The sequence below is a fragment of the Pseudomonas sp. B424 genome, assembly GCF_055408345.1.
This window is the reverse complement of sequence record NZ_JBUZTL010000004.1, coordinates 110,693-296,294: the sequence shown is the minus strand read 5'-3', so window position 1 is coordinate 296,294 and position 185,602 is coordinate 110,693. Positions and strand designations below refer to the sequence as shown.

The 185,602-nt window shown below is 58.2% G+C and carries 195 protein-coding genes, 1 tRNA gene and 3 pseudogenes (1 of these 199 only partly in view); 123 read left to right on the top strand and 76 right to left on the bottom strand.

What is annotated here, in order from left to right; all coding sequences use genetic code 11:
- Nucleotides 1-159: 159 nt before the first annotated feature.
- Entirely contained in the window at nt 160-1,614 is a 1,455-nt protein-coding gene (locus tag ACZRMS_RS08160; protein ID WP_463994893.1) for a TrkH family potassium uptake protein, read from the bottom strand.
- Nucleotides 1,615-1,733: 119 nt separating this feature from the next.
- Between ACZRMS_RS08160 and ACZRMS_RS08155 the strand changes: the two genes are divergently transcribed.
- Nucleotides 1,734-2,297 (top strand): nitroreductase family protein, encoded by a 564-nt coding sequence (locus tag ACZRMS_RS08155; RefSeq protein ID WP_463994892.1) that lies wholly within the window; start codon nt 1,734-1,736, stop codon nt 2,295-2,297.
- A gap of 133 nt (nt 2,298-2,430) precedes the next feature.
- On the opposite strand, the gene ACZRMS_RS08150 is transcribed toward ACZRMS_RS08155, so the two are convergent.
- From ACZRMS_RS08150 to ACZRMS_RS08130, 5 genes are all read right to left on the bottom strand, one after another.
- On the bottom strand, nt 2,431-3,765 hold the full coding sequence (locus tag ACZRMS_RS08150; RefSeq protein WP_463994891.1) for a sensor histidine kinase: 1,335 nt from the start codon (nt 3,763-3,765) through the stop codon (nt 2,431-2,433).
- Nucleotides 3,766-3,851: 86 nt separating this feature from the next.
- Entirely contained in the window at nt 3,852-4,283 is a 432-nt protein-coding gene (locus tag ACZRMS_RS08145; RefSeq protein WP_463994890.1) for a Spy/CpxP family protein refolding chaperone, read from the bottom strand.
- Between the two features lie 221 nt (nt 4,284-4,504).
- Nucleotides 4,505-5,182, bottom strand: coding sequence for a response regulator transcription factor (locus ACZRMS_RS08140; RefSeq protein ID WP_463994889.1), 678 nt, complete (start codon nt 5,180-5,182; stop codon nt 4,505-4,507).
- Between the two features lie 71 nt (nt 5,183-5,253).
- Nucleotides 5,254-5,553 (bottom strand): YciI family protein, encoded by a 300-nt coding sequence (locus ACZRMS_RS08135; protein WP_463994888.1) that lies wholly within the window; start codon nt 5,551-5,553, stop codon nt 5,254-5,256.
- Nucleotide 5,554: 1 nt separating this feature from the next.
- Nucleotides 5,555-6,151 carry a septation protein A gene (locus ACZRMS_RS08130; protein WP_463994887.1) on the bottom strand — a complete coding sequence of 199 codons (597 nt, stop codon included), beginning with the start codon at nt 6,149-6,151 and terminating at the stop codon, nt 5,555-5,557.
- A gap of 84 nt (nt 6,152-6,235) precedes the next feature.
- On the opposite strand from ACZRMS_RS08130, the gene ACZRMS_RS08125 reads away from it, so the two are divergent.
- The 8 genes from ACZRMS_RS08125 (at nt 6,236) to arfB (ending at nt 13,822) form a co-directional block, all read left to right on the top strand.
- Nucleotides 6,236-7,099 carry a PHP domain-containing protein gene (locus ACZRMS_RS08125; protein ID WP_463994886.1) on the top strand — a complete coding sequence of 288 codons (864 nt, stop codon included), beginning with the start codon at nt 6,236-6,238 and terminating at the stop codon, nt 7,097-7,099.
- Nucleotides 7,100-7,112: 13 nt separating this feature from the next.
- Nucleotides 7,113-7,745: an L-threonylcarbamoyladenylate synthase gene (locus tag ACZRMS_RS08120; RefSeq protein WP_463994885.1), complete on the top strand. Its 633-nt coding sequence runs from the start codon at nt 7,113-7,115 to the stop codon at nt 7,743-7,745.
- 125 nt (nt 7,746-7,870) lie between these two features.
- Nucleotides 7,871-8,569: a segregation and condensation protein A gene (locus ACZRMS_RS08115; protein WP_463994901.1), complete on the top strand. Its 699-nt coding sequence runs from the start codon at nt 7,871-7,873 to the stop codon at nt 8,567-8,569.
- Nucleotides 8,570-8,581: 12 nt separating this feature from the next.
- Nucleotides 8,582-9,544, top strand: coding sequence for an SMC-Scp complex subunit ScpB (gene scpB, locus ACZRMS_RS08110; protein WP_463994884.1), 963 nt, complete (start codon nt 8,582-8,584; stop codon nt 9,542-9,544).
- A gap of 120 nt (nt 9,545-9,664) precedes the next feature.
- Complete coding sequence (locus ACZRMS_RS08105; protein ID WP_463994883.1) at nt 9,665-9,856, top strand: DUF1289 domain-containing protein; 192 nt, start codon at nt 9,665-9,667, stop codon at nt 9,854-9,856.
- A 144-nt stretch (nt 9,857-10,000) separates the two neighbouring features.
- The gene (rluB, locus tag ACZRMS_RS08100) at nt 10,001-11,197 is read left to right on the top strand and encodes a 23S rRNA pseudouridine(2605) synthase RluB (protein ID WP_463994882.1); all 1,197 of its coding nucleotides are present in this window, start codon (nt 10,001-10,003) and stop codon (nt 11,195-11,197) included.
- Nucleotides 11,198-11,884: 687 nt separating this feature from the next.
- On the top strand, nt 11,885-13,318 hold the full coding sequence (locus ACZRMS_RS08095; protein WP_463994881.1) for an amino acid permease: 1,434 nt from the start codon (nt 11,885-11,887) through the stop codon (nt 13,316-13,318).
- 90 nt (nt 13,319-13,408) lie between these two features.
- The gene (gene arfB / locus ACZRMS_RS08090) at nt 13,409-13,822 is read left to right on the top strand and encodes an alternative ribosome rescue aminoacyl-tRNA hydrolase ArfB (RefSeq protein WP_463994880.1); all 414 of its coding nucleotides are present in this window, start codon (nt 13,409-13,411) and stop codon (nt 13,820-13,822) included.
- 26 nt (nt 13,823-13,848) lie between these two features.
- On the opposite strand, the gene ACZRMS_RS08085 is transcribed toward arfB, so the two are convergent.
- The 6 genes from ACZRMS_RS08085 to phhA all read right to left on the bottom strand — a co-directional run bounded on the left by ACZRMS_RS08085 (nt 13,849) and on the right by phhA (nt 18,141).
- A complete protein-coding gene (locus tag ACZRMS_RS08085) occupies nt 13,849-15,036 on the bottom strand; it encodes an MFS transporter (RefSeq protein WP_463994879.1) in 1,188 nt (395 codons plus the stop codon).
- A gap of 36 nt (nt 15,037-15,072) precedes the next feature.
- The gene (locus ACZRMS_RS08080) at nt 15,073-15,249 is read right to left on the bottom strand and encodes a hypothetical protein (RefSeq protein WP_463994878.1); all 177 of its coding nucleotides are present in this window, start codon (nt 15,247-15,249) and stop codon (nt 15,073-15,075) included.
- A gap of 86 nt (nt 15,250-15,335) precedes the next feature.
- Entirely contained in the window at nt 15,336-15,467 is a 132-nt protein-coding gene (locus ACZRMS_RS08075) for a hypothetical protein (RefSeq protein WP_277620431.1), read from the bottom strand.
- A 284-nt stretch (nt 15,468-15,751) separates the two neighbouring features.
- Nucleotides 15,752-16,948: an amino acid aminotransferase gene (locus tag ACZRMS_RS08070; RefSeq protein ID WP_463994877.1), complete on the bottom strand. Its 1,197-nt coding sequence runs from the start codon at nt 16,946-16,948 to the stop codon at nt 15,752-15,754.
- Nucleotides 16,948-17,304 (bottom strand): 4a-hydroxytetrahydrobiopterin dehydratase, encoded by a 357-nt coding sequence (locus ACZRMS_RS08065; protein WP_463994876.1) that lies wholly within the window; start codon nt 17,302-17,304, stop codon nt 16,948-16,950. Before ACZRMS_RS08065 ends, ACZRMS_RS08070 begins: the two co-directional genes overlap by 1 nt.
- Nucleotides 17,305-17,349: 45 nt before the next feature.
- Nucleotides 17,350-18,141: a phenylalanine 4-monooxygenase gene (phhA, locus tag ACZRMS_RS08060; RefSeq protein ID WP_463994875.1), complete on the bottom strand. Its 792-nt coding sequence runs from the start codon at nt 18,139-18,141 to the stop codon at nt 17,350-17,352.
- Nucleotides 18,142-18,501: 360 nt separating this feature from the next.
- Here phhA and ACZRMS_RS08055 point away from each other — a divergent pair, with 360 nt between their 5' ends.
- The 58 genes and pseudogenes from ACZRMS_RS08055 to ACZRMS_RS07770 all read left to right on the top strand — a co-directional run bounded on the left by ACZRMS_RS08055 (nt 18,502) and on the right by ACZRMS_RS07770 (nt 79,072).
- Nucleotides 18,502-20,061: a sigma-54-dependent transcriptional regulator gene (locus tag ACZRMS_RS08055; protein WP_463994874.1), complete on the top strand. Its 1,560-nt coding sequence runs from the start codon at nt 18,502-18,504 to the stop codon at nt 20,059-20,061.
- A 268-nt stretch (nt 20,062-20,329) separates the two neighbouring features.
- A complete protein-coding gene (locus ACZRMS_RS08050) occupies nt 20,330-21,070 on the top strand; it encodes a flagellar basal body rod protein FlgF (protein WP_463994873.1) in 741 nt (246 codons plus the stop codon).
- Between the two features lie 45 nt (nt 21,071-21,115).
- The gene (gene flgG / locus ACZRMS_RS08045; protein ID WP_048360740.1) at nt 21,116-21,901 is read left to right on the top strand and encodes a flagellar basal-body rod protein FlgG; all 786 of its coding nucleotides are present in this window, start codon (nt 21,116-21,118) and stop codon (nt 21,899-21,901) included.
- A gap of 16 nt (nt 21,902-21,917) precedes the next feature.
- Nucleotides 21,918-22,613, top strand: a complete 696-nt coding sequence (gene flgH / locus ACZRMS_RS08040) for a flagellar basal body L-ring protein FlgH (RefSeq protein ID WP_463994872.1) — start codon at nt 21,918-21,920, stop codon at nt 22,611-22,613.
- 11 nt (nt 22,614-22,624) lie between these two features.
- Nucleotides 22,625-23,734 (top strand): flagellar basal body P-ring protein FlgI, encoded by a 1,110-nt coding sequence (locus tag ACZRMS_RS08035; RefSeq protein WP_463994871.1) that lies wholly within the window; start codon nt 22,625-22,627, stop codon nt 23,732-23,734.
- A 10-nt stretch (nt 23,735-23,744) separates the two neighbouring features.
- On the top strand, nt 23,745-25,004 hold the full coding sequence (gene flgJ / locus ACZRMS_RS08030) for a flagellar assembly peptidoglycan hydrolase FlgJ (RefSeq protein WP_463994870.1): 1,260 nt from the start codon (nt 23,745-23,747) through the stop codon (nt 25,002-25,004).
- 10 nt (nt 25,005-25,014) lie between these two features.
- Nucleotides 25,015-27,042 carry a flagellar hook-associated protein FlgK gene (flgK, locus tag ACZRMS_RS08025; RefSeq protein ID WP_463994869.1) on the top strand — a complete coding sequence of 676 codons (2,028 nt, stop codon included), beginning with the start codon at nt 25,015-25,017 and terminating at the stop codon, nt 27,040-27,042.
- 14 nt (nt 27,043-27,056) lie between these two features.
- Nucleotides 27,057-28,637 carry a flagellar hook-associated protein 3 gene (locus tag ACZRMS_RS08020; RefSeq protein WP_463994868.1) on the top strand — a complete coding sequence of 527 codons (1,581 nt, stop codon included), beginning with the start codon at nt 27,057-27,059 and terminating at the stop codon, nt 28,635-28,637.
- A gap of 356 nt (nt 28,638-28,993) precedes the next feature.
- Nucleotides 28,994-29,920, top strand: a complete 927-nt coding sequence (locus ACZRMS_RS08015; RefSeq protein WP_463994867.1) for a ketoacyl-ACP synthase III — start codon at nt 28,994-28,996, stop codon at nt 29,918-29,920.
- Nucleotides 29,921-30,278: 358 nt separating this feature from the next.
- Complete coding sequence (locus tag ACZRMS_RS08010; RefSeq protein WP_463994866.1) at nt 30,279-31,985, top strand: flagellin N-terminal helical domain-containing protein; 1,707 nt, start codon at nt 30,279-30,281, stop codon at nt 31,983-31,985.
- A gap of 155 nt (nt 31,986-32,140) precedes the next feature.
- A complete protein-coding gene (gene fliD, locus ACZRMS_RS08005) occupies nt 32,141-33,502 on the top strand; it encodes a flagellar filament capping protein FliD (RefSeq protein ID WP_463994865.1) in 1,362 nt (453 codons plus the stop codon).
- A gap of 96 nt (nt 33,503-33,598) precedes the next feature.
- Nucleotides 33,599-33,994 (top strand): flagellar export chaperone FliS, encoded by a 396-nt coding sequence (gene fliS / locus ACZRMS_RS08000; protein WP_463994864.1) that lies wholly within the window; start codon nt 33,599-33,601, stop codon nt 33,992-33,994.
- Between the two features lie 18 nt (nt 33,995-34,012).
- Nucleotides 34,013-34,306 (top strand): hypothetical protein, encoded by a 294-nt coding sequence (fliT, locus tag ACZRMS_RS07995; RefSeq protein ID WP_048360750.1) that lies wholly within the window; start codon nt 34,013-34,015, stop codon nt 34,304-34,306.
- Between the two features lie 180 nt (nt 34,307-34,486).
- Complete coding sequence (locus ACZRMS_RS07990; protein ID WP_463994863.1) at nt 34,487-35,968, top strand: sigma-54 dependent transcriptional regulator; 1,482 nt, start codon at nt 34,487-34,489, stop codon at nt 35,966-35,968.
- Between the two features lie 211 nt (nt 35,969-36,179).
- A pseudogene (locus ACZRMS_RS07985) lies at nt 36,180-37,274 on the top strand (sensor histidine kinase); the annotation flags it as partial.
- 5 nt (nt 37,275-37,279) lie between these two features.
- The gene (locus ACZRMS_RS07980; protein ID WP_463994900.1) at nt 37,280-38,665 is read left to right on the top strand and encodes a sigma-54-dependent transcriptional regulator; all 1,386 of its coding nucleotides are present in this window, start codon (nt 37,280-37,282) and stop codon (nt 38,663-38,665) included.
- A 243-nt stretch (nt 38,666-38,908) separates the two neighbouring features.
- Nucleotides 38,909-39,241 (top strand): flagellar hook-basal body complex protein FliE, encoded by a 333-nt coding sequence (gene fliE / locus ACZRMS_RS07975; RefSeq protein WP_463929751.1) that lies wholly within the window; start codon nt 38,909-38,911, stop codon nt 39,239-39,241.
- Nucleotides 39,242-39,256: 15 nt separating this feature from the next.
- Nucleotides 39,257-41,038, top strand: coding sequence for a flagellar basal-body MS-ring/collar protein FliF (gene fliF, locus ACZRMS_RS07970; RefSeq protein WP_463994862.1), 1,782 nt, complete (start codon nt 39,257-39,259; stop codon nt 41,036-41,038).
- Complete coding sequence (gene fliG / locus ACZRMS_RS07965; RefSeq protein WP_463994861.1) at nt 41,031-42,053, top strand: flagellar motor switch protein FliG; 1,023 nt, start codon at nt 41,031-41,033, stop codon at nt 42,051-42,053. The genes fliF and fliG overlap by 8 nt, the downstream gene beginning before the upstream one ends.
- Nucleotides 42,054-42,812, top strand: a complete 759-nt coding sequence (gene fliH / locus ACZRMS_RS07960) for a flagellar assembly protein FliH (RefSeq protein ID WP_463994860.1) — start codon at nt 42,054-42,056, stop codon at nt 42,810-42,812.
- Complete coding sequence (gene fliI / locus ACZRMS_RS07955) at nt 42,802-44,160, top strand: flagellar protein export ATPase FliI (protein WP_463994859.1); 1,359 nt, start codon at nt 42,802-42,804, stop codon at nt 44,158-44,160. The genes fliH and fliI overlap by 11 nt, the downstream gene beginning before the upstream one ends.
- A 6-nt stretch (nt 44,161-44,166) precedes the next feature.
- Entirely contained in the window at nt 44,167-44,619 is a 453-nt protein-coding gene (fliJ, locus tag ACZRMS_RS07950; protein ID WP_463994858.1) for a flagellar export protein FliJ, read from the top strand.
- Nucleotides 44,620-44,826: 207 nt separating this feature from the next.
- On the top strand, nt 44,827-47,706 hold the full coding sequence (locus ACZRMS_RS07945) for an RHS repeat domain-containing protein (RefSeq protein WP_463994857.1): 2,880 nt from the start codon (nt 44,827-44,829) through the stop codon (nt 47,704-47,706).
- Between the two features lie 124 nt (nt 47,707-47,830).
- On the top strand, nt 47,831-48,136 hold the full coding sequence (locus tag ACZRMS_RS07940) for an STAS domain-containing protein (RefSeq protein ID WP_463994856.1): 306 nt from the start codon (nt 47,831-47,833) through the stop codon (nt 48,134-48,136).
- An 8-nt stretch (nt 48,137-48,144) separates the two neighbouring features.
- A complete protein-coding gene (locus tag ACZRMS_RS07935) occupies nt 48,145-49,476 on the top strand; it encodes an ATP-binding SpoIIE family protein phosphatase (RefSeq protein WP_463994855.1) in 1,332 nt (443 codons plus the stop codon).
- A gap of 30 nt (nt 49,477-49,506) precedes the next feature.
- Complete coding sequence (locus ACZRMS_RS07930; RefSeq protein WP_463994854.1) at nt 49,507-49,869, top strand: Hpt domain-containing protein; 363 nt, start codon at nt 49,507-49,509, stop codon at nt 49,867-49,869.
- Nucleotides 49,870-49,946: 77 nt separating this feature from the next.
- Nucleotides 49,947-51,122 carry a flagellar hook-length control protein FliK gene (locus ACZRMS_RS07925; RefSeq protein WP_463994853.1) on the top strand — a complete coding sequence of 392 codons (1,176 nt, stop codon included), beginning with the start codon at nt 49,947-49,949 and terminating at the stop codon, nt 51,120-51,122.
- Nucleotides 51,123-51,216: 94 nt separating this feature from the next.
- Entirely contained in the window at nt 51,217-51,708 is a 492-nt protein-coding gene (gene fliL, locus ACZRMS_RS07920; RefSeq protein ID WP_463994852.1) for a flagellar basal body-associated protein FliL, read from the top strand.
- 9 nt (nt 51,709-51,717) lie between these two features.
- On the top strand, nt 51,718-52,686 hold the full coding sequence (gene fliM / locus ACZRMS_RS07915; RefSeq protein WP_463994851.1) for a flagellar motor switch protein FliM: 969 nt from the start codon (nt 51,718-51,720) through the stop codon (nt 52,684-52,686).
- A 47-nt stretch (nt 52,687-52,733) separates the two neighbouring features.
- Nucleotides 52,734-53,198, top strand: a complete 465-nt coding sequence (fliN, locus tag ACZRMS_RS07910) for a flagellar motor switch protein FliN (RefSeq protein WP_463994850.1) — start codon at nt 52,734-52,736, stop codon at nt 53,196-53,198.
- Entirely contained in the window at nt 53,199-53,639 is a 441-nt protein-coding gene (fliO, locus tag ACZRMS_RS07905) for a flagellar biosynthetic protein FliO (protein WP_463994849.1), read from the top strand.
- The gene (gene fliP, locus ACZRMS_RS07900) at nt 53,639-54,382 is read left to right on the top strand and encodes a flagellar type III secretion system pore protein FliP (protein ID WP_048360765.1); all 744 of its coding nucleotides are present in this window, start codon (nt 53,639-53,641) and stop codon (nt 54,380-54,382) included. The genes fliO and fliP overlap by 1 nt, the downstream gene beginning before the upstream one ends.
- A gap of 3 nt (nt 54,383-54,385) precedes the next feature.
- The gene (gene fliQ, locus ACZRMS_RS07895; protein ID WP_314481530.1) at nt 54,386-54,655 is read left to right on the top strand and encodes a flagellar biosynthesis protein FliQ; all 270 of its coding nucleotides are present in this window, start codon (nt 54,386-54,388) and stop codon (nt 54,653-54,655) included.
- Entirely contained in the window at nt 54,656-55,438 is a 783-nt protein-coding gene (fliR, locus tag ACZRMS_RS07890; RefSeq protein ID WP_048360767.1) for a flagellar biosynthetic protein FliR, read from the top strand.
- 6 nt (nt 55,439-55,444) lie between these two features.
- Entirely contained in the window at nt 55,445-56,581 is a 1,137-nt protein-coding gene (flhB, locus tag ACZRMS_RS07885) for a flagellar biosynthesis protein FlhB (RefSeq protein ID WP_463994848.1), read from the top strand.
- Nucleotides 56,582-56,997: 416 nt separating this feature from the next.
- Entirely contained in the window at nt 56,998-57,528 is a 531-nt protein-coding gene (locus ACZRMS_RS07880) for a fimbrial protein (RefSeq protein ID WP_463994847.1), read from the top strand.
- Between the two features lie 124 nt (nt 57,529-57,652).
- Nucleotides 57,653-58,153 carry a fimbrial protein gene (locus ACZRMS_RS07875; RefSeq protein WP_463994846.1) on the top strand — a complete coding sequence of 167 codons (501 nt, stop codon included), beginning with the start codon at nt 57,653-57,655 and terminating at the stop codon, nt 58,151-58,153.
- Nucleotides 58,154-60,730 (top strand): outer membrane usher protein, encoded by a 2,577-nt coding sequence (locus ACZRMS_RS07870; RefSeq protein ID WP_463994845.1) that lies wholly within the window; start codon nt 58,154-58,156, stop codon nt 60,728-60,730.
- Nucleotides 60,727-61,488, top strand: a complete 762-nt coding sequence (locus ACZRMS_RS07865; protein ID WP_463994844.1) for a fimbria/pilus periplasmic chaperone — start codon at nt 60,727-60,729, stop codon at nt 61,486-61,488. Before ACZRMS_RS07870 ends, ACZRMS_RS07865 begins: the two co-directional genes overlap by 4 nt.
- 88 nt (nt 61,489-61,576) lie before the next feature.
- Nucleotides 61,577-62,068, top strand: a complete 492-nt coding sequence (locus ACZRMS_RS07860; protein ID WP_463994843.1) for a fimbrial protein — start codon at nt 61,577-61,579, stop codon at nt 62,066-62,068.
- Between the two features lie 10 nt (nt 62,069-62,078).
- On the top strand, nt 62,079-62,573 hold the full coding sequence (locus tag ACZRMS_RS07855; protein WP_463994842.1) for a fimbrial protein: 495 nt from the start codon (nt 62,079-62,081) through the stop codon (nt 62,571-62,573).
- Nucleotides 62,574-62,586: 13 nt separating this feature from the next.
- Nucleotides 62,587-63,066, top strand: a complete 480-nt coding sequence (locus ACZRMS_RS07850) for a fimbrial protein (RefSeq protein ID WP_463994841.1) — start codon at nt 62,587-62,589, stop codon at nt 63,064-63,066.
- 12 nt (nt 63,067-63,078) lie between these two features.
- The gene (locus ACZRMS_RS07845; RefSeq protein ID WP_463994840.1) at nt 63,079-63,630 is read left to right on the top strand and encodes a fimbrial protein; all 552 of its coding nucleotides are present in this window, start codon (nt 63,079-63,081) and stop codon (nt 63,628-63,630) included.
- 45 nt (nt 63,631-63,675) lie between these two features.
- A complete protein-coding gene (locus ACZRMS_RS07840) occupies nt 63,676-64,629 on the top strand; it encodes a fimbrial protein (RefSeq protein WP_463994839.1) in 954 nt (317 codons plus the stop codon).
- Between the two features lie 287 nt (nt 64,630-64,916).
- A complete protein-coding gene (gene flhA, locus ACZRMS_RS07835; RefSeq protein ID WP_463994899.1) occupies nt 64,917-67,046 on the top strand; it encodes a flagellar biosynthesis protein FlhA in 2,130 nt (709 codons plus the stop codon).
- An 11-nt stretch (nt 67,047-67,057) separates the two neighbouring features.
- The gene (gene flhF, locus ACZRMS_RS07830) at nt 67,058-68,371 is read left to right on the top strand and encodes a flagellar biosynthesis protein FlhF (RefSeq protein ID WP_463994838.1); all 1,314 of its coding nucleotides are present in this window, start codon (nt 67,058-67,060) and stop codon (nt 68,369-68,371) included.
- Nucleotides 68,372-68,490: 119 nt separating this feature from the next.
- Complete coding sequence (gene fleN / locus ACZRMS_RS07825) at nt 68,491-69,318, top strand: flagellar synthesis regulator FleN (RefSeq protein WP_016781547.1); 828 nt, start codon at nt 68,491-68,493, stop codon at nt 69,316-69,318.
- Nucleotides 69,318-70,058 (top strand): RNA polymerase sigma factor FliA, encoded by a 741-nt coding sequence (gene fliA / locus ACZRMS_RS07820; RefSeq protein WP_463994837.1) that lies wholly within the window; start codon nt 69,318-69,320, stop codon nt 70,056-70,058. Before fleN ends, fliA begins: the two co-directional genes overlap by 1 nt.
- Nucleotides 70,059-70,260: 202 nt before the next feature.
- Nucleotides 70,261-70,632 carry a chemotaxis response regulator CheY gene (locus tag ACZRMS_RS07815; RefSeq protein WP_019828845.1) on the top strand — a complete coding sequence of 124 codons (372 nt, stop codon included), beginning with the start codon at nt 70,261-70,263 and terminating at the stop codon, nt 70,630-70,632.
- 20 nt (nt 70,633-70,652) lie between these two features.
- Complete coding sequence (locus tag ACZRMS_RS07810; protein ID WP_463994836.1) at nt 70,653-71,441, top strand: protein phosphatase CheZ; 789 nt, start codon at nt 70,653-70,655, stop codon at nt 71,439-71,441.
- 62 nt (nt 71,442-71,503) lie between these two features.
- Entirely contained in the window at nt 71,504-73,660 is a 2,157-nt protein-coding gene (locus ACZRMS_RS07805) for a chemotaxis protein CheA (protein WP_463994835.1), read from the top strand.
- A gap of 49 nt (nt 73,661-73,709) precedes the next feature.
- Nucleotides 73,710-74,855: a protein-glutamate methylesterase/protein-glutamine glutaminase gene (locus ACZRMS_RS07800; protein WP_463994834.1), complete on the top strand. Its 1,146-nt coding sequence runs from the start codon at nt 73,710-73,712 to the stop codon at nt 74,853-74,855.
- The gene (locus tag ACZRMS_RS07795; protein WP_463994833.1) at nt 74,855-75,595 is read left to right on the top strand and encodes a flagellar motor protein; all 741 of its coding nucleotides are present in this window, start codon (nt 74,855-74,857) and stop codon (nt 75,593-75,595) included. Before ACZRMS_RS07800 ends, ACZRMS_RS07795 begins: the two co-directional genes overlap by 1 nt.
- 2 nt (nt 75,596-75,597) lie before the next feature.
- Nucleotides 75,598-76,488 (top strand): flagellar motor protein MotD, encoded by an 891-nt coding sequence (gene motD, locus ACZRMS_RS07790; RefSeq protein WP_463994832.1) that lies wholly within the window; start codon nt 75,598-75,600, stop codon nt 76,486-76,488.
- 38 nt (nt 76,489-76,526) lie between these two features.
- Complete coding sequence (locus tag ACZRMS_RS07785) at nt 76,527-77,315, top strand: ParA family protein (RefSeq protein ID WP_463947156.1); 789 nt, start codon at nt 76,527-76,529, stop codon at nt 77,313-77,315.
- Nucleotides 77,316-77,399: 84 nt separating this feature from the next.
- Entirely contained in the window at nt 77,400-78,116 is a 717-nt protein-coding gene (locus tag ACZRMS_RS07780) for a CheW domain-containing protein (protein ID WP_463994831.1), read from the top strand.
- Nucleotides 78,117-78,199: 83 nt separating this feature from the next.
- Nucleotides 78,200-78,679 (top strand): chemotaxis protein CheW, encoded by a 480-nt coding sequence (locus ACZRMS_RS07775; RefSeq protein ID WP_463994830.1) that lies wholly within the window; start codon nt 78,200-78,202, stop codon nt 78,677-78,679.
- A complete protein-coding gene (locus ACZRMS_RS07770; protein ID WP_463994829.1) occupies nt 78,680-79,072 on the top strand; it encodes a DUF2802 domain-containing protein in 393 nt (130 codons plus the stop codon).
- Nucleotides 79,073-79,169: 97 nt separating this feature from the next.
- Here the strand turns inward: ACZRMS_RS07770 and ACZRMS_RS07765 are convergent, their stop codons facing one another.
- Nucleotides 79,170-80,036 carry a LysR family transcriptional regulator gene (locus ACZRMS_RS07765; RefSeq protein ID WP_463994828.1) on the bottom strand — a complete coding sequence of 289 codons (867 nt, stop codon included), beginning with the start codon at nt 80,034-80,036 and terminating at the stop codon, nt 79,170-79,172.
- A 108-nt stretch (nt 80,037-80,144) separates the two neighbouring features.
- Here ACZRMS_RS07765 and ACZRMS_RS07760 point away from each other — a divergent pair, with 108 nt between their 5' ends.
- Both ACZRMS_RS07760 and ACZRMS_RS07755 read left to right on the top strand, forming a co-directional pair.
- On the top strand, nt 80,145-80,558 hold the full coding sequence (locus tag ACZRMS_RS07760; protein ID WP_463994827.1) for a VOC family protein: 414 nt from the start codon (nt 80,145-80,147) through the stop codon (nt 80,556-80,558).
- 31 nt (nt 80,559-80,589) lie between these two features.
- Nucleotides 80,590-81,867, top strand: coding sequence for an amidase (locus ACZRMS_RS07755; protein WP_463994826.1), 1,278 nt, complete (start codon nt 80,590-80,592; stop codon nt 81,865-81,867).
- Nucleotides 81,868-82,042: 175 nt separating this feature from the next.
- On the opposite strand, the gene ACZRMS_RS07750 is transcribed toward ACZRMS_RS07755, so the two are convergent.
- Both ACZRMS_RS07750 and fliK read right to left on the bottom strand, forming a co-directional pair.
- Nucleotides 82,043-82,345 carry an EscU/YscU/HrcU family type III secretion system export apparatus switch protein gene (locus ACZRMS_RS07750; RefSeq protein ID WP_463994825.1) on the bottom strand — a complete coding sequence of 101 codons (303 nt, stop codon included), beginning with the start codon at nt 82,343-82,345 and terminating at the stop codon, nt 82,043-82,045.
- On the bottom strand, nt 82,342-83,913 hold the full coding sequence (gene fliK, locus ACZRMS_RS07745; protein WP_463994824.1) for a flagellar hook-length control protein FliK: 1,572 nt from the start codon (nt 83,911-83,913) through the stop codon (nt 82,342-82,344). Before fliK ends, ACZRMS_RS07750 begins: the two co-directional genes overlap by 4 nt.
- A 191-nt stretch (nt 83,914-84,104) precedes the next feature.
- On the opposite strand from fliK, the gene ccmA reads away from it, so the two are divergent.
- The 21 genes from ccmA to ACZRMS_RS07640 all read left to right on the top strand — a co-directional run bounded on the left by ccmA (nt 84,105) and on the right by ACZRMS_RS07640 (nt 99,934).
- Complete coding sequence (gene ccmA, locus ACZRMS_RS07740) at nt 84,105-84,740, top strand: cytochrome c biogenesis heme-transporting ATPase CcmA (RefSeq protein ID WP_463994898.1); 636 nt, start codon at nt 84,105-84,107, stop codon at nt 84,738-84,740.
- Nucleotides 84,737-85,405 (top strand): heme exporter protein CcmB, encoded by a 669-nt coding sequence (gene ccmB / locus ACZRMS_RS07735; protein ID WP_463994823.1) that lies wholly within the window; start codon nt 84,737-84,739, stop codon nt 85,403-85,405. Before ccmA ends, ccmB begins: the two co-directional genes overlap by 4 nt.
- A gap of 87 nt (nt 85,406-85,492) precedes the next feature.
- Nucleotides 85,493-86,251 (top strand): heme ABC transporter permease, encoded by a 759-nt coding sequence (locus tag ACZRMS_RS07730; RefSeq protein ID WP_463994822.1) that lies wholly within the window; start codon nt 85,493-85,495, stop codon nt 86,249-86,251.
- The gene (gene ccmD / locus ACZRMS_RS07725) at nt 86,248-86,424 is read left to right on the top strand and encodes a heme exporter protein CcmD (protein ID WP_048360792.1); all 177 of its coding nucleotides are present in this window, start codon (nt 86,248-86,250) and stop codon (nt 86,422-86,424) included. The genes ACZRMS_RS07730 and ccmD overlap by 4 nt, the downstream gene beginning before the upstream one ends.
- On the top strand, nt 86,421-86,894 hold the full coding sequence (gene ccmE / locus ACZRMS_RS07720; protein ID WP_463994821.1) for a cytochrome c maturation protein CcmE: 474 nt from the start codon (nt 86,421-86,423) through the stop codon (nt 86,892-86,894). Before ccmD ends, ccmE begins: the two co-directional genes overlap by 4 nt.
- On the top strand, nt 86,894-88,882 hold the full coding sequence (locus ACZRMS_RS07715; protein ID WP_463994820.1) for a heme lyase CcmF/NrfE family subunit: 1,989 nt from the start codon (nt 86,894-86,896) through the stop codon (nt 88,880-88,882). Before ccmE ends, ACZRMS_RS07715 begins: the two co-directional genes overlap by 1 nt.
- Complete coding sequence (locus ACZRMS_RS07710; RefSeq protein WP_463994819.1) at nt 88,879-89,415, top strand: DsbE family thiol:disulfide interchange protein; 537 nt, start codon at nt 88,879-88,881, stop codon at nt 89,413-89,415. The genes ACZRMS_RS07715 and ACZRMS_RS07710 overlap by 4 nt, the downstream gene beginning before the upstream one ends.
- Nucleotides 89,412-89,888, top strand: a complete 477-nt coding sequence (locus tag ACZRMS_RS07705) for a cytochrome c-type biogenesis protein (RefSeq protein ID WP_463994818.1) — start codon at nt 89,412-89,414, stop codon at nt 89,886-89,888. Before ACZRMS_RS07710 ends, ACZRMS_RS07705 begins: the two co-directional genes overlap by 4 nt.
- Nucleotides 89,881-91,083, top strand: a complete 1,203-nt coding sequence (gene ccmI / locus ACZRMS_RS07700; RefSeq protein ID WP_463994817.1) for a c-type cytochrome biogenesis protein CcmI — start codon at nt 89,881-89,883, stop codon at nt 91,081-91,083. Before ACZRMS_RS07705 ends, ccmI begins: the two co-directional genes overlap by 8 nt.
- Before the next feature lie 2 nt (nt 91,084-91,085).
- The gene (locus ACZRMS_RS07695; protein WP_463994816.1) at nt 91,086-91,487 is read left to right on the top strand and encodes a hypothetical protein; all 402 of its coding nucleotides are present in this window, start codon (nt 91,086-91,088) and stop codon (nt 91,485-91,487) included.
- Between the two features lie 406 nt (nt 91,488-91,893).
- Nucleotides 91,894-92,193, top strand: coding sequence for a hypothetical protein (locus ACZRMS_RS07690; RefSeq protein WP_463994815.1), 300 nt, complete (start codon nt 91,894-91,896; stop codon nt 92,191-92,193).
- Between the two features lie 38 nt (nt 92,194-92,231).
- A complete protein-coding gene (locus ACZRMS_RS07685; protein WP_463994814.1) occupies nt 92,232-92,762 on the top strand; it encodes a hypothetical protein in 531 nt (176 codons plus the stop codon).
- A gap of 9 nt (nt 92,763-92,771) precedes the next feature.
- On the top strand, nt 92,772-93,353 hold the full coding sequence (locus tag ACZRMS_RS07680; protein ID WP_463994813.1) for a hypothetical protein: 582 nt from the start codon (nt 92,772-92,774) through the stop codon (nt 93,351-93,353).
- A 46-nt stretch (nt 93,354-93,399) separates the two neighbouring features.
- Complete coding sequence (locus tag ACZRMS_RS07675) at nt 93,400-94,212, top strand: hypothetical protein (protein WP_463994812.1); 813 nt, start codon at nt 93,400-93,402, stop codon at nt 94,210-94,212.
- A gap of 12 nt (nt 94,213-94,224) precedes the next feature.
- The gene (locus ACZRMS_RS07670; protein ID WP_463994811.1) at nt 94,225-94,773 is read left to right on the top strand and encodes a hypothetical protein; all 549 of its coding nucleotides are present in this window, start codon (nt 94,225-94,227) and stop codon (nt 94,771-94,773) included.
- Between the two features lie 81 nt (nt 94,774-94,854).
- On the top strand, nt 94,855-95,595 hold the full coding sequence (locus ACZRMS_RS07665; RefSeq protein ID WP_463994810.1) for a hypothetical protein: 741 nt from the start codon (nt 94,855-94,857) through the stop codon (nt 95,593-95,595).
- Complete coding sequence (locus ACZRMS_RS07660) at nt 95,596-96,195, top strand: hypothetical protein (RefSeq protein WP_463994809.1); 600 nt, start codon at nt 95,596-95,598, stop codon at nt 96,193-96,195.
- Entirely contained in the window at nt 96,164-96,697 is a 534-nt protein-coding gene (locus ACZRMS_RS07655; protein ID WP_463994808.1) for a hypothetical protein, read from the top strand. Before ACZRMS_RS07660 ends, ACZRMS_RS07655 begins: the two co-directional genes overlap by 32 nt.
- Before the next feature lie 475 nt (nt 96,698-97,172).
- The gene (locus ACZRMS_RS07650; RefSeq protein ID WP_463994807.1) at nt 97,173-98,840 is read left to right on the top strand and encodes a sodium:solute symporter family protein; all 1,668 of its coding nucleotides are present in this window, start codon (nt 97,173-97,175) and stop codon (nt 98,838-98,840) included.
- On the top strand, nt 98,822-98,953 hold the full coding sequence (locus ACZRMS_RS07645) for a putative transporter small subunit (RefSeq protein WP_463994806.1): 132 nt from the start codon (nt 98,822-98,824) through the stop codon (nt 98,951-98,953). The genes ACZRMS_RS07650 and ACZRMS_RS07645 overlap by 19 nt, the downstream gene beginning before the upstream one ends.
- Nucleotides 98,954-99,091: 138 nt before the next feature.
- Nucleotides 99,092-99,934 (top strand): PhzF family phenazine biosynthesis protein, encoded by an 843-nt coding sequence (locus ACZRMS_RS07640; protein ID WP_463994805.1) that lies wholly within the window; start codon nt 99,092-99,094, stop codon nt 99,932-99,934.
- A 21-nt stretch (nt 99,935-99,955) separates the two neighbouring features.
- Here the strand turns inward: ACZRMS_RS07640 and ACZRMS_RS07635 are convergent, their stop codons facing one another.
- From ACZRMS_RS07635 to gcl, 7 genes are all read right to left on the bottom strand, one after another.
- Nucleotides 99,956-101,899, bottom strand: a complete 1,944-nt coding sequence (locus ACZRMS_RS07635; RefSeq protein WP_463994804.1) for a DNA topoisomerase III — start codon at nt 101,897-101,899, stop codon at nt 99,956-99,958.
- A gap of 201 nt (nt 101,900-102,100) precedes the next feature.
- Nucleotides 102,101-103,105 carry a sulfate ABC transporter substrate-binding protein gene (locus ACZRMS_RS07630; RefSeq protein ID WP_463994803.1) on the bottom strand — a complete coding sequence of 335 codons (1,005 nt, stop codon included), beginning with the start codon at nt 103,103-103,105 and terminating at the stop codon, nt 102,101-102,103.
- 84 nt (nt 103,106-103,189) lie between these two features.
- Nucleotides 103,190-104,011 (bottom strand): ion transporter, encoded by an 822-nt coding sequence (locus tag ACZRMS_RS07625; RefSeq protein ID WP_463994802.1) that lies wholly within the window; start codon nt 104,009-104,011, stop codon nt 103,190-103,192.
- Nucleotides 104,012-104,050: 39 nt separating this feature from the next.
- Nucleotides 104,051-104,938, bottom strand: coding sequence for an urea transporter (locus ACZRMS_RS07620; protein WP_463994801.1), 888 nt, complete (start codon nt 104,936-104,938; stop codon nt 104,051-104,053).
- A 137-nt stretch (nt 104,939-105,075) separates the two neighbouring features.
- A complete protein-coding gene (locus tag ACZRMS_RS07615; protein ID WP_463994800.1) occupies nt 105,076-105,966 on the bottom strand; it encodes a 2-hydroxy-3-oxopropionate reductase in 891 nt (296 codons plus the stop codon).
- A gap of 138 nt (nt 105,967-106,104) precedes the next feature.
- Nucleotides 106,105-106,887 carry a hydroxypyruvate isomerase gene (gene hyi, locus ACZRMS_RS07610; protein ID WP_463994799.1) on the bottom strand — a complete coding sequence of 261 codons (783 nt, stop codon included), beginning with the start codon at nt 106,885-106,887 and terminating at the stop codon, nt 106,105-106,107.
- 53 nt (nt 106,888-106,940) lie between these two features.
- Entirely contained in the window at nt 106,941-108,716 is a 1,776-nt protein-coding gene (gene gcl / locus ACZRMS_RS07605; RefSeq protein WP_463994798.1) for a glyoxylate carboligase, read from the bottom strand.
- Nucleotides 108,717-108,982: 266 nt separating this feature from the next.
- Here gcl and ACZRMS_RS07600 point away from each other — a divergent pair, with 266 nt between their 5' ends.
- On the top strand, nt 108,983-109,423 hold the full coding sequence (locus tag ACZRMS_RS07600) for a GlcG/HbpS family heme-binding protein (protein WP_463994797.1): 441 nt from the start codon (nt 108,983-108,985) through the stop codon (nt 109,421-109,423).
- 139 nt (nt 109,424-109,562) lie between these two features.
- On the opposite strand, the gene ACZRMS_RS07595 is transcribed toward ACZRMS_RS07600, so the two are convergent.
- The gene (locus ACZRMS_RS07595; RefSeq protein WP_463994796.1) at nt 109,563-110,168 is read right to left on the bottom strand and encodes a TetR/AcrR family transcriptional regulator; all 606 of its coding nucleotides are present in this window, start codon (nt 110,166-110,168) and stop codon (nt 109,563-109,565) included.
- Nucleotides 110,169-110,300: 132 nt separating this feature from the next.
- Here ACZRMS_RS07595 and ACZRMS_RS07590 point away from each other — a divergent pair, with 132 nt between their 5' ends.
- Nucleotides 110,301-111,242, top strand: coding sequence for a DUF808 domain-containing protein (locus tag ACZRMS_RS07590; RefSeq protein ID WP_463994795.1), 942 nt, complete (start codon nt 110,301-110,303; stop codon nt 111,240-111,242).
- Nucleotides 111,243-111,246: 4 nt separating this feature from the next.
- Here the strand turns inward: ACZRMS_RS07590 and ACZRMS_RS07585 are convergent, their stop codons facing one another.
- Complete coding sequence (locus ACZRMS_RS07585; RefSeq protein WP_463994794.1) at nt 111,247-112,449, bottom strand: MFS transporter; 1,203 nt, start codon at nt 112,447-112,449, stop codon at nt 111,247-111,249.
- Nucleotides 112,450-112,667: 218 nt separating this feature from the next.
- On the opposite strand from ACZRMS_RS07585, the gene ACZRMS_RS07580 reads away from it, so the two are divergent.
- Nucleotides 112,668-113,270, top strand: a complete 603-nt coding sequence (locus ACZRMS_RS07580) for a TetR/AcrR family transcriptional regulator (protein ID WP_463994793.1) — start codon at nt 112,668-112,670, stop codon at nt 113,268-113,270.
- Between the two features lie 19 nt (nt 113,271-113,289).
- Here the strand turns inward: ACZRMS_RS07580 and ACZRMS_RS07575 are convergent, their stop codons facing one another.
- The 8 genes from ACZRMS_RS07575 to puuE all read right to left on the bottom strand — a co-directional run bounded on the left by ACZRMS_RS07575 (nt 113,290) and on the right by puuE (nt 121,279).
- Nucleotides 113,290-114,075, bottom strand: a complete 786-nt coding sequence (locus tag ACZRMS_RS07575; RefSeq protein WP_463994792.1) for an outer membrane protein OmpK — start codon at nt 114,073-114,075, stop codon at nt 113,290-113,292.
- 360 nt (nt 114,076-114,435) lie between these two features.
- Nucleotides 114,436-115,221, bottom strand: a complete 786-nt coding sequence (locus tag ACZRMS_RS07570; RefSeq protein WP_463994791.1) for an outer membrane protein OmpK — start codon at nt 115,219-115,221, stop codon at nt 114,436-114,438.
- A gap of 150 nt (nt 115,222-115,371) precedes the next feature.
- Complete coding sequence (locus tag ACZRMS_RS07565; RefSeq protein ID WP_463994790.1) at nt 115,372-116,736, bottom strand: nucleobase:cation symporter-2 family protein; 1,365 nt, start codon at nt 116,734-116,736, stop codon at nt 115,372-115,374.
- An 80-nt stretch (nt 116,737-116,816) separates the two neighbouring features.
- Entirely contained in the window at nt 116,817-118,106 is a 1,290-nt protein-coding gene (locus ACZRMS_RS07560) for a urate hydroxylase PuuD (RefSeq protein ID WP_463994789.1), read from the bottom strand.
- A 49-nt stretch (nt 118,107-118,155) separates the two neighbouring features.
- Entirely contained in the window at nt 118,156-118,659 is a 504-nt protein-coding gene (locus ACZRMS_RS07555; RefSeq protein WP_463994788.1) for an ureidoglycolate lyase, read from the bottom strand.
- Between the two features lie 121 nt (nt 118,660-118,780).
- Entirely contained in the window at nt 118,781-119,776 is a 996-nt protein-coding gene (alc, locus tag ACZRMS_RS07550) for an allantoicase (protein ID WP_463994787.1), read from the bottom strand.
- A gap of 61 nt (nt 119,777-119,837) precedes the next feature.
- Nucleotides 119,838-120,353 carry a 2-oxo-4-hydroxy-4-carboxy-5-ureidoimidazoline decarboxylase gene (gene uraD, locus ACZRMS_RS07545; RefSeq protein ID WP_048360820.1) on the bottom strand — a complete coding sequence of 172 codons (516 nt, stop codon included), beginning with the start codon at nt 120,351-120,353 and terminating at the stop codon, nt 119,838-119,840.
- The gene (gene puuE, locus ACZRMS_RS07540) at nt 120,350-121,279 is read right to left on the bottom strand and encodes an allantoinase PuuE (RefSeq protein WP_463994786.1); all 930 of its coding nucleotides are present in this window, start codon (nt 121,277-121,279) and stop codon (nt 120,350-120,352) included. Before puuE ends, uraD begins: the two co-directional genes overlap by 4 nt.
- A 372-nt stretch (nt 121,280-121,651) precedes the next feature.
- Between puuE and uraH the strand changes: the two genes are divergently transcribed.
- Nucleotides 121,652-122,005 (top strand): hydroxyisourate hydrolase, encoded by a 354-nt coding sequence (gene uraH / locus ACZRMS_RS07535; RefSeq protein ID WP_463994785.1) that lies wholly within the window; start codon nt 121,652-121,654, stop codon nt 122,003-122,005.
- A 175-nt stretch (nt 122,006-122,180) separates the two neighbouring features.
- Here uraH and ACZRMS_RS07530 read toward each other — a convergent pair whose 3' ends face one another.
- The 3 genes from ACZRMS_RS07530 to ACZRMS_RS07520 form a co-directional block, all read right to left on the bottom strand.
- A complete protein-coding gene (locus ACZRMS_RS07530; protein ID WP_463994784.1) occupies nt 122,181-122,807 on the bottom strand; it encodes a LysE family translocator in 627 nt (208 codons plus the stop codon).
- A 61-nt stretch (nt 122,808-122,868) separates the two neighbouring features.
- Nucleotides 122,869-124,218 carry an NCS2 family permease gene (locus ACZRMS_RS07525; protein ID WP_463994783.1) on the bottom strand — a complete coding sequence of 450 codons (1,350 nt, stop codon included), beginning with the start codon at nt 124,216-124,218 and terminating at the stop codon, nt 122,869-122,871.
- A gap of 196 nt (nt 124,219-124,414) precedes the next feature.
- Nucleotides 124,415-124,855 carry a MarR family winged helix-turn-helix transcriptional regulator gene (locus tag ACZRMS_RS07520; RefSeq protein ID WP_463994782.1) on the bottom strand — a complete coding sequence of 147 codons (441 nt, stop codon included), beginning with the start codon at nt 124,853-124,855 and terminating at the stop codon, nt 124,415-124,417.
- 82 nt (nt 124,856-124,937) lie between these two features.
- On the opposite strand from ACZRMS_RS07520, the gene ACZRMS_RS07515 reads away from it, so the two are divergent.
- The gene (locus ACZRMS_RS07515) at nt 124,938-126,104 is read left to right on the top strand and encodes an aminotransferase-like domain-containing protein (RefSeq protein ID WP_463994781.1); all 1,167 of its coding nucleotides are present in this window, start codon (nt 124,938-124,940) and stop codon (nt 126,102-126,104) included.
- A 10-nt stretch (nt 126,105-126,114) separates the two neighbouring features.
- The gene (locus ACZRMS_RS07510; protein WP_463994780.1) at nt 126,115-126,717 is read left to right on the top strand and encodes a glutathione S-transferase family protein; all 603 of its coding nucleotides are present in this window, start codon (nt 126,115-126,117) and stop codon (nt 126,715-126,717) included.
- A gap of 152 nt (nt 126,718-126,869) precedes the next feature.
- Here ACZRMS_RS07510 and ACZRMS_RS07505 read toward each other — a convergent pair whose 3' ends face one another.
- From ACZRMS_RS07505 to ACZRMS_RS07455, 11 genes and pseudogenes are all read right to left on the bottom strand, one after another.
- Complete coding sequence (locus ACZRMS_RS07505; protein ID WP_463994779.1) at nt 126,870-127,241, bottom strand: glutathione S-transferase N-terminal domain-containing protein; 372 nt, start codon at nt 127,239-127,241, stop codon at nt 126,870-126,872.
- 101 nt (nt 127,242-127,342) lie between these two features.
- Nucleotides 127,343-127,888 (bottom strand): GTP cyclohydrolase I FolE, encoded by a 546-nt coding sequence (gene folE, locus ACZRMS_RS07500; RefSeq protein ID WP_019826593.1) that lies wholly within the window; start codon nt 127,886-127,888, stop codon nt 127,343-127,345.
- 22 nt (nt 127,889-127,910) lie between these two features.
- Nucleotides 127,911-128,156, bottom strand: a pseudogene (locus ACZRMS_RS07495) (site-specific integrase); the annotation flags it as partial.
- Between the two features lie 149 nt (nt 128,157-128,305).
- Nucleotides 128,306-128,566, bottom strand: coding sequence for a hypothetical protein (locus ACZRMS_RS07490; RefSeq protein ID WP_463994778.1), 261 nt, complete (start codon nt 128,564-128,566; stop codon nt 128,306-128,308).
- Between the two features lie 4 nt (nt 128,567-128,570).
- Nucleotides 128,571-129,319 (bottom strand): annotated as a pseudogene (locus ACZRMS_RS07485) (response regulator transcription factor).
- Between the two features lie 117 nt (nt 129,320-129,436).
- Nucleotides 129,437-130,834, bottom strand: coding sequence for a phenylacetate--CoA ligase family protein (locus ACZRMS_RS07480; protein WP_463994777.1), 1,398 nt, complete (start codon nt 130,832-130,834; stop codon nt 129,437-129,439).
- A 73-nt stretch (nt 130,835-130,907) separates the two neighbouring features.
- The gene (locus tag ACZRMS_RS07475; protein WP_463994776.1) at nt 130,908-132,122 is read right to left on the bottom strand and encodes a saccharopine dehydrogenase family protein; all 1,215 of its coding nucleotides are present in this window, start codon (nt 132,120-132,122) and stop codon (nt 130,908-130,910) included.
- Nucleotides 132,119-133,507 (bottom strand): MATE family efflux transporter, encoded by a 1,389-nt coding sequence (locus ACZRMS_RS07470; protein WP_463994775.1) that lies wholly within the window; start codon nt 133,505-133,507, stop codon nt 132,119-132,121. The genes ACZRMS_RS07475 and ACZRMS_RS07470 overlap by 4 nt, the downstream gene beginning before the upstream one ends.
- 2 nt (nt 133,508-133,509) lie before the next feature.
- Nucleotides 133,510-135,204 carry an asparagine synthase (glutamine-hydrolyzing) gene (gene asnB, locus ACZRMS_RS07465; protein ID WP_463994774.1) on the bottom strand — a complete coding sequence of 565 codons (1,695 nt, stop codon included), beginning with the start codon at nt 135,202-135,204 and terminating at the stop codon, nt 133,510-133,512.
- Nucleotides 135,205-135,663: a hypothetical protein gene (locus tag ACZRMS_RS07460; RefSeq protein WP_463994773.1), complete on the bottom strand. Its 459-nt coding sequence runs from the start codon at nt 135,661-135,663 to the stop codon at nt 135,205-135,207.
- Nucleotides 135,650-136,825, bottom strand: a complete 1,176-nt coding sequence (locus tag ACZRMS_RS07455) for an aminotransferase class I/II-fold pyridoxal phosphate-dependent enzyme (RefSeq protein WP_463994772.1) — start codon at nt 136,823-136,825, stop codon at nt 135,650-135,652. Before ACZRMS_RS07455 ends, ACZRMS_RS07460 begins: the two co-directional genes overlap by 14 nt.
- A 355-nt stretch (nt 136,826-137,180) precedes the next feature.
- Here ACZRMS_RS07455 and ACZRMS_RS07450 point away from each other — a divergent pair, with 355 nt between their 5' ends.
- Nucleotides 137,181-139,127 carry an amidohydrolase gene (locus ACZRMS_RS07450; RefSeq protein ID WP_463994771.1) on the top strand — a complete coding sequence of 649 codons (1,947 nt, stop codon included), beginning with the start codon at nt 137,181-137,183 and terminating at the stop codon, nt 139,125-139,127.
- Between the two features lie 53 nt (nt 139,128-139,180).
- Here the strand turns inward: ACZRMS_RS07450 and ACZRMS_RS07445 are convergent, their stop codons facing one another.
- From ACZRMS_RS07445 to ACZRMS_RS07435, 3 genes are all read right to left on the bottom strand, one after another.
- Nucleotides 139,181-139,738 carry a Smr/MutS family protein gene (locus ACZRMS_RS07445; protein ID WP_463994770.1) on the bottom strand — a complete coding sequence of 186 codons (558 nt, stop codon included), beginning with the start codon at nt 139,736-139,738 and terminating at the stop codon, nt 139,181-139,183.
- A 63-nt stretch (nt 139,739-139,801) separates the two neighbouring features.
- The gene (locus ACZRMS_RS07440; RefSeq protein ID WP_463994769.1) at nt 139,802-140,122 is read right to left on the bottom strand and encodes a hypothetical protein; all 321 of its coding nucleotides are present in this window, start codon (nt 140,120-140,122) and stop codon (nt 139,802-139,804) included.
- 136 nt (nt 140,123-140,258) lie between these two features.
- Nucleotides 140,259-140,849: a cysteine hydrolase family protein gene (locus tag ACZRMS_RS07435; RefSeq protein WP_463994768.1), complete on the bottom strand. Its 591-nt coding sequence runs from the start codon at nt 140,847-140,849 to the stop codon at nt 140,259-140,261.
- 273 nt (nt 140,850-141,122) lie between these two features.
- Here ACZRMS_RS07435 and prmB point away from each other — a divergent pair, with 273 nt between their 5' ends.
- Nucleotides 141,123-142,031 (top strand): 50S ribosomal protein L3 N(5)-glutamine methyltransferase, encoded by a 909-nt coding sequence (prmB, locus tag ACZRMS_RS07430; RefSeq protein WP_463994767.1) that lies wholly within the window; start codon nt 141,123-141,125, stop codon nt 142,029-142,031.
- Nucleotides 142,032-142,052: 21 nt separating this feature from the next.
- On the opposite strand, the gene ACZRMS_RS07425 is transcribed toward prmB, so the two are convergent.
- Together ACZRMS_RS07425 and ACZRMS_RS07420 are read right to left on the bottom strand one after the other, a co-directional pair.
- A complete protein-coding gene (locus ACZRMS_RS07425; RefSeq protein WP_463994766.1) occupies nt 142,053-142,844 on the bottom strand; it encodes a hypothetical protein in 792 nt (263 codons plus the stop codon).
- Nucleotides 142,845-142,903: 59 nt separating this feature from the next.
- Nucleotides 142,904-143,902 carry an alpha/beta hydrolase gene (locus ACZRMS_RS07420; protein ID WP_463994765.1) on the bottom strand — a complete coding sequence of 333 codons (999 nt, stop codon included), beginning with the start codon at nt 143,900-143,902 and terminating at the stop codon, nt 142,904-142,906.
- A gap of 143 nt (nt 143,903-144,045) precedes the next feature.
- Here ACZRMS_RS07420 and aroC point away from each other — a divergent pair, with 143 nt between their 5' ends.
- The 5 genes from aroC (at nt 144,046) to mtnC (ending at nt 148,276) form a co-directional block, all read left to right on the top strand.
- Nucleotides 144,046-145,137, top strand: a complete 1,092-nt coding sequence (gene aroC / locus ACZRMS_RS07415) for a chorismate synthase (RefSeq protein ID WP_463994764.1) — start codon at nt 144,046-144,048, stop codon at nt 145,135-145,137.
- Nucleotides 145,138-145,171: 34 nt separating this feature from the next.
- The gene (locus tag ACZRMS_RS07410; protein ID WP_463994763.1) at nt 145,172-146,320 is read left to right on the top strand and encodes an MFS transporter; all 1,149 of its coding nucleotides are present in this window, start codon (nt 145,172-145,174) and stop codon (nt 146,318-146,320) included.
- Complete coding sequence (locus ACZRMS_RS07405; RefSeq protein ID WP_463994762.1) at nt 146,317-146,937, top strand: methylthioribulose 1-phosphate dehydratase; 621 nt, start codon at nt 146,317-146,319, stop codon at nt 146,935-146,937. Before ACZRMS_RS07410 ends, ACZRMS_RS07405 begins: the two co-directional genes overlap by 4 nt.
- A 100-nt stretch (nt 146,938-147,037) precedes the next feature.
- Entirely contained in the window at nt 147,038-147,583 is a 546-nt protein-coding gene (locus ACZRMS_RS07400) for a 1,2-dihydroxy-3-keto-5-methylthiopentene dioxygenase (protein ID WP_463994761.1), read from the top strand.
- A gap of 9 nt (nt 147,584-147,592) precedes the next feature.
- A complete protein-coding gene (mtnC, locus tag ACZRMS_RS07395) occupies nt 147,593-148,276 on the top strand; it encodes an acireductone synthase (RefSeq protein ID WP_463994760.1) in 684 nt (227 codons plus the stop codon).
- 68 nt (nt 148,277-148,344) lie between these two features.
- Here the strand turns inward: mtnC and ACZRMS_RS07390 are convergent, their stop codons facing one another.
- Nucleotides 148,345-148,623 carry a DUF3509 domain-containing protein gene (locus ACZRMS_RS07390; RefSeq protein WP_048360840.1) on the bottom strand — a complete coding sequence of 93 codons (279 nt, stop codon included), beginning with the start codon at nt 148,621-148,623 and terminating at the stop codon, nt 148,345-148,347.
- 293 nt (nt 148,624-148,916) lie between these two features.
- Between ACZRMS_RS07390 and ACZRMS_RS07385 the strand changes: the two genes are divergently transcribed.
- From ACZRMS_RS07385 to ACZRMS_RS07365, 5 genes are all read left to right on the top strand, one after another.
- The gene (locus ACZRMS_RS07385; RefSeq protein ID WP_048360841.1) at nt 148,917-149,450 is read left to right on the top strand and encodes an ankyrin repeat domain-containing protein; all 534 of its coding nucleotides are present in this window, start codon (nt 148,917-148,919) and stop codon (nt 149,448-149,450) included.
- A 68-nt stretch (nt 149,451-149,518) separates the two neighbouring features.
- Nucleotides 149,519-150,049, top strand: a complete 531-nt coding sequence (locus ACZRMS_RS07380) for a hypothetical protein (RefSeq protein WP_463994759.1) — start codon at nt 149,519-149,521, stop codon at nt 150,047-150,049.
- An 83-nt stretch (nt 150,050-150,132) separates the two neighbouring features.
- Nucleotides 150,133-150,324 carry a PLDc N-terminal domain-containing protein gene (locus ACZRMS_RS07375; protein ID WP_463994758.1) on the top strand — a complete coding sequence of 64 codons (192 nt, stop codon included), beginning with the start codon at nt 150,133-150,135 and terminating at the stop codon, nt 150,322-150,324.
- 203 nt (nt 150,325-150,527) lie between these two features.
- Entirely contained in the window at nt 150,528-151,403 is an 876-nt protein-coding gene (speE, locus tag ACZRMS_RS07370; protein ID WP_463994757.1) for a polyamine aminopropyltransferase, read from the top strand.
- A gap of 151 nt (nt 151,404-151,554) precedes the next feature.
- The gene (locus tag ACZRMS_RS07365) at nt 151,555-153,633 is read left to right on the top strand and encodes an LTA synthase family protein (protein ID WP_463994756.1); all 2,079 of its coding nucleotides are present in this window, start codon (nt 151,555-151,557) and stop codon (nt 153,631-153,633) included.
- Between the two features lie 57 nt (nt 153,634-153,690).
- Here ACZRMS_RS07365 and ACZRMS_RS07360 read toward each other — a convergent pair whose 3' ends face one another.
- The gene (locus tag ACZRMS_RS07360) at nt 153,691-153,849 is read right to left on the bottom strand and encodes a DUF3309 family protein (RefSeq protein WP_463994755.1); all 159 of its coding nucleotides are present in this window, start codon (nt 153,847-153,849) and stop codon (nt 153,691-153,693) included.
- A 202-nt stretch (nt 153,850-154,051) separates the two neighbouring features.
- Between ACZRMS_RS07360 and ACZRMS_RS07355 the strand changes: the two genes are divergently transcribed.
- Nucleotides 154,052-154,384: a YnfA family protein gene (locus tag ACZRMS_RS07355; protein WP_463994754.1), complete on the top strand. Its 333-nt coding sequence runs from the start codon at nt 154,052-154,054 to the stop codon at nt 154,382-154,384.
- Between the two features lie 77 nt (nt 154,385-154,461).
- Nucleotides 154,462-154,722, top strand: a complete 261-nt coding sequence (locus tag ACZRMS_RS07350; protein WP_463994753.1) for a carbon storage regulator — start codon at nt 154,462-154,464, stop codon at nt 154,720-154,722.
- Here the strand turns inward: ACZRMS_RS07350 and ACZRMS_RS07345 are convergent.
- From ACZRMS_RS07345 to ACZRMS_RS07315, 7 genes are all read right to left on the bottom strand, one after another.
- Nucleotides 154,719-154,946: a YheU family protein gene (locus ACZRMS_RS07345; RefSeq protein ID WP_095002028.1), complete on the bottom strand. Its 228-nt coding sequence runs from the start codon at nt 154,944-154,946 to the stop codon at nt 154,719-154,721. The two genes, ACZRMS_RS07350 and ACZRMS_RS07345, sit on opposite strands and share 4 nt — an antisense overlap.
- A 44-nt stretch (nt 154,947-154,990) precedes the next feature.
- Complete coding sequence (locus tag ACZRMS_RS07340; protein WP_463994752.1) at nt 154,991-155,992, bottom strand: glycosyl transferase family protein; 1,002 nt, start codon at nt 155,990-155,992, stop codon at nt 154,991-154,993.
- Complete coding sequence (locus ACZRMS_RS07335; protein ID WP_463994751.1) at nt 155,989-156,324, bottom strand: TusE/DsrC/DsvC family sulfur relay protein; 336 nt, start codon at nt 156,322-156,324, stop codon at nt 155,989-155,991. Before ACZRMS_RS07335 ends, ACZRMS_RS07340 begins: the two co-directional genes overlap by 4 nt.
- Nucleotides 156,321-156,608, bottom strand: a complete 288-nt coding sequence (tusB, locus tag ACZRMS_RS07330) for a sulfurtransferase complex subunit TusB (RefSeq protein ID WP_463994750.1) — start codon at nt 156,606-156,608, stop codon at nt 156,321-156,323. The genes ACZRMS_RS07335 and tusB overlap by 4 nt, the downstream gene beginning before the upstream one ends.
- A complete protein-coding gene (gene tusC / locus ACZRMS_RS07325; RefSeq protein WP_463994749.1) occupies nt 156,608-156,970 on the bottom strand; it encodes a sulfurtransferase complex subunit TusC in 363 nt (120 codons plus the stop codon). Before tusC ends, tusB begins: the two co-directional genes overlap by 1 nt.
- Nucleotide 156,971: 1 nt before the next feature.
- Complete coding sequence (gene tusD, locus ACZRMS_RS07320) at nt 156,972-157,364, bottom strand: sulfurtransferase complex subunit TusD (RefSeq protein ID WP_048360853.1); 393 nt, start codon at nt 157,362-157,364, stop codon at nt 156,972-156,974.
- Between the two features lie 111 nt (nt 157,365-157,475).
- Nucleotides 157,476-158,147, bottom strand: coding sequence for a Bax inhibitor-1/YccA family protein (locus ACZRMS_RS07315; protein ID WP_463994748.1), 672 nt, complete (start codon nt 158,145-158,147; stop codon nt 157,476-157,478).
- A gap of 123 nt (nt 158,148-158,270) precedes the next feature.
- Here ACZRMS_RS07315 and ACZRMS_RS07310 point away from each other — a divergent pair.
- A tRNA-Ser gene (locus ACZRMS_RS07310) sits at nt 158,271-158,358 on the top strand.
- A gap of 291 nt (nt 158,359-158,649) precedes the next feature.
- On the opposite strand, the gene ACZRMS_RS07305 is transcribed toward ACZRMS_RS07310, so the two are convergent.
- Complete coding sequence (locus tag ACZRMS_RS07305; protein ID WP_463994747.1) at nt 158,650-159,552, bottom strand: MFS transporter; 903 nt, start codon at nt 159,550-159,552, stop codon at nt 158,650-158,652.
- A 382-nt stretch (nt 159,553-159,934) separates the two neighbouring features.
- Here ACZRMS_RS07305 and ACZRMS_RS07300 point away from each other — a divergent pair, with 382 nt between their 5' ends.
- The 3 genes from ACZRMS_RS07300 (at nt 159,935) to ACZRMS_RS07290 (ending at nt 162,454) form a co-directional block, all read left to right on the top strand.
- Entirely contained in the window at nt 159,935-160,330 is a 396-nt protein-coding gene (locus tag ACZRMS_RS07300) for a GFA family protein (protein ID WP_463994746.1), read from the top strand.
- A gap of 108 nt (nt 160,331-160,438) precedes the next feature.
- The gene (locus ACZRMS_RS07295) at nt 160,439-160,939 is read left to right on the top strand and encodes a DUF2867 domain-containing protein (protein ID WP_463994897.1); all 501 of its coding nucleotides are present in this window, start codon (nt 160,439-160,441) and stop codon (nt 160,937-160,939) included.
- 426 nt (nt 160,940-161,365) lie between these two features.
- Nucleotides 161,366-162,454, top strand: coding sequence for a YkvI family membrane protein (locus ACZRMS_RS07290; protein ID WP_463994745.1), 1,089 nt, complete (start codon nt 161,366-161,368; stop codon nt 162,452-162,454).
- 79 nt (nt 162,455-162,533) lie between these two features.
- Here the strand turns inward: ACZRMS_RS07290 and ACZRMS_RS07285 are convergent, their stop codons facing one another.
- Together ACZRMS_RS07285 and ACZRMS_RS07280 are read right to left on the bottom strand one after the other, a co-directional pair.
- Nucleotides 162,534-163,112 (bottom strand): cysteine hydrolase family protein, encoded by a 579-nt coding sequence (locus ACZRMS_RS07285; RefSeq protein ID WP_463994744.1) that lies wholly within the window; start codon nt 163,110-163,112, stop codon nt 162,534-162,536.
- A 67-nt stretch (nt 163,113-163,179) separates the two neighbouring features.
- Nucleotides 163,180-163,437, bottom strand: a complete 258-nt coding sequence (locus ACZRMS_RS07280) for a hypothetical protein (protein WP_463994743.1) — start codon at nt 163,435-163,437, stop codon at nt 163,180-163,182.
- Between the two features lie 172 nt (nt 163,438-163,609).
- Here ACZRMS_RS07280 and ACZRMS_RS07275 point away from each other — a divergent pair, with 172 nt between their 5' ends.
- Complete coding sequence (locus ACZRMS_RS07275; protein WP_463994742.1) at nt 163,610-164,320, top strand: response regulator; 711 nt, start codon at nt 163,610-163,612, stop codon at nt 164,318-164,320.
- Nucleotides 164,317-165,672 (top strand): ATP-binding protein, encoded by a 1,356-nt coding sequence (locus ACZRMS_RS07270; protein WP_463994741.1) that lies wholly within the window; start codon nt 164,317-164,319, stop codon nt 165,670-165,672. Before ACZRMS_RS07275 ends, ACZRMS_RS07270 begins: the two co-directional genes overlap by 4 nt.
- Before the next feature lie 47 nt (nt 165,673-165,719).
- Here ACZRMS_RS07270 and ACZRMS_RS07265 read toward each other — a convergent pair whose 3' ends face one another.
- Both ACZRMS_RS07265 and ACZRMS_RS07260 read right to left on the bottom strand, forming a co-directional pair.
- Nucleotides 165,720-167,057: an MFS transporter gene (locus ACZRMS_RS07265; RefSeq protein WP_463994740.1), complete on the bottom strand. Its 1,338-nt coding sequence runs from the start codon at nt 167,055-167,057 to the stop codon at nt 165,720-165,722.
- Nucleotides 167,058-167,202: 145 nt separating this feature from the next.
- Nucleotides 167,203-168,810 (bottom strand): EAL domain-containing protein, encoded by a 1,608-nt coding sequence (locus ACZRMS_RS07260; RefSeq protein ID WP_463994739.1) that lies wholly within the window; start codon nt 168,808-168,810, stop codon nt 167,203-167,205.
- A 242-nt stretch (nt 168,811-169,052) separates the two neighbouring features.
- Here ACZRMS_RS07260 and ACZRMS_RS07255 point away from each other — a divergent pair, with 242 nt between their 5' ends.
- Nucleotides 169,053-169,547 (top strand): hypothetical protein, encoded by a 495-nt coding sequence (locus tag ACZRMS_RS07255; RefSeq protein ID WP_463994738.1) that lies wholly within the window; start codon nt 169,053-169,055, stop codon nt 169,545-169,547.
- Nucleotides 169,548-169,604: 57 nt separating this feature from the next.
- Here ACZRMS_RS07255 and ACZRMS_RS07250 read toward each other — a convergent pair whose 3' ends face one another.
- From ACZRMS_RS07250 to ACZRMS_RS07240, 3 genes are all read right to left on the bottom strand, one after another.
- Complete coding sequence (locus ACZRMS_RS07250; RefSeq protein ID WP_463994737.1) at nt 169,605-170,039, bottom strand: hypothetical protein; 435 nt, start codon at nt 170,037-170,039, stop codon at nt 169,605-169,607.
- Nucleotides 170,003-170,881: a winged helix-turn-helix domain-containing protein gene (locus ACZRMS_RS07245; RefSeq protein WP_463994736.1), complete on the bottom strand. Its 879-nt coding sequence runs from the start codon at nt 170,879-170,881 to the stop codon at nt 170,003-170,005. Before ACZRMS_RS07245 ends, ACZRMS_RS07250 begins: the two co-directional genes overlap by 37 nt.
- A 326-nt stretch (nt 170,882-171,207) precedes the next feature.
- On the bottom strand, nt 171,208-172,104 hold the full coding sequence (locus tag ACZRMS_RS07240) for a DMT family transporter (RefSeq protein WP_463994735.1): 897 nt from the start codon (nt 172,102-172,104) through the stop codon (nt 171,208-171,210).
- Nucleotides 172,105-172,201: 97 nt separating this feature from the next.
- On the opposite strand from ACZRMS_RS07240, the gene ACZRMS_RS07235 reads away from it, so the two are divergent.
- Nucleotides 172,202-173,539 (top strand): aminotransferase-like domain-containing protein, encoded by a 1,338-nt coding sequence (locus ACZRMS_RS07235; protein WP_463994734.1) that lies wholly within the window; start codon nt 172,202-172,204, stop codon nt 173,537-173,539.
- A gap of 32 nt (nt 173,540-173,571) precedes the next feature.
- Here the strand turns inward: ACZRMS_RS07235 and ACZRMS_RS07230 are convergent, their stop codons facing one another.
- Nucleotides 173,572-174,063: a hypothetical protein gene (locus tag ACZRMS_RS07230; RefSeq protein WP_463994733.1), complete on the bottom strand. Its 492-nt coding sequence runs from the start codon at nt 174,061-174,063 to the stop codon at nt 173,572-173,574.
- Between the two features lie 251 nt (nt 174,064-174,314).
- Between ACZRMS_RS07230 and ACZRMS_RS07225 the strand changes: the two genes are divergently transcribed.
- Genes ACZRMS_RS07225 through ACZRMS_RS07205 form a run of 5 tightly spaced genes read left to right on the top strand, consistent with a single transcriptional unit; the run spans nt 174,315 to nt 179,055 of the window.
- Nucleotides 174,315-175,895, top strand: a complete 1,581-nt coding sequence (locus tag ACZRMS_RS07225; RefSeq protein ID WP_463994732.1) for an ABC transporter substrate-binding protein — start codon at nt 174,315-174,317, stop codon at nt 175,893-175,895.
- Entirely contained in the window at nt 175,892-176,863 is a 972-nt protein-coding gene (locus ACZRMS_RS07220) for an ABC transporter permease (RefSeq protein WP_463994731.1), read from the top strand. Before ACZRMS_RS07225 ends, ACZRMS_RS07220 begins: the two co-directional genes overlap by 4 nt.
- Nucleotides 176,860-177,666 carry an ABC transporter permease gene (locus tag ACZRMS_RS07215; RefSeq protein WP_463994730.1) on the top strand — a complete coding sequence of 269 codons (807 nt, stop codon included), beginning with the start codon at nt 176,860-176,862 and terminating at the stop codon, nt 177,664-177,666. Before ACZRMS_RS07220 ends, ACZRMS_RS07215 begins: the two co-directional genes overlap by 4 nt.
- Nucleotides 177,666-178,457 (top strand): ATP-binding cassette domain-containing protein, encoded by a 792-nt coding sequence (locus tag ACZRMS_RS07210; RefSeq protein WP_463994729.1) that lies wholly within the window; start codon nt 177,666-177,668, stop codon nt 178,455-178,457. Before ACZRMS_RS07215 ends, ACZRMS_RS07210 begins: the two co-directional genes overlap by 1 nt.
- Nucleotides 178,450-179,055 carry an ATP-binding cassette domain-containing protein gene (locus ACZRMS_RS07205; RefSeq protein ID WP_463994728.1) on the top strand — a complete coding sequence of 202 codons (606 nt, stop codon included), beginning with the start codon at nt 178,450-178,452 and terminating at the stop codon, nt 179,053-179,055. Before ACZRMS_RS07210 ends, ACZRMS_RS07205 begins: the two co-directional genes overlap by 8 nt.
- Nucleotides 179,056-179,158: 103 nt before the next feature.
- Here ACZRMS_RS07205 and ACZRMS_RS07200 read toward each other — a convergent pair whose 3' ends face one another.
- From ACZRMS_RS07200 to ACZRMS_RS07170, 7 genes are all read right to left on the bottom strand, one after another.
- Entirely contained in the window at nt 179,159-179,494 is a 336-nt protein-coding gene (locus ACZRMS_RS07200) for a DUF6388 family protein (protein WP_463994727.1), read from the bottom strand.
- A gap of 13 nt (nt 179,495-179,507) precedes the next feature.
- Nucleotides 179,508-179,735, bottom strand: coding sequence for a helix-turn-helix domain-containing protein (locus ACZRMS_RS07195; RefSeq protein ID WP_463994726.1), 228 nt, complete (start codon nt 179,733-179,735; stop codon nt 179,508-179,510).
- A 141-nt stretch (nt 179,736-179,876) separates the two neighbouring features.
- The gene (locus ACZRMS_RS07190) at nt 179,877-181,262 is read right to left on the bottom strand and encodes a nucleobase:cation symporter-2 family protein (protein ID WP_463994725.1); all 1,386 of its coding nucleotides are present in this window, start codon (nt 181,260-181,262) and stop codon (nt 179,877-179,879) included.
- A gap of 214 nt (nt 181,263-181,476) precedes the next feature.
- Complete coding sequence (gene lpdA, locus ACZRMS_RS07185; RefSeq protein ID WP_463994724.1) at nt 181,477-182,865, bottom strand: dihydrolipoyl dehydrogenase; 1,389 nt, start codon at nt 182,863-182,865, stop codon at nt 181,477-181,479.
- 2 nt (nt 182,866-182,867) lie between these two features.
- Nucleotides 182,868-184,145: a dihydrolipoamide acetyltransferase family protein gene (locus ACZRMS_RS07180; RefSeq protein ID WP_463994723.1), complete on the bottom strand. Its 1,278-nt coding sequence runs from the start codon at nt 184,143-184,145 to the stop codon at nt 182,868-182,870.
- Nucleotides 184,146-185,201, bottom strand: coding sequence for an alpha-ketoacid dehydrogenase subunit beta (locus ACZRMS_RS07175; RefSeq protein WP_048360878.1), 1,056 nt, complete (start codon nt 185,199-185,201; stop codon nt 184,146-184,148).
- 4 nt (nt 185,202-185,205) lie between these two features.
- On the bottom strand, nt 185,206-185,602 hold the final stretch of the coding sequence (locus ACZRMS_RS07170) for a thiamine pyrophosphate-dependent enzyme (protein WP_463994722.1). 836 nt of this gene lie beyond the right edge of the window; only the last 397 of its 1,233 coding nucleotides appear in the window; its start codon lies off the right edge, out of view; its stop codon occupies nt 185,206-185,208.

Below are 185,602 nucleotides of genomic sequence, written 5' to 3'. Positions count from 1 at the left end.
CGTGACGGTAATGGCGCAGTGACAGGATTTGGCCCATGGTGATCTCTTTTTGTGGGAGCGGGCTTGCTCGCGATGCGGGCGACAAGGCGCATCAGGATAATAAAGTTGATGCTATCGCGAGCAAGCCCGCTCCCACAGTTGATTAGAGAGGTGTCTGGATCAATGCCGCCAAAACGCCGGAATGCACAGAACGAATACGGTAATGATCTCCAGGCGTCCAAGCAACATGCCCAGGGACAGAATCCACTTGGCCGCATCCGGCAGGCTGGAGAAGTTGCCGGACGGCCCTATGGTTTCGCCCAGCCCCGGCCCTACGCCCGACACCGTACTGGCGGCGCCGGTGAGGGCGGTCATCCAGTCCAGGCCCAGTAGCGACAGGGCCAGTGCGATCACGCAAATGGTGATGGCGAAGAAGAACGAAAAGGTCAAAATCGAGCGTACGATTTCTTCGTCGAGGCGGTGGCCGTTGTATTTCTGCTTGATCACGGCCCGGGGGTGGATCAACTGGTTAAGGTTGGCCTTGAGCAGGATATAGGCAACTTGAAAGCGGAAAATCTTGATCCCGCCTGCGGTTGAGCCCGAGCAGCCGCCGATAAAACCCAGATAGAAAAACAGCATCAGCGAGAAATTGCCCCACAGGCTGTAGTCGCCCAGGGCAAAGCCGGTCGTGGTCACCACCGAAGTCACGTTCAGCGCCACATGGCGGAAGGCGTCCCAGAACGGCATGTTGGTGGTCCACCACAGCCAGGCACTGAGCACGATCCAGGTCACCAGCAGCAAACCGAGCAAACCTTGCACCTGCTGGTCCTTGATCAGTGCCTTGCGATGGCCGCGCAGGGTGGCTACATACAGGGTGAAGGGCAGGCTGCCCATGATCATCACGGCAATGGCAACCCAGTGCACCGCCGGTTGTGACCACTTGGCCAGGGACTGGTCGGAGGTCGAGAACCCGCCGGTGGAAATCGCCGACATGGCATGGTTGATCGCATCAAACACACTCATGCCCGCCCACCAGAACGCCAGGCTGCCGATGATTGTAATGCCGACGTAAGTGGCCACGATCAGGCGGGCCACCATGTGCGAGCGCGGCATGACTTTTTCGGAACGGTCCGAGGACTCGGTCTGGAACAGGCGCATGCCACCGATTCGCAGCAGCGGCAAAATCGCGACCGCCATGCCGATAAAGCCGATACCCCCGAGCCAGTGCAGCATCGAGCGCCACATCAGGATCCCCGGGGACATGGTGTCCAGCCCGCTCAGCACCGTTGAACCGGTGGCGGTGATGCCGGACATGCTCTCGAAAAACGAGTCGGTGTAGCTGATGTGCTGCGTCAGCAAAAATGGCAGCGCGGCAAACACGCACACCACCACCCAGCTGGACACGGTGAGCAGGTACATGTCGCGAGGGCGCAGGTGCACCTGTTCGGGGCGGCCGGGGATGACCAGCGCCAGACCGGCGAGAAAGGTGATCAGGCTGGCCCACAAAAAGGACGGAAGATCGCCCGTGTGGTCATAAATCACCAGCGTCAGCATGGGCACCGCCATGCTGATCGCGAGCGTAATCAGGAAGATGCCGATAATAAAACCGATGATGCGTAAGGTCGGCAACGCCATGAAGTCAGCTCGGGCTTGAAGGAGGGGCGCCATTCTACCTGTGGCCCGGGGTATGTAAACCGCCTGCGGCTGAGGAGATACCGTTAGAATAGCCGCACATTTTCTTCAGGAGGTGGCCAATGGAGGCTCTCGACGCTTTGCTCAACCGTGTTTCTGCCCCGCGCCTGCTCGATCCGGCGCCGACGGCTGAGCAACGTGAAGTACTGTTTGCGGCCGCCTTGCGCGCCCCGGACCACGGCCAGTTGCGCCCTTACCGTTTTTTGACGGTTGAAGGCGATGCGCGCAACCAGCTGGGTGAAATCCTCGCCGAGGCCGTCCAGATCCAGGGCGGGGAAGTGACACCGGCCGCGCTGGACAAGGCCCGTGCCATGCCCTTGCGCGCACCTTTGGTGGTTGTGGTGGTGGCCCGTTTGCAGGATCACTTCAAAGTGCCGAAGTCTGAGCAGCTGATTACCGCGGGCTGTGCGGCCCATGCCATTGAACTGGCGGCGTTTGCCCAGGGCATTGGCGCGGTCTGGCGCACGGGTGAGTTGTCGTATGCGCCGCACGTAGCCAAAGGGTTGGGTTTGACCGAGGGCGAAGAAGTGGTGGCTTTCCTGTACCTGGGCACGGCGCAGAATGAATTGCGCACCGCACCGAAGGTCGATAGCGCCGAGTTTGTGAAAGCGTGGTCGGCCAGGTAACCCCTTGGCCAGGCACTTGTGGGAGCGGGCCTGCTCGCGACGGCATCAGCGCGGTTGGCATGTCAGACCGCGCCGCCCGCATCCCGGGCAAGCCAGCTGCCACGAAAGCAGTGCCGCAGCGCCTACCTGTTTCTTAAAGCGTTGCGTTCGGCTCCAGCGGCAGCTCCAGAGTGGCAATAAATCCACCCTGCGGATGATTGCCCAGCACCAGCCGGCCACCATGACGCTCTGCCGCCCGACGGGCAATCGCCAGTCCTAGCCCGTGCCCGCCGGCTGTTTGCCCCGGCGCCCGGAAGAACGGCTCTCCCAGCTGCGCCAAATACTCCTCGGCAACCCCGGGCCCATGGTCACGCACGTTGATGGTGATGTGCTCACCTTCACGGCGGGCCGTCAGCTCGATTGGCTGGCCGGGCGGGTTGAAACGCTGTGCGTTGCGCAGCAGGTTGTCCACCGCGCGCTCGATCATCAAAGGCCAGCCAGTGAGGCTCAGATCCGGTTCGTCCTGCAGCTGCACCGGCTGCTCAGGCGCCGCCATCGAAGCATCTTTTTGCACCGCGCCGAGCAGGGCATTGAGTTCGACATGTTCGGCGCTGGCCTGATCGGCATCCACCCGGGCCAGGGCCAGAATCTCGCTGATCAATGACTCCAGGCGATCGCATTCACGGGTCAGGCGAGGCCAGAGTTTCTCCCGCTCTTCAGGCCCGGCGCGCTCGGCCAGCGCCAGCGCGATGCGCAGGCGTGCCAGCGGCGAGCGCAGCTCGTGGGACACGTCGCGCAGCAACTGGCGCTGGCTGCCGATCAAGCTTTGCAGGCGGGCCCCCATGCGGTTGAAATCGGTGGCCAGCACGCCAAACTCGTCACGGCGCGAGGCCAGGCGCGCCAGGCTGTTCTGCTGGTAGGTGGTCTGCCCCAGATCATGCACCGCCCCGCGCAAACGGCTCAGCGGGCGGGTGATCGACAGCGTGACCAGCAGGCTGAACAGTGTCAGTACCACCAGCGCAATCCCCAGCGCACTCAGCGGCCAGATCAGGCTCTGGCGGTGCCAGGCATCCAGTTCCGGGTGCGGAATGCGATAGATCAGCAGGTAGGTTTCGGCGGTTTTGGGGCTGGTGTACTCGACGGTCAGGCGCCGCCACGGTAGTTGCTCCTCACCGGGGTGTTGACGGGCCTCCCACGCCGCTGCGCGCTTGGGGAACGTGCCGCGTACCACGGGGTCGCCACTTTCATTGAGTACTTGCACATCGATGTGATAGCGGCGCTTGCGCTTTTCGAGGAAGTTCTGGGCCGCGTCGGCGCCCTGGGTTTCGTAGCGCTCAGTCCATTCTTGCGCCAGATTGGCGATCCCGGGGTGACGGGAGAGGATCCAGGCGTCCTGATTGAGCATGTGCCCCAGCAGGATCGACAGCCCTGCGACCAGGGCAATCGCCAGCCAGAAGCTGGCAAGAATGCGCCAAAACAGTGATCGCACGGTAATTCCTCACAGGTAATGGATAGAAACGACCAAAGCCCAACGGCGTGAGCCGTTGGGCCTGGGGTCTGTTCATATTGCGCAGATTATTGCGCTTTTGGAGCTTGCTGTGCTTTCCACTCTTTGAACTGCTTCCATTCGGCCTGACGCTCGGCGCGTTTCTTTTGCATCTCGTCGAAGCGTTTTTGCTGATCAGGCTTGAGCACGGCGCGGATATCGCTCTGGGTTTTTGCCTGCTTGGCCGCGATCTCGTCTTTCAGTGCCTTCTGATCGGCGGCTGGCAGTTTTTCCAGGTATTTCTCAACCAGCTGCTTGCGGTCGTGCATTTGTTCGCCCATCAACTTGCCGATCTGCTGGCGCTGTTCGCGGCTCAGGTCCAGTTGGCTGTAAGGGGCATCGCCGCGGCCGTGGTGTTCACCGCCGTGACGCGAGCCCATCGGGCCGTCACCACCAGGCATGGCCATTGCGACGGTTGGCAGTGCTGCAGCAAACATCAAGGCAATTAGAGTTTTACGCATGGTGTGTCTCCTTCGATTTCGGTTCCGGTGAATCCGGATGCGCCCAGTTTAGGGAGATCAAGGTCAATCGCTGTCAGCCATGGGTAAAGCTTTGGTAAAGACGACGTTGATGGGGATTTACATAAAACGTGTGGGGGCGGGCTTGTTCGCGACGTTATCGCCTCGGATTGCCTGAGCGACCGCGCCGCACGCATCGCGAGCAAGCCCGCTCCCGCAGTTCCCTATGCGCTGTAGAAGTAACCCCGGCTGCGCAGTGCGACGATGCGCGGGCGGCCATCGGCGTGGGGGCCGATCTTTTTGCGCAGGTTGCTGACGTGCATGTCCAGGCTGCGGTCGTACAGGGTCAGCTTGCGGCCCAGGGCAATCTGGGCCAGTTCCTGTTTGTCCAGCGGCTCGCCGGGCTGGCGCAGCAAGGCTTCCAGCAGGCGGCTTTCGGAGACGGTGAGGGTAATGTCGTGCTGGTCGATCGTGACCACGCCGCGCATCGGGCTGAAGCACAGGTCCCCCAGCTCGATCTGGCTGGACACGGCGGTCGGGTGGCTGCGGCGCAATACGGCCCGCAGGCGCGCCGTCAGCTCGCGGGGGTCGCAAGGCTTGGCCAGGTAATCATCGGCGCCCAGTTCGAGCCCCAGGATGCGGTCCAGCGGCTCGCCCCGGGCTGACAGCATCAGCACCGGCAGGTCGGGGTGATCGTTGCGAAGTTGCTTGAGCAGCTCAAGACCGCTGCCGTCAGGGAGCATCACATCCAGCACCACGGCGTCGGGGCTGGATTCGGCCAGCGCCTTGCGGGCGCTCAAACCGTCGTGGCAAGCACGGACCTGGAAGCCTTCCTGGCTCAGCCAACTGACCAGCAGCTCACACAGCTCCTGGTCATCATCTATCAGTAACAGGTCGCTCATGACTTACTCGATTTAGCCAGTGCCGACGTGTCTACGTCGGCTACCGGCAAAGATACCGCAGAGGGGGCGGGTTACGGCAGGACCTGCTTGAATGGCTTGACGCTGACATTCGCATAAACGCCTGCGGCGATATACGGGTCGGCATCGGCCCAGGCCTGGGCGGCGCTCAGGGAGTCGAACTCGGCCACGATCAGGCTACCGGTAAAACCGGCGGTGCCCGGGTCATTGCTGTCGATGGCCGGGTGCGGGCCGGCCAGCACGATGCGACCTGCCGCTTTAAGCTGTTGCAAGCGTTCAAGGTGGGCCGGGCGGGCAGCCAGGCGGGCATCAAGGGAGTTGGCGACGTCTGTTGCAATGATGGCGTAGAGCATGTCAGTCCTTGGTCTTGGGGGTGGTTGGATCGGTGTCATGCAGATGGCGCGACAGGTAAATGCCCTGGGCAATCAGGAACAGCACGGTCATGCCCAGGCTGCCGAACACCTTGAAATCGACCCAGATGCTTTGATAGGTGAACGCAACGAACAGGTTGGCAGCGCCGCAAAACAGGAAGAAGGCGATCCAGGCAACGTTCAGGCGGGCCCACACGGGATCGGGCAGGGTCAGGGCGTGCCCCATCATGCGCTTGATCAGCAGCTTGTCGCCGATGAAGTGGCTACCGGCAAACGCCAGTGCAAACAGCCAGTTCACCACCGGTGCTTTCCACTTGAGGAAGGTTTCGCTGTGGAAGGCCAGGGTCAGGCTGCCGAACAACAGGCAGGCGACCAGGGTCAGCCATTGGCTTTTTTCGAGTTTGCGCTGTTTCAAAAACAGGATGCCGTAAACCACCAGCGAGCTGGCGATCAACATCGCCGTAGCGCTGTAGATGCCCCCTACGGACAGGCTGTGCCCGCCGATTTCGACGATGCGCGGGTCGATTTTGAAAACGATGAAAAACAGTAGCAGCGGGATGAAGTCGATGAATTGTTTCACAGTGGCAGCCAGAAGCAGGATGTGGCGGCATAATAACAAACATCAATGACAGCGAAAGCGTCAGCTAGAGGTTATTAAATCCCCGTGGAAATTGACTTGCATTGCCATAGCACAGCTTCCGATGGCGCCCTGGCGCCTGCGGTACTGGTCGCGCGTGCGTTCGAGAAAGGTGTGCGAGTCCTGGCCCTGACCGATCACGACACACTTGAAGGCCTCGATGAAGCCCGCGCAGCGGCTCAGGCGTTGAACATGACGTTGATCAACGGCGTCGAATTGTCCTGTACCTGGGGCGGTGCCACCATTCATGTGCTCGGCTACGGCTTTGATGTCAATGCCCCGGCATTGGTCGAGGCCATTGCCAAATTGCACGACGGTCGCTGGCTGCGGGCTGAAGAGATCAGCCGCAAGCTGGAGCTCAAGGGCATGCCCGGCGCGCTGGAGGGTGCCCGTGCCATCCAGCAGGGGCTGGGCGACAGCGGTAATGCCCCGGCCCGGCCGCACTTTGCCGACTTTCTGGTCCAGGCCGGCTACGTCAAGGACCGCGCCGAGGCGTTTCGCAAGTGGCTGGGCGCCGGCAAGCTGGGTGACGTCAAGCTGCACTGGCCGACCCTGGAAGACACGGTCGCCACCCTGCGGGCCGCGGGGGCCTGGGTCAGCCTGGCGCACCCGTCGCACTACGATTTCACCCGCAGCAAGCGCCGACGGCTGATTGGCGACTATATTCAAGCAGGGGGTCACGCTATTGAAGTGGTCAACGGGCATCAGCCGGCCGAGCAGGTAGGCAGCCTGGCGATCCTTGCGCGTGAGTTCGGTCTGCTGGTCAGCGCCGGCAGTGATTTTCATGGCCCGGGAGGTTGGTCCGAGATCGGCGAGTACCGTCCGATTCCGGAAGACCTGCCACCACTGTGGTGTCGATTCAAATATGACCAGCCCGCAGCCAACGTCTGAACAGGTAACCACTGTGAGTCAATTTTTCCAGATTCATCCGGAAAACCCACAACCACGCCTGATCAAACAGGCTGTTGAAATCATCAAGAGGGGCGGGGTAGTCATCTACCCCACCGATTCGTCCTACGCCGTGGGTTGCCAGATGGGTGACAAGGGCGCTATCGAGCGGATCAAGCGCCTGCGCAACCTGGACGACAAGCACAACTTCACCCTGATGTGCTGCGACCTGTCGCAGCTGGGGTTGTTTGCCAAAGTCGATACCGGCACGTTCCGCCTGCTCAAGGCCCACACGCCGGGGCCTTACACGTTTATCCTCAACGCCACCCGCGAAGTGCCGCGCCTGCTGCTGCACCCCAAGCGCCGTACCATCGGCCTGCGGGTGCCGAGCCATCCGATTGCGCTGGCGCTGCTGGAAGAACTGCGCGAGCCGCTGATGAGCGTGACCCTGATCCTGCCGGGCGAAAGCGAGCCGATGGAAGATCCGTACGAGATCCGTGATGCCCTGGAAAAACAGGTCGACCTGATCATCGATGGCGGTTTTGGCGGCAACAAGGCCTCGACCGTGATCAGCCTGGTGGACAGCGGTGACCCCGAAATTGTCCGCGTCGGCTGTGGCGATCCAGAACCGTTTATGGTCGAGGCCTGATGTCTGACGTAACCCCTGAGGCGGTAGAGGCCCCCGCCGGTACCCAGCAAGAGCTGTCGTTTGCCATGGTCTATGGCCAGGCAGTCATCGAAATGCCCCAGGACCTGTACATCCCGCCGGATGCACTGGAGGTGTTTCTCGATGCTTTTGAAGGCCCGCTCGACCTGCTGCTGTACCTGATCCGCAAGCAGAACATCGACATCCTCGACATTCCGGTGGCGGAAATTACCCGCCAGTACATGGGTTATGTCGAGCTGATGAAAAACGTGCGCCTGGAGCTGGCCGCCGAGTACCTGGTGATGGCCGCCATGCTGGCCGAGATCAAGTCGCGCATGCTGTTGCCGCGTTCGGCTGCAATCGAAGAGGACGAGGGCGACCCCCGCGCCGAACTGATTCGCCGCCTGCAGCAATATGAGCGCTTCAAGGCTGCGGCCGAGGGTATCGAAGGTTTGAGCCGGGTAGGGCGCGATGTGTATGTACCCAAACTCGATGCGCCCGAAGCGCGGGCCCGCAAGCTGGTACCGGATGTGGCGCTCGAAGAGCTGCTGATGTCCATGGCCGAAGTGCTGCGCCGTACCGACATGTTTGAAAGCCACCAGGTCAGCCGTGAGGCCCTGTCGACCCGCGAGCGCATGAGCGACGTGCTCGAACGTCTCAAGGGCGGCGGTTTTGTGCCGTTTGTCGAGCTGTTTACCGCCGAAGAAGGCCGTCTTGGTGTGGTCGTGACCTTTATGGCCGTCCTTGAGCTGGTCAAGGAGTCGCTGGTCGAATTGGTGCAAAATGAACCCTATGCACCGATCCATGTGCGGGCAAGAGCCGAATAAAGAGCTGAAATCATGAATTTGACTGAACCCCGCGAGCTGGCCCCCTTGCTTGAGGCCTTTCTGTTGGCCTCGGGAAAGCCGCAGAGCCTTGAACGCCTGTTTGAACTGTTTGAAGAGGGCGAGCGCCCGGAACCGCCCGTATTCAAGAAGGCTCTGGAGCTGCTGCGCAAATCCTGTGACGGCCGGGCGTTTGAGCTCAAGGAAGTCGCCTCGGGCTACCGCCTGCAGATTCGCGAGAAGTATTCGCCATGGATCGGCCGCCTGTGGGAAGAGCGCCCGCAGCGCTACTCCCGGGCCATGCTTGAAACCATGGCGCTGATCGCCTATCGCCAGCCCATCACCCGCGGCGAGATCGAGGATGTGCGGGGTGTGGCGGTCAACAGCCATATCGTCAAGACTTTGCTGGAACGCGAGTGGATTCGCGTGGTGGGTTATCGCGATGTGCCGGGCAAGCCGGCGATGTTTGCCACGACCAAAGGCTTTCTTGACCACTTCAACCTCAAAAGCCTCGATGAATTGCCGCCGCTGGCCGAATTGCGCGAGCTGGAACCCGACCCGATTCTTGATTTCGACGATGCCCCGGTTCCTGCGCACCTTCAGGCGTTGGCTGACGAAAGCGCCGAGCCGGAAGAGCCCCGGGACGAAACCAGCTTCCGCACCTTGCTGACAGAGCTGGATTCGATGGAGGAGGGGCTTAAAACTGACTTTGATGACTTGCTGCGTGACGTTGCGCCAATTGATGCTCCGGAGCCGGAGCCGGAGCCGGAGCCGGAGCCAGAACCAGAACCAGAACCAGAACCGGAGATAGAGGCGCAACCACAACCGCAGCAACCCTCTGCGGCCGAGCTGGCCCGTGAGCGATTGCGCGCAGCGGTTGCTGCACTTGAGCAGCGATCGGCAATGAGCGACGAAGCGCTTGAGGCGCAGGCGCTGGCCGACGCCATCGAGCAGGAACGCCGCGACCTGGAGGACTGACGCAAAACCTCTGTGGGAGCGAGCCTGCTCGCGATTTGAGCGGCGAGGTGTATCTGTGACTGACGTAGCGATCCCATCGCGAGCAGGCTCGCTCCCACAAAAAGCAATTGAGGTGTATTCATGAGTTCACCCAAAGACCCCTGCATCAGCGTCTGCAAGTTTACCGATGACATTTGTATCGGTTGCGGGCGCACCAAGCGTGAAATCAAGGCCTGGAAGAAACTCGACAAAGACGAAAAGCGTGCGGTGCTGGCCGAGTCGGCTCTGCGTTTGCTGGCATTTGAAGCCACCGGCCGGCGGAAAAAGAAGTAAGCCGGCCACTTAGTGACCAGGCTTTGATGCGCAATGGCCAACATCAGCGTATGATTCGCGACCCTTCGGAACTCGTTCGAGTCCCAGGACCTATTTTCAACACTTCAGGCGTTCGCCTGAATTGACACACCGGGAGGTGCCCAGATGAAAGATCTAGACCCTAAAGACAGCCAGGAAATTGGCCCAGCAGGCGAAAAACTGCAAAAAGTCCTCGCCCGTATTGGCGTTGGCTCGCGTCGCGACGTAGAGAGTTGGATCAGCCAAGGCCGTATCAAGGTCAATGGCAAGGATGCAACCCTGGGTCTGCGCGTTGACCTGCACGACGCCATCTCCATCGATGGCAAGGTGATCAAGCGTGAAGAGGCAGCCGAATCGGTTCGCCGCGTGATCATGTACAACAAACCAGACGGCGAAATCTGCACCCGTGACGACCCTGAAGGCCGTCCGACCGTGTTCGACAAACTGCCGCGTCCAAAAGAAGGCCGCTGGATCAATATCGGCCGTCTGGACATCAACACCACCGGCCTGCTGATGTTCACCACTGACGGTGAGCTGGCTAACCGCCTGATGCACCCTTCCTACGAGATGGACCGTGAATACGCGGTACGTGTACGTGGCGAAGTGGATGACGAGATGATCGAGCGCCTCAAGGCCGGCGTTGTGCTGGAAGACGGCCCGGCGCGTTTCACCGACATCAAGCAGGCTCCGGGCGGCGAAGGCTTCAACCATTGGTACCACTGCGTAGTGATGGAAGGCCGTAACCGTGAAGTACGTCGCCTGTGGGAATCCCAGGGCCTGGTGGTCAGCCGCCTGAAGCGCGTGCGTTTCGGTCCGGTGTTCCTCAACTCCGACCTGCCGATGGGTCGCTGGCGCGAAATGAGCCAGTTTGAGGTGGATATCCTCAGCGCTGAAGTTGGCCTCACGCCGGTTGCCATGCCGCAAATGAACGCCAAGAGCAAAGACAAGCTTGAGCGCATGCAGCGCAAATCGTCGCGTCCTGTGGCGCGTACTGATCGTGTTGCACGCACTCTGCGCCCGGCCGAAGGTGCCCCGTTGGCTCCGCGTCCGGCACGTCAGCCGCACATCGAAGGCGAGCGCCCGGCGCGTCCTGCCCGCGATGAAACCGTGCGTCCGGCACGCAAGCCGTCGGGTCGCACTGACCGTGTGCCAGCGGGTCGTGGTGCACCGGTCGCCGAGCGTCCGAGCGAGATGAACAAGCGTCCAACCAAGCCAAGCCGTTCAGGCCCCAAGCTGGTTGACGATGCGCCGTCGGGCAAGCGTCGTGGCGCTCCGGCCGGTTCCGGTCAGCGTCCAGGCTTCGGCCGTCGCAAGCCGCAGTAAGCGTGTAACGCGGTAAAAAGAACGCCAACCCCCTCGGGGGTTGGCGTTTTTTTATGCCTGTCTGATTGATGCCATTTTGGTCGTGAACGGCTGCAGAGATACTTCAGCCGTGGGAGCGAGCCTGCTCGCTCCCACAAGGGGCCTTGAGCGGGAACAGACTGGTTACAGGTTGGGTGGTGGTTTTTTAAGTGGCAACATTTCTTTACGGGCCGTCAAAAAAATCATACGAATTCAGCCACTTATCGACCTGTAACTGCCGAAGTAACCTCTCTGTAATGAATATTTTCCGTTTTTTACAGAATTCGGACAGTTCCTACCGATATTGCGGCTTGTTTCGCCTTGCTATCGGCTGTGTGATGGGATCTTGCCTACGTGCGGGTGTACAATGCGCCGCGTTTTAACTGTGACTCAATTGCGTACCCGCGCATTTTGCGCTGCTCGGCACTATGCCGGATGGCCAAAACAGCAAGGCCAACCCGCCTTGTTAACTCCGCAACGCCACAAGCGCTGCGGGTTCGATTCCGTCACAGATAAAAATAAACAGGTGACGCATGACTCGTGAAGCAACCTTGGATTCCTGGCGCCTGCGCTGGGGTTTGATTTGTGTTGTAGACCCTTCGATCACTGCCTCTGGTGCTCAAGTTACAACGCACTGAATCACATCAAACCTTGTGTGGGACCTTTTCAATGAGTGGAAATACCTCGCATTCGGGCGAGCTTAAACGCGGCCTGAAAAATCGTCATATTCAGCTGATTGCCCTCGGTGGCGCGATTGGTACTGGCCTGTTCCTCGGTTCGGCCGGGGTACTGAAGTCGGCCGGCCCGTCGATGATCCTCGGCTACGCGATCTGTGGCTTTATCGCTTTCATGATCATGCGCCAGCTGGGTGAAATGATCGTCGAAGAACCGGTAGCCGGTTCTTTCAGCCACTTTGCCCACAAATACTGGGGTGGTTTTGCCGGCTTCATGTCGGGCTGGAACTGCTGGGTGCTGTACATCCTGGTGGGCATGTCAGAGCTGACCGCCGTCGGTAAATACGTGCACTACTGGTGGCCGGAGATCCCGACCTGGGCCTCGGCAGCGGCCTTCTTTGTCCTGATCAACCTGATTAACCTGACCAACGTCAAAGTGTTCGGCGAGGCCGAGTTCTGGTTCGCGATCATCAAGGTTGTGGCGATTGTGGGCATGATCGCCCTGGGCAGCTACCTGCTGGTCAGCGGCACCGGCGGCCCTCAGGCATCGGTCAGCAACCTGTGGGAACACGGCGGCTTCTTCCCGAACGGAACGACCGGCCTGATCATGGCCATGGCCTTTATCATGTTCTCCTTCGGTGGCCTGGAAATGCTCGGTTTCACTGCAGCGGAAGCCGACAAGCCACGCACCGTGATCCCTAAAGCAATCAATCAAGTGATCTACCGCATCCTGATTTTCTACATCGGTGCCCTGGTGGTCCTGCTGTCGCTGACCCCGTGGGACTCGTTGCTTGAAACCCTGAATGCCGGTGGCGACAGCTACAGCAGCAGCCCGTTCGTGCAAGTGTTCTCGATGCTGGGCAGCAACACCGCCGCGCACATCCTCAACTTTGTGGTCCTGACCGCAGCGTTGTCGGTGTACAACAGTGGCACCTACTGCAACAGCCGCATGTTGCTGGGTATGGCGCAGCAGGGCGATGCCCCGAAAGTGCTGGCCAAGATCGACAAGCGCGGCGTGCCGGTCAACTCGATCCTGGCGTCGGCTGCGGTGACCGTGATTGCGGTGCTGCTCAACTACCTGATGCCTCACGATGCGCTGGAACTGCTGATGTCGCTGGTAGTGGCCACGCTGGTGATCAACTGGGCGATGATCAGCTTCTCGCACCTCAAGTTCCGCCAGCACATGGACAAAACGGCACAAACGCCACTGTTCAAGGCGCTGTGGTATCCGTACGGCAACTACGTCTGCCTGGCATTTGTTGCCTTCATTCTGGTGATCATGCTGTTGATCCCGGGTATCCGGGTGTCGGTGTACGCGATTCCGGTGTGGGTGGTCTTTATGTGGGTGTGTTTCTTGGTCAAAAACAAGCGCGCGGTGCAGGCATCGGCTGCGGCTGCGGCTGCGGCCTACAGCTCAGCTGCTAAATAACCCCGGCGGCAAACACGACAAACCCGGCCATTGCGCCGGGTTTGTTGTTTGTGGGGTATCCTGCAGGCCCTGAAGACGGACCCATTTTCAATGCTGGTGATTTCCAACAACGTGCATATCCCCGATGCCGAGATCGAGCTGACGGCGATTCGCGCTCAAGGTGCGGGCGGGCAGAACGTCAATAAAGTCTCAAGTGCCATGCACTTGCGCTTCGACATCCCCAACTCGTCGCTGCCGGAGTTTTACAAGGAGCGGCTGCTGGCGCTACGCGACAGCCGGATCACCAGTGATGGCGTGCTGATCATCAAGGCCCAGCAATATCGCACCCAGGAACAGAACCGTGCCGATGCGCTGGAGCGTCTGGTCGAGTTGATCGTCAGCGCCACCAAGGTCGAAAAAAAACGCCGCCCCACCAAACCCACCCTGGGTTCGAAGAAGCGACGTCTGGAGTCCAAGACCAAGCGCGGCAGCATCAAGGCCGGGCGGGGCAAGGTGGACTTTTAGATAACAAGCCCGCTCCCACAAAGGTATTAACTGGCTCTAACTCTGCGGGCCTGCCGATACAGATAAACACTGAGCAACAACCCGGTGAACGCCGCCAGCGCCGCAAACAGGAAGATCGAGGCAAAGCCAAAGCCTGCGGCCACGGCGCCCACCAGCGGGCCGGTGATGCCCAGCGACAGGTCGATAAACAGCGAGTACGCACCCACGGCTGCACCACGGCTCGATGCGGGTACCAGATTCACCGCCTCCACGCCCAGTGCGGGGAATACCAGCGAGAAGCCAAAACCGCTCAAGGCTGCGCCCGCCAGCGCCAGTTCCGGGTTTGGCGCCAGCCACAGCAGCAGCAAGCCCAGGGTCTCTACGCTCAGGCAGGCAATTGCCACCCGAAAACCGCCGATACGGTTGATCAGGTTGCCGAACAGCAGCCGCGCGCCGATAAAGCTGGCGCCAAACAGGCTCAGGCACAGCACTGCGTTTTCCCAGTTGTTTGTTGCGTAATACAGAGTGATAAAAGTCGCGATCGTGCCAAAACCGATCGAGCCCAGCGCCAGCCCGGCGCCATGTGGGAAAACCCGTCCCAGTACATGCAGGAACGGCAGACGCACACCGCTGACGATAGGGGCGGCGCGTTTGGGCCAGGCCAGCAGCAGGCCCACGGTCGCCAGCGCAATAATGCTCGCGCCCATGCTCCACATGCCCCAATGGCCGACCATCAGCACGCCCAGTGGCGCGCCAATGGCTATCGCGCCGTAGCTGGCGATGCCGTTCCAGGAAATCACCTTGGCCGTGTTGTGTGCGCCTACCCGGCCAATGCCCCAGCCGATGGCGCCCGAGCCCACCAGGCTTTCCGCGCTGCCCAGCACCAGCCGGCCGATCAGCAGGCAGGTCAGGCTCAAGGCCGGCGTTGCCGAGGTCCAGCTGGATGCCAGCATCAATACACCGCTCAGGCCGCAGCCCGCCAGGCCATACATCACGGCGCGCTTGCTGCCCAGGTTGTCGATGATACGGCTGGCGTAAGGACGGCTCAGCAACGTGGCCAGATACTGCACGCTGATCACCAGGCCGGCGATGACGGTGCCGAAACCGAGGTGGTTGTGGACGTAGCCGGGCAGAACGGCCAGCGGGATGCCGATATTCAGGTAGCCGATAAAAGTGAACAGAACGATGGAAACCACTTGTAGCGTGATTGCCATGGGGCGCTGATTGTCAGGCATGGGGTAGGGGTCCTGCGGGGAGCGGTTGGGTGCAGATTACAGTGGTGCTACCAATTTTGTCGCGATCAAGGCGGCCAGGGCATTTTCCCGGGTGCCGAAACGCTTGAGCAAAGTCGCTTGTTTCTCGGGGCTGAGGCGCTCCCAAAGGTCGATCATTTTTTCGGCGGTGCCGATCAGAACGTTGGCTTGGGTGTCGCTGAAAGTGTCAGTCACGCTTAAATCCGGGATAGGGGGGTGGAGCGATTGTGTCAGACGGTGTGAAAAACAGGCTGCTTTTCGCACCGTCTGATTGTGAGCCGTCAGTCTTCGCTGTCGGCCTGGAGGCTTTCTGGTGCCTCATCCAGTGCGGTGTTTTCACCGCTGGAGTGTTGCGGGTTTGGCTGCTGAGTTTCGTGCAGGCTTGGGAAGGGGAGGTTTGGGATCTCGTGCATCGTCGCGCTCCTCGCAAGGTGTGTTTAAGTAGCTTGCTAAGGATACAGGACAGAGTGTGACAATTTGTCTTTTTATTGCGTCTGGGGGGAATTTAAACGGATGTGTGGGAGGGGTAATTGGACTTGCTCGCTGTGCGGGCGGTACTGCTTGTCAGCTCCACGGGTTATCCGGTGCCATGCAGGATAAATGTGGGAGCGGGCTTGCTCGCGATGCAGGCGGCGCGGTCTCGCAATCGAACCGCGCTGATGCCATCGCGAGCAAGCTCGCTCCCACAGAGTGCCCGCTAGCGGGTACACACCTGTGCAATCGCCTTGGCCAGCTGGCTGAGGCGAGCGCTATCAACCCCGGCCATATTGGCGCGACCAGAACCGACCATGTACACGCTGTGTTTCTCGCGCAACAACTGGACTTGTTCTGCTGTCAGGCCGGTGTACGAAAACATCCCGCGTTGCTGATTGATATGAGCAAAGTGCTCAGCCAGTCCGAACGGGGCCAGGGCCTCGACCAGGCCGCTGCGCAATTGCGCGATACGGCTGCGCATGGCTTCCACTTCGTCAGTCCACAGGCGTTTGAGCTGTGCATCGCCGAGGATGGTGGCAACCACTGCCGCACCATGATCCGGCGGGTTGGACCACAGGTTGCGCGCCAGATAGGCCAGTTGGCTGCGGATGTCCGTCAGTTTCTCGGCATCGTTGGCGCACACGATCAAAGCGCCGACCCGTTCGCGGTACAGGCCGAAGTTCTTCGAGCACGAGCTGGTGATCAGCACTTCCGGCAGTTTGCTGACGAACAGGCGGGTCGACCATGCATCTTCTTCCAGCCCGTCGCCGAAGCCCTGGTAGGCGAAGTCGATCAGCGGCAGCAGTTCGCGACGGCGCACCACATCCAGCACCTGCAACCAGTCAGCCCGGGACAGGTCGAAACCGGTCGGGTTGTGGCAGCACGCATGCAGCAGCACCACATCGCCTTTTGGCGCGTGTTCCAGTGCCTGGAGCATGGCCGCAACGTTGAGCTTGTTGTCGCTGCCCACGTAGGGGTAGTGACTGATCTTCAGCCCGGCAGCGGCAAAGATGCTTTCATGGATCGGCCAGGTCGGATCGCTCAACCAGATCCCGCGGCCCGGCAGGCAGTGCGCGATAAAGTCGGCGCTCAGGCGCAGCGCGCCGGTGCCGCCCGGGGTCTGGGTGGCGCCTGCACGCTTGGCTGCCAGCAACGGCGAATCTTCGCCCAGCACCAGTTCACTGATCAGTTGCCCGAAACGGCTGTCGCCATGACCGCCGATATAGGTTTTGGTTTGCTGCTGGTCCACCAGGCGCTGTTCGGCCTGCTTGACCGACTGCAAGATCGGCGTCAGGCCGTTGGTGTCTTTATAGACACCCACGCCCAGGTCGAACTTGTTCGGGTTGCTGTCCTGCTGGTAGGCGTCCATCAAACCGAGGATCGGGTCGCCCGGCACCCGTCCAATGGCTGCAAAGTGCATTATTTGCGGCCTTCAGCGGTTTTTGCGACGTCGTCAGTGCGTGCAGCCATGATGAAATCGTTACGGTGCAGGCCTTTGATCGAATGGCTCCACCAGGTCACGGTGACCGAGCCCCACTCGGTCAGCAGGCCCGGGTGATGGCCTTCGGCTTCGGCGATTTGCCCCACGGCATTGGTGAACGCCAGTGCGAATTTGAAGTTCTTGAACAGAAAGACCTTTTCCAGCTGCATGACGCCGTCGCGAACTTCGATGTTCCAGTCTGGAATCTGTTTGATCAGCATCGGCAGTTCTTCGTCGCTGACCTGTGGAGCATCGGCGCGGCAGGCTTCGCAGTGGGCTTGGTTCAGTGCGTTCATGGTGGATTCCTGAATTCAGTTTTTATTGATGTGTAAAAAGACGTGTTAAGCCGCTTTCGGTTTGGGGGCGAACTTTGGCGCGTGCAGGCCCATGGTCATGCCTTTTGCCACCATGCCCATGATGTCTTCGTGGGCAAGGTCGAACAGTCGCTTCAAGTCCGGCAGGACAAAATACAGCGGCTGCAAAATATCGATACGGTATGGCGTGCGCATGGCTTCCAGCGGATCGAAGACCTGATGTTCCGGCTCTGAGGACAGGCTGTAAACCGTTTCTTTGGGCGACGAAAGAATCCCGCCGCCATAGATGCGTTTGCCTTCTGGCGTATCCACCAGGCCGAACTCGATGGTCATCCAGTACAGGCGGGCCAGGTACACCCGTTGCTCCTTGCTCGCTTGCAGCCCCAGCTTGCCGTAGGTATGGGTGAACTCGGCAAACCACGGGTTGGTCAGCAGCGGGCAGTGGCCGAAAATCTCGTGGAAAATATCCGGCTCTTGCAGGTAATCCAGCTCTTCGGGGGTACGAATAAAGGTCGCCACCGGGAATTGCTTGTTGGCGAGCAATTCAAAGAAGGTCTGGAAGGGGATCAGTGCGGGAACGCGGGCAACTTGCCAGCCAGTGGTGGCACCCAGTACCTGATTGATTTCACTCAGTTGCGGGATGCGGTCGTGGGGCAGGCCCAGTTTTTCGATGCCTTGCATGTACTCTGGGCAGGCGCGGCCTTCCAGCAGTTTCAGCTGACGGGTAATCAGTGTGTTCCACACGGCGTGTTCGCCAGGTGTGTAGTCGATAAAGCCACTGGCATCCGGCTCACGGGCGACGTATTTCGTTTGCTTCATGATGCTCTCCGCAAGGAAATCGTTTTTATTATTCGGTGTTGTTGCGATGCCTTAGTGATACCCCAAGTGATTGCTGCATGCAGCTAGCCTTAAGCCAGTAATGCTGGGATGATGCGCATTATTCGTAAAGTATTCGTTACGCATCGAGCGTTGGGCTGTCATTCTTGAGTACGCGACAGCAAAACTGTCACAAAATCGTGACGATGAAATGCTCTCCGGGGCAAAAACAACTCCCTTGTGGGAGCGGGCTTGCTCGCGATGCAGGCTGCGCGATTTGTCTGGCACACCGCGGCGATACAATCGCGAGCAAGCCCGCTCCCACATTAGATTTCTATTTTCAGTTATTCCCGAGCCCTGCCCATGCGTATCAAAGTCCACTGCCAAAACCGGATTGGTATCCTTCGCGACATTCTCAATCTGCTGGTTGCCTATGGCATCAACGTGAAACGGGGGGAGGTCGGGGGTGACCAGGGCAACGCGATTTACCTGTACTGCCCGAATTTGATCAACCTGCAATTCCAGGCCTTGCGCCCGAAATTTGAAACCATCGCCGGGGTATTTGGGGTCAAACGCGTAGGCTTGATGCCCAGCGAACGCCGGCATATGGAGCTCAATGCCTTGCTCGGGGCGCTGGAGTTTCCGGTGCTGTCCATCGACATGGGGGGCTGCATCGTTGCCGCCAACCGTGCAGCGGCGCAGTTGCTCGGGGTGCGGGTCGATGAAGTCCCGGGCATTTCCCTGTCGCGTTATGCCGAAGACTTCGACCTGCCCGAGCTGGTGCGGGCCAACAAGTCGCGGATCAACGGCTTGCGGGTCAAGATCAAGGGGCTGGTGTACCTGGCCGATATCGCGCCGCTGCAACTGGAACACGATGAAAGCGAGGCCATGGCCGGCGCTGTCCTGACCCTGCACCGTGCCGACCGTGTGGGCGAGCAGATCTACAACGTGCGCAAGCAGGAGTTGCGCGGTTTTGACAGCATCTTCCAAAGCTCCCGGGTCATGGCCGCCGTAGTGCGTGAGGCCCGGCGCATGGCACCACTGGACGCGCCGCTATTAATAGAAGGCGAAACCGGTACCGGCAAAGAACTGTTGGCCCGCGCCTGTCACCTGGCCAGCCCTCGTGGCCAGTCGCCGCTGATGGCACTCAACTGCGCAGGGCTGCCCGAGTCGATGGCCGAAACCGAGCTGTTCGGGTACGGCCCCGGGGCGTTTGAAGGTGCACGGGCCGAAGGCAAGCTCGGCCTGCTGGAGCTGACGGCGGGCGGTACGTTGTTTCTCGATGGCGTAGGCGAAATGAGCCCGCGTTTGCAGGTCAAGCTACTGCGCTTTTTGCAGGATGGTTGCTTTCGGCGGGTGGGCAGCGATGAAGAGGTGTACCTCGACGTGCGGGTAATGTGCGCCACCCAGGTCGACCTGTCCGAGTTGTGCGCCCGGGGTGAGTTCCGTCAGGACCTTTACCATCGGCTCAACGTGTTGTCGCTGCATATCCCGCCGCTGCGCGATTGCCTGGACGGGCTGGAGCCTTTGGTCGAGCACTTCCTGGATCAGGCCAGCCGCCAAATCGGTTGCCCGCTGCCCCGCCTGGCGCCTGCCGCGATGGACCGGCTGAGCCACTACCACTGGCCGGGCAACGTGCGCCAACTGGAGAACGTGCTGTTTCAGGCGGTGTCGCTCTGTGATGGCGGGGTGGTCAAGGCCGAGCATATCCGCCTGCCGGACTACGGCGTGCGCCAGCCTCTGGGGGAGTTTTCGCTGGAAGGCGGGCTGGAGCAGATTGTCGGGCGTTTCGAGAAGGCGGTGCTGGAGCAACTGTATTCCGAGCACCCGAGCAGCCGGTTGCTGGGCAAGCGTCTGGGGGTTTCCCACACCACCATCGCCAACAAATTGCGTGAGCACGACATTCTCAAGACGAAGCAGTAGAACCGTGGGAGCGAGCCTGCTCGCGAACGGCCTTCGCGAGCAGGCTCGCTCCCACAGGTTTTGCGTTGTCTGGCAGACCATGCCTTGCCGCTACCGGCAGAACCCCGCCGTATTGACGTCTTTTCCCTTTCTCGCCTCATCCCCCAATCTCCCTCCAGCCCGGTCAAACCGGCCTTTCCCACCGTCAAAATAAAGTTGGTGCGCAAATTGCTTTAGTCACCGCAGTACAGCGGTGGGCGGCAAGCGTCCGTCAGACAGAGGAAAGACTGTGGACAAGTACCTTTATGTGGCAATGACCGGCGCCAGTCAGAACGCACTGGCGCAAAAGGCCCATGCCAACAATTTGGCGAACATCTCGACCAACGGTTTTCAGCGTGACCTGGAACAGGCCCGCTCGATGCCGGTGTTTGGCGACAGCTTTCCGGCGCGCGCCTTTGCCCTGACCGAACGCCCGGCGACCGATTTCACTCCCGGTGCCATGGTTGAAACCGGGCGCGATCTGGATGTGGCCGTGTCCGGCGATGGCTGGCTGGCCGTGCAGGCGCCCGACGGCAGCGAAGCCTATGTGCGTACCGCGAGCATGAACGTGGATGCCCTGGGCATTCTGCGAGCTGGCAACGGCATGCCGATCATGGGCAATGGCGGGCCGATTGCGGTGCCGCCCCAGCAGCAAATCGAAGTCGGCCAGGACGGCACCATCAGCATCCGTGCCCAGGGCGAAGGCCCGCGGGTGATGGCGCAAGTGGACCGCATCAAGCTGGTCCAGCCGGACCTGAAAACCATGAGCAAGGGCCTGGACGGCCTGATCCACACCAACGATGGTCAGCCGGCACAGGCCGATGCCAACGTGCAGGTGGTCTCGGGGTTTCTGGAGGCGAGCAACGTCAATGCCGTCGATGAGATGACCTCGGTGCTGGCCCTGTCCAAGCAGTTCGAGCTGCACATCAAAATGATGAACACCGCCAAAGAAGACGACCAGGCCATGACTCGGGTCTTGTCCATCAGCTAATTACTTGAACGTAGCGCCGAAAAACCGGCGCGCGAGGAGAGCACCATGCTTCCGGCACTTTGGGTTGCAAAAACAGGTCTGGCTGCACAAGACACCAACCTGACGACCATTTCCAACAACCTGGCCAACGTGTCGACCACCGGTTTCAAACGTGATCGCGCCGAGTTTCAGGACTTGCTCTACCAGATCAAACGCCAGCCAGGCGCCCAGTCGACCCAGGACAGCGAGCTGCCGTCAGGCCTGCAAGTGGGGACCGGGGTGCGCATCGTCGGCACGCAAAAGAACTTCGCCGCCGGTAGCCTGCAAACCACCGACCAGCCGTTGGACATGGCCATCAATGGCCGTGGTTTCTTCCAGATCATGCAGCCCGACGGGACCACGGCCTACAGCCGCGACGGTACCTTCCACCTGGACTCCAACGGCCAGATCGTCACCGCCAACGGCTTTGCCCTGGAACCGGCGATTGTGGTGCCCGCCGATGCCCAGACCTTCACCGTGGGCCAGGACGGCACCGTGTCGGTGACGATTTCCGGCAACCCGGCAGCCCAGGTGATCGGCAACGTGCAGACCGCCGACTTCATCAACCCGGCGGGCTTGCAGTCCCAGGGCGGCAACCTGTTCCTTGAGACCGCGTCCAGCGGCGCGCCGCAAATCGGTACCCCCGGCCTGAACGGCTTTGGTCTGACCATGCAAAGCATGCTCGAGACGTCGAACGTCAGCACTGTGGAAGAAATGGTCAACATGATCACCACCCAGCGCGCCTACGAGATGAACTCCAAAGTGATCTCCACCGCTGACCAAATGTTGTCGTTCGTAACGCAAAATCTGTAATCGCGTAGGAGAGCTCATGAAACGCTTGTTTTCTGTTCTGGCCCTGGGCGGCATTGCATTCCTGGCGGGCTGTGTCAGCCCGCCACCGCGCCAGAACGATCCGTACTACGCCCCTGTCCTGCCGCGCACGCCGCTGCCGGCAGCGGCCAACAACGGCTCGATTTACCAGGCCGGCTTTGAGCAGAACCTGTACAGCGACCGCAAGGCGTTCCGCATTGGCGACATCATTACCATTACCCTGAACGAGAAGACCCAGGCGAGCAAAAACGCCAACTCGGCCATCGGTAAAAACAGCAACACCAGCATCGGCCTGACCTCGTTGTTCGGCAGCGGCCTGACCACCAACAACCCGCTGGGCAGTGGTGACCTGAGCCTCAATGCCGGTTACAGCGGCAACCGTGCCACCAAGGGCGACAGCAAGGCGGGGCAGGGCAACAGCCTCACCGGCTCGATCACCGTGACCGTGGCCGACGTGCTGCCCAACGGCATCATCGCCGTGCGCGGCGAGAAGTGGATGACCCTCAACACCGGCGACGAACTGGTACGCATTGCCGGCCTGGTGCGCGCGGACGACATCTCCACCGACAACACCGTGTCCTCGACCCGTGTGGCCGATGCGCGCATCACCTACTCCGGGACGGGCTCCTTTGCCGATGCCAGTCAGCCGGGCTGGTTTGACCGCTTCTTCCTTAGCCCGCTGTTTCCTTTTTAGTGATGGCCCACATGCCCAACCTCAAGCATTTGCTGGCAGCCGTGTTGCTGTTGTCGGCCTCCCTGGGCGCCCACGCCGAGCGGCTGAAAGACATCGCCAGCATTTCTGGCGTGCGTTCCAACCAATTGATCGGGTATGGCCTGGTGGTCGGGCTTAACGGCACGGGCGACCAGACCACGCAAACCCCGTTCACCCTGCAAACCTTCAACAACATGCTGTCGCAGTTCGGCATCAAGGTGCCGCCGGGTTCGGGCAATGTGCAGCTCAAGAACGTCGCGGCGGTGTCCATCAGTGCCGACTTGCCGGCGTTTGCCAAGCCGGGGCAGGTGGTGGACATTACCGTGTCCTCCATCGGCAACTCCAAAAGCCTGCGTGGCGGTACGCTGTTGCTCACACCCCTCAAGGGCATAGACGGCAATGTGTACGCCATCGCCCAGGGCAACCTGCTGGTGGGCGGGTTCGACGCCGAAGGCCGTGACGGTTCCAAAATCACCGTCAACGTACCGTCGGCCGGGCGTATCCCTGGCGGCGCGTCGGTTGAGCGTTCAGTGCCCAGCGGTTTCAACCAGGGCAACAGCCTGACCCTGAACCTCAATCGTTCGGACTTCACCACCGCCAAGCGCGTGGTGGACAAGATCAACGACTACCTGGGCCCGGGCGTTGCACAGGCCATTGATGGCGGCTCGATCCGCGTCACCGCGCCGCTGGACCCGAGCCAGCGGGTCGACTACCTGTCGATCCTGGAAAACCTCGAGGTCGACCCCGGGCAGGCGGTGGCCAAGGTCATCATCAACTCGCGCACCGGCACCATCGTGATCGGCCAGAACGTCAAGGTATCGCCTGCGGCCGTGACCCACGGCAGCCTGACCGTGACCATCACCGAAGACCCGATCGTCAGCCAGCCGGGCCCGCTGTCCAACGGCCAGACCGCCGTGGTACCGCGCTCGCAGATCAATGCCCAGCAAGAAGCCAAGCCGATGTTCAAGTTCGGCCCGGGCACCACGCTGGACGAAATCGTGCGTGCGGTGAATCAGGTGGGGGCTGCGCCCAGCGACTTGATGGCGATTCTCGAAGCCCTGAAACAGGCCGGCGCGCTGCAAGCCGACTTGATCGTGATCTGAGGCCGACGTCATGGATATGCGTAAGAGCGGTGTGGTCAGTGGCAGCGATTCCGGGGCGTTCACCGACCTTAATCGGCTGAACAACCTGAAGGTTGGCGACCGTGAAAGCGAAGGCAACATGCGCAAGGTTGCGCAGGAATTCGAGTCGCTGTTCCTCAACGAAATGCTCAAGTCCATGCGTTCGGCCAACGAAGTACTGGGCAAGGACAACCCGCTCAACACCCCGGCGGCCAAGCAGTATCAGGAAATGTACGACCAGCAGCTGTCGGTGACCCTGTCCCGGCAGGGCGGCGGCATCGGCCTGGCGGACGTGTTGATGCGTCAGATGTCGAAAAACAAATCCGCAGTGCCGGGGGAGGCTGCGGCCACCACCGCGCTGACTGCCGAAGCCAAAGCCCCGGCGGCCGCCACCCCGGTCGACAGCCCCTTTGTCCGCTCCAGTGGCCAGCGTCAGTTGTGGGCCTCGCGGGTCGCCATCGCGCCGAGCGCGGCAGAGGGCGGGCACAAAAATGACATGGCCATGCTCAACCAGCGGCGTCTGGCGTTGCCGACCAAGCTGACCGACCGCTTGCTGGCCGGGATTGTTCCGTCAGCCGACCCGGCGCGCTCAACCCTCAACATCGGTGCAGTGCCGGGGCGTACGTCGCCGGGGTTGGATGCGGTGCTCAAGGGCGGTCGCCAGCCGATGCTCAGCGCGTCGGGTGCGCAAGGGCGGATGCAGATTTATGGCCGGGCCGTGGCGCAACCACCGCTGGCACCGGCCAAGCAAGCCTTCGAATCGCCGGATGCCTTCGTCGCCACCATGCTGCCGATGGCGCAGCAGGCGGCCGACCGCATTGGCGTCGATCCGCTGTATCTGGTGGCGCAAGCCGCACTGGAAACCGGCTGGGGCAAATCGGTGATGCGCCAGCAGGACGGCAGCAGCAGCCACAACCTGTTCGGCATCAAGGCCACCGGCAGTTGGCAGGGCGCCCAGGCGCGGGCCATCACCAGCGAGTTCAAGGGCGGGCAGATGGTCAAGGAAACGGCGGACTTCCGCTCCTACGATTCCTATCAAGACAGCTTCCACGATCTGGTGACGCTGTTGCAGAGCAACAATCGTTATAAAGAAGTGCTCAATGCGGCCGATAAACCGGAGCAGTTTGTACGCGAATTGCAGAAGGCCGGTTACGCGACCGACCCTGAGTACGCGAGCAAGATTTCGCAGATAGCCAAGCAAATGAAAACCTACCAGAGCTACGCCTCGACGGGTTCTCTCACGAATTTATAAGGTTTGAATCATGGCGAGTTTGATCAACATCGGGATGTCGGGGCTTAACGCCAGTCAGGGCGCATTGGCCACCGTGGGCAACAACATTGCCAACGCCAATACCTCGGGCTATTCGCGTCAGCAAATCGTCCAGGGCAGTGGCGCCTCGCAACAGGTGGGCGGGGTGTTTATCGGCACCGGCACCACCCTGGCCGACGTGCGCCGCGTCTACAACGCCTACCTCGACGCCCAGTTGCAAACCACCACCTCGCTCAATGGCGATGCCCAGGCGTACCTGGATCAGATCGGCTCGGTCGACAAACTGCTGTCGGATAAAAACACCGGCGTCTCGGCCGCCCTCAGCAGCTTTTTCTCATCCTTGCAGACCGCCGCCAGCGCCCCAGGTGACATGTCGGCGCGCCAGTTGCTGCTGACCAATGCGCAAACCCTGAGCAACCGTTTCAACTCTATTTCGTCCCAGCTCAACCAGCAGAACGAAGGCATCAACAGCCAGCTGGAGACCTTGACCTCGATGGTCAACCAGCACTCGGCCACCATTGCCTCGCTGAACAAGCAGATTGCCCAGGCGACGACTGCCGGCAACACCCCGAACAACCTGCTGGATGCGCGCAACGAAGCGGTGCGCACCCTCAATGAGCTGGTGGGGGTGACGGTTCAGGAACATGACAACGTGTATGACATTACCCTGGGCACCGGCCAGGCGCTGGTGCAGGGCAATATGTCCAACACCCTCTCGGTGGAGCCGGGCCAGGTCGATAAAAGCCAGTACAGCGTTCAGATCAACTACGCGCAGTCCAAGTCCGAGGTGACCTCGGTGATCAGCGGCGGCAAAATCGGCGGCCTGCTGCGCTATCGCGACGATGTGCTGGCACCTGCGATGAATGAACTGGGGCGCACCGCGATTGTGGTCGCCGATGCGATCAACAAGCAGCTGGGCCAAGGCCTGGACGCCAATGGCGAGTTTGGCTCGTCGCTGTTCAACAACATCAATAGCGAAAAGGCCATCACTCAGCGCAGCCTGGCGGCGACGGGCAACAGTGCCGGCTCCAGCAACCTGAACGTGAGCATCAGCGACAGCAGCCAGCTGACGACCTACGACTACAAGGTGACGTTTACCAGCGCCACCGAATACACGGTCCAGCGTTCTGACGGCCAGGATGCCAAGGGGCCGTTCAAGCTCGGCGACAAGCAGGAAATCGACGGTTTTACCCTCCAGCTCCCCCAGGGCGGCGCGGTCGCTGCGGGCGACAGCTTCAAGGTCAGCCCCACCCGCAACGGCGCCAGCGCTATCGGCGTGCAAATGAGCGATGCCAATAAGTTGGCGTTTGCCGGGCCTTTGGTGGCGGGGGCGGGCGGTTCCAACAGCGGTACGGGCGCAGTGGGCGGCCTGAGCCTGTCCTCGGTGCTGGATATTTACGGCGGCGTCGGTCTGGGCAAGTCGCAAAGTGATATTGAAGGCGCGATGCCGGTACGCATTGCCTTTGACGAAGCCGGCACCGACGGCACCCAGGTGTATCGGGTGCTGAACGAAGCGGGCAAAGAAATCGGCAAAGGCAGCATCGTGCCGGGGCAGGACAACAAGGTCACGATCAATGTGCCCGTCACCAACGCGGACGGCACCACCTCCAACGTCGGTTTTGACACGGTGATCAGCGGTTCGCCGGGCAAGGGCGACAGCTTCGATATCAAGTTCAACAAGGACGGCAAGGCCGATAACCGCAACGCCAACGAACTGCTGGGCCTGCAGACCAAAGCTACCGTGGGCACGGACAAGAACGGCAACGGCGGGGTGAGCATGGGCACCTCCTACAGCCAGCTGGTGTCCAAGGTGGGTGGCAAGGCCAGCCAGGCCTCGGTCGACGCCACGGCCAACGGCGCGGCACTGTCCTACGCCAAGGAAGTGCGCAACTCGGTGTCCCAGGTCAACCTGGACGAAGAAGCGTCCAACCTGGTCAAGTTTCAGCAGTACTACACCGCCTCGTCGCAGATCATCAAAGCGGCGCAAGCAACCTTCAGCACGCTGATCAACAGTCTTTAAGGGAGCCCGCGACGATGCGTATTTCTACCTCGCAGTTTTTTGAATCGACCAGTGCCACCTACCAGAACAACTTCTCGTCGGTGATCAAGACCCAGGGCCAGATCGACTCCGGCGTGCGCATCCAGACCGCCGCGGATGATCCGGTGGGCGCGGCCCGCCTGCTGCAACTGCAGCAGCAAAAAGACATGCTGGGCCAGTACAACACCAACATGAACAGCATCAAGGCGTCGCTGGGTAGCCAGGAGTCGGTGCTCGACAGCATCAACACGGCCTTGCAAAAGGCCAGTGAGCTGACCCTGGGAGCTGGCAGTGGCAAAAGCGATGCGGATCGCCTGGCCATTGCCAACGAACTGGGCAGCATCGAAGACCAGGTGTTCAGCCTGCTCAACAGCAAGGACGCCTCGGGCAACTACATGTTCTCGGGCTCCCGGACCGACACGCCGCCCTATACCCGCAACAACGACGGCACCTACAGCTATCAGGGCGACGACACCCAGCTCAACCTGAAGGTTTCGGACACCCTGACCCTGGCCAGCAGCGACACGGCCAAAAGCTTTATGGAGAACTCGGTCAATACCGGGCGCACCCAGGCGACCTTCGTCCCGGAGCTGGACGCCAATGGTGTGCCATCGGTCAATGATGGCAAGCTCTCGGTATCTGCTGGGCTGGTGACTTCAAGCCCGGTGTTCAACAAGAGCTTTGCCGAGGGCCAGCCGTACACGCTGAAATTCAGCAGCAGCACCCAATACACCGTGACCGACCGTGACGGCAACAACCTGACCTCGCAAGTGGCGGGCAACGGCGTGTTCGACCCGACCAAGGATGGCTCGCAGAGCATCAGCCTGTACGGTGTGTCGTTCGACATCACGCCCAATCTCAAGGACATTCCGGCGGCGGACCTGGACGCGGCAGTGGAGGGGCGCACCTTTACCCTGGAAGCCAGGGCGGATACCTTCAATGCCTCGCGCACGCCGGGCAACAGCTCAACGGCGCAGCTCACCGACTCGAAGGTCACCGATCCCAAGGCCTACGCCGACAGCTTCCCGAGCAATGGCGCAGTGATCAAGTTCACCAGTGCCACCGAGTACGAGGTGTATGCCCAGCCGCTGACCGCCGACAGCAAGTCGATAGCCCAGGGCAATGTGGCTGGCGGCGCGCTCGGCATTGACTTCAAGTTTTCCGGCACGCCGGATGCGGGTGACCAGTTCGTGGTCAACAGCAACAACCACCAGAGCCAGAACGCACTGGACACTATCAGCCAGCTGCGCAAGGCGCTGGTGATTCCCAGCGATAAAGACCCGCTGGCCCAGCAGACGCAAAAGGACGCGATCAACGCTGCCATCGGCAACCTGAAAAACGCCAGTGCCGGGGTTGATGGCGCCCGGGGCTCGATTGGTGCGCGCTTGAAGGCCGTGGATATCCAGGCCGACGAAAACATCAGCCTGGGCCTGGCCAACGACTCCACCACGGCGGCCATTGGCAACACCGACATGGCCGGGGCCTCTATCGAACTGGCGTTCCAGAAAGCCATGCTCGAAGCCTCGCAACTGGCGTTCGTCAAAATCTCCCAGCTGAGCCTGTTTAACCAGCTTTAAACAGCTGCGCTGACGCTTCTGTGTGGGAGCGGGCTTGCTCGCGAAGGCATCAACGCGGTGATACAGGCGCGTCGCGTCGCCTGTATCGCGAGCAAGCCCGCTCCCACACAATCTGCGTCTTGCCTGAAACCTTTTGTATAAAACCTCACAAAATAGCGTGACCTGTGAGTCATAACGCGCATCTTCACTGTATCGTGTGAAACGTACGGGCGGGTGCCGGGCCTTTTTCAGGCTGTTTTGTATATTTTCAAGCACCCACATTCGCCGCATTCCTGCGCGATAAAGCCCTTTTATTGTCAGCACCCCTCGATTGTGCGAGCGGGTGATCTCCAGCTATTTAGTATTGGGAAGCCACAATGATTGGCATTAAAAGCATCGCCAGTTACGTGCCGGCGGGCGGTATAGACAACTATGCCCAGGGCGCGAAGTTCTCCAAGGACGAAGACTTCATTCTGGGCAAGATCGGTTCGGCCTTTCTGCCGCGTAAAGATGCTGACCAGGAAACCTCGGATCTGTGTGTCGAAGCCGTCAACGCGCTGTTCGCCAACAATCCGCAGCTCAAGCGCGAATCCATCGACGCGCTGATCGTCGTCACCCAGAACGGCGATGCTGAAGGCCTGCCGCACACGGCCGCCATCGTCCAGGACAAGCTCGGCCTGCCGACCCACGTCGCCGCCTTTGATATTTCCCTGGGTTGCTCGGGTTATGTCTACGGCATCTACGCGATGAAAGGCTTTATGGAAGCCACGGGCCTGAAAAACGGCCTGCTGATCACCGCCGACCCGTATTCGAAAATCGTCGACCCGGAAGACCGCAACACCACCATGCTCTTCGGCGATGCCGCGACCGCCACCTGGATGGGTGAAGACGCGACCTGGCAGCTGGGCAAGGCCAAATTCGGCACCGACGGCTCCGGCGCCCCGCACCTGAAAGTCAGCGATGGCGTGTTCTTCATGAACGGCCGCCAGGTGTTCAACTTCGCTTTGCTCAAAGTGCCTGCGCACTTGAACGAACTGCTGGAAGAGTCCGAACTGACCTCCCAGGACATCGACGCCTTCTGCATCCACCAGGGCAGTGCGGCCATTGTCGACGCCGTGGCCCGCCGTTTTGAAGGCGAGCCCGAGAAGTTCATCAAGGACATGGTCGAGACCGGCAACACCGTGTCATCGAGCATTCCGCTGCTGCTGGAAAAGCACGCGATGGAATCCACCTGGAAACGCGTAGCCCTGAGCGGCTTCGGCGTTGGCCTGTCGTGGGGCTCGGCGATCATCTATCGCCCGTAAGCTTCAAGCCGACACACAAAACGCCCGTGGCCTAAAAAGCCATGGGCGTTTTGCTTTCTGACAGGGCTGATTGAATCCGTGGGAGCGGGCTTGCTCGCGAAGGCATCACCCCGGTTCCCCTGGACTACCGAGCCGCCTGAATCGCGAGCAAGCCCGCTCCCACACTGAGGGATACCCGGCAGGTCATCCCCCGCTAACCCCCTGAAATACAAGGGATGGCCCCCTGCCAGTAAAAAAAAACAAAAAACCCCTCAAGCAACCAGCATTCACGACGATAACTATTACGAAGGTTCTCTAGGCCACACCCGGCGGTTGCCAGGGCCGGAAGCCGCAGTATTCATCCAATGAGGATTTCGTCATGGCTTTATCAGTAAACACTAACGTCACGTCCCAGACCGTTCAGAAGAACCTGAACAAAGCCGGCGACTCGTTGAGCACCTCGATGACCCGTCTGTCTTCCGGCCTGAAAATCAACAGCGCCAAAGACGACGCTGCCGGCATGCAGATCGCCAACCGTCTGACCTCTCAGACCAAAGGCATGACCGTTGCCATCGCCAACGCCAACAACGGCTCCTCGATCGCGCAGACCGCTGAAGGCGCAATGCAAGAATCGACCAACATTCTGCAACGTTTGCGTGAACTGGCCCTGCAGTCCGCGAACGGTGATAAAAGCGACGCCGACCGTGCGTCCCTGCAACAAGAATTTACTGCGAAAACCGGTGAACTGACCCGTATCGCACAAACCACTACCTACGGTGGTCGTAACATCCTGGACGGTTCGTTCCAGAACCAGGCGTTCCAGGTGGGTGCTGATGCGAACCAGACCATTTCGTTTGGTATGAACGATATCAGTGCTACCGGTTTGAAAGGTTCTTACAGCGAAGCGACTACCAGCAGTACTGCGTTGGCTGGTTTGAGCGCGACTACAGTCGGAGCGGATGCTTCAGGAATTGGCGCTAGGTTGGTGGGTACTGCGGCTGCTGGAGCTACTGCAGGTACCGACAAGTTCAAGATCAATGATGTAGAAATTTCATTGGGTGTAGCAGCAGCTGGTGCTGTTGCTGCAAAGGATGCTGTAGATGCAATTAATGCACAAACTGCGTCTACTGGTGTTACTGCATCTGCCGATACAAACGGTGTTTTGTCTCTGTCGTCGAAGGGCGCAATCAAGCTAGAAGCTGGTGTTACAACTGGTGGTGGTACCGATGGTTTGGCCAACCTTAAGCTGACTGCAGGTACGAAGGCTGCTGATTCCGTGACTGCTGCCGGTGGTATTTTGGTTAATGGTAAAGCTGTTACATGGAAGGCGGATGATAAAATCGCTGACGTTTTGACCAGTATTCAAGCTGAAGCTGGCGCAACCGCTACGGCGACCTTGAAAGATGGGCGAGTAACACTGACTTCGAGTGATGGCAAAGATATCAAGTTGTCTAACACATTAGGCGGCTCCCTTGACCAATTGGGTCTGTCGGCAGGTACTTCTCAAGCTAAGTTGACAAAAGATACATCGATCGAACTGAACGGCGTTGAAGTCAAGTTCAAGAAGGGCGATACAGCGGACACCATCGTATCCTCGATCAACAGCGCCAGCACCGGTGTAACTGCCAGCAAAAATGCTGATGGCACTTTGAAGTTGTTCTCTAACAAGGACATTACTGTCAAAGATGGCGCTGCAGGTACTGGTCTGGATGCATTGGGCCTGAAACCAGCAACTGGCAAAACTGATACCACCAAAGCCACCACCGTAGAAACCACCGTCTCCGACCTGAGCGTCCTGACCGCCGCTGACTCCCAGCGTACCGTCCAGGCCCTGTCTGACGCGATCCAGCAGATCGACACCCAACGTTCCGCCTTGGGTGCCGTACAAAACCGTTTCACCAGCACCGTGGCCAACCTGCAGAGCATTTCCGAGAACTCCACCGCTGCACTGGGTCGCGTTCAGGACACTGACTTCGCTTCCGAAGCTGCCGAGCTGACCAAGCAACAAACCCTGCAACAGGCTTCCACCGCGATCCTGTCCCAGGCTAACCAGCTGCCTTCCGCTGTGATGAAATTGCTTCAGTAATTTCAGCGTTTGGTTGAGAACAAAAGGGCGCGTTTACGTGCCCTTTTGTTTTTTCAGCGTTTGGTACTTGAAGGTGGCACGAAATGTGAAGCTGCCTGCAGCCTTGGCACTTGCTTCGTCAATAAAGCGATAGCCACCGTACAAGGAGAATACAGATGGCCAGTTCAACGATTACCGGTGTCGGCTCGGGTTTTGACACCATCGGGATTGTGAAAGCCTTGGTGGATGCTGAAAAAGCGCCCAAGCAAAGCCAGATTACTGCGCAACAAAAAGACACCACGATTCAGCTGTCCGCTGTGGGCACGGTAAAAGCTTCGCTCGAAACCTATCGCACGGCCATTGCCAAGCTCAACAGCGTTTCCAGCTTCAACGGTTTGACCGCTTCGTCCAATGACGAAAAAATTTCTAAAGTCACCATCGATGACAAGGCGTCCAGCGGCAAGTACGCGCTGAACGTCACTCAGTTGGCGACCGCATCAAAAATCACCAGCAAGGTGTTTGAAGGGGGCGCATCGGCGTCGGTTAACGCCAGCGAGCAAGATCAGACCCTGACCATCTCGCAGTCCGGTGACAGTTATGACGTCAAGATCCCGGCTGGCGCGACCATGCAGCAGACCCGGGACGCGATCAACACGCAGCTGCAGTCCAAGGGCATCAGCGCCAACGTTTTGACCGATGCCAATGGCTCGCGGCTGGTGATCGGCTCGCAGACCACGGGCAAGGGCACCGATATCACCGTCAGCGGTGATTCGGAGCTGGCCACCGGGTATGACGCCGGTAAGCCGCCGATGAATGCCGAGTACACCATCGATGACATCGCCATGGAGTCGTCGAGCAACAAGATCACTTCGGCCATCAGTGGCGTGACCCTTGAGTTGCTCGATACCAAGGCGTCCACCATCACAGTGGCCTCCAACACCGACACCCTGAAAACCTCCGTACAGTCGTTTGTCACGGCCTACAACGCACTGCTGACCAGCATCAATACCCAGACTAAGGTCACTGCCACCGGTGATGCGGCAACCACCACTGCTGGCGCCCTGACGGGTGACGCGTCGATGCGTCAGCTGGTTAACGGTTTGCGCGGCGAGTTGCTGCAAAATTCGGGCACGTCGAGTGTTGGCAACCTGTCCCAGATGGGCATCAGTACCGACCAGAAAACCGGGCTGCTGACCCTGGATGACACCAAGTGGAAAGCAGCGGTTGCAACGCCCAATGGTGCGATCGAGATTGCCAAGGTGTTTACCGGCGATACCGGCCTGATAACCCGCATGACCAAGGCCACCGAGAGTTATGTCGGCAGCAGTGGGCTGTTGGCGGCTCGCGCCACTGACCTGAATACCAAACTGACCACTTTGACAACTCAGCAAGCGGATCTGGACCGGCGCATGGAGTCGATGAAAACCACTCTGACAGCCAAATACACGGCCATGGACGGTTTGATCGCCAAAATCAACGCCAGCAGTTCCAGCATCATGACCACGCTCAATTCTTTGAATAACCCTAAATCCAACTGATTTTGCCCGGCCTCACCGCTAAAGCTTCCGGCAGCTCGGTCGATATAAAAATCAAGAACCAGTCATTTTTGCCTGACACCGTAATGAGGTAGAAACATGAACCCGATGCGCGCCCTTCGTCAGTATCAGAAGGTTAATTCCCACGCTCAAATTTCCGAAGCCAGCCCCCATCGCTTGATTCAAATGCTGATGGAAGGCGGTCTGGATCGCATGGCCCAGGCCAAAGGCGCGATGAGCCGTGGGGATATCCCGCAGAAGGCGATGTTGATCACCAAGGCCATCGATATCATCACCGGCCTGCGTCAGGGCCTGGATGAGGACAAGACCGACGACAAGGCGGCCTTGCAGCAGCTGGACAGCCTGTACGAATACATGACCGTGCGCCTGACCCTGGCCAATGCCAAGAACGACCCGGAAATCATCGATGAAGTGGCGCGCCTGCTGATCACGGTGAAAAGCGGTTGGGATGCTATTGCGGCAGAGCACGGCTAACAGCCCGAGGAGTGCGTCATGAGCCAACTGCAACGAATTCAGGAAACCCGCGAAGCACTGATTGATGCTCTGGCCGAGCGCAATTGGGATGCCATCGGCGAGTTGGACTCGGCCTGCCGGGTGTGTGTCGAGAACGTGCTGGACGAAGCGCCGCTGGATGAGGCCGTGCTGCGCGAGAATCTGGAAGGGCTGTTGGTGGTGTATCGCATGCTGCTGGAGGCGGCGACCGATGAGCGACAGTCGGTCGTTGACCAAATGGGGCAGATCAATCAAGCAAAAAATGCGTCAAAGGTTTACCATCTCTTTGGTTAAGACCCAAAAAATATATGGTTAATCGCGTTTTAAACCGCCATAAATTTGACTATGCACAGTTTTTTGACTTAACTAGCGCGTTATTCTGTATTCAGTCGTCTTAGATATCCAACAGGGTTAGGGCGTCTACATATGCCCTGCCATCCGGGGCATTGAGTTGACTAGGGAAGTTGCTATTGCATGTGGCGTGAAACCAAAATTCTGCTGATCGATGACGATAGCGTCCGCCGCCGCGACCTGGCGGTGATCCTGAATTTTCTCGGCGAAGAAAATTTGGCCAGCCCTAGCCACGAATGGGAGCAGGCCGTCACTTCGCTGACGTCCAGTCGTGAAGTGCTCTGTGTGCTTGTAGGCACCGTGAGCACCGCGGGTGGGCTTTCTGGCTTGCTTAAGACACTGGCTGTGTGGGATGAGTTCCTGCCGATCATGCTTTTAGGTGAAGTTTCTTCAGTCGACTTACCTGAAGACCAGCGCCGCCGGGTGTTGTCCAGCCTCGAAATGCCTCCCAGCTACAGCAAATTGCTTGATTCCCTGCACCGCGCCCAGGTCTATCGCGAGATGTACGACCAGGCCCGCGAGCGCGGCCGCCATCGTGAGCCCAACCTGTTCCGCAGTCTGGTGGGTACCAGCCGGGCGATTCAGCACGTGCGCCAGATGATGCAGCAAGTGGCCGACACCGATGCCAGCGTATTGATCCTCGGCGAGTCCGGGACCGGCAAGGAGGTGGTTGCGCGTAACCTGCATTACCACTCCAGGCGCCGCGACGCGCCGTTTGTGCCGGTCAACTGCGGGGCGATACCTGCCGAGCTGCTGGAAAGCGAACTGTTCGGCCATGAGAAGGGCGCTTTCACCGGCGCAATCACCAGCCGCGCCGGGCGTTTTGAGCTGGCCAATGGCGGCACGCTGTTCCTCGATGAAATCGGCGACATGCCGCTGCCGATGCAGGTCAAGCTGCTGCGGGTGTTGCAGGAACGTACCTTTGAGCGCGTGGGCAGCAACAAGACCCAGTGCGCCGATGTGCGGATCATTGCAGCGACCCACAAAAACCTCGAAAGCATGATTGAAGTCGGCGCCTTCCGCGAAGACTTGTACTACCGCCTCAACGTATTCCCGATCGAAATGGCGCCCCTGCGTGAGCGGGTCGAAGACATTCCGTTGCTGATGAACGAGCTGATTTCGCGCATGGAGCACGAAAAACGCGGCTCGATCCGTTTCAACTCTGCCGCCATCATGTCGCTGTGCCGCCATGCCTGGCCGGGCAACGTCCGCGAGCTGGCCAACCTGGTGGAGCGCATGGCGATCATGCATCCGTACGGGGTGATTGGCGTGGTGGAGCTGCCGAAAAAATTCCGCTACGTGGACGACGAAGACGAGCAACTGGTGGACAGCCTGCGCAGCGACATGGAAGAGCGCGTGGCGATCAACAACGCCAACACCGACTTTGTGGCCAGCGCCAATGCGATGCTGCCGCCCGAAGGCCTGGACCTCAAGGATTACCTTGGCGGGCTGGAGCAGGGCCTGATCCAGCAAGCGCTCGACGATGCCAATGGCATCGTTGCCCGCGCGGCAGAACGCCTGCGGATCCGTCGCACCACACTTGTGGAAAAGATGCGCAAGTACGGCATGAGCCGTCGCGAAGGCGAGGAACAGGCGGAGGATTGACGCCTCACCTGTGGGAGCGGTTTGCTCGCGACCGCATCATTGCGGTTCGCCTGTAAGACCACGCCATCCGCATCGCGAGCAAGCCCGCTCCCACAGCAGCGGGTCCGCGTTTTCTATTCAGGCACGGGTATTGCACCTCTTGGTCTAACGAACCGTTTTATGACGGTCAGCCAAGCGAGTACCCGCCATGTCCCAAGCCGCCGTCCAGTTGTCCTCGGCCTCCGATCCCTACAGTCTGCTTGAAGCTCGTGTCTCTGAGCTCAAAGGTGAACTGGCAGTGGTCAGTGCGCAACGCATGGCGGAACTGGCAGAAAAAGAACGGCTGGCCAATCGGCTGCAAAACCTCCTGGACCTGCTGCCGGGCGGGGTCATCGTGATTGATGATCGCGGCCGGGTGCACGAAGCCAACCCTGCCGCCTGCGAGTTACTGGGCCTGCCCCTGGTCGGCGAACTGTGGCGCCATGTGATTGCCCGCAGTTTTGCCCCCCGCGAAGACGATGGTCACGAAGTGTCCCTGAAGGACGGGCGACGCCTGTCGATTGCCACCCGTTCGCTGGATGCGGAGCCCGGCCAGCTGGTGCTGCTCAACGACCTGACAGAAACCCGGCGCCTGCAGGATCAACTGGCCCGCCATGAACGCTTGTCGTCATTGGGGCGCATGGTCGCCTCCCTGGCTCACCAGATTCGTACGCCGCTCTCGGCGGCCCTGATTTACGCCAGTCATTTGACCGAGCAGGTGCTGCCGGTGGAAACCCAGCAGCGTTTTGCCGGGCGCCTGAAAGAGCGCTTGCACGAACTGGAGCATCAGGTGCGCGACATGTTGGTGTTTGCCCGGGGCGAGCTGCCATTGACGGACCGGGTGACCCCAAAAGTCTTGATGCAAACCCTGCAGGCCGCGGCCCAGACCCATGTTCAGGGCGTGCCAATCCGCTGGCAGTGCGACGCTTATACCGGCCAGTTGCTGTGCAACCGCGACACTCTGGTCGGCGCGTTGCTCAATCTGATCGAAAACGCCCTGCAAACCGGTGCGCCCCAGGTCCGGCTCAAAGTTCATCTATACCGTCGCGACAACAACCTGCGGCTGTGCGTGAGTGACAGCGGCGGCGGTATCGAGCCCCGGGTGCTGTCGCGTCTGGGTGAGCCGTTTTTCACCACCAAGGCCACCGGCACCGGTCTGGGGCTGGCGGTCGTCAATGCAGTGGTGCGGGCCCATCAGGGCCAGTTGCAGTTACGTTCGCGGCTGGGGCGTGGCACCTGCGCCTTGCTCAGTTTGCCGCTGATTCCCGGTGTGGCGGAGGCAAACTGATGGTGATGCGAATTAACGTGCTGCTGGTGGAAGACGATCACGCATTGCGCGAAGCCCTGGCCGATACCTTGTTGCTGGCAGGTCACGGTTTTCGGGCGGTCAGTTCGGGGGAAGAAGCCCTGGCGGCGGTGTTGGTGGAATCGTTCAGCCTGGTGATCAGTGATGTAAACATGCCGGGCATGGATGGCCATCAACTGCTCGCCCGGCTGCGCACCTGCCAGCCTCAATTGCCGGTGTTGCTCATGACCGCCCACGGCGCCGTGGAGCGTGCGGTGGATGCCATGCGTCAGGGGGCGGTGGATTATCTGGTCAAGCCGTTTGAGCCCAAGGCCTTGCTCGATCTGGTGGCCCGTCATGCCCTGGGCAGTCTTGGGGCGGCAGACATGCAAGGCCCGGTGGCGGTTGAGCCGGCCAGTGCGCAGTTGCTGGAGCTGGCGGCGCGGGTGGCCCGCAGTGATGCGACGGTGTTGATCTCGGGCGAATCGGGCACCGGTAAAGAGGTGCTGGCGCGCTATATCCACCAGCATTCCAAGCGGGTAGATCACCCGTTTGTGGCGATCAACTGCGCGGCCATCCCCGACAACATGCTCGAAGCCACGCTGTTCGGCCATGAAAAAGGTTCGTTCACCGGCGCCATCGCGGCCCAGGCCGGCAAGTTCGAGCAGGCCGATGGCGGAACCTTGCTGCTCGATGAGATTTCCGAAATGCCCCTGGGCCTGCAGGCCAAATTGCTGCGCGTGCTGCAAGAGCGGGAAGTGGAGCGGGTGGGCGGGCGCAAACCGATCGTGCTGGATATTCGCGTGGTCGCCACCACCAACCGCGACCTGGCGGGCGAAGTGGCGGCGGGGCGCTTCCGCGAAGATCTGTACTACCGCCTTTCAGTGTTTCCGCTGGCCTGGCGCCCGTTGCGCGAGCGCACCGCCGACATTCTGCCGCTGGCCGAGCGGTTGCTGGCCAAGCACATCGGCAAGATGAAGCACGCGGCGGTGGGGTTCTCGGCGGCCGCCAAGGCGTGCCTGAGTGCGTATCCGTGGCCGGGTAATGTGCGCGAGCTGGATAACGCGATTCAGCGGGCGTTGATTTTGCATCAGCACGGGATGATCGAAGCGGCAGATTTTTGCCTGGCCGGGCCCGTGGCCTGCGCACCGTTGCCGCCTTTGGCGCGAATTGAGCCGTTGTTGGCTGAAGTGGCGGAGTCGACGGGGGGGTTGGGCGATGATCTGCGCCGGCGCGAGTTCCAGATGATCATCGACACCTTGCGTGCCGAGCGTGGCCGGCGCAAGGAAGCCTCCGAGCGCCTGGGCATCAGCCCGCGCACCCTGCGCTACAAGCTGGCGCAAATGCGCGATGCGGGGATGGATGTTGAGGCTTATCTGTTTGCCGCAACCTGAGAGCGCCACTAAACCAGCGTGGGAGCGGGCTTGCTCGCGATTTGATCGACGCGGTGTATCAGACGTTGCGCGGTGATGCCATCGCGGGCAAGCCCGCTCCCACAGGTTAGGTGTGATCCTTGTCTGCGACGTTTTGTAACGTTAATTGTTATAAAACGACAAAGAGCTGGCACCCTTGTTGCTACACCACTGTATGCGCTGTGAAAGTGTCAAAAAAATGCGGGTCGTCGGAGGCAGTAGTCCATGAGCCAAGGTATTGAATTTAATCGATTGATGTTGGACATGCGGGCCATGCAAATGGACGCCATGGCGCAACCGAAATCGGCTGTGCAGGCCGTTCCTGAAGCGGGTGCCAGCAGCTTCTCCGACATGCTCGGCAACGCGATCAACAAGGTCAGCGAGACGCAGCAGGCATCGAGCCAGCTGTCGAACGCGTTCGAGATCGGCAAGAGCGGTGTCGATCTGACAGATGTGATGATTGCTTCGCAGAAGGCCAGTGTCTCTTTTCAGGCGTTGACCCAAGTGCGTAACAAGTTGGTTCAGGCGTACCAGGACATCATGCAGATGCCGGTTTAAGGACGATATCAAGTCATGGCAGATGCACTCCCGGATAACGTTCCGGCCCAAGCAGGCTCAGCCGGCGGCAAACCGCTGTTTGGCCTGTCTTTTCTGGATAACCTGGCCGATATGACCATGTTGCGTCAGGTCGGCCTTATGGTCGGTCTGGCGGCGAGCGTGGCGATCGGTTTTGCCGTGGTGTTGTGGTCCCAGCAGCCCGATTACAGGCCGTTGTACGGCAGCCTGGCCGGTATGGATGCCAAGCAGGTCATGGAAACCCTGGCCGCTGCAGACATTGCCTACAGCGTTGAGCCCAACTCGGGCGCCTTGCTGGTCAAGGCCGATGACGTGTCCCGCGCGCGCCTCAAACTCGCCGCCGCAGGCGTCACCCCCACCGACAGCAATATCGGTTTCGAAATTCTCGATAAAGACCAGGGCCTGGGCACCAGCCAGTTCATGGAGGCCACGCGCTATCGCCGTGGCCTGGAAGGTGAGCTGGCCCGCACCATCTCCAGCCTGAGCAACGTCAAGGGTGCGCGGGTGCACCTGGCAATCCCCAAAAGCTCGGTGTTCGTGCGCGATGAGCGCAAGCCCAGTGCTTCGGTATTGGTTGAGCTGTACGGCGGCCGCTCGCTGGAGCCGGGCCAGGTGCTGGCGATCATCAATCTGGTTGCCACCAGCGTGCCGGAGCTGAACAAGTCGCAGATCACCATCGTCGACCAAAAGGGCAACCTGCTCTCGGATCAGGCGCAAAACTCTGAACTGACCATGGCCGGCAAGCAATTCGATTACAGCCGGCGCATGGAAAGCATGCTGACCCAGCGCGTGCACAACATTCTGCAACCGGTGCTGGGCAATGACCGCTACAAGGCAGAAGTGTCGGCCGATGTGGATTTCAGCGCGGTGGAGTCTACCTCCGAGCAGTTCAACCCCGATCAACCGGCCCTGCGCAGCGAACAATCGACCAACGAACAGCGCACGGCCAGCAGCGGCCCCCAAGGCGTGCCCGGTGCATTGAGCAACCAGCCGCCGAGCCCGGCGTCCGCGCCCCAGCAAGCCGGGCAGGCTGCCGCCGCCGGCACCATCCAGCCGGGTCAGCCTTTGCTCGATGCCAACGGCCAGCAAATCATGGACCCGGGTACCGGTCAGCCGATGCTGGCGCCGTACCCGACGGACAAACGCTCGCAGTCGACCCGCAACTTCGAGCTGGACCGCTCCATCAGCCACACCAAGCAGCAGCAGGGCCGGGTCAATCGCCTGTCGGTGGCAGTGGTGATCGACGACAAAGTCAACGTCAACCCGGCCAGCGGCGAGATCACCCAGGTGCCGTGGACCACGGATCAACTGGCGCGCTTCACCCGTCTGGTGCAGGACGCCGTGGGCTTTGATGCCAGCCGTGGCGACAGCGTCAGCGTGATCAACGTGCCGTTCTCCACCGAGCGTGCAGAAGTCATCGCCGACATCCCGTTCTACTCTCAACCCTGGTTCTGGGATGTGCTCAAGCAAGTGCTGGGCGTGCTGTTTATCCTGGTGCTGGTGTTTGGCGTGTTGCGCCCGGTGCTCAACAACATCACCGGTACCGGGCGCGGCAAGCAGGTGGCCGGGATTGGCAGCGATGCCGAGTTGAACGGCATGGGCGGCATGGATGGCGAACTGGCCAACGACCGCGTCAGCCTCGGTGGTCCGCAAAGCATTCTGCTGCCTAGCCCGAGCGAGGGTTATGACGCTCAGTTGAATGCCATCAAGAGTCTGGTTGCAGAAGATCCGGGCCGTGTGGCCCAGGTAGTAAAAGAGTGGATCAATGCCGATGAGTGACAACCGAGCTGCCGTTAACGCCAAACTCAGCCGCGTCGACAAGGCCGCGATCCTGCTGCTGTCGCTCGGCGAAACCGATGCAGCCCAGGTGCTGCGGCACATGGGGCCCAAGGAAGTGCAGCGGGTGGGCGTGGCCATGGCGCAAATGCGCAACGTGCACCGCGAGCAGGTCGAGCAGGTGATGAGCGAGTTCGTCGAGATCGTCGGCGACCAGACCAGCCTGGGCGTGGGCTCGGACAGCTACATCCGCAAAATGCTCACCTCGGCCCTGGGCGAAGACAAGGCCAACGGCCTGATCGACCGCATTCTGCTGGGCGGCAACACCAGCGGCCTCGACAGTCTTAAGTGGATGGAACCGCGGGCCGTGGCCGACGTGATCCGCTTTGAGCATCCGCAAATCCAGGCCATTGTGGTTGCCTATCTGGACCCGGACCAGGCCGGCGAAGTGCTCGGCCACTTCGACCAGAAGGCGCGTCTGGACATCATCCTGCGGGTCTCGTCGCTCAATACCGTGCAGCCGGCGGCGCTCAAAGAGCTGAACCAGATCCTCGAAAAACAGTTCTCGGGCAACTCCAACGCGGCGCGCACCTCCCTGGGCGGCGTCAAGCGCGCGGCCGACATCATGAACTTCCTCGACAGTTCGATGGAGTCTCAGTTGATGGACTCGATCCGCGATATCGACGAAGACCTGTCCGGCCAGATCGAAGACCTGATGTTCGTGTTCAACAACCTGGCCGATGTCGATGACCGCGGCATTCAGGCGCTGCTGCGCGAAGTGTCTTCGGACGTGCTGGTGCTGGCGCTCAAGGGCTCCGACGAAAACGTCCAGGAAAAGATCTTCAAGAACATGTCCAAGCGTGCCGCCGAACTGCTGCGCGACGATCTGGAAGCCAAAGGGCCGGTACGCGTCAGCGATGTTGAAACTGCGCAGAAGGAAATCCTCACCATCGCCCGCCGTATGGCCGAAGCCGGAGAAATTGTTCTCGGCGGGAAGGGCGGCGAAGAGATGATCTAAGTGAGCAGCGGCGAGTCCCCCGGTGATGTGATCCGTGCCAAGGATGTGGGCGCTTTCGATGTATGGGGGCTGCCCAGCTTTGACCCGTGGCGCGAGCCCGAAGAGCCTGAACCCGAACCGGTCGAAGAACCGCCGGTCGAGATGCAAGAGGTGCCGCTGGACGAAGTCCAGCCACTGACCCTGGAAGAGCTCGAAAGCATTCGTCAGGAGGCCTGGAACGAAGGCTTTGCGACGGGTGAAAAAGAAGGTTTTCACAGCACCCAGCTCAAAGTCCGCCAGGAAGCTGAAGTGGCCTTGAACGCCAAGGTTGCCAGCCTTGAGCGTTTGATGAGCAGCCTGCTGGCACCGCTGGCCGAACAGGACCAGCAGCTGGAAAAAGCCATGGTCGGCCTGGTCGAACACATGACCCGGCAAGTGATACAGCGCGAATTGAAAACCGACTCCACACAGATCGAAAAAGTGCTGCGTGAAGGCCTGAAACTGTTGCCGATGGGCGCCGAGAACATTCGGCTGTTTATCAATCCGCAGGATTTCGACCAGATCAAAGCTCTGCGCGAACGCCATGACGAGCACTGGCGGATTCTTGAAGACGACAGCCTGCAGCCCGGCGGTTGCCGCATCGAAACCGAACACAGTCGCATCGATGCCAGCATCGAAACCAGGATCAAACTGGCCATGAGCCAACTGTTTGACCAGTTGCACGAACAGGCGCTGCATCCGGCGGCGCCTGACATCGATATCGACCTCGATGCACCTTAAGCGCACCAGCTTTGCCAGGCGCCTGGGCAGCTATGCCCCGGCCGTGTCGTTGCCGGCGCAGCCGGTGGTCGAAGGCCGCCTGCTGCGTATGGTCGGCCTGACCCTTGAGGCTGAAGGCCTGCGCGCCGCCATGGGCAGCCGCTGCCTGGTGATCAACGACGACAGCTTTCACCCGGTGGAAGTCGAAGCCGAGGTGATGGGGTTCTCGGGTGGCAAAATCTTCCTGATGCCCGTGGGCAGCGTCGCCGGGATCGCGCCGGGCGCCCGCGTGGTGCCCTTGGCCGATAACGGCCGCTTGCCCATGGGCATGAGCATGCTCGGGCGGGTACTGGATGGCGCCGGGCGCGCGCTGGACGGCAAGGGGCCGATGAAGGCCGAAGACTGGGTGCCGATGGACGGCCCCACCATCAACCCGCTCAAGCGCGACCCCATCAGCGTGCCGCTGGACGTGGGCATCCGCAGCATCAACGGCTTGTTGACGGTGGGGCGCGGTCAGCGTCTGGGGCTGTTTGCCGGTACCGGCGTGGGCAAGAGTGTGCTGCTGGGCATGATGACCCGCTTCACCGAAGCCGACATCATCGTGGTGGGCCTGATCGGCGAGCGGGGGCGCGAGGTAAAGGAATTCATCGAGCATATCCTCGGCACCGAAGGCCTCAAGCGTTCGGTGGTGGTGGCATCACCTGCGGATGACGCGCCGCTCATGCGTTTGCGGGCGGCCATGTACTGCACGCGGATTGCCGAATACTTTCGCGACAAGGGCAAGAATGTCCTGTTGCTGATGGATTCGCTGACGCGATTCGCCCAGGCCCAGCGGGAAATCGCCCTGGCCATTGGCGAGCCGCCTGCGACCAAGGGTTATCCGCCTTCAGTGTTCGCCAAACTGCCCAAGCTGGTAGAGCGCGCCGGTAATGCCGAAGCCGGTGGCGGTTCGATTACCGCCTTCTACACCGTGTTGTCCGAAGGCGATGACCAGCAGGACCCGATTGCCGACTCGGCGCGGGGCGTGCTCGACGGCCATATTGTGCTGTCCCGGCGTCTGGCCGAAGAGGGGCATTACCCGGCCATCGACATCGAAGCGTCCATCAGCCGGGTGATGCCGTCGGTGGTGACGGAAGAGCACATGCGCCGGGCGCAGCAATTCAAGCAGCTGTGGTCGCGCTTCCAGCAAGCGCGGGACCTGATCAGTGTGGGCGCCTACGTACCGGGCGGCGACCGCGAAACCGACACCGCCATTGCCCTGCAACCGGCCATGCAGGCATACCTGCGCCAAGGGCTGAACGACAACATCAGCCTGGCCGAGAGCGGCGGGCATCTGGGCAGCATCTTCGCCCCGGCAGAGGGTGGTTAATCGACGATGGCCGGTGATTCAAGGGCAGTGCGCCTGGCGCCAGTGGTCGATATGGCCGAAAAGACCGAGAAGGCGGCGGCCCAGCGATTGGGGCACTTTCAAGGGCAGGTCAACCTGGCCAACAGCAAGCTGGGGGACCTGGAAAACTTCCGTGGCGAGTACCAGGCGCAGTGGGTTGATCGCGGCAGCCAGGGCGTGTCGGGCCAATGGCTGCGCAACTATCAATACTTCCTTGGCCAGCTGGAAACGGCCGTCGGCCAGCAGCGCCAAAGCCTGGTATGGCACGAGAACAACCTCAACAAGGCCCGCGAGACGTGGCAGGCGGCCTATGCCCGCGTCGAGGGGCTGCGCAAGCTGGTTCAGCGTTACGCCGACGAAGCCCGCCAGCTGGAAGACAAGCGCGAGCAAAAATTGATGGATGAGCTGTCTCAGCGGTTGCCGCTCAGGGACAGCTATTGATCGACAGGTCGCAGACGGGCTGTAAAGTTGCCAAAGCAATGGTGCCATTCAAAACCATCTATAAAGACTTTCCTCCACATCTGATCAGATGTTGTCCAGCCTCAGTGCGTGACCGCTGGTAAGAAAATCCTGCTACCTTTTTAGTAAAAAACCCGATCTTGCTTAGACTTTCCTAACAGCCATTGGAAACTGTTTCGGAGGTCTATCGTGGATCTATCCCTGCACCGACATACCCCAACGCTCACCGTGATCGATCCGCGCGGGTTGTCAGTTCGAGCGGTGTCTTGGTACAGGGCTGCGCCGCAGGAATCTTCGCAGGCCCGAGTGACACAGCAGTCCTATGACCCGGCCGGGCGCTTGATCCGTCAATGGGATCCGCGCCTGTTTGCTGTCTGGCAGCAAGATGAAACAGTCAAGCCTAACCACTCAACGGTCTACAGCCTGTCAGGGCAAGCGTTGCACACCGACAATGTCGATGCTGGCTGGCGTACCCAGTTTAATGGGGACGCGGGTCAGCTCCTCAGTGCTTGGGATGACCGGGGCAGCCATCATCGTGTCGAGTACGATGCATTGCTGCGTCCAGCCGCCTATTTTGAGCGGGCCAAAGGCGCAGATGAGCGCTGTCGCGAACGCTTGCTGTATGCCGGTACTGCGCAAGAGGACGTTTCGCGCAACCGCTGCGGACAATTGATTCGTCAAGACGACAGCGCCGGAAGCCAGTTCACACCGTCCTTCTCACTGCTCGGGCAAGTGCAGCAGCAGACACGCCAGTTTTTGGCGCAGTTGACGGCGCCCGACTGGCCTGACGCGGTGCTGGAAGAGAACAGCTACAGCACGGCGTGGCAATACGATGCACTCGGCAACCAGCTGCATCAGATCGATGCTGTAGGCAACCTGCAAAGCTGGCGTCGGAATGTGGCGGGTCAACTTGTCGAAAGCAGCATTACGCGACCCGGCCAATTGCCACAGATCTTGCTGCGTGACAGCGTTTACGGTGCTTTCGGGCAAGTGCTTGAAGAGATCGCTGGCAATGGTGTTATCAGCCGCAACCTGTATCAATCGGCCACTGGCCTGTTGACGCAACTCAGTGCCTGCAAGGCTGACGGTACACGTGTTCAGGACCTGCGCTACCGTTATGACCCGGTCGGTAATGTGCTGCAAATCGACGATTACGCTCAGCCAACACGCTTCTTTCGCAATCAGGTTATCGAGCCCATCAGTACCTATGAATACGACACGCTGTATCAGTTAATCAGCGCCACCGGCCGTGAAGTTGATACGGCCACTCGCGGCCCTGGGTTGCCGGCAATTGCGGATGCCAATCAACTGGTTAATTATCGCCAGACTTACCAATACGACAGAGCTGGCAACATGCAGCGGCTCTCGCACCAAGGTGCTCAGTCCTGGAATCTGCGCATGGCGACTGCGCTGCGCAGTAACCGCAGTCTGCCCGAGCGCAACGGTGAACTGCCCGGCGAAGCGGAAATTGCGACGGCGTTTGATCGCAGCGGCAACTTGCAAGCACTGCAACCGGGGCAAGGACTGGTATGGGATCTGCGCAACCAGTTACAAAAAGTGAGCCCGGTGGTGCGGGTGGATGGCAGTGATGACTGTGAGCACTACTTGTATGACGCTGGCGGTCAACGCGTACGCAAGGTCACCTTGCGCCAGGCGGCCAATGTCGAGCATGTGGCCGATGTGCGTTATTTGCCGGGGCTGGAAATTCGCCACAATAGTGCGGTGGCTGGCGGTGAAGTGTTGCATGTCATCAGTGCAAGTGCCGGACGCAATGGTGTGCGTCTGCTGCACTGGAAGCAGGGCCAACCGACAGGCATCGCCCCTGACCAGTTGCGCTACAGCCTGAGCGACCATTTGGGCTCCAGCACCCTTGAGCTTGACGATCAGGCTGCCACCCTCAGTCAGGAAGGGTATTACCCTTTTGGCGGTACTGCCTGGTGGGCCGCCAGAAATCAGCTTGAGGCCAGCTACAAAACGATTCGCTATTCGGGAGAGGAGCGTGATGCAACCGGGTTGTATTACTACGGTTTGCGTTATTACGCGCCGTGGTTGTGTCGTTGGATCAATCCTGATCCGGCGGGCGATATAGATGGGTTGAATCGTTATTGTTTTGTTCGAAACAGTCCGGTGTGTGGTTATGATGTGGCTGGGCTTATGCTGAAAAGTTCAAAAGTAGATAAGGTGGAAGAGTCTGCCCTTCGTCATCGTAAATTGGAAATTGTAAGTCGTGGTGTTGAAGACCTTGGTAAGAGCAATCCGGGCCTTGCAAGTCGAACCGTTAAAGCTATCGAGTTGGCACAGATAGCCGTTAAAGAAGCGATTGATGTGGTGGAACTCGTTATCAGCAGGAGTTACGCTACCGAAGGGAATGAGATTGCGTTAGATACTCTAATTTCAGGACCTGAGGGCTTTCAGAGCGAACACACAATGCCGGAACTTGCACGAATATATAAAGGAATGGATGAGCACTTGACTGCCATTTCAAGTGATCCTCAACTGAAATCATTGGTGTTTGTAAAATACTTACCAGGCACCCCCAGAGTTAAAAACTCTGACGCCTTTGTTGACCAAAGAGATTTGGCGCGCCGGGTATTCATTTCTGAGCCAAGTGTGCAGGATCATCATCCGCTGTTCTATGCAACCATTCTTCTTCATGAACTTTCACATCACCAAAAAACGCTAGACTTTTCATATATAAGAAGTGAAATGTCAGCTTTGCATTTGCCGGGTGCCGAGGAAGTTCTGGATGACGTCCTGGCCAGTAATTTGCAATACGCTTCCCCGCTTACGGCAGGTGCACATGATAAAGCCATTTTTAAAGCCATCGAAAAATATAGATCCGGACCGCGCGCGGAGTTTTTTAAAAACCAGTTTCCTGAACTCATGGGGGATATTTCCAGCCTTTCAAATCCTCTGGTCAGGGAGAGAATATTCACAGGGAACGCAGACTCAATTGCCTATTTAGCCGTAGCATTTGCCGCTAATAAACTTAGTGCGGCAGTCAGGGCGGGCAGTTCAAGCAGGGCAAGCACTTCAAGCAGGGCAGGTACAAGTGGGGCAGGTCGGTAATTTTGTGTGCAGAGGGTGTATAGAGGTGGCAGGAAACTGCCACCCCTGGCAGGCCAGGAAGGGTTCATATCACCCGTTCGTCAGGAGCGTCTATAGTTGCTGGGACAACCTCGGGAGCATCCACATGGCAGTGACATCTGAAGTCTCGGCAGATGGCAGCAAGCTGACAATCGCCATCAAGGGCCGGTTCGACTTTGCCAAACATCAGGAATTTCGCAGTGCCTATGAGGAATTGAACCCCCGGCCCGCTTGCGTGGTAGTGGATTTGAAAGACGCCACCTACCTCGACAGCTCGGCGCTGGGCATGCTGTTGCTGTTGCGCGAACACGCGGGCGGTGATGACTCCGATATCCGGGTGGTCAACAGCAGCCCTGACGTACGCAAGATTCTCGGTATCTCCAACTTCGACAAGTTGTTCGATATCAATTGACCAGCCCCATGGAGCGCCTGCGGCGTCTGCAACAAACGGTTGTGCAGCAGCGTGACCTGATCGCCCGGCACAACGACTACTTGCTCAACGAGCAGCGGGTAGCCAAGGCTGTGTTTGATCGGGTGGCGCATTCTGGCTGCCTGAGTGCCCCCAATATCCGCTATCTGCAGTCGCCCTATGCCTTGTTCAACGGCGATTTGCTGTTGGCGGCCTACACGCCGACCGGGGACACCCACTTGCTGCTCGCCGACTTCACCGGTCACGGTTTGCCGGCGGCCATTGGCGCGATGCCCCTGGCGGAGGTGTTTTACAGCATGACGGCCAAGGGCTATGGCCTGGCTGAAATGCTCCGGGAAATGAACGCCAAGCTCAAACGCATCCTGCCCGTCGACATGTTCTGCTGCGCCACGTTGCTGTGTGTCAGCGCGCAGCGGCGTTGTGTCGAGGTCTGGAATGGCGGGATGCCCGATGGCTATTTGCAGGCTGGCGGCCAGCGCACGGCATTGACCTCGCAACACTTGCCGTTGGGCGTACTGCGGGCGGAGAAGTTCGACCATTGCACCCAGGTCTTGCCCATGCTGCCCGGCGATCAACTGTTGCTGTTGACCGACGGTGTGCTCGATACCTGTGGCCCGGACGAGCAATTGTTCGGGGTTGAGCGCCTGGAGCGGGTGCTGGATGCCAATTGTCAGCCGCAGCAGTTGATCGCCGAGATCGAGCAGGCCCTGTGCGATTTCCAGGGCCAGGCCCGCGATGACGTGAGCATGGTGCAAATCACCTCGCAGTTGCCGGCGTTTTTGGGTGTGCCTGCGGTGACCTATTCCGACAGTGGTCAATGCAGTCCTCTGGACTGGTCGGCCAGTTTTGAGTTTCGGGCGCCAAGCCTGCAACGGTTCAATCCGCTGCCATACGTGCTGCAATTGTTGATGGAGGTTCACGGGCTGCGCGCGCAAGGGCCAGTGATTCATGCGGTGTTGTCCGAGCTTTATGCCAACGCCCTCGAGCATGGGGTGCTGGGGCTGGATTCGCGTCTCAAGCGCGATGTTGAAGGTTTTGCGCATTATTACCAGCAGCGCAATGAGCGTTTGGCCTCGCTGCAAAGCGGCTTTGTGCGGGTGTCGTTGCAGATTGAGCCGGTCGGGGCGGGCGGGCGCCTGGTGATCCGGGTTGAGGACAGCGGCAAGGGGTTTGATGTGGACAGGGTCATGGCCAGGCCCCTCGATATAGACCGTTTGTCGGGTCGCGGAGTAAGTCTGGTACGTCAGCTGTGCCCTGCAGCACACTGGGGGCCGGATGGTCGCAGCGCGACCGTAGAGTTTTCATGGGAGGCTCTGGCATAATCCGGCCATTCTTGATCAAGGAGTGAACAAGTGTCTGACATTCATATGGATCCGAAAGTGGTCAGTGCGTTACGTGACGTGATGGAAGGCGGTTTTGCAGACCTGCTCGACACCTTCCTCTCCGATTCCGAAGAACGTATTGGCCAATTGCACAGCGCGCGCGAAGCTGGCGACCTGACACTGGTTGCCCACAGCTTCAAAGGCAGCAGCAGCAACATGGGCGCCATTCGATTGGCGCATTTGTGCGGCCTGCTGGAAGACCGTGCGCAAAAAAAGCAACTGGCCGGCATTCACGAGCTGGTGATCAAGATCGACGATGAATACCAAATGGTACGGCGACTTTATCGCGCCGAACGCCAGCGTTATGTACCTCACCATTTTGCGGCCGGCTGATTTTTCCAAAGCTGGCCCGAACCTTGCTCTGACTCTCTGACCTGTACCTATGCCAGCCGTACAGCGGAGACCTGTTAATGCCTCTTGCCGCCCAATCACTGCTTCAGACACCTGCCGCTACTGCACCCAAAGCAGCGGCGGGCGGCCCTGTGCAGCCAGTCAAACCCGACGCACACCACTTTGCACAGGTGTACGCCAAGGCGTCAGATCCGGCGCCAGCTGTTGCCGATAGCGGCAACCCATTGCCTGGCGGCAAGGCCCATGATGCAGCCGGCACCGATCAGGATGACCGTGCCGGCAAGCCGGGTGACGAAACCCCAGTCACCGATGCACCAGCCCTGCAGCCAGTGACGCCACCCCCGGCCCCGGTGGTTGAGGTGGTCCCCGAAGCGGTGCCCGATACCCCACAGGTGCAAGTGGCGCCACTGGTGGCTCAAGTGGCGCCAGCCCCTGTGGCCGACGACACCTTCGACCCCGAAGCGGACCCTCTGGACGCGATGCCAGCCGTGCGCCTGGCGATGGAGCAGGGCGGGCATGTTTCCCCTTCCAGCCAGACCCCCGTCAGGAACGCCTCCGGCGAAACCGCGCCCACTCCGACCCAGGGGCAGGTCAGCGGGGTCGCCATGCTGGTCGATGGGGAGGCCGATCAATCCACCCCCGGTGAAGGCGGCGAGAAGGCCTTCAAAGGTCTGGTTGATGACGGTCTCAAAGACTTGAAGAACGCCGCCAGCGATACACGGGTCGATGACTTTGCCAATCGCCTGGCGGCCCTGACCCAGGCCGCGGTGCCGAAGACCGTGAATGCGCTGCCGGTCAATCAGCCGCTGGCCATGCACCAAAGCGGCTGGTCTGAAGAAGTGGTCAACCGCGTGATGTACCTGTCCAGTGCCAACCTCAAATCGGCTGATATCAAGCTGGAACCGGCGGAGCTGGGGCGTCTGGATATTCGGGTCAACATCGCCGCCGACCAGTCGGCGCAAGTCAATTTTGTCAGTGGCCATGCCGGCGTTCGCGAAGCGCTGGACAGTCAGATGCACCGTTTGCGCGAAATGCTGGCTCAGCAGGGTATGGGGCAGGTCGACGTTAACGTGTCGGACCAGCCGCGCAACTGGCAGGGCTCAGGCCAGGAACAGCAGTCGCAGAGCCGTTCCGGCGGTCATCGACTTGAGAGTGGCGGCGAAGAAGAACCGATCGAAGCGGCCGTAGCCCCGCGTGTGGTACTGGGCTCCAGTGCGGTGGATTACTACGCGTAATACATCGCCCCACAATCCCCCCGTCACTTCTGGCATAACACTTGCTCTGCCAACTCCAGCACCTGTGAAAACCAAATAGTGACGGATTATTGGCATGGCGACGAGCGACGCAGTAGATGAACCCGCCGGCAAAGGCAAACTCAAGCTGATTATCCTGATCGCCGTGGCTGTGCTGCTGGCGATTGGCCTGTCCGTGGGCGCCACCTGGTATTTCATGCACAGCCCCAAGAGCGAGCCTGTGCCCGAGGCAGATGCCAGCGTCAAACTGCCCGCTATCTATGAGCCCATGGCCCCGGCCTTCGTGGTCAATTACAGCGCCAATGGCCGCCAGCGTTACATGCAAGTGACCATGACCTTGCAAGCGCGCAATCCCGAGGATCTCAAGGCACTGAAAGTGCATATGCCGGTGATCCGCAACAACCTGGTGATGCTGTTCTCCGGGCAGGTTTTCGACGATCTGGCCACACCGGTGGGTCAGGAAATACTGCGCCAGAAAGCCACTGCCAGCGTGCAGGAAGTTGCGCAAAAAGAACTCGGCAAAGTGGTTATCGATCAGGTGCTCTTTACTAACTTCGTATTGCAGTAGGATCACGACATGGCCGTGCAAGACCTGCTGTCCCAGGATGAGATCGACGCGCTGTTGCATGGCGTCGATGACGGTCTGGTACAGGCCGAAACAGCTGCCGAGCCCGGCAGTGTCAAAAGCTACGACCTGACCAGTCAGGACCGCATTGTCCGGGGGCGCATGCCGACCCTGGAGATGATCAACGAACGTTTCGCCCGCTATACCCGCATCAGCATGTTCAACCTGCTGCGCCGCTCGGCAGACGTGGCCGTGGGCGGGGTTCAGGTGATGAAATTCGGCGAGTACGTGCATTCGCTGTACGTGCCCACCAGCCTCAACCTGGTCAAGATCAAGCCGTTGCGCGGCACGGCGCTGTTTATCCTCGATGCCAAGCTGGTGTTCAAGCTGGTGGACAACTTCTTTGGCGGCGACGGCCGCCACGCCAAGATCGAAGGCCGTGAATTCACCCCCACCGAATTGCGGGTGGTGCGCATGGTGCTGGAGCAGGCCTTCATCGACTTGAAGGAAGCCTGGCAGGCGATCATGGAAGTCAACTTCGAGTACATCAACTCGGAAGTGAACCCGGCCATGGCCAACATCGTAGGCCCCAGCGAAGCCGTTGTGGTGTCCACCTTTCACATCGAACTCGACGGCGGTGGCGGCGACCTGCACGTGACCATGCCGTATTCGATGATCGAGCCGGTACGGGAAATGCTCGATGCCGGTTTCCAGTCCGACCTCGACGATCAGGACGAGCGCTGGAGCAAAGCCCTGCGCGAAGACGTGCTTGATGTCAGCGTGCCGCTCAGTGCCACGGTGGCCCGGCGCCAATTGCGCCTGCGGGATATCTTGCACATGCAGCCCGGTGACGTGATCCCGATTGAGCTGGAAGACGAGCTGGTGATGCGCGCCAATGGCGTGCCCTCGTTCAAGGTCAAACTGGGCTCGCACAAGGGCAATCTGGCCTTGCAGGTTGTTGAACCCATCGGTCGGCGTTAAGCCGCTCCACACGAATCTAATGATTGATTGCCCGCCGAGGACATCCCATGGCTAACGAACACGATACAACTGCTGCAGACCAGGCGCTGGCTGATGAATGGGCCGCCGCGCTGGAAGAAACCGGCGATGTTGGGCAGGCAGATATCGACGCGTTGCTGGCTGCCGATGCGGCAACCAAACCGACCTCCAACCGTCTGGCGATGGAAGAGTTCGCCAGCGTGCAGCGCAATAACCAGCCGGTCACGCTGGATGGTCCCAACCTGGACGTAATTCTGGATATTCCGGTGTCGATTTCCATGGAAGTGGGCAGTACCGACATCAATATCCGTAACCTGCTGCAACTCAACCAGGGCTCGGTGATCGAGCTTGATCGCCTGGCCGGAGAGCCACTGGACGTGCTGGTGAACGGCACCCTGATTGCTCACGGCGAAGTGGTGGTGGTCAACGAGAAGTTCGGCATCCGCCTGACTGACGTGATCAGCCCAAGCGAACGCATCAAGAAGCTGCGCTAAGTGAAGCGGGTTCTCGGCGGTTTACTCGCGTTCCCTGTCAGCGTGCTGGCGGCTGAGCCACTGGCCAGCGCCACGGCGGCCGCTGCGCCGGTTGTCGGTAGCAGCATCGGCGGGCAATTGACTCAGCTGGTGCTGGGCTTGCTGCTGGTGCTGGGGCTGATTTTTGCCCTGGCCTGGCTGCTGCGCCGGGTGCAACAGACCGGGCCGCGCCAGGGGCAGGTGATCGAACTGATCAGCTCACGGGCCCTGGGCGCGCGTGATCGGCTGGTGCTGGTGCAAGTCGGCAACGAGCAGATCCTGCTTGGCCTCACGCCGGGCCGCATCACCCCGTTGCATGTGCTCAAGGAGCCGGTGCAAGTGCCGGGTTCTGCGCAGCCGGCAACCCCCGAATTTGCCAAGCGATTAATGGAAATATTGGGTCAGCAAAAGGACAAGCCGTAATGCGTTTAGTTGTCGCGCTGTTGTTGGCGCTGGTCGCGCCATTGGCGTTAGGGGCTGACCCGCTGTCGATCCCGGCCATCACGCTGGGGACCGGGGCCAACGGCCAGCAGGAATATTCAGTCAGCCTGCAAATCTTGCTGATCATGACCGCGCTGAGCTTTATCCCGGCGTTCGTGATGCTGATGACCAGCTTTACGCGGATCATCATCGTGTTCTCGATCCTGCGTCAGGCGCTGGGGTTGCAGCAAACTCCGTCGAACCAGATCCTGACCGGCATGGCGCTGTTCCTGACCATGTTCATCATGGCGCCGGTGTTCGACCGGGTGAACCAGGACGCCTTGCAGCCCTACCTTGCGGAGAAACTCTCGGCCCAGGACGCGATTCTCAAGGCCGAAGTGCCCATCAAGGACTTTATGCTGGCGCAAACCCGCAGCAGCGACCTTGAGCTGTTTATGCGCCTGTCCAAGCGCACCGACATCGCTACCCCGGATGCTGCGCCCCTGACCATTCTGGTCCCGGCGTTTGTCACCTCGGAGCTTAAAACCGCGTTTCAGATCGGCTTCATGATCTTCATCCCGTTTTTGATCATCGACCTGGTCGTCGCCAGTGTGTTGATGGCCATGGGCATGATGATGCTGTCGCCGCTGATCATCTCGCTGCCGTTCAAAATCATGCTGTTCGTGCTGGTGGATGGCTGGGCGCTGATTATCGGCACGCTGGCCAGCAGTTTCGGCGGAGTCTGAGCCATGACCCCAGAAGTTGCGGTTGACCTGTTTCGCAGTGCGTTGTGGCTGACCACGATCATGGTCGCGGTGCTGGTGATCCCCAGTTTGCTGGTGGGGCTGCTGGTGGCGATGTTCCAGGCCGCCACCCAGATCAATGAACAAACCCTGAGCTTCCTCCCGCGTTTGCTGGTGATGCTGGTCACCTTGATCGTGGCGGGGCCGTGGCTGGTGCAGACCTTTATGGAATACATCCTGCAGTTGTACGGCAGCATTCCGCAGTTGATCGGCTAAATGTCGCTGCTCGCTCTGACAGACGCGCAGATCAGTACCTGGGTCGCCAGCTTTATGCTGCCGTTGTTCCGGGTGGGCGCGCTGTTGACCACCATGCCGATCATCGGCACGACCTTGGTGCCCAAGCGCATCAAGTTGTTCCTGTCGTTGGCGATTACCCTGGCGATCATGCCCAGTCTGCCGCCGTTGCCCACCGTCAACCCGCTGGACTTGAGCGGCCTGATGCTGATTGCCGAGCAAATCATCATCGGCGCGCTGCTGGGGTTTTCGCTGCAGCTGTTTTTCCAGGCATTCGTGGTGGCCGGGCAGATCGTTGCGATCCAGATGGGTATGGGGTTTGCGTCCATGGTCGACCCGGCCAACGGGGTCAACGTGGCGGTGATCGGGCAGTTCTTCACCATGTTGGTGACCTTGCTGTTCTTGTCGATGAATGGTCATTTGGTGGTGTTTGAGGTGCTCACCGAGAGCTTCACCACCTTGCCGGTGGGCGGCGGGTTGCTGACCAATCATTACTGGGAAATTGCCAACAAGCTGGGCTGGGTACTGGGCGCCGCGCTGCTGCTGGTGCTGCCGGCCATTACTGCGCTGCTGGTGGTCAATATCGCCTTTGGCGTGATGACCCGCGCCGCGCCGCAACTGAACATCTTCGCCATCGGTTTCCCGCTGACCCTGGTGCTGGGTATGGTGATCCTGTGGATCGGCATGGCGGACATTCTCAACCAGTATCAACCGCTGGCCTCCGAGGCCCTGCAGTTTTTACGTGAACTGGCGCAGGCGAAATAGACCGTCATGGCAGAGAGCGAAAGCGGCGCCGATAAAACAGAAGACCCCACGGAGAAGCGAAAAAAGGACTCCAGAGAAAAGGGCGAAATCGCACGCTCTAAAGAGCTGAATACTTTGGCCATCATGCTGGCGGGTTCTGCGGGGCTGCTGATTTTTGGCGGCGCGCTGGCGCAGGACTTGATGGAGTTGATGCGCTACAACTTCAGCCTGAGCCGCGACGTGCTGCTCAACCCCGACTCCATGGGTATCTTCCTGTTGCACTCGGGCAAGATCGCGCTGCTGGCCCTGCAGCCGGTGTTGATTACTTTGCTGATTGCTGCCCTGGTCGGGCCGATCTCCCTGGGTGGCTGGCTCTTTGCTGCTGGCAGCCTGGCCCCCAAATTCAGCCGCATGAACCCCGCCGCCGGGATCAAGCGCATGTTCTCGGCCAAGGCCCTGATCGAACTGCTCAAAGCGCTGGCCAAGTTTTTCATCATCCTGATCGTGGCCTTGCTGGTGTTGAAGTCCGATATCGACGACTTGCTGCGTATTGCCCATGAACCGCTGGAACTGGCAGTGATTCACAGCCTGCAAGTGGTGGCGTGGAGTGCCTTGTGGATGGCCTGCGGGTTGATCCTGATCGCTGCAGTGGACGTGCCGGTGCAGTTATGGGAAAGCCATCAGAAATTGCTGATGACCAAGCAGGAAGTGCGCGACGAGCACAAGGATCAGGAAGGGCGGCCCGAGGTCAAACAGCGGATTCGCCAGTTGCAGCGTGATATGTCCCAGCGGCGGATGATGGCGGCGATCCCGGATGCTGACGTAATCATCACCAACCCGACGCACTACGCCGTGGCGCTCAAGTACGACCCGGAAAACGGCGGCGCGCCGATGCTGCTGGCCAAGGGCAGCGATTTTCTGGCGCTCAAGATTCGCGAGATTGGTGAAAAGCACAACATCCTGTTGCTTGAGTCGCCGGCGCTGGCGCGTTCGATCTACCACTCCACGGAGCTGGAGCAGGAAATTCCGGCGGGGTTGTACCTGGCGGTGGCTCAGGTACTGGCCTACGTGTACCAGATCCGCCAGCATCAGGCGGGCCAGGGCAAAAAGCCGGACCCGCTCAAGGACCTGCCGATTCCACCGGACTTAAGGCGTGATGAGTAACGGGCGGATTACCGGTAGTATGTGTTTTTGATTGTTCTTAAAAACTTTCTTGAAAGTAGTATTGAATAAAAGATATAGCTATAAGACTATATGGTTGATATGTCTTCTCGTTGAAATAGAATATGGCTGAAGTTGTCTGGGTCGAAGCTATGTAGTGGTGATCAGTAAATTCCTACGTATTTATTTAAGTGTTCTTCTATGCTGCTTGCAACAATCTCTCGCCCGATAAGTAAATGTCTGGCGGATTGTTAATTGATTTCCTGCATATTTTTCAATAGTTGATTGCTAACTTCTGCGCTGCTCTTTACAGGGCGAAATGTGATGGCAGGGAGAAGTCTGGCTTTGCTCTGGTTGAATAAATACAGGAGCCCATTCCAATAGCGATGGGTTTGATATTTTTGCATGGGAGAATTTTTATGAGCGTTGTATTGAAAACAGTTTTCGCATCCATGTTGCTGGCTGCTTCTGCATCGGTCGTTCATGCGGCGGGAGCCGGGTCTGGAACTATCACATTCGAGGGCGAGATTTTGGAGGCTGCCTGCTCCATAAAGCCTGGTAATAGCGATCAGACCATTTCATTGGGTGAAATAGCCAAGTCGCAGTTGGAAACGGGCGGTTTAGGCAGTTCCGAAAATTTTAAAATCGAGCTGGTCGGGTGTTCTACTTCGACGCTTACCGATAAAACCGTATCTGCCACCTTCACGGGTGCCCAATCTATTGAGGTGCCCGGAGCATTAGGCATTACTGGAGATGCCAAGGGCGCGGGCATCGTGCTGTACGATGGCTCGGGCACAGTTGTAGCGCTGGGTACTCCAACCAAAGTGCAACTTCTTCAGGACGGTGATAATACCCTGAGTTTTGGTGCCCTTCTGAAGGGTAAAGCCACAGGCACTATTACCCCCGGCAAGTTCTCTGCAGTGACTAACTTCTCCTTGGCTTATAAGTAAGTTGTTTGCCCCGCTACAGCCTGCCTGGTGGCGGGGCACATACAAGTGGGGGTCTAGTGTGAGCGCACTTGCGAAGCTGGCCATGACGGGTTGTCTCGGTATGTTAATAAGTTCATTGAGTACGATGCTTGTTGCACAAGAACATCAAGGCAGTGGCCGTGTCACCCTCGTAGGGGAAATCCTTGACTCTGCCTGTGCATTGGATGTGAACAGTGCCTATCAAGTCATTGATATGGATCTTTTGTCGATGGGCAGCCTTATTCGTCACAACGTGGGGGAGCCCCGTGCGTTTTCATTGCGCTTGATCAAGTGTTCGTTAACTCGCCCCGATCCCGGACGCCCCGGTAGCAACTTGCCCTATTGGCAGCATGTAAGGGTGACCTTCGACGGTGTGACTGACAGTGGAGGGCGTTACTTTGCGGCATTGGGTACTGCGAGCGGTTTGGCCCTGCGTATTACCGATTGGCGAGGGCAGGAAAGCATACCGGGCGTTCCCATGCCAATTATCTCCCTGAGTGGCAATGATCAAGAGCTGCGTTATTCCTTGCAACTGGTGGGCAATGGTCGGTCCATGGTTGTTGGGTCGCACCGCACAGCGTTGCGATTCAGGCTGGAGTATTTTTGAATGTGTGGGGTGTTTGCACTACGGGATTTTTCAACTACCACGACAATTCTGCGCACGGGTGTGTTGAGCGGTTTGATCTCTCTTGCATGTGAGGTATCGGCTGCTGAAGACATCCAGTTCAATACCGATATTCTCGACCTGAGCGATCGTACCAATATTGACTTGTCGCAGTTCTCGCGTAGCGGTTTCATCTTGCCTGGTATCTACCCGATGAAGGTGCAGATAAACACGCTAGTGCTACCTGAACAGCGCATCGCTTTTTATCCTCCGGACGATGATCCGAAAGGCAGTCAGGCCTGTGTCTCAGCCGAACTGGCGGAACAGCTGGGCTTGAAGAAAAGCAAGATCACTCAACTCGCCTGGTGGAAGGGTGGAGAGTGTTTGGATATTCGCAGCCTTGCGGGGACGGAGGTTAACGGCGACCTGGGTACATCCACGCTCTACATTTCTCTGCCGCAAGCCTATCTGGAGTACAGCGCCCAGGACTGGGATCCGCCCTCCCGTTGGGACGAAGGTGTTCCCGGCCTGCTGGTCGATTACAACCTTACGGCGCAATCAATCAATCAGAGGAGCACTGCCAGCCGAACCGGCCTGACCGGTAATGGTACGTTCGGTGCCAACGCGGGCCCTTGGCGGTTGCGCGCTGACTGGCAAGGTCGTATTGAAGATGAAACTGCCAGTCGCGGTAAAAGCCTGGAGTGGAGTCGGTTTTATACTTATCGCGCTCTACCTTCAATCCAGTCACGTTTAACGCTGGGGCAGAACTACCTGTATTCGGACCTGTTCGACAGTTTTCGTTTTACCGGCGTAGCACTCAACACCGATGACAGCCAGTTGCCACCCAACTTGCGAGGCTATGCGCCCGAGGTCGTGGGTGTTGCCAAAACCAATGCGAAGGTCACTATCAGCCAGCAGGGTCGGGTGCTGTATGAAGCACTGGTCGCGGCCGGGCCCTATCGTATTCAGGATCTCAATAATGCCGTCACCGGCAGTCTGGATGTGCGGGTGGAAGAGCAAGATGGCAGTGTCAATACGTTCAAGGTCGAGTCGTCCAGCATTCCCTACCTGACACGCCCCGGTACCGTGCGCTACAAACTGGCCACGGGCCGTCCGTCCGGCTTGCATGATGGAGGGCAGGGCAGCGTCTTTGGCTCGGGAGAGTTTTCCTGGGGGGTGAGTAACGGTTGGTCAATTTATGGTGGGGGCATCAGCGATAACAACTACAGGGCGCTATCGGTCGGTGTAGGGCGCGATCTGCTGGCCTTTGGTGCGCTTGCATTCGATGTTTCGCGAGCCAACACCACTCTGCAGGACGACACGTTATCTGGCGCCTCCTACCGCCTGAGCTACTCGAAAAACTTCGAAGAATACGACAGTCAAGTCACCTTCGCGGGGTACCGGTTTTCCGAGAAAAACTACTTGAGCATGAGCGAATACCTGGATGCGCGGCGCTACGGCGGGCCGGTGGGGGGCAGCAAATCGCTCTATACCGCGACGTTCAACAAGCATTTTCGCGATGTCGGACTCTCCGCTTACTTGACCTACACCGATCAGTCCTATTGGGACCGCCCGAGCAGCCAGCGCTGGAACCTGTCCCTGGCTCGTTTTTTCAATATGGGGTCGGTCAAACACATGAGTTTTTCATTGAACATGTTTCAAAATCAGGAACGAAACCAGCGCACCGGAACGCAAAGTAATAATACCGGGATGTTTCTTTCGCTCACGATGCCTCTTGGTAGATCTGGCACTTTAACTACGAGCGCCAATAGCTCGCAGAATAAAAACACTTATTCGGCACGTTTCAGTGACCAACTGGATGAGCGCAACCATTTTCAACTGACTGCAAGTAACAGCTCCGTCGGTGGTTATCTGAGCCATACCGCCGATCATGCGGATCTGTCTCTGAGTGCCAGTCTGCAGGAAAACAACCGCACCAGCCTCAGCATGTCTGCGCGTGGCGGCGCCACACTTACCCAGTACGGGGGGGCGGGGCATCGAAGTTCTGGCATGGGCGGTACTCGATTGATGGTCGATACAAGCGGAGTCCCAGGAGTGCCGATCCGTGGTTATGGCAGCCCAACGAGCAGCAATGCCTTCGGTAAAGCTGTGGTCTCTGACGTCAACAGTTACTTGCGCACTGCGGCCAGTGTTGACCTTGAGAGCTTGCCGCCAAATGTCGAGGCGACTCAGTCCGTGACCCAGTTGACCCTGACTGAAGGTGCCATCGGTTACCGCACCCTGGATGTGGTTGCCGGCCTCAAAGCCATGGCAGTGCTGCGCCTGCCTGATGGCAGCGTGCCGCCGTTCGGTGGCACGGTGAAGAATGAAAAACAGCAGGAAACGGGCATCGTCAATGACGGCGGCAGTGTCTATCTAAGCGGCATTCGGCCCGGGGAGAAAATGATTGTCTCTTGGGGGGGGATGGAGCGTTGCACTCTGGTAATGCCTGCCAGTTTACCGGCCGACGGGTTGGCCACTGCTCTGGATCTACCCTGCCAGGGTGTAATACCCGATAACGCTTCACCCGCATCAGCATCGCGGATCCGGCTTACTGATACAGAGATAAATCCCTCATGAACAAGAAATTCAGTTTTGTAATTTCGGCTTCTGCCTTTCTGGCTATGTGCTCGATCAACAATGCCAATGCAGCCATTGGCCTGGATCGAACGCGAGTCGTGTTTGATGGCAGCAAAGAGGCCGTCAGCATGAATATCACCAACAACAACACACAGCTGCCGTACTTGGCCCAGGGCTGGATAGAAGATGAGCAGGGCAACAAGATCACTTCCCCTCTGATCGTGCTCCCACCTGTCCAGCGTCTGGAGCCGGGTAAAAAAAGCCAGGTCAAAGTCCAGTCGTTGCCCGCAATCAATGGGCTCCCTCAGGATCGAGAGACGGTGTATTACTTCAACCTGCGGGAAATTCCGCCCCGCAGTGACAAGGCCAACAGCCTGCAAATTGCTCTGCAGACCCGGATCAAATTGTTTTACCGCCCTGCCACGTTAGTTCAGGGTCGGCAGGAGCGGTCTGCCCCCTGGCAGCAAGAACTGACCCTCACCCGCGTGGGTGAACACTACCAAGTAAACAACCCCACCCCGTACTACATCACGCTGGTCGATGCCCGTCGCAGTAAAGACGCGGAAACCGCCTCGGATTTCGAGCCCCTCATGCTGTCGCCAAAAAACTCGTTGATGCTGGGGGGGAGTGTTGCTGCACTCGGCACTAAACCCAGATTGACCTATGTGAATGATTACGGCGGTCGCCCGACCCTGGTTTTCAGTTGTGATGCCAACCTCTGCAAGGTGGACGTGGCTGCGTCCTCGGTCAATGAGTAACGCGCTGCGGTCTTGCACGGTCACGGCCCTGAGTTGCCTGTTACTGGCGTTTAGTACCCAGCAGGCTTGGGCCGGGGCGGTCGATGGCATGAGTGGAGTCCTGGATGTTTCGGGCTCATTGCACAACTCCCCCTGTGCCCTGGACATGACATCGGCCTATCAGGATGTAGACCTGGGAAGTGTGTCTGGCAGCCAGTTGTTGCGCCCCGGCGATCAAGCAACACCGGTTGCTTTTCAATTGCGCTTTGTCGACTGCCAGCGTGCTTCGGGCAGCATTCAGAGTGAGCGCACGGGCAATCTGGTGTGGAGTGCCTATCAGCCTGTGGTGTCGGTTGCCTTTGTGGCGCCAGCCGATGCTGATAATCCACGGCTGGTCAAGGTGCAGGGTATTACTGGAATGGGCCTGCTCCTGACCGATGCCCTTGGGCGGGACGCAGGCCTGGGCAGTCGCGGTGAGCCTTTGTTTCTGCAACATGGGAGCGACACCCTGACCTGGCACGTCCAGCCAGTGCGCACTTCGGCTGCGCTGAGCAATGGCGCCTTTCGGGCGGCCGTTGATTTCAGACTTGCCTATGAATGAGGGTGGAACGATGAATGTGTCAAAACATTGGCGGGCAGTAAGCGCCTTGGGCGGCCTATTGTTGATCTGCTGTCAGGGTGCCTTTGGGGACGTCAGTGTGAAAATCAAGGGGGTTGTCCTTATGCCTCCACCCTGCGTTGTCAACGCAGCGGGCACGTTGAACATACCTTTTGGAACCGGCCTTCTGACCACTCGGATCAACGGCGTTAATTACAGCAAACCAGTGCCCTACACCGTGACATGCGGGCCGCAGCCAACCAACTTCATGACCCTGAAATTAACCGGAACCGGCGCCGGGTTTGACAGTTCGGCCTTGGGTACCAGTAAAAGTAATCTCGGCATCAGGCTTTTGGTGGGAGGAGCTGCCTGGCCCCTCAACACAACCGTGAATTTTACCTACCCCAACTTGCCCGATGTGAAGGCGGTGCTGGTTAAAAAAACCGGCAGCACCCTCACGGGTGGGACATTTTCTGCCTCGGCTACATTAGTGGTTGCACTGCGATAAGAGGGAAAAATTGATGAGATTCAAGCAACGATTCGCAATTTTTGCGGTGTGCACCCTTGGCTTTGGCGGTAACGCAATGGCCAACCTCACGTTCAGTGGCACCCTGGTAGAGCCGCCGCCCTGCACCATAAACAGTGGTGCCACTATTGCTGTCGACTTTGGTGAAATAAGTGTCAAAAATGTCGATGGGGTCAAGCACCGCAAAGGGTTGAATTACACCATTACTTGCAATGCCAGCACTCTGCCGTGGGGGCTGAATTTGATGGTGACGGGTACGGCAACGAGTTTTGATTCGTCAGCCGTGCAGTCCAGTGTCGCGGACCTTGGCATCAAGGTACTGCGAAATAACTTGGCATTTGCGCTCAATACAAAGCATTCGATTAGCCTGTCAAGTCCACCGGTGCTGGAGGTAGTTCCGGTCAAGATGCCAGGCTCCACGCTACGTGAAGGCAATTTTACGGCCACAGCAGTACTGCTGGCTTTTTACGAGTGAGGAGGGCACTCCATGCGAGCCGAGAGCATAAGCAAGCGTTGGCAACCTGCAGTGATCGCGCTGCTGCTGGGTGCGGTCTTTATGCTGCCGGATGATGAGGTAGCGGCGAGCAACCTGACGCTCAAGGGAGCACTGGTTACAGCAGCCTGCAATATCAAGGCTGGCGACGAGGCGTTGGCGATTGATCTGGGGGCGGTCACTAACGCAGATCTTTATCTTTATACCCGTACAGTGGGTAAAACTTTTCAGATCAACCTTGAAGATTGCGACACAGGTATCAGTAACTCTGTGACGACCACCTTCAGTGGCAATGAGAGCACCCAGCTGCCGGGCTTTCTGGCGCTGAACGGCGCCGGTGACCAAGGGGTAGCGATCGGGCTGGAAACGCTCACGGATAAACCGTTGCCGTTGAATATGGTCAGCGACAAGCAGGTATTAAGTAATGGCAACAATGTAATTGCGTTCAAGGCATTTATTAAAGCGGAGCCACAGGCCATTGCCAATAAATCAATAACGGCCGGAACCTTCACTGCTATTTCGACCTTTACATTGGACTACCCTTAAAGCGGCGCCACTTTTGTAGTGCTGTTTTCTATAGAAGAGATTGGTATGAAATATATAATTGGACTGATGTTATTGCTGCTGATTCAAATTGCCGGCGCAACAGAGTGCAGAGTGAATGGCGGTAACTGGTTCGATGCGGAGACGAAAGGGTTTAATGTTTATGTCAATGTTAAAGCAAACTTGAGCCTGGGAAAAATCGTGCTGGATGGTTATACGATGGACTGCCGGCATGGGTTGCCAACGTATTGGCCCTATAACTCCTCGCAAACTATAGTGACCTATCCCGATGCCGTCAGGTTGCTTCCGCAATACAGCCATCTCAATGGCGGCTTGAGTACGGGGGGAGGTGTTTATCATCCGATACCTGTGAGGGCCGGTATTGTCCTCTCGGTGCAGGGAGCGGAGCCTCAGGTAAGTGTGGCGGGCCGACCCTATCTAAACATTACCACAACACCTGGAAAATACATTGATATCAAATCAGGGACGATGATCGCTGTACTTCATTTAAGTTTTCGCAGCTATTCGTTCGGTTCGCTTGTCAAGGAGTTCACCACGATTGTCAATGTTTTTGCGAGCAATTCGCTCAATATGAGCCCGTCAACGTGCACGATTAATAATAACAACCCAATTAATGTAGACTTCGGTTCGGTGGACCCCCTTGCGGTCGGGGGGGATATGCCTGCCGGTACACCCTACAGGCGAAGTGTCGTTCTGAATTATTCATGTCCTGATTTGGGTATTAGCTCCCCCATAGATATCAAGCTGGCGGGGACTGCCTCTTCGTTTAACTCAAGTGCCCTTGTCACCACTAACCCTAATCTTGCCGCTGGTATGCATCGTCTCAGTGCATTAGTCGCTCCGGGAGGTTCTTTCAGGACCAGAATAAGCAACAGCTCAGGCAGCGACACGGTGTTGTTTACGCTTTTTCGCAAACCCGGCAGCCTACCTGCCGCCGGGCCTTTCACGGCGAGTGCCACGCTGGTAATGAGCGTGCCCTGAGCACAAAAAACCAGGCTCGATACAGCCCTTGAGGTTTACGTGACCTCAACTGTGGGAGCGAGCCTGCTCGCGAAGGTCTCAACAAGATTGCGATCATCGAGTAAACACACATCAGGGTTTACGCGCTTCGCGAGCAGGCTCGCTCCCACAGAAGCCCCAGTCGTTTAAATCGAGAGGGGCTTTTTATTCTGATATGGCCATTGGCCAAAGTTGGAAGGGTTCTTGCACAGGCAGGCTCTACGGCGCATCTGGCGTCAAAAGTTTGCTAAAGGTTTGCCGCAATGTCTTTGGATCGCTCTCAGTTAATCAACACCGCACGCAGCGGTCTGGCCGGTTTGGGTCAGGGGCAGCTGGGCGTGCCGCTGTTGCTGTTGGTGATGCTGGCAATGATGATGTTGCCCATTCCACCTTTTCTGCTGGATGTGTTCTTCACCTTCAACATCGCGCTATCAATTGTGGTGCTCCTGGTCTGCGTCTACGCGCTGCGCCCATTGGATTTTGCGGTATTCCCCACCATTTTGCTGGTCGCGACCCTGATGCGCCTGGCGCTGAACGTGGCCTCCACCCGAGTGGTGATGCTCCACGGTCATGATGGCCACGCTGCCGCAGGCAAGGTGATCCAGGCCTTCGGCGAGGTGGTGATCGGCGGCAACTACGTGGTCGGTATCGTGGTCTTTGCGATTTTGATGATCATCAACTTCGTGGTAGTGACCAAAGGTGCCGGGCGGATTTCCGAGGTGAGTGCACGTTTCACCCTCGACGCCATGCCCGGTAAACAAATGGCCATCGACGCGGACCTCAACGCCGGCCTGATCGACCAGAACCAGGCCAAGATGCGCCGCCAGGAAGTCGCCCAGGAGGCCGAGTTCTACGGCTCGATGGACGGTGCCAGCAAATTTGTGCGCGGTGACGCCATCGCCGGCCTGTTGATTCTGTTTATCAACCTGATCGGCGGCATGGCCGTAGGTATCTTTCAGCACGGGATGGCGTTCAGCGAAGCCGGCAAGGTCTATGCCTTGCTGACCATCGGTGACGGTTTGGTGGCGCAGTTGCCATCCCTGCTGCTGTCCACCGCTGCCGCGATCATGGTGACCCGTGCCTCGGGTTCCGAAGACATGGGCAAGCAGATCAATCGTCAGATGTTCGCCTCACCCAAGGCGCTGGCGGTAGCGGCGGGGTTGATGGCAGTCATGGGCATCGTGCCGGGCATGCCGCACTTCTCCTTCCTGAGCATGGCCGCAGTCGCCGGTGGCGTGGCCTACCTGATGTGGAAAAAACACAACGTGGTCAAGGTCCAGGCCCTGCAAGAGGTGCAGCGCCAACAGGAGCTGCTGCCGTCCCCGGCCCGCGCCCAGGAGACCAAGGAGCTGGGCTGGGATGACGTGACACCCATCGACATGATCGGGCTGGAGGTCGGCTACCGGCTGATCCCGCTGGTGGACCGCAACCAGGGTGGCCAATTGCTGGCGCGGATCAAGGGCGTGCGTAAAAAACTGTCCCAGGACCTGGGCTTTCTGATGCCTACCGTGCATATCCGAGACAACCTCGACCTGGCCCCCAGCGCCTATCGTCTGACCTTGATGGGGGTGATTCTGGCCGAGGCCGAGATCTACCCGGATCGCGAAATGGCGATCAACCCGGGGCAGGTGTTCGGCACGTTGAACGGCATCACCACCAAAGACCCGGCCTTTGGTCTGGAGGCGGTGTGGATTGAAGTCAGCCAGCGCAGCCAGGCGCAATCGCTGGGCTATACCGTGGTGGACGCCAGCACCGTGGTGGCGACCCACTTGAATCAGATTTTGTACAAGCACTCCCATGAGCTGATCGGCCATGAAGAAGTGCAGCAGTTGATGCAGTTGCTGGCCAAATCCTCACCCAAGCTGGCGGAAGAACTGGTGCCGGGGGTATTGAGCCTTTCGCAGTTGCTCAAGGTGTTGCAGGCCTTGCTGTCCGAGCAGGTGCCGGTGCGCGATATCCGCAGCATTGCCGAAGCCGTCGCGAACAATGCCCATAAGAGTCAAGATACTGCCGCTTTGGTTGCCGCTGTGCGCGTCGGGCTGTCCCGCGCCATCGTGCAAAGCATTGTAGGTGTTGAGTCTGAGCTGCCTGTGATCACCTTGGAACCAAGGTTGGAACAAATATTGCTCAATAGTTTGCAGAAGGCCGGACAAGGCCAGGAAGAGGGCGTTTTGCTGGAGCCAAGCATGGCAGAGAAGCTCCAGCGCTCGTTGATCGACGCTGCTCAGCGTCAGGAGATGCAAGGCAACCCGGTTATCTTGTTGGTGGCAGGCCCGGTACGCGCGATGCTGTCGCGTTTTGGCCGTTTGGCGGTGCCCAACCTGCATGTGCTGGCGTACCAGGAAATCCCTGACAACAAGCAGGTCACGATCGTTGCGACAGTAGGCCCTAACGGCTGAGGGTTTGGTTTATGCAAGTGAAGCGATTTTTTGCCGCCGATATGCGTCAGGCCATGAAGCTGATTCGTGATGAGCTGGGGGCTGACGCCGCCATTATTGGCAACCGCCGGATTGCCGGGGGCGTTGAGTTGACCGCGGCCCTGGACTACAAGTTGTCCGCGCTGGCACCCCGGGTGCCGAACATTGAGCTTGAAGAAGAACTGCGCAAGACCCAGTCGCGGATCGTCTCGGCCCAGGCCGAGCTGAGCCTGCGCGGCGAAGGCGAGGCGGGCGATAACCGTCAGCTGTTTGCCGGTTTGCCGCTGACCGCTGCCGAGCCGTTGATCGAGCCGACCCTTGAAGAACCGCCGCGCCCTGCGCCGGTGGCCACGCCGACAATTGATCAGCGCGCATTCGACAATATGCGTCACGAACTCAATGGCCTGCGCGAGTTGCTCGAAGTACAGCTGGGCTCGCTGGCCTGGAGCCAGTTACAGGATGCCAAGCCGGCGCAGGCCAATCTGTGGCGCCGCTTGCAGCGCATCGGTCTGTCCGGGCCGCTGTCGCGCGATCTGCTGGCGCAAGTGGCCGGTATCGAAGAGCCGCGCCAGGCCTGGCGGATGCTGCTGGCGCACCTGGCACGGATGATTGCCACGCCTGAGCTGGAGCCGCTGGAAGAGGGCGGCGTGATCGCGATGGTCGGGCCTGCGGGGATGGGTAAAACTACTACGCTGGCCAAGCTGGCGGCCCGTTATGTACTCAAGTACGGCGCGCAGAATATCGCGCTGGTGAGCATGGACAGCTTTCGTATCGGTGCCCAGGAACAATTGAAAACCCTGGGCCGCATTTTGAACGTGCCGGTGACTCACGTGGCCCCGGGCCAGTCATTGGGCCAGACTCTCGAGCCGCTGGTGCGCAAGCGTGTGGTGCTGGTGGATACCGCCGGCCTGCAGGCCAGCGACCCGGCGTTGCGCCTGCAGCTTGAAAGCCTGGCCGGGCGCGGGATCAAGGCGCGCAATTATCTGGTATTGGCCACCACCAGTCAGAAGCAGGTACTGACGGCGGCCTACCTCAGTTACAAACGTTGTGGGCTGGCCGGTTGCATCCTGACCAAGCTGGATGAAACGGCGAGCCTGGGTGAGGTGCTGAGCCTGGCGATCAGTAACGGGTTGCCGGTGGCTTACCTGACGGACGGCCCGCGTATCCCGGACGATCTCCACCTGCCGCGGCGTCACCAGCTGGTGAGCCGCGCAGTGAGTGTGCAAATGCAGGAAGAACCCAGCGAAGAAGCCATGGCCGATATGTTCGCTGATATCTATCACAGCCCTCCCAAGCGGGTTGGCTGAGGTAGTCACGATTACGTTGCAATGTACCTACATCAGATGGTCTGAAGATTGTGTTCCGGTGGGGAACGCGCAGCCAACGTATGTAGCCGCGTCTAAGTAAGACAAGGTAAAGAAAGATCATGGGCAGCATGCATCCCGTACAGGTGATCGCAGTGACCGGCGGCAAGGGTGGCGTCGGTAAAACTAACGTTTCAGTCAACTTGTCTATCGCATTGGCCGAGCTGGGCAGGCGTGTCCTGCTAATGGACGCGGACCTCGGATTGGCGAACGTCGACGTCCTGCTGGGCCTTACCCCGAAATTCACCCTGGCCGATGTGGTCGAGGGGCGTTGCGAACTGCGCGACGTATTGCTCCAGGGCCCCGGCGGGATTCGTATCGTGCCGGCGGCCTCGGGCACCCAGAGCATGGTGCACCTGAGCCCGGCGCAGCATGCCGGCCTGATTCAGGCATTCAGCGACCTGGGCGATAACCTGGATGTGCTGGTGATCGACACCGCTGCCGGGATCGGCGAGTCGGTGGTCAGCTTTGTGCGCGCCGCCCAGGAAGTGCTGCTGGTGGTGTGCGATGAGCCGACCTCCATCACCGATGCCTACGCGTTGATCAAGCTGCTGAACCGCGATTACGGAATGAACCGTTTTCGCGTACTCGCCAACATGGCCCAAAGCCCCCAGGAAGGTCGCAACCTGTTCGCCAAGCTGACCAAGGTTACCGACCGTTTTCTGGACGTGGCCCTGCAGTACGTGGGCGCCGTGCCCTACGACGAATGCGTGCGCAAGGCCGTACAGAAGCAGCGCGCCGTCTACGAAGCGTTCCCGCGCTCCAAATGTTCGCTGGCATTCAAGGCCATTGCCCAGAAGGTGGACACCTGGCCACTACCTGCAAACCCCCGGGGGCACCTGGAGTTTTTTGTCGAGCGTCTGGTGCAGCAAGCAGGGGGACGCTTTTAATGACCGCCAGTGGCTACCGCATGTACAGCAAGGCATCGCGTGACAGCCAGTACGAGCTGATCGAACGCTATGCCCCCCTGGTCAAACGCATTGCGTATCACCTGTTGGCGCGGTTGCCGGCCAGCGTGCAGGTGGATGACCTGATCCAGGCCGGGATGATTGGTCTGCTCGAAGTGTCGGGCAAGTACGACGCGAGCAAGGGGGCGAGTTTCGAGACCTATGCCGGCATTCGTATCCGTGGCGCGATGCTCGATGAGGTGCGCAAGGGCGACTGGGCCCCGCGTTCGGTTCACCGCAATACACGCATGGTCAGCGATGCAATTCGGGTAATTGAAGCAAAAACCGGTTGTGACGCTAAAGATCATGAAGTTGCGGCCGAACTCCAGTTAAGCCTTGATGATTATTACGCCATTTTGAATGACACCCTGGGCAGCCGCCTGTTCAGTTTTGACGATCTGTTGCAGGACGGCGAACACGAAGGGCTGCATGAAGATGGCGCAAGTGCTCACCCGGAACCGTCGCGGGACCTGGAAGACGAACGCTTCCAGTGCGCCCTGGCCGATGCGATTGCCCATCTGCCCGAGCGTGAGCGACTGGTGTTGGCGCTGTACTACGACGAGGAGCTGAACCTCAAGGAAATCGGTGAGGTGCTGGGGGTCAGTGAGTCCCGGGTCAGCCAGCTGCACAGCCAGTGCGCCGCACGATTGCGCGCACGCCTGAGCCAGTGGCGCGCGCACTGACGGGAACACGTGCACTTATTGTGGGAGCGGGCTTGCTCGCGATGGGATCGACACGGTGAATCAGAAAAACCGCGCCGCCTGCATCGCGAGCAAGCCCGCTCCCACAGTCGATTTGGGCGGTGTTTGAAAACGAATTGATTGAATGGCGCGTCCCCAGACAGGACGCGTTTAAGACTGCTTGGAGGTCGAATTGGACAAGAACATGAAAATCCTCATCGTTGATGATTTCTCGACGATGCGGCGGATCATTAAAAACCTGTTGCGTGACCTTGGTTTCACCAACACGGTCGAGGCGGATGACGGCATCACGGCGCTGCCGATCCTCAATCTGGGGCATATCGACTTTTTGGTGACCGACTGGAACATGCCGGGCATGACCGGTATCGAGCTGTTGCGCCATGTGCGTGCCGACGAAAAACTCAAGCACTTGCCGGTGTTGATGGTGACCGCCGAAGCCAAACGCGAGCAGATTATCGAAGCGGCCCAGGCCGGTGTTAACGGTTATGTGGTCAAGCCGTTCACCGCTATCGCACTCAAAGACAAAATCGAAAAGATCTTTGATCGCATCGGTTGATCGGTTGCCTTGGGGGCGCTATGGAGCATCAAGAAACTACGCAGGGCGATTTTGAATCGACCCTGAAAAAACATGCTCACGAATTGGTCGAAAGCCTTGAAAGAGGCCAGTTTGGCGATGCAGTGCAGCTGATTCACGAACTCAACCAGACCCGGGACCGCGGGCTGTATCGCGAAGTCGGCAAGCTGACCCGTGAACTGCACAGTGCAATTGTCAATTTTCATATTGACCCGGGCATGCCGCAAGCCGAAGAAGTGTCGCAGATCACGGATGCCACCGAGCGTTTGGCTTATGTTGTGAAACTGACGGAAGCCGCCGCCAACCGCACCATGGATCTGGTGGAGCACAGCACGCCGCTGGTCAACGGAATGGGCCAGGAAGCCAGGGCTCTGAGTACGGACTGGGGGCGCTTTATGCGTCGCGAAGTCGGTGCCGAGGAGTTTCGCGAGCTGGCGCGTCGAGTCGACAGTTTTTTGACGCGTAGCGAAACGCAGAACAACATCGTGTCCGCCAACCTCACTGACATCTTGCTGGCCCAGGATTACCAGGACCTCACCGGTCAGGTGATCAAACGGGTAACGCAATTGGTGACCGAAGTTGAAAGCAATCTGCTCAAGCTGGTGCTGATGGCCAGTCAGGTGGATCGCTTTGCAGGGATCGAACACGACCGTGATGCAATGCGCGCCGAAAATAATTCGCAAAAAAGCCAGGCCAGGGGTGAAGGTCCGCAGATTCATGCCGATACACGTAATGACGTCGTATCCGGTCAGGATGATGTTGACGATTTGCTGTCCAGTTTAGGTTTTTAGGACTTCGCGGACGTGCGGGCGCTGTTGCCTGGCGTCGAAGCCCTATTTCAAGGAGCACGTACATGAGCTTCGGCGCCGATGAAGAAATCCTTCAGGATTTCCTGGTTGAAGCCGGCGAGATTCTAGAGCTGCTGTCCGAACAGCTGGTCGAGCTGGAAAGCCGACCGGATGATGCGGATCTGCTCAATGCAATTTTTCGCGGTTTTCACACTGTAAAAGGGGGCGCCGGCTTCCTGCAGCTCCATGAGTTGGTGGAGTGCTGCCACATCGCCGAAAACGTCTTCGACATCCTGCGCAAGGGTGAGCGCAGCGTTGACTCGGAGCTGATGGACGTGGTGCTTGAGGCCCTGGATGCGGTCAATGGCATGTTCAGCGAAGTGCGCGAACGCTGCCCGATCACGGCCGCAACCCCGGAGCTGCTGGCGGCGCTGGCACGTCTGGCCGAGCCTGCCGCGGCCCAGGCGGTCGTTGCGCCTGCGCCGATGGTGGCCGCCCCGGTAACCGATATCACCGACAGCGAGTTCGAACAGTTGCTGGACTCGCTCGATGCGGTCAAGGCGGCTGCGGCCGAACCTGACCCGGTGGCACCCCCGCAAGCCACGACCAGCGACGAAATCAGCGACGCCGAGTTCGAGTTGCTGCTCGACCAGTTGCACGGCAAGGGCCAGTTTTCTGCGCAGGCTGCGGTGGTTGCCGCAGTGCCCGAGGAGGTGCCCGCCGCGCCGGCCGAGGCCAGCCATGACATCACCGATGACGAATTCGAAGCCTTGCTTGATCAGTTGCATGGCAAGGGCTCGTTCAACGCAGACGCGCTGGAAGCTTCAGCGCCTGTTGAGCCCCAGCCCTCGGCCGCTGAACCTGCCGGCGACCCCGGGCTGATCAGCGACCACGAATTTGAAGCCTTGCTCGATGAGTTGCATGGCAAGGGCAAGTTCAGTGCCGACAGCGCGGCGGTAGCGGCTGCACCGGCACCGGTCAAACCGGCTGCGGTGCGAGCGGTCCCGGCCCGGACAAGCTCCGGGCCTTCGGAAAAACCGGCTGCCTCCGAGGCTGAGACCACCGTGCGGGTTGATACCGCCCGGCTTGACGACATCATGAATATGGTCGGCGAGCTGGTGCTGGTGCGTAACCGCCTGGTGCGCCTGGGGCTCAATAGCCACGACGAAGAGATGGCCAAGGCGCTGTCCAACCTCGACGTGGTCACCGCCGACCTGCAAACCGCAGTGATGAAGACCCGGATGCAGCCGATCAAGAAAGTGTTCGGCCGTTTCCCGCGGCTGGTGCGTGACCTGGCGCGGCAACTGAAAAAAGAAATCAGCCTGGAACTGGTAGGCGAAGAGACCGACCTGGACAAAAACCTTGTCGAGGCCCTGGCCGATCCGCTGGTGCACTTGGTGCGCAACGCCGTCGACCACGGGTGCGAAACCCCGGAAGAACGCGCCGCTGCCGGCAAGCCGAGCTGTGGCCGGGTGATTTTGTCCGCCGAGCAGGAGGGCGACCATATCCTGCTGTCGATCTCCGATGACGGCAAAGGCATGGACGCCAATTTTCTGCGCTCCCTGGCCGTGAAAAAAGGCCTGATGGACAAGGACGCCGCCGACCGCCTGAGCGAAAGCGACTGCTACAACCTGATCTTTGCGCCGGGGTTCTCGACCAAGACCGAGATCAGCGATGTGTCGGGCCGGGGCGTGGGCATGGACGTGGTGAAAACCAAGATCGCCCAGCTCAACGGCTCGCTGAGCATCGAGTCGACCCTGGGCCGGGGCTCGAAAATCGTGATCAAGGTGCCGCTGACCCTGGCCATCATGCCGACCCTGATGGTGATGCTGGGCAACCAGGCGTTTGCCTTCCCGCTGGTCAACGTCAACGAAATTTTCCACCTCGACCTGTCGCGCACCAATGTGGTCGACGGCCAGGAAGTGGTGATCGTGCGCGACAAGGCGTTGCCCCTGTTCTACCTCAAACGCTGGCTGGTGGCATCAGCCGCCCACGAAGAGCAGCGCGAAGGGCATGTGGTGATTCTTTCGGTGGGTACCCAGCGCATCGGCTTTGTGGTCGATCAGTTGGTCGGTCAGGAAGAAGTGGTGATCAAGCCGTTGGGGAAAATGCTCCAGGGCACGCCAGGCATGTCGGGCGCCACCATTACCGGTGACGGCCGTATTGCCTTGATTCTGGACGTTCCGAGCATGCTCAAGCATTACGCATCACGGCGTATTTGATTCTGGTGAGCCGGGGCGTTTGCGCCCCGCACCGCCTAACGGAGTGTTTATGGTAGTCAAGGTCCTGGTGGTGGATGATTCCGGTTTTTTCCGCCGCCGCGTCTCGGAAATTCTGTCGGCCGACCCGACGATTAAAGTGATCGGCACGGCCACCAATGGCAAGGAAGCAATCGATCAGGCCCTGGCACTCAAGCCGGACGTGATCACCATGGATTACGAGATGCCGTTGATGGACGGCATCACGGCCGTGCGTCATATCATGCAGCGTTGCCCGACCCCGGTACTGATGTTTTCCTCCCTGACCCACGAAGGGGCCCGCGTCACCCTCGATGCGCTGGATGCCGGGGCGGTGGACTTCCTGCCGAAAAATTTTGAAGACATCTCGCGCAACCCCGAGAAGGTCAAGCAAATGCTGTGTGAGAAGGTTCACAGCATTTCGCGCAGTAACCGTCGCCTGTCCAGCTACAGCGCGCCGGCCCCTGTGGTGTCTGCCCCGGTCCCGGCCCCCCGGCCTGCGCTAGGCGGCTTTGTGCCATCCGCTCCGCCCGTCTCGCCGCCCCCGGCGCGCACCACGCCCATTGCCAGTCGTGGTGCGCCTGCACCGACGTCAGCTTCTGCCGCGCCCAAACGCAAGGCTTACAGGCTGGTGGCCATCGGCACCTCGACCGGCGGCCCGGTCGCCTTGCAGCGGGTATTGACCCAGTTGCCGGGCAACTTCCCGGCCCCGATCGTGCTGGTGCAGCACATGCCCGCCGCGTTCACCAAGGCGTTTGCCGAGCGTCTGGACAAGCTGTGCCGGATCAGCGTCAAGGAAGCCGAAGACGGCGATATTCTGCGCCCCGGCCTGGCTTTGCTGGCCCCGGGCGGCAAGCAAATGATGATCGATGGCCGTGGTGCGGTACGCATCCTGCCGGGTGATGAGCGTTTGAACTACAAGCCGTGTGTGGACATCACCTTCGGTTCTGCTGCCAAGTCCTTCGGTGACAAAGTTTTGGCGGTGGTCCTGACCGGCATGGGCGCAGACGGCCGTGAAGGCGCGCGACTGCTCAAGCAGGGCGGCAGCCAGGTCTGGGCGCAGGATGAAGCCAGTTGCGTGATTTACGGCATGCCCATGGCCATCGTCAAAGCCAACCTGGCGGATGCGGTGTACAGCCTTGACGAGATCGGCAAACACCTTGTGGAGGCCTGCCACTGATGGACGTGCTCAGCCTGATTGGCATCATCATGGCGTTTGTCGCGATTATCGGCGGCAACTACCTGGAGGGCGGCCATCTGGGCGCCCTGGCCAATGGCCCGGCGGCGTTGATCGTGCTGGGCGGCACCGTGGGGGCTGCGTTGTTGCAGTCGCCCATGAGCGCATTCAAGCGGGCGATGCACACCGTGGTCTGGATTCTGTTCCCGCCGCGTATCGACATGGCGGGCGGCATTGACCGTGTCGTCAACTGGAGCCTGACGGCGCGCAAGGAAGGCTTGCTGGGCCTGGAAGGGGTGGCCGACACCGAACCCGACAACTATTCGCGCAAGGGCCTGCAATTGCTGGTCGACGGGGTTGAACCCCAGGCCATTCGCAGCGTGCTGGAAGTCGATTACATGACCCAGGAAAGCCGGGATATCGAAGCCGCCAAAGTGTTTGAAAGCATGGGCGGCTATGCGCCAACCATCGGCATTATCGGTGCGGTCATGGGGCTGATCCATGTGATGGGCAACCTGGCCGACCCGGCGCAACTGGGCAACGGCATTGCCGTGGCATTTGTGGCGACCATTTACGGGGTGGCCAGTGCCAACCTGGTGTTGCTGCCCATAGCCAGCAAACTCAAGGCGATTGCCATGCGCCAGTCGCTGTACCGCGAGATGTTGCTCGAAGGCATCCTGTCGATTGCCGAAGGCGAAAATCCGCGCTCCATCGAACTCAAGCTCCAGGGCTTTACGGGTTAATTATGAGCCGGCGCCGTCGTCCCGCGGATGAGCACGTCAATCACGAACGTTGGCTGGTGTCCTACGCAGACTTCATCACCTTGCTGTTTGCCTTCTTCGTGGTCATGTACTCGATCTCATCGATCAACGAAGGCAAGTACAAGGTGATCTCCCAGGCGCTGGTGGGAGTGTTCAATGACAGCGAGCGCAGCATCAAACCGATCCCCATCGGCGAAGAGCGCCCGCTGACGATCCAGCCTGCCGAGCCGTTGATCAAGGACAGTGAACATACCGATGCCGGCCTCGGGCAAGTGCCCGATGACCCGCTCAAAACCATTGCCGATGACATCACCAACGCCTTTGGCGACTTGATCGCGTCCAGGCAATTGACAGTGCGCGGCAATGAACTGTGGGTGGAGATCGAACTCAATTCCAGCCTGTTGTTCGGCAGCGGCGACGCGATGCCGAGCAATGCGGCGTTCAACATCATCGACAAGGTGGCAGCGATCCTCAAGCCGTTCGCCAACCCGATCCATGTCGAAGGTTTTACTGACGATCTGCCTATTCGTACTGCGCAATACCCGACCAACTGGGAGCTGTCGTCGGCGCGTTCGGCGAGCATTGTGCGCATGCTGGCGATGCAGGGCGTTAACCCCGGGCGTATGGCGTCGGTGGGCTACGGCGAGTTTCAGCCGGTGGCCAATAACGCTACGCCAGAGGGGCGCGCGCTCAATCGTCGGGTGGTGCTGGTGGTGTCGCGCAACCTTGAGGTGCGACGCAGCCTGACCGGTACGGGAACCGCCAACGCAACACCCGATGCCGCCCTCAGGCGTGCTGGCACACAAACTGCACCGCCACAGGCACAGCCACTGGTTCGTGGGGATGCCGTCAATTCCCCGTCACCCACCCTATAGTCTCGGCCGGCACGCATGCAGCCGGGAGGAACAACTGAATGAGAGTCTGGGCAGTAGCCAATCAAAAAGGTGGGGTCGGCAAGACCACCACATCCATCGCTCTGGCCGGTTTGCTGGCAGAGGCGGGCAAGCGTGTGGTGATAGTCGATCTCGACCCGCACGGCTCCATGACCAGTTACTTCGGGTATGACCCCGATGGCCTGGAACACAGCGTCTACGACCTGTTTCTGCATCAGGGCCAGGTGCCGGAAGGTCTGGCTGCGCAATTGCTGTTGCCCACCAGCCACGAAAAGATTGCCTTGCTGCCGGCGACCACCGCCCTGGCGACCCTGGAGCGTCAGGCACCGGGGCAAAGTGGCCTGGGCCTGGTGATTGCGCGCAGCCTGGCGCAACTGTGGCAGGACTACGACTACGCGATCATCGACAGCCCGCCGATTCTGGGTGTGCTGATGGTCAACGCATTGGCGGCCAGCCAGCAGCTGGTCATTCCGGTGCAAACCGAGCATCTGGCGCTCAAGGGCCTGGAGCGCATGGTTCACACTTTGCGCATGATCAACCGCTCCCGTGCGCAGGCGTTGCCGTTCTGCATCGTGCCGACCCTGTTCGACCGTCGCACCCAGGCTTCGATGAGCACCTTGCGGGTGTTGCGCGACGTGTATCCCGACACCCTGTGGCAGGGGTTTATCCCGGTCGATACCCGGTTGCGCGATGCCAGCCGTGCAGGCCAGACACCTTCGCAGTTCGATGACAAAACCCGGGGGGTTATCGCCTATCGCGCGCTGCTCAAGCACGTATTGACCCGTCAGCTTGCACCGCAGGTGGCTTGAGGTGGGCGGGTATTCAAGTATCGGCCGCGTGTGGCCGATAACGTCTACAGGTCTCTGTCGCGAGGCTGTTGAGTGGGGCACTTTATGACGCAGCCGGTAGCACTTTCCAACCGATCGCAAGTGGCGTTGCAGTCGTACCTCGACGACTTGCTGTTCGATGCAACGCAAGCGCTGGAATCGGCTGAGCCCGCAGCGCCCGAGCTGGAACAGCCCGCCCCTGATGAGGCGCCCCTGGCGATGCCGGTAGAGCTGTCGCAAGTGGGTGTGCCTGCAGAAGCGCTGGCCCATCCGCTGGTGGAAGTTCATCGGCCGAGTGCGCCGGGGGCTCATCTGCCGATCCCGGATGATGGCCGCCCGGCGTGGGCTGCCGAGCCTTTCGAATGCCTGTTGTTCGACGTGGCCGGGCTGACCCTGGCGGTGCCATTGGTGTGCCTGGGTTCGATCTATTCACTGGCCGGGCGCGAGTTGATCCCGCTGTTCGGTCAGCCGGACTGGTTTCTCGGGATGCTGCCGAGCCAGGGCGGCAAGCTCAACGTGCTGGACACTGCGCGCTGGGTGATGCCCGAGCGCTATCGCGATGATTTTCGCGAAGGCCTGCAATACGTCATTTCAGTGCAGGGTTACGAATGGGGGCTGGCGGTGCATCAGGTCAGCCGTTCGTTGCGCCTGCACCCGAACGAAATCAAGTGGCGCTCCCAGCGTGGGCAGCGACCGTGGCTGGCAGGCACAGTGATCGAACATATGTGTGCATTGCTGGACGTGGCGCAGCTGGCGGAACTGATCGCCAAGGGCAAGGCATAAGAACACGTGTGGTTGATGTTCGCCTGTAAGGGTGAGCCGCCAGTTTTCAGCATTCAGCAGTATTTCAGTCAGGGGTTTGGGGTATGAAACAGTCAGCGGCACAGGGTTTGGAAGATCCGATCCTGCAATGGGTTACCTTCAAGCTGGACAACGAGACCTACGGCATCAACGTGATGCAGGTGCAGGAAGTGCTGCGTTACACCGAGATCGCCCCGGTCCCGGGTGCGCCGGCTTATGTGCTGGGCATTATCAACCTGCGCGGCAACGTGGTGACGGTCATCGACACGCGCCAGTGCTTTGGCTTGTACGGTGCCGAAATCACCGACAATTCGCGCATCGTCATCATCGAAGCGGACAAGCAAGTAGTCGGGATTCTGGTCGACAGCGTGGCCGAAGTGGTTTACCTGCGTCAGTCGGAAATCGAAACGGCGCCTAATGTGGGCAATGACGAGTCAGCCAAGTTTATCCAGGGCGTCTGCAACAAGAACGGCGAGCTGCTGATTCTGGTTGAACTGGACAAAATGATGACCGAAGAAGAGTGGTCGGATCTGGAGAGCATCTGATTGATCCTTGAGGTGGCGGTAATCGTTCTGGGCCTGTTGTGGGCCGTGACCCTGTGGCTGTTGGTCAGCCACATACGCCGCCAGCGCGTGCTGGCGGCGCAGCAGGCCGCGGGCGATGAACAGCGTGACCGGCGCCTCAGGGAGCTGGCGCGGCGCCTGGACACTTACCAGAACGGCAATGTGCAAATGGGTGAAGACCTGCACGAGTTGCGCGCCGTGGTGGCACCGCTGCCCGAGAAGCTGACCCAGCTCGAACAGCGCGACCCTACCAGCCTGTCATTCAACCAGGCAGCGCGTTTGGTGAGCATGGGCGCCAGCGTCGATGAACTGACCCAGTCTTGCGGTTTGACCCAGGCCGAGGCCGAGTTGATGAGCAAGATGCACAAGGGCTGAGCCTGGCTCTGTACCTGTGGGAGCGGGCTTGCTCGCGATAGTGTCGACGCGGACCGCGGCGCCTGCATCGCGAGCAAGCCGGCGCCCACCGATCCGGTTACTGCGTCTTCTCCTGCAGCGCCAGCTTCAACGCCTCAACCATTCGCCCCCTTGCCCCTTGTGCATGGCTGATCAGCACGATCTCCCGGTCATAACGTTGATCACCCACGGGCTCCACCTCACAACTGCCCATCCAGCGCTCAATCCCCGACCAGCAAGGCACCAGACTGACCCCCAGCCCTTCCGAGGTCAGCAGGGCGATGGTTTCCAATGCATCCAGATCCAGCAGGGCGGCGGGCGTCAGGCCCTGGTCTTGCAGGTACTGGACGGCATGACGGCCTCCCCAGGCATCGGGGTCATATTGAATATACGGACAGCTTTGCAGGCGTGCGTCGATGCCCAGCGAAGACTGCTCGTTGGAGATAAACACTAAGGGCTCCTTGCGCAGCAACACGGCGTCGAAGGTTTTGGTCAGCGCAAACGGCGGCGCGACCACTATCGCGGCATCCAGCTCGTTGGCCTCCAGCGCCTGATACAGCGAACGCGACGTACCTGGAATGATTACCGGTTTTAGCTGGGGGGTTGAGCGGGTCAAGCTGCGCAAGGCCTGGGGCAGAAGCCCCGTGAGTACCGTTGAAATAGCGCCGATGCGCAAGGGGCCGGTCAGGCCTTGGTTGTCGACGTCACCTGCCAGAAGGGCCACTTCATTGACGATACATCGCGCCCTTGGCAGCAAGTCCATGCAGGCCAGACTGGGTTTGGCCACATGCCCGACCCGCACCAGAAGCTCCAGCCCCAACTGCCGTTCGAGCGCCACAATACGCTGACTGACCGCTGCCGCCGTCAAGTTCTCCAAGCGTGCTGCCTTGGCAATTGACCCGCACTCCACCACGGCGATCAGACTTCTGAGATAGCGCGTATCCATAAGAATTTCTTTCTTTCATGGAAAAAATAACAGGTTATCTCTTTTGAATTGGGCCGTGCATCATTTCCTTTACGGCCATGTGGCCAGACCCGGTATCAGGAGGTTGGTGTGCAATCGCTTTTTCATTTCGCTTTTCATGTTCACGATCTGGCGGCGGCTCGTGGTTTCTACTGTGATGTGCTGGGCTGTGTTGAAGGTCGCAGCACCGACACGTGGCTGGACATCGATTTTTTTGGTCACCAATTGTCATTGCATCTGGGGGAGCCGTTTGCCGTCAGCAATACCGGAAAAGTGGGCGACCACTGGGTTCCCATGCCGCATTTCGGGGTGGTGCTGAGCATGCCTGACTGGCTGGCCTTGAAAGAACGATTAATGGAACGCGACCTGGACTTTGTGCTGGAGCCGACCCTTCGCTTTGTCGGGACCCCGGGTGAGCAGGCGACGATGTTTTTTCTCGACCCGTCGGGCAACCCCATCGAGATCAAGGGGTTCGCGGACTGGGCGTCGGTATACGCCGTATAAAACAACAAGAGTCAGAGGTTAAATACAGCGCATGAATTTCCTAGACACGGCAGACGCCACCTCGATTGCTGAACAGGTCAGCACGGCACACATCAGCCCCGGGGTTGTGGCTGAGCATTTTCTGGCAACAACCCGGGCCCGGGAAGCCAAGGTCCAGGCCTTCGTCTCGCTCGACCCCGACGGTGTGCGCAAACAGACGCTGGGGCTTGCCAGCCCAAGGCTCAACGGCTTGCTGGCCGGGGTGCCGGTCGGGGTCAAGGATATTATTGACACCCACGACCACCCCACGCGCTTTTACTCCCCGATCTATGACAACAACTGGCCATCGCGCGATGCCCATGTGGTTGCACTGTTGCGTCAGGCGGGGGCGGTGATCATGGGCAAGACCCACACCACCGAATTTGCCTACATGCACACCGGTCCGACCCGCAACCCCCTGGACCTGAACCGGACGCCGGGCAGCTCCAGCGCCGGTTCTGCTGCCGGTATGGCGGCGGGTTTTTTTCCCGTGGCACTGGGCACGCAAACCGCCGGTTCGCTGCTCAAGCCAGCGGCCTATTGCGGGTTGTATGCGTTCAAGCCGTCTTACGGGCTGGTGTCCCTGGAAGGGGTCAAACCCCTGGCACCGAGCTTCGACACCATGGGTTGGTATGGGCGCTCGGTTCGTGACCTGGGGTTGGTCGCACAGGTGCTGATTCCCGGCTTGCCACATGCCACGCGCCCCAGCGGCCCGCGCACGTTTGGTTTTTGCCGCACCGCGCGCTGGGATCAGGTTGATCCTCTTGTGGCTGACGCGTTGCTGGCGGCGGTCGACCGGTTAAAAGCTGCAGGGCACAGCGTGACCATGGTGGAGTTGCCGGAAGAGTTTGCGCAGGTGTTTGATGACCATCTGTTGATCAATGATTGCGAAGGTGCCCGTTCGCTGTCCAAAGAATGGCAATCCAGCCCCGAGCGACTGAGCCCGTCCGTCTTGGCCATGATCGAGCGGGCCAAGGGCACAACATGGGAACAGGAGTCCGCCGCCAAGGCGCGCCTGGCGGTACTGGCCCCCGTATTGAGAGCCATCTTCGCGCCCTTTGACGCCATGTTGAGCGTTACCTGCGGGATGGTGGCGCCGCTGGGTCTGGAAACCACGGGCCCTTCGGACTTCTGCAAATTCTGGATGGCATTCGGGTTGCCGCAAATCAACATCCCCTTGCCACGACAGCCAGGGGAAATGCCGGTGGGGCTGCAGGTGATTGGCGGGTTTCGCGAGGACAGTGCGCTGCTGGACGCGGCCGGGCAAGTGGATTTGGCGTTGCGGGGTTAGTTGCTTGTGTGGGAGCGAGCCTGCTCGCGAAGGCATCACTGGGGTTTGCCGGAAAGATCGCGTCGCCTGCTTCGCGAGCAGGCTCGCTCCCACAAAAAAGGGTGCTATTTAAAATCTGCTTATTGCCTTTGCTTTTGCTGTAGCCACGGGAATGTTCAAACAACGCGAACGCTCATCACGGCTCTCCCGGCCCCGCATCCGGATTAAACCCTTCCGGGAATTTGCCTTTGAGCTGCCAGGCAAAGGCGATGATTTCTGCCAGGGTTCGATAGAGCTCTTGGGGGATGCTGTCGCCCAGCTCCATGCGCGCCAGCAATTTCACCAGTTCGGCATTTTCATAAATCGGTACTTCGTACTCGCGGGCAAGGGTGAGGATGGCTTCGGCCAGTTCGTCATCGCCCTTGGCCGTGAGGGTGGGGGCTTGTTTGCCATCGTATTTGAGGGCTATCGCCTGGCGTGGTGCGGGCTCTGTCTTCATGCGGTTTCGTCGACCCAGCGTTGTTCAAGTCGGGTATGGCCGCTTTGTGGCGGGGTGCCCTGGTGGCAGTCGAGATCGGTCACGCTCAGTCCGGCGTCATGCAATCGCTGGCGCAGGTTGCCCAGTTGGCTTTCGATCAGGTGTGCGGTGGACGCCCGCTCAGCCCAGAGCTGTCCCGACAGGTTGCCGCGCAGCAGTTGTGCCTGCACATGCAGCGGTCCGAGCGGCGCAAGGTCAAAGGCCAGTTCTACGCGCCACAGCTGATCCTTTGTTTCCCTGGCCTCGGGTTTGTCTTGCGGTTGTTTCTCCGGCGGGTCTTCGCGCTGGAATTTGACCTGCAACGGCACGATGTCATGGGCGTTGCGCATCGGGATTTCCAGTTGCCAGGTAGTCAGCACGCCTCCATCGGCGGTGCGCCCGCTTTGCTCCAGACTCGACAGCTGGTGGCTCTGCAGGCGGGAAATGGCCGCTGCTGCGAGTTTGAGCAGGTTTTCCAGGCTGTCCTCATTTGCGCCGCCTTGCACTGAGCCCCGGGGCAGGGGGAAACCACCCGGTTGTGGCTTGGCGCCGACCTGCCCGAGCATGCCCAGCGCGTTGCGTACAAAGGTCGGCATGGCCTGGGCCTGGGTGCTGGCAGCCATGGCGGGGTTGAAGGCGGTGCTGGCCGGCACGCCGGGCAGGATCTGCGCAATCAGCCGCAACAGGGTGGCTTTCATGTCCGGGGCGAGGGCTTGGGTTTGACCGCCCAGCAATCGGGCTTCCAGAAAGGCTCCGCTGTTGAGCAGGGCAGAGCTCAAGGCTTTGGGGTTGCTCAGCTGTGAAGGCGTAGGCAAACCCGCCAGCAGTTTGTCGATGGAGGTACGTAATTCGTCGGGCATGCTGTTGCTGGGCGGGAGTTTTTGCAGGGCGTTAAGCAGTCCCTCCAGCGAGCCTTGGCGGCTTTGTTGTGTTGCCAGTTGTTGTGCAATCGCCAGTTGCTCCTGGCGCCCGCTGAGCGGGACGAAGCTCAAGCTTTGCGGGTCTTGCACCCGGGCGCTCAGCAAGCTGCCGATACGCAAGGGCTGCGGACTGTCCAGGGTCAGGGTGCTGCCGCTCAAGGCACTGTTGAGCAGTGTCACCAACGAGCGGTAGATTGCCGGTTGCCCGGCAGCCTGGGGCAAAGCCTGGGTTGTCAGCACTTTGCCTTGCAGCAGCGTGCCCACCGGCAGTTGCTGTGTATCAAGACGGGTGAGGGTGGCCACGCTGCTGCTCAGCGCCTGTTGCAGGCTGATCGCCAGGTTGCCTGGCGAAGGCTGGGTCACGGCCAGTTGTGTGCCCAGCGGCAAGGGAAAGTTGCTGCTGGCCTGCACGTTGGTTTCTCGCCCGCCGGCCAGGGTCAGCTTGAGGAGCAACTGGAACGCCAGACCGTTTTGCTTGAGCGCCAGAACTTCTGCCTGGGCGCTCTGGCCGGGCCGGATAAGACCTTCAACAGGCTGCAGCAACTTGAGCACTTCACCGCCCACAAGACCGGAGCGCAGACTGCTGGACGCGGTTTGTGGGATGGGTGGAATATTCATGTCGCCTTTCATCGTAACAACCTGTCGAAATTGCCCTCTTTAGCGTAGGACATGGCATGTATAATGCTGCCCCGTCGTTCAGAGGGCATGAAAACATCACAAATGTTTGATCTGGCTCTCTGAAACCGGCCGCAAATGCATTTATTCTGCATCACTTTAACGGCCGCGCCTGAGCCGACTTGAACCGTGAAGGCCTCAATTACGTGACCAGCCCTCTTTTAGAAGCCGTATCGCTCGCGTGTGAGCGTGACTGGCGGATGTTGTTCGAGAACCTCGAATTGCGTCTGGCCAGCGGTGACATGCTGCAAATCAGCGGCCCCAACGGTAGCGGCAAGACCAGCCTGCTGCGATTGTTGGCGGGCCTGATGCAGCCCACGGCGGGCGAAGTGCGGCTCAATGGCCACCCCTTGAGCACCCAACGCAGCGAATTGACCAGCAACCTGTTGTGGATCGGTCACGCCGCCGGGATCAAGGATTTGCTCACCGCCGAAGAAAACCTCAGCTGGCTGTGTGCCTTGCACCGGCCCTCTACCCGCGAAGCGATCTGGGCGGCGCTGGCAGCGGTGGGGTTGAAGGGCTTCGAGGATGTGCCGTGCCACACCCTGTCGGCCGGGCAGCAGCGGCGTGTGGCGCTGGCCCGCTTGCATCTGGACAGCCCGCCGCTGTGGATTCTGGACGAACCCTTTACCGCGCTCGACAAGCAAGGCGTGGCGCAACTTGAAGAACACCTGGCCGGCCACTGCGAACGCGGCGGCATGGTGGTGCTTACCACTCACCATACGTTGACCCGGATGCCGGCCGGTTACCGCGATATCGACCTGGGGCGTTGGGCTGTATGAGTGTGTTTGCCGTGTTGGTGGCGCGCGAGGCGCGTTTGCTGTTTCGCCGTCCGGCCGAGTTGGCCAACCCGCTGGTGTTCTTCGCGATCGTGATCGCCATGTTCCCTTTGGCGGTCGGTCCTGAGACTCAATTGTTGCAAACCTTGTCTCCGGGCCTGTTGTGGGTAGCGGCGCTTTTAGCGGTTTTACTCTCGCTGGACGGGCTTTTTCGCAGTGATTTCGAGGATGGATCGCTGGAACAGTGGGTCCTTTCGCCGCACCCCCTGCCACTTCTGGTTCTGGCCAAAGTGCTGGCACACTGGGCGTTTTCCGGTCTGGCACTGGTAATCCTGTCGCCGCTGCTGGCCTTGATGCTGGGGCTGCCGGTAGCCTGCCTGCCGGTGCTGCTGATGTCGCTGCTGCTCGGTACGCCGGTGTTGAGCTTGCTGGGGGCCGTGGGGGCGGCGCTGACCGTGGGCCTCAAGCGTGGCGGCCTGCTCCTTGCGTTGCTGATTCTGCCTTTATATATACCGGTGCTGATTCTTGGCAGTGGCGCCTTGCAGGCGGCATTACAAGGCATGCCCGCAACCGGTTATCTGCTGTGGCTTGGTAGCCTGACCGCCCTGGCAGTAACCCTTACACCTTTTGCTATAGCCGCCGGGCTGAAAATCAGCGTCGGCGAATAATGAGGTCTGGCCCTGCGGGGCCAGTAAAGACCCTGGCTTTGATAGCGACCCCTGATGGTCGTGTCCAAGCACCGTGATGGAAACAGCGTGATGAACTGGACTTGGTTTCACAAACTCGGCTCGCCCAAATGGTTCTATGCCATCAGTGGGCGGCTGTTGCCGTGGTTAAGCATTGCCGCCGTGTTGCTGATCACCTGCGGGGTGGTCTGGGGCCTGGCGTTTGCACCGCCGGACTACCAGCAAGGCAACAGTTTCCGGATCATTTATATCCATGTTCCGGCCGCCATGCTGGCGCAATCCTGCTACGTGATGCTGGCTGTGTGCGGTGTGGTGGGGCTGGTCTGGAAAATGAAAATCGCTGATATCGCGTTGCAGGCCGCCGCGCCCATCGGTGCCTGGATGACCGCCGTCGCGCTGATCACCGGTGCCGTGTGGGGCAAACCGACCTGGGGTTCGTGGTGGGTGTGGGATGCACGCCTGACCTCAATGCTGATTCTGCTGTTCCTGTACTTCGGCCTGATTGCCCTGGGCAATGCCATCACCAATCGTGACAGCGCGGCCAAGGCCTGCGCGGTGCTGGCGATTGTGGGTGTGATCAATATCCCGATCATCAAGTACTCGGTGGAGTGGTGGAACACCCTGCATCAGGGCGCGACCTTCACCCTTACCGAAAAACCGGCCATGCCCATGGAAATGTGGATGCCGCTGCTGCTGACGGTGGTGGGCTTTTATTGCTTCTTTGGCGCGGTGCTGCTGTTGCGCATGCGCCTGGAAGTGCTCAAGCGCGAGGCGCGCAGCAGTTGGGTCAAGGCTGAGGTGCTGAAGGCACTGGAGGGCGCGCGATGAGTTTTGCTTCTTTTGGCGACTTTATCGCCATGGGCCATCACGCGGTGTATGTCTGGTCGGCCTATGGCATTTGCCTGGCGGTACTGGCGTTGAACGTAGCGCTGCCGATCATGGCGCGCCGACGTTATCTGCAACAAGAGGCGCGTCGTTTGCGTCGGGAGAATTCGAAGTGAATCCGCTGCGTAAAAAACGTTTGATCATCATCCTGGCGATTCTGGTGGGGGTGGGCGCTGCCGTGGCTCTGGCCCTGAGCGCGCTGCAGCAGAACATCAACCTGTTCTATACCCCGACCCAGATCGCCAATGGCGAAGCGCCACTGGACACCCGCATCCGTGCCGGCGGCATGGTTGAAGACGGTTCGCTCAAACGCTCGGGTGACTCACTGGACGTGCAGTTCGTGGTGACCGACTTCAACAAGTCCGTGACCATTACGTATCGCGGCATCCTGCCGGATCTGTTCCGTGAAGGGCAGGGCATCGTCGCGCTGGGCAAGCTCAATGCCCAGGGCGTGGTGGTGGCCGACGAAGTGCTGGCCAAGCACGATGAAAAATACATGCCGCCTGAAGTGACCAAGGCGCTGAATGAAAGTGGCCAATCCGCGCCTGTACCGGGCAGCTCTGCACCGGCGAAAGAGGTTAAGTGATGATGTCTGGACTGTTTATTCCTGAATTGGGCCACCTGGCCATGATTCTGGCGCTGTGCTTTGCCATTGTGCAGGCCATCGTGCCGCTGCTGGGTGCCTGGCGCGGCGACAAATTATGGATGAGCCTGGCGCAACCCGCCGCCTGGGGGCAATTTGCCTTCTTGCTGTTCTCGTTCGCCTGCCTGACTTATGCCTTTATGGCCGACGATTTTTCGGTGGCGTACGTAGCGAGCAACTCCAACAGCGCTCTGCCGTGGTACTACAAGTTCAGTGCCGTGTGGGGCGCCCACGAAGGTTCGCTGCTGCTGTGGGCCATGATTCTGGGCGGCTGGACCTTCGCCGTATCGATCTTCTCCCGGCAATTGCCGCAAGTGATGCTGGCGCGGGTGCTGTCGATCATGGGCATGATCAGTATCGGTTTCCTGCTGTTCCTGATCCTGACCTCAGACCCTTTCGTGCGCTTGCTGCCGCAGATTCCTTCGGACGGTAATGACCTTAACCCGCTGCTGCAGGATATCGGCCTGATTGTTCACCCGCCGATGCTGTACATGGGTTATGTGGGTTTCTCGGTGGCGTTCGCCTTCGCCATTGCGGCATTGCTCGGCGGCCGACTGGACGCCGCGTGGGCGCGCTGGTCGCGCCCGTGGACCATCGTTGCCTGGGCCTTTCTGGGCATCGGCATCACCCTGGGCTCGTGGTGGGCCTACTACGAACTTGGCTGGGGCGGCTGGTGGTTCTGGGACCCGGTAGAAAACGCCTCGTTCATGCCGTGGCTGGTGGGCACCGCGCTGATTCACTCGTTGGCCGTGACCGAAAAACGTGGCGTGTTCAAAAGCTGGACCGTGTTGCTGGCCATTGCTGCGTTTTCGCTGAGCCTGCTGGGTACCTTCCTGGTGCGTTCCGGCGTGCTGACCTCGGTTCACGCATTCGCCTCCGACCCGGAGCGCGGCGTGTTCATCCTGATCTTCCTGCTGTTTGTGGTGGGCGGTTCGCTGACCCTGTTTGCGCTGCGTGCGCCGGTGGTCAAGAGCCACGTCAGCTTCAAGCTGTGGTCACGTGAGACGCTGCTGCTGGGCAACAACCTGGTGCTGGTGGTGGCCGCGTCGATGATTCTGCTCGGCACCTTGTACCCGCTGATTCTGGACGCCATCAGTGGCGCCAAGATGTCGGTGGGCCCGCCGTACTTCAACGCCCTGTTTATCCCGCTGATGGGCCTGCTGATGGTGGTGATGGCAGTGGGCATGCTGGTGCGCTGGAAAGACACCCCGGTGAAATGGCTGTTGGGCATGCTGACCCCGGTGCTGCTGGGCAGCGCGGCCCTGGCGGCGATTGCCGGTGTGGCCTATGGCGACTTCAACTGGGCGGTGATTACCACCTTTATGCTGGCGGCCTGGGTGTTGCTGGCCGGGGTGCGCGATATCGGTGACAAAACCCGTCACAAAGGCCTGGTCAAAGGCGTGCGCAGCCTGACCCGCAGCTACTGGGGCATGCAGATCGCCCACCTGGGGATCGCGGTGTGCGCGCTGGGTGTGGTGTTGTCGAGCCAGAACAGTGCCGAACGCGACTTGCGCCTGGCGCCGGGAGAATCGATGGAGCTGGGTGGTTACCACTTCATTTTTGAAGGTGCCAAGCACTTCCAGGGCCCGAACTTCACGTCAGACAAAGGCACGGTGCGGGTCATCCGCAACGGCAAGGAAGTCAGCGTACTGCACCCGGAAAAACGCCTGTACACGGTGCAGAACTCGATGATGACCGAAGCCGGGATCGACGCCGGCTTCACCCGCGACCTGTATGTGGCGCTGGGCGAGCCTTTGGGCGATGGCGCCTGGGCGGTACGGGTGCATGTGAAACCCTTTGTGCGCTGGATCTGGTTCGGTGGTCTGCTGACCGGCTTTGGCGGGTTGCTGGCCGCGATGGACCGTCGCTATCGGGTCAAGGTGAAAAGCCGCGTGCGTGAAGCACTGGGCATGACAGGAGCTACCGCATGAGACGCTGGTTGATGCTGGTCCCGCTGGCCGCATTCCTGGGCATGGCGTGGTTTCTTTACCGGGGCTTGTACCTGGACCCGACGGAGTTGCCGTCGGCGATGATCGACAAGCCGTTCCCGGCGTTCAGCCTGCCTGCGGTCGAGGGCGGCAGGGTCCTGACCGAGGCGGACCTCAAGGGCAAGCCCGCGCTGGTTAACGTCTGGGCCACCTGGTGCATTTCGTGCCGGGTCGAGCACCCGGTGCTGACCAGGCTGGCCGAGCAGGGCGTGGTGATCTACGGCGTCAACTACAAGGACGTCAACGAAGACGCGAAAAAGTGGCTCAAGGACTTCCATAACCCGTATCAGCTGGACATCAACGATGCAGACGGCTCCCTGGGCCTGAACCTCGGCGTGTACGGCGCCCCGGAGACGTTCCTGATCGACAGCAAGGGCATCATCCGCCACAAGTTTGTCGGCGTGATCGACGACACCGTGTGGCGCGAGCAACTGGCCGGCAAGTATCGGGCACTGGTAGACGAGGCCGGGCAATGAAGCGCTGGCTAGCCGCTGTGGTGTTTGGCCTGACCCTCAGTGGCATCGCCCACGCAGCCATCGATACCTACGAGTTTGCCAGCGACGCCGAGCGCGCCCGTTTCCGCGAACTGACCAAAGAACTGCGTTGCCCCAAGTGCCAGAATCAGGACATTGCCGATTCCAACGCACCGATTGCCACTGACCTGCGCCGCGAAATCTTCCGCATGCTGGGTGAAGGCAAGGACAACCAGCAGATCATCGACTTCATGGTCGACCGCTATGGCGAGTTCGTGCGCTACAAGCCGGCCCTGACCAGCAAGACCGCGGTGCTGTGGTTTGGCCCGCTGGCCTTGCTGATGGGCGGGCTGGTGGTGATTGGCGTCATCGTCGGGCGCCGCCGCCGTACCGGGCCGGCCGAAGGCCCGGACACACTTTCTGCCGAGGAGCGTCAGCGCCTCGACACTTTGCTGGATAAAACCAAAGATGATTGATTTCTGGCTCGCAGCAGGCTTGCTGCTACTGATCGCCCTCAGCTTTTTATTGATCCCCGTATTACGCGGGCGTCGTGCCCAGCGCGAAGAAGACCGCACTGCGCTGAACGTCGCGCTGTACCAGGAGCGTGTCGCCGAATTGCAGGTCCAGCGTGAAGAGGGCGCCTTGACCGCCGAGCAACTGGAAACCGGTCGTGCCGAAGCTGCCCGTGAGCTGCTGGCAGACACCGAAGGCGTGGCCCCGGCGCGGGTTTCCAGCCTGGGCAAGGCCATCCCGTTGCTGGCGGCGATCATGGTGCCGGTGCTGGGCCTGGGCCTGTACCTGCACTTTGGCTCCAGCGACAAAGTCGAGCTGACCCGCGAGTTCTCCCAGCCGCCGAAATCCCTTGAAGAAATGGTCGCGCGTCTTGAGCGTGCTGCCGCGGCGCAACCGGAGTCGGCTGAAGGCCTGTACTTCCTGGGCCGTGCCTATATGGCGCAAAACCGCCCGGCAGAAGCGGCCAAGGTGTTTGAGCGCGCTGCCAACCTGGCCGGCCGTCAGCCTGAATTGCTGGGCCAGTGGGCCCAGGCGCAGTACTTTGCCGACGATAAAAAGTGGAGCGACAAGGTTCAGGCGCTGACCGACGAAGCCTTGAAGGCTGATCCGAAAGAAGTCACCAGCCTGGGCCTGCTCGGCATTGCCGCCTTTGAAGACCAGCGCTATCAGGAGGCGATTGGTTACTGGCAGCGCCTGATGAATGAATTGCCCGTCGGCGATCAATCCCGCACGGCACTGGAAGGCGGAATCGAAAAAGCCCGAGAACAACTGCTGGCCAGTGGTGGCAAGGTTGAAGCGGCGCCTGCAGCCAAGGCCCAGGCTTCGATCAGGGTCAGCGTTGACCTGGCCGACGCGGTCAAGGCCAGCGCTCTGCCGGGTGACAGCGTCTTTATCTTCGCCCGTGCGGTGTCCGGTCCTCCGGCGCCCCTGGCAGTTAAACGTGTGACCGTGGCGGACCTGCCCATCACCGTTGAACTGGGTGATGTCGACGCAATGATGCCGCAATTGAAACTGTCCAACTTTCCTGAAGTCCAACTGATGGCACGCATCTCCCGCGCAGGCCAGCCGACGGCGGGCGAGTGGGTAGGGCGCAGCCAGCCGCTGTCCAGCAGCACTAAAGAGCTGCAACAGCTGACCATCGACAGCCCGGATAAATAGAAATGCATCCACTTGCACGCATCACCTTGCTCACACTGGCTTTAGGCCTGAGCGCCTGTGCGGTTCATCAGCCTTACGAACCGACGGCGCCTTCAACACCGACACCGATGCCGGAAGCGTTGCCCCAGCCCTCCGGCAAACCCCTGCCGGACATGCCCATCCCCAAGCCGCCAAAACCGTTGCCGCGTACTTCGGCCACCTTTGCGCCGCCGCCGGGTGGGCCGAGCCATTGGGATGCGCGCATGGGCGTGTACGTGCTGGATGACCAGACCAACGTCTTTTACCGCCAGCGCGCCTACTACCGCTGGAACAACGGCTGGAGCCGCGCGGTCAGCCCCAGCGGGCCGTGGGAAGAGACCGATATCAGCGGCGTACCGCCGGGGTTGAGTCGGCAGTTCAAGTAACGCAAAAACGGCGACCTTCGGGTCGCCGTTTTTGTTTGTAGCGGTAGAGCAAATAGGGTCGTTGGAACACGGATAGATCAGGCAATTATTGCTGATTCTGGGCAATTTAAAATAAGAAGGAATTTATATTCCTACTAACCCTGTTGGAAATTAATTGGTGTAACGGAGAAGTTTCTTACCCAAATAAGTAATGCTGCTTCACTGCTTTTAAGCATTATCTGAAATTAGTAAGTTTTGTTTGTGTGGATGCCTGTTTTGTACTAATTTCTGAAAGTCAGGTTGTTAGTTGTTTCTTTGGTGGTCCAGATCGTGATGTTGAAATCTTAAATAAATAAAGTGTCTTGTTCGTTATTTGAATTGCCTTGTTTGATTAGGTGGGGTGTTCTGTTGTTTGTTAAATGGGGCTATGGGCATTTTTCTATATGATGTTGAGCTTGGTTTTTATTCAGCAGAGCGCAGTGATCATGTTTTTCCGGATTTGATGAGTCGTTATTATTGGTCTGAGGTGAATGGTGAGGTGCTTGTTATATTTGAGTGTGGCCGCGCACGCAAAAATAATCAATTGGATGAGTGTAAGGGTTATTTTCTTCTTGAAGAATTCGAGGCTTATGTGGAAGTTGGGTTCTCGTTTAATGAGATGACGCATTGGCAGGGAATAGTTGAACATACGGAACGTTTTATTCTGTCTAAAGTGAGAAATAAATAATTTTTACGTCGGAATATCACGTTTTAAGAGGGGTAAGTATGTATGTGCATATAGTTGGTATTCTTGCCGCACTGTCTGCTTTTCCATGTTCAGTATTGGCTGAGTGTGTTTTGTTCGAAGGTCAGCAGGCAAAACTTTCATACAGGCTAAATATTTCAGCGGAAGAGTGTAAATATGTACGCTATAACGGAGGGGGTGTTGTAACTCTGGATGTTAGGTATCCAGATATGAAAATTGGTTACCCCAGGGTTATTAATGATTCGATTGTGTCTATTTATTTGGTTTCTATATCCAGAGGGTATAATCAAGACGCGATTTTTGAAGGGAGGCAGCCTATAAGTTCAAAGGGTGGAGTGGTGACGTATGAGGATGGAGGTCGGATGCTTAGAAGATTCATAGGAAGTGATGGTAGTCCGGTCGCAGTGTCGGATGGGGCATATGCCCGTCGTGCGCATCATATGTTTAATGAGAAGCTAAGAGTTAGTTATCAATACACGTTGATGCATGAGGATTTGAGACGGATGGATGATTTTGTGATCGATTTAATAAATAAAACTATAGTTATGTAAGAAGTGTATATGAGTTTGATAGATTTGACTTCAGAGCAGTTGGCGCAGTTGATTGTGCTGCGGAGCAACAAAGAACATTCTGCGATGTACAGTTTTCTACATAAAATAGTCATTGATAAAGTAGCGGTATCGCCTAAAGAACTGTTAGTGCACGAGTGGAAAAAACAGCTGGCTAAAGTTGTGTCAGATGGTTTGGCGCAAAGCATAGCTCACACTGTTTTAGAGACGGGTGGCATCCCCGGTGTGCAAGAGTTGATTGAAGCAGACATTAATGCAACGGTTCAGGGGGTCAAACTGGAAAGGTGGCACTGGCCTGGCACCTTATATGATCAACTCCCATACCCATTTGGTTGGGGGCAGGATTTGGTTCAAGTCACCGGCAATACTCGTATGGAGTACCTTAAAAATATGGGGGTCGCGCTTATGCAAACTGTAGCGGGGCTCAATCGATACCTTGATCGCGACACACTGCTTGATACAGTGTCTCATTGGAAAATGGCCCGTGATGCTAATAGTTGGGTTGACGATAATCTATACAGATTGTTCCCTGAAACTTTCGTGCCAGCAGCTGAACAAATAAAGGTTAAATGAGAACCATCGGCGTCACTCCGTCTCAGTACCACTTGCAGAGGAAAGTATGAGTAAGTATCGAAGAGGGTGGAGGTATAGCGTTTCAATAATTTATATTTTTATTTGGCAGATCTTAAGGATCGGTGCTGCCAGTCTTTTATTGATTTTTTATGTGCCGGCATTGTTTTTTTGGATTGGCCCTCAAAACGTGTCAGAAGAAGATATTGAGCGTTATAAAAATTACCAGCCACCCAATCCTCTTGTTACGTGTGGGATGATATCGGGTACGGTCTTGGAAGTTTCCAGGAAATACATAATGTTCTGGCCTGAGTACGAAGGAAAGAGCTCGTGGGATAAAGATTTTATTTTCAATAAAAAAGGCTGTGATGCCAATCTTCGAACATTGGATTTGACGGTCTCTTGGCCTGGATTTCAAATTGTTAAATCTGAGGATTATTTTGCCAGGCGGGACGAGATATCAATATTAGAGATCACCGTGGCGCCGTTAGTGAAAAGAGAAGATTTTATGGGTCGTAAACTTAAGTTTTATGCATTGGCCCGTCAGGGGGGTGGTGTTTTAAGTGCTGAAGATAAAAACTACGAAGTCGAGCTGAATCTTTTTTCTGCTGAGCGTAGTGATCATGTCTATACGGATATTATGAATCGCTACTATTGGTCTGAAATTAATGGTGAGGTGGTTGTTTTGTTTGAATGTTATCGAGCGCGAAAAAATAATCAGCTGAAAGACTGTAAAGGGTATTTTCTTCTTGATGAGTTCGAAGCTTTTGTGAATGTCAGGTTTTCTTTTGAGGAGTTGAAGTATTGGCGAGAGATCGTTTATCTAACTAAAAATTTCATACTATCTAAAGTGAAAAATTAAGGGGTAATTATTATGCCGCAAGAACTGAGTTTGCATGATTTAGAACGTGCTAAAGGACTTTTAGACACATTAGGCCCTGCTGCTGCATATGACTATTTAGCTGCAAGAGGATATAAGTATGCAACGCTGGCAAATGGGGTGGCGAAGGGTAATTCTTTATCAGGCGATGCTGCCATTAACTTTATGAGGCTGACGGCATCGGACTTGGGTCGTACGCTATCTGATGTTGATGTGAATCGTATTCGAAAGGATATGGCTGTTGAATATATAGAGGCGTTGAAGAATAAGTTGGATGATGGTGGTGGCGTTTTGGCTGATGATATAAACCATAAAGAAGCCTGGGAATTTCATAAAAAGGTTTTCAATGATAATAATCTTTCGGCGGAGGCCTGGACCCTCCACTCAGTGTTGTCAGTAATTACAGAAAATACCAGAGAGACATATTGGAAGAAGGTTTTGGAGTCGGCGGGTGATTTGCCAAGTGAAATTAATGTGGCATTCCAGACAGATCGACTTATGTCGTTAGCGTCGACTATAAGTACGGATAGTAATAAGCAATAGGCTAAAAGATGGGTTGGTAGATTTGACTCCCCATCGGGAGCTGCCACAATAGCAAAAAGTATTTTCAATCAAATAATCAATATGATTTCCGGTGCTTTTTCAAGTGACTTCAATAAACCTTCCAATGAGCCGGCCTCTACGTTAATTGATATCAACATCACCCCCACCCCAACACCCCAGCAAACTATCCAGGGCGAAAACCAGGCCCGTCAGGATGTAAGCAACGGTTTTGCCGTCAACTCACCGACTCACCTAATTTCATTCAAGGACGGCCTGTTAAATAAAACAGATTTCACCTCGACCCAAATGGGCAGCATGGCAACGGGCGGGATACGGCCAGGTGAAATTCAACGGGACCCCAATGCGCGGCCCAATAGCTATCTTTCACAGTTCTATCTTGATCGTCCCACCAGTAGCAGTCCGGATTTTGGCCTATTGAATGCCGTAACGCTCAATGGCCTTGCCGCAATGACCACAGTCAACACTTACGGTGACCCTTTGCTGCTGGATTTGACCGGTAATGGGGTGGGCATGACTGATATTCGTGACGGTGTTCTGTTCGATACCGATCACTGCGGCACACTCAAGCGTACGGGCTGGGCCGATCGCAGTACTGGAATGCTGGTGGTTGACGACGGCACGGGCCAGATTAAAAACGTCAGCCAGATGTTTTCCGAGTACTACGCGGGCAAGGTTGGTTTGGGCGGTGCTGCTGGGGAGGCGCGATTCAAGGATGGCTTTGCAGCGTTAGCCAGTGAAGACGTAAATGCAGATGGCGTGATTGATCTGAATGATCCGATCTGGAGCACGTTACGGGTGTGAGTGGATGCCTCCCACGATGGGAAAACCGATGCAGGTGAACTCAAAACCCTGGCCGAGCTGGGTATTACGCAAATCAATGTGCGGGATACAACCGCCAGCAATGAAGTTCGTGATGGAAATCGAGTACTTGCCCAAGGCACTTTCACGATCAACGGCAACCTCCAGGAGGCGCTCGCGGTCGACTTTTTGGGTGACCCTGTCAGCAGTACGTTGCTTGCTCAGGCATCCGGCACTCAGGTGATATCAACTTCAGAAGGTTCGACCACGACCGCTTACGCAAGCCACAGCCTAACCGGTGAAACATTGAATGCCGCTCAGTTGGGGGTTAACAATCTGTACGGCAGTGCGGGTGATGACACCTTGATTGCGGCCCCAACGGGCAGCTGGCTGGTGGGCGGAGGTGGCAGCAATGTCTATAACGGGGCTGCCGGTGACGATGTTTTTGTCATCAGCGCCTCAGACGTCATGGAGAACATCCACGGCAACGGTGGGCGTGACACGGCGATTATCGTAGGTGACGAAGGTGTGGCGTTGAATATGGCCCGCGCCGGGTTGACTGTCGCTCAGGGTGGGCGTAGGCATCGCTACTACAGCGCTTGACCCTGCGGGTGGCAAGGTTCAATTACTTTATCTGGATGCACTGGATATTTCACAACTGAACAAGGCAGATTTTATTTTTTCCAGCCATGCATTGGAATTGGTGCCGATCGCGATTGAGGTGGTGGAGCCTGTTTGGTGGCGGTCCGGTGTTGGCGAGTCGGGTAGGTCGGAGTCCTCCATAAAGTGGCCAAGCACTGATGTATCGCCTGCGGTTGTATTTCCGATAGAACACCCTAAAACACCGACTTTCGATGATCGTATGGCAGCTATCAATGCTCGTTTGAACGATAGGGAAATTAAAACCTTTGATGAGATTTTGGCGGAGCGGGGTATTGATTTAAACAAGTTGCATGAGCGGCATCAGCCAACCCCGTTTGTGCAAAGGGCCGATAGTCTAGTGCAAGCAATGGCAGCATTTGACCCGCCTGCTGCCAATTTGACCAACATCACTGTACCTGATCAGCAGGATTTCCAACCGGCCCTGGCTGCCAATTGGAGGTAGCAGATATCTATCGGGTGGAGAGGGGGGTGGTCGAGAAGCCGCCTTCCTTTCGCTGCCGAAATCGTTTTTAAAGCCCAATCAGTAAACTCCGCACCAAGTCTTTGCAGGCCGCGTCTGTTCACATTTAAGTAGGCTGTCTCAGGCGCCCAATCTCGGGATTCTCCAGCCAATCCACTCCGAAACCTGTATACTTCTTGTCCGTTCGCGTCAGGTTTTTACGCCACTGATGCAGGACTTATCTTCCGGCACACGCCGGCCATTGCTGCAAGCACAAGGTTCAACGTGCTAGCGCACGCTTTACCTTTTGACGTGGGACGCCTCTTGCGTTCCGTCACTTGCCAGCCATCACTCTGACAACCCACGGACTGCTGTCCGCTATCGCCTGCCTGTCAGGAACTCCGGGTTGTTGCGCCTGCCGATTTCGGCCTTTCGTTGCGTCTGTGACGTCTGCGTGCACATAAAAAAGGAGAAAGGAATGTTCCAACTTTCCACCCTCACTGTGTTGCTGCTTCTGTTCTGTTTCTATGGCCTGACTTTTCTGGTCTCTTTGCGCGTGGGTCGCAAGGAGGAAAATGTCGACGGCTATATGGTTTCCAATAACTCCATCGGTTTTGGCATGTCCGCCGCCAGCATGACGGCGACCTGGATCTGGGCCGCCTCGTTTTATGCCGCTGCCAGTGCGGGCTATAAATTTGGCCTCTCGGGAGCGCTGCATTACGGCTTCTGGGGCGCGCTGATGATTCTGTTCATCTACCCCTTTGGCCGGCGATTCCGGCAACTGGCACCCAAGGCCCACACGCTTGCCGAGATCATGCACGCCCGGCACGGGCGCTCCAGCCAGATGATTCTGGCGGGCTCCAATATTGTCGGCAGCCTGATCAGCCTGATGGTCAACTTCACTGCCGCCGGGGCGCTGGTGGCGGTGCTCTCGCCGCTGAGCTTTACCCACGGGGTGCTGATTGCGGGTGTCGGGATTTTGACATACACCATCTGGTCGGGGTTTCGTTCATCGGTACTTACGGACTTCGGTCAGTTGTTCGCCATGATCTTCGCCGCCGTGGTGATTATTCCCATTATTTTCTTCCAGCTGGGCGGGCCGGAAATCTTCACTCAGGGCATGCCGAAAATCACGCCCGAGCAAGCCAGCTTCTATTCGAAAACGGCGATTCTCGAACAGGGCGCACCTTACTTCGTGGCCGTGCTGGCCTACGCCATCGGTAACCAGACCATCGCCCAGCGCCTGTTTGCGGTGCGTGAAGACTTGATGAAATCGACCTTCGTCACGGCCACCATCGGTTATGCCTCGATTGTGATCGGGCTCGGCATGCTGGGCTTTCTGGCGCTGCTGGCCGGTATCGAGCCGCTGGATGGCGACCTCAACAACCTGATCCCGCAGATGGCTTCGACCTATTTGCCGCCTTTTGCAGTGGGGCTGTTTTTCATCATGGTGATCGGGTCGCTGTCATCCACTGCCGACTCGGATCTGTCCGCGCTGTCTGCGCTGGTGATGACGGATGTCTATGGCAAGAACATTGCCAAGGGCAAGCCCAATCCAAAAACCATGTTGTTTGTCGGGCGCCTGACCATGGTGCTGGCAACGATGCTGGCGATGATCTTTGCCAGTATGAAGCTGGACATTCTGACCATGCTGATTTTTGTCGGCGCACTGTGGGGCGCCATCGTGTTCCCCGTGATTGCCAGCCTGTATTGGGAACGGATTACCAATGCGGCGTTTACCAGTGCGGCGATCGCCGGCTTTGTGATGTTTTTGGTGGCGCGTTTCGAGCTGCTGGAGATGCAGGGGCTGGTGGCGCTGTTTTTCGAACTCTGCGCCTCGATTGGCGGCGGGGTGGTGATCGGCCTGATGGCATTCGGCTTTTTGGGTAAACGCGCCGGCTTTGTGCTGGGTGCACTGGCCTTTATGGTGTTTGCGCCGTTTGCGTTTGGTTTCTTGCGTGATTACCCGGTACTGCTCAGCTCACTTACGGCCTATGGCGTGAGTACGGTGGTGTGTGTGCTGGTGAGTTTACGGTCCAACCAGACATTTGATTTTGACTGCATCAACGAGCGTGTTGTGGCCTTCCACCACAACGCGGAACCTGCCACTGAAAAAGGAGCCATACCATGTCCAGTTTCGCTTTGACTGTTTATGTACTGATCTGGCCGGTCATCGCGGCCGCCGTGATGCTGACCCTGTGCGTCAGCCTGTGGCGCGATATGCGCAAGGCCAAGCGTGAAGGAACGGATCTGGTTTAACGTCAGACCACTGCCCGAGTACGAAGGCGGCGATTGGCAACGCTCCATCGCCGCCTTCGTGCCTCGGCAGCACTTACAAACCGCGCCATGTTTCCCCGGATTGTGTAGGGTACTTCTGGTCTTTATCAGGAGCTGGCCATGAGCCCATTTGAATTCAAGCAAGTTGATGTCTTCAGCACGGTTGCACTCAAGGGCAACCCGGTGGCAGTGGTGTTGAACGCCGACCGTTTGACCGATGCGCAGATGAGTGACTTTGCGCGCTGGACCAATCTGAGTGAAACCACCTTTGTGCTCAAGCCGCAAAACCCTGAAGCCGATTACCGCCTGCGTATCTTCACCACCCTTAAAGAACTGCCGTTTGCCGGGCATCCGACGCTGGGCAGTTGTCACGCCTGGCTGGAAGCCGGGGGCAAGCCCGGGGGCGAAGAGATTGTCCAGGAATGCAGCGCAGGCCTGATCAGAATCCGTCGCCAGGGCGAGCAACTGGCCTTTACTGCACCACCCCTGTTGCGTGCTGGTGCTGTCGAGGATGCGCTGCTGCAGCGTATCTGCCGTGGCCTGGGCATTGAGCCCCGGGCGGTGGAACAGGCGCGCTGGGTTGACAATGGCCCGGGATGGATAGCGCTGATGCTGCGCGACCGCGAACAGGTACTGGCTCTGGAGCCTGATTACGCACAGTTGCTGGGCCTGTCGATCGGTGTGGTGGCGCCTTGGAATGCCGAGCGTGATGGTGATGAAGCGCAGTTTGAAGTGCGTGCGTTTTGTGCAGGTGAAGGCATGCCCGAAGACCCGGTCACCGGCAGCCTGAATGCCGGGCTGGCGCAGTGGCTGATCGCGGACGGCCTTGCTCCGGCATGCTATGTGGCCAGTCAGGGCACGGCCATGGGGCGGGCGGGGCGGGTGTCCATCGAGCAGACTGGCGAGACGATCTGGGTCGGTGGTTCGGCTGTGACCTGTATCTCCGGGTACTTGAGCCTTTGACTGGAGCCGGGCGGGGGCTGCTTATGCCCCCTTGGCTTTCACCGCCCGCTTGGGTTTTGGCTTGGCCTTGCCTGCCGGGGCCTTGCGCTTTTTCTTCCACGCCGGTGCCGCACCCGACGGGCTGGCCGGGCCGCTGATGGTCATGGTCATGGCGCTGCAGCGCTCGATATGTTTGCTCATCCATGCCGCCTGTTTGGCGACAAATGTGTCGAGGGTCATTTCGCCGCTTTGCACCATGTCCAGCGCTTGTTCCCAGATGGCGGTGGTGCCCGGGTCGGCGATGGCGCGGGGCACCGCGTCGATCAGGCTGAAGGCGGGCGCCGTGGCGGCCAGGGCCTTGCCGTTTTTGATCAGGTAGCCGCGATCCAGCAAGCCCTGGATGATCCCGGCACGGGTGGCTTCGGTGCCGATGCCGGTGGTGTCCTTGAGCTTTTGCTTGAGCAGCGGGTCTTGCACCAGTTTGGCGACGTTTTTCATCGCCTTGATCAGGTCGCCTTCGGTGAAGGGTTTGGGCGGCTGGGTCCACAGGTCTTTGAGATGGATGTTGGCGATCGCGCAGTCCAGACCTTCGCGCAATAGCGGCAAGGGTTGCGGTGCCGGGGCTTCGCGGCCCTTGGCCGGGGCCAGGGCTTCGGGCAGGGCGCGCTTCCAGCCGGGTTCGACAATCTGCTTGCCAACGGCCCGCAGGTTTTGGCCTGCACAGTCGAAGTCGGCCTGGGTGCGGTCGTATTCGTGGTTGGGCAGGAACTGCGCCAGGTAGCGTGCGCGAATCAGCGTGTACACGGCGCGGTGTTTGCCGGTCAGTCGCTCGAGGTTTTTGGCCGCTGCCGTGGGAATGATGCCGTGGTGGGCGCTGACCTTGGCGTCATTCCAGGCCCGTGAGCGGCGTTGCGGGTCGAGATAACCGGCCAGGGGCGCAAGTGCCGGATCAGCCTGCTGCAAGGCCGCCAGAATGGCCGGTGCTTCGCCGTGCTGGCTTTGCGGCAGGTAGCCGCAATCGCTGCGCGGGTAAGTCACGACCTTGTAGGTTTCGTACAGCGCCTGGGCGATGTCGAGGGTTTCCTGGGCGCCGAGGCCGAGTTTTTTCGAACACACTTCTTGCAGGGTGCCGAGGTCGAACGGCAGGGGGGCCACTTCGCGCATGCGCTCGGTGCGCAGCTTCATCACCCGGGCGCTGCTGGCGCTGTTCATCGCGGCGGCGGCCTGTTGGGCGTGGGCCTGGTTGAGGCAGCGGTCCTGGTCGTCGCAGGTGTCGGGGTTGGCGCGCCATTGTGCGGTGAACAGTTGCCCGTCGTGTTTGAGCTGCACATCAATGGCCCAGTACGCCACGGGTATAAAGTCGCTGATGCTGCGGTCCCGGTCGACCACCAGCCGCAGTGTCGGGGTTTGCACCCGGCCTACGGGCAGCACGCCCTGATAACCGGACTGACGCCCCAGCAGGGTGAACAGGCGGCTCATGTTCATCCCGATCAGCCAGTCGGCCCGCGAGCGGCCCAGGGCCGAGTGGTAGAGATTGAAGGTTTCGGCGCCGGGCTTGAGGGCGGCCAGGGCCTTGCGGATGGACGCGTCATCCAGGGCCGAGAGCCACAACCGCTGGACCGGCCCGCGATAACGGCAGTGGTCGAGCAGTTCGCGGGCGATCATCTCGCCTTCGCGGTCGGCGTCGGTGGCGATGACCAGTTCGCTGGCTTCACCCAGCAGACGCTTGACTGCCTTGAACTGGCTGGCGGTCTTGGGTTTGACGCGCATTTTCCATTTTTCGGGAATGATCGGCAGGTCGGCCAGCACCCAGCGCTTGTAGCGCTCGTCGTAGGCGTCGGGCGGGGCGGTTTCCAGGAGGTGGCCGATGCACCAGGTCACGGTGGCGTTGGGGCCCACCCAGCAGCCATCACCGCGTCGGCTGGCACCGAGCACGGCAGCAATATCTTTGGCCTGGGAAGGTTTTTCACACAGAAACAGCCGCATAGCTCCACTCATTGATCATGCCGCGCAGAAGGTGCACAGCATGGGCAGAGACGGGCGCGAGGGCAAGTGTTTTTACTGTTGATATGTACAGTTAAAGGCAAGTGTGGGAGCGGGCTTGCTCGCGATAGGGGTCGCTGCGGTTTTACAGGTGGACCGCGTCGTCCCTATCGCGAGCAAGCCCGCTCCCACAGGAGGCGGGGATTATTGACCGTTATAGATCTGGTCGAAAACGCCACCGTCGTTGAAGTACTTTTTCTGCACGTCGCGCCAGTCGCCGAAGGTTTTTTCAACCGACAGGAAGTCAACTTTCGGGAAGCGGTCGTTGTACTTGGCCAATATTGCCTTGTCCCGTGGGCGCAGGTAGTTTTTGGCGGCGATTTCCTGGCCTTCAGGCGACCACAGGTACTTCAGATATTCCTCGGCGGTTGCGCGGGTACCTTTTTTGTCGACCACTTTATCGACCACGGTCACCGGCGGCTCGGCTTCGGCGGACACGCTCGGGTAGATCACTTCGAACTGGTCGCGGCCAAATTCGCGGGCGATCATTTCAGCTTCGTTTTCGAAAGTCACCAGTACGTCGCCGATCTGGTTGGTCATAAAGGTGGTGGTCGCAGCACGGCCGCCGGTGTCGAGCACGGGTGCCTGCTTGAACAGCTTGCCGACAAACTCTTTGGCCTTGGTTTCGTCACCGCCGTTTTTCAGCACGTAGCCCCAGGCCGAGAGGAAGGTGTAGCGACCGTTACCCGAGGTTTTCGGGTTGGGTACGATGACTCCCACGCCGTCCTTGAGCAGATCCGGCCAGTCTTTCAGGGCCTTGGGGTTGCCTTTGCGCACGATAAACACCGTGGCGGAGGTGAACGGTGCGCTGTTGTCCGGCAGGCGGGTCACCCAGTTTTCCGGGACCAGCTTGCCGTTGTCGGCGAGGGCGTTGATGTCGGTGGCCATGTTCATGGTGATGACGTCAGCCGGCAGGCCGTCGATAACCGAACGAGCCTGTTTGCTGGAACCGCCAAAGGACATTTGTATATTGAGCTTGTTGCCGTGCTCGGCTTCCCAGTGCTTCTGGAAGGCAGCGTTGTAGTCCTTGTAGAAATCGCGCATCACGTCGTAGGACACGTTCAGCAGAGGCGGCGGTGCAGCTGCATGAGCGATGCTGCTGAGGGCCAGGCCAGCGGCCAGGATCGAGGCGCTAAAAAGTTTGTTCACTGCGCATTCCTTGTTATAGGGGGCATATTACCAGCAACTATAGCGGCTGGCGTTTAGTCCTTAAAAGATTAAAAAGCACTTTGCTTATGTCTTTTTGGTAAAGAGGGCATTGCCGCATCTCGAGCAGAAAGACGCCGATTGTTCGTGGCTGTTCTTTTTGCATGTGGGGCAGTCATGCTTGAGTTGTTCGCCGCGCATGGCGTTGGCCAATTCGGCGGTGAAGATCCCGGTGGGCACGGCAATGATCGAGTAGCCGGTGATCATTACCATGGCCGAGATGACTTGCCCCAGTACCGTCTTGGGCACGATGTCACCGAAGCCGACAGTCGTCAGGGTAACGATGGCCCAGTAAATGCTCACCGGGATGCTGGTGAAGCCGTTCTCCGGCCCTTCCACCACGTACATCAGGCTGCCGAACACGGTGACCAGGGTCGAGACACTGACCAGAAACACGATGATTTTTTGCTTGCTGCCGCGCAGGGCCGAGAGCAGGTAGTTGGCCTGGCTCAGGTAGGGCCGCAGCTTGAGAATCCGGAAAATCCGCAGCATACGGATGATGCGGATGATCAGCAGGTACTGCGCGTCGCTGTAATAGATCGCCAGAATCCCCGGCACGATGGCCAGCAAATCCACCAGCCCGTAAAAGCTGAAGGCGTAACGCAGCGGTTTGGGCGAGCAATACAGGCGCAGGCCGTACTCGATGGCAAACACAAAGGTGAAGCCCCACTCGATGTAGGCCAGCAGATCGGCGTAGTTGCGATGGATGCTGTTGATGCTGTCGAGCACCACGACCACCAGGCTGCACAGGATGATCAGCAGCAGTGCGGTGTCAAAACGGCGCCCGGCGGGGGTGTCGGCCTGAAAGACCATGACATACAGGCGTTGGCGCCAATCCTTGTTATCCATGCAGGTTGCTCGATGCCCAAATGTCAGAAGGTTCGAGTATTAACGCTCAATGCGCAACCTGCATTGTTCTCGTGCGGGGCTGAGTATTCGTACGCTGGCGTGTACCAGCCAGCAACTGAGGATAAACGGCGCGGTCAGGGGGGGGAGCCCCAGGGCGCCAAAGCCGGGTGCGAGCAGCAGAGTGACGAAGATGCCGATCAAGGGCAGCCAGGGGTGGCGGCGTTGCTGGCAAAGGGCCATGGCGGCCAGGGCCGGGTTGTAGCCTGTGAGCCCGTTCAAGGCGGCGGCCGTATCCTGTTGATACAGGCCAAACATCAGGCCGGCCAATGACCCCGTGAGTGCCCACAGTGCAGCTCGCCGACTGCTTAGCCACAGCCCGAGCACAATCAGCAGCCCGGCAATCGGATGCTGCAACAGCATGACTTGGGCCACGCCTTTGAACAGGCCTTGTATCAGCGTCAGGCTGTTGACGGTCTGATCGTGGTTCAAGGCAGTAGCAGAGGCGTTGTTGACGTGCAGCAAAATCCAGCCAATAGCCACGAACGGCGCGGTATAGGCCATCAGGCTTTGCCCGTGGGCGGCGCGTTTCAACCATTGGTGGACGAGCATGGTGCTCAACCCGGCGCTCGCGATAATCAACAAGGGTAGCAGGGCCGACCATTCCAGTTGGTGGCTCAATAGCAACCCCAGCAAGATGCCGTTGTAACTGTAGAGACCTGCCTGGCGTTCGGCTTTGGGGTAGTCGCGGCGTTGCGCGGTAAGGAGCCCCGCAACACCGCCCAGCAAGGCGCCACCGAGCAGGGTGGGCGCACTGAGCAAAATCGCCAGCAGGCACATCACGCCGCACAGTGGATGGCGTTGAAGGAAGATTTGGCTGAAACCGGCGCACAGGGCAGTCGCCCAGTCGGGACAGGGATGTGAGCTCATGGTGATAGCTACGCAGTGTGGCGGTTGGAACCCGTAAACCCTGTAGAAACTATGGGTGGGAGCGAGCCTGCTCGCGAACGCCGTTCGCGAGCAGGCTCGCTCCCACGATTGAAGTTTCTCTGCAGAAGTCGCGCAGACTACTTGTCGCGAATCGAGAAGTTGGCCATATGTTCCAGGCCCTTGATCAGCGCCGAGTGGTCCCAGTTGCTGCCACCGATGGCCGCGCAGGTGCTGAACACCTGTTGGGTGTTGGCGGTGTTGGGCAGGTTGATCCCCAGCTCACGGGCACCGGCCAGGGCCAGGTTGAGGTCCTTCTGGTGCAGGCTGATGCGGAATCCGGGGTCGAAGGTGCCCTTGATCATGCGCTCGCCATGCACTTCGAGGATTTTTGACGAGGCAAAACCGCCCATCAAGGCCTCGCGAACCTTGGCCGGGTCGGCGCCGTTTTTCGCGGCAAACACCAGGGCTTCGGCCACTGCCTGAATGTTCAGGGCAACGATGATCTGATTCGCCACTTTGGCGGTTTGACCGTCGCCGTTACCGCCCACCAGGGTGATGTTCTTGCCCATGCTCTGGAGCAGGGGCAGGGCGCGGGCGAAGGTTTTTTCGTCGCCACCGACCATGATGCTCAGGCTGCCGGCCTTGGCGCCGACTTCACCGCCGGACACCGGAGCGTCCAGGTACTGCGCGCCCTTGGCGTTGATTTTTGCGGCGAAGGTTTTGGTCGCGGTGGGCGAGATCGAACTCATGTCGATCACCACCTTGTTCGGGCTCAGGCCCGCGGCGATGCCGTCTTCACGGAACAGCACGTCTTCGACCTGAGGGGTGTCCGGCACCATGACAATGATGAATTCGGCTTCCTGGGCCACTTCTCGCGGGCTGGCCAGGGCGATCGCGCCGGCGGCTACCAGATCGGCCGGAGCGGCGCCGTGATGGGTGGACAAAAACAGGCTGTGCCCGGCCTTTTGCAGGTTGCTGGCCATAGGCGAACCCATGATGCCTGTGCCGATAAATCCGATTTTAGCCATGACAAATCCTCTTGTTTTTCTTAAGGCAATTCAGAGCAGGTGGGCTGATGCGAGAGCGGGCTTGCTCGCGATGGGGTCGCTGTGGAGTGACAGGTGCAGCGCGTCGTTGCCATCGCGAGCAAGCCCGCCCCCACAGAGTTACACCGCGTTATGGGTTTTGAGCCAGCCAAGGCCCGCTTCGGTGCTGGTCAGCGGCTTGTATTCACAGCCGACCCAACCCTGATAGCCGATGCGGTCCAGGTGCTCGAACAGGAAGCGGTAGTTGATTTCGCCGGTACCCGGTTCGTGGCGGCCGGGGTTATCGGCCAGCTGGACATGGTTGATCTGCGCCAGGTGGGTTTGCAGGGTGCGGGCGAGATCACCTTCCATGATTTGCATGTGGTAGATGTCGTATTGCAGGAACAGGTTGGCGCTGCCGACTTTGTCCTGAATGGCCAGGGCCTGTTTCGTGTTGTTCAGGTAAAAGCCCGGGATGTCGAGGGTGTTGATCGACTCCATTACCAGCTTGATGCCCGCCGCCTGCAACTTGTCGGCCGCGTATTTGAGGTTGCTGACGAAGGTTTTTTCGATCAGCGCCTCGTCTGTGCCTTGTGGGCGAATCCCCGCCAGGCAGTTGATCTGGTCGTTGCCCAGTACCTGGGCATAGGCGATGGCCAGGTCGACCCCGGCACGGAACTCTTCAACCCGGTCCGGGTGGCAGGCAATGCCGCGTTCACCCTTGGCCCAGTCACCGGCCGGCAGGTTGAACAGTACTTGGGTCAGTTGGTTGGCATCGAGTTGGGCCTTGATCTCGGCCGAGCTGTAGTCGTAAGGAAACAGGTACTCAACGCCGTGGAAACCAGCGTTGGCAGCCGCTTGAAAACGGACAAGGAAATCCTGTTCGGTGAACAGCATGGACAGGTTGGCGGCAAAACGCGGCATGGTGAACTCCTGCAAAAAAGTGGCCCCTCTCACTGAAAGAGAGGGGCGGTCAATTAATCCAGCATCGAGATAGCGGTCGGGGCATCGTTACCCACCAGCGCCAGATCTTCAAACTCATTGACGGCGTTGATTTCGGTGCCCATCGAAATGTTGGTCACGCGCTCCAGGATGATTTCCACCATCACCGGCACCCGGAACTCTTTCATCAGCTCCTGGGCCTTGCGCAGGGCGGGCTGGATTTCACCCGGTTCGAACACACGCAGGGCCTTGCACCCCAGGCCTTGAACGACGGCGACGTGGTCGACGCCATAGCCATTGAGCTCCGGTGCGTTGAGGTTGTCGAAAGCCAACTGCACGCAGTAGTCCATCTCGAAACCGCGTTGTGCCTGACGGATAAGCCCCAGGTAGGAGTTGTTCACCACCACGTGGATATACGGCAGGTTGAACTGTGCGCCCACCGCCAGCTCTTCGATCATGAACTGGAAGTCATAGTCGCCGGACAGTGCCACGACGTTGCGGGTCGGGTCGGCCTTGACCACGCCCAGCGCCGCAGGAATGGTCCAGCCGAGCGGGCCGGCCTGGCCGCAGTTGATCCAGTGGCGCGGCTTGTAGACATGCAGGAACTGCGCGCCGGCGATCTGCGACAAACCGATGGTGCTGACGTAGCAAGTGTCTTTGCCGAACACCTGGTTCATCTCTTCGTACACGCGCTGGGGTTTGACCGGCACGTTGTCGAAGTGTGTCTTGCGCTGCATCGTGGCCTTGCGCTGCTGGCAGTCTTGCAGCCAGGCACTGCGGTTTTTCAGTTTGCCGGCGGCTTTCCATTCCCGTGCCACTTCAAGGAATACCTTGAGCGCGGCGCCGGCGTCGGAAACGATGCCCAGGTCCGGGTTGAAGACGCGGCCGATCTGGGTCGGCTCGATATCAACGTGAATGAATTTTCGGCCTTCGGTGTAGACATCCACCGAGCCGGTATGGCGGTTGGCCCAGCGGTTGCCGATACCCAGTACCACGTCGGACTTGAGCAGGGTGGCGTTGCCGTAACGGTGGGACGTTTGCAGGCCGACCATGCCCACCATCAGCGGGTGATCGTCGGCAATCGTGCCCCAGCCCATCAGGGTCGGGATCACGGGGATGCCGGTCAACTCTGCGAATTCAACCAGCAGGTCGCTGGCGTTGGCGTTGATCACGCCACCGCCGCTGACCAGCAGCGGGCGCTCGGCCTGATCGAGCAGGGCCAGGGCTTTTTCTGCCTGGAGCCGGGTTGCCGATGGCTTGGCCAGTGGCAGCGGCTCATAGGCCTCGATATCGAATTCGATCTCAGCCATTTGCACATCGAACGGCAGGTCGATCAGCACCGGGCCGGGGCGGCCGGAGCGCATTTCGTAAAAGGCTTTCTGGAAGGCATAAGGCACCTGGCCCGGCTCCATCACGGTGGTGGACCACTTGGTGACGGGTTTGACGATGGCGGTGATGTCTACGGCCTGGAAGTCTTCTTTATGCATCCGCGCCCGGGGGGCCTGGCCGGTGATGCATAAAATCGGGATCGAGTCGGCAGAAGCACTGTAGAGCCCGGTGACCATATCCGTGCCCGCAGGCCCTGAGGTGCCGATGCAGACGCCGATATTGCCGGCCTTGGTGCGGGTGTAGCCCTCGGCCATGTGCGAGGCGCCTTCCACGTGGCGAGCAAGGACGTGATCGATGCCGCCGACCTTTTGCAGGGCCGAGTACAGCGGGTTGATGGCGGCGCCCGGGATACCGAATGCGGTATCGACACCTTCGCGACGCATCACCAGAACGGCGGCTTCGATTGCTCTCATTTTGCTCATTGTTTTGTGCCTCTTACGTTTTGTAATTGTATACAAGTGGCTGTTGAGCGAGTGTATTCATGCTCCGGTGTGCAGGTCAATGGCTTTTATCGAATCAATGACTGGCCGGTCGAAAGCCCTGTATTCAGGCTTTATGGGTGGGTTTTTAATTTTCGTCTCTAAAAAATTGTATACAAACTAAATTATTATTGTGTTCTATTGGTTGCATGAGAATCGCTTGAAAAGGCGTATGAAAGGCTTTCCATAACAAGATGAGGACGGCAACCATGAGTGCTTTAACCTTGAAAGTCGCTTTAAATCTGACCGCTCAGGCCCTGGCTGCAGGCCGCCAGATCAACGCGTCGCCGTTGACGGTGGCGGTGCTCGATGAGGGTGGGCATTTGCTGGCGTTGCAGCGTGAAGATGGTGCCAGCTTGTTGCGCCCCAGCATTGCGATCGGTAAAGCCTGGGGTGCGGTTGCGCTGGGTAAGGGCTCGCGCTTGCTGGCGCTGGATGCGCAACAGCGTCCGGCGTTCTTCGCGGCGCTTAACGGGATGGGGCAGAGCGACGTAGTGCCTGCGCCGGGCGGGGTGTTGATTCGTGACGGGCAAGGGCAGGTCATCGGCGCGATCGGGATCAGCGGCGACACCTCGGACATCGACGAACAATGCGCGATCAGTGCGATAGAGGCCCAGGGGTTGCGGGCGGATGCGGGGGTGGTGGTTTAAACGCAGAGACCGTATTGAGGGGGGGCGGCGCGGGCCTTGTGGGAGCGGGCTTGCTCGCGATGCAAGCGGCGCGGTCCCTCTGGAGTGCGCGGTGATGCCATCGCGAGCAAGCCCGCTCCCACAGGTTTCGAAGAGGGGCTCAGTCCGGAGTACAACCCTTGAGCACCAGCCGGATAATGGTCTGGGTCGCAGCTTCGTAGTCGCTGTCTTCCAGCTTGGCCTTGCCGGTGATGGCGGAGATCTGCCAGTCGAAGTCAGCGTAGGTCTGGGTTGCGGCCCAGATGCTGAACATCAGGTGATGCGGGTCGATCGGGGCAATCTGGCCGCGGTCGATCCAGATCTGGATGCACTCGATGTTGTGACGGGCCTGGGCGTTTAGCTGCTCGACCTGTTTTTCACTCAGATGCGGCGCGCCGTGCATGATTTCACTGGCGAACACCTTGGACGCAAACGGCAGGTCGCGGGAAATCAGGATTTTTGAGCGGATGTAGTTGCTCAGCACTTCGTTCGGTTCGCCGTCGGCATTGAATGGCGTAGAAGCCCGCAGAATCGGGTCGATAATGCTTTCGAGCACCTCGCGATAGAGGTTCTCCTTGGACTTGAAGTAGTAGTAGACGTTGGGCTTGGGCACGCCAGCCTTGGCCGCGATGTCGCTGGTTTTGCTGGCGGCAAACCCCTTGTCAGCGAATTCTTCGCTGGCGGCACGCAAAATCAGTTCTTTATTACGCTCGCGGATACTGCTCATAAACCCGATATGTCCTTGCCTGCTTGGGCGGTCGGGCATGGTAGCACCGGGCTTGCAAGCGGCTCAAGATTGCAGCTTTCAGGCTGGCACGCGCTATGCTTGTTGCCATTCAATCTCAAAGGACGTTTTTCTATGGCTGGCAGTAGTTTGCTGATGTTGCTCGACGATATTGCCGCGGTACTCGATGACGTCGCACTGATGACCAAAGTGGCCGCCAAAAAAACCGCCGGGGTGCTGGGTGATGACCTTGCGCTCAATGCCCAGCAGGTCTCGGGTGTGCGGGCTGACCGGGAATTGCCTGTGGTGTGGGCCGTGGCCAAGGGCTCGTTTCGCAACAAGCTGATTCTGGTACCCGCCGCACTGGCCATCAGCGCATTTGCGCCGTGGGCGGTGACGCCGCTGTTGATGGTGGGCGGCGCTTATTTATGTTTTGAGGGTTTCGAGAAGCTGGCTCACACCTTTATGCACCGCAAGGCCGACACCCATGGCGAGCGCCAGGCCTTGCAAGAGTCGCTGGCCGGTGCGGACGTCGATCTGGCAGCGTTCGAAAAGGACAAGGTCAAAGGCGCGGTGCGCACGGACTTCATTCTCTCGGCCGAAATCATTGCCATCACCCTGGGGATCGTGTCCGAGTCACCGCTGATACAGCAAGTGGTCGTGCTCTCGGGCATCGCCATTGTGATGACGATCGGTGTGTATGGCCTGGTGGGGGGCATCGTCAAGCTCGATGACGCGGGTTTGTACCTGAGCCAGAAAACCGGCGAAGGCCTGTGGCCGCGTTTTCAGCGCAGTTTTGGACGCGGGTTGTTGAACACCGCGCCGTACATGATGAAAAGCCTGTCGGTGATCGGCACGGCGGCCATGTTTATGGTCGGCGGCGGGATCCTGACCCATGGTGTGCCGGCGGTGCATCACTGGATCGAAGGCGTGGCGGCCAGCAGCACGCAGTGGTTGAGCGTGGTGTCAGCCATTGTGCCGACCCTGCTCAACGCCGTGGCCGGCATTATCGCCGGCGCGGCAGTGCTGGCCGTGGTGGCGGGTGCGAGCAAGGTCTGGAGCACCGTCAAAGGCTAAGCCGTCATGCCGCCAGGCTGCGTGGCGAGGTGCTGTCCTGCAGCAGGCGATAACCCAGCGCGGCGGACAGCAACATGGCGCCCCCGGCAGCCAGCGACACGGTAAACCCGGTGCGGGGGCCGTAAGCGTCAATCACCCAGCCGCCGACGACTGCGCCGAGGGCAACGCCGATGCCCAGACCGGTAATCATCCAGGTCAGGCCTTCGGTCAGTTTGGCGGGCGGGACGATATTTTCCACCAGGCCCATCGCGGTAATCAGGGTAGGGGCGAAAAACACTCCGGCGAACAGCATGCCCACAGCCAGTGTGGCGATGCTGTCGACCCACATTAGCGGCACCATGGTAATCGCGGTGGCCAGCGCGCCCAGCAGGAACAGCCTGGGCAGCGGCATGTTCAATTTGAGCGTGCCGAACACCAGACCGGCCACGCACGACCCCAGGGCATACATCGACAGCACGATGCTGGCAGCAGCAGGTTGGCCCTGATGCTGGGCAAAGGCGACGCTGACCACATCCACGGTGCCCACAATCGTTCCGAGCCCCAGCAGGGACAGCAGCAAAATCACTACGGCACCCTGGCGCAACACGCTGGCGCTGTGTTCGCTGCTGCGTGGGTGTACCGGCGGTTCGGTTTTGCGTTGCAGCACAAAGGCGGTAACGCCGATGGCCAGCAGGATGGCTGCCACCAGCGGCCCGGCCTGGGGAAACAAGGCCACGCTCAGCCCTACGGAAATCGGCGGGCCGATAATGAAGCTCACCTCATCGAGCACTGACTCGAACGAAAAAGCGGTGTGCAGTCTGGGCGTGCCGCGATACAGCTCGGTCCAGCGTGCACGCACCATGGCCGGCATGCTGGGAATGCAGCCGGACAGCGCGGCGAAAACAAACAGTGTCCAGTCAGGCGCCGCGAAATGGCTGCACAGCAGCAAGCCCAGCAGTGCGCTGACGCCAATGGCGGTGACGCCGGGCAATACGCGGCGCTGGCCATAGCGGTCGACCCAGCGCGAGATTTGTGGCGCCAGCAGGGCCATGGCCAGGGCAAAGGTGGCGGCCACGGCACCGGCCAGCCAATAGGAACCGTGCAATTGCGCAAGCATGGTGATGATGCCGATGCCGACCATGGAAATCGGCATCCGTGCGATCAGCCCCGCGCCGCTGAAAGCCCTGGTGCCGGGGGCGCTGAAAATCTCGCGATAAGGGTTAGCCATACAAGCTCCGGAAATATAGTTGAGTGGTGGGAGCGGCGGTGCGACGACTGGACTTGTTCGCGATGCGGTTCAAATGAATTGAGCGGCGATTCTATCGCGAGCAGGCCCGCTCCCACAGGTTCCTCTGCGCGCCACATACGCGGCGTATGTAGAAATATACGCATACACGGCGTATGTCAATTAACATACGCCGTGTATCCCAAAAAAAGGTGGCAGACATGGCGCCCAAAGCGCGGTCGCAAATGATCGAAGAAACCCGTGGCAAGCTGCTTGAAGCCGCACGCCTGGCCTTCGGTTCGGTGGGCTATGCCCGGACCTCGATGGATGAGTTGACGGCTTCAGTGGGCCTGACCCGTGGTGCGCTGTATCACCATTTCGGTGACAAGAAGGGCTTGTTTCAGGCGGTGGCCCAGCAAATCGATGCCGAACTCGATGCGCAGCTGGCGCAGGTCCTTGAGCAGGCCGAAAGCCAGTGGCAGGGATTTCAGGATCAGTGCCGGCTGTATCTGGAGATGGCCCTGCAAGTCGAAGTGCAGCGCATTCTGTTACGGGATGCGCCCTCGGTGCTGGGCTCGCAATACGTGCAGAGCACGCAGTCGGTGTGCTGCCTTTCGATGGCGGCGATGCTGCAGGGCTTGATGGACACGCAGGTGATCCAGCGCACCGATCCCGAGGCGTTGGCGCGCCTGATCCAGGGCGGCTTGATGGATGCGTCGTTCTGGATTGCCGAGGCCGACGACCCGCCGCAGCGCCTGGCGGCTGCGCTGGACAGCCTGGACCTGATGCTGCGCGGTTTGCTGCAGGTGCCTCAGGCGCGATAACGCGGCTGAGGCCAGTGCATCAGAAGTGGTACTTGACCAGCAGGCTTGCAGTGTCCTGGTTGGTTTTGAATGAACCGCTGTCTTCGATGCCGTACTTGTTCTTCCAGTAGTCGTACTCAACACCTACGTACAACTGCTTGGCGCCCCAGCTCAAGGCTTTGCCCAGGTCGTATTTGACCTGAGGGTTGAAGTGCAGGTTGGCGTGGTAGGTGCCGCGCGAATTCTGGTCGTTGTCGACCACCCAGTCCATGTAACCGTCGATCAGCACATCGGAGTTGCCCACGGGCAGGGTGTAGGACCATACCGGAGTGATCTGCCATACGCCTTTGCCAGCGCGGCTGCCTTCAGGGAAACGCTGGTAGAAGTTCAACTGGAAGTAGTCAAAGCCCGGCACGTTCAGGTCGAAACCCGGGCCGATCAGGTAGGCCTCGGTGTCGCCTTCGCCAAACTCGTAAGTCATGGCCAGCAGTACGTCTTTGATCGGGCCAAACTCAAACTTCTGGTCGAAGATTTTGCCGAACGACAAGCGTGGGGTGAATTCGCCGTAATAGGTGTTCGGGCCAACGTTACCGTCTTCTTTACCGTTATAGAAAATTCGGTCGAGGAAGAAAAAGTTATCGCCGTACTTCCAGCTGTCAGCGTGCTCGAAGGTGAGGGTTTGCTGGATCTTTGGATTGACCTGGAAGTCTTTGCCGTACAAGTAAGTCAGGCTGTTGGTTTGCCATTGCAGCAGGTCGCCGGCGACTGCCGGAGCCCCGCCCAACATGCTCCCCGCAAGCATCAGGCTGGTAAGAGTGCGCTTCATTCGGTTAGCTCCAAAAAAGTAAAAAGGTGTGCAGTAGTGAGAACGTGGCGCTCTGTTTTGGCGCCTTGGTCCGTTTTTTAAAACTTGCCCTTACGGTCAGCTTTATTGTTTAAAGCAAGTACGGGGCCATGCCTGTTTGAGGGCCAAAAAAACCCCCCGGCAGTCATCTGACAATCGCGTGAAAGGTGATTAATACAGGCACTAAACCTTTGATTTAAAGGCATTAAGTTGGCTTTGAAGTCAGCTTTAAAACAACACTCGCGTTTGAGCGGCCGCGGAGAATACTGGCTCAGACGTTTGCACTCAAGCGCTCTGTTATCACCCGGGTCGAGCGATAACAGAGCGTGCACAGCCTTTAACTTAGAAGTGGACTTTGATCAGGGCACTGGCCGTGTTCTGGTTGGTGTCCAGGCGGCTGCTGCTTTCGATGCCGTACTTGTCTTTCCAGTAGCTGTATTCAATCCCCACATACAGCTGTTTCTCACCCAGGTTCAGGGCTTTGCCCAGGTCATATTTGATCTGAGGGTTGAAGTGCAGGTTGGCGTGATAGGTGCCGCGGGAGTTCTGGTCATTGTCGACCACCCAGTCCATGTAGCCGTCGATCAGCAGGTTGGAGCGCCCCATGGGGATGGTGTAGGAAAACGACGGGGTAATCTGCCAGGTACCGGTACCAGGGCGCGGTCCTTCGGTATGGCGACGGTAGAAGTTCAGGGTGAAGTAGTTGAAGCCGGGTACCGCCAGGTCAAAGCCGGGGCCGATGAGGTACGCCTCGCTGTCGCCTTCGCCGTACTCATAGGTCATGGCCAGCAATACGTCCTTGATCGGGCCGTACTCAAACTTGCGGTCGAAGATCTTGCCCAGGGACAGGCGCGGGCTGAACTCGCCGTAGTAGGTATGCGGGCCTTTGTTGGGGTCTTCCTTGCCGTTGTAGAAAATGCGGTCGACAAACAGGAAGTTGTCGCCGTATTTCCACTTGTCGGCATGCTCGAAGGTGACGGTTTGCTGGATCGAAGGGTTGATCGCGAAGTTCTTGCCGTAGAGGTAAGTCAGGCTGTTGGTTTGCCACAAAAACAGATCACCGGCCATTGCCTGACCGGCAGCCAGAAAACCACCCGCGAGCATGACGCCCCAGTGTTTGCAGTTCATGGGTAACTCCTTTTTTATTGTTGTTTTCTTTACCAGAAGCTGGTGACTCTGTGGGAGCGAACCTGCTCGCGATGGCCTCAATGCGGTTGTTCAGAAATACCGCATCGTTTGCATCGCGAGCAGGCTCGCTCCCACAAGGGGGTAGTCGGATCAGTGCTGATGCACGTGCCCGCTCATGGCTGCACGGCCGGCGCCGCCCAGTACGTTGAACATCAGGTTCAGGCATACCGCGCTGACGGCGGCCATGGCGATTCCGCTGTGCGTGATGGGGCCCATCCACAGTGGCAAGTGGGCGAAGAACTCAGGGCGCACCACGGGGATCAGGCCCATGCCGATACTGACGGCCACCAGCAACTGATTGCGGCGGTCGGCGATATCGGCTTCCTGCAGGATCTTGATCCCCGTAGCCGCAACCATGCCGAACATGGCGATGGCTGCGCCGCCCAGTACCGCAGGCGGAATAGAGGCCACCAGATACGCCGCCTTGGGCAGCAGGCTCAGGGTGATCAGAAATATCCCGGCCATGATCGTGACCGAACGGCAACGCACGCCGGTCATCTGCACCAGACCAATGTTCTGGGCAAAGGAGGAATGGGTAAAGGTGTTGAAGAAACCGGCGAAGAACGAAGCGCCCGCATCACACAGCAAGCCGCGACGCAGCATGCGCGGGGTGACTTCCTGGCCGGTGATTTTGCCCAGCGCCAGGAACATCCCGGTGGACTCGACAAAAATGATCACCACCACCAGACACATGGAGAGGATGGGTGCGAGGTGGAACTCGGGCATGCCGAAGTGCAGCGGAGTGACAACCTGGAACCAGGGCGCCTGGTCGATACCGGAGAGGTCGACCATGCCGATTGAACCGGACAGAACGTAGCCCAGCGCCATACCGATCAACACCGAAATATTGACCCAGAAACCGCGCATGAAGCGGTTGATCAGCAAGATGGTACCCAGCACCAGGGCCGCGATGGCCAGGTACACCGGGGAGCCGAATTGCGCAGCAGCACTGCCGCCACCGGCCCAGTTCACCGCGACGGGGAACAGTGACAGGCCAATGGAGGTGATGACAGTACCGGTGACCAATGGCGGGAAGAAACGCACCACCTTGGACATGAATGGCGCAATGATCATCCCGAAAAAACCGGCAGCAATGGTTGCCCCGAAAATGCCGGTCATGCCGATACCCGGCATGCCGGCCATGGCTACCATGCTGCCGACAGCGGCAAAACTGGCCCCCATCATGACCGGCATGCGGATACCCATGGGGCCGATGCCCATGGATTGCACGATGGTCGCGATCCCCGCGACCAGCAGGTCGGCGTTGATCAGAAAGGCGATCTCTTCACGACTCAGACCTGCGGCTTGCCCGATGATCAGCGGCACAGCAACCGCACCGCCATACATCAGCAGCACGTGTTGCAAGCCAACCAGGATCAATTGCAGCAAAGGGAGTCGCGCCAGGGGCGGCGGGGCCGTTATGTCGGGTATGCGCGGTTCGGTTAAATCGGACATGCAACACCTCGGTCATTCTTATTGTTGTGAGCTAGTGGTGTGTTCTTGTGGCCGCAGCCAGGCTGCGGCCACCGCGCGCGTCAGTTGGTAGGGGCCCCGGTATTGATCCAGGCGCCGATCAGGTCGCGTTCCTGTTGCGTCATTTGCGTGATGTTGCCCAGCGGCATGATCTGGCTGGCAACGGCCTGTGCCTGAATGCGCGGGGCCATCAGCTTGATCTGCTGCGCGGTGTCAAACATCACCCCGGCTGGCGCTGCGCTGAACAGCGGGCTGCTGGGCGTGGCGGAGTGACAGACCGTGCAGCGTTCCTGGATCACCACGTGGACTTTTTCGAAATCAATGCTGGCCACTGGGGCTGCGGGGGCAGCAGGTGCGGGTGCGGGGGGCGGGGCATCCGCGGCTTTGACACCGCCCAGAGCGGTTTCCGGAAGCGGCTGGTACTTGATCACCTTGGCCACTTCAGGAGCGGTTGGCGCAGGTTTTGGGCCTGTGACGTAAGCCAGGCAAATCATGCCCAGTGCAGCGACGGGCAAGGTCCAGGCAAATTTATGGCTGTTGTGGCGGGTGTTGAAGTAGTGACGAACCAGCACTGCCAGCACCGCAATCCCGGCCAGGATCAACCAGTTGTACTGGCTGCCGTAGGTACTCGGGAAGTGGTTGCTGATCATGATGAACAGCACCGGCAAGGTGAAGTAGTTGTTGTGGCGTGAACGCAACAGGCCTTTGGCCGGCAGTGCCGGATCGGGGCTGCGGCCTTCCTTGATCGCGGCCACCAGTGCGCGCTGGGCGGGCATGATGGTGCGGAATACGTTACCCACCATGATGGTGCCGATGATGGCGCCCACATGCAGGTACGCACCACGGCCACTGAACACCTTGCTCAGGCCGAAGGCTGCGCCAACCAGCAGCAAAAACAGGATGAAACCGAGCAACGCCGGGCGCTTGCCTAGGGCGGAGTCGCACAGAAAGTCGTAAATGAACCAGCCGGCCATCAATGAACCAATGCCGATGGCCACGGCTTCGGGCCCGCTGAGGCTGGAGCCGGGAGCAATCAGGTACAGCGCCGGGTTGAAGTAGAACACCAGGCACAGCAAGGCAATGCCTGACATCCAGGTGAAGTAGGCTTCCCATTTGAACCAGTGCAGGTTGTCCGGCATGGTCGGTGGGGCCAGCTTGTATTTTTCGAGGTGGTAAATGCCGCCGCCGTGAATGGCCCACAAATCCCCGGCCAGCCCCTCTTTGGGGTTGCTCCGGTCCAGGTTGTTTTCGAGCCAGACAAAGTAAAACGAGGCGCCAATCCAGGCCACGCCGGTAATCATATGAATCCAGCGCACGCTCAGATTCAGCCATTCCATCAGATGTGCTTCCACAGTCTCTACCTCTTGCCTGTCACCCTTGCGCGGGCTATCAGGCCTTCTCTTATTGGTGGGGGGCGAGGATCAACAGCTCATCCTCTTTCAAAAAATGCTCATCGCAGTTATTGCCTGTGCCACTGCGATCAACCACCAGGAAGTCATCCCGCTTTTCGATCGTCAGCACCGGATGGTGCCAAACGCCGCGATGGTAATTAATGCCCTGCCTGCCATTACTGACAAAGGCGCGGACCAGGCCTGATACAGGTTCATCGCCAACTGGCGCGACCACGATCAGAAAGGGGTTGCCGAGCAGCGGGATAAAAGCCTGGCTGCCCAACGGATGACGCTCCAGCATGCGAACGGTAAAGGGCATGTCCTGCGCTTCAGCGCGGAAAATGCTGATGATCGCCTTGTCGTCTGGCGTAGCCGTTTCGACCTCTGCCAGGCGATGAAAGCGCATGGTGGAACCGTTATTGATCATGAAGTGGTCGCTGCCATCGGTTTCGATTACGTCACCGAAAGGGGCGAAGGCTTCTTTGGTCAGCGGTTCAATCATCAATGTGCGCATGGTGGTCTTCTTGTTCAGGTTTCTGTGGTGTCAGTTTTGTCGCTATCGCGGGCAAGCCCGCTCCCACATGTGCGATGCAATTCCCTGTGGGAGCAGGCTTGCCTGCGATCGGGGTCAGCGCTTATTTGGCGACTTTGCCCAAAACACGCAGGCGGCTTACACCACCGTCCGGGAACAGGTTCAGGCGAATATGGGTGATCGGACCGAGGTTTTTGAGTTGCTCGCTGTAGGTGTGCTCAGCGTGCATTTCCATTTTTTGGCTCGGCAGCAGTTCGCGCCAGAACAACGACTGGGTTTCGATCTGGCTGTCGGTGCCGCCTTTGACGAATGCGCCCTGAATCGAGCAGGTGTCCGGGTAGTTGCCCTTGAAGTGCAGGGTGTCGACGATGATTTTTTCGATCTCGCCCGCATGGCCCAGCGCGACGATGACCCAGTCATTGCCCGGCGTACGACGACGCGCGGTTTCCCAGCCGTCGCCCATGTTGATGCCACGGCCCGGGTTGAGGATGTTGCTCATGCGGCCGAAGTGTTCATCGGAGCAGGCGAGGGCACGGCCACCGTTAAGGGCTGCAGCCAGATCGACCTGTTCGTTGTCGCCCACTGCGGACCAGTCGCGGAACGGCACGCCGTAAACCCGCAGACGTGCTACGCCGCCATCCGGGTAGATGTTGAAGCGCAAGTGGCTGAACGCCTGGTCATTGCTGATCTCGTGGTAGTGGTGGCTGTTGCCTTGCAGCTCGACAGCCGACAGCACTTCAACCCATTTAGTGTCTTCGCCCGGTTCGCCCGAGGCCAGGAAGCAGGCCTCAAGGGAGGCAGACGGCGGGAAGTTGCCGGTGAAGAATGAAGTGTCGATGTCCACGCCCTTGATCGAACCCGGAACACCAAGACGGATGACTGCACTGTCATAGCCTTCGAAGCGCTTGCGGCGGGACTCCCAGCCGTCCATCCACTTGCCGTTGTCATCGAAAACGCCCTCCTTCCATACGGCCGGGGTCGGCTGGAACATGCGGTTGGCGTCAGCGAACCAGTCATCGGTTACCGAAACGATTTTGGTGCCCAGGCGGGCATCGGCCAGGTTGACGAACTTCTCGAAAGGTACGGGTTGCGCTTTCATTCTTCTTGTCTGCCTTTAATTAAGTGGCTGGAGATGCGTCATCGGCAGGTGCCGGTTCGGCTTAGAGCTGGAGCAATCGGAACAGGGCAATTTTGTTGATTTCTGCCAACGCGCATTTGAACTCGACGTCTGCCGGGTTGTGGATGCGGGTTTCGAACGCGGCGAGGATCTGGTGCCGGTCGCTGCCTTTTACCGCCATGATGAAGGGAAACTTGAACTTGGCTTTGTAGGCGTCGTTCAGCTCGGTGAAGCGTTGGAACTCTTCGGCCGTGCATTGGTGAATACCGGCGCCAGCCTGTTCATGGGTACTGGCTTCGGTAAGCTGGCCCTGGACGGCTGCTTTGCCCGCCAGGTCCGGGTGAGCGTTGATCAATGCCAGCTGGCTGGCGTGATCGGCGCTCAACAAAATGTCACTCATGCGCTGGTGCAGGGTCTCGATGGTGTCGACGCTGCTGTCCAGGCCCAGGTCGAAGGCTTTTTCAGCAACCCAGGGCGAGTGTTCGTAAATATCGGCAAAGGCCGCCACGAACGCTTCACGACTCAGGGTTGAAGGCTTGAGGGTCTTGAAGGTGCTCATTGGGCAGTCTCTGCAACATAAGGATGGGTGGCGTGCCAGTGGCGGGCGATGTCCACGCGGCGGGTGAACCAGACGTGCTCGTGCCCCTTGGCGTATTCGATAAAACGCTTGAGGGCGGCGAGACGCGCAGGGCGGCCAATGAGGCGGCAATGCAGGCCGATGGATAGCATTTTCGGCGACTCTGCACCTTCGGCGTACAGCACATCGAACGCATCCTTGAGGTACTGGAAAAACTGCTCGCCGGTGTTGAAACCCTGCACCTGGGTGAAGCGCATGTCATTGGTGTCCAGGGTGTAAGGGATCACCAGGTGCGGTTTGCCGGTGGGGTTGTTCGGCTCCCAGTAGGGCAGGTCGTCGTCATAGGTGTCCGAGTCATACAAGAAACCGCCTTCTTCCATCACCAGCCGCCGGGTATTGGGGCCGGTGCGGCCGGTGTACCAGCCCAGCGGGCGTTCGCCGCTGATTTCGGTGAGGATGCGGATCGCTTCGAGCATATGTTCGCGCTCAAGGGCTTCATCCATGTACTGGTAGTCGATCCAGCGATAGCCGTGGCTGCATATCTCATGCCCGGCCGCGACCATGGCACGGATGACATCCGGGTGGCGCTGGGCGGCCATCGCCACGGCAAACACCGTCAGCGGGATATCGAATTCGCGGAACAACTTGAGCACACGCCACACGCCTGCGCGGCTACCGTACTCATAAAGGGATTCCATGCTCATGTTGCGCTCGCCTTGCAGCGGCTGCGCGGAAACCATTTCCGACAGGAAGGCTTCTGACTCGTTGTCACCGTGCAGGATGTTGCGTTCGCCGCCTTCCTCGTAGTTGAGTACGAAAGACAGGGCGATACGGGCGTTGTCCGGCCAATGCGGATGCGGAGGGTTGGGACCGTAACCAATCAGGTCGCGTGGGTAGTCAGCGCTCACTACAGTCTTCCTTATTGTTCGTGTTAACAGTCGATTGGCCAGACCTGGCGTCACTGCGATGGCCTGATTGTATACAACTTTATAAAGCATTTGTAACCCTGATTTCGTCTATTTCTACCACGCCTTGCGCTGGAAGAGTACTTGCAAAAAACTTGCCTGATTAGTCAGGTTATGAACATAAAGTCGCTATGGGCTGCGTTGTTGACGGAGTCAGGTGTCTGGGCCCCGTGGTTTGCGGGGCTGCTTCGATAGCACTTTTAATTGTGTACAATTTTTTTAATAAGTGTATTAATCTTGCTTCGTCGAGCTTTTTGGTACGCCAAACGAGTTCAGCAACCGTTTTATTCACCGGTTCGGGAGGTCGCAGAATCAATGGGACGTTTGACTACGCACGTTTTGGATGCAGCGCACGGCTGCCCGGGCAGCTCGATCAAGGTCGAGCTGTATCGGGTTGAAGGTTCACAGCTGGAGTTGGTGGCGTCGGCACTGACCAACAGCGATGGCCGCTGCGATGCGCCGCTGCTGGAGGGTGAGACCTACCGTTCGGGGGTCTACCAGTTGCAGTTCAGTGCCGGTGATTACTACCGCGCACGGGGTGTGCAGTTGCCGCAGCCGGCTTTTCTGGATGTGGTGGTACTGCGTTTCGGCATCAGTGCCGAGCAGGATCACTACCATGTCCCGCTATTGATTTCGCCTTACAGCTACTCGACTTATCGCGGGAGCTAGAGATTCACGATCTGCGCATGTGGTTATTTGCCCGCTCACACTGCGGGCTTTTTTTTGCCCGCAAACAAATAAGCTGCGGGAGCGGGCTTGCTCGCGATGGCGTCGACGCGGTCATCCAGAAAAACTGCGTCGCCCGTATCGCGAGCAAGCCCGCTCCCACAAATGCGGTGCTGTATCAGCGACTCAACAACGACGCCGTACCCGCCACCCCAAACAGGCCGGCGCTGACGCGGTTAAACCAGCTCTGGCCCTTGCCGCTGCGCAGATAGCCCGCCGCGCCATGGGCGCCAAGGCCGTAGGCCAGCTTGCACAGCAGGTCGAGCACGGTCCAGGTGGCGATCATTACCAGCAACTGGTTGAGGAAGGGCAGGTCGGGGTTGAGAAACTGCGGCAGGAAGGCGGCAAAGAACAGAATGTCTTTTGGATTGCTGGCGCCCAGTACAAACGCGCGCCCAAACAGGGCGGTGAAGCGCGGTATTGGTGCAGCCTGGGGCACATTGACTGCGGTGGCCGGCTGGCGCGATTGCTTCCAGCTTTGCCAGGCGAGGTAAAACAGATACAGCGCACCGACGATTTTCAGGGCGCTGAAGAGTTTTTCCGAGGCCAGCAGCAAGGCCCCCAAACCCAGGGCCGAAGCACTGAGCAGGCAGATCGATGCAAAAACACCGCCCAGAAACGCAGGGTACGAGCGGCGTAAACCGTAGTTCAAACTGTTGCTGATCATCAATAACGACAGTGGCCCCGGAATCAGGATTACCACCAATGCCGCGCTGCTGAACAGCAGCCAGGTTTCCAGACTCATCACTTCCTCCCATGCAACAAACGCCCCGCACTATGGGCGGGGCCGGTTGATACCGCCCGGTTTACAGATAAATAAACTTGGCGATGAAAATAGCGCAGAGCACCCACAAGCTGACGGAAATTTCGCGGTACTTGCCGGTGCCCGCCTTGAGGGCCACGTAACTGATAAAGCCCAGGGCAATTCCGTCCGCCACCGAGAAGGTCAGCGGCATCATGATCATGGTCACGATTGCCGGGATGCAGTCGGTGGGCTTGTCCCAGTTGATGTGCTGCATGCCGCCCATCATCAGCATCGCCACGTAGATCAGTGCGCCTGCGGTGGCATAAGCGGGGATCATGCCAGCCAGGGGGGCAAAGAACATGGCGGCGACAAATAACACGCCCACGGTCACGGCGGTAAGCCCGGTTCGCCCGCCCGCTGCCACGCCGGCGGCGCTTTCGACGTAGCTGGTGACAGGTGGCACGCCGACCACGGCCCCGAACACGCTGGAGGCACTGTCCGCCTTGAGTGCCCGTGACAGGTTTTCGATCCTGCCGTCGGCCTTGACCAGCCCGGCGCGCTGGGCCACGCCCATCAGGGTCCCGGCGGTGTCGAACATGTGGACAAACAGGAAGGCCAATACCACGCTGATCATGCTGATATTGAACACACCCTTGAGGTCCATGGCCATCCAGGTCGGCGCCAGGCTCGGCGGTGCGGACATGATGCCGTTGTAGTGCACCAGGTCCAGGCCCCAGCCGGCCAGAGTGACAGCGATGATGCTGATCAGGATCGCGCCGAACACCCGGTGGTAGCTGAGGATCGCAATCAGCAAAAAGCACACGGCGGCCAGCAGCGGAGCGGGGTCACGCAGCGAGCCGAGCTTGATCAGGGTTGCCGGGCTGTCGACGATGATGCCTGAGGTTTTCAGGCCGATGATCCCCAGAAACAAGCCAACCCCGGCACCCATGGCGTAGCGCAGACTGACAGGAATGCTGTTGAGCAACCATTCGCGTATCCGTGACAGGGTCAGAATCAGGAACAGCACGCCGGAGACAAAAACTGCGCCCAGTGCCGTTTCCCAGCTGTAGCCCATGGTGCCGACCACTGTGTAGGTGAAAAACGCATTCAGGCCCATGCCTGGCGCCAGTCCTACTGGCCAGTTGGCGTAGAGCCCCATCAGCAGGCTGCCGAGCGCGGCGGCGATGCAGGTCGCCACAAAGGCGGCGCCATGGTCAATCCCTGCATCGGCCATGATGTTGGGGTTGACGAAAATGATGTAGGCCATGGTGATAAAGGTGGTCAGCCCGGCGATTAGTTCGGTCTTGACCGTGGTGCCATGCAGCGACAGTTTGAACAGACGTTCCAGCAAGCCCCGTGAGGTGGGGGGTGAAAGGTCCAGGGCGGGTGTTTCTGACTTTTGGCTGTCCACGGTAATTCCTCAGGCTTTTATTGTTTTTAAGGGCACTGGATGAGGCGGGTGACAGGTTTTCTGACTTTTCGGTCAGGAACGCAGGCGAGATGAATTATGCTTTTGTATACAAATAAAGCAAATAATGTTTTTCAAATTGTAGACGAAATGCCGGGTCAGCCTTCCGGCCAATCAGATGCGCCGAGGCGTCGGCAGGTCAGGCGTGGCGGCTTTGCCCCAGAGCATGATTGATCGCCAGCCAGCCGTTGACTGCTTCGTCACCCGCCTGGGCGAATACCCGCTGCAGCAATTTGACTTGCTCGCGGCGCAGGTTTTTTTCGAAGGTAACGCCGTCGGCAGTCAGCTCCAGCAGGCGCTTGCGCTTGTCGGTCTCGGGGGCGACGCTGCGTACCAGGTTCATTTCGATCAATTGGCGCAAAGGCGTGTTGAGGGCCTGTTTGCTTACGCCCAGCAGGGTCAGCAGTTCCTTGACGCTCACACCGGGGTGGTGGGCGATAAAAAAAACAATGCGCTGATGCACCCGGCTCAGCCCGCGACGGCCCAGCATTTCGTCCGCTTTGGCGGTAAATGCTTGATAGCCAAAGAAGAAGGCTTCCATGGCGGCGCGCTGAGTGGTCGGATTTTTAAGGTCAAGCATATTGACGTATCTAGGTTTCGCGGCGTAGTTTCGGTCAACCAGTTTGACTTATTTCCAATTACTTCCGCTACCGGTGATCTGTATGGCCTTCTCCGAACGTGTTTCCCGCCTGAAAAGCTCTTTGATTCGTGAAATTCTGGCTGCGGCCCAGCGTCCGGAAGTCATGTCTTTCGCCGGTGGCCTGCCGGCCGAAGAGATGCTGCCAAAGGTCGACTGGACCGGCATGCCAGCTTCCATGGGCCAATACGGCATGAGCGAAGGCGAGCCGGCCCTGCGTGAAGTGCTGGCGGCAGAGGCCCGCGCCCTGGGTGTGGATTGCGATGCGAGCCAGGTCATGGTGCTCAGCGGTTCGCAGCAGGCACTGGACCTGGCGGCCAAGCTGTACATCGACAAGGGCACGGAAATCATGCTCGAAGCGCCGACCTATCTGGCCGCGCTGCAAATCTTCCAGCTGTTCGGTGCCGAATGCCTGAGCTTCCCGCTGCAAGCCGATGGCCCGGACCTGGCGGCATTGCGTGTGCAGCTCGAAAAACACCAGCCGGCATTCATCTATCTGATTCCGACGTTCCAGAACCCGTCTGCCGTGCGTTACAGCGAATCCAAGCGCGACGCCGTAGCGGCCTTGCTGGATGAGTTCGGCGTGACCCTGATCGAAGACGAACCGTATCGCGAACTGACCTTCGACGGTGGCAGCGCCACGCCGATTGTCGCCCGCCTGAAAAAAGCCAGCTGGATTTACACCGGCACCGTATCCAAAACCCTGTTGCCGGGCCTGCGCGTCGGTTTCCTTATCGCCAGCCCGGACCTGTTTCCTCACCTGCTGCGCCTCAAGCAATCGGCGGACCTGCACACCAACCGTGTGGGCCAGTGGCAAGCCTTGCAATGGATCGGCACCGAAAAAATGAGCAACCACCTGGCCGAACTGCGTGATTTCTACCGCGTGCGCCGAGATGGTTTTCAGGCGGCACTGGAAGAGCACTTCTCTGACCTGGCTGACTGGCAGGTGCCACAGGGCGGGCTGTTCTTCTGGCTGACTCTCAAGCAACCGTTCGATACCCGCACGCTGCTCAAGCCAGCTCTGGAGCAGAATGTTGCGTTCATGCCGGGTGAGCCGTTCTTCGCCAACCCGGATCAGAACGTTGGCAGCCTGCGCCTGAACTTCAGCCACATCGACCCGGCGCGTCTGCATGAAGGCCTCAAGCGCCTGGCCAACGTGATTCGTCAGGCACAGGCTGCCCAGGCGGCCTAAAGGAGGCGCGATGCTCAAGGTTTATGGCGATTACAACTCGGGCAACTGCTACAAGATCAAGCTGATGTTGCATTTGCTGGGTCTTGAGTATCAGTGGTTCGCGGTGGACATTCTCAAGGGCGAAACTGAAACCCCGGAATTCCTCGCGAAAAACCCGAACGGCAAAGTGCCGGTACTGGAACTGGAAGACGGTACGTGTTTGTGGGAGTCCAATGCGATTCTCAACTACCTGGCAGACGGCAGCGAGTTTTTGCCGGCCGAGCCGCGTTTGCGTACGCAAGTGTTGCAGTGGCAGTTTTTCGAGCAATACAGCCATGAGCCTTACATTGCGGTGGCGCGGTTTATCCAGTTTTACCTGGGGCTGCCGCAAGAGCGTCTGGAGGAGTACCGCAAGCTGCAGAAGCGCGGCTACAAGGCGCTGGACGTGATGGAGCAGCAACTGGTTCGCACGCCGTATCTGGTGGGCGATCACTACTCCATTGCGGACGTTACGCTGTACGCCTACACCCATGTGGCCGATCAGGGCGGTTTTGATCTGAGCGGCTATCCGGGTATTCAAGCCTGGTTGCAGCGGGTGGCCAGCCATCCGCTGCATGTCGGGATGCTTGATTGAGCTGATTGCGTATAAAAAAACCGGCCGAGTGCCGGTTTTTTTGTAGGCGGGAGCGGGGTGGAGCGTGATGGCATCAACGCGGTCATCCAGACAAACCGCGTCGTCTGGATCGCGAGCAAGCCTGCTCCCACTGAAGGGGTGGAGCGTGATGTTTAAACGTTGGCAAACCGCTGGTTCAGGTAATTGATGATTACTTTGGAGTCATACATCCAGGTGGTCTTGCCGTCTTCTTCGATGCGCAGGCAAGGCACTTTGATCTTGCCGCCTTGCTCTAGCAGGGTTTGACGGTCTTGCTCGCTGTTCTTGGCATCACGCAAAGCCACCGGGACATTCAGGCGGCGCAGGGTGCGGCGGGTTTTTACACAGAACGGGCACGCATGGAACTGGTACAGGGTCAGGCTTTTTGCAGCTTGATCGACCTGGGCCTGAACGGCGGCGGGACGCTGTTTTTTGCTGGGGCGGGTAACAAAATCACCAGCGATGATGAGCTGACCCAGGCCTACGCGAAGCGCTTTGATAAACACAGTAAAAGCCTCATGGGCAAATTAGAAGGAGCGCAGCTTACCTGAAAACAGGCAGGCGAAAAAAAGCCGGCGATCAACGCCGGCTTTCTTCGGTGGGACGCTTACTTGATCAGGCTGAGAAACTCGCTGCGCGTGGCGGCGTTTTCGCGGAACTCACCCAGCATCACCGAGGTGATCATCGACGAGTTCTGCTTCTCTACACCGCGCATCATCATGCACATGTGCTTGGCTTCGATCACCACGGCAACGCCCAGGGCGCCGGTGACTTGCATCACGGCGTCGGCGATCTGGCGGCTCAGGTTTTCCTGGATCTGCAGACGACGGGCATACATGTCGACAATGCGCGCCACTTTCGACAGGCCCAGCACTTTGCCGCTCGGAATGTAAGCCACGTGGGCCTTGCCGATAAACGGCAGCAGGTGGTGTTCGCACAACGAGTAAAGCTCGATGTCCTTGACCAGCACCATTTCGCTGTTGTCAGAGCTGAACAAGGCACCGTTGGTGACTTCTTCCAGGGTTTGTTCATAACCGCGGCAAAGGTACTGCATGGCTTTGGCGGCACGCTTTGGCGTATCCAGCAGGCCTTCACGGGAAACGTCTTCGCCGAGTTGACCGAGGATCGCGGTGTAGTTTTGTTCCAGTGTCACAGGACTATATTCCATGCGGGTTTCAGAGTGGCACCTCGTCGGGTCGTACCAATTTTGTACCAATCATGCTGTTTTCGAGTTTCCCGAGCTCGCTCCAGTCTGTGCTGGAATTTAGCCATTTAGCATACGTTGAAAGCAACATCTGTACGCTGTGACCTAGCTGATTGGCGATAAACGCAGGGTTCATGCCTGCCATGAGGCACATGGTAGCGTAGGAATGGCGGTAGTTGTATTGTCGGCGCACTCTGATGGTCAGTTTTGATAGCGCTTCTTGAAAAATAAGCGCGACTCGACCTGGCGCACGCTCAATGCATTATCGGGATCAGCACCTGCGTGGATCGAGGGCTGATCCCGCTGGCTGCCTTTCAGGGCTGTGTTCATCAAGCCGCTGTGTGAGCTTTCTGGTGTATGGCCCGATTACAGCGTCAAAGCCTGAGTTCTGGCTTGCACCACAGCGTGTATCACCTGGGAGACACTGGCCATATCCTCCGTGCTCAATATATTGAGGGTTTTCAGGGCTTCGCTAAAGTCTTCTGCACGCTCACTTGCCAAGCGTACTTGCAGGCTGTTCCTGGCGCTCTTGATAGCATTCAATTGACGGTGTAAACCGACTCTCACAGCGTCCGGCATACAAATAGTGATAAAAGAGCCAAATCCTTTGCTGTAGCGTATGTTCATCGCTTTATAGACTCAATCCATGTGATTTTAAAGTCAGCGCTAACTGTGTTCTATTGGAGGCGCCTGTCAAGTTCAGTATTTGTGAAATATAGAGCTTTACGGTGTTTGGCGTGATGCCCATGTCGCAGGCTATTTAGTAGTTTGTTTTGCCTTCACTGAAAAGTTGTGCCGCTTCCAGTTGGCGAGGCGAGAGTTTGCTGAATAAAAATGTTCGATAGTCTGTTTGTTAGTTATCCGGGGCAGCTGTGCTTTTTTAATATCGGTATGTAGATCGCTTATGGAATTAATCAGGTCTTGCAAGCGCCTGCTCAAGGCCTCGCTGCTCTGATTTTGCGTGGCACTGTCTGTTTGCTTGTCTTCCAGTTTTCTTAGTGTTTGAAGCAGCGATTCCGGGTTGACAGGCTTTTGGTGGTAATCGGAAAAGCCTTCACGCAGAGCACGGACCAGGTCCTGCTTTTCGCCTTGGGCGCTTAGCAGGACTGCATCAAAGACGCGATGCTTTTTGGAGTATTGCTTGAGCTTCTGGATGAGTTCTATTCCGTCGAAACCAGGCATCAACAAGTCGCATACCAACAACGCTATCGACGGGTCCTCGTTGAACAGATCAATGGCCTGGCGGCTGCTGTAGCTGGGAATACATGTGAAGCCATTACTCTCAAGAAACTCACACATCTCCTCAACGATAAGTGGTTGGTCGTCGGCAACTAATATGCGTGTTCTGGGAGGTCGTGGGGTCACAAAAAGTTTATCCATTTGTGGTGGGCTAAAAGCGCGCCAAGTACTCAGTATTATCCAGCAGGTTTAAGAGGGAGGGTAGCCATACTTTTTGTATAGTTAGATAGTTTGATAGGAGCGAAGTTTAGCGGGTGACTAGGCTTCGCAAATGATCTTCTTTCGTTTGTAGCTCGGGGTGTCCGGTAACGTATCAACCCTCTCGATTTTCAAATGGATACTCATTCTCAGCAAAGCTTGCAGTTGTTCCCGCAAGTCATACACCGAGGAGGCTACCTGCTCGGTACTGGCTCCCGTATACATGAATATGAAGTCGGTGAGGGAGGTGCGTTGAATTAACCGAAACGAGGAGATGTTAGGGTCAGCATTGAAAAAACTGTCCAGGGTATTCGTAACGATGGCGGTAGGAACATAATGGCCGCTGAGCGTCTTCAGGCAGTCATCCTTTCGACCCTCGACCCGCTCAATTGTTCGCCCGTGTTGGCCACACTTGCAAAGGGTTGAGTCATTTCCAGCCACCGAAACGATGTCTCCATGGTCATAGCGGATAAATGGCATGGTTCGACACATGTAGTCAGTGCAGTAGACAGTTGCCAGTGCTGACCCGTCAGTGCCCGAAAGCTCTTTGAGTTCCACGTGGCCATAATCGAATTCCGGGTGGTAATGCCGGTAAGGGCATTCCAAAGCAATGATCCCAACTTCCTCTGACGAGTATTCATCAAGCACCGACGTCTGAAAAAGAGATGAATAATGCTCGCGTTCATGTCGGGAGCTCGCTTCTGAATTTGTGATGATGGCTTTTAACTCAAGGTGGGCAATTCTGCGGGCGTAGGGAGCAAGTAGAGGCAAGTAGCTTGGCAGAAGATTCAGGAAAATGGGGCGAAGATGCTCCATGTGCAGGACGAACTCTTCGACATCCGCAATATCATTCAAAGTGAATGTTGGGTAATCGCCACACAGGGAAGATAACCAGCTCCTGATATGGTGGACATTGTAGATCCATCGATCGGCGCTGAATGCATTGCCTCCCAGGCGCTGGAACATCCGGTAGTAGGTCAGGGAATTGAAGGATACCGAATCTAAATCGCTGAGAATGGGCAAGGCAACGCCGCTGGAACCGGAAGTGCTTGACCAGAACATTCTGGCTGCATCCTTAGTCAGGTTACGAGGCATAAAATCTTCGGTCTGCACGCTTCTCAAGATATTTTTATTCAAAACGGGTATCGACTCGAAATCAGCCAGCGATCTGATCGCTCCGGATTCATATCCACAGGCCTTGTAAAACTCGTGATAGAAGGGGATCTGGCTAAAGACATAATCGACCACTTCGGACAGATATGGGAGCACATATTCGTTCTTCTGCGCAGCGGTCCAGTAACTTCTGGCGATCATCGTGTCGCGCTCTTTATACCAAAGCCTACGAATATGCTGTTGGATGTCCGGGGTATCGTAGCAGTCTTCCTGCAGGGTCATACGTGAGTTTTTATGAATGGATTCAAGGCCAAAGGTGGAAAGTTGGGTATTTAGCTTTTTCAATGAAACGTCCTTATGTCATACGACTATGAGGGGCTCAGTAGTTAAAAGGTCATGGATACCGTGCCTATTTTGGTTATTGCGGTATATAGGTGACGTGCCAGTCCAGACCCAGTACGCGAATCTTGTTGAGAAATGGTTCAGGGGGTAACTCTTCCGGATGGACCATGGTTCCGACGTCCCATTCGCCATCAAGAACCAACAGGGCTGCAGCCATGGCGGGCAGAGCGGTGGTATAGGCAGTCACTTGGGTTTCGAGGTCGCTGTAGCAATCTTCGTGATTGCATACACTGTGTATGAAGACCGTTTCAGGTGTTCCATCCTTGGTGCCACTTATCAGTGCCCCCACACATACTGTTCCCCGATACTCTTTGACAAAGGTTTGCGCAGAGGGCAAAACTTTCGCCAGGTAATCCAGCGGTGAAATGCGTTCCGATCCTAGTTCGATGGGATTTAGCGATAACATCCCGACTTTCTTCAATACATCGAACGTTGCCCTGAATTCGTCCCCGACACGCATCCAGAATTCAATCTTGGCTTCGGGTATGTTCATGGACAGCGAGTGAACTTCGTCATGGCCTACTGAATATAGTTTTTGTACGCCTATGGCTGGGAAGTTGAACGCCATGCTCCTAGAAAAGGGGGGCGATGAGTGCCACGCGCCTTGTTGCCAGTAACCCGTATCCTCACACAACTCTTTGAGGTTGACCGCAGCGTTGAAATTGGTTGCGAAGAACTGATTATGAACGCCTGCATTCGCGCAGAGAATATCAATGGACTCTATGGTGTCAAGGTAGGTTTTACGCACTTTAGCGCAGAAAACGTTGACCACTCCTGGATCGAAGCCAATGGAAAGAATCGCGGTCAAACCTTTCTGCCGGAATTGTTCGCGTAGCGCAAACTCGTGGGAGTACCAAGGTGCAGGTACGTTGAAGTCTTCAGGCATCTCGAAGACAGCTGTGTCTATATAGTGTGCGCCGACTTCCAGGCAGGCGCGCATAATATTGATATGTGTATCGGGTGTAGCAACATTGACGACAATATCGGGACCGATTTTTCGAAGTGTCTCAATGAGTTCGTCGATTTGTCTGGCATCGCAAAAGTGTCGTTGTGGGCTCAGTCCATATAAATCCTTAATGCGTGTAGCAATCTCATAAGTCGATTGTATCGTTCGACCTATCAAGTGAAGGTGATAGGTATGTGCTCTGCGTTTTTTAGCGAAAGCGCAAGCCAGAACTTTGCCAACACTCCCCATGCCGATCACGACTATATTTGCCGTATTGATATTCATAGTGATTCCTTATGTTCAAGTTGTGTTGCTCGCCATTTGACACTATCTGCTGCACTGTATTTCAAAAATAAAATAGTCAGGGCTATGGCTGTAGCCATAAAGCCTATTTGCATGCCAATCCAGACCACAATCGGGCTTGATGGGTGGTATTTGATCAGTAATAATTGGGAAATTAATCCAAAAAACCAGAAGCCTGCCAGATTCATCACCAGCGGCCAGCGGGTAATTTCGCAACCTCTTAGAATGCCTGTGAGCAACAGGATGAAAGCGTCGATCAACAAAAAGGGGAACGAAAATGAGAGAAATTCATTCATGTCGTTATAGAACGGCTGAGTAACCTCGGTTAAAGGCCCAAGAAACAGGGAGAATATACTGAAGCGAACAAAATACATCAGTGCTAATAGCATTATGATAAAGCTGAATGCGGTAACTGCAACTTTGAACAGAAATGCCCGTAGTGCGGGCCCCGTCGCGGTACTGATATGGGATGAGACATGTATGGCGCAATATTCATTAAAACCCAGGATGAACACAACGATCAGTTCATTAACCTGAAGTATTGCGAGATGTGCGGCCAATGATTGCTCACTGAACCATCCCATCATCAATACGGATACTGATAAAAAGGCCACTGTGCTAATGATGCTCAAACCGATTGGTAGGCCAATTTTCAGCACCTTTACGATATGTGGCAGCAACGACGTACGGAAACTCAAAAGGTCTCTTGTCAGCTGGCTCTCCGTACTGGTTGAATACCGTGACATGAGTAGGTAGAGCACTCCCGCAGCGATCAATGACGCTATCAAAGTTCCTATGCCTGCACCTAACAGTCCTAACTGCGGCGCTCCCCATTTGCCATTGATCAACAAGTAGTTGAGAACAACATTACTGATCAACTGGATCACCGCGCCAGCAATTACCCATTTACTTTTGTCGTGGAAGGCAAGTATTTCCCAGTAGTGAATGAATAACAGGTTGGGCAGAAGCGAGAAGCCCAGTAAAACCAGATAATCCCGTGACTCCTCTACCAGTCTGGGTGATTGTTGCAGGCTCAGAAGTATCTGCGGACCCCACAGGAGAATGATGAATGCAATGACTGCAAATGCAATCAGCAGAAGATAGACAGCCAGCTTACAGCTGGCCATATTCCGGGTGTCGCAGGCATCGAGATATCGGCCATAGACAGGTCCGAAACCGAATACGATACCTTCGCCCAGCATGAACAGGACCAGGTAAATCTGCATTGCCAGTCCACCGGCTGCCATACTGTATATATCGTGCTGCCCAAGCATCACTGAATCGATCAGGGGCATAAGCACTACGGACATATTGGCAAGGCCGAGGGGGATCGCTCTTCTTAAAATTTCGCTTGCTTTGACGTCCACGCTCACACCCCCCTGATAAAGGCGCCTGAAAAGGCGTTGACCGCGTTCATCCGCCACTCCATGTCAGGTGTGGCCTGTGCAAGATGTTTGATATCACTTTTTGAAAAAAAACCATTGGTTGACGCTAACTGCTGCAAGGAGGGCAGTTTCATGTAGGCGGCTTTTGGAGCGTCAGGGAACGCCTGCTTGCGGCGCAGTCGAATCTTATCGAGCAAAATGCCCTTCATGGCAGCCCGAAGCGGTGCTTTTTCGATACCTTGGTTAACTTTCTCCTCTGCGCAGAGACTGAGAGCATGCATGGCCAGATCTTGGTTCAAAAATGGCAGGCGGACCTCCACCCCTGACGCCATTGATAGTTTGTCTTCATGGCTGAGCATGGCTTGCAAATGCCCTTCCATTAGAATGCTTTGCAATGTCGCAACATGGCTCCAGCGAGACTCAAGGTTGTGTTCGATAAGCGTTGCGATTTCGGGCTGTGTGAGAAGGTGCTGAATGCCCCGTTGTTCAGCGATATGTTGAAAATGATTAATGACTTGTTCGTGATCAGTCAGCCTGTAGAGTGCTTGAAGATTGTAGTGATGGTAATAGCCCCCCCAAAATTCATCCGCGCCCTGGCCATTAAGCGCAACTCGGAGGCCCATATTTGATATGTGCTTATAGATCAGGTATTGCGTGATATAAACCTGATCGTGCAATGGCTCTTCAAGGGTGTACTGCACCGACTCGAAGTGTTGCTCAATATCTTCCTTGGCAACACGCACTATATGATGGTCGATGCGGCCTAAATGACTGACGAGTTGCTTGGCACAATGCAAATCTTCATTATCACTGTCGATATAAGCTGCGGTGATGGCTGGAAAGAATTTATCCCTCATTTCAGTTTTCAGCAGGCTTGCAATAATGCTGCTGTCCAGCCCTCCTGATAAAACCAGGGCATGCCCGTGATGTTCGGGAACCATTGAGCTGACGGCATGCGCCAGTTTTTGCCTCAAGGCGTAACCCGGATTGGTTGCCCCCAAGTGCAGGGAATGAATAATCTGCGGCGCCTGCGAGTGTTGATCGTATTGATACACCTTGCCGGGGAGGCAGTTGTTCAGGTCTTTGAAATAAGTGGATTCTCGATTCGAAAAGAAGTCGAAGACGAGATCCGATAATATCCGCTCGCCGTTGAGTTCAAGCGACCCGCGAATTGCTCTAATTGCTTTGGCTTCAGAAGCAAGTGTCAAACCGTCTCGGTTGACTGTATATATCAGCTGCTTCTCCCCAAGCGGATCCCGTGAGAAGAATAGCTTTCTGGAGTTTAGGTCGTAGACGGCTAAGGCCCAGCAGCCTTCCACAGTGTCAAGGAATGCCCAGCCAAAATGATCGATGCCGCGCAATAAAGTCTCGGTGTCTGAGTGTCCTTCGAAAACTATGCCGAGAGCCGTGAGTTTTTCCCGAAGGTATCGGTGGTTATAAAGCTCACCGTTGTACACCATGACCAATTTATCCGTTCTAACGGGTTGTTGACCTTCTTCAATATTCAGGGCCGATATCGACAGCAAGTTGTGGCCGAGAAAGACTTTGCCGTCCTGGGTCGAAAAGGAACCTTGCCGGTCCGGTCCTCGATGTTTGAGGCTATCCAGTCCGCGGAGGTTGAGCAGGGTAGTCACTTCTTTGTTGGCATTTTTTAAATAGGTAGCGAACAGTCCGCACATTTATCTTTCCTTGAAACTTTGCGTAATATATATTTCGTGGCCTTTCCAAGCAGTCGTAAGCCAGTCACGGATTAGAACTTCGAATGATGCTTCGTCTAAAGGTGATTCACCATCACTGCGCAGCCAGAAAGAAAGCGTAGGCCGCTGCTCTATTGGGATGATATAGATACACCCATAGCATTTACTCCTCATCTGATTAGTCACGGTATAAGCAAATGAGGTGCCGTCACGAAATTCTTTCTCATGCCAGCCCAAGTCCACTATGTTGTCATGTAAGGTAATATTAATAGGCCATTGATTCGGGGTTTTATATCGTTCGTGAAGTTTTTGCCGACTGACATAGACGGCCTCGAAGTCGATGATCGCATGGGTTATGGAAAGAGGTTCTACTACGATATCTGCTTGTTCAAAGCCTGTTGGGGGTGATGTCAGTCGTGGGAAAAGTCTAGGCGAATACATCGGACTCCCGTGTTGCGTGCTCGTATTCGAACTGATCAATAGCAGTTTTTAATTTGTCGACACTGGTATAGAACATCGATCTTTCACGCGCGAGAGATACGCGGAATGCCGTGTAAGGTGGGCTTTTTTTGCTCCAGTAGAAAAAACTCCCCGGTAATACATGTACATCTTTATTTGCAAGGTAGTTAACGATGTCTATATCTGAAATCCTGTCGCGGGTTTTAAATTCGAGCCACTCCATAGGCAGGGTGGCGTATGTTCTTTCCGTTTTTGGTTTTACGATGGAATTCGATAATTTATTGACAAGGTAGGCATGCCGGTGATTTACCGGGGCTTGGATGCTAGCAGCGATTCCTGCATGTCGCGTGCGCTCGAATAAAGCTTCGAACATTAGCATCGCGAATCGTGAGTGGCATAGATACACTTCATCGTAGATGATTTCGAATAGGGGGGAGCAGTCTGGAGAGTAACTGATCAGGCTGGTTTTGAGATCGTGAGTTGGCCATGTCTTGCCCGTGTCCTCGATGATGAAATACCGACAACCACTGTGCTCCAGGTGCGCGCGTTCATCATGTTGATGTAGGGTGTACATTCTGAATGTAGTGTCCAGCACTAATGTTTTTTTTCGTTGTGCGCAATAGTCCGTGATGAGCGTCAAATACTCAGGGCCGGTAGTCACTCCCGTTGGGTTGTTTGGGTTCACCAGAAATAGCGTGTCGAAGTGAAGTTCATCAAGCAGTGAAAAAAGTTCCTGAACGTTGAGCGAGTCCCGGAAATGGCTTTCGTCTATGGATTGCAGGACGCAACCACGGCGCCGTAGTAGCAGGGCCAGATTGTCGAATGTAGGTTCTACCAGCAGCACACGGGGTGCTTGGACCGCGAGATACGCTGCAATCAGATCGATAGAGTTCGATGATGTTGGCGAGATTTTGTAGCAATGGCTGTGTTCCAGTGTTTCTGAATTTATCAATTTAGCAAATGCACTTTTGAAACGCTGCTCAGCAATATTGACCTTGGTTAATTCACTGTCTCGCCAGATCTCCGGCAACTGATTTGGAAACCCAGGGTGTATCTCGTTTATGTCATGGTAGGCATGTCCATCGGAGAGGTTGTAATGACCTTTTATTCCTAGAAGTTCATAATCTGTCAGTTGTTGGGGCATAGGATTTTCCGAAGTTGGATATGCTTGAGCGGCGTTAGTGCTGCTACTGCAATTCTTATGTGTGAGTATCGTTTTAAGTGGCTGACTGTGTTTTGGCAGGAGTTCACAGTGCGTAGTGTAATGAGGTTGTGGGTACTGTCATATGGAATAGTCATTAAAAAATGTTGCGAGTGTAGAAGGTGGTTGTGTCGTGTTTTCTGTAAAAGTATTTGTAGTAAATTGAAACCTTTTTAGGTGAACTTTATCCATTGTTGTTGCGGGTTGGTGCGCAGTGTTTAGTGCTATTGACGGCGATTAATTTTGTCGGTAGAAGGTCGCGCAGTAGATAGTTTATAAATATTAAATGGGGTTAAATATGCCTTTTGCTTGTGGAAAAATGGCGTCTATTTTTATGTTTTTACTGTTCGCTGGTGTCAGTGGGTGCGGCAATACTCCAGCTAATTCAATGACTGACAGTGCTGGCACCGTATATATCAATGGCCGTATTTATACGCAGGATGGCCAGCGCCGCGAAGTTGAGGCTATGGCTGTATCAGGTGAAAAAATTGTGTATGCCGGAGGGCGTGACGGTGCAGAAATTTTTATTAATCAGGGTTATCAAGTAATCAACCTGGAAGAAAAAATGGTGTTGCCCGGTTTTCACGATAATCACCTCCACACCCTGGGTACAGTGGCCATTGATGTGTGTGACTTGAAAGGCAAAGGTATCGACCTTGATCAGTTGGCACAAGTGGCCAGAGAGTGCCGGGCTCGTTACCCTGCAGCTCCGGGTACATGGTTGATCATCGACCAATGGATGCCATATGCGGGCAATGAGCCCACTTCAGCCTACAAAACGATTCGCCAGGCATTGGATGCTGCGTCTGCGGATCGCCCAGTCATGCTATTTGGCTCGGATGGACATGCTAGCGCCTATAACTCGATTGCCCTGGCTGCTGCCCAGGATGAACAAGGCGCGGTCGTAGGTTTCAGTACGCAGTCACTGTCTGAAGCAGGGGTGTTCTCAGAGTTGGCTGCATACGTTAGTTTGGCTACTGGGGTAGTGCGTGATCGTGCAAGGGATCGGATCCCGGCTGCCAGCTACGATTTTATGTCCCTGCCCAAAGGGCACCTTCTCGGCAATCAGGTGTATGGCGATATTTTGCCCGATATCTCAACGCTGATGGCCAAGAACGGCATCACCAGCATTCAGGATGCTTGTGCGACTGATTTTATTCGGGATCAGTACGTCGCTATGCAGAAGCGGGATTTGCTGAATATGCATGTGACTGTTGCCACTTGTTTCGCCAACGAAGATTACGCTGGGGTGGTCGATATTCCCACTCGGTTGGCGAAGGCCCGAGCAGTTCGTGAGGAGTTTAATGACAATTCATTGATAAAAGCCGATGTGGTCAAAATATTCCTGGACGGAGTGCTTGAAGGAGACCCCTTTGCCACCCCTCCATTCCTGCCGACAGCGGGGATGCTGAATAATTATCAGATGCCTTCACTTGAACTGAAGGATATGGACTCACAACGTCGGGTAGCAGTGCGAGCCGATAGTACGGAAACCAACTTCAATGGAATTGTTAATATTGAACCCACCTTGCTCTCGCGTTATGTAAGTGCTCTGGATGCAGGTGGTTTCGGCACGCATATCCACAGTATTGGCGACCGCACGGCGAGAATCGCAGTGGACGCCTTGCAGGCAGCTCGAGACAGCAATGGTTTCAGGGGCATACCCCACACCATTGCCAATCTGCAGATAATCCATCCTGATGACCAAAAGCGCATGGGAGCATTAGGACTTTATCTAACCTATACGTATTCGTGGATGAACCTGGACCCTGAGTACGATGTGACTGTATTGCCATTCCTGCAGCCGAGCAAAAAGGGTCAGGCGCTGGAGGAGGTGCTTTACGAAAAAGGCGGTTACGCCTGGCACGCCATCTATCCTGTAGCCAGCACCCATCAGGCAGGTGCAATACTGGTGGCGGGCAGCGATGCGCCTGTAGACACTCGCGACCCTAATCCGTTCGTGAACATTGCATCGGGCATTACGCGTTCGCTTGACGGTCAACAACCCTACAACATCGATCAGGCTGCCACGCTGGAGCAGATGCTCGAGGCCTACACCATCAATGGTGCGCGTTCTGTTCGACAGGGCCATCTGTTCGGGTCGATTGAGCCGGGCAAACTGGCTAACTTCATAGTCATCGATCGAAATCTTTTCGAGCTGGTGGCTCAGGGAACTCCGGAAAAAATCTCGCAAGCTAAAGTCGAGCGCACAGTGTTTCGAGGTCGCACAATCTTTACCCGCTAATTAGATGGGCGAGTGCGCCTGGGAAGGGGGTGCTGGCGTTGTACATCCTCGTGTTATTCGTCGCGACCGTCCATCATGGTGCGTTTGAGCATCACATACACCGCGCCGGCGCCGCCGTGTTTGGCCTGACACGAGCAGAAGCCCAGCACCTGTGCGTGCTGGCGCAGCCAGGTATTGACGTGACTTTTGATCATCGGGCGCTTGCCGTCCAGGCGTACGGCTTTGCCGTGGGTGACGCGCACGCAGCGAACTTCAAGCCTGGTGGCTTCACCGAGGAATTCCCAGAGGGTTTCGCGGGCTTTTTCGACGGTCATGCCGTGCAGGTCAAGGCTGCCTTCGAAGCCGATCTGGCCCAGCTTGAGCTTGCGCATCTGGCTTTCTTGAACACCGTCACGGGACCAGTTCAACTGATCTTCGGGGCCAACATCAATCACGAATTGGTCTGACAGGCCGTCAATGATGGTCGCATTGGTGCGCACGATGGCGTTCTGGCGTAGTTTGGCCAGCTGTGCACGGTCAGCTTTGGGTTTGCCGGTGTCGGCCCGATCATGCTTGATCGGTTTAACACCGCGAATCTCGTTTTTGAACAGGGAAAAGTCGTCGTCTTGCATGTCAGCCTCCGCGAAGGGCGGCTAGTTTACCCAAGTCGACGACGATCGGGCGGCGGATATGCTTCAGTCGTGCTTTTTCATCAGGTGCGGGGCCATGTTCAGCCCTAGGGGCTGGCGCATCTGGCGACGGCGGCGACGCCACATCCAGACCCCCAGCCAGCTCACCAGCAGCCCGAACACCAGCACCAGCGTTGCACCTGCGGGGCTGGCGTTGAGCTCGCCCAGGGCGCTTGGGCGGCCAATCAGGCTGGCAGCACCTGCCAGTAGCAGTAACGCGCCAAACAGGGTCAGCAGGGCCGCAAACGTAAGCACCAGGCGTGAGCGCCAGTTGCTGGGAGTCTTGGGGCGTAAACGTCGAGCATCAAAACCATCGGAGATCTTCATTCCGATCTTTCCTTAAAGGGTATCGGCCCTTCGACAGGAGGATGGGCCGGTTGTTCCAGGGTACAGCGAAATAGGGCACTTCATGCCGGGTGTGGGGTGTACGGATGGGCGGTTGGAGCGTGCCGCCCACCGGCGATCAAATCAGGTTTTTGGTCAGCGTCAGGGTGGCGAAGTTGTCGTTCATGATGGCCATCTCGGTTTTCTGCACCTGCGCGGCACTGATGATGCCGTCCGGGGTGGGCAGGTCCCGTGTGGCGCAGGCATCTTCGACCAGGGTGCAGCGCAGGCCGTAGTCTTTGGCCGCACGTACGGTGGTGCTGACGCTGGAGTGGCTCATGAAGCCGCAGACGATCACATCCAGAGAGCCCAGGTTCTCAAGGGCTTTTTGCAGGCCGGTGTCATTGAAGGCGTTGGGCATGCGCTTTTCGATGATCAGCTCGTCGCCCTGGGGCTCAAGACCCTTGATGAAGGCGCCGCGCTCACCCTGGGGGTCGAACATCCCGCCAACGGTGCCCAAGTGTCGGATATGGATCACGGGGCGCTTGGCCTTGCGGGCAGCGTCGAGCAAAAGGCCGATGTTGGCGGTGGCAGCGTCCATCCCGGACAGGGCCAGAGGACCGCTCAAGTATTCATTTTGTGCATCAATGATCAGCAGGCTGGCATTGCTCAGGTTGGCCGCGGCATAACCACGTCCTGTGAGTTGAAACATCGTCTTTAAAGCGGGCATTCGGGGGCTCCTTTGAATGGGGCTTTTGAGACATTCTCCACTGGCGGAGCGTTTATGTGAATGGCCAGTCGTGTAAGCGTTGTGGTTGTTGGCCTGTAGCGATGTCAAGGGGAATTGGCAGGGGCCTGAAATGTACAAAATGGAGCGAATTTACCTTTTATATGTCGACAGTCTTACTTTTAAAAACAGCGTTCTGTGTAACCGTCCGGCACAACTTTGGCGCGTAAGGGTTTGGCTGTTAGAATCGCCAATCGATTTTGAGGAGTAAGACCATTGATCACTTCCCGCCTGCGCACTTTGCGCGACCATATTCGCTGGGCCGTTAGCCACTTTCATGGGGAAGAGCTGTTCTTTGGTCATGGCACCGACAACGCTTGGGACGAAGCCCGTCAACTGGTGTTGGGTGCGTTGAACCTGCCGTGGGAAATCGCCGATAGCTATCTGGATTGCCGCCTTGAAGACGATGAGCTGGTCAACCTGCAGCATTTGCTCAAGCGTCGCATTGAAGAGCGTGTGCCGACGGCCTATCTGCTGGGTGAGGCGTGGTTCTGCGGCATGTCGTTCATCGTTGATGAGCGCGTACTGATCCCGCGTTCGCCCATTGGCGAATTGATCGAAAAGCGCTTTGAACCCTGGTTGGGCACCGAGCCGGCGCGCATTCTGGACCTGTGTACCGGTTCTGGCTGTATCGGCATTGCGTGCGCTTACGAGTTCCAGAACGCTGAAGTGGTGCTGGCCGACTTGTCCTATGAGGCCCTTGAAGTGGCCAATCAGAACATTGAGCGTCACGGCGTCGATGAGCGTGTGTACACGGTCCAGGGCGATGGCTTCGATGGTTTGCCGGGGCAGCGTTTTGACCTGATTGTGTCCAATCCGCCGTATGTCGATGCTGAAGATTTTGCTGACATGCCCGCCGAGTATCAGCATGAGCCCGAGCTGGGCCTGGCCTGCGGCGACGACGGCCTGAACCTGGTACGCCGGATGCTGGCCGAGGCGGCGGATCATCTGACCGAGAAGGGTTTGCTGATTGTCGAGGTGGGCAACAGCCAGGTTCACGTCGAGTCGCTGTACCCGGAAGTCGATTTCGCCTGGCTGGATTTCGAGCGCGGAGGCCACGGCGTTTTCATGCTGACCGCCGAGCAGTGCCGCGAGCATCAAGCGCTGTTTGCTTCGCGGGTTTGACGGTGAAGTGACCTGTAGTCGCTAGCGGTGTGTAGCGATCCAGATCAACAAGCCTGCCTGGAACACCGTAAAGGCCACCAGGCAGGTGATGGTAAATCGCAAACCGGTCTCTTCGCGCTGGTACTTGCTGAGCTTTTCATCCTTGTCCCGCAGCTTCACGTCCTGTTCTTGCAGATTCTGCTCGGCCTGCTGCAGCATGTGCGCAGCGTCCAGAATCTCCAGAAACTGCAGCTTTTCGGCGTTCCAGCTATCCAGCAGCTCGCCCACTTTCACGTCTTCTATCCGCGCCTTGAGAAACTGGGCGTCGGCATACACCACATCAAACCCGTGTATCCGCAAAAAATGATCGCGCCGCAGGCGGCTGTCTTCGTTCAGGGCGTCCTTGCTGGCCAGCTCTGTGGCGTCGATGCGGTAGTGCGACCAGCGCTTTTGCGCCCACTGCACAGCCTGGGCCAGAACAAATCGGCCAATCCCGCGGTTCAGGGGTTCGATCTGCATGCCGCGTTCGGGGCTGATGCGCACACGGTGGGTGACGTGGTCGGCCCACACATCGAGGTGGTTTTGCTCGCTGCGCACACGCTGACCGGGCAACGCGATGTTCAGGCGCAGCAGGCTGAGGTCTTTGCTGTGGCGCTCGGCACGGCCGAACTGTACGAAGCGCAAGGGCCGCCCGCCGGTGTGGCGGTCGGTCTGCAAGGGGGCCAGGCGCAGCAGCCGGAAATGCTCGGGTTGCACCTCGGCCCAAGGCAGCGGCGGGGCCTCGGGCGGGGCCGCTGCTTCAGGCCCGGCGGGTTGTGATGGGGTGTCGCTCATAACGGCTCGATCCTGTGCTAGCCCGAAGTGTCGGCAAGGCAAAGGCGGCCGATACCGGCTTATCGGCCGTTATGCGCAGTACTGAAGGGCTGGCCGGCGTTCACTTTCGTGATAAAGCGCACAGTTCTATCCCCCAGTTCCCCCGCCAGCCGCTGATTGGGGTCGTTGTAAGACTGGATCTGGCGCTTCATGTCCATGGGCACGATGCGCATCACGTGGTTCATGCCGTTGATCAACGTCAGCAGGGCATCGGGTTTGGCTGTCTTGAGCAGGTGCGCGTCTTTGACCTCGACCTGGATGTCGTGGGTGCCCTGAATGATCAGTGCTGGCATTTTTAGGGCGGCAAAGGCGGTGGCCGGGTTGTAGCGCAGAAGGCTGATCAGGTAAGGCTGCACGCTGGGCCGGAAGACCACTTCGAGGTCCTTGGGCACATTGTCGTCAGTGCGCCCGGCTTCGAGGGTGCTGATCAGTTCAAAACTGCGTTGCAGCAGGGCAGGGGGCAACTTGTTGCGTTGCAGTTGCTCGCGCAACAGCTCACCTACCGGGCGCCCGGTACCCGCAATGGAGATCACCCCGGCAGCGCCGATGCGTGGCGCTGCAAGGCTGGCGATCAGCGCGCCCTCACTGTGCCCCAGCACAAATACCTTGCCAAAACGCGGGTCGCTCTTGAGTTTGTCGCCCCAGGCGACAGCGTCGGTGACGTATTGATCCAGGCTCAACTGTCGCTCATCAGGCCCGGCCGGCTGGCTTTGGGCGATGCCGCGCTTGTCGAAGCGCACGCTGGCAATGTTGTTTTGCGCCAGGCGCCAGGCCAGTTTTTTCAGGCTGTCGTTGCGCCCGCCAATGGGGTTGTTGCCATCGCGATCAGTGGGGCCTGAGCCTGCAATGATCAGTACCACGGGCACGGGCTTGCTGCTTTTGGGCAGTACCAGCGAGCCGTAAAGCGTGCCGGATCCTGTATCGAGCTCAATGGGCCGCAGCAAGACATTGGAGGGAGGGGCCGCCAGGGCCTGGGTGCCAAACAGGGTCAGTGCTAAAAAGAGTATTCGCAGCATCATAGCGCCATCATTGCCTAGTGTGCGGGTTGGACAAACCCGGATGAATAAGGTTCGAGGATGAACTACAAGGGCAGCCTGCGTATACTGGCCCGCTTAGTTATCGAGGCTGAATTTTATCGGCTGATTTTCGCGGAGCGCCCTGCATGTCCGGCAATACCTACGGCAAGCTGTTCACAGTCACCACCGCTGGCGAAAGCCATGGCCCGGCGTTGGTCGCCATTGTTGATGGCTGCCCGCCAGGGCTGGAGCTGTCCCTTGAAGACTTGCAGCGTGATCTGGACCGACGCAAGCCCGGCACCAGCCGGCACACCACCCAGCGCCAGGAAGCCGACGAAGTCGAAATCCTCTCCGGGGTTTTCGAAGGTCGCACCACGGGTTGCGCCATCGGCCTGCTGATCCGCAACACCGACCAGAAGTCCAAGGACTACTCGGCGATCAAGGACCTGTTCCGCCCGGCACATGCCGACTACACCTATCACCACAAGTACGGCGAGCGCGATTACCGCGGCGGCGGTCGCAGCTCGGCACGTGAAACGGCCATGCGCGTGGCGGCCGGTGCCATCGCCAAAAAGTACCTGGCGACCCAGGGCATTGTGATCCGTGGCTACATGAGCCAGCTGGGCCCGATTGAAATCCCGTTCAAGACCTGGGATTCGGTCGAAGACAATGCCTTCTTCAGCCCTGATCCGGACAAAGTGCCGGAACTTGAGGCCTACATGGACCAGCTGCGCCGTGACCAGGATTCGGTCGGTGCAAAAATCACCGTGGTCGCCGAAGGGGTGATCCCGGGTCTGGGTGAGCCGATTTTCGACCGCCTGGACGCTGAACTGGCCCATGCACTGATGAGCATCAATGCGGTTAAAGGCATCGAAATAGGCGCCGGTTTTGCCAGCGTTGCCCAGCGCGGCACCGAGCACCGCGACGAGATGACCCCTGAAGGCTTCCTCAGCAATAACGCGGGCGGCATCCTGGGCGGTATTTCTTCCGGTCAGCCGATTGTGGCGCACCTGGCGTTGAAACCGACGTCGAGCATCACCACCCCGGGCCGTTCGATCGACGTGCACGGCAACCCGGTGGACGTGATCACCAAGGGCCGTCATGACCCGTGCGTAGGCATCCGTGCCACGCCGATTGCCGAAGCCATGATGGCCATCGTGTTGATGGACCACCTGCTGCGCCACCGAGGCCAGAACGCTGACGTGCGCGTGAGCACACCTGTGCTGGGCCAGTTGTAATGCAGGGGCTGTTGAGCGCCACGGTCTGACGACGGTGGCGACACTTCCTTACTGGCGACTGTCGGGGTTCTATCTTTTCTATTTCGCCTTGCTGGGGGCTACGGCGCCGTTTCTGGCGCTGTACTTCCATCACCTCGGGTATTCCAGTGCGCGAATCGGCGAGCTGGTAGCCATCCCGATGCTGATGCGCTGCGTGGCGCCCAATCTGTGGGGCTGGCTGGGGGACTACACCGGCCAGCGCCTGCTGATCGTGCGTCTGGGTGCGCTCTGTACCTTGCTCAGCTTTGCCCTGATCTTTGTCAGCCAGAGCTACGCCTGGCTGGCGCTGGTCATGGCGCTGCATGCGTTCTTCTGGCACGCCGTGCTGCCGCAGTTCGAAGTCATCACCTTTGCCCATTTGCGCGAGCAACCCGAGCGTTACAGCCAGATTCGCCTGTGGGGTTCGATTGGTTTCATCCTGGCCGTGGTGATTTTGGGGCGGTTGTTCGAGTGGTTGAGCCTGGACATCTACCCGTTAGCGCTGATCGTGGTCATGGCCGGGATTGTGTTGTGCAGCCTGTGGGTGCCCAATGCTCAGCCCTCCAGCCAGGGGTGTGCGCCCATAGCAGGCGGATTTTTAAAGCAGCTGCGCAGTCCGGGCGTGCTGGCGTTTTATGCTTGCGTCGCATTGATGCAAATGAGCCACGGGCCGTATTACACATTCCTCACCCTGCACCTCGAAGATCTGGGCTACAGCCGGGGCGTGATTGGCTTGCTCTGGGCCCTGGGGGTGGTGGCTGAAGTGCTGATGTTCCTGGCCATGCGCCGCATCCTGCTCAAGTTTTCGGTGCGCCGGGTGTTGATGTTCAGTTTTGCGCTGGCCGCCTTGCGGTGGCTGCTGCTGGGGTCTTTCGCCGAGCATTTGTGGGTCTTGCTGCTGGCGCAGGTTCTGCACGCGGCCACCTTCGGCAGTTTCCACGCATCGGCCATGACCTTCGTGCAGCGCAGTTTCGCCCCGGGTCAGCAAGGGCAGGGCCAGGCCCTGTATGCCACGCTGGCGGGTATCGGGGGCGCGGTCGGCGCGTTGTACGCCGGTTACAGCTGGAACACGCTGGGCCCCACTATCACCTTTAGTATGGCGAGCGTCGCAGCGCTGGCCGCAGCCGTTATCATTGCAACCCGACTGCAAGAGGACAGGCCATGAGCCTTACCCGTGAACATCTGAGCCTGGAAATTATTGAAGCCGGGCGCTTTTTATATGGACGTGGCTGGTCGCCGGCCACCAGCAGCAACTATTCGACCCGGCTTTCGGCCACCCAGGCGCTGCTTACAGTGTCGGGCAAGCACAAGGGGCAGCTGGGGCCGGACGATGTGCTCGCCACCGACCTGTCGGGCAACAGCCTTGAGCCCGGCAAAAAGCCTTCCGCCGAAACGTTGCTGCATACCCAGCTTTACAGCTGGCGCCCCGAAATCGGCGCGGTGCTGCATACCCATTCGGTCAATGCCACGGTGCTGTCACGCCTTACCCCGGGCGACAGCATCGAGTTTGAAGACTACGAACTGCAAAAAGCCTTTAGTGGCGTTTCGACCCATGAGTCGAAGGTGCGGGTGCCCATTTTTGACAATGATCAGGACATCACGCGCCTGGCCGCCAAGGTCCAGCCGTGGCTTGATGCGCACCCTGACTGCGTGGGCTATCTGATTCGCGGTCATGGCCTGTACACCTGGGGCGCACGCATGAGCGACGCCTTGCGCCAGATTGAAGCCTTCGAGTTTCTGTTTGAATGCGAACTGAAAACCCGCGCTGTACTCAATCGTTAACGCTGACTTCACCGTGAAGAAGCTCACAACCAGATTTGAACGGTCTGCCTGAACGGCCTGTAAAAGCCGAATGTGCGCCGAAGCCGAGGAACCACGCCCCATGAGCAGTCTGTCCGTTTATCACGTATCGAGCCCGGAATTACCGAACAAGGTACTGACCCACTTTGATGACATCGCATCCACCCTGGCCGAGCAGGGCGTGCGCTTTGACCGTTGGCAGGCCGCAGCACCGATCCAGCCGGGTGCCAGCCAGGAAGAAGTGATCAATGCCTACCGTGTCCAGATTGATCGTCTGATGAGCGAACGCGGCTATGTCACTGTTGATGTGATCAGCCTTGACCGCGATCACCCGCAAAAAGCCGAGTTGCGCGCCAAGTTTCTTGATGAGCATCGTCATGGCGAAGATGAAGTGCGCTTTTTCGTCGCCGGGCGTGGGCTGTTTACGCTGCACATCGGTGATTATGTCTACGCAGTGCTCTGCGAAAAGAACGACCTGATTTCCGTACCTGCCGGCACGCCGCACTGGTTTGACATGGGCGAGCACCCGCATTTTGTCGCCATCCGGCTGTTCAATAACCCTGAGGGCTGGGTTGCGAACTTTACGGGCGAAGACATCGCCAGCCGCTTCCCGCGCCTCGAAGATTAAGGACACCCCATGCCGATCAAAGCCATCCTGACCGATATCGAAGGCACCACCAGCGCGGTCAGCTTCGTGTTTGACGTGTTGTTCCCCTATGCGGCCAAACACTTGCCCGAGTTTGTTCGCCAGCACGCCGAAGAGCCTGAAGTGGCCCTGCAACTGGGGGCGGTGCGCCTGGACAGCGGCGAGCCCGAAGCGGATGTGGAGCGCGTCATCGAGATCCTGCAACAATGGATTGCCGAGGATCGCAAGGCTACGCCGCTCAAGGCGTTGCAGGGCATGATCTGGAAGCAGGGTTACGAGGCGGGCGAGTTAAAAGGCCATGTTTACCCGGATGCGGTGCAGGCACTGCAGGCGTGGCACGAAAAGGGGTACGACCTGTATGTCTACTCTTCAGGCTCGATTCAGGCCCAGCAGCTGATTTTCGGGTGTTCTGAGGCGGGTGACCTGAGGCCGCTGTTCAGCGGTTATTTTGATACCACGTCGGGCCCCAAGCGCGAGGCGCAGTCGTATCGGCACATTATGGAAGCCATTGGCTGCCCGGCCGGCAAGATCCTGTTTTTGTCCGACATCGTCGAAGAGCTGGATGCGGCACAGGCGGCGGGCATGCAGACCTGCGGCCTGGCCCGCGAGGGCGGTGAGCTGGCGGGTCATAAAACCGTGAGCAGTTTTGCCGAGATCGATCCCGCAGGGCTGTAATCAAGTACTGATGTACCGCACAACAAAAAGCCAGCAATCGCTGGCTTTTTGTTGTGCGGCTTTCAGTATCAGCGGGTGTGATAGGTCGGCAGGGCGAAGCGGTGCTGGCTTTGCAGCAGCGAAATCGTTGGCAGCTCACTGGCCGTGCCGGCCAGGTCGCGGCGAATTGCGCTGATTGCCCAGGTCAGTTGCTCGGCAGTGTGTAACTGCGCGTAAGAAATTGAGCGCTGGGTCTGCTTGCCGTCGCTGTCACACAGGGTCAGCAGCACGCCGCCGTCTGGGCGGGGTTTGACGGTGACAGTGTGGTTCGAAAACAGCGATGCGAATTTTTCTTGGATCAGGCTCATGTGTGTCAGCTCCATTAGCTCATGAAGGGCTTGCATGGAGTAGAGGTTGCAGTGATTGTGCCACTATCGATTTTTTAAAAAGTCGTTATAAATCAATATGTTATATTTTATGATAAATGTTTGAGTCGTGCATTCTGCATGAATGGCCATCGTGCATCCTGCATTTTGCCCAATCCATGGGTGGGTGCGCCGGCTGATTGATTGTCTCTATGACCATCTTGAGCAAAAAAGGGATGACACATCTGCCGCGTCTCAGGAAACTAGGTTTCTTTGTACCGAACGTGGAGCCTTACATGTCAGACGACAAGCCAGCCAACCAAAACCGGCAGATGAGCCCTGAAGAGGCCGCCGACTTTGCCGAGCAGGTGTTCAACAAGGCGCGCGATGGCGATGCCGCGATGCTGGCAGCTCTGCTGAGCAAGGGTTTGCCGGCCAATTTGCGCAATCAGAAGGGCGATACCTTGCTGATGCTGGCCAGTTATCACGGGCACGTCGAGGCGGTCAAAGTGTTGCTTGAGCACAATGCCGACCCCGAGATCCGCAACGACAACGGCCAAAGCCCGATTGCCGGTGCAGCGTTCAAAGGTGACCTGCAGATGGTCAAAACCCTGGTTGAAGGCGGTGCGCAAGTAGAAGGCGCTTCGTTTGACGGCCGTACTGCGTTGATGATGGCCGCGATGTTCAACCGCGCCGAAATCGTTGACTACCTGATCAGCAAGGGTGCCGATCCAAAAGCCAAGGATGCCAATGGCATTACTGCCCTGGATGCAGCCAAGACCATGGGCGCCACCGATACCACGGCTCAGCTCGAGAAGTTGTTGGGTTGATTGCCCCTTGAGGCGCGCAATTGATATATCCTGCGCGCCCTCAATTTTCCTTGTGACAGGCCTTGCCCATGAAAACCACTCTCGTTGAACTCATCAGCAAAATCAGCTCTGGGTGCATGGGCGACGACGAAATCGCCAGGGTTGCGGATGAGGCTGCTCAAGCCTACGCAGATCAAGATGCATTTCTGGCAGCCAACCCTGACATCAACTACGACGATAGCTTCCCAATCCCGCTGGGCGAGTGGGTAGTGGTTGGCAGCCTCCCCGAAACGGTGTTGTTCCAGGCTGACACCTATATGGACCTGTTTGCGCAGATCGTCGCCTCGTTTGGCCCGGATGTAGCGTTCAACATCAAGCCCAAGCAGCTCGCCAAAACAGAGGCGCTGACGGCGCTTAACCGGATCCAGATCCAGATGGGCAGCATGAGCCCGACTCACGGCGGCTATGTACTGCTGAACCTGAGCCAGCCGCTGGATGATGAAATTCAAGTGGTGCTGGTCTACGGCAATGACGTGCCTCGCGTGCTGGAGCTGTGCGCCGAAGTCGGCATTGCTGCTGCACCCTCGCTGGAAGCCTTGAAGGTAGCCGTTCACGTCTGACCGCGGGCCCGCGTAATAAAAAGCGGAACCCTGGCCGCAGCTGACTATCCTATGTGCACAAGTACTCACTAGGGAGCGTCATCATGGGTTCAACTTTCAATGGTCTGATCGGTCTGATTATTTTGGCCCTGGATATCTGGGCCATCATCAACGTGCTTAAAAGCGGTGCCGGGACCGGGGCGAAAATCCTCTGGGTGTTGCTGATTATCCTCCTGCCGGTGCTGGGGCTGGTTATCTGGGCCATTGCCGGGCCGCGGGGCAATGTACGGATTTAGGCCGCTGATCGGCGGGCAGCGATGAAAAATCATGGCTGCCCGCCGAGTTTGTAAGCGTCAAGGTTCGACCTGTCATGCTCCTCGACGTAGAATGCGCGCCTTTCTTGGGCAGTTGAACCTGTGTCGCGATAGCGGTGTGCGGTTTGGCTGTCGATCATGGGCGGGTGACCGTCCGTTGCCACCAGCATTCAAGGGGACTACCCATGACCGAATTGCTTAAAACCGACTATCTCGAAACACTTTACGAAGGCTATGGCCAGCGCTTCCGCATGGACAAGCTGCTCCATGAAGTGCGTACCGAGCACCAGCATCTGGTGATTTTCGAAAACCCGGTCATGGGCCGTGTGATGGCGCTGGACGGTGTGATTCAGACCACCGAAGCCGATGAATTCATCTACCACGAAATGCTGACCCATGTGCCGATCCTGGCCCATGGCGCCGTCAAGCGCGTGCTGATCATTGGCGGCGGCGATGGCGGCATGCTGCGTGAAGTGACCAAGCACATTGGCATTGAGCACATCACCATGGTCGAGATCGACGGCACGGTGGTGGACATGTGCAAAGAGTTCCTGCCCAACCATTCCAAGGGTGCCTACGACGATCCACGCCTGAACCTGGTGATCGACGACGGCATGCGTTTTGTGGCCACCACCGAAGAAAAATTCGACGTGATCATCTCGGACTCCACCGACCCGATCGGGCCGGGCGAAGTGCTGTTCTCCGAGAACTTCTACCAGGCCTGCCATCGCTGCCTGAATGAAGGCGGTGTGCTGGTGACTCAGAACGGCACACCGTTCATGCAGTTGCAAGAAGTGCAGACCACGGCAGGGCGCATGCGCAGCCTGTTCGCCGACTGGCATTTCTATCAGGCGGCGGTACCGACTTACATCGGTGGCGCGATGACGTTCGCCTGGGGCTCCACCGATGCGAGCTATCGCAAGCTGGCGCTTGAGACGCTGCGTCAGCGTTTCGCCGGTAGCGGTATCGTGACCCGTTACTACAATCCTGAAGTTCATATAGGCGCTTTCGCATTGCCGCAATATGTTTTGCAGGCTGTGAACAAGCCAAGCAACGATTGAGATCCTGCTAGCGCAAGAAAGGGCCGTAAGGCCCTTTCTTATGTTTCAAAATGTGCTCTGTACGAAATTTTCACGGTCTATTCAAGACAATTCGCACGCAAAATTTCGGCTGAATACTAATCCAACTTGAACCAATGGGTCCTAAAACGACATGGCAATCCCGGACGCCCCAAAACAACAGCACGCGGCCACGCGTATGTTGCAACCGACTGTCAAATCGCATCTGGCGTTTACGCTGCTCTGTGCCTTGATCATGATGGTGATGTTCACCCTGCTGCGGGTGGCATTGCTGGTTTACAACCGGGAAATGATCCTCGATACCCCGGCATCGACCTTCCTTGAAGCATTCGCCAACGGTCTGCGCTTTGACCTGCGAGTCGTGGTGTATCTCAGCATCCCTCTGCTGTTGGCACTGCTCAGTGTCAAGGCAATGGCCATGCGCGGCGTGTTGCGCTTCTGGCTGACGGCCGCTTCCAGCCTGGCGCTGTTTCTGGGCCTGATGGAGATGGACTTCTATCGTGAGTTCCATCAACGCCTGAACGGTCTGGTTTTCCAGTACGTGAAGGAAGACCCGAAAACCGTGATGAGCATGCTTTGGTATGGCTTTCCGGTGGTGCGTTACCTGTTGTCATGGGCCGTTGGCACCATCATTTTGTACTTTGCATTTCGTGGCGCTGACCGCGTAACCCGTTCGCACGCCAAGGCGACTACTGCAGGCGCTTCTCGCCCGGTGGCGCCATGGTATGGCCGTGTTGCCGTGTTCATGGTGCTGTTGCTGGTGTGTGTGGTGGCTGCTCGCGGCACCCTGCGTCAGGGGCCTCCGCTGCGCTGGGGTGATGCCTACACAACCGACTCCAACTTCGCTAACCAGTTGGGCCTTAACGGTTCACTGTCGCTGATTGCTGCCGCGAAAAGCCGCTTTGGTGACGATCGCACCAACATCTGGAAGGCGACCCTGGAACAGCCGAAGGCTCAGCAGACTGTGCGCGATATGCTGCTGACCGAGAACGACAAGCTGGTCGATCCGGACACGGCTGCTGTGCGTCGTGATACCACGCCGCCTGCGGAAAAAACCCTGCCGATCAAGAATGTTGTCGTGATTCTGATGGAAAGCTTCGCCGGTCACTCGGTGGGTGCGCTGGGTCGTCCGGGCAATATCACGCCGCACTTCGACAGCTTGTCGAAAGAAGGCTTGCTGTTTGATCGCTTCTTCTCCAACGGTACCCATACCCACCAGGGCATGTTTGCCACCATGGCCTGCTTCCCGAACCTGCCAGGTTTCGAATACCTGATGCAGACCCCGGAAGGCAGCCACAAGCTGTCCGGCCTGCCGGAACTGCTCAGTGCCCGCAAGTTCGATGACGTGTATGTCTACAACGGCGATTTCGCATGGGACAACCAGTCAGGTTTCTTCAGCAACCAGGGCATGACCACCTTTGTAGGTCGTAACGACTTCGTTGATCCGGTGTTCTCTGATCCTACGTGGGGCGTGTCCGACCAGGACATGTTCAACCGTGGCCTGGAAGAACTGAAAAAGCGTGAAGGCAAAGAGCCTTTCTATGCGCTGCTGCAAACCCTGTCCAACCACACGCCGTATGCCTTGCCTACGCCGTTGCCGGTTGAGCCGGTGACTGATCGTGGTTCGCTCAACGAGCATTTGACCGCCATGCGTTATTCAGACTGGGCGTTGGGCCAGTTCTTCGAAAAAGCGCGTAAAGAGCCTTACTTCAAGGAAACCCTGTTTGTGGTGGTCGGTGACCACGGCTTCGGCAACGAGCAGCAGATTTCCGAGATGGACCTTGGGCGCTTCAACGTTCCATTGCTGCTGATCGGTCCTGGCATCCAGGAGAAGTTCGGGCAGCGTAATGACACCGTGGGCACTCAGGTCGACATCGTGCCGACCATCATGGGCCGCCTGGGTGGCGAGTTCCGTCAGCAATGCTGGGGGCGTGACCTGCTGACCCTGCCTGAAGGCGACAAGGGCAGCGGTGTAATCAAGCCGTCCGGCAGTGATCAGACCGTGGCGATCATCAGTGGTGACCACTTGCTGGTGCAACCCAAGGATATGCCGGCCAAGGTTTGGCAATACACCCTGGGCGCCAACCCTGAAGCCAAAGTGGTAACCGATTCGCCGGATGAGGCCGAGCTGAAGAAAAAGCTCGAATCCTTCCTGCAAACCGCTACCAAGAGCCTGCTTGATAACACCGCAGGTGTGGCTGATCCGAAGTAATCAGCCATGTGAATAAAAAAGAGGCCTCAGGGCCTCTTTTTTATTGCGTCACCGGCGTCAGATCTTGCCGAGCAAAAGCAATATCAACAGCACTACCAGCACGGTCCCGATAATGCCTGAGGGGCCATACCCCCAGCTTTTTGAGTGTGGGAACACAGGCAGTCCACCGACTAACAGCAAAATAAGAATGATCAGAAGTATTGTGGTCATAAGCATTTCCTTTTTGATGTGTTCCGCTAACGAGCAGTTCTTACGGAGCGCCGCTTGAGGATCAGGGATGGGCAGTGCTTATAAAGTCCGACTCTGCGGGCCGGTGGAAAATTCAACTTTTATTCGTGCGGGCTTAAAAGTACTTCGGCCTTGATCGGCGACAGGCCCGCAGGTAGGGTGGCGCGCTGCACATTGGGAGACGCCGCGGATGCTCAACTACGTTTGGTTTTTTTTGGCAGCCCTGTTTGAAATTGCAGGTTGCTACGGGTTTTGGATGTGGCTGCGCCAGGGCAAAAGTGCCTGGTGGGCATTGCCGGCCGTTGTCAGCCTGGTGCTGTTTGCCCTGCTCCTGACCAAAGTCGAAGCTGCCTATGCCGGGCGTGCTTATGCTGCTTATGGCGGGATCTACATTGTGACGTCCATCGCCTGGCTGGCAGTCGTGGAGCGTATCCGGCCGCTGGGCTCTGACTGGATCGGGGTTGGGCTGTGCGTGATCGGTGCAACCATCATCTTGCTGGGCCCGCGCTTTTCGAGCCCATAAAGTATTGTTTGCCAGTTAGGTTGTAGGAAATTGCCTGGCAAGTAGTAGGCGTGTGCTGAATTAACTTGTAGGGATTGATGCCCGGTTTTGCGCAGTGCAGTCTTTGTGGCTACCCAGACCTTAGGATGAGAGCCATGCATATACTCAATTGCGCGAAAGGCGAGCGGTTTTCAATCGGACAAGAAATCACTCTGTGCGTTGTAGCCGTTAACGGTAATAGCGTGCGCCTGGGGGTCGAAGCCCCCAAGCACATCAGTGTTCATCGATCAGAAATTTTTGAGCGGATAAAAAGCCAGTCCATCGGGCACCCTGCCAGTGATCCTGTTGCGCAGGGTTAATCAAAGAACTCTTTTGGCACCGCGTGCCTGGGCATTAGCTGGCATTGCTGGCTTTCGAGGTCGAAGAAAATAACGGCTTGCCCTTTGCTCAGTGCATGCCGCACACGCAGCACACGAGTTTCCTGAGGCGTGTCATCGCCATTGTCAGTGCCGTCGCGGCTTACGAAATCCTCGATCAGACGGGTGAGGGTGTCGGGTTCAAGCTGGTCGTAAGGAATAAGCATGGGTTGTCTCGCAACTAGGCAGGTTCGGGTGGCCGGTAACAGGTTCAGATCGATTTATCACGATTATCCCAATAGCTCTGTGCCAGCTCAAAGGCTTGCTCCCGGGGCGTGCCCAGCCCGCGCAATGCCAGGGCAATGGTCGAAAGCAGTGCCAGTTGCGGGTAGCTGTCTTCGACTTCACCGCGCCAGAGCGCCTTTAGGTGCTCGGGGTCCAGCGACGCCGGTTTGACGTGGCGCTGTGCAGACAAGGCCGGCCATTCCTCGTCCCAACTAACGCCTGCGGTGGTGCCGTAAAGATGGCTCAGTGTGTCCGGGTTGATTTCTATTTCGCCGCCATCCCCCTTGACCACGATGCTGGTGTCGCCCAGTAAGCCGCTGGCCTCGCGATGCACACTCTGATAGCCCGGATGGAAGATGCTTTGCAGGCCGCAACGCGCACCCAGAGGGTTGAGAATGCGTGCCAGTGAGTGGATTGGTGAGCGCAGGCCCAGGGTATTGCGCAGGTCGATCATGCGCTGTAATTGCGGCGCCCAGTCCTGTAGCGGAATAAACGCCAGATTGCCTGTATCCAGTGCCTCGTTGACGCTTTGCCAGTTGCGGCACAGCGGAATGGCGAGTTCATCCAGCAGTTGCTCGCTGTACATCCGGCCCGCCGTATGGACGCCGCCGCCATGCATCAAGATGCGTACGCCGTTCTGCGCCAGGCACTTGGCGGCCAGCAGATACCAGGGCAGGTGACGTTTTTTGCCCGCATAAGTTGGCCAGTCAATGTCGACCTTGATTTCGGGCGCTGTCAGACGTTCCCTTACAGCCTCGGTGAAACCGGCCAGTTCCTCAGGGCTTTCTTCCTTGTGCCGCAGCAGCATCAGGAAGGCGCCCAATTGCGTGTCTTCTGCCTTTTCGTCAAGCAGCATGCCCATTGCCTCGCGGGCTTCTTCGCGTGTCAGATTGCGCGCCCCGCGTTTGCCTTTGCCCAGGATGCGCACAAATTGCGCAAAAGGGTGCTCGGCAGGGGTTTCAAGAGTCAGCGCAGCAGGAGCGTTCATAGGCAATTGGTCGGCTTGGGCAGGCCCGCCAGCTTGGCGGCGAGTTTGGCTGGAGTGCCATTAAACAGGCGGTTGAGGTGCAAGCTGTTGCCTTTTTCAGGCCCCAGTTTCAGTGCGGTGTACTTGATCAGGGGGCGAGTGGCAGGCGAGAGCTGGAACTCCTGGTAAAAGCTGCGCAGCAGCTCAAGGATTTCCCAGTGTTCGGGGGTTAGCTCAATGCCTGCTTGCGCCGCCAGAGCCCGGGCAACTTCGGCAGACCAGTCGTTAAGGTCAAGCAGGTAGCCGTCCTTGTCCAGGTCGATATTTTTACCGTTGAAAGTAAGCACATTCATAGCCAGCTGTTGACCTTGTCATATTGAATCGACAGCTCGACGAAAGCCGGGTAATCGACGCATGTTGCCCATGCCGGGCATTCAAGGTTGCGTGCCAGCATGTCCTCTTCAAGGATAAAGACGGTTTTATCTTCCAGCGACTTCAGAGTGCTACTTTGAGGTTGCAGGGCGTACACCGCATCTCCGCACAGCAGCAGCGCATCTTCACCGCCCAGCAAACGCAGGCAGCTACCCAGGCGGGTGTCTGAAAAAGGTGAGTGGCTCAGAACGTGTAGGGTCGTCATCAGAGTGTGATCACTTGGTCGTAACGGTCAAAAAGTGCCCGGATGTCTTCTGCTGACAACGGCTGCACGTCAGGCACCGCCAGGCTGGCTGGCGAAATGCCGCGCTCGGTCAGGCTATGGCTGCAGGCATACAGGTCATCAACGCCGAACAGGGACAAGGCTTGCAGATTGGCCGTAAGGTTTTTCTGTTCAATGGCGGCGGCGTTTTGTTCCGGCAAAAGCTGAAAAGTACCGTCATCCATAAACAGCAGGCCGATAGGCAGATCAAAGGCACCGCCTGCCAGCACGATATCCAGTGCTTCTTTGGCGCCGGGGCCGGACCACGGCGCCTGGCGGCTGATAATCAAAAGTGACTTGGGCATTTCAAGGCCCTCCGAAGCAGATCAGTCGATCAGCCGATTGAATGGCGTCGTGCAGTTGCCCCAGTCCGGACAACTCCCAGGGTGCTTTCACATTGACGCCGGGGCGTTGATAGCGTGCGGCTTCATCCTCATTCAATACGCCACGGCGCAAGGCGGCAGCAATGCAGACCACGCCATCGAGCTGATGGAGGCTGACAAAGTTCGCCCATTGCTGCGCGATATCTTGTTCGTCCTGCGGCGTCACGATATTGCTCGAGGCGCTGTGAACGCCGTCCTGATAGAAGAACAACCGAACAATCTCATGGCCACCCGCCAACGCTGCCTCGGCAAAACGCAGGGCTCGGCGGGAGGAGGGCGCATGGGCTGCTGAATAAAGGGCAATGGCAAATTTCATGGTGGGGCTCTGTCAGCAAATCTGCGGCAATGATAAAGCCAGATGCCCAAAGATGCTTGCAGCAGACAACAAAAAGCCCGCCGAAGCGGGCTTTTGTGTAGCGGGTGTTTATCAGTCGTCGCGGCTCATGATGCCGAAAATTTGCAGCAGGCTGATGAACAGGTTGTAGATAGACACATACAGGCTGATGGTCGCCATGATGTAGTTGCGCTCACCACCATGGATGATGGCGCTGGTCTGGAACAGGATGCAGACCGAGGAGAACAGCACGAAGCCTGCGCTGATCGCCAGTTGCAGGCCGCTGACCTGGAAGAAGAAGCTCGCCAGCGTCGCGCCCAGCAGAACAAAGAAGCCGGCAGTGATAAAACCGCCCAGGAAGCTCATGTCCTTGCGGGTAATCAGCACATAGGCAGACAGGCCGCCAAACACCAGAGCCGTCATTGCAAATGCCGAACTCACCACCTCGGCGCCGCCCTGCATGCCCAGGAAGCGGTTAAGGATTGGGCCCAGCAAGAAACCCATGAAACCTGTCAGGGCAAAAGCGGACACCAGGCCCCATGCCGAGTCACGCAACTTGTTCGTCAAGAAGAAAAGGCCGTAGAAGCCGATGAGAACAACAAAAATATTTGGGTAGCCGACCCGCATCTGCTGGGAGATGTAAGCCATCACACCGCTGAAAGCCAGGGTCAGGGCCAGTAGGCCGTAAGTGTTGCGCAGGACGCGGCTAACCTCTAGCTGCTCGGCCTGCACGCTGTTATTAACTGCGTAATCCTGTTCGCGCATGGCGATACTCCTGTGGTTTGAAATGTTAAGTAGCAAAGATCATAGCAGAGGCTCTGAAACAAGGGATCAAGAGAGTTTGACAACGTGTTTCATTCAGGTATTATGGCGCCCGAAACAACGTTAGGAGGTGTGGCCGAGTGGTTTAAGGCAACGGTCTTGAAAACCGTCGACTGTAACAGGTCCATGAGTTCGAATCCCATCGCCTCCGCCATATTGCTGCACCGCAGAGCCCGCCTTTTGGCGGGCTTTGTCGTTTCTGGGGTTTGGAGAAGGGTGCTGCTGAAGGGCGTTTTTTGGCGATGTGATCCATAGCACTAGGGTCGCTTGTCTCGTTGGAAAAACGCTCATCGCGTGGGGAACACCTGGTGAGAAGTTGGCAGGCATATGGAAGCTCCCGGGCGGTGAAAATGAGGACCAAAAATCCTTGGGCACCCCCGCCAAGTGCTCTTAGTCCGGTCAGAAAATACAGCGCGTCCCATAATCTCAGTCGGTCTCCGGTCAGTCAGTACATTGCCGAATTAGCCTGCTGACTGGCGGCTACTGTTTTGCGCTCAGCCAAGCGGATACCGAAAGACAGTAATAAGGCGACGGCGGCGCATGCACCGGCAAACCACAGATTGGTAGCCAGATCATACCTGTCGAAAACCCACCCACCCGCCCATGCTCCAAGTGCAATACCAACATTGAACATACCCACATACATCGCAGTGGCTATCTCCACGGCACGCGGCGCGGCTTTCATCATCCAAGTAATCAGGCCCACCGAAACCCCTCCATATGCCAGCCCCCAAACTACCAGCGTCACGCCGCCGCCGATGGTTGAATCCCCAAGGAACAGAGCCGGAGTTAGCAGCAGGCCCAGCGAGATCATTATCAAGCTTAACGCCGTGCGCCCCGCTGCGAGGATACCAATCAGGAAGTTACCTGCAATGCCTGCGAAACCGTAGGCAAACAGTAGTGCGCCAACCCATTGAGCCTCAAATCCTGACACCGATAGCAGTAAAGGGCGCACGAAGGTAAAGGCGATGAAGTGACCAGCTACCAACAGTAGTGTTAAAAGCAGACCAACTAGCAGTTTCTGGTTGCCTAACTGCTCACGAAATTGGCGAACACTCACCGAACCAGTAACGGGCAGCGCGGGTATAACAGCAAGATGCAATGCGAGTACCAGCCCGCTGAACAGGGCCATGCCGCCAAAGGCCCAGCGCCACCCGGCAAAATCACCGATCAACGCACCAAGTGGAACGCCCAGTACTGATGCTGCTGCCACCCTTCCGAAGATGATGGAGGTCGCTAAGCCTACAGAGTGATCAGGCGCAAGCCGACAAGCTAGCCCTCCGGCAATAGCCCAAATACCACCCATGCAAAATCCGACCAGAACACGGGCGACCAGCATCCACGCCATGCATTGGTGCCAATGCGCAGGCTATGTTGGCAACCACTAACAGCCCTACCCGTCCACATAGGATCCTGCGCCGATCCATCCCCCCAGACAGGATCACTACCAGTGGAGCGCTCTATCACCACGTTGGCGATAAAAAAGGATTGTTGATCGCGTGGTACAACAAATCGACGCCGAGATGGACGATCGTCTGCAAGCGATCTCCGACTCCGCCGAACCCGCACTCTGGATAGCAGACAGTGAGGAGGGGAGTACTCGATTGGCACGAGGTACTGCAGGGCTAGAACTGTTGCTGCGTGGATTGTTGATCACCGCTTAGCCCCAAACAGGATTTATGCTAAACCTTCCGTCCTGCCCGAAAGAACTCAGAACAAAGGATCATGTGATGAAAGGAAGCTGCGCGTGCGGTGCCATCGAATATGAAATTGACCGCATCGACATGCCCGTGAGCCACTGTCATTGTCACTCGTGTCGAAAAACCCATGCTGCAGCATTCGTCACCACTGCTGGGGTATTGCGTGAGCACTTCCGTTGGGCGAGGGGCGAGGACAAGCTGAGCAATTACGAATCCTCCCCCGGGAAGCTGCGCCGTTTTTGCTCTTTATGCGGTTGCCACCTGCTTGCAGAACGAACTGGCGCTTCGGCGGTGATCGTTCGGATGGCAACTCTCGACGAGGACCCGGGGGTTCGGGCCCAGTACCATATTTGGGCTGAGCACGACGTTGCATGGCTGCAGGATGATCAGCTTGCGGTCTATCCGCAATGGCAGCCGGGGCGCTGAGTAGAGCAGTGAACTTGCAGTATGGCCCCGGGCCTTTCAGTAGCGCTTGGTGAGTCGCCAGAAGACAGGCAAAAGGACTTTTCACGTGTATCAGGGAGATAGCATTTGATGGTCAAACCAGCTATTCACACTCTGCGTAATCTGTCCGAACTTGATTACCATGACAGCAGATCGCTCACACTCCCTGTTGAAATCACTGCGCTTGAAGCCTGGAACCTCATGACGGCCGAGCAGGGATGGCTCATGCGCATGGCTTTGCGCACACGGGATGTGATTTCTTCGTTTTTTGGTGTGAAGCGCATCGGCGGGTTTTCCGGGGTCGAGCGAGGGGCGGTGCAAGCAGGCGATTATCTCGATTTCTTTCTGGTGGAGCTCAGTGCTCCCGGGTTGTTGGTCCTGACCGAGCGTGACCGGCACCTGGATGTCATGGTTTGCCTTTCAATCACAAGTCGTGTGCTCACGATCACGTCGTCTGTCGTAACCCATAACGCTTTTGGCCGTCTCTATATGTTGCCGGTTGGTCCAGCCCATAAGTTGATCGTCAATGGCCATTTCAGGCGGCTGAAACGCAAGCTTGATGAGGCCGCGTCAAAGTCCGCGAACCCATAGGCGACCCTCCCTGAAAGTTGGAGCCCTCACGGCAATTCGAGTGGTGGGGCTCCGCGATTTTGACCTCGGCTGTCAGCATGAAGCGTCTGCTGTCGTGAGCGCCTCGCGGTAAGTAATTGATTTATAAAAGCCTGGCTGTTTCAAGATGTGTCGCGGCTTTTTGCGGTCAATATTGACCTGTTCGAGACAAAACTTGTGCCCTATCGATTTTGGCAGTGTGTTTTCACCAGAGATGGCTGTGTATATGGTGAAAATGGCTGGCCAACACTTCCTATACTGCGCTCGGCGTCGCATACCTGCCCAGAGCAACCAACCAGAGCGGTTCGTTGTACTGCCATGGATATTGTCGCTCTATGGAGACGAGGGGCCTTCTGTTGCCTTTCGCGTCCCGTGCACCTAATAAGTCTAAGAACGAGAAATAGTGTAATGAATAAACAGTCCATCCAGATTGCGCTTGCTTACATGTCCGTGGTGATTGGGGGCGGCTTTGCCTCCGGGCAGGAGGTGCTACAGTTTTTCACCGGTTATGGGCTTATAGGCATCGTAGGCACTCTGGTGAGCGGTCTGATGTTTGCCTTCCTCGGTATGCAAATCGCCCGCATGAGTTCGAAGATGCAGGCCACTTCGCACAAGGAAGTTCTCTATATTCTCTTCGGCGCCCGTATCGGTCTGGTAGTCGACGTGGTGCTGTCCTTCTTCCTGTACGGCGTAGGGGTGGTGATGCTGGCCGGTAGCGGCTCGATCTTTGCCCAACAGTACGATCTGCCTCCGTTGTTCGGCGGTGTACTGATGACTGTGCTGGTGATCGCCACACTGTGCATGAACGTCAAGCGCATCATCGACCTGATCAGCGCGGTCATGCCTTTCCTGCTGGCCATGGTTCTGATCATCACCACGTACTCGATCTTCAGCTACAACGCCCCGATCGAGACCCTCGACGCGGTTGCCCGCGAGAATAACGAGACGGTCACTGGCAACTGGTTTGTCGGCGCCTTGCTGTATGCATCGTTCAATATCGCCGTAGGCTTCCCGATGCTGGCAGTGATTGGTGGCATGACCAAGCAACCCAAAGCCGCAGCACTCGGCGGCGTACTGGGTGGCCTGGGCCTTGGCCTGCTGATCCTGTTGTTGAACATCGGTCTGTTCGCCAATATCAACCAGCTGCAGGGCATCGAAATGCCGTCCCTGGCACTGGCAGGGCGCATTTCGCCGATTCTCTCGGTGGTGATGTCGGTTGCGCTGGTGTGCATGGTCTACAGCACGGCGGTGGGGATGTTCTTTGCTTTCAGCGCTCGCTTCGCCAAGCCTGAAACGAACCGCTTCAAGCTGATCAGCGCTGTGACCGTATGCGTTGGTCTGGGCTTGAGCCTGGGTGGTTTCAGCAAGCTGGTCGGCACTGTCTATCCGCTGCTGGGCTATGTCGGCTTTGCGCTGATCCTCGCCATTTGCTTTAACTGGGTACGCGGACGTTCCATTGCCAAGGCGCAAAAAGCCGCGCTGGAAGCTGCGTCCTGACCCTGGCTGCAACTGAGCGTAAAACGATGAGCCCCGCCTTTGTGCGGGGCTCATCGTTTGGGGAGAATGGCCTTTGTGCTCAGAGGTGAGTGACCTGGCCCAGCCGTGCCAGTAACTGGTTGGCATCCATGATCCTTGCGTAGTCCATCGCCATGTTGGCAAGCGACAATGCATGCACGTCTTCTGCGGGCCAAAGTCGACCTGTCAGGTCTGTTTGATCAAGTGTGAAGCAGGCATCCGCCACCACTGTTGTATCAAAACCCAGGCAACCGGCCGAGCGCACAGTAGCCTCCACGGAGTTGTTGGTGATGACGCCGCAGATCACCAACTGTTGAATGTTGCGCGTGCGCAGCCACCGCTCCAGAGCCGTGTTGGCAAATGCATCAGGGACGTTTTTTTCGACCACGTGTTCAAGCTCAAGCGGCGCCAGTGCGTCTTGAAACTCGCAGCCGGCCTGGCCGGGCCAGAACACTGAGCCCACGGTTCGGGAAATATGCCTGATATGGATCACGGGGCGCTGTGTGAGCCGCCATGCATCCAGCAAACGCTGTACGTTCAGCTCGGCATCCGGGTTGTTTCTACGACCAAGCCCGGGGCTGGACATCCCTTTCTGCATGTCGATGATGATGAGTGCCGCATCGGCTTTGACGGGGAGCATGGCCGGTCCTTGGGCTGAAAATGGGGAAGGCCATGCTAAGCATAATGGGGCGGCGGATACCAGCGCGCTACAGGTCGTTTTCGTGCATCAGGGTTTGGGGCTCGCCATGGGTAATCATCCATTTCAGAAGCAAACTGACCGGCACTCGATGGGTGCGTTCAACCCATTGCACGCCTTCGTGGCTGTAATGCTCGATATAGCGGCGCAGCACCAGTTCTTCGCAATCGGTCGACAGGTGCAGACTGGTTTCTCGGCAGTGCAGAGCTGCGTTGGCACGTCTTACCAGTCGTTGCTCCAGGATCAGTGACGGGGTATCAGAAGGCATGGGCAGCAGACATTCTTGGCAGGAAAGGAGCCTGATGCTCGCATTCGTGGCTTGCCCGGATATGTCTGTTTTCTTACCGGGCTGACACTTTGTTGCCATGTTGAAATATATGACGCGGGGCGCCGAATAGTTTTAGATGTGAGGCCTTACAGACCTTAAGTGATATGTGCCGGTGAGCAGCCTTTTGATCGTAGACGATGACCTTGAGGTCCTTGCGCTACTGAAGAAATTTTTTGTGCAGCATGGATATTCGGTGGAGGTTGCCACCGATGGCGCTTCACTGTGGGCGGCGATGGCACTGCAGCCGCCGGATTTGATCATTCTCGACCTGATGCTGCCCGGGGATAACGGCCTGATGCTGTGCCAGCGGCTGCGCCAGCAATACCCCACGCCGGTGATCATGCTGACCGCCATGGGTGAGTTGAGTGATCGGGTGGTCGGGCTGGAAATGGGCGCGGACGATTACCTGAGCAAACCTTTCGATGCCCGCGAGTTGTTGGCCCGGGTGCGTGCCGTACTACGCCGAACGGGGGAGAACCGGCCCTTGACCGCAGAGGTACCGCGGCCGCTGATGAAATTTGCCGACTGGCAACTGGACCTGACCCGGCGTGAGCTGCGCTCGCCGGACCAGGTGATGATTCCGTTGTCGGCCGGGGAATTCGACCTGCTGCTGGTCTTTGTCGAGCACCCGCAACGCATTCTTACCCGGGAGCTGTTGCTGGACCTGGCGCGCGGCCCGACCCATGAAGCGTTCGATCGCAGTATTGACGTTCAGGTCAGTCGCTTGCGGCGCAAGCTGGAGTTCGACAGTAAAGGGGTGGAGATGATCCGCACCGTGCGTAACGTCGGTTACCTGTTCACGCCCAGCGTGACCCGTCAGTGAAGGGCTGGATTTCAGGCTGGCGCCTGCGCTCACCGGACACCATCGCGAGCTGGATCGCCCTGACCACCATTGTCGCCATGCTCACGGCGCTGGGCTTCAATGCCCTTTTTACCCAGTTGGCAGGCGTCTGGGCCTATCCGCCGTTGAGCGAAATCGGCTTGCTGGAAAAAACCGCCTTGACCACCAAACTGATCGAAGCCTCTCAGGTCGACCAGCGCGAACGTCTGGCGGCTGCAGGCAGTGACAGCTCCTTGAGCATCAGCTGGCATGCCAGCCGTGAAGAGCTGGACCTGCCGCGGGTCCCTGAGGCGGCCAGCCGCACGGATACACCGCTGGCGCAGGGCCTGTTCAGCAACCCGGCACGGCGGCTGGAAGCCTATCAGCCCAGCGACTGGCCGCAGAAAAACGGCCACTACACGCTACTGGTGCAACTGACCGATGGTTCCTGGCTGATGTTCAGCATCTCTTCGCGCAACTGGGGGCTGGGGTTGTGGGAGCGCAACCTGATCGTGATTGTGCTGGTACTGCTGTCCACCGCACTTGTGGCGCTGTTCGCCACCCGGCACCTGGCCAGGCCACTGCAACAGTTTGCCGAAGGCGCCCGCCGCTTCGGCGTGGATTTTCACGCGCCGCCCATAGAGCCGGTCGGCCCCAGGGAAATCCGCCAGGCAATCCTTGCGTTCAACGCCATGCAGGCGCAATTGCAGCACTTCATCAAGGACCGCACCCAGATGCTCGCGGCCATTTCCCATGACCTGCGCACGCCGCTCACCCGCATGCGCCTGCGTGGCGAATTCATCGAAGACCCGGAGCAGCAGCAACGGTTGTTTCGCGACGTCGACGAGATGCAGGCCATGATCAATTCCAGCCTGGAGTTCTTCCGCGATGACGCCCGCCTGGAGCAGGTCACGCAATTTGATCTGGCCGAACTGCTCCAGACCCTGATCGATGACTATCGTGACCAATCCATCGACATCGCTTTCAGCGGCCCTGCGCACCTTGTGTACTTCGGCCGCCCGCTGGGCCTCAAGCGCGTGATCATCAACCTGCTGGACAACGCCATCAAGTACGCGGGCGAACCGGCCATAGCGCTAAGCGGGGACGATGAACAGGTGACAGTGTTTGTGCTCGACCGCGGGCCGGGGATCCCTGTCGAAAGCCAGGAGCAGGTGTTTGTGCCTTTCTATCGACTGGAAGGCTCGCGCAATAAAAACACCGGCGGGGTGGGGTTGGGGTTATCGGCAGCCCGCGCGATAGTTCTGGAACACGGAGGGTCGTTAACCCTGAGCAATCGCAAAACGGGCGGGCTGAAAGCGAAGGTAGTGTTGCCGGTCTTGAAGGGCGTAGCCTGAATCACATCCTGTAGAAAGTGTCGGGGCAACCCGACACTTTCAGACCCTCAGAGCGCTGCAGCCACTCGCGTGCCTTTTACCTGCGGCGAAACATCATGCAGGGAAATCCGTGAAGTCTCCGGCAACGCCAGGCCGCCGGCCAGGGCGAGCAGTGCTACTGCCATGAGGTAGAACGCCGGCGACAGGTTGCTGCCGGTGGTGCTGATCAGCCAGGTCGCCACCAGCGGTGCGGTGCCACCGAACAGGGTGTAGGCCATGTTGTAGGTGATGGCCGACGCGGTATAGCGAGTGCGGGTGGGGAAGGTTTCCGAGAGCAGGGCGGCGGTTACCACGCCACACAGCACCGCGCCAATGGCCAGCAGCATCACCCCGATGATGGACGCAGCAAACCCGCCGGAGCTGGCCATCAGGAACGAGGGGTACACCGCGACAATCAACAGCGCGCAAGCCGATATCACCGTCACCCGACGCCCGACACGGTCCGAATACAACCCGGCCAGCGGGCAGATTGCAGCGGCGAAGATCAGGGCGATCAGCGACACCAGCAATGCGGTTGCGCGGCTCAGGCCGCCTGCCACTTGCAGATAAGTCGCAAAGTAGGTGGTGAACATGTAGAACGACAGCGCCGTAAGCGACACAAAGGCCCCCAGGCAGCAGATAGCCGCGCCATGGTTGCGCAGGGTCTCCTTGAGCGGGGAGTGGGCAACGGCATGCTCCTCGGTCACTGCCTGGAACGCCGGGGTTTCGTCCAGCTTCCAGCGCATGTAAAGCCCCACCAGCCCCAGCGGTGCCGCGATCAGGAACGGCAGGCGCCAGCCCCAACTGCCCATGGCCTCGGCCGAGAGTGAGGCCTCAAGTGCGTAGGCCACCACGGCTGCCGCAGCAAAGGCGGAAAAGGTCGATACCGGCAGAAAGCTGCCATACCAGGCCCTCTTGTCATCGGGGGCGTGCTCCATCAGGTAAGCGCAGGCGCCTGCGTATTCGCCCCCGGCGGAAAAGCCCTGGGCGCAACGGATCAACGTCAGCAGAATCGGCGCCATAACCCCGATGGCCGCATAGGTGGGCAGCACACCGATCAGGGTTGTGGCGCCGGCCATCAGCAGAATGGTCATCGCAAGGGTTCGCTTGCGACCGATCCGGTCACCCAGCATGCCGAAGAAAATCCCGCCAAGGGGCCGAAACGCAAAGGCCACGGCAAACACCGCAAAGGTCTTGAGCAGCGCGGCACTGGCATCGCCACTGGGGAAAAACTGCTGGGCAATGGTGGTGGCCAAAAAGCCATACACGGCGAAGTCGAACCACTCGACGAAGTTACCGATGGCGGCGGCGACAATCACTTTTCTCAGGGTTTTAGGGCTGACCTGCTCTGTGGATGCACTTGTCATGCTAAGCCTCGATATCTCATCAGTAAGGCCTGATTATCGAGGCAGCCGCGCACGTGCTTTGCTTCAAAAGTGTCATCGGCATAGTCAGCACCGACTCACCCGCAGGTTAATACCGCCAGGGCAACGGGCCAGTGAACGGGCTTAATCATTGCTCTGGTGATTCCAAACGCGTCGCAGTTGGACTGTGGCTGTCTGTCCAGGCTGTGTTTTTCGAGAAGTCAGGGTGTTTGAGTATCACGTCCAGGAACTCGTTGACGGGCATGGGGCGGGCGAAGAAAAACCCTTGCATGTAATCCACTCCGCAGGCACCCAGGTAATCGCGCTGTTCTTCCGTTTCAATGCCTTCGGCCAGCACTTGCAAGTCCAGTTTAAGTGCCAGGTCTAAAATCGAATCGAGGATGTGTACGGACAGGGCATCCGCTCCGATCATTGAGATAAAGCTCTGATCGATCTTGATGAAGTCGACTTTGAAACGCTGCAAATAGCTCAGGCTTGAATGGCCGGTACCAAAATCATCCAGGGCAATTTTTACGCCCAGATCATGGAGCTTTTCAATAAGTTGAAGTGCGATGGGGGTCGGCTTTATAAGTTCGCGCTCGGTCATTTCCAGCACCAGGATGACAGTGCCCGGTTTGAAGGCTTTCAAAAATAAAATGCATTCATCGATCAGGTCAAAACTTTCAAAGTGCTTTGCGCATACATTGAATCCAATGTGAAAGGGCTGTTCCAGTCCCGGCACGTAAGGCGCGAGTTGTTGTGCGGTCTTGTGCATGAGACGCCGGGTAATGGCGATGATTAAATTGGAACGCTCGGCAAGCGGGATAAAACTGTTGGGCGCAATAATCCCTTCATGGGGGTGATTCCACCTGACCAGTACTTCGCACCCGATACATTTGCCGGAGGTTGAAGAAAAGACAGGTTGTAAATAAGGAATGAACTCATCTGCTGATAAAGCCCGCTGAAGTTCAATGCTGGGTGCCAGTACGCGACCCAGCATCCAGTAGGTGAGCAGACCGGAAAATATACCCAGGGCCAGCAATAGACCAAGAAGAATGGAGTAAGTCTCGAGCGTATGACTCAAGAGGGTGCCTGCGGGGTATGCGGCAGAGACTGTAAATCCATATTCATTGGAAACTACAGAGCTGGGTGCTGTCGGGTAGTTTGTGAACGGGGGGCTATCCACTACCTCGTTTTGGGTCATCCACTGGTCGCCGACCTTGAGTGACAAATTGCTTTTTTTATCGATGAGATGAAGGGCGTCCTGGATATGTCGGCCATCAATGCTGATAAGGACGCTTTTATGCTCTTGCTGAATTCTTAGAATGAGGGCTGAAGTCTTGGAGCCTGAGGCGGTCTGATCTACCAGTCGCAAGCGGCCGCGCAAATAGTTCTTCGGGTCTACGGTCAGGTTTACATCGGAGCCATAGAGTGAACTGCAATAGATCCTGTTGTCAGTGGCCAGGCTTGTAGCGCGCAAGAATCGATAGGTGGCCACGGCTTCCCGTAGCGGTTTGGCAGCCTCTGAGCAGGGCAACCCCGTAATGTCTATCAGCTCTTTTGCGGCGGCTTCTGCCTCGCTCAGCATCACATTTATCTGCCTGAATGCCTCGTTAGCCGCAGTGTTTGATGTGCGGGACAAATCAGAGCCAGATTTCAGGTAAACCAGTGGAATACCCAGGGCCAGTGGGAGGATGCCGATGACTAGAGCTATTAAAAAAACCTTCTTCGAGGAATAACGTATTGCTCGATTCATGGATCATTCCTGCGAAATTCAGTCGGGTAGAGTGCGGGTAAGGTGAGAGGCGGCGACCTTAAGAAATAGCAATCTCAGGATGCAATACTAGGCGCTACGGGCCCCGAAAAACACCCGCAAGGCGCCATTTTCCGGTGCAGTAAGAAGAAGTAAGAGCCGGAAAGTCTATATAAGACCGATGTCGGGTTAAGGGGGGGGCGCTGTGGGAGCATGGGGTCAGAACTCGTCCAGGGTATGGCTGTATGTATTCACGTAAAACAATTCCCATCGTGGGCAGAAACTTTGCCTTTAAAGCGGCCCTGGCCGTTCAGGGTGCCAATGACCTCAGGAATGTCGATGTTCGAAATGCATTGCGCTTTCTCGATGTATTGAGCCGTCAAGGCCACCTGGCGAATGAGCCTGATATTAATGATGTGATTCATAAGATCGCTGCGCATGTTTGCCAGTGTGGTGTGTACCCTCCCTTGGTGTCGTTTGCGCAGTACAACATTGCGCTGACGAATGTAGTGAGGTTTGTGCAGGGTTCAAGTACTGATTTGTCCAGGGCGGCAGGCACTGTCAGGCACTTGCTGTCGGTGCTCGCAAAAGCAAATAAAGAAGAAGTGTCGCTGTACGAACATGGGGATTCCACCTGTTTGTCCATATTTGTGCAGCGCGAGTTTCGGCGTGGCAATCGAGCAGTGACGGGTAAGGGCTGGGCGGGGGTGAGCAGTTACCGCTTGCCCTGCAGTGCTTAAGTGGGGACGTGGCAAACACCCGTCAGAATATTATTGATGTTGTAGTAATATTCAACATCAGAGAAGCGCGAGAAGGTAATAAGACCCCCCCTCCAGCCCGCGGCGCATAAACAGGGCATGTTTAAGGCTATTATCACTTTCAAAAACGTTTGCGTTGATGGTTTTAAACAAAAAGCGTGAACTGTCCAGCTTGTCAAACTGCACATCGAGCCTGCGGTTATATAGAAACTCTTGCTGGTCCGGATCTTTGAGGTTGAAGTAAAGATAGATTTCCCCCGCGTCCATGTTGATGGACATGTCGCCTTTGCCGGCCCAGCGCTGGCTATTGTCTGTCGAGTAGATGAAGTCTATTGAGGCATAGCAGGGTGCCTGGGGAATATCTTCATGATATTGATAGGCTTGCAGGATAATGAGGGTTCCAAATACCAGCGTGGAGACAAGGCTCAGGAGCAGGATTACTTTTTTTGTTCGATGATGAGGTAATTTGTACACAGCGCCTCTCCTTTGCTTTCTGGTTTTTCACAGTTGACTAAAAGTTCTGATAATGTTTTTTTGACATAATAAGTTGTTCCTGTTGTACCAACGAAAGAACCAAACATAGCCATGGTGGAAATGATGCTGTCTTTCGGTGTTTTCTCCCCCCGTTCGACATAGAGTCTTGTGCCGTGGGTTTCTGATAAAAGTCGCCACCCCTCCAGCTGGACCGGTTTATTGAAAAGCATATAGCCATAATAAACAGGCAGGGCGGTACCCAGGCATAACGTCAGGTAAAAAGGCATTTTGTAAAAGTGCCTTCTCTTCACTTCGTTCGGGGGCGATGGGGCCGGAATGCCTTGTTCCGCTGTTGGATCCGCCAATGGGGCTTCACTGTTTTCAAGCGGGTCACTTATGGTGAGTGAGGGGGAAGGTGTTTCACTGGGAGGCGTACGGGTATCAAAGGCGAGGCTGTCGGGTACGGCAGGCTCTGGCTCGCCGGGCACGTCGTTGGTGCCGTTATCGTCGCAGACGCGTTCTATTTTAAGCAGTAAAACAACGCCTCGCCGGGGCAGTGTTTTTAATATGGACCTGTCGAGTCCAACCTCGGAGAAGTAATGCCTGAGGGTGTGAAGAGCTTTGTAGTAACTGCTGTCCGATACAATGAGCCCCCGATCCCCCCATACGCGACTGATTAAATCCTCCTTGTCGGTCACGCCTTCAATCAGGGCTAATAACAGGTGGCCTTCATTGCTCGTGAGCGTGGTGTGCAGGGGCGGGTAACTCAGTAAAAACGTGTCATGATCGTAGGTGCACTTGACCGTAGTAAATGCGGTGGAAGTTTCACGGTCGCCCTGCATCTTACTTACCCTTGATATGTTCGTGTGCAACTAGATCATGGTGAGGTATTGCGAGTCAAGTATGGGTGTAGGAAAAATCCTATTTTTGTCATTTGTACTATTGCCCGGACGGGCAATAGAGAAAGGTTAAGTTTAAGTAAGAGGTTGTAAGGTCGGGTAAGGACGGGTGTTGCGTAAATCGCTATGCTGAAGTTTCAATTTTATAAAGGAGGAAGTCCTGGTTATTGTTTTTGAAGGTTGTTTGTGTTTGATGATTATGGTGCTGCGCGCCGGCGTGTAACGGCGTTCTTGTTATTGACCGCGTAATGCAAATCAGAACAGGCGGTTTAATGGGCCGTTTTTCTGGCCGCAATGACGCACAGAATGACCGCCGCCGTCACGCCGAACATGCCGATGCTGACTGTCTCGTGCAGTAATGTGGCCGCCAGCGCCAATCCGAAAAAAGGCTGCAGGAGCTGTAGCTGCCCAACTGCGGCGATCCCGCCCTGGGCCAGCCCCCGATACCAGAATACGAAACCGATCAGCATGCTGAAGACGGATATGTAAGCCAGGCCCAGCCAGGCGGGCAGGTGGATGCCGGCGAAGGAAGAGGGGGCCCATAACCATGCCAGTGGCGCCATCACTGGCAGCGACAGCACCAGTGCCCATGAAATCACCTGCCAGCCGCCCAGTGTTCGGGACAGCTTTGCCCCTTCCGCATAACCCAAGCCGCAAATCAGGACTGCCAGAAGCATCAGAATGTCGCCTTCGGGGGCGACGCTAAGGCCCTGAGAGATGGCATACGCCACCACGCATGCGCTCCCCAGGATGGAGAAAAACCAGAACGCCGGCCGCGGCCGCTCACCGCCACGTATGACGGCGAAGGTTGCCGTGGACAGGGGCAGCAGGCCGAGGAAAACGATGGTATGAGCCGATGTCACATGTTGCAGGGCCAGCGCAGTCAACAAGGGGAAACCGACCACTACCCCTGTGGCCACAAGCAGCAGGGGCACAAGATGGCTACGCTCCGGCCGCCGGGCCTTGAGCAGCCCAAGCATGGCCAGCGCAATCACGCCGGCAATGGTGGCGCGCGCCAGGGTCAGGAAAACCGGATCAAACTCCAGCACCGCCACCTTGGTCGCAGGCAGCGAGGCGCTGAAAATAACCACGCCGATAAACCCGTTGATCCAGCCACTCAGATTGTTCTCGCCGCTGTGGTGTTGCAGGTTGGAGGTACGTTCCATCGAGTCTCACGCTCAGGCTGTTCGCGGGATTGCATGCAGCACATCCTATGGCTGATGATTAATGACAATCAAAATATTGTCATGGATACAAAACGCGATGTCTCGATCCCGCTACAAGTCGCTGGTTGACGCTTTTGCAGTTGATATCCGCTCCGGGCGTTTGCCTCCGGGCACGCGCTTGCCCACCCACCGCCAGCTGGCGGCCAGCGAAGGTCTGGCCCTGGTGACGGCCAGCCGGGTATATGCAGAGTTGGAAGCCATGGGCCTGGTCAGCGGTGAAACCGGGCGCGGCACCTTCGTCAGGGAGACCTCGTTGCCGCCCGGCCACGGGATTGACCAGCCCGATGTCACTGCCGGCATGCTGGATCTCAACTACAACTACCCCTCCTTGCCGGGCCAGGCCGATTTGCTGCGTACTGCGCTGCGCCAGCTGGCGTTGTCCGGCGACCTTGAGTCGCTGTTGCGCTACCAGCCCCATGGCGGTCGCCTGCACGAGCGGGCGTCGGTGGCGCGGCATCTGGCACTGAGCGGGCTGAATGTGCCGGCGGAGCAGGTATTGATCGTCAATGGCGCGCAACACGGATTGACCGTGGCCCTGATGGCACTGCTGCAACCCGGCGATGTGATCGCGGTCGATGCACTGACCTACCCGGGTTTCAAGGCCCTTGCGCTCGCACTGCATCTTGAAATACTGCCGATTCCGGCCTCCGGGAGCGGGCCGGATCTTGATGCCTTTGCAAAGCTTTGCTGCAGCCGCTCGGTGCGCGCGATCTACAGCATGCCCACCTTGCATAACCCGCTGGGCTGGGTGATGAGCCTGGCACAGCGCGAACAGTTGGTGGCCATCGCCCGTAAACATGATCTGATTATTATTGAAGACGCGGCCTACGCCTTTTTGGTCGAAAACCCGCCAACGCCTTTGGCCGAGTTGGCGCCGGAGCGGACGGTGTACGTGTCGGGGTTCTCCAAAAGTGTCGCGGCGGGGTTGCGGGTGGGCTTTATCGTTGCGCCGGCTGAAAAAACCGGCGCCCTTGAACGAATCATCAGGGTAACGGCCTGGAACGCTCCGGGCGTGATGACGGCCATCACCAGCGCCTGGCTCGACGACGGAACCGTAAGCCGGCTGGAGGCGCAAAAACGCAAGGATGCACAAGCGAGGCAGTTGATCGCTGACGAGCTACTGGCCGGGTTGCACACTGTTCGCCACCCATCGTCCTACTTCGTGTGGCTGCCGCTGTCAGAGGACGCCAGGGCGGACCAGGTGGCTGCGGCATTGCTGCGCGAGCAGGTGTCGGTGTCCACGGCTCAACCGTTCGCCACCTCGACCCATGTCCCCCATGCGATCAGGCTGGCGCTGGGCTCGGTGGATATGGTGTCGCTGCGTGAAGGGCTGGCGAAAGTTAAATGGGTAGTTGAGGCCCATGCCTGGGCATGAGCTTCAATCCGCCATTGAGGGTTGGACCCGGCTTAAATCCCCGACCGGCTCATCGGGCTGATCATTCGCACTCCCAGGCTCAACGCCTGGGTCACCAGAGCCCGCAGGTCGGCGGTGTTTTCGTCCTTGATGCACTGGGCAAGCTTTTCGCCCAGGGTGGGGGCGCTGTCCGTACCTTCAGGGTAGGCCCGCAGGATGAGCAGGCCGCTGTTGGTCAGCACAACCTCGTAAAACGCCACGCCCGACATGCCGTCGAAGTGGATGTAGCCAATGTCGGCAAGCCATTTGACGGTGGCCAGAAACAGGTTTTCTTCTTTTTCCAGGGCCTCGCGGTTGCCGGTGCCCATGCCCTTGTAGTCGATGAATTGCTCGGCGGTCAGGGTGATGGGCAGGGGGAAGTTGCGGTACAGATGACCCAGGATCAAGCCGGTGTAGCAGTCAAACAGTTCGATATTGTTGGACGGCAGGGCGTTGATCGAATGGATGTTTCTGTCTTTGAGGTGACCGGCTAATCCTTTGAACATGCGAACCTCTGTCAGTGGAGTCTGTTTGCCGTGACTGAATAATCGTACCCATTGGTATAGCACAGCCACGCCCATGGAACCTGACCTGGAGCAGTTGTTACAAGGTAATACGGCGAGGTCGAAAAACTCTCAAATAATCAGATGGATAACTGGCTATTTAAAATCAGACTGCTATTACTGTTGGGCGCAAGAACGTGCGCCAGTTCTATTGAGCCCGTCTGGACGAGGCTGTTTTATTTTCAGGAGGATAGATGTCAAAGCCTGCATGGATGCGCAACACCCTGGTGGCGGCTGCCTTGCTGAGTGTGCTGGCAGCGCCTGCTTACTCGTCGCAGGCCCGCACTCTGCAACTGGCCATTGGCGATGAGCCGACCGAGGGTTTTGACCCTATGTTGGGCTGGAGCCACGGCAGTTACCTGCTGTTGCACAGCCCATTGCTCAAGCAAAACGAAGACTTGTCCTGGAGCAGCTTTCTGCTCAGCGATTATCAGCCCAGCGCCGACGGTAAAACCTGGACGCTCACACTCAAGCCTGACCTCAAGTTCTCTGACGGTTCGCCGCTGACGGCCAAGGACGTGGCGTACACCTACAACAATGCAGCGGCCAGCGGTGGCAAGGTCGACATGGGGAACTTCCTCAAGGCCGAGGCGGTTGACCCGCTGACAGTGCGTATTGAGCTCAAGGCCCCGCAAAGCACTTTCGTCAACGTGCTCGGTTCGCTGGGCATTGTCTCTGCCGATAAGTACGACGCCAAAACCTACGCCCAAAAGCCGATCGGCGCAGGGCCTTACCGCCTTGTCAGCTACCAGCCGGGCCAGCAACTGATTGTTGAGGCCAACCCGTACTACGCGGGGCAGAAAAACGATTTCAACAAACTGGTGTTTGTCTTCCTGGATGAAGACAGCGCCTTTGCCGCTGCCCAAAGCAAGCAGTTGGGCATTGTGCGGATTGCACCTTCGCTGGCGGTGACTCCGGCGGAGGGCATGAAGCTGTGGGTACGCCCCAGCGTTGAAAACCGCGGCATTGTGATGCCGACAATCGCCTCGGGTAAAAAGGACGCCAAGGGTTACCCCGTCGGCAATGATGTGACGGCCGATGTAGCGATCCGCAAAGCCATCAACTACGCCATCGACCGTCAATTGCTGGCGGACCAGATTCTTGAAGGGCATGCCATCCCGGCCTATTCCGGGGTTCAGGGGCTGCCGTGGGCCAACCCCGACGCAGCCTTCAAGGATGGTGATATCGCCAGGGCCAAACAGATACTGGATGAAGCCGGCTGGGTCGAAACCGCCAGCGGTGTCCGTGAGAAAAACGGCCTCCCGGCCAAAGTCACCCTGTGGTACGCCAGCGGTGATGCCACGCGCCGGGATCTGGCCCAGGCCGTACGTTCGATGCTCAAGCCCATCGGCATCGACGTGGACTTGAAGTCCGGCAGTTGGGAAACCGTCGAACGCAACATGCACGCCAACCCGACCCTGTTTGGCTGGGGCAGCCTGGACCCGATGGAGCTTTACCATCACTACAGCAGCAAGGCGGCAGGTGTTGAGTACTACAACCCCGGCTATTACAAAAATCCGGTGGTCGACCAGCATCTGCAACAAGCGCTGGATGCCCCGACCTGGCAGCAGGCTGTGCCGTTCTGGCAGCAAGTGGAGTGGGACGGTAAAACCGGCGTAGGGGTCAAGGGCGATGCGGCCTGGGCCTGGCTACTGAATGTACAGCACACCTATTTGACCGATAAATGCGTCGATCTGGGCACGGGCGCTCCGGAAATACACGGTTCCTGGTCGCTGCTCAATAGTGTCGATGGCTGGAAGTGGACCTGCCAGTGATACGCGGTTTTTCGCTGTTTGTTGTGCGCTTGATGTGCTTGCTGCTGGTGACAGCCGCAGGCACCTTTACCTTGCTCAGTTTTTCTCCGGTGGACCCGATTCGCGCCTATATCGGTAACGATTTGCTGCACGTGCCCCCCGAGCAATACCCGTTGATTGCAGCGCGCTGGGGGCTGGACCTGCCGTTGTGGGAGCGCTTTTTGCGCTGGTTCAGCCAGATGCTGCAAGGCGATTTCGGCTATTCGATGCTGTATAACGCCCCGGTCTCGCAGGTGATCGGCGAGCGCTTTGCCACCTCGTTTGCGCTGCTGCTTTCGGCATGGCTGTTTTCCGGCATCGTCGGCCTGGCCATGGGCCTGACGGCGGGGCGCTATCTGAACCGATGGCCGGACCGCCTCATCTCGACTCTGTCCTATGTGCTGGCATCCTTGCCCACGTTCTGGATTGGCTTGCTGTTGCTCTCACTGTTTGCCGTGACCCTTAACTGGGCGCCGATCTGTTGCGCCTGGACCCCTGGCAGTAATGCCGACACCGCGACCTGGGGTGACAAGCTCCGGCACTTGATCCTGCCCATGCTGGCGCTTGGCGTGCTGGGCGTGGGCAATATCGCGCTGCATACCCGTGCGCGGGTGGCCGAGGTGATGAACAGCGAGTTCATTCGTTACGCCCAAGCCCAGGGCGATAAAGGCTGGCCGCTGATCAACTTCCATATTGTGCGCCACGCAGTGACGCCCGCCCTGTGCCTGCAATTTGCCTCGGTGGGGGAGCTGATTGGTGGCTCATTACTGGCCGAAAAGGTTTTCGCTTATCCGGGCCTGGGGCAAGCCACGATTGATGCGGGTTTGCGCGGTGATATTCCGCTGCTGATGGGGATTGTGATGTTTTGTGCGGTGCTGGTGTTTACCGGCAACAGCATTGCCAACGCGCTGTTACTGCGCCTTAACCGTGGGGCGGCGCGCCAGTTATGACCTATGACCCCAATCGCGCATTGCTCAGGCTCTGCCTCTCGCTGGTGATGTTGTTGCTGTTGATTGCTTATGGGCTGTGGATTTTCAATGTCGATGTCTCGATGGACCTGCTGGCGCGGCGTCAGCCACCGTCGGCCGAGTACTGGTTTGGCACGGACAGCCTTGGGCGGGACCTGTGGCTGCGATGTTTCCAGGGCATGACCACCAGCCTGCAGATCGGTCTGACCGCCGCCTTCAGCAGCGGCTTTCTGGCAATGCTGGCCGCCAGTTTGTGTGCGGTCAATAAAACCATGGATTACCTGATTCGCGGTCTGATCGACAGCATGCTGTCGTTGCCGCATTTGCTGTTGCTGGTGTTGATCTGCTTCACGCTGGGCGGCGGCAAACAGGGGGTGATCCTGGCCGTGGCCCTGACCCATTGGCCACGGCTGGCCTTGATCCTGCGCGCCGAGATCCTGCGCATTCGCGAGACCGACTTCGTGATGCTGTCGCACCGTCTGGGCAATAGCAGCCTTTACCGCTGGCGCCATCACTTGCTGCCCTTGTTGTTGCCGCAGTGGATCATCGGTACGTTGCTGATGTTCCCCCATGCGGTCTTGCACTCGGCGGCGTTGAGTTTTCTGGGCTTTGGCCTGGCGCCCCATGATCCGTCCCTTGGCCTGTTGCTGGCTGATGCGCTACGGTACTTGAGCAGTGGCGCCTGGTGGATGGCGTTCTTCCCGGGTTTGATCCTGGTGAGTCTGGTGCTGGTGTTTGACCAGTTTGCGCGGGCATTGCAGCAGCTCTGGATAAGGATTACCTGATGCTGAAATTCGACCAGTTTGCGATCGACATTGCTCACTACCATTGGCTGGGTCACAAAACCTGGCATCCGCTGCTGAGCAATATCTCCCTTGAGGTTCATCCCGGCGAGCTGGTGGCGCTGGTGGGGTCCAGTGGTGAAGGTAAAAGCCTGTTGCTGCAAAGCACCCTGGGCCTGCTGCCCGCGAACATGCGTTGCCGTGGCGATATTGTGCTCGACGGGCAGGTGCTGGGTGATGCCGGCAAGCTCGAACAGCGCGGTAAAAAGGTGTGTTACGTACCCCAGGGTGTCAGCGCCCTGAACCCGCTGATCAAGGTCGGGCCGCAGTTGGTGCGTGCGGCGCAGTTGAGCGGGGTCAAGCTGGGGCTCAACGAGGTGGCGGAGCAACTCAAGCACTACAACTTGCAGCCGGGGGTGGTGAATGAGTTTGCGCGCACGTTATCGGGCGGGATGGCCAAGCGCGTGCTGGCCAGTTGCGCGGCCCTGACCCATGCGCGCTACATCCTGGCGGACGAGATCACCTCGTGGCTGGATGATGACCACGCCTGCCAATTACTGACCCACCTCAAGGGCTTTTGCCAGCAGGGGCGCGGGATTTTGTGGGTCACCCATGACCTGGCGCTGGCGGCGCGGTTTGCCGACAGGATCGCGGTTCTGCACAAGGGTGAGCTGCACGAAACCCTGAGTGCGCAAGAGTTGCGCGAGAACGGCGGCAGTCCGTGGTTGCAGTCATTATGGGCGGCATTGCCCGAGCAGCAGTTCTTTGCGCGCAGGGTGCCGGAATATGCTTGAGGTCCGGCAGCTAAACATTGTTCAGGATGGCCGCCGGTTGTGGGAGAGCGTGTCGCTTGAGGTCCGGCCGGGTGAACGCCAGGGCATCTCGGCCCCCAGCGGATACGGCAAAACCACTTTGGGCCGGGTGCTGGCGCAATGGCAGACGGCTACTTCGGGCGATATCTCGGTGGGCGGCCACCCGCTACCGAAAAAGGGTTACTGCCCGATCCAGCTGGTGCCGCAGCATCCTGAGCAGACGTTCAACCCTTATCGCACCACCGGCGAAAGCCTGCGCGATGCCTGGTCGCCGGATGCTGCATGGCTGGCCCGTCTGGCCGTCAACCCCGACTGGCTCACACGTCGCCCGGATGAGTTGTCGGGTGGCGAACTGGCACGCATTGCCTTGCTCAGAGCGCTGGACCCGCGCACCCGCTACCTGATTGCCGACGAAGTGACGGCGCAGCTGGATGCGCACATTCAGGCGCAGGTCTGGCAAGTCTTGCTGGAGGAGGCGAAGCGCCGTGAGCTGGGGCTGATTGTGTTCAGCCATAACAAGGCGCTGCTGGAGAAGGTGTGTTCGAGTATCTGGTATCCGGGTAGAACCGCTGCTTCGTAGCCGCTGCCGCAGGCTGCGATGGGTTGCGCAGCGACCCCGTTGACCGGAATCGAAGGTCCTGGGGACCTTATCGCAGCCTTCGGCAGCGGCTGCAGGTGCTCAGTCAGGCTGCGCCTTCAAGACTATGCAACTCGCAGTATTCGGCCCAGTCCATGCCGGCCATTTGCGCCACCTCGCGGTGGACTTCCAGGCGCTGGGCCTCGAATTCTTCCTCGCTGGTGCTGGTCAACTTGAGCGTCAGCTCCCAGGCAAAAAAGCCCAGGCGTTCAGCTTCGGCTTCAAAGGCTTCATTCAAACGTTCCTGACGATATTCCTTCATCGATTGGCCCACCGCACGGGCGGCCAATGGATTCAGTGTTTCGAGTTCTGCGGCCAGTTCAGGGTGTTCGCCAAGAAAGCGATCAAGGGCCTTCTGGTGATTGGTGCCGGGTTCAGTCATAACGATCTCCATGTCATGAAGCAGGTGAGCCGATATGCAGAGTGTGGCTGCCGGTGATGATATACAACACATCGATGCCTAACAGCGTGATAGCCGACAGGTAATCGGCACGGGGGAGGGTAATGCCGCGCTCATAGTAGCTTTGCGCATGGCGCCCGACGCCGCCGGCATGGGCCAGCTGCGCCTGGGTCAGCTTCAGGCGTAAACGCTCGTGTTTCAGCCGCGCACCGTAAGTGCTCATGTTTGTCGCTCAATCAGGCACCAGTCGTACAAAAAAGAGTAAATCAAACTCGGAATTTGGGAAAGATCTGCTGGCAAAACATGCTTGCGCGTGTAGGACACAGCAGGGTCGCCCTCAAGCGACCCTGCTGTGTCTTATCGTTTAGCGTGCCGGTTTGCTTTCTGTTTCTGGCAAGAACCAGTTCAGCAGCAACGCGCAAATACCGCCTGTGGCCACGCCGGACTCCAGCACGTTGCGCAGGGCAGAAGGCATATGGGCGAGGAATTCCGGAACCTGCGACACGCCCAGGCCCAGTGCCAGGGAGACGGCAATGATCAGCAGGGCGCGACGGTCCAGATGGATGCTGGCCAAAATATTGATCCCCGAGGCCGCCACCGCGCCGAACATCACCATGGCTGCGCCGCCCAGTACCGGCTCGGGCACGGCCTGAATGGCACCGGCCACGCTTGGGAACAGGCCCAGCAATATCAGCATGCCAGCAATCCACACGCCGATATGGCGGCTGGCAATGCCGGTCAGCTGAATCACGCCGTTGTTCTGGGCAAAAACCGAGCTGGGGAAGGTATTGAAAATACCCGCCAGCAACGAGTTGGCACCGTTTACCAGCACGCCGCCCTTGATGCGCTTCATCCACAGCGGGCCTTCGACCGGCTGGTTCGACACTTTACTGGTGGCGGTCACATCGCCAATGGCTTCCAGCGCCGTCACGAGGTAGATCACCAGCATCGGAATAAACAGCGCCCAGGAGAACCCCAGGCCGAAGTGCATGGGGACCGGCACCTGGAACAGCTCTGCCTCATGCATGCCGGTGAAGTCCAGGCGGCCCAGATAGCCGGCCAGTGCGTAGCCCACGGCCAGCGCGATGACGATGGCGCAACTGCGCATCCACACCAGCGGGATGCGGTTGAGAATCACGATAATTGCCAGCACCACGCCCGACAGCATCAGGTTTTCGCCATTGGCGAAGGTGCCGTTGGCCATGGCGGTAAAGCCGCCGCCCATGCTGATCAGGCCGACTTTAATCAGGGTCAGGCCGATCATCAGGACCACGATGCCGGTGACCAGCGGGGTGATCATGCGCTTCACAAAGGGCAATACGCGGGAGATACCCATTTCGACAAACGAACCGGCGATTACCACGCCGAAAATCGCAGCCATCACGCCTTCAACCGGCGTACCTTGCTGGACCATCAACGCGCCACCGGCAATCAGCGGGCCGACAAAGTTGAAGCTGGTGCCTTGCACAATCAGCAAGCCGGCGCCGAACGGTCCGAAGCGCTTGCACTGAACGAAAGTCGCGATGCCGGAAATGACCAGCGACATGGAGACAATCAGGTTGGTATCGCGGCTGGAGACGCCCAGCGCCTGACAGATCAGCAGGCCCGGGGTGACGATCGGTACGATGATTGCCAGCAAGTGCTGCAGGGCCGCCAGAAAACCGATCCACGGCTTGGGGCGGTCCTCAAGGCCAAAGATCAGCTCGCTGGTCCGGGACTCGGCTTCAGGGGGTGTTTTAAGAGAGGTCATGGCGAGCGCCCTGGAAAAAAGAGCGCGATTCTACTGGTCTTGGGCCATTACGCCCAGTGCTGGATTCAGGAGATGAGCCATGCCCGCTGTGGGCGGGGTGAATGTTTTGCATGCCTGTGGGAGCCGGGCTTGCCCGCGATGGCATCGACGCGGCCTTCCTGACCGACCGCGTTGCCCGCATCGCGAGCAAGCCCGCTCCCACAGTGAGGGTGATTTACACGTGCAACGCATGCCCCAGCGCACGCATAGCGGCTTCCTGCACGGCTTCACCCAGGGTCGGGTGCGCGTGAATGGTGCCGGCGATGTCTTCCAGGCAGGCACCCATTTCCAGTGACTGGCCAAAAGCAGTGGACAGCTCTGAAACACCCGCCCCCACGGCTTGCCAGCCGAGGATCAGGTGGTTGTCACGGCGTGCCACGACGCGCACAAACCCGGCTTTGGATTCCAGGGTCATGGCCCGGCCATTGGCCGAGAACGGGAAGCTGGCGCTGATGAATTCCAGACCCGCGGCTTCAGCTTCGGCCGGGGTCTTGCCAACCACGACGATTTCCGGATCGGTAAAGCACACCGCCGCAATGGCCGTGGGGCTGAACTCCCGGTGTTTGCCGGCAATGATCTCGGCAACCATCTCGCCCTGGGCCATAGCGCGATGGGCAAGCATCGGTTCACCGGTCAGGTCGCCAATCGCCCAGACGTTGCGCATGCTGGTGTGGCAGCGGTTGTCCACGCGAATCGCCGGGCCGTTCATGCCCAGCGCCAGGGCTTCAAGGTTGTAGCCCCGGGTGCGCGGGCGACGGCCGACCGCAACCAGCACCTGATCGGTTTCCAGGGTCTGGCTCTCGCCCATGGCATTACGCATCGAAAGCGTTTTGGTGCTGGCCTGGAAGCCTTCCACGCTGTGGGACAGGTACAGGGTGATACCTAGCGCCTTGAGGGATTCGGCCACCGGCAGCGTCAGTTCTTTGTCGTATGTTGGCAAGATCCGGTCGCGGGCTTCGACCACCGTCACTTCGGCGCCGAGCTTGCGGTAGGCAATGCCCAGTTCCAGGCCGATATAGCCGGCACCGACCACAGTCAGGCGTTTGGGAATGGCGGTAGGCGCCAGGGCTTCGGTGGACGAAATGATCGCTCCGCCAATGGGCAGGATCGGCAGGTCGACGGTCTGCGAACCGGTGGCCAGCAACAGGTGCTCGCATTCGATGCGCTGTCCGTCGACTTCAACGGCCTTGCCATCGAGGATTTTGGCCCAGCCATGGATGACCTTGACCCCGTTCTTTTTCAGCAGCGCGCCGACGCCGCTGGTCAGGCGATCAACGATGGCGTTTTTCCACTGCACGCTCTGGCCGATATCGAGGGTCGGGGCCTGGGTCTTGATCCCCAGCGGTGAGCTGTTGGTGCTGTAACGCTGGGTGGTATGAAACTGTTCGGCAACGTGGATCAACGCTTTTGACGGGATGCAGCCGACGTTCAGGCAGGTGCCGCCCAGCGACTGGCCTTCGATCAGGACCGTCGGGATACCCAGCTGGCCGGCGCGAATGGCCGCGACATAGCCGCCAGGGCCGCCACCGATAATCAGCAGCGTAGTGTGTTGTGTTGGCTGCATGTTCACTCCAGAAACAGGGTGGCAGGTTGTTCGAGCAAGCCACGCATGGCCTGGATAAATTGCGCTGCGTCCATGCCATCGACCACCCGATGGTCGAAGGAGCTGGAGAGGTTCATCATTTTGCGCACCACAATCTGGCCTTTGACCACCACTGGCCGTTCGACGATGCGGTTGACGCCAATGATCGCCACCTCGGGCAGATTGACCACCGGCGTGCTGACGATGCCGCCCAGGGCACCCAGGCTGGTCAGGGTGATGGTGGAGCCGGAAAGCTCCTCGCGGGTGGCTTTGCCGGTACGCACGGCGTTGGCCAGGCGGGCGATTTCATCCGCGGCACCCCACAGGTTCAGGGTTTCGGCATGCCGGACCACCGGCACCATCAAGCCGCCTTCACTTTGCGCGGCAACGCCGATATGGGCGGCGCCAAAGCGGGTAATGATTTGTGCTTCATCGTCGTAGCGCACGTTGATCTGCGGGAAGTCGCGCAAGGCCACCACCATTGCCCGTACCAGAAAGGGCAACAAGGTGAGCTTGCCACGGCTTTCGCCCCATTTTTGATTGAGCTGGGCGCGCAGTTCTTCGAGGGCCGTGACATCCACTTCTTCGACATAGCTGAAGTGCGCTGCGCGGCGTTTGGCGTCCTGCATGCGCTGGGCGATTTTGCGGCGCAGGCCGATCACCGGGATTTGCTGCTCGTCGTTGCGTTTGGCATAACCGCTGGCAGGCGCGACGCCCGGGCTGGTGTCCTGTGCCAGGTAAGCCTCCAGGTCGTCATGCAGTACGCGACCGGCAGGGCCGCTGCCGACCACAAAACGCAGCTCGATCCCGGCATCCCAGGCGCGCTTGCGCACAGCCGGGGAGGCCAGTGGGCGTTCATTGGCTTCACGGGCTACAGGCGCAGGCCGTTGTACCGGCGCCGCCTTGATTGCGGGCGCCGAAACCACCGCCACTTCGACGCGGGCTTGTGGCGCGACCTTTGGCGCTGTGGCCTGTGCGGGCTCGACCTTTGGCTGAGCGCTTTCACGCAGGTTGCCCGCGCCTTCGACTTCGATGCGGATCAGTTCGCTGCCCACCGCCATCACTTCGCCGGGCTGGCCGCCCAGGGCCAGGACTCTGCCGGCAACGGGGGAGGGAATGTCGACGGTGGCCTTGTCGGTCATGACGTCGGCCACCACCTGATCTTCGCTGACCATGTCGCCGACTTTGACAAACCATTCAACCAGTTCAACTTGAGCAATGCCTTCGCCAATGTCCGGCATCTTGATAACGTGCGTACCCATTTAAACCTCCATGACCCGTTGCAAAGCCGCACCCACCCGGGCCGGGCCGGGGAAGTAGGCCCACTCCTGGGCATGGGGATACGGCGTATCCCAGCCGGTAACGCGCTCGATTGGCGCTTCCAGGTAGTGGAAGCAGTGCTCTTGAACCAGTGCGATCAGCTCGGCGCCAAATCCGCAGGTGCGGGTGGCTTCGTGCACGACAACGCAACGGCGGGTCTTCTTTACAGAGGTGACGATGGCGTCCAGGTCCAGCGGCCAGAGGCTGCGCAGGTCGATGACTTCCGCATCGATGCCGGTTTCTTCGGCGGCCACCTGGGCGACATACACGGTGGTGCCGTAGGTCAGGATGGTGACTTCAGTGCCGGGGCGAACGATGGCGGCGCAGTCCAGCGGCACTGTGTAGTAACCGTCTGGGACGGCACTGGCCGGGTGCTTGGACCACGGGGTCACCGGGCGGTCGTGATGGCCGTCGAACGGGCCGTTGTACAGGCGTTTGGGTTCAAGGAAGATCACCGGGTCATCGTTTTCAATGGCGGCAATCAGCAGGCCCTTGGCATCGTAGGGGTTGGACGGCATGACGGTACGCAGGCCGCAGACCTGGGTGAACATGGCCTCCGGGCTCTGGCTGTGGGTCTGGCCGCCGTAGATCCCGCCGCCGCAAGGCATGCGTATGGTCATCGGGGCGATGAACTCACCGGCCGAGCGATAACGCAGGCGCGCCGCCTCGGAGACGATCTGGTCGGAAGCCGGGTAGAAGTAGTCGGCAAACTGGATTTCGGCCACCGGGCGCAGACCGTAAGCCCCCATGCCCACGGCAGCGCCGACGATCCCGCTTTCCGAGATCGGCGCGTCGAACACCCGCGAGCTGCCGTATTTGGCCTGCAGGCCTTCGGTGCAGCGGAACACGCCGCCGAAGTAGCCCACGTCCTGGCCAAAGACCACCACGTTGTCGTCGCGCTCAAGCATTACATCCATGGCCGAGCGCAGGGCCTGGATCATCGTCATGGTGGTCGTGCTCACGGCGTTCTCCATCTGAATTTTATTATTGTCGTTCATCTGGTTATAACCCCAATTCCTGACGTTGCCGGCGCAAATGCTCGGGCATTTCCTTGTACACGTCTTCAAACATCGACGCGGCGCTGGGTATCTGTCCGCCGGCCAGGGTGCCAAAACGCTCGGCTTCCTTTTGGGCGCCAATGATTTCGGCTTCGAGTTCGGCGCTGACGGCGGCGTGCTCTTCTTCCGACCAGTTGCCGGTGGCAATCAGGTGCTGCTTGAGGCGAATAATCGGATCGCCAAGCGGGAAGTGGCTCCAGTCATCGGCAGGACGGTACTTGGACGGATCGTCGGAGGTGGAGTGCGGGCCTGCGCGATAGGTGACCCACTCAATCAGGGTCGGGCCCAGGTTGCGGCGGGCGCGCTCTGCGGCCCAGGCCGAGGCGGCATACACCGCGATA

What these genes read in the sequence shown, in the direction of transcription:
- ACZRMS_RS07365 (WP_463994756.1), top strand. Translation starts at nt 151,555, where the DNA reads ATGGCAATCCCGGACGCCCCAAAACAACAGCACGCGGCCACGCGTATG.
- ACZRMS_RS07925 (WP_463994853.1), top strand. Translation starts at nt 49,947, where the DNA reads ATGCCTCTTGCCGCCCAATCACTGCTTCAGACACCTGCCGCTACTGCA.
- ACZRMS_RS08010 (WP_463994866.1), top strand. Translation starts at nt 30,279, where the DNA reads ATGGCTTTATCAGTAAACACTAACGTCACGTCCCAGACCGTTCAGAAG.
- ACZRMS_RS08065 (WP_463994876.1), bottom strand. Translation starts at nt 17,304, where the DNA reads ATGAACGCACTGAACCAAGCCCACTGCGAAGCCTGCCGCGCCGATGCT.
- ACZRMS_RS07690 (WP_463994815.1), top strand. Translation starts at nt 91,894, where the DNA reads ATGGGCATTTTTCTATATGATGTTGAGCTTGGTTTTTATTCAGCAGAG.
- ACZRMS_RS07715 (WP_463994820.1), top strand. Translation starts at nt 86,894, where the DNA reads ATGATGTCTGGACTGTTTATTCCTGAATTGGGCCACCTGGCCATGATT.
- gcl (WP_463994798.1), bottom strand. Translation starts at nt 108,716, where the DNA reads ATGAGCAAAATGAGAGCAATCGAAGCCGCCGTTCTGGTGATGCGTCGC.
- ACZRMS_RS08070 (WP_463994877.1), bottom strand. Translation starts at nt 16,948, where the DNA reads ATGCACTTTGCAGCCATTGGACGGGTGCCGGGCGACCCGATCCTCGGT.
- ACZRMS_RS07380 (WP_463994759.1), top strand. Translation starts at nt 149,519, where the DNA reads ATGAAAACCACTCTCGTTGAACTCATCAGCAAAATCAGCTCTGGGTGC.
- ACZRMS_RS08035 (WP_463994871.1), top strand. Translation starts at nt 22,625, where the DNA reads ATGCCCAACCTCAAGCATTTGCTGGCAGCCGTGTTGCTGTTGTCGGCC.
- ccmD (WP_048360792.1), top strand. Translation starts at nt 86,248, where the DNA reads ATGAGTTTTGCTTCTTTTGGCGACTTTATCGCCATGGGCCATCACGCG.
- ACZRMS_RS07265 (WP_463994740.1), bottom strand. Translation starts at nt 167,057, where the DNA reads ATGACAAGTGCATCCACAGAGCAGGTCAGCCCTAAAACCCTGAGAAAA.
- ACZRMS_RS07865 (WP_463994844.1), top strand. Translation starts at nt 60,727, where the DNA reads ATGAACAAGAAATTCAGTTTTGTAATTTCGGCTTCTGCCTTTCTGGCT.
- ACZRMS_RS07455 (WP_463994772.1), bottom strand. Translation starts at nt 136,825, where the DNA reads ATGCCCCAACAACTGACAGATTATGAACTTCTAGGAATAAAAGGTCAT.
- fliE (WP_463929751.1), top strand. Translation starts at nt 38,909, where the DNA reads ATGAGCCAAGGTATTGAATTTAATCGATTGATGTTGGACATGCGGGCC.
- ACZRMS_RS07425 (WP_463994766.1), bottom strand. Translation starts at nt 142,844, where the DNA reads ATGAGCGACACCCCATCACAACCCGCCGGGCCTGAAGCAGCGGCCCCG.
- ccmB (WP_463994823.1), top strand. Translation starts at nt 84,737, where the DNA reads ATGAGTGTGTTTGCCGTGTTGGTGGCGCGCGAGGCGCGTTTGCTGTTT.
- ACZRMS_RS07705 (WP_463994818.1), top strand. Translation starts at nt 89,412, where the DNA reads ATGAAGCGCTGGCTAGCCGCTGTGGTGTTTGGCCTGACCCTCAGTGGC.
- fliM (WP_463994851.1), top strand. Translation starts at nt 51,718, where the DNA reads ATGGCCGTGCAAGACCTGCTGTCCCAGGATGAGATCGACGCGCTGTTG.
- ACZRMS_RS07260 (WP_463994739.1), bottom strand. Translation starts at nt 168,810, where the DNA reads ATGAATCGAGCAATACGTTATTCCTCGAAGAAGGTTTTTTTAATAGCT.
- ACZRMS_RS08055 (WP_463994874.1), top strand. Translation starts at nt 18,502, where the DNA reads ATGCGTATCAAAGTCCACTGCCAAAACCGGATTGGTATCCTTCGCGAC.
- ACZRMS_RS07490 (WP_463994778.1), bottom strand. Translation starts at nt 128,566, where the DNA reads ATGAACATACGCTACAGCAAAGGATTTGGCTCTTTTATCACTATTTGT.
- ACZRMS_RS07775 (WP_463994830.1), top strand. Translation starts at nt 78,200, where the DNA reads ATGAAACAGTCAGCGGCACAGGGTTTGGAAGATCCGATCCTGCAATGG.
- ACZRMS_RS08140 (WP_463994889.1), bottom strand. Translation starts at nt 5,182, where the DNA reads ATGAGCGACCTGTTACTGATAGATGATGACCAGGAGCTGTGTGAGCTG.
- ACZRMS_RS07360 (WP_463994755.1), bottom strand. Translation starts at nt 153,849, where the DNA reads ATGCTTATGACCACAATACTTCTGATCATTCTTATTTTGCTGTTAGTC.
- rluB (WP_463994882.1), top strand. Translation starts at nt 10,001, where the DNA reads ATGAAAGATCTAGACCCTAAAGACAGCCAGGAAATTGGCCCAGCAGGC.
- hyi (WP_463994799.1), bottom strand. Translation starts at nt 106,887, where the DNA reads ATGCCGCGTTTTGCCGCCAACCTGTCCATGCTGTTCACCGAACAGGAT.
- ACZRMS_RS07615 (WP_463994800.1), bottom strand. Translation starts at nt 105,966, where the DNA reads ATGGCTAAAATCGGATTTATCGGCACAGGCATCATGGGTTCGCCTATG.
- flhB (WP_463994848.1), top strand. Translation starts at nt 55,445, where the DNA reads ATGGCAGAGAGCGAAAGCGGCGCCGATAAAACAGAAGACCCCACGGAG.
- ACZRMS_RS07800 (WP_463994834.1), top strand. Translation starts at nt 73,710, where the DNA reads ATGGTAGTCAAGGTCCTGGTGGTGGATGATTCCGGTTTTTTCCGCCGC.
- ACZRMS_RS07515 (WP_463994781.1), top strand. Translation starts at nt 124,938, where the DNA reads ATGGCCTTCTCCGAACGTGTTTCCCGCCTGAAAAGCTCTTTGATTCGT.
- ACZRMS_RS07805 (WP_463994835.1), top strand. Translation starts at nt 71,504, where the DNA reads ATGAGCTTCGGCGCCGATGAAGAAATCCTTCAGGATTTCCTGGTTGAA.
- ACZRMS_RS08020 (WP_463994868.1), top strand. Translation starts at nt 27,057, where the DNA reads ATGCGTATTTCTACCTCGCAGTTTTTTGAATCGACCAGTGCCACCTAC.
- fliA (WP_463994837.1), top strand. Translation starts at nt 69,318, where the DNA reads ATGACCGCCAGTGGCTACCGCATGTACAGCAAGGCATCGCGTGACAGC.
- aroC (WP_463994764.1), top strand. Translation starts at nt 144,046, where the DNA reads ATGTCCGGCAATACCTACGGCAAGCTGTTCACAGTCACCACCGCTGGC.
- ACZRMS_RS07295 (WP_463994897.1), top strand. Translation starts at nt 160,439, where the DNA reads ATGGTCAAACCAGCTATTCACACTCTGCGTAATCTGTCCGAACTTGAT.
- ACZRMS_RS07340 (WP_463994752.1), bottom strand. Translation starts at nt 155,992, where the DNA reads ATGAACGCTCCTGCTGCGCTGACTCTTGAAACCCCTGCCGAGCACCCT.
- ACZRMS_RS07815 (WP_019828845.1), top strand. Translation starts at nt 70,261, where the DNA reads ATGAAAATCCTCATCGTTGATGATTTCTCGACGATGCGGCGGATCATT.
- ACZRMS_RS07240 (WP_463994735.1), bottom strand. Translation starts at nt 172,104, where the DNA reads ATGGAACGTACCTCCAACCTGCAACACCACAGCGGCGAGAACAATCTG.
- ACZRMS_RS07420 (WP_463994765.1), bottom strand. Translation starts at nt 143,902, where the DNA reads ATGATGCTGCGAATACTCTTTTTAGCACTGACCCTGTTTGGCACCCAG.
- ACZRMS_RS08145 (WP_463994890.1), bottom strand. Translation starts at nt 4,283, where the DNA reads ATGCGTAAAACTCTAATTGCCTTGATGTTTGCTGCAGCACTGCCAACC.
- fliR (WP_048360767.1), top strand. Translation starts at nt 54,656, where the DNA reads ATGTCGCTGCTCGCTCTGACAGACGCGCAGATCAGTACCTGGGTCGCC.
- ACZRMS_RS07210 (WP_463994729.1), top strand. Translation starts at nt 177,666, where the DNA reads ATGCTGAAATTCGACCAGTTTGCGATCGACATTGCTCACTACCATTGG.
- ACZRMS_RS07855 (WP_463994842.1), top strand. Translation starts at nt 62,079, where the DNA reads ATGAATGTGTCAAAACATTGGCGGGCAGTAAGCGCCTTGGGCGGCCTA.
- mtnC (WP_463994760.1), top strand. Translation starts at nt 147,593, where the DNA reads ATGCCGATCAAAGCCATCCTGACCGATATCGAAGGCACCACCAGCGCG.
- ACZRMS_RS07460 (WP_463994773.1), bottom strand. Translation starts at nt 135,663, where the DNA reads ATGTATTCGCCTAGACTTTTCCCACGACTGACATCACCCCCAACAGGC.
- ACZRMS_RS07680 (WP_463994813.1), top strand. Translation starts at nt 92,772, where the DNA reads ATGAGTTTGATAGATTTGACTTCAGAGCAGTTGGCGCAGTTGATTGTG.
- ACZRMS_RS07570 (WP_463994791.1), bottom strand. Translation starts at nt 115,221, where the DNA reads ATGAACTGCAAACACTGGGGCGTCATGCTCGCGGGTGGTTTTCTGGCT.
- ACZRMS_RS07595 (WP_463994796.1), bottom strand. Translation starts at nt 110,168, where the DNA reads ATGAGCAGTATCCGCGAGCGTAATAAAGAACTGATTTTGCGTGCCGCC.
- ACZRMS_RS07935 (WP_463994855.1), top strand. Translation starts at nt 48,145, where the DNA reads ATGGAGCGCCTGCGGCGTCTGCAACAAACGGTTGTGCAGCAGCGTGAC.
- ACZRMS_RS07290 (WP_463994745.1), top strand. Translation starts at nt 161,366, where the DNA reads ATGAATAAACAGTCCATCCAGATTGCGCTTGCTTACATGTCCGTGGTG.
- tusB (WP_463994750.1), bottom strand. Translation starts at nt 156,608, where the DNA reads ATGACGACCCTACACGTTCTGAGCCACTCACCTTTTTCAGACACCCGC.
- ACZRMS_RS07840 (WP_463994839.1), top strand. Translation starts at nt 63,676, where the DNA reads ATGAAATATATAATTGGACTGATGTTATTGCTGCTGATTCAAATTGCC.
- flgG (WP_048360740.1), top strand. Translation starts at nt 21,116, where the DNA reads ATGCTTCCGGCACTTTGGGTTGCAAAAACAGGTCTGGCTGCACAAGAC.
- fliK (WP_463994824.1), bottom strand. Translation starts at nt 83,913, where the DNA reads ATGAAAGGCGACATGAATATTCCACCCATCCCACAAACCGCGTCCAGC.
- ACZRMS_RS07450 (WP_463994771.1), top strand. Translation starts at nt 137,181, where the DNA reads ATGCCTTTTGCTTGTGGAAAAATGGCGTCTATTTTTATGTTTTTACTG.
- ACZRMS_RS07755 (WP_463994826.1), top strand. Translation starts at nt 80,590, where the DNA reads ATGAATTTCCTAGACACGGCAGACGCCACCTCGATTGCTGAACAGGTC.
- ACZRMS_RS07575 (WP_463994792.1), bottom strand. Translation starts at nt 114,075, where the DNA reads ATGAAGCGCACTCTTACCAGCCTGATGCTTGCGGGGAGCATGTTGGGC.
- ACZRMS_RS07355 (WP_463994754.1), top strand. Translation starts at nt 154,052, where the DNA reads ATGCTCAACTACGTTTGGTTTTTTTTGGCAGCCCTGTTTGAAATTGCA.
- ACZRMS_RS07255 (WP_463994738.1), top strand. Translation starts at nt 169,053, where the DNA reads ATGTATTCACGTAAAACAATTCCCATCGTGGGCAGAAACTTTGCCTTT.
- ACZRMS_RS07205 (WP_463994728.1), top strand. Translation starts at nt 178,450, where the DNA reads ATGCTTGAGGTCCGGCAGCTAAACATTGTTCAGGATGGCCGCCGGTTG.
- fliI (WP_463994859.1), top strand. Translation starts at nt 42,802, where the DNA reads ATGCACCTTAAGCGCACCAGCTTTGCCAGGCGCCTGGGCAGCTATGCC.
- ACZRMS_RS07520 (WP_463994782.1), bottom strand. Translation starts at nt 124,855, where the DNA reads ATGCTTGACCTTAAAAATCCGACCACTCAGCGCGCCGCCATGGAAGCC.
- ACZRMS_RS07620 (WP_463994801.1), bottom strand. Translation starts at nt 104,938, where the DNA reads ATGAGCTCACATCCCTGTCCCGACTGGGCGACTGCCCTGTGCGCCGGT.
- uraD (WP_048360820.1), bottom strand. Translation starts at nt 120,353, where the DNA reads ATGAGCACCTTCAAGACCCTCAAGCCTTCAACCCTGAGTCGTGAAGCG.
- ACZRMS_RS07645 (WP_463994806.1), top strand. Translation starts at nt 98,822, where the DNA reads ATGTCCAGTTTCGCTTTGACTGTTTATGTACTGATCTGGCCGGTCATC.
- ACZRMS_RS07650 (WP_463994807.1), top strand. Translation starts at nt 97,173, where the DNA reads ATGTTCCAACTTTCCACCCTCACTGTGTTGCTGCTTCTGTTCTGTTTC.
- fliT (WP_048360750.1), top strand. Translation starts at nt 34,013, where the DNA reads ATGAGCCAACTGCAACGAATTCAGGAAACCCGCGAAGCACTGATTGAT.
- asnB (WP_463994774.1), bottom strand. Translation starts at nt 135,204, where the DNA reads ATGTGCGGACTGTTCGCTACCTATTTAAAAAATGCCAACAAAGAAGTG.
- ccmI (WP_463994817.1), top strand. Translation starts at nt 89,881, where the DNA reads ATGATTGATTTCTGGCTCGCAGCAGGCTTGCTGCTACTGATCGCCCTC.
- arfB (WP_463994880.1), top strand. Translation starts at nt 13,409, where the DNA reads ATGCTGGTGATTTCCAACAACGTGCATATCCCCGATGCCGAGATCGAG.
- ACZRMS_RS07640 (WP_463994805.1), top strand. Translation starts at nt 99,092, where the DNA reads ATGAGCCCATTTGAATTCAAGCAAGTTGATGTCTTCAGCACGGTTGCA.
- tusD (WP_048360853.1), bottom strand. Translation starts at nt 157,364, where the DNA reads ATGAAATTTGCCATTGCCCTTTATTCAGCAGCCCATGCGCCCTCCTCC.
- ACZRMS_RS08135 (WP_463994888.1), bottom strand. Translation starts at nt 5,553, where the DNA reads ATGCTCTACGCCATCATTGCAACAGACGTCGCCAACTCCCTTGATGCC.
- ACZRMS_RS07685 (WP_463994814.1), top strand. Translation starts at nt 92,232, where the DNA reads ATGTATGTGCATATAGTTGGTATTCTTGCCGCACTGTCTGCTTTTCCA.
- ACZRMS_RS07880 (WP_463994847.1), top strand. Translation starts at nt 56,998, where the DNA reads ATGAGCGTTGTATTGAAAACAGTTTTCGCATCCATGTTGCTGGCTGCT.
- ACZRMS_RS07860 (WP_463994843.1), top strand. Translation starts at nt 61,577, where the DNA reads ATGAGTGGAGTCCTGGATGTTTCGGGCTCATTGCACAACTCCCCCTGT.
- ACZRMS_RS07305 (WP_463994747.1), bottom strand. Translation starts at nt 159,552, where the DNA reads ATGGCGTGGATGCTGGTCGCCCGTGTTCTGGTCGGATTTTGCATGGGT.
- fliF (WP_463994862.1), top strand. Translation starts at nt 39,257, where the DNA reads ATGGCAGATGCACTCCCGGATAACGTTCCGGCCCAAGCAGGCTCAGCC.
- ACZRMS_RS07300 (WP_463994746.1), top strand. Translation starts at nt 159,935, where the DNA reads ATGAAAGGAAGCTGCGCGTGCGGTGCCATCGAATATGAAATTGACCGC.
- ACZRMS_RS07940 (WP_463994856.1), top strand. Translation starts at nt 47,831, where the DNA reads ATGGCAGTGACATCTGAAGTCTCGGCAGATGGCAGCAAGCTGACAATC.
- ACZRMS_RS07875 (WP_463994846.1), top strand. Translation starts at nt 57,653, where the DNA reads ATGCTTGTTGCACAAGAACATCAAGGCAGTGGCCGTGTCACCCTCGTA.
- ACZRMS_RS07845 (WP_463994840.1), top strand. Translation starts at nt 63,079, where the DNA reads ATGCGAGCCGAGAGCATAAGCAAGCGTTGGCAACCTGCAGTGATCGCG.
- flgH (WP_463994872.1), top strand. Translation starts at nt 21,918, where the DNA reads ATGAAACGCTTGTTTTCTGTTCTGGCCCTGGGCGGCATTGCATTCCTG.
- ACZRMS_RS07580 (WP_463994793.1), top strand. Translation starts at nt 112,668, where the DNA reads ATGGCGCCCAAAGCGCGGTCGCAAATGATCGAAGAAACCCGTGGCAAG.
- flhF (WP_463994838.1), top strand. Translation starts at nt 67,058, where the DNA reads ATGCAAGTGAAGCGATTTTTTGCCGCCGATATGCGTCAGGCCATGAAG.
- ACZRMS_RS07565 (WP_463994790.1), bottom strand. Translation starts at nt 116,736, where the DNA reads ATGTCCGATTTAACCGAACCGCGCATACCCGACATAACGGCCCCGCCG.
- ACZRMS_RS07215 (WP_463994730.1), top strand. Translation starts at nt 176,860, where the DNA reads ATGACCTATGACCCCAATCGCGCATTGCTCAGGCTCTGCCTCTCGCTG.
- ACZRMS_RS07440 (WP_463994769.1), bottom strand. Translation starts at nt 140,122, where the DNA reads ATGAAGATCTCCGATGGTTTTGATGCTCGACGTTTACGCCCCAAGACT.
- ACZRMS_RS07710 (WP_463994819.1), top strand. Translation starts at nt 88,879, where the DNA reads ATGAGACGCTGGTTGATGCTGGTCCCGCTGGCCGCATTCCTGGGCATG.
- ACZRMS_RS07390 (WP_048360840.1), bottom strand. Translation starts at nt 148,623, where the DNA reads ATGAGCCTGATCCAAGAAAAATTCGCATCGCTGTTTTCGAACCACACT.
- fliN (WP_463994850.1), top strand. Translation starts at nt 52,734, where the DNA reads ATGGCTAACGAACACGATACAACTGCTGCAGACCAGGCGCTGGCTGAT.
- fleN (WP_016781547.1), top strand. Translation starts at nt 68,491, where the DNA reads ATGGGCAGCATGCATCCCGTACAGGTGATCGCAGTGACCGGCGGCAAG.
- ACZRMS_RS07225 (WP_463994732.1), top strand. Translation starts at nt 174,315, where the DNA reads ATGTCAAAGCCTGCATGGATGCGCAACACCCTGGTGGCGGCTGCCTTG.
- ACZRMS_RS07625 (WP_463994802.1), bottom strand. Translation starts at nt 104,011, where the DNA reads ATGGATAACAAGGATTGGCGCCAACGCCTGTATGTCATGGTCTTTCAG.
- ACZRMS_RS08105 (WP_463994883.1), top strand. Translation starts at nt 9,665, where the DNA reads ATGAGTTCACCCAAAGACCCCTGCATCAGCGTCTGCAAGTTTACCGAT.
- ACZRMS_RS07445 (WP_463994770.1), bottom strand. Translation starts at nt 139,738, where the DNA reads ATGCAAGACGACGACTTTTCCCTGTTCAAAAACGAGATTCGCGGTGTT.
- flgJ (WP_463994870.1), top strand. Translation starts at nt 23,745, where the DNA reads ATGGATATGCGTAAGAGCGGTGTGGTCAGTGGCAGCGATTCCGGGGCG.
- ACZRMS_RS07780 (WP_463994831.1), top strand. Translation starts at nt 77,400, where the DNA reads ATGACGCAGCCGGTAGCACTTTCCAACCGATCGCAAGTGGCGTTGCAG.
- ACZRMS_RS07785 (WP_463947156.1), top strand. Translation starts at nt 76,527, where the DNA reads ATGAGAGTCTGGGCAGTAGCCAATCAAAAAGGTGGGGTCGGCAAGACC.
- ACZRMS_RS07245 (WP_463994736.1), bottom strand. Translation starts at nt 170,881, where the DNA reads ATGCAGGGCGACCGTGAAACTTCCACCGCATTTACTACGGTCAAGTGC.
- ACZRMS_RS08155 (WP_463994892.1), top strand. Translation starts at nt 1,734, where the DNA reads ATGGAGGCTCTCGACGCTTTGCTCAACCGTGTTTCTGCCCCGCGCCTG.
- ACZRMS_RS07810 (WP_463994836.1), top strand. Translation starts at nt 70,653, where the DNA reads ATGGAGCATCAAGAAACTACGCAGGGCGATTTTGAATCGACCCTGAAA.
- ACZRMS_RS07175 (WP_048360878.1), bottom strand. Translation starts at nt 185,201, where the DNA reads ATGAACGACAATAATAAAATTCAGATGGAGAACGCCGTGAGCACGACC.
- ACZRMS_RS07200 (WP_463994727.1), bottom strand. Translation starts at nt 179,494, where the DNA reads ATGACTGAACCCGGCACCAATCACCAGAAGGCCCTTGATCGCTTTCTT.
- ACZRMS_RS07600 (WP_463994797.1), top strand. Translation starts at nt 108,983, where the DNA reads ATGAGTGCTTTAACCTTGAAAGTCGCTTTAAATCTGACCGCTCAGGCC.
- ACZRMS_RS07850 (WP_463994841.1), top strand. Translation starts at nt 62,587, where the DNA reads ATGAGATTCAAGCAACGATTCGCAATTTTTGCGGTGTGCACCCTTGGC.
- fliL (WP_463994852.1), top strand. Translation starts at nt 51,217, where the DNA reads ATGGCGACGAGCGACGCAGTAGATGAACCCGCCGGCAAAGGCAAACTC.
- ACZRMS_RS07795 (WP_463994833.1), top strand. Translation starts at nt 74,855, where the DNA reads ATGGACGTGCTCAGCCTGATTGGCATCATCATGGCGTTTGTCGCGATT.
- ACZRMS_RS07350 (WP_463994753.1), top strand. Translation starts at nt 154,462, where the DNA reads ATGCCCGGTTTTGCGCAGTGCAGTCTTTGTGGCTACCCAGACCTTAGG.
- motD (WP_463994832.1), top strand. Translation starts at nt 75,598, where the DNA reads ATGAGCCGGCGCCGTCGTCCCGCGGATGAGCACGTCAATCACGAACGT.
- ACZRMS_RS07285 (WP_463994744.1), bottom strand. Translation starts at nt 163,112, where the DNA reads ATGCTCCCCGTCAAAGCCGATGCGGCACTCATCATCATCGACATGCAG.
- ACZRMS_RS07405 (WP_463994762.1), top strand. Translation starts at nt 146,317, where the DNA reads ATGAGCCTTACCCGTGAACATCTGAGCCTGGAAATTATTGAAGCCGGG.
- ACZRMS_RS07585 (WP_463994794.1), bottom strand. Translation starts at nt 112,449, where the DNA reads ATGGCTAACCCTTATCGCGAGATTTTCAGCGCCCCCGGCACCAGGGCT.
- fliG (WP_463994861.1), top strand. Translation starts at nt 41,031, where the DNA reads ATGAGTGACAACCGAGCTGCCGTTAACGCCAAACTCAGCCGCGTCGAC.
- ACZRMS_RS07675 (WP_463994812.1), top strand. Translation starts at nt 93,400, where the DNA reads ATGAGTAAGTATCGAAGAGGGTGGAGGTATAGCGTTTCAATAATTTAT.
- ACZRMS_RS07375 (WP_463994758.1), top strand. Translation starts at nt 150,133, where the DNA reads ATGGGTTCAACTTTCAATGGTCTGATCGGTCTGATTATTTTGGCCCTG.
- scpB (WP_463994884.1), top strand. Translation starts at nt 8,582, where the DNA reads ATGAATTTGACTGAACCCCGCGAGCTGGCCCCCTTGCTTGAGGCCTTT.
- ACZRMS_RS07990 (WP_463994863.1), top strand. Translation starts at nt 34,487, where the DNA reads ATGTGGCGTGAAACCAAAATTCTGCTGATCGATGACGATAGCGTCCGC.
- alc (WP_463994787.1), bottom strand. Translation starts at nt 119,776, where the DNA reads ATGAAAGCGCAACCCGTACCTTTCGAGAAGTTCGTCAACCTGGCCGAT.
- tusC (WP_463994749.1), bottom strand. Translation starts at nt 156,970, where the DNA reads ATGCCCAAGTCACTTTTGATTATCAGCCGCCAGGCGCCGTGGTCCGGC.
- ACZRMS_RS07750 (WP_463994825.1), bottom strand. Translation starts at nt 82,345, where the DNA reads ATGAAGACAGAGCCCGCACCACGCCAGGCGATAGCCCTCAAATACGAT.
- ACZRMS_RS07635 (WP_463994804.1), bottom strand. Translation starts at nt 101,899, where the DNA reads ATGCGGCTGTTTCTGTGTGAAAAACCTTCCCAGGCCAAAGATATTGCT.
- fliJ (WP_463994858.1), top strand. Translation starts at nt 44,167, where the DNA reads ATGGCCGGTGATTCAAGGGCAGTGCGCCTGGCGCCAGTGGTCGATATG.
- ACZRMS_RS07385 (WP_048360841.1), top strand. Translation starts at nt 148,917, where the DNA reads ATGTCAGACGACAAGCCAGCCAACCAAAACCGGCAGATGAGCCCTGAA.
- ACZRMS_RS07435 (WP_463994768.1), bottom strand. Translation starts at nt 140,849, where the DNA reads ATGCCCGCTTTAAAGACGATGTTTCAACTCACAGGACGTGGTTATGCC.
- ACZRMS_RS07230 (WP_463994733.1), bottom strand. Translation starts at nt 174,063, where the DNA reads ATGTTCAAAGGATTAGCCGGTCACCTCAAAGACAGAAACATCCATTCG.
- speE (WP_463994757.1), top strand. Translation starts at nt 150,528, where the DNA reads ATGACCGAATTGCTTAAAACCGACTATCTCGAAACACTTTACGAAGGC.
- ACZRMS_RS07180 (WP_463994723.1), bottom strand. Translation starts at nt 184,145, where the DNA reads ATGGGTACGCACGTTATCAAGATGCCGGACATTGGCGAAGGCATTGCT.
- ACZRMS_RS07280 (WP_463994743.1), bottom strand. Translation starts at nt 163,437, where the DNA reads ATGCCTTCTGATACCCCGTCACTGATCCTGGAGCAACGACTGGTAAGA.
- ACZRMS_RS07530 (WP_463994784.1), bottom strand. Translation starts at nt 122,807, where the DNA reads ATGAGTCTGGAAACCTGGCTGCTGTTCAGCAGCGCGGCATTGGTGGTA.
- ACZRMS_RS07980 (WP_463994900.1), top strand. Translation starts at nt 37,280, where the DNA reads ATGCGAATTAACGTGCTGCTGGTGGAAGACGATCACGCATTGCGCGAA.
- ACZRMS_RS07870 (WP_463994845.1), top strand. Translation starts at nt 58,154, where the DNA reads ATGTGTGGGGTGTTTGCACTACGGGATTTTTCAACTACCACGACAATT.
- ACZRMS_RS08160 (WP_463994893.1), bottom strand. Translation starts at nt 1,614, where the DNA reads ATGGCGTTGCCGACCTTACGCATCATCGGTTTTATTATCGGCATCTTC.
- fliS (WP_463994864.1), top strand. Translation starts at nt 33,599, where the DNA reads ATGAACCCGATGCGCGCCCTTCGTCAGTATCAGAAGGTTAATTCCCAC.
- ACZRMS_RS08075 (WP_277620431.1), bottom strand. Translation starts at nt 15,467, where the DNA reads ATGCACGAGATCCCAAACCTCCCCTTCCCAAGCCTGCACGAAACTCAG.
- uraH (WP_463994785.1), top strand. Translation starts at nt 121,652, where the DNA reads ATGGGACGTTTGACTACGCACGTTTTGGATGCAGCGCACGGCTGCCCG.
- ACZRMS_RS07345 (WP_095002028.1), bottom strand. Translation starts at nt 154,946, where the DNA reads ATGCTTATTCCTTACGACCAGCTTGAACCCGACACCCTCACCCGTCTG.
- ACZRMS_RS07475 (WP_463994776.1), bottom strand. Translation starts at nt 132,122, where the DNA reads ATGAATATCAATACGGCAAATATAGTCGTGATCGGCATGGGGAGTGTT.
- ACZRMS_RS07695 (WP_463994816.1), top strand. Translation starts at nt 91,086, where the DNA reads ATGCATCCACTTGCACGCATCACCTTGCTCACACTGGCTTTAGGCCTG.
- ACZRMS_RS08085 (WP_463994879.1), bottom strand. Translation starts at nt 15,036, where the DNA reads ATGCCTGACAATCAGCGCCCCATGGCAATCACGCTACAAGTGGTTTCC.
- ACZRMS_RS07510 (WP_463994780.1), top strand. Translation starts at nt 126,115, where the DNA reads ATGCTCAAGGTTTATGGCGATTACAACTCGGGCAACTGCTACAAGATC.
- ACZRMS_RS07665 (WP_463994810.1), top strand. Translation starts at nt 94,855, where the DNA reads ATGATTTCCGGTGCTTTTTCAAGTGACTTCAATAAACCTTCCAATGAG.
- ACZRMS_RS08015 (WP_463994867.1), top strand. Translation starts at nt 28,994, where the DNA reads ATGATTGGCATTAAAAGCATCGCCAGTTACGTGCCGGCGGGCGGTATA.
- ACZRMS_RS07555 (WP_463994788.1), bottom strand. Translation starts at nt 118,659, where the DNA reads ATGCGCACATTGATGATTGAACCGCTGACCAAAGAAGCCTTCGCCCCT.
- ACZRMS_RS07190 (WP_463994725.1), bottom strand. Translation starts at nt 181,262, where the DNA reads ATGACCTCTCTTAAAACACCCCCTGAAGCCGAGTCCCGGACCAGCGAG.
- phhA (WP_463994875.1), bottom strand. Translation starts at nt 18,141, where the DNA reads ATGAAGCAAACGAAATACGTCGCCCGTGAGCCGGATGCCAGTGGCTTT.
- ACZRMS_RS07315 (WP_463994748.1), bottom strand. Translation starts at nt 158,147, where the DNA reads ATGCGCGAACAGGATTACGCAGTTAATAACAGCGTGCAGGCCGAGCAG.
- ACZRMS_RS07335 (WP_463994751.1), bottom strand. Translation starts at nt 156,324, where the DNA reads ATGAATGTGCTTACTTTCAACGGTAAAAATATCGACCTGGACAAGGAC.
- ACZRMS_RS07765 (WP_463994828.1), bottom strand. Translation starts at nt 80,036, where the DNA reads ATGGATACGCGCTATCTCAGAAGTCTGATCGCCGTGGTGGAGTGCGGG.
- lpdA (WP_463994724.1), bottom strand. Translation starts at nt 182,865, where the DNA reads ATGCAGCCAACACAACACACTACGCTGCTGATTATCGGTGGCGGCCCT.
- ACZRMS_RS07590 (WP_463994795.1), top strand. Translation starts at nt 110,301, where the DNA reads ATGGCTGGCAGTAGTTTGCTGATGTTGCTCGACGATATTGCCGCGGTA.
- fliP (WP_048360765.1), top strand. Translation starts at nt 53,639, where the DNA reads ATGCGTTTAGTTGTCGCGCTGTTGTTGGCGCTGGTCGCGCCATTGGCG.
- ACZRMS_RS07195 (WP_463994726.1), bottom strand. Translation starts at nt 179,735, where the DNA reads ATGAGCACTTACGGTGCGCGGCTGAAACACGAGCGTTTACGCCTGAAG.
- ACZRMS_RS07400 (WP_463994761.1), top strand. Translation starts at nt 147,038, where the DNA reads ATGAGCAGTCTGTCCGTTTATCACGTATCGAGCCCGGAATTACCGAAC.
- ACZRMS_RS07670 (WP_463994811.1), top strand. Translation starts at nt 94,225, where the DNA reads ATGCCGCAAGAACTGAGTTTGCATGATTTAGAACGTGCTAAAGGACTT.
- ACZRMS_RS08095 (WP_463994881.1), top strand. Translation starts at nt 11,885, where the DNA reads ATGAGTGGAAATACCTCGCATTCGGGCGAGCTTAAACGCGGCCTGAAA.
- flgK (WP_463994869.1), top strand. Translation starts at nt 25,015, where the DNA reads ATGGCGAGTTTGATCAACATCGGGATGTCGGGGCTTAACGCCAGTCAG.
- fliQ (WP_314481530.1), top strand. Translation starts at nt 54,386, where the DNA reads ATGACCCCAGAAGTTGCGGTTGACCTGTTTCGCAGTGCGTTGTGGCTG.
- ACZRMS_RS07235 (WP_463994734.1), top strand. Translation starts at nt 172,202, where the DNA reads ATGTCTCGATCCCGCTACAAGTCGCTGGTTGACGCTTTTGCAGTTGAT.
- fliD (WP_463994865.1), top strand. Translation starts at nt 32,141, where the DNA reads ATGGCCAGTTCAACGATTACCGGTGTCGGCTCGGGTTTTGACACCATC.